The following is a 230,686-nucleotide window of genomic DNA, read 5'->3' as shown; positions in this document are numbered from 1 at the left end:
GTCTTCCGATCTGCATTGACACCCAGCGGTGCGCTATTGAATGCAGATAATCTCGCGTGCGGTGCGCTGGTACAGACAGCCTTCCGCCGCGGTCAGTGGAGCCAGCGTCCAGGTTTCGCCGGGTTTGCCCAAATCGTTCACTGCCACCAAGGCCCGTTGGTCAAAGGTCTCGGCGGTGGCATCGACCACGTACACGGTCCCTAACACGGTTGTGAAATAGATGTGGTTATTGATCACGATCGGTGTTGCCGCTGAGATATGCCCAAAGCCGTGGCTCAAGCGACGCTTGTCACCTTCGACGACGAAGCCGGATCCTGTGGCATCGCCGGAGTCGAACTGTTTCCATTGGTAAACTTTCTTACCAGCTTCATAGCGCACTTGGAGAGGAACTTGCAAGTGGTTGACTTCGCCCGATTCAAGATCGATGCGTCCCAAGGTGCCAGCCTGACCTCCCAGAAAGAAATGGTAGCGGCCAACACCGATGTTGCTGCGATGAGTCAGCATGTGTTTGCTTTTGCCTTTCTCAACCGCCTGTGGCGCCAGGTACTTGCCCGCTGATTCGTCAAAGCGAATGATCGAGCCTTGGTTGCGTACGGGAATCCGCTTGATCGTTTGACCACTGGCGAGATCAAGGACAACCAAATCATTCTTGTCAAAGCAATACGCATGCTGTTGGTCAACAAAGTGCGTGCCTTCGAAGTACAAACCAGGCCGTTCCCACACTTGATCGTGGGTTGCGTTTAGTTTGGAGAGTCCAATCCCATAGGGCTTTTCTGGAGGTGAGTGTCCGCCGCCTTTAGCATGCAGCAGCACCGTCTGGCCGTTGACTTGGCCGAGCGCACCTTTGCTGTGCACGCTGATGCCTTGCGGCAATGTGTCGACTGCTTCCCCGGTCATCGCATCAAAGGTTCGGACATGCATCCACGGCCAACCGGTCTTACTGTTTTTGTCATAGTCTTTGGCGGTTTGCTCGCGCCGCAGCGGATCGGCCGAGTCTCGCATCATGACGTAATACAGTTTGCCTGCATGCAGGAAAGGCTGGAACTGTTTTGCCGAGTGTTTGGTGCGAACGTCAAACGGCTTTGCCCAGACTTTTTGCCCTGTCACGGTATAGCACGCCATGTAACCGCCGGCGCTGACGAACCAGACATGTTTGCCATCGGTGACTGGCGTCGGCGTGGTGGAATCGGTGAAGGTTCCGTTGACTTGGTTGGGGCGTTTGCCCGGCAAGTCACAGCTCCACAGCAGTTTGCCAGTCTTTGCGTCCAGGCAGTGGCCGCGAGATTCTGCGGCCCAGGTGCCATTGTTGCGATTGTCTGTTTCGCTTAGCTCTTTGAAGCAGGTCAGGAAGAGCTTGTCATCCCAGACGGCAATGCCGCTGTGTCCCGTTTCTGGCAGAGGCATTCGCCAGCGAATGTTTTCGCCCTTGCTGACACTCCAGGTCGTTGGAAAGCTTGTCTTGCTGGATAAGTGATAGTTCTGGTTGGGGCCACGATGGCTCGGCCAGCGTTGTTGTGCCAACGCGAGGCTACTGAATGAAACCAGGGCTAACGATAGCAATAAGGAGTGGCGCAGCATGAGGCAGTCGTGGTGAGCGGAGACGAGCCGCGAGGTTGGCGGCAGGCAGAGAAGTGGGGCGAGCGAGCAACCGATCGAATCGCGAATCGGACAGCGTGTGGAAGCACACGCCGTCCCTGGATTGAACGGTTGCGATCCATCAAGGACCGGCTAACAGGGCTTCGGACCGAGTTCGATAGAGGAACGCGTCAGAGGTCAGCAAGGAGAGCAGCAACGCATTCATGCTGCCACCGCTTTCGCGATAGGCACGGTGGGCGTCTTGAAGCACAGGAGCATCGTTCAAGGTTTCGTTGCGTCCCATCCAAAAGCGAAAGGCGTGACGAACAAACACTTGTTCAGCACGTTCGCTGGCGGCAAGCTTCTCGATCAATTCGATTGCGTTGGAAACCTTCCCGTCCAGTTCAGGGTCACCGCTGTCGATGATCTCGCCACTGGTGTCCACAGGTTGGTCCAGTTCGGTGGTTCGAAAGATCCCTGCATGGTTGTACATCTCGAACGGCAAGCCCAGTGGATCCATTTTCCTGTGGCAAGTCCAGCAATAGGATTCACGGGTCACACGCATGCGTTCTCGCAGCGTGTTCTGCGGTTCGTCGGGTAGCATGGCGTCGACAGTGATCGGAACATCCGGGATGCCACCCCCAAGCAAACGCTCGCGAATCCAGCGACCTCGCAAGATCGCGTGATTGTCCATGGCGTCGGAGTGCGAGACCAGCCAGCTAGGATGGGTCAGTAAGCCAAGTCGTTGACCTTCCGGCGCGGTGGCCAAGACGCGATCGGGCTTCATCGAACCGGTACCAAAGCTGCGGCGACTGACACGGGCATGGATTTTGGGCCCGTTTAGCTTCGCCTGCGTCACATTATGATTCGCGTTGCTGTTCGCTCGATTCTTGGCGTCGTTCACTTTCTTCTTGGCATTGGCGACGGTTTTCTTCTGTCGGTCCAGGCTCTTTTTCAGCTGTTTGTTATCGGGTTCAGCTTTCACCTGGGCTTCCAGTTCAGCAAATTCCTTCTCCAGCGTCTCCAATTGCGCCCGAGCTTCTTTGGAAGCTTCTTCCGCACGCACTTTGGCTTCGGCAAGTGATCTGGCTCGTTCTTCGTTCGTGTTCTTGCGCCCAAAGTAAACGTTGTCACTCCGCGTCGCGACGACTTTGTCGGTCGTTAGCAGTTGCCGGAGGACATCTTTGTCTTCGCTCAAGATCAGTTCGATCAAGCGGTCGGTACTGGCCGTCGCGTCAAACATGGCCCGGTAGTGTGCAGTGCCGCGCGTGCTGGCGCCGGTTGCTGCCAGTGCTTTGGCATCTTTGCAGATGTATCCACCCAGGTCATAGTCAAAGTAGTCACGAAAGAAACGCGTGACGCGAGGCTTGCGGATGCTGGGGTCTTCCAGCATGCGTTTGACTTCGCGGTAAACGTCCTCTTTGGTTCGCATGCGGCCGTCTTGGATGGCCTGCTGCAGTTGTTCATCGGGCTGGATGTAGCTCAGTGCATGATTGACAGCCAGGCCTAGTTCCCAGTCTTTCAACATCACGCGACCATGTTCGTCTGGCTTGCCGCTGGTAGCCAGTTCTGATCGGAAGAGGGCATCTCGATCAAGAAAGATTGCTGACAAGCCAAGCATGACGCCTTCTTCTTTGCCCAGTTTATCGATGGTCTGTTGGGCAATCTCCAGGTAGCGTTCTGATTCCGACTTGCTCGGCGGACGATACGTCATCGCTTGGAACATGTAGTCCACTGCCGCGCGGAGTTTCTGTTCGTCCACACCCTTGTCTTTCATCAATTCGTAGACGGGCGTCAGCGGTCGAACCACTTTGGTGTTGTAAACAATCGCCGTTGGCAGTCCGCGGATGTCGCCTTCGATCTTGTAAGTCTTGGGGTCGTCAGTGATCTGTTCTGGATTGGCGATGCTAAGTGGTCCATAAGCCATGTATTCCAGAAGGTCATCAGCGACGTCCATGATCTGCGTGGCTTCGGCACTGTTGACGGTGTAGAACTCAGGGTAGTTCTCCAGTCCATGCTTGCGAGCGGAGGACAGAATCGCAGGCACGCTTTTGACGGCTGTTGCATAGGCGACGGTTCCGCCCTGCCATTGAATGATTCGGTCGGTGCCAAAGTACAGTTTTAGTTCACCACCATGATTGGTTGGAACCGCATCGCCGTGAGTGCGCAGTCCAGGCTTGGCAGGATCGTATTTGGCTTCGGTGTTGATCAGCTCGTTCAGTCGAGTGATGTGTTCTTGCGGAGTCAGTCTCCAGATTCGCGCAGGCGAAGACGTTGGCTTGAGCACAATGTTGCTCGGCAGTTGACCGAACAACAGTTCGTGATCGACAAAGTTCCCTTTGTTAGGATCCACGAGTGCCTGAAAGCCACCTTTGTCACGCATCACGTGACTGAGGCGTCCGACCACCCAGTCGGAGAACTTCAGGCGTTCAATCACGCCGGGTTGATCCATGTCCTGGGGTGGCATTTCCTTCAATGTCACCTGAGCCCAGACGGATCTCCAGACACCGGCATTGACTTCATCAACGGGACCTAAGTCGTGCAGAGAAAGTCCGCCTTCGGGATCCGTCTCGCCATGGCAGTCAACGCAATGGGTCGCCAGGAACTCACTGGCAAACCCTTTGAAGTCAACTTTGATTTTCTGGCCCGGCGTGTAGGTTTCGCCATTTTTCTGCGTGCCTTGAGCGGCCGCGAACGGCGCGGTGGCCAGCAGCAGGCCGGCCACGCAAAGAGAGTACACAAACCGAACAATGATCATGCCAAGATTTCCTTCAAGGGGCCTGTTGAGTCGTCAAACTTCTTCGCCATCTGGTCGCTCATGTTAAAGCGATCCACGTTTTGCCCCGCAACATTCAGCAACGTCGCATACAGCGAGTTGATCGGCCGCTTGCCTTCGACCTGAGTGAAGCATCCTGATTTGAAGATGCCTCCACAGTTGCCCAGCAACATGACGGGCCAATTGTTGCCGCTGGTGTGTTGCTTGTCTGCGTTATTGCTGGTGTAAACGATCAGCGTGTTGTCCATCATGCTGCCGCTGCCTTCGGGCACGCTGTCCAACGCTTCCATGATGCGCACCAACATGCGACTGTTGTACTGGCGAATCTTGATCCAAATTGGATTGTCGGGCTGCTTCATGTGACCCAGGTTGTGTCCCTGTTGATCAATGTCGAGTCCTTTCCAGGCGCCAAAGATCTCGCCACGACCGGAGCCAATCGTCAGTGTGTTGGTGATGCCAGAGGTGATCGACGAAATGCCTAAGTCTAATAAACAGTCATGCCAATCGGTTTCAAATTCAGGGTTGGTGTACCGCTCGTCGACCTTGGGAGCAAATTCGCGCAAGTGATCTGAGACAGAATCCAGGCGATCACGCAGCCCGTTCGCATCACGGAACCCTTGAACGTATTGGCCATAACGCTGGCCATCGGATTTCGGTAGCGAGTTGCCTTTTGCGGCAGCCAATTGTTCGATTTGATTCAGAACATTGGAACGAGCTTCGTGTTGGCGTCGAATGTCTCCCGAGGAGATGCCGCCATAAAGCATCTGGTACAGGTGGTTGGGATTGGAGTGCATGAAGATCGGCTGGCCAGCGCCACTTGCCGATAAGTTGGCAATGGTCGGCTTGCTGGTCATGTTCTCGATCGAGTCCATGCCGATACACAAGTGTGGCAGCATCGTCTCGGGCAGCACTTTGCTCAATTGATAGTCAATGGTCGCTGCACTGGGAGGAACGCCGTCGCCGCCTCGATAGCCACCCAGTGCACCGAAGAAGGCACTGTGAGATGGCGTGGTGTGCATGCCGTGCAAGCCATTGATGATGTGCAGCCGCTCTTTGTACTTTTCCAACGGGCTGATCGGCTCAGGCAGGGTCTTGTTGGCCAACGATCCGCTGCCAGTCATGCTCTTGGGGATACAGGTGGCTGGATCAAAGCCTTGGTTCTGCATGAAGAAGATGATCCGCTTTGGTCCACCACTGCTGGCAATCGCGCCCTGCGCCGTTTGCGAAGCAGCGGGAAGTCCAAGTGCGGCGCCGGCTCCGCCAGCGACAGCCTGAAGCATCTTTCGTCGATTCAGCATGATTTGTCTCTCTAAAGAGGGCCGCGTGAGTTGGGCCTAGATGGGTGGGTTGAAAGGCAGGTGGGGCACTAAAGCTGCTCTCGTTTCATTGCTTTAGTCGGCAAGATTATTCTACACAAATAAGGAATTGTCGCAACTTCTTGCCAGTGCATTGTTTACGTCGTCTCTGTTGGCTCGCCATTTGCCGAAAACGCCATGGTCGGCCATCGCTTTGAGCCACAGCGGGCAGCAGATCGCTTTAAATAATCGCCAGAAACAACCGGCACACACTCAAGTGGATCGGTTTCATGGTGCTACCGGCGTTTGTTCCCTTCTCTCAATGAAGTCACACCCATGCTGACTCCCTTTCATCTGGCCATTCAAGTACGCGATATCGATGAAGCTCGTGATTTCTATGGGAGCAAACTGGGGTTGCCTGAAGGACGCAGTGCGCCCACCTGGATCGACTTCAACATGTTCGGCCATCAGGTGGTGACTCATTTGAACCCTGCCATCGGTCGCGACGGCACGGTTGCCAATCATTGCAATCCTGTCGATAGCCAGTCCGTGCCCGTGCCTCATTTTGGAGTGATTCTAGAAGTCCCAGCCTGGCAGCAGTTGGCTGAACGCGCGCGTGACTTTGTCGATCAGTTTATCATTGAGCCCTGTGTGCGATTCGAAGGCCAGCCCGGCCAGCAGCACACGATGTTCTTTGCCGATCCCAGCGGTAACGCGTTGGAGTTCAAAGCATTTGCCGACATCGATGGCCAGCTGTTTGCACGCGACTGATGGATATCTGTTGTTGCAGACAGTGCTGGTGCCGGGGGTTGGGCGAACTTGTCGGAAGGAGAGACGCGATGTTGATTCGGATGGTGTTGATGATCGTTTGTGGCGGGATGGTCGCGCAGTCTGCCTGGGCCCAACGGGCTGCCCATCCGCTGGTAAATGTTCAGCGCGGCGACTTGCCGATCATTCTTTCCGCTCCACACGGTGGCAGTCAAGCGATAGCCGGCGCTGCCGAGCGCACGGGACAAGGCGTCAGGCAGTTTCGCAATCGGACGGATTTGAACACTGGAACGTTGACACAGGAAATCGCCAACGCACTGCAGCGCAAGACGGGGAAGCGTCCCTATTTGGTGGTCGCGAAGTTTCATCGCAAGTACGCCGATGCCAATCGCCGGCCACTGGACGCCTATGAGTCGTCACCCGCTCAGCAAGCCTACGACGCCTATCATCAAGCCCTGTCCGATGCGCGGCGCCAGGTGGAGTATCGTTGGCAACAAGGCATCTTGCTGGATATTCATGGGCAAGCAGCCAATCCCCAAGCAATCTACCGAGGCACACAAAACGGGGCCACGGTTTCGCATTTGTTAAAGCACCATGGCCGAGCCGCATTGATCGGGCCCGGCAGTTTGTTTGGTCAGCTCGCCAAGCAGGATTTTCCCGTGGTTCCCAATGTGGACCTCGCTGATCAAGATCATCCCAGTTACGACGGCGGCTACATCGTTGTGACCTATGGAAGTGATCGCGGTGGGACAGTGGATGCGATTCAGTTAGAGCTTGGACGCGACTTGCGATCTGCTGATCAGTTGGCAACGACTGCCGATCGCATCGCCAACGCATTGGTTGCTTTCGCAGAAAACTATCTTCCAGGCCTGGATGTCGATCGCTCCTCTTTGCCTTTAGCTGATCCACCGAAGATCGCCACATCACGTCTTTCGTCGCAGGGAGCGATCGTCAATTTTCATTTCGACGATCAGCGTTTGCAGTCCTGGCGCTTGGTGGACAGCGCCGATGCGGAGCTGTCGGTCGCGCCCACCGGTGGCAAGCTCACTCAGTCGCCCGCATTGAGGTTGCAAACAAGCGACGATCAAAAAGCAAGCACCTTGATGGCTTCCTTTCCACCGACCGGGCTGCCCAGGGTGGGTGATCGAATCACGTTGCAGTTTGATGCCATGCACGACGCGTTAGGGTTTCACGATCAAGCGTTTCAGTTTGGTCTGTTCGGACGACGAGCCAGCGGTCAGACACCTCCGAAGCATTTGCCGGTCGACCGGCCAGCCAGGCCGTTCACCGGTTGGTTTGCCGAAGTCGATTTGGGCAGTCGCACCACGCGTTCATCAGCCATCTTGCGGCGGGCAGGGGCGGCATCGCAAGCGGACCCCAGCCTGGATTCGCTTTGGCATGGGCCGTTGATTGCTCGCGATGACAACGATGCGCTGCCTGACCCATTGATGTTCACTCGACAGCGTAAGATCACGTTCTGGTTTGTGATTGAACGGGGGGCAGCGAACCGGCTTGATCTGTTTGTGCGAAATAGCGTGAGTGGAGATTCAGCAGGCTTGCTTGGCACGGTTGATGCGCCCGCTGATCTTCAAGTTCAGTCGGTCGGCCTACGCTTCGCTGCTCCCCAAGCAACATTGATCATTGATCAGGTTTGCGTTTCACAGCAAAAAAACGAAACGGAACCGAATGCGTCCTCTGTGAATGTCGGTGTTTACGTTGGAAAAGGTGTCGGTGGCAGTTTTAAGGATTTGCTGTTCGAGCTGGAGAAGTTGCCGGGATTGAACGTGCATCGATTGGCTGCTGAAGATGTGGAGGCTGATCAGCTGAAGCAGTTGGATGTTCTGATTCATCCCGGTGGCAGTGGCAGTGGACAAGCTCGTGCGTTGGGTCCAGAACGCAGGGAGGCAGTCCGCCGCTTTGTCGCTGACGGCGGTGGGTACATTGGAATCTGTGCTGGATCCTACTTGGCGTCGGCAGACTATGAATGGTCGCTTGGGATCATGGACGCAAAGGTGGTTGATCGCAAGCATTGGAATCGCGGGACAGGAACGGTGTCCATCGAAGCCACTGAGCAAGGTGCGAGCGATCTCTTGTTGCCGGACTCCGAGCTTCAAATTTACCATGGGCAAGGCCCGCTGTTAGCGCCGGGGAATCATGATCACATTGAAGACTTTCAGACGTTGGCAACGTACAAAACGGAGGTTGTCAAAAACGGTGCATCGCCTGGAGTGATGATAGGGACCGTCGCGATGGCCAAAGGCAGGTTCGGGCAAGGAGCCGTGATTTGCTATAGCCCGCATCCCGAGTTGACAGTGGGCTTGGAGTCGCTGCTCGAGCGAGCGATTAAAATGGTGGCTCGGAAGACCAGAGGGAAAGGCGATCAATGAACCGATCAAGACTGCTCGCAGCCATCCCAGACGCCAGCGTCGACACATTATTCACGGTGCATTCCTGTGAGGTCATTCATGTCCGTTGAAACCTATGATGTGATCGTCGTCGGTTTGGGCGGCGTGGGCAGTTCCGCGGCCTATCACCTGGCCAAAACGGGACAGCGCGTGCTTGGTTTGGACTTGTATCACCCGCCGCATGTCCACGGTAGTTCTCACGGACGCACGCGAGTGATTCGTCAAGCTTATTTTGAACACCCCAGCTATGTCCCGCTGTTGAAGCGTGCGTATCGTGGCTGGGATGAAGTTGAGCGGGCAAGCGGCGAAATCGTGTTTCATCGCACGGGGCTCATTGAAGTTGGTCCCGAGGATGGAGTTGTGATCCCCGGTGTTCGATCTAGTGCCAAGCAGTACGAGCTGCCGATTGAAGAGTTCACGATGGCAGATGCGATGCAGCGTTATCCCGGTATCGCTGGACCAAGCGATTGGAGAGTGATTCGTGAGGTCAATGCGGGGTGCCTTGACGTGGAACGTTGCGTCCAAACGCATCTGTCACTGGCCGAGAATTTGGGTGCAGCGCTGCGCTATGGCGAGCCAATGGTGTCATGGGAGACACAGCCAGCCAGTGTCTCTGTGGTGACAGATCGGGCTCGTTATCAGGCCGGGAGTTTAGTGCTGGCAGGTGGTCCTTGGGCGAATGAGTGGCTTGCCAGTCATGGCATTCCATTAAAGATTCTTCGCAAGCACCTGTATTGGTTCCAGGTCACCGATCAGACGTATGATGAGCCAGCTTTTCCGTGTTACTTCTTCGAAACTCCTCGCGGACATTTTTACGGCACACCCCATGATCCCGGTGTCGGATTAAAATTGGCACGGCATAGCGGTGGGCAAGTCGTTGAATCCATGCAAGGCCAGCAACATCGACCCGACGAGTACGATCAGCAGCTCTGCCAGGACTTTATCAGCGTTTGTTTGCCGGCCGCTTCGACGACACTCAGCCAGTGGGCTGGGTGCTATTATACCTGCACTCCGGATGAGAACTTTGTCGTCGATACGTTACCTGATTCTCCGCAGGTGACTCTGGTTGCTGGACTCTCCGGGCATGGATTCAAGTTCACGAGTGCACTTGGCGCCGTTGCGGCGGAACTGGTTGATCGGAAGGTGGATCGCCAGGCGATCGACTTTTTGTCGGTGAAACGATTCTTGGATCCATCCCCGTAGCATGGTTGCTGCCCTGCGTTGATCGAAGCTCCCTCTCTTTCCTGTTGAAGATGCTTTCTCAAACCCTCTCTCTGCGTCGAACCTTCATGCTGTGCGTTGTCATGAGTTTGGCAACTGGCCGTCTGTCAGCCGCAGCACCAAATGTCTTAATGATTGTTGTTGATGACATGAACGACTGGGTGGGATGTTTGGGTGGGCATCCCGATGTTAGCACGCCGAACATTGATCGATTGGCAGCGCGCGGTGTGTTGTTTTCCAATGCTCACTGCATCGCACCGGTTTGTAATGCCTCGCGCGTGGCGACACTGACTGGCAGGCGACCGGGCAGCACGGGCGTTTACGATAATGGTGCCAAGTGGCAGTTGATCAATCCCTCGCTGGCGAGCTTGCCGCAACACTTTCGCGAACATGGTTATCATGTCGTGGGTGGCGGCAAAGTCTTTCATCACATGCCGGGGTTTAATCGCCAGAGTGATTGGCACGAATACTTTGCGCAGCGTTTTGATGGGCACTATCAAGATCGCTTGCATCGAGGGCACGAGGTCAGCAACTTCGCGTTCCCCGCTGGCTTTCCACTCAATGGCATGTCAAGCGTCAAGCAACTGGCTAGGCCGCCTCGCAACGCTAAAGAATTCGATTGGGGGCCTTTGGAAAAGCAGGACCGGCAAACCGGTGACGGAAAGATGGTGCAGTGGGCCGTCGAATTTTTGAAGCAACCGCCCGATCAGCCATTCTTTTTGGCGGCTGGAATCTATCGACCGCATTTGCCATTCTATGCTCCAAGGAAGTACTTCCAGAAGTATCCCATTGATTCCATCAAGCTTGCCAAGCAACGAGCAGATGACCTGGAGGACCTTCCCGGGGCAGGCAAGGCGATGGCAAGTCAACGACGCGAGGACTACGAACTGGTCGTCCGCGAAGGCAAACTGGTGGAGCTGACGCAAGCTTATCTTGCCAGCATTAGCTTTGCTGATGCAATGGTCGGTCGATTGCTTGATGCTCTGGATGCAAGCGGCGAAGCAGACAACACCGTGGTGGTTCTATGGTCTGATCACGGCTGGCATCTGGGTGAAAAGCAGCATCTCCATAAATTCACTTTGTGGGAACGCTCGACGCGAATTCCCTTCATTGTTTCGGTGCCCAACGCAGCGAACGCAGGTGTGGTTTGCAATCGTCCTGTCGATTTAACTTGTTTGATGCCTACGCTCAGCGAAGTGTGTGGTTTGCCTGAACTGGCGGGACTGGATGGTGTCAGTGTCTCTGCCCTGCTAAACGACCCCGCGATGGTCTGGACGCGACCGGCGATCACTTCCCATGGCCCCGGCAATCATGCCGTGCGAACCGATCATTGGCGTTACATTCACTATGCCAATGGTGACGAGGAGCTGTATGACCATCGCATTGATCCCAATGAATGGAATAACTTGGCGGCAGACCCTTCGTTTCAGCAGACGTTAGAATCGCTGCGTCGCTGGGTTCCAACTCAAGATGCCAAGCCGTTTAGGCGACGCAAGAAAGCTCAGTAACAGATGGTGTTGTGGGCCTCACTTTTTCTCGACTGTTTGACTTTCCAATGAACTTGATGCGTTTGATTGCTCTCGGGCTGCTATTTGTGTTGTCCGGTCATGCACTGCCAGCGGCGGAGAAGTCGCCAATGAACATCGTTCTTTTCTTGATCGATGATTTAGGTTGGATGGACTTGGGTTGCCAGGGCAGTGACTATTACCGCACGCCTAATATTGATCAATTGGCACAGGATGGTGTTCGCTTTACGGATGCTTACGCGGCATGCGCTGTGTGTTCACCGACTCGAGCGGCGATCTTGACCGGTAAGTATCCCGCTAGGTTGTTATTAACCGATTGGTTGCCATCGGGGCGTTGGGATCCGCAAGCAAAGTTAATCGAAGGGCGTAAGCTTCGCGGGCTTCCTGTGGAAGAATTCACACTCGCAGAAGCGTTGCAGCGAGCTGGGTATCGGACCATTCATCTTGGCAAGTGGCACTTGGGCAGTGAGCCGTTTTGTCTGCCTGAGCATCATGGATTTGATATCAACGTTGCTGGCAACGCACATGGCGCACCGGGCCAGTACTTTTATCCCTACCAAGGGAACTGGAAAATCCCGACCACGACGCATCGAGCGAGATGGCATGTGCTGCCCGATGGCGATGCGGGTGAGTACTTGACCGACCGCCTGACCGACGAGGCAGTGAAGTTGATTTCAGAGACCGACGGGAAGCCGTTCTTTCTGTACTTCCCACACTATGGTGTTCACACCCCGTTGCAAGCGCCAAAAAAATTGGTTGCCAAGTACGAAGGCGTGACCAAGGCTAAGCGGCAAGGAAAAGCCGTTTATGCAGCGATGGTGGAAAGCATTGATCAAAGTGTTGGACGCGTGATGGCTGCCTTGCAACAAGAGGGTTTGGCAGACAATACCATGGTGATCTTTACCTCCGATAATGGTGGGTTCTACAACGCCACCAGCAATGCTCCGCTGCGTGCGAACAAAGGAGCCTATTACGAGGGTGGGATTCGCGTCCCGTTGATTGTGAAATGGCCGGGGCTGGCAACTCCCGGTCGCGTGGTCGACGAGCCGGTGATCAGTAGCGATTTGTACCCCACTTGCTTGGCGGCAGCGGGGTTGTCGATGTTGCCGTCTCAGCATCTTGATGGAGTCAATTTGCAGCCCCTGTTAAGTGAAACAGAGACGCTCTCGCGAGAGGCTTTGTTTTGGCATTTCCCACATTACAACCAGCATCCCTCTAGCCATCCTTCAAGCGTGATTCGCAAAGGCGACTGGAAACTGATCGAATCCTTTGATCCGGCTGCGGTGGAACTGTACAACCTGAAAAACGATCTGAGCGAGACGACCGATCTGGCTAACCAGTTTCCGCAGCGACGCAAAGCATTGTTAGCCGAGCTAGAGGCATGGCGTGATGAAGTGGATGCCGAACGGATGCGACCGAATCCCAACTTTTCAGCCGACAGCAAGTCAAGTCGTTGAATGCTGAAACGCAAGCGTGTTTGTTTTGCGTGGGGCACGGACGGGATTGATCACGACAGGCGAGGTGGATTCGATTACCATGGGGCACCGATTGGTCGCGACAAGACTTTTACTGAATTGATCTCGTTCACCCCTGTTGAGCATGGTTGTCATCCGGATTGCATCTCTACTGGCTTTCGTTTTTGTGCAGTGGTCTTGCGCCCTGGCGGTGGATTTTCAGGACAAGGTGAAGCCACTGCTGGCGAAGTACTGCGTGGAGTGTCACCAAGGCGATGATGCGCGTGGCCAAGTTGATTTGGAACAGCTCACCGCCGAGAACGCTGCAGAGCATTACCAAGTCTGGGAATCGGTCGCCGAACGATTGCGAACTCGGGAGATGCCACCGGAGGACGAGTTGCAGCCGAGTGAACAGCAGCGGTTGGATTTTCTACAATGGTATGACCAAACGCTGGTGCGATCGGTTCAGTCACGTCCCGCTACGCTACGGCCGCGTCGCTTATGTGCCGTCGAGTATCGCAACACAATGCGGACGTTGTTTGGATTCGACCTGGAAGTTGCCATCGTTGAAGCCGAGCAAACCGTCATTGAAAAGTCATTGGTGATGAAGTTGTTGCCGCCTGACCCTCCGGGTAAGAGCGGCTTTTGCAATGACACTCAGTGGGCGCCGCTAACCACCGAGTTGTGGGATCAGTACTCGTATCTAGCCGATGCGGCCATCGAGGAATTGTTTTCAAGCAAGCGTCGTGAGCTGTTGGAAAAGATCGTCGGTCCGGTGGGGGACCAAGGATTGACTGCTGTGCAGGCAGAGGTCCTGGTGAATGACTTCGCTGCACGCGCTTATCGCCGACCGGTGCGACACGTCACCAGCGATGTGTTGCTGGATTTGGACTCCCAGACGGAGGTGTTAACAGCCACCAAGTTTGCTCTCAAACGCATTCTGATGTCACCGCAGTTTCTGTATCGAAGTTTAGGGACAGAGACTCAGACCGCAGCCGATGGTCGTACGGGGCGATTGGCGGTTGATGATTATGAATTTGCGCAGCGGTTGTCTTACTTTCTTTGGGCAGATATGCCGGACGAAGAATTGTTCAAAGCCGCCCGTGAAGGGAAGTTGTCATCGCCTGAGCAGATCCGTCAGCAGATTGATCGCATGATCGATTCCCCCAAGTCGATCAGCTTGTCCACCGACTTTGCCCACCAGTGGTTGACGCTTGGCGAAGTCGAAAAGAACAACGTGCAAGTCCCCGAAGCTGAAGCCCTGCGTTCTCAGCCACGTGACTTCATGCGTTATCTGTTTCAGGAAGATCGCCCACTGATTGAATTGATTGATTCTCGCGTGGCCTTTGCCAATCCCTACACGCAAGGTTTTTACGGCGATGATCGCAAGCAGATGAAACGCTATCGAAAAGCCGCAGGTATCGAACGTGAAATCGTTCCCAATGAAAAGATCACGCTCCAGAAAACCGTCGAACGTGGTGGCATTCTGACCATGCCTGGAATCCTGGCGATGAATAAAGGTCCGATCCTGCGTGGTGTTTGGATTCTGGAGCGGATTCTCGGTGAACATCTTCCTGAGCCACCACCAGATGTTGGTCAAGTCCCACCAGCACCGAAGGGTGTGAAGATGACATTTCGACAACGCTTTGAGCAGCACCGCGCGAATTCTGCCTGCGCTGTTTGCCACAACAAGATCGATCCGCTGGGCTTCGCACTCCAACGCTACGAAGGAGCAAAGTTCCAAAAAACAGGCAGCGTTGATACCACCGGTCAACTGCCAAGCGGAGAAACGTTTAACGATTTTCAGGAGTTAAAGTCGATCTTGGTCACCAGCAAACGTCGGCAAGTGATTAAAAATATCGTTGAACGGACGCTTTCGTATGCCGTTTGCCGTAAATTGGAACTCTTTGATCGCCCCACGGTCGATGCTATCACAGACAAGCTGAACCAAACCGATGGAACGTATCGCGATTTGGTTTACGAAATCGCAATCAGCGTTCCGCTGCGCGAAGCGATGGTTCAAACATCCCTTTCTGATGACAAGGAATCACAGTGATGACTTTGCAACTAAAGCGACGATCATTTCTCCGCGGCAGTGCGGGTGTCTTGTTGCCGTTGCCGTTTTTGAATCTGATGGAAGCCAGTGCTCGCGAAGCTGGTGACGGTCAGCCGCCGATGCGTTTCATGACCCTGTTCAAGCCGAACGGAGTTCATCCACCGTCGTGGAATATCAGCGGTGGTTCGGAAGACGACTTTCGCATGTCGCCGTTGATGCAGCCCTTTACCAAGCACAAGGACGATTTGCTGATCTTGGACAATATGGGCGACTTTGGGTTCTCCTCACATGCGAACTCCACACGCCGATTTTTGTCAGGGCACCACCGCAACACGCGAACCGCTTCGATCGATCAACTGATCGCAGACCAGATCGGCAAGGACACCCCACATCGTTCGTTGGAATTGACCACCGAAGGTTTGTTCCCCAATCAGATTGGCTGCAGCTACATTTCCTACGACAAAAATGGTGCGCCGATTCCTCGTGAGAGTGATCCTCAGCTGGTCTTTGATCGTCTGTTCCGCAACCCCCTAAGTGCACCTGCGGAGCGTGCAGTAATGAAAAGCTTGCTGGACAGGGTCGGTGAGGATGCGCGTTCGTTGAACCGCCGAGCCGGTCGTGAGGATCGCCAGACGCTGGAACAGTACTTAAGTGTTGTTCGCGAGACTGAAAAACGCTTGCAAACGATCAGCAGCCAGTCTTCGGTTGATTTTTCAACGCTGCAACGCCCTGAACGACCAAGCAACTTGAACGATCAAGTAGAAGCGATGCTGGACTTGATCACGCTGGCTTTGTGGACCGATCAGACCCGCTGCGTCACGTACATGCTTGGCAATTCTAATAGTCGCATGATTTTTGATTTTCTCGGGATTCATAAGCAGCATCATTATCTGTCACACTTCTTTCGGAATTTTAGTCGCGAAAACCTCGATAGCCTTCTGAAGATCAGTTTGTGGCACATGGAGAAATTTGATTACCTGCTCGAACGGATGAAGTCCTTTAAGGATCAACACGGCACGCTGCTAGACAACACGCTCGTGCTGTACGGTTCTGGAATGGGGCACAGTGATAACCATACGGTGACGCGGATCCCGATTATCTTGGCTGGCGGCAAAGGCTTGGTCAAAACCGGGCGTTACGTCCGCTATGCAGAGAATCAGCCGCTGGCGCGATTGCACTTGTCGTTGTTAGAAAAATTCGGGATTGAGACCAAGGAATATGCTCAGTCGAGTTCGCTTCTGACGGGGCTTGATGCGTCCGATTATGCACCCTGGAAAGAAAAAGCGTTTGACAGTTGGGCCAAGATTCAAGGCAATCGCTTTGAGGTCCGCGGTCGCCTGCGGATGTCTGATGATTTGGATGAGGCCAAGCTGTTTTATCTGGACGTGCAAGGCCAAGAGTCAGTGATGCTGGAAGTTAACTTTCAAGATTTCCATCGCTACAACGTTGCCTATCACTGCGGAACCCCCGTCACCTTGGTCGGTACGGGCAGTCTTGAGCAACGCAAGGTGACCAAGATTGAGTCACTGGAATCGGTGTTTGGCCACAAGCCCGGGGCCGCAGGCGGTTAAGCCATTTATTGGGAAAGCGAGGATCTGGCAGGCGAAAGAAAACCATCGATCGTGGCATTCATTTGCCCTTTAGGGGGGATGGCGATAGACTCAAAGAGGAGCGGAATTTGGTTTTGCTCCTGAGGTGGCATTTTAAGTGGCCCCTTTTTATTCATCGCCCTACTTTCTCAATCAACATCATCATGCCTCACACGATGTTCTTTCGGTCTCTTCGTCAAATAAACCTATTTGTCGGCATGGGAGTCCGACGCTCGATCGCCGCTTTGTTGGTGATGGCGATTGCTGGCACAGCGTTGAGCTCGCGACTGCAGGCCCAGACATTTACCAACGGCAGCAAGCCTGTCGTCACTGCCGTGCTGGCGTCCGTGGATGAACAGGAGGCGGACCTTGCCTATTTAGCCCGTGTCGTCGGTGAACCTGCCGCGGCCGATTTGGTCGGCATGCTTTCTGCGCCCTACAAGCCGATCGTTAACACCGATCAGCCGGTCGGTTTTCTGCTGGCCATGCGTGGTCAGCAGCCGGAGCCGCTCCTGGTTGTGCCAACGACCAATGCCAAGGGAATTTTGAAGCAGTTTGAGGCGCAGATCGGCGAGGTGACCGAGCTCGATGATGACACGTTCAAGTTTTCCGTTCAGACGCAGGATGTATTTGTCAAACAGCTTGCCAATCAAGCGGTCATTGGTATCAGTCAGGCCGGTTTAGAACTCGTCCCCGCGAATCCTTTGCCGTTGTACGCTGATCTTGCGGAGCAATACAACCTTGCCGTGCGACTGGAGATGACCGAAGTACCGCCGGTCATTCTGGATCAGTTTCTGCAATCCGTTGAGCAGGGCTTTGCGATGATCTTCTTTAACCTCGGTGGTGGGGTCGCACCGGGCGATGATGAAGATTTGGCTGAATTGATGGCGGAGATCGAGAAGGTCTTTCGCGAAACGAAATTGCTGGTTTTGGGAATTGAAATCGATTCAGAGGAGGGGCTGTTCGCACTGGACTATTCCTACACGGCTGTCGAAGGATCTGAAACCGCCCAGGATATGAACGCCAGGCAGCCCATCCCCTCACGTTTCGCCTCTGTGATTCGCGAGGACGCCGTGCTCAGCTTGCACCATGCCGTCGCCGTTAGTCCGTTGGTCGTCGAAGCGGTTGAGGAGTTTAAGACTGAGTGGCCAGAGATGTCCGAGGATCTGCTGCTTCTGATGCCGGTTGAGGATCCCGAAGCAGCGGTCGAGTACATCGGCCGAGGGATGGAAATCATTGGCGATTCGTTGCTGGCCGGAAGATTTGATTTTGGTGCTCAGGTCTTGGCAACCCCTGGCGACGCTCAGGTAGCGATGGGAATGTTTGTTGCCGATGGTGACAAGCTGGAGACGCTGATCAAGGAGCTCGTCGAGTGGGTGCCTTACGATCCAGTCGCCCCCGAGATCGTCTTTGATTTGGAAACCTATCAAGGTGTCAAATTGCATCGGTTCCGAATTGATCTTTCGGACGTTGAAGGCCTCTCCAATGAGTTGTTTGGCGAGAAGATGGACCTCTATCTGGGCACGGCTGCAAAGGCGGTGTACGTGGTCGCCGGCAAGGATTCGTTAAAGCAAGTCAAGCAATTCATCGATTCAGGAAAAGCCGATCCCAATCCAGTCCGGCCAACGACTCAGTTCCAATTACGGATGCTGCCAATGATCGAGGCCATGCAGCCAGTGGCCGACAAAGAGGACGCCAAAGAAATGGCACGAGCGATCAAGGCCATCAAGCGAGGCGACGATTCTGCTGGCATTGGTTTTCAGGTCACTGCCATTCCCGATGGTCAGCGTTTTCGTTTTGTGATTGAAGAGGGCATGTTGAGGTTCGGCGCCGAGATGAAGTTGATCGAGGACGAGCAGAAACTGGATGCCGATGTGTTGGAATGAGAAGAGTCATTCTTACAGTCGTTGGTGGAGATTCTTTGCAGGCCGCTGATTCGCGTTGCCACTGAGTTGTCCCCTTATCAACCACGTGCAGGGCGGCCTGCCCTGCACGGTTCTGGCCTGTCATCGCGTTTGTCTCTCAGCGTTTCTCTCCGGAAAGGCATCAGCGGGCCTCTGATTTTTCTGTCCGCCAGGTGGATGGCGGCATGGCATCAAGTGAGGGACGGGGGGCCCGCTCTTGCCTTCATCAGGCCTTATTTTTTTTCTTGGGCAATTAGTCTTCGATCATTGCGGGTCGATGTCGCGTGGTCTTACGAGGCGATCAGGCTCGAAGGTAATGTCAACGCCCAGTCGAGGCGCTGACTGTGGTCTTTGCGAACGTTAACGCGTCTGGCGGATGCCAGACATTTGCTGCATGGGTGGTCGATCAGTCCGTTTGTGCCGTTGCGATAACGTTGGATTTGTCTCAGGGTAAACGGTTTTCTCTGGAACGATACTGAACAAGGCTGTATGTTATAACATGCAGTAACTATTCGAGGTTAATATGATTTTGCGATCTTTAGCGACTGGTTTCGTGGTCTGTCTCGGTTTGGTTTTGGTGGGCTGCGGCTCAGGTGAGAACCAAACAGCGTCCGAGCAAGATCTGAAGCAATTCCTGCAAGAGAATCCTGATGCAGCCCAGGCGGTTGGTCAGGAGCCCGCGGGAGCCAGCGGTAGCGGCGACATGTTGAAGTAGGCGGTTGGCGGGAGGCGTTCAGTACGAGCGTTTCAGTGTGGTGATGTGTGCAGCATGGATCAGCTGCTTCGTTTCAAACAATATTTATGAGTGCAAGAGAGTTTATGAAGACGCGATCTCGAAGCGGTTTCACGCTGGTTGAGTTGTTGGTGGTTATCGCCATCATTGGGATCATGGTGGGGCTATTGTTGCCAGCTGTTCAAGCAGCACGTGAAGCAGCTCGGCGAATGAGCTGCAGCAACAATATGAAGCAGGTCGGCCTGGCCATGCATAATTACGAATCAGCTTACAAGCAGTTACCCGCTCAGGGCGGTGGCACCAAGCGGTCGGCTGGTTCAGCCTGGGCAGATTCGCTGACTCCAACCGTGTCGGGTGGTGGTAATAACGTGCGCCACCTCAGCGCATTGGTTCCGATCTTGCCTTTCATGGAGCAGCAAGCACTGTGGCAGCAAATCAGTAATCCCTACCGCGAACAGACCAATGGCCTGTTGTACGCCGCGATGGGACCCAACACGCACATGACTCTGGCAGAGCATGATGCCAACGGTCGTTACGAGCCATGGCTCACGACACTCGCTGGCCTTCGTTGCCCAAGCGACCCAGGGCAAGGGTTGCCAGCACATGGTCGGACCAACTACGGCGTCTGCGTGGGCGATTCGGTGTATTACCAGTATCAAGGCATCCGAGATCAATTCGGAAATGCATTGAGCACGGCATCCAACGCCAAGCAGGCTCAGCGAGGCATGTTCCAAGTCGGTTACTTGAAGCCCCGCTTCCGTGATGTATTGGACGGGCTGTCCAATACCATCATGGGTGGTGAATTCAATACAGATCTTGGCGATCGTGATATCACAACGCAGCAGAAATCAGCGCCAGGCGCTGGTACCACGGCACCCTCCTTGTGTGCTCTGGGAGCAGATGTTGATCGTCCGAGTTTCTGGGGATCGGGCGCTTCGCTGATGGGGAGCAATGAGCAGCAGCGTGGTTTCAAGTGGGCTTGCCACCTCACAGTATATTCTGGCTTTACCACCATCTTGCCGCCTAATGGGCCGATCTGTTTGGACACGTCGAGCGGTGATATCTTCAGCTGGGGGATTTTTCCAACCAGTAGCCGTCACCCCGGTGGAGCGCATGCTTTGATGGGAGATGGGGGCGTTCGTTTCATCACCGATTCGATCGAAGCGGGCCAAGACATCGGTAGCGTGTACCATGCTGGAACCGGCGCCCGTGCACCGGGCCAAGAGAGCCCCTACGGCTTGTGGGGCGCAATGGGAACACGTGCTGGACGGGAAACCATCCAGGAAGTTCCTTGATCGACTGACGACCAGATCTCTTCGTGTTTATCAAAGGCGACCAGCGAAATCATTGTTGGTCGCCTTTTGATTTGGCCAGAGGCATCTTGCCTCGCACGGGTCATGGTCGCTCTGGCTTGGTTGCGGTCGTATCCGCAGCAGGTGATAATTTGCCAGCAGCGACGGGGGGGTGAGTGCAGCGCTCGATATTCTTCGTGCCGCTGATTGAATCGATCCAGAGCAATTGCTCGAGAAATCATTACACAGGATATTGAGAACGTGGACTTTGCAAGATTGACTGGGCTGATTGCCGCGACTTACACACCGCTGAATGAACGCGCACAGCTCAAGACCGATGTCGTGCCAGCGATGGTCGATCATTTGATCCAGCAAGGATTGCGCGGCTTGTATGTCTGCGGTAGCACCGGTGAAGGCATGTCGCTTTCCAGTGCCGATCGCAAGGCCGTCACCGAATCCTATGTGCAAGCTGCGGCGGGACGCGTTCCCGTGATTGTGCAGGTCGGGCACAATAGCTTGGATGAAGCCAGGGAGTTGGCGGCTCATGCGGCTCAGTGTGGTGCGGAGATGATTTCGGCAACCTGCCCGTCTTACTTTAAAGTCACCTCGGTCGACGCCTTGGTCGACAGCATGCAGGTGATCGCCTCGGGAGCTCCCGAGTTGCCGTTTTACTACTATCACATTCCAGCGCTGACCGGATCGGCGATTGATATGCCCGAGTTCTTGCAGCTCGCTGGGAAACGAATTCCAAACTTGGTTGGTATCAAATACACCGCGCCCACTCTGTTTGAATTTCAGATGTGTCAAAGTGTTGATGGCGGACGCTTCGACATCGTTTGGGGCTGTGATGAAATGCTCTTGGGAGCCTATGCCACAGGAGCCCAAGCCGGTATCGGAAGCACCTACAACGTCGCCCCGGCCTTGTATCGGAACTTAGTTGACGCGATCGAACAGCAGAAGTGGGACGAAGCCCGCCGATTGCAGTTGGTCTCCATCGAGATGATTCGGACAATCGGCAGGTACCCCTTTCATCCCGCCATGCGTTGCGTGTTAGGTTTTCAAGGCTTTGATGTCGGCGACTGTCTGCTGCCACAGCCTAAGCTCAGTGAGCAGCAGGCCGAACAGTTGCGTTCAGATCTACAGTCGATCGGTTTCTTCGATTGGGCTCTGTAAGAAACTAGGCCCTGTAAGAAACTGGGCCCTGTAAGAAACAGTGTGTTGCAAGAAGGATCGCACGCGCAAGCGTGAGCCGCGGCCAACGTGCTGTTCGGCGGTGGCGTGCTTGCGCGGCACCCCGCAGGATGTTTGGCGTGCGCTCGCCAGCCTCCCTGGCGGACTGGCGTCAGTTTTGCGGGTCAGAGCGGATGGTCCGCCACTTCATAGGCGTTTGCTCTGAACGCTGGCGGACGAATTCAGGGGTTTCCGAATTTCTCAGCTTTTCAGTCTATGTTATAAGGAACTATATCAACTTGTAACAAAGTCCAGTCGTGGCGGGCGATTGATGAGCTTTCCAGGTTCACGGTCATCAGCCGTGGCCACGTCAAGCGGCTTGACTTGAACAGCATTCATCTCATGTGAGTTATTTATGAAAACGCAATCACGCAGCGGTTTCACGCTGGTTGAGCTATTGGTGGTCATCGCGATCATTGGAATCCTCGTTGGGCTGTTGCTGCCAGCGGTGCAGGCTGCCCGCGAGGCTGCCCGCCGGATGAGTTGCGGCAACAATCTGAAGCAATTGGGGCTGGCGTTTCACAACTACGAATCGGCCTACAAACAGTTGCCACCGCAGGGAGGCGGGACGAAGCGGGCGCCCGGTATGAATTGGGCCGCGACAATGACGCCAACCGCGATGGGAGGTGGCAGTAACATTCGTCACCTCAGTGCCTTGGTGCCAGTGTTGCCGTTCCTTGAACAGCAACCTTTATGGGATCAGATTCGCAATCCCTATCGTGAAGCGAACAGCGGCTTGTTGTACGCGGCAATGGGGCCTAGCACACACATGACTCTGGCCGATCACGATGCCTTTGGGCCTTACCAGCCTTGGCTGACAACGTTGGCAGCGTACCGCTGCCCTAGTGATCCCGGTGAGGGACTGCCGGCCCAGGGACGCACCAACTATGGCGTCTGTGTCGGTGATTCGATGTACTATCAGTATCAAGGGATTCTGGATCAATATGGCAATTCACTGAATTCTGCTGCTGACGCCAAGCAGTCGCAGCGGGGAATGTTTCAGGTTGGGTTCTTGCGTCCCAGGTTTCGCGATGTGCTTGACGGTTTGTCCAACACGATCATGGGCGGTGAATTCAATACGGATCTTGGTGACCGGGACATCACGACACAGCAGAAGCGAAACACCGGGCCCGGGACCACGGCGCCTTCACTCTGTTACCAGGGACAAGATCCTCAACGGCCGCAGTTCTGGGGGCCGGGAGCCGCGTTGTCCGGGACCTCCGAACAACAGCGTGGTTTCAAGTGGGCCTGTCATCTGACTGTGTACAGTGGATTCACAACCATTCTGCCACCCAATGGACCGATTTGCTTGGACACGTCATCCAGTGATATCTTTCGCTGGGGCATTTTTACAACCAGCAGTCGCCATCCCGGCGGAGCTCATGCGTTGCTCGGCGATGGTGCCATTCGCTTTGTAACCGACTCGATTGATTCTGGACAAGACATCGGCAATGTCTACGCCGGTGGAACTGGCGCTCGCGCCCCTGGACAAGAAAGCCCCTACGGGCTGTGGGGCGCATTGGGCACGCGCAATGGCCGTGAGACCATTGAAGAGTTTCCTCAGTAATCGAGTAATCGAGTTGGCTAGTGGTCGAGTTGGCTGCTGGTGAGCATCACTTGCAGTTGGTCATGGTCTGCGCCACAGAATGCTTTGTCGGCCGATCAGCTTGCATTCATGGCCCTTTCAGGCTGTGAACGCAAGCAGGTCGAGCCTGATTTGACGTTGTCGATCTTGGGTCATTTGCTGGGCACTGCAGGCCAAATGTGGCATTCATCCAGCATCGCTTGGTAGAGCTTGGTCATTTTCGCAGGCAGCGGACTGGAGGCTGCGTCGAGCGATTTGGATTCCGTTGGATCTTGGCTGAGGTCATAGATTTCAAAGTCAACGAGTTTCGCAGCGCGAATTTTGCTCAAATTTGTCTCGTCGATGTTGTCCGGGCTGCCGATGCCTTGCAATGTTGCACGCACTTTCATGTTACCGTCACGCATCGCGACCGTTGGCGTGTAGCGTTTTCCATCGTAGCTGTGATAATAGGCCCACAGCAGCGGTTGCGGGCGATCAATGGATTGACCCGACAGCGCGGGCAAAAAGTTTGTGCCGTCCAAGGTGATGTCTTGGGGCAGTTGGCCACCGGCGAGTTTGGCAAAGGTCGGTAAGAAGTCCAGCGAGCTCACGGCGCGGTCTGATTCTTGTCCGGCTTCAATCATTGCTGGCCAACGCATGATCCCTGCGACGCGAAACCCCGCTTCGTGGGTGTGCAGCTTCATGCCTCGCCAAGGTCCAGGTGTGCCGTAACTGCGATTGGCGCTGCGATAGCGATTCAATGTTTCCGGGCCGTTGTCAGACGTGAAGATCACCAACGTGTTTTCACGCAGCTTCATTCGATCCAAGGCTGCCAGCATCTTACCGGTTGCGAGATCAAGGTTTTCCACGTTGGCAAAGTACTGTGCTTGGTCATGGTTTTTGGCGGGGCCGGATTCGTACTTGTTCACCAAGTTGGCAGGCGAGGCCACCGGTTCATGCGGCTCGTGAAAGGCCATGTAAATGAAGAACGGTTGTTCAGGGGTTTCCGCTTGTTGATCTTCTAGCCAGTCGATTGCTTCGTCGGCGACGATCTGGCAACTGTAACCGTTTAGGTCGCCAACCTTCTGGCCATTGCGAACAAAGTTGCGCGGGTTCTTATGTGACGGCGCGGCATTGTTTTGGGTGGCAAACCAGTGATCGAAACCATGGTCGCCGGGCTGAGCTTGCTTGGGCGAGTTGAACATCGCATTGCAATGCCATTTGCCACTCATGCAGGTCGCGTACCCAGCGGTTTTGAGCATCCGTGCAATGGTGAACTCTTCGCGACGCATTTCCACTTGTTGTCGTGATCGTGTCAGTGGAGCGTTGGGGTTGGCATCAGGGATCCAGTCGTAGACGCCCGCGCGGTTGGGCATTCTGCCTGTTAACAGGCCGACGCGCGAAGGCGAACAAACCGGCGCGGCGGAGTAAAAACTATTGAATTGAATCCCATCCTGGGCCAGTTGCATCAGATGGGGTGTCTTGATGTGTGGATGGCCGTAGTTTTGCAAGTCTCCCCAGCCGAGGTCATCGCATAGAATCACAATAATATTGGGGCGTTGAGCCGCATTGCAAAGCCCGGAAACATTGCAAAGCCCAGGGACATTGCTAAGCCCGGTGAAGATGAGCAGAAGGATCGCGAGCATCGAGTGACGGTTCATGGAGTTTCGCAGTGGTTCAGGGAGACGTGTGGAGGAACTGGGAACGGTAGAGTATCTTAATCAGAGCCCTTCGAAGCAACCTACGATGATTGTAAGTGCCATGAAGTTGAAGTCTCTTTTTGTTCTGCTGATTCTTTCCGGTCGCTGTTTTGCGATCGAACCAGCGACGCTAGATCGTCCGCTGCTCAAAGTGCTTCAGGACAAATGTTCCGCATGCCATGCTGACGGTGAATCCGAGGGCGATTTCTCGCTCGATTCGATCCAGGGTCAGGACCCCGCGAAACGCAACGAGCAACTGGCGCGGGTCTTTCATGTGCTGGTCACTGCACAGATGCCACCGCTGGATGAGCCGCCGCTAACAGACGTTCAAAGCAGTCAGTTGCTTGGTGTCTTGCAGGGCCAGCTTGCAGAGAGCGGTTTGATTCAGCAGTGGCAACGAAAGCAATTGTTTCCAGAGCACGGCAACTCTGTCGATCATCAGGCCTTGTTTGGTCGCCAGGCAACGCAGGTCGCGTGGTCACCGTCCCGCCTCTGGAAGAAAAGTCCACATCTGTTTGATTCGTTGGCCAACCGGGGCATGGGGTTTCGGCCCGGGCGATATGGAGAGCGCAGTTCCCAGTTAAGCAAGCTCAAGCAGCCCTTCACGATGGAAGAAAAGGCTGGCATCCGCGACTTTGCTGCCATCGCCCTGGCAGATTCAGCAACTTTGGAAACCATGCTCCGCAATGCCGAAGCCCTGGTCGACAAGCACTTGGCCGATGCAATGCATCAGCGACGCGTGAAGCTGGAAGGTCCGATTCCCGAAGACCAGTTGCCCAAGGACAAGAATGGCAAGCCGATCCAGACTCGGTTCAATCAGACGCCTGAAGCCTTCGCTGCCATTGTGCTGGCTGACGCAGCGACGACGGACCAAGTGAACGAAGCCATCGCCACGATGTTTCGACTGGTCATCGAACGGGAGCCCGATGCGCAGGAATTGGAAAAGTATCGCCAGTTAATGGGACGCTGTGCAAAGCAAGCCAATCACGCCGAAGCGCTGCGGATGATGTTGGTGGCGATCGCGGTCAGCCCGCCAGCCGTGTACCGCATGGAACTGGGGCAAGGACCGCTGGACGAACATGGCCGGCAAATGATGTCGCCGGCCGACTTGGCGTTCGCGATCGCTTATGCGTTAACGGACCAAAAGCCCGATGAGCAGTTATTGCACGCCGCAGCATCGGGGCAGCTAACGACTCGCGAGGACGTGATTGCGCAGGTCACTCGGATTTGGGATGACGTGGACATTGAGAAGCCTCGCATTCTGCGATTCTTCCACGAGTTCTTTGGTTACAACGCTGCGCCGGGCGTTTTTAAGGATGCCTCGCGATTTGGCAAAGACTATCGCAAGGTGCCCGAATCCCTGGTCCAGGATGCTGACACCTTGGTGTTGCACATCGTCAGAGAAGACAAGGATGTGCTGGCACAGTTGTTGACCACCGAGAAGTATTTTGTCGCTCACTCTGGCGACAATGCGGAAGAGCGTCACCGGCACGATGCACTGCAGAAGTTCTATGACTATTACAAAGACAAGCCCTGGCGTGACTTCCCGTACCAAGTTCCCAAGGAACACATGACTTATGTGCGTTCCATTGATCGCATGTTCACGCACGCCAATGGGAATGTGACCAAACGCTGGATGAACTACCTGGAACAGTGCGATCAGGCTGGCCTGAGTCACATGCCGATGCAGAATGGTCGCGACTACATCACGGCATACAACCTTTCTGATCAAAGCTTTAGCTTCCCTGTCGAACAGCCCTTTGTGCTCAATCCAGAGCAGCGGGTTGGAATCTTGATGCACCCTGCTTGGCTGATTGCTCATTCATTGAATTTGGACAATGATCCAATTCGACGTGGCAAATGGATTCGCGAGCGACTGTTGGCAGGCACGGTGCCAGAGTTGCCAATTACAGTTGATGCGAGTATCCCTGAGGATCATGAAAAAACATTGAGGGAGCGGCTGACCGTGACCCAAACGCAGGAATGCTGGCGCTGTCATGTCAAGATGAACCCGTTGGGGATGCCGTTCGAGTTGTACGACGATTTCGGGCGTCATCGCAAACTGGAGAATTTGATGGCCAAAGGCAAGAGCAAGCCTGTTGACAGTAGCGGCCGGCTGGCTGGCAGTGGCGAGGTGACGTTGGACGGGCCGGTGCAAGATCCGATACAATTGGTCAAGCTGTTGGCACAGTCAACGCGCGTTCGGCAATCCTTTGTCAGGCACGCCTTTCGATATTGGATGGGCCGAAATGAAATGCTAAGTGATGCCGCCACACTGCAGGCTGCGGATCGAGCCTATGTTGAATCCGAAGGCAGTTTCCGAGCGATGGTGATCACGCTGCTTTCGTCGGATTCGTTCTTGTATCGAAAACGCATGGATTGAGTGGATTGGTTATGACTGTTTCGTTCCGTTTCAAGTTTCTGGTTTGTGCACGATGAATCCAACCCGTAGACAGTTGTTCAAGTCCGCCGCCCTGGGGTCTGGATCGTTGCTGTTGCAGCCCATGTTGGGCCGATTGCAAGCAGACGCAAACGGCGTCGATCGCACACAAACACCACAGCGATTTGTCTTTGTTGTTAAATCCAGCGGCATCATCCCCCAGTCGCTGGTGCCCAGTGGATTGCAGGGCAAAGTCGATGCACAGGACGGGTTGATCAACGAGTCGCTGGCCGGTCACGCACTACCAGCGACTTTGAAGCCACTGGAGTCGCTGAAGGATCAATTGGCAATCGTGCAAGGGTTGTCTGGGAAAATGTGCCGCCCTGGGCACTCCAGTTGGTTCGGTGCCCTGGGCGTTTACAAGACCGGTGGCGAGCATCACTCCGGATCAATTCTGCGCGCGACCGCAGACGCTGAATTGGCCAAGCTATTCCCTTCGCCGTTTAATCATGTGGGCTTGGCCTTGCGTGGGAAGGTCATGGGCAAGGAAACCGAAGGGACATTGTATCCAGGCATCACAGCGCTCGGTGCTGGCCGAGAGTTACCCTTCCAAGCCAGTCCAGAGATCGCCTACCAACAGTTGTTCGGCAGTGCCGTTGCTGGCGACCAAGTCGCTCAGTCACGTTATCAGTTGAAGTCAAATCTGTTGGATTTTATGGTCGATGACATTCGGCAGTTGAATCGCGCGTTGCCCAGCACCGAACGTGAGAAAATGGGACATTACTTGAACGCCTTCGAAGAACTGCAGGTTCGTCGGCAGCGTTTGGCATCGATCGAAGCGAAAATCCGCCAGTCTGTTCCTGAGTTCAGCGATCGGTTTCTGTCCAAGCAGCCAATCATTCGCCAGCAATCTCATGTGGATCTAACCGCCGCTGCGCTGATCTCTGGCATCACGAACGTGGTCACATTGCGGCTGGATAACATCAGCACAACGTACGGTGACCTGGGGCTTTCAGAACGCACCGTTCATGGCATTGGCCACCGTGAGTCCTGTAATGGGAAAACGCCCGAGCAGGCTCGCGATATCATTCGCTTGCATCACATGAAGTTGCTAGCCGATCTGGCCTTGCAACTGAAGGCTGTGCCGGAAGGGGATGGTACATTGCTGGATAATACCAGCATTATCTACTTAAGTGATTCCGGCAATGAGCATCATGGCAACCTTTCGCAGTGGCCTTACCTGGTGCTGGGTGGAAACGGCGGCCGCTTGAACATTGCTGGTCGCTACATTCACTATCCCGAATATGGTCAGGCCGGTCATCGCACGATTGGTAACTGGTGGACCACTTGGTTAAACGCGTTTGGTCATCCGATCAAGCACTACGGGAATATGGATTTGGACCTGCAAAAGAACGGCGTTCCACAAGAAGGTCCACTCGCTGAGTTGATCGTTTAGCGACATGCCCCGGTTGGATGGGCGGGTGGCCGGTTCAGGTGCACCTTCTGGACCGCGCGACGGATGCTGTTTGCGTGCGCTCTGTGCTTGCATTTGCCAGTTCAGCACCCCGCGTGCGCGGAGACTCTGCGAGGCCGAGGAATGGTGTTGGGGCGTTGGTTGATCGTCTGTTGTCCATTGTCTGCAACGCGGGAATCGCTGTTCTCCCAGCGGGTCCTTTAGTGTGCGAGGCATCTTTTGCAGCTGATTAGCGTTTTGGGTGTCCAATTCTCACGGATTGGAAAGTGATTCGATAGAACCGCGAAAAACACTGGGATTCGGCGGCCAACTGAGAGAACGCATGACAGTAGAAGCAGTGAGCAAAGCACCGACGGATCAAGACAGGTACGAGCAGTTTGTACGGCTGGCGATTGAGCATGAACCTTCGGTTCGAGCCTCGCTTCGCAGTTTGCTGCCGACTTGGCATGATGTGGATGAAGTCGTGCAGGAAGCGACTCTCGTGGCGTGGCGGAAGTTTGATTCCTTCACCCCCGGCACTTCGTTTGGCGGTTGGCTGATGACCATTGCACGTTTTGAAGCACTTCGGTACCGCCGCAAAATGGCTAGGTCGCCGCTGGTGTTTGCCGACGATGTTTGGGAGTTGATCGAGCGCGAAGCGGATTCGGTTGACGATGCTTCGACGCATCTTTCGCATTTAGAATCCTGTTTAGGCAAACTGGATCCTAAGCATCGTGAATTGCTGTTGGCGGCGCATACGCCTGGCCGAACCATACGGCAGCTGGCGGTGGACTGCGGACGCAGTGAGCAAGCGTTGTACAAGGCTGTTCAGCGTTGGAGACAATTGTTATTGAGCTGTCTTTCGCGAGCGATCGCGTTGGAGGGGGCATGATGGACGAAGGGAATGAAAAGCTCGATGCGTTGATTGCTGCTTGGCTCGACGAGACGATCAGTCAGCAAGATTCAGAGACGTTACAGGATTTGCTTCGGCAATCAGCCTCGGCAAGAGAGACGTTCCGGCGTTATGCCACCTTGGATGCTTCCCTGCGCCAGGTGGCCGATGTTGACCCTAACGCGACCGATGGTGATCGATACCAAAGCGTGTTGTTGGCATCCCAGCAGTTGCGCCGACATTTGAAGACTGCCTGGTTGGTGGTGGCCGTCTGTGTCGCTGGCATGTTGGTGGTGCCGATCGGCATGATGCTCCGCGGGGAGTCCAAGATTGCGACGGTCACCGGTGTCAGTGGCCCCTTGCGTTGGACAGGTGATGCCGGCGTGGTCACCCATCAGCTCTTGGTCGGACAGCGGCTCACTGGAGGGACGATTGATGGGCTCTCGCCCGATTCTTGGTTTGAATTGCAGTTTCATGATGGCAGCGCCATCACACTGTCGGGGAACTCAATGTTGACCTTTGCCGATGACGGGCAGAAAGTGCTGCACTTGAAATCTGGCAAGCTTTCAGCAAACGTGAATCCTCAGCCTGCCGGGCACCCCATGCTGGTGCACACGCGTTCGGCAACCTTGACGGTCTTGGGAACCAGTTTTGATGTCGAGGCGGCTCTGCCAGCAACGGTTGTCAAAGTCACCGAGGGAACTGTGCAGGTCGCAAGGAACGGTGACGGAAAGCAGATCAAGGTGCCAGCGAACCACCGAGTTGTTGCGGCGGTTGATCGTGAGTTCAAACGCGAAATGGTCCCGAACATGGTTCATCAATGGAGCAGTTCGCTGGCGAAGGGACCAGAGGAAACCTTTGGCGAATGGCAGGCTGCTCAGCAGGCGGACCCGGCTTCGCTCAAGGCGGTCGCCTTTGTGCCCGAGAATGCGCCGTCGATCGTCTTGCAGATGTTAGGGATGACCATTCGTTCGGATTCAAATTCACCCGTGGTGCTGAAACCGTCGACCCGCTGGACTGTGCATGGACGGATGGATGTGGAAACCGATTTGTACTTGGGTTTCTCGGTCGCCAAACCCAACGGCGACTTTGCCGGAAAGTTTCTCGCGCGTTGCAAACTGCAGGAAAATCCTGCTGGCGGCTATCTCGCGACCGCTGATTTAGAGTCGTTTGACTTGGATCCTTCCGTGGAAGCGTTTCGAGACAAGCTACCGGAGTCTCCTGACAACTTGGTGGCGACCGGCGTTTGGTGTTTCACTCACTCGGAAGCATCGTCTGGGCTGCGTGTATTTGATGTGTCACTTGAACCATTCGATGAGTCGTCGCCCTAATCATTTTTCGATCCGCTGAGTGATCTAGGTCGCCTCGCGTGTCGTTTGTTCTAATTCGCTTCTCGTCTATTTTGCTTATTCAGCATTGGGGGTCCTATGCGTTGCAGCATCCTTCGCGTGTGCACATTGATCGCAGTTGCGATGATGAATGGCGGTTTGGTGATGGCCAGTGACTCAGCAGCCAGTGACTCAGCAGCCAGTGACTCAGCGGCCAGTGACTCAGCAGCCAGTGATCAGACTCAGCAGGTTGGGCATCCTCTGTTTTGCAGCCCACACTTTTCTCCGTTGGCAATGCTTCCCGCCCATGTGTTGGTGGTCAATACGCCAGCGGATACGGTTGATGTAATCAGTCGGGATCAGCGCAAGGTCTTGCATCGCATTGCTGTCGGTGTGGATCCTGTTAGCATCAGTGTCCGTCCTGATGGCAAGGAGGCCTGGGTATCGAATCACGTTTCAGACTCGGTCAGTGTGATTGATACGGACGCCCAGAGCGTCACCTTTCTGCAGGTGATTGCAACGATCCAGCAGTTTGATCCGGAACGCAAGGCAACGTTATTTGATGAGCCAATGGGGATTGCTTTTGCCAGCAACGACAAGGCCTATGTGGCGCTCTCGTCAGAGAATCAAATTGCTGTTGTCGATGTGAAGACACGCCGGGTTGTAAAACATCTGAGCATCCCAGCGCAAGACCCACGAGCGATTGTTGTCCGCGATCAAAGGCTCTACGTGGTGCCCTTTGAATCCAACAACCAGACACAACTCTCTGGAGGTTCCGGGAATGAAATCGATGGTGACTTGGTGACCTTTGATGCCTGGCAGCACTCCATTTTCAATAACAACGTGCTCTCACTTGGGCATGTCGTTGATATCGTCAAACATCCCGAGGTGCCTGATCGTGACCTGTTTGTCTTTGATACAAAGACTGACAAGTTGATCAAATCTGTCGAGACTCTGGGGACGTTGCTGTATGGGATGACGGTTGACTCCAAAGGGAATGTTTATCTGGCCCAGACCGATGCTCGAAACGATGTCAACGGACGCTCGGGGACAAAGAAGCATGGCTTGCCAGAGCTTGAGAACCGCGCGTTCTTGAATCAAATCACAAAAGTGCGTTTGAGTGATTTGGAAGCTGCCGAAACAACGTTCTTTGATTTGGAGCCGGTGCCGCCACAGCATCCTGAGCCCAGCGACGCGTTGGCGACTCCCTATGCGATCGAGGTGACCGCTGATGATCGTGTGCTCGTGGCTACCGCTGCCGGTTCTGACAAGCTGTTTACCGTCGATGCAGAATCGGGCCAAGTGCTAGGTCGCGCTGATGTCGGGGCCGTGCCCCGAGGCATTGCGATCGAAGAGAATGAAGCACAGATCAACGCTTGGGTTTACAACGCGGTTGATGATTCGGTCTCGATTGTTGATGTCACTGATCCAGCAAGCCCGCAGGTGGTCGAATCAATTGGGTTGGATGATCCGACTGATCGCGAAATCAAGCTCGGTCGGGCTTGGTTCAATCGTGCAATGGGATCGACGACGGGGACTTATTCCTGTGCCAGTTGTCACCCTGATGGACACACCGATCAATTGCTGTGGGTCTTGCAAACACCTGTCGTTTCGGGCGGTGATCAGATCATGCCGCGTTCAACCATGCCGATACGTGGATTGCGCGACACGGAACCCTTCCACTGGGACGGGATCCCCGGTGATCCCTACGGAGGCAATAACAGCGCCAACGTTTGGGGGAAAGTCGATCCGAACAGCGATCCAGAGGATCCCAAGAGTCCGGCTCGGCATTTGATCGATGGTGGACTTGCCGCGACGATGCTCAAACATGGTTCGCAGTTGGTCAATGACGAAGGAAAAGTCGGCGCTTTCACTGCCGAGCAGCGGGATCAGATGGCCAAGTTCATGTTGGCGGTCCCCTACCCTCCGGCGCAGAAACGGCCCTTTACCAACACCGTTTCGTCAACTGCCAAGTCCGGGTTTGAGTTGTTTCACATCAAGGGGCATTTGGACGAAAAAGCCAAGCCAAACGTCTGTGGTGACTGCCATCGGATGCCGTTTCTGGTCAGCACCAATACGCCAGGAACCGGCATGGATGCGCCGACATGGCGGGGAGCCAACGATCGATTTTTGATTCTGCCGCAAGGGCGTCTCAACATTATCGGATTCGACTTTTACCGCCACGTGGCTGAGCGAGGCATCCCCGAGCGGGAGGTTTGGCAGTTCTCATGGCAGGGACAACGCAGATTTGACCCCGTTTGGGACATGGTGCTCGAAGGAAGCACTGGTTTTTCTGGGGCGTTTGCCAGACAAGTGACGCTCAGTGAAGCCACTGTGAACGATTCAATCACTTCTGAATTAATCGATGCGTTTGAGAGAGGCGCCGCCGAGCAGGCCATTGTTCTGGACGTGGATGGAGTGCTGATTGAAAGCGGCACGCTGGATGATGATGCCGTCGCAAAGCCGGTCTCGCTGCAGTTTGTCAAGGATTCGTATGTTAGCAAGACCGCTGCAAACGAGCGCTTCACCACGCAGCAGTTGATGGCAATGGCTGGGCGAGGAGAGTTCATCGGTACCTTGACCGCTCGGCATGGAGCGAAGGCCAGCGCCTACGATGATCCACAACCTGCGCTCTGGACGGCAGGTGCCATTGAGGCTCAGAGTGGGCATCAGAAGTTTCCGATTGTGTACCCTGGTTTAAGCTCTTTCACGATCGGCGCACGACATGTGCATCACAACGCCCGATTGTTTGTCGATGGCCGACACGTCCAGGGGCAAGTGACCGTGACGGGGAAGGATCAAGTCGAATTGCAATTCGAATCGCTTCCCAGTGTCGGGATGCATCTGTTACAAGTCCAGAACCAGAAGGGCCGATTCAGCAATGACTTTATCTTTAATGTGGTCGAATCAAAACGCGCCGCCGATGAATTGGTGGCCCTGCGAGCCTACGCTGATCGAGACATCCGTCATGCGATTGCCCAGGCGATCGAAGACGATAACCTGGGCGAGCTAAGGCAGCATCTTGGCCGACGGCAACAGCAAGGACGAATTAATGAGCAACGGCCGCAAACCGGATCCACGCCGCTAAGTCATGCCGCACTGTATGGTCGGACCGAAATCGCCAAGACGCTGATTCGGCGCGGTGCCAAGGTAAATGGAACGAACCGCGATGGCAACACGCCGCTTCACGTGGCAGCCTTTCTTGGGCGAGAAGACGTCGTCAAGCTGCTGATCAAGGAAGGCGGGGCGATTGACGCAACGAATCGTCAAGGCGAAACCCCAGTGGATGTTGTCTCCAGCGAGTGGACCGACGAGCTGGCTAAACTTTATCAGTCGATCGCCAATGCCACTGGCATTGAAATCGACTTGGAGGCGATTCAAGTGGCGCGGCCAAAGATAGTCGCTTTGCTCAAAAGCACCCAGTAACGCCATCTCTGGCATCTGATGTGCGCTTCATTGCGAGTCATCAGAGGACTGCCAATTGGTAGTCCTCGTTACTCGCGCCAATACTCTGGTTTGTCCAATGCATCACAGCAGTGGACGGTCCCCTGGCAGGCCGCGATCGCGCCAGGGGTCAGTTCATGAACCATCCACGCCTCTGCGTTCTTTGCTTCGATGGGGTAAGGTGCGTGCAGCTCGCATCTCCCGGCCGGCTGAAATCCAAATCGCGTGTAGTAATCAGGATAGCCAAGGACGAAGACCAGATCGATCTTCTGTTGTTTTAGCCGTTCAAAGCCAGCATCAATCAAGGCGCTGCCGATTCCCTGTTTTTGTTGCTCAGGCAGGACAGCAAGTGGGGCCAGAATTACCGCCGAAGCATCGCTGGCAGGTGACAGACGTGCGTGGGTGAAAAGCACATGTCCGATCAAGTCGGTGTCGCACTGAGCGACCAGGGAGAGCAATGGTTTTGCAGATGGATCTTTCAGCATTGCGGCCAGTAATGCGCCGATCTCTGCTCCGCCTTCGCGACCAAAAGCGTCCTGATGAATCTGGATCACGGCTGCATCTTCTGACGACGTGGCCGTGCGGTAGTGTATCGCTGGTGGGCTCATGAAACGATTCGGATGGTGTGCTGACGATGGATGGTGATCCGTCATGATAGCGTCAACTCTGTCACGCTGGGCATGCTTGTTCACGGAGCCCAGGAGATCACCACTCGGATTTTTGTGGGATCATCGCCGTCTGCGGCGTTTTCAGGAACCGCCATTTGGCGATTGGATCCAACGATCCAACGGAATCGATGAGCGGTTTATTCGTTGGCAATCGGCTGGACGAACTCTACGTAACCCAGCATCATCTCGTCATGCGTTTGTTCCCCCCATCTCACAGTGCGGTTTGGATCCTTGATCGCCGGATTGCCTGCGCTGTTGTCATACCATGCGGTGTACCTGATGGTTTGGCCGGCTCTTAGCATGCGAGGTTTTGACAGCTTGTAGAGCAGTTGCCAATTGAAATCATACTGGGGAACATCAAGCAAAATCTCGGATTGGCCGTCGCTGATTAACTCGTAGCGTGCTGCTTTCCCGCGCAAGTGCATGTGTGGTAAGAAGCCAGTGACTTGCACATCATTTGGCAATGGAAGTTCTTTGACAGTTTCGTAGTTTGGGTCGTTGGGTGGAATCCTCAATCTCACATCGATGATCGGTGCGACTTTTACCTCGTACTTGGGACTGGTTTTGGAGAAGACGAGTCCAATGCGAGTGCTGTCTTCTGTGGCTGTTCCATTGGGTGTGTAGTGCATCTGGAAATTCAGGGTCGCTCCCTTGGGCAATTTCTTGGCGAGACCTTCTGGATACACCAACGTGCTATTGCCGGGAACATAAACACCCCAGAAACCATCGCGTTCGATGGACCTGCCATTCTGATCACGGACAGAGACGATGACGTGATGCACGACATCCGCTTTACCCGGTCGAATCTCGATCGCTTGCACCCACTGGTCCGCCGGCAAATCGGTTTTGACGCGGATGTTCTTGTAGGGCATGATTCCCGTTGCTTTGATTGCAACAGGCTCCGCAAACCCAAACACTGCGTCCGGTTTGCCGATCAACCAGCCATCGGGAAAGGAGACTGGCAGGGGGGCGTCCCCGGGGTCGCCTTCGGGTGCTCCTAATTGGATCCACTTGAAGAGAGTCTCTTTGTCTTGCTTTGTCAGCGACCGGTCGTTGGCCCAATGTTGTCGTTTGGGATCGGAATCGTCGCTGGCAGGAAGCGGTGCCGCAAACCAAGGTGGCATGATGCCGCGTTTGACAACATTGCCAATCATCCCGGCGTAGTCTTTGACTTCACTGTAGGATTCCAAAGCAATCGGAGCGATGCCGCCGCTGCGATGACATTCGATGCAATTCGCTTGAATGATTCGTGAGACTTGGTTGTGGTAGGTGACACCCCGTGCGTCAGTCTCTTGTCGTTCGTCGCTATAGAAAATCTCACAGCCCGGAGAGGATGTCGCTTTGACGTTCGGCCTGCGACCGGCGATGACGTCGTCAATCGCGTTTTTCAAGTAGTTGACGCGTGGCTGGTCAAGCGCGTAACCAAAGCCATATTGATCATCCACTGCGCCTCGATAGGCAAGTGTTCTGGCGGCGTCCAGAACGAACACCTCGGTTGTCGTTGCTGCATCTAAAGCCGACAGCAATTCGTTGTTCGGGTCACTAACATAAGGGCCAGCAAACTGATGTGTCTTCATCGCTTGATCAATCCGTTCACCGCGTTCCGATTCGTTGGGGTTGATGAAGACGAAAGCGACGTTCTGGGAGTCGTACTGTTTCTCGATTGCCGCCAGCGTTGGCGCGTACTTTAGGCACAGTGGGCAGCCCGTCCCAGTGAGCGCAATGACGATGGCTTGCCGGTCGGAGAAGTCACTGAGTTGATGTTTGTTTCCCTGAATGTCCGTAAAGGCTAAGTTGGGAATCAGCCGCCCAATGCCTTGCTGGCCAGGTTTCAAGAGCTGTGGTCCCTGTCGAATGGGTTCGGCGACCGGTGAGTGTTGGGGTTGGTCTGGCGTGACCGTTTCGGGCTGGTTGGTCCCGGCAAGGCGTGGGAAACGCTGACGCACCGCTTTGGCGGCCTCGGCCTGAGTGATTTCGCCATCGCCGTTCAGGTCAAGCAATGAAAAGACTCGCGCATTGTTTAGCTCCGCAGCGGTGACTTTCCCATCGTCATTGGTGTCCCTTGCCTGAAACAGCTTTTGAAGTCTATCTTGTCCGCTGGCGGTCGTGGTCAGGGAAACTGCGATCAACAGGTTCATCGCCAGAGCGAGACGAAGGGTGTTCATGGTTGGTGCCCAGGTGGTTCGGCAGGTTCGCATCGTAGGTTAAAGGACACGATTCGTTGACGTTGCACGTGTCTTGGTCGTGTTTAACGAATTTCTTGTGCTCACTAAAAGGCTGGTTTAATCTGGTTTCAAACCCGCCGAGGGACAAAAGTTTCGCTGCGAACGAGTCAGTTGAAATTCACGCAATTCCCCGTGTCCCTCACTTTGGCGGTTATGTCTAGCAGAAATGGGCGGTCTGACCGTATGCAGCAGGCGAAACGAACGTTACAGATCTATCTCTGGATCCAGACCCTGGGCGTGATCGCTTGGTGGGCCTTGTTGTTCGGCTATCCACCTGCGGTCAAGTGGTTCCAGCCGGCGTCTTTTCCAGAAGCCGCTTTGACTTCATTCTGGCTACCCGATTTTGTCTGCATCGTCACCGGCGGAGCGTTCACTCTGTGGGCGATTCATCGTCAGCCTGCGGTCGTCACGCCCTTGCTCTGGGCCGTCACGGCAGCGGTCGTCTACCCGACGCTCTACTGTTTGTTCGTCAGCCTGAGGACCGATGAAGGCCGGCTTGCCTCGGCCGTGATGAGTCTGATGAGTGGCGCGATGTTGACCTTGCTCTTAATTCAAGGTGTTGGCGACCAGCAAATGGCAGCGTTCCGACCAGCCCGTTTAACCGCGCGCCAGGCGCTGCTATGGACGTTGCTGCAAATGGCACTGTTTTGGGGGCTCTTCCTGTACGTGATTCCCCAGGCGATCGAGGAGGTTGCGATTCAACTTGGCTGGCAGCGGTTCGAGCATGTTGGGCAACCGCTGTTGGCAATCGCCTTGTTCGTTGCGGCTTCTAGCATTGGGCTTCGCAGTGCGTATCACATGTCGATGGTTGGCAAAGGCACACCGCTGCCGACCGCGACGCCGCCCCGTTTGATTGTGCGTGGTCCATACCGCTACGTGCGCAACCCGATGGCGATTGCTGGGATCGCCCAAGGCATCGCAGTGGGCTGGTACTTGGGCAGTCCCTGGGTGATTTGCTATGCCATGTTGGGCGCCATTCTTTGGCACTTATTGGTTCGGCCTGTTGAAGAGCACGATTTAGAGAAGCGGTTTGGTGATGCTTACACTCGATACCGGTGCCGGGTCCCGGTTTGGATTCCTCGCGGCTGGCGTTCTGGCAAGGAATCGTAGGATGCGTGAAAACGCGGCACGCACCAACCCTTAAATAAGCTCCGCCATGGTCCCGGTGCTGTCAGCGAACGAGTCCAGAGGGATGCCCAGTTGTTGCAGGACCGTGAGGTGCATGTTCGACAATGGAGTCGACTCGTTGTAACGGCGGTAGTGGCCGTGCTTGAAGCCGAGTTTGTCGCCGCCCGAAAGGACGAGCGGATAGTTGCGAGCATTGTGAGTCGTGCTCGTCGCGCTTCCGTAAATCGAAACGGTACGGTCGAGGAGTGTTTCATCACCATCGGTTGCATCATGCAGTCGTTTCAAAAAGTATGCATGTTGCTTGGCTAGGAACTGATCATAGCGAGCCCAACGTTCATAGCCTTGATCCTTGCCCGTGCCGTGTGACAGGCTGTGGTGCCCCGAGAGGCCCAACGCGATTGCTGGGAACTTATCCGAGACTCCTTTGCCGTCTTCTTGTGAAATCAAAAACGAGGCTGATCGCGTGATGTCCGTCTGGAAAGCCAAGAAGATCAGGTCGTACATGGTCCGAATGTAGTCTTCGGGGCCATCCTGCTTGGCTTCGAGGTTTAACGATAGTGGATCAATATGCGGGACAGGTGTTCCAAGCCATTGCTCGGTGCGATCGATGCGGCGTTCAATTTCGTCCACCGAGTTTAAGTATTCATCCAGTTTGCGACGATCATGAACACCCAAGTTGCGACGCATGCTATTGGCATCATCCAAGACTAGGTCAACCAGCAAGCGTTCCTGCTGTAGTCGTTTCTTCTGCGTCTCTTGGCTGGTACCTTTCGCTTGGCCGAACAAGCGATTGAAGATTTGCCGGGGCATGCATTCAGTCGGAATGGCTTCGCCCTGCCGATTGAATGAAATGGTCGACGTGCGAGTCTTGTAGCCCACGCCACCGTTGCTGGACAGAACCAGTGATGGAACCCGTGTCTGCTGGCTTGCCTGAGCGGCATAGACTTGGTCCAAGGACATGCTGTTTTGGTACTTTGAACCGCGAACATCACCACCGGTCAAAAAGATATCACCGGTGGCGTGGCCAACCAATCGGCGACCCAGTGGGTGCGACAGGCCGCCCAGAATAGTCACATGATCACGCAGCGGTTCAAGTGGTTGCAAGGTTTGAGTGAAGCGAAAATCCTTGCCCTCGCCCATTGGGAACCAGTGCCATTTCTCGTGATCTTCGTGCTTCTCCGGTGGCAGGCTGACGCCGTTGGCGAAGAACACGCCTAAGAAACGTGCCGGTTGCTCCTGTTTCGGCTGAGCGTCTGCCATGCAGTGCAAGGACGGCAGGGCTAATGAGACGCCGGCGGTCCCGCGCAGAAACGCCCGCCGATCAAAATGCCAGGACTTTTCTTGGCTTGGTTTTGCGTTCATGGTTTTCTGCCTGCAGTTTGGGTGGGTTGTTTTTGGCGGGAGTCTGTACCGATTCGGTAAAGCTTGGTGGGCAGGGGGCAGTCAGCGACTGCGGATTATTGAAGGAAGGCGTCGCTGGTGACAATGGCTTCGATTAGCCAGCGGATTTGAAAATCGTGATCTTGCAAGTCTGCTGAGAGCAGGTCAACCAAAGGGTCATCACTAAAGTCCAGAGAGCGACCCAAGGCATAGGTTAACAGGTTCTTCGTCAAAGCACGGGCGAAATCTTGCTTGCGATGTTGAATCAAATGCGATTTCAAGTCCTTGAGCGAAGTGATTTCGCTGCCGTCTGGCAAGGTGGTGTTGGCAGCGGTTTTGTCTTTCTCACCACGCCAGCGACCGACGGCGCTGTAGTCTTCAAACGCGATGCCAAACGGATCGATCTTTTGATGGCAATTCGCGCAGGCTTGGTTTTCCCGGTGGAGTTCCAGCTGTTTCTTAAGCGGTCGCCCAGAGAGTTTGGGGTCGGTTTGATCCAAGTCGGGAACGTTTGGCGGTGGATCGGGCGGTGGATCATCAAGCAATCGTTTCAGCAACCAAACGCCGCGCCGAATCGGGTGAGAGTCCTTGCCGTCGGAGCCGCGGTAGAGCACGCTGCCATGAGTCAGCAGTCCACCACGTTGATCGTTGGTGGACAAGGCGACGCGACGAAACTCGGGTCCATGCACTCCAGGGATCTGGTAATGCTGGGCCAGGTGATCGTTTAGCATCGTGAAGTCACAATCGATCAGGTTCAGGGCGCTCAAATCGTTGTGCATCAGTTCCGCGAACAACAGACGTGTTTCCTGCTGCATGGCGACCTTGGTCTCGTCCCAGAAATCTTTGAAGCGATCTTTGTTGATGGCAACTCGTTGCACGCCATCGAGATCAAGCCACTGATCGACGAACAACTTGACCATCGTTTTCGAACGAGGATCGGCCAGCATGCGACGGACTTGTTTGACGAGCACGTCTCGGTTTGACAGTTGCTCTTTGGCAGCGAGTTCCAGCAGTTGTGTATCGGGCATGGTGCCCCAGAGAAAGTAGCTCAGCCGGGACGCAATCGCAAAATCATGATGGGCGTGGTCGTTCGATTCAGGCCGTTGCAGATACAGGAAGTTGGGCGAGGCGAGAACCACGGGCAAGAACTGTTTGATCGTGCTTTCAAACGTCGGCTTGGGGGCGCCTGCCAAGGGCATTGACCCACCGTGGCTAAAGTATCCGGCGGCAATGGGTGATGATTGGATTCCTGGTCCATTCCATTGCAGTTTCAGACCGGAGCCGCCCGTCGTATTGTAGTAATTCAACAGGAAGTGATGCGCGCCCGCCGACAGGTCAACGCCGCCTGTTTTGGTCACCATGCCATGGTTGCCATCATTGTCGATCACCAGTTGGCCATCGATGTAAAGGCGTGATCCGTCATCCGACGCCAAGTCAAACTGCCAAGAGCCGTCATTGGGGACATTTAGAATGCCGCGGAACTGCAATCCGTAGCGATCCGCTCGTTTGCGAACGGGGACATTTAGATCAATGCTGTGAGTCACATCAGTGGCAACCGGTTGCATGCTGGCATAGGTTTCCAAAGAGGCGTCGGCAGGGGCGGTTTCGAAATACAGTGTTTCCAAACCGGGTTTACCGGGTTCGGGCGTTTCTTCCTCTTCAGTTTGGCTGATCAAATCAACGACTTCGGTTTGCCAAGTCGATTGCCAAGCGGTGTGAACGCGGTCGACTTCTTGCTTTCGAACCGGCCGGCGCCAAGCACGAGTCATGAAACGCTCGAAGATCTGGCGAGCGTATTGCGATTCCTGTCCGGGCGTCGCTTTGCCACGAAAGAAGACTTGGTCATACGACCGGGGAGGCCATTGCTGATGAAACGGTGCTTCAAAGTCGACGCGAGTGACCAGCAGTTTGGGTGTGCGTTCTTGTTTGGCTTCGACATCAACCGTATTGGTCACGCCAATCATCATGACACTTAAGTCACCTCGCTGGCCACTGGATCGTTGGCGGAAGGGCAGCGGCAAATCTTCCATTTGGCCGTGGAACTCATAGATTCCTTGTTGCTTTGCGGTATCAGTGACCAATTGAGCAGGGCCCAGATAAGCAAACTCAGTTCCGTCATCCAAGAGCGTGCCGATGAAGACGCGAACTTGGGGTTTGATGGGTTCGTCGGGATCGACAGCACCTGCTGTCACCCGAATGCGTACTGGGCCTTCGGTGGGAAATTCCTGCAAGCGAAAGACCAACGAAGGATTGGGGACTTGGCGTCCTGGGATACCTGTCCCCCTTGCTCGCAATGATGGCGAAAGGATAGCGCCCTGCTCTGATGCTTCACCGCGATCGCTACGTCGGCCAAAACTGACGCTGACACTGGGGCGTCGCGCGTTCTTGGGATCTTCTGAATCAAGTCGCGTGGCATCAACACGCAGGGTGGCTGGCTTTTTCTTGCCGTTTTTATCAACCCCTGCTGGATCCTTTTGACCGACCTCCAGTCGAAACGCCGTGCGTTTGGGGGCAGCCGTTAAGGGCACCGCTTTGTCCACTGCATGCTGACCGATCTTGAGGTAGTAATCCATATGCAGTGGCGACACCGTCAGTGTTTCACTGTCATTTAGAAAGCCAGCGGCAGACAGGCCGTCAGGTGGCAAAGGCTTTTCAAAGTTCAGCGGCATACCGAATAGATCACGCATCGTGTTGCCATATTCTGATCGATTCAGCCGCCGAATTTGTGCGACGCCTCGGTTCGCTTGCCGAGCCTTTGCCGCACGTTTCAGTTCAGCGTTCAGCCAACCTGTGACCGTTTGCAGCTCGTCAGCAGAAAGCTGAGGCTCGTCTTCGGGCGGCATCTCGCCCACGTTGATCCGATTGAGCACTTCATGCCAGCGATCGGCGTCATCACCCGCAACCAGGTCCGTGTTCAGTTTGTCGATGCGAAGGTTGCCTTCCTGCAAATCGGGGCCATGGCATTCCAGGCAATGCTTGTTAAGCAATGCAGACGCCTTGGACAGATCTTGATCGCTGGCAACGCATGGGCTGGTGGTTGCCGATGGCAAGAGAGCCAACACGAAAAGGATCGCGCAGCAACGAAGCTGTATCGAGGTGGGCATAGAGCTAGGGTGGAGGGGAGAGATCGATTTCAGTGCAGTCAGTCGCTGCCGCACCGCGATGTAACGATCTCGCATCAGCGGATCAAAACGCGTCCTGGCAAAGTTGCAAGTGATTGGCTGGCAAGCGAATTGCCTGCACCGGTCATGGTCCCTAGGCGGGACATTCATTGTAGTCCATGTTGCTCGGCTGATCCAATCTTAGCCAGAGGCCGCGTTTGGGCGGCCAGCAAATGATGGCTGGGACGTTGGTACAACCTCCGACAACCGTTGATTGAACACAGTCAATCCCGTTGCGCAGCATGATTCCAGAGGAAAACGTCGAGCTGCGGATCAAGTGTTGAAGAACTGCGGGCGGGTGGTGCAGACGCCACGCGATGGGTTGATGCGGGGCGAAATGCAACGCTTGGCTCTTTAGCTTGCGCAGTGAAAGGCAGAATTCAGGTCCCATCGGCCCGATTGGTCATTCGGCTTGTTTGGTCATTCGGCTTGTTTGGTCATTCGGCTTGTTTGGTCATTCGGCTTGTTTGGTCATTCGGCTTGTTTGGTTATTCGGCTTGTTTGGTTATTCGGCTTGTTTGGTTATTCGGCCTGTTTGGTTATTCGGCCTGCGTTTTGACCGCGAAAAAGGGCTGGGCTGTGCTCGATTCAGCGTCCCCAGTGGCGCATCACGCAGGGATTTCGATGGGCTGCGGTTCTGCGCCCGCCACGCAAACTCGACCTCTTTTTGCTCATTGCGCCAGTCGGTCATCTCAAGATTCCTGTTCAAATGGGGCTGGCTAGACGATATACTGATCAGTCCCTCCGCGGCCTGAGTGGCCGTCGAACCTTTAGTTCGTCAACGCATTGCATTCCTATTGCCTGGGATCCAGTGAATGGACGCAACTCCCACCCCGAATCAATCACATGTCGCAGCCACTGAATCGACGTCGTTTTGCATTGAGCTCACTTGCTGGTTCGTTGGCCTTGCCTGCCCTGACCAGTCTAGGCGCCGAAGTCGCTAGCACGGCTGTGAAGACGGTTCCAGTCTCGGCGACCAAGGGCGCCGGTGTTGGGGCACCGCGTTTTGTTGCCATCGCCAACTTGTTAGGCTTTCAAACCAAACAGTTCTTCCCGGAGACAACTGGCAAAGCGTTCGATGAGACCACGTTGCTCAAGCCGCTGGCGCCAAACCGCGACCAGTTGACCGTCTACCGAGGTTTGGATCACGGGATTCGAGGCGGTCACTTCGCCGTGCACACCTTTCTTTCCGGTGTCCTGCATCACGAATCGAAATTGCGACCCGATGGCAACGTGACCGTTGATCAGTTCATGGCTGATGCGATCGGAGCACAGACTCGGTTTCCATCGATTGCAGTTGGTTCAGAAGGGGGGATTCACGGCGGTTGTCAGCTTTCCTGGACTCGTTCAGGAGTGCGAGTCCCACCGATCACAGGTCCGGCCGAGCTGTTCGAGAAGCTGTTCGTTTCCGATTCCCAATCACAACGCGTGCGTCAGGCTCAAGCAAACAAACTGCAAGCTTCGATTCTTGATTCCATTCAAGAGGAAGCCGGTGCGCTGTCCAAGTCTGTGAATCGAGAAGACAAGGAGAAGCTTGACGAATACTTCTCATCGATTCGCGATGTTGAAAAACGATTGGCCGCCAGAACTCAGTGGCATGATCAGCCCAAGCCCGACGCTCCGTTCGACAGGCCAGCGAACCGCAACACCGTTGACGACTTGCCACTGTTCTATGAATTGATCGCCTTGGCATTGCAAACCGATTCGACGCGAGTAGCAACATTGGAGATCGGCGGTAGCTTTCTGCCGCAGAATCTGGGCATTAACAAGTCCTATCACAGCATGTCGCACCACGGCAACAATGAAGACACTATTGCCAACTTGATCAAGCTGGAAACGTATCAGCTAGAGCAGTACTCAAAGTTCCTCACTCGCCTAGCCGATATTCGTGATGGAGAACAGACGTTGCTCGATTCGACCGCTGTGTTATTTGGTAGCGGCATGGGTAATGCCAACTCGCATACTAACACCGACTTGCCGATCGTGGTCGCAGGGGGCGGTTATGCCACGGGCCAATTCAAGCAAACCCCGAAAAATGGCTTGGGGAAAGTGCCACTGTGTAACCTGTTATTAGGTTTGGCACAGCGAATGGGCGTCCCGGCTGATCAGTTTGGTACCAGCACAGGCGTTTACGCTTAACGAGTCATGATGCAAACGTCTTTGTGCCGGTTGGTTGTTGTCTGTTTGTCTTGGTTTCATCCACCAGTTGTTCGCTGTGGCTGGTTGTTGTTGTTGACGCTGTCGTTTGCTCCCCACGTCATACAGGCTGGGGAACCTGACGATGAGCCACGCGCGGTGATCGGTACGTTCTTGCGGACCTACTGCTTGGATTGCCATAACGACGATGACGCGGAAGCTAAACGCAACTTTCAGTCCTATCAGCTTCCGCTCAACACTCAGCAGCAGTTGATCGACACGGATGAAATCATTGCCCAGTTGACCCTTGGGCAAATGCCTCCCGAAGACGCTGAACTGCCGACCGATGATCAAAGTTTGCAGATCATTGACTTGTTGCGAGCGGAGATTGCTGCCGCGCGGGAGAGGTTCGATAGCACGGGTGGTCGCACGGTGTTGCGGAGACTTTCCAACCGTGAATATGAAAACACGATCGCCAGTCTCTTCGGCCGACGAGTCGACACGCTCGGTTTGACGGCTGATTTTCCCAGCGACAACACCAGTGAACACTTTGACAACATCGGTGATGCCTTGGTGACCTCCGGGTTTCTGCTTGATCAGTATTTTCAAGCCGCTGACCGGCTTGTCGAAACCCGGCTTGCCAAGCCAGGCATGGAGCCCAAAGACTGGCACTTTACGGAGAACTTTCAGCAGTACGAGGAACTGGCGGGAGCTCATCGGAACTTCTTTAAATTGAAGTTCTTAGCAATCTATGAACAGCCCAATACAGACACGCGTCAGGGTGGCTACGCACACATCCAGGACTTCTTAGAAGGAGTCCCCGTGTCGGGGAATTATGAGATCAAAGTGCACGCCCAGGCGATGCATCGAGACACCCACTACGATCCAAAGATCTTTCGCATTGATTTCTCCGAACCGTTTCAAATCGCGGTGGTCCCGGGAGATGCCAGCAAGGGGCATATCCATTATCCGCAAGCGATCGAGCCGATTCTCGCCTCTGCTGTGGTTCCCGACGACGAACCACAGTGGTTGAGTTTCCAGGTCTGGTTGGAAGCCGGTCAGACACCTCGATTCATTTTTCCCAACGGACCCTATGAGTCGCGGGCGTCGGTGATCGCAGTTAACAAACGATACAAAGACGAATTCGATCCCAAGACCTATCGCGCTGGTGTGTCTCGTGCTCACATCTTGCGTGAAGGTGCGTTGCCACACATCAAAATTGGCGAAGTCAAAGTGCGCGGGCCGCTTCCTGAACCAAACGGCAGCGCTGAAGAGATTGCTGTGTTTGGCCCCCAAGGCTTTCAAGCCGACCAAGCCATCAAGCAGCTCAACCGATTTGCAAGTCGAGCCTTCCGGCGACCGCTAAACGATGCCGATCAGAAACGCATTGAGACGCTCTATCAGAAGCGTTTGCAGGAAGGTGCCAGCCCAAGGCAATCGGCGTTGGATACTGTGAAGCTGATTCTTTGCTCACCGTCGTTCTTGTACTTCAGCGAAATCACGGACGAAAAACAAGAACGTTTGAACGCCTTTGATTTGGCTTCTCGGCTTTCCTATGCGTTGTGGTCTGCTCCACCAGATGAGCAACTGATGGGCAAGGCTCAGTCAGGAGAGTTGGTCAAGCCGGGCGTCTTGAAAGCCGAGATCCAGCGGATGCTGAAGGAGAGGCGATCGGAGGAGTTCGTTGTTGGCTTCCTTGAGAGTTGGTTGAACCTGCGCGAGATTGGTAACCAGCCGCCACCACGTAAATCGGCTTGGCAATACTATTCCAAGAATTTGCCCCAGTCGATGAAGCAAGAGTTGCGGTTGTTCTTTGCCGATCTGTTGAATGAAAACGGTTCCAGCATGCGACTGTTGGATGCTGATTACACCTTTGTCGATAAGTACCTCGCGGAGCTTTACGAACTGCCCGAGAAAGACAGTTTGCGTTTGGCCGATGGGTTTCAACGTGTGAGCTTAGAAAAGTCCCGGCAGCGCGGCGGCGTTCTGGGAATGGCAGGTGTGTTGACGGTGAGCGCCAATGGCGTTGAGACCTCACCGGTAACCCGAGGTGTTTGGGTGTCAGAAAACCTGTTGGGCATGACTCCACCGACACCACCAGATGATGTGCCCTCGATCGAAGCCAACGTGTCGGGTGCGAAGACGATTCGCGAAAAGTTAGCGCTTCACAGCACAGACAAAACTTGCTTTTCTTGTCATCGCAAAATCGATCCGCTCGGTTATGGATTGGAAAGCTTTGATCCGATTGGACGCTGGCGAACGACGTATCCCAAGGCCCAGGGCAATGCAAAGATTGATCCGTCGGGTAAGTTTCCATCGGGGGAGTCCTACACAGACTTTGTTGGTTTCAAGAACGTGATGAGCGAGTCTCGCCAGGAGCTCTTTGCACGTAACCTGATTGAGAAGTTGTTGACGTATTCGACGGGGCGCCACATGGAACGAGTGGATCAGTTTGCCATTGATGATTTGCTCAAGAAGGCGAAAGCCGATGACTATGCCTTGCGAACGATGCTGGTTGATGTGTTGACCAGCGAGATCTTTCTGTCGCCCTGACGTTGAGGGGGCTCCGTTTGGCCGTCGGCAGGCCGTTCTGGATTCAGCGGCCTCAGCAGCCATGGCGCGGTTCAATGGCCAAGCGTTCGTCGTTTTGATGGCTTGTCCATGTTTGAGCTTTACGGTTGTCCGCTGTTCGATGGCCGCGTCTGATTTCGTGTCGCGGTGTTAAAGTCCTTATAAACCGCACCAGACGTCCGATTTGCTGGCGACTTGGCAACACTTCATGAAGTGGTGCGTCTTTGTTTACGCGGTAATCAACAGCTGTTGCTTGTTTCAGCACAGGTCCTGGATAGACTGGTTTGAGTGCTTTTCAATCCAGTTCGACCGTGACGCTCATTCCAATCCGCCCCGTCATGCCAGATTCTCCCGAGCCAGCCTCCGCTGAACGCAACCCTGCGACGGCCGCGAAAAACTCGTCGCAGTTCGTTGGTTTTCAAATCGCGGGGCAGAAGTATGCCATTCCGATCGACCAGATTCAGGAGATCGTGATTCCAGATCAGGTGACACTGACTCCTCAGGTGGCGGCTTGCGTCGAAGGCGTTACAAATCTGCGCGGTCAGATCATACCGGTGGTGAACCTGCGTTTATTGTTGGACCTTGAGACGATTGCACGCGACGATGAAACCCGCATGATTGTGGTCAACGTTTCCGATCGACGCATCGGCTTGGTGGTTGATTCGGTGTCCCAAGTGATCCGGATCCCCTTCGAGAACATTCAGCCGTCGCTTGACACGATGACTGTCGAAGGCAACCACGACGTCGCTGGATTTGCCAAGTTAGACGACGTGCTTTTTATCTTGCTCGACATGAATGAAATGCTGCAACCGCAGCGTTTGACGCGGCCCGGTTCAGCCCCGGTTTCCAGCGTCTGATTTAGGTTCCTGCTGACGCGTTTGAGCAACACTCACATCTTGACCACTCACTAGTCCACACACATCGAGTCTTCGACATGGCCAAGGCTGCATCTTCCCGTTCACGAACCAGCGCCCCTGCACTCCGCAAGGAACTGGCAGCGTTAAAAGAACGAAATCAACAGCTGGAAATTGAGTTGGCTGGAAAATTCGCCGCCATCGATCGTTCGCAGGCAGTGATCGAATTTGAGCTTGATGGCACGATCATCACCGCGAATCAGAACTTTCTCTCCTGTGTGGGATACAGCTTGGAAGAAGTCCAGGGCAAGCACCACAGCATGTTTGTCTGTCCCGTTTATCGGTCCAGTCCCGAGTACTTGGATTTGTGGGCAACCTTACGACGCGGTGAATGCACGACCGGTCAGTTCAAACGCTACACCAAAGATCGCCGGGAAATTTGGATTCAGGGTTCCTACAACCCCGTCTTTGATGCCGAGGGCCAGTTGGTGAAAATTGTTAAGTTTGCCACCGACATCACTCAGCAGAAGCTTCGCAACGCTGACTACCAAGGTCAGATCCAAGCCATTGAAAAATCGCAAGCAGTGATTCAATTCGAGCTTGATGGCACCATCATTACCGCCAACGATTTGTTTCTCGATGCGCTCGGTTATCGCTTGGAAGAAGTGCAAGGGCGTCATCACCGGATCTTTGTTGATACCGAACAGCGGGATTCAAGAGAGTACACCGAGTTCTGGGAGTCGCTCCGTCGCGGCGAGTTTCGTCGTGGTGAGTATCGCCGGATTACCAAGGGCGGTGAATCCGTGTGGATTCAAGCTTCGTACAATCCCGTCAATGGCCTCGATGGCAAGCCTTGCAAGGTCGTCAAGTTTGCAACCGATGTGACCAGCCGGGTGAAGCTTGAGCAAGAAGCCCGTGAGCGCCAGGAACAAACCGAGAAACTGGTCTCTGAAGTCGTTGAGAGTGCACACCAGTTCACCGAGGGCGCTCGTGTGATTGCCGAAAGCAGTGCGAACCTTAGCGATGGTGCACAGAATCAAGCGGCATCGGTCGAGGAAATGAATGCTTCGGTACACGGCATGACAGCCGCCATCGATGTGATTGCCAGCCGTGCCAAGGATTCCAAAGAACAGGCCGACAAGACGGCTTGCTTGGCCGAAAACGCTAACAACATTCGTAGTGAAGCCGTGACTTCCATGCGTTTGATCGAACGATCAAGTGAGCAGATCACGGATATCATTCAAGTGATCAGTGACATTGCCAGCCAGACCAATCTGCTGGCGCTTAACGCGGCGATTGAAGCCGCTCGCGCCGGTGAACATGGACTGGGATTCGCCGTCGTGGCCGATGAAGTGAGGAAGCTTGCGGAGCGGTCCAGCGAAGCGGCCAAAGAAATCACGCAACTGATTAAGGAGTCCTCGCGACGAGTCGCCGAAGGCGCCGAACGCTCCGATCGAGTTGGCCAGTCTCTGGCATCAATCCTGGAGGCAGTGTCCAAGACCGCCGATGGAATTTCACAAATAGCCGAGCAAGTCGAATCGCAGTCCGCCAGCACCGAACAGGTTCAAGTCGCGATCTCCGTTGTCTCAGAAACTACCGAATCAAATGCCGCTAGCGCCGAAGAACTTGCTGCCAGCGCAGAGCAGCTTGGGGCTCAGGCGCAAACCCTTCAGGATCTGGTGAACCGCTTTGACTCGTGAACCAACCAGTCGCACTGAAGCTCCGATGACGGTAATATCAAAGCAGCGACTGGCTCTAGGTAAAGCAGCTCTTGATCAAAACCAATCTCCCGTGACGCTGCAACGACTCAATCAGGAACAATTCCAAAAATTTCGGTCCTTCATCTACGATCAATGTGGGATCCGGATCGAATCGAACAAGTTGACGTTGCTCAGTAATCGCATTCGTCGGCGCTTGGTCGTCGGGGACTTCGTAGACTTTGATGATTACTATCGGTTTTTGATTTCCGCTCGTGGCAGCACAGAGCTGAACGGGTTTCTAGATGCCATCACCACCAATGAGACCTTTTTCTTTCGCACGGAGAAACAGTTCGACTGGTTGAAGGATCAGTGGTTGACGGAACAGATCGCACTGCAACGCCAGGGCAAACGCGCGCCGGAACTGCGGATTTGGTCTGCCGGGTGTGCCACCGGTGCCGAGGCCTACACCATGGGGATTTGCCTTGCAGAGAACCACTATCGACTAAACGATTGGTCGCTGCAAATCCTGGCGACCGACATCAGTGAAGAGGCTTTGACAACAGCTCGCGACGGCGTCTACAAAGAGCGGACGATCGATGCCGTGAACGATCGGCAGCGCAAGCGATTCTTTACCAAAGTGCCCTCAAGCGATCAGTGGAAAGTGCGATCGACGCTGAGGGAAAGCGTGCAGTTCAAGCAGCATAACCTGCTGCATCGCCTTGACGCACGGCCTTTCGATTTGATCTTCATTCGCAACGTCTTGATCTACTTTGACGAACAGTCCAAGCAGAAAGTCATCCAGAACTTGATCCGCTCACTTGCTGATGATGGCTATTTGGTGATCGGGCCGTCGGAAGGTGTGTATGGAATGTTGCAGTCCTTACAGCGTGTCACACCATTGATCTATCGCAAGTCTGCCAAGACACCTTCGACGCCGGATGTCAAGCTGCGGAAGGATGGTGCATCATGAGTGGTCAGCCGCCCGGCGATGGGGAAATGCAAGAGTTCTTGCAGACCTTTCTGGATGAAACCGAAGAGCAGCTCGATGATCTTGTCGAAACCATGCTGGTTTTGGAGCAGAACCTCGAACAGCCCGATCAGTTAAATGAAGCCTTTCGATTGATTCACTCAATCAAAGGGTCGGCTGGCATCATGGGATTCGACCAGATCACGGTACTGACTCATCACTTAGAGAATCGGTTCGAACAGTTCCGCTCGGGATCCGAGCGGCTGAACGATCCGACCATGAACTTGGTTCTCCGGTGTATCGATTTTCTGCGGCATTCCAACGCTCGTTTGCGCGACGGAAAACAACTCGGTAGCCCGAACGAGCTGCTCGCTGAACTGCGTGAGCTGGAAGAGCAACAGTTGCAAGCAATCAGCCAGCAAGGCAGTGCTGAACCGCAAGGCAGTGCTGAACCGCAAGGCAGTGCTGAACCGCAAGGCACTACTGAACCGCAAGGCACTACTGAACCGCAAGGCACTACTGAACCGGAAGGCACTACGCCGCAATCCGAAAAGGTGGCGGAGTCACAGGAGGCCACGGCAAGTCCCCAGGACGCCCCGCAACTCAGCCAGACGACTGACGGACCGATCAGTGTCACCCAGAGTTCGGTCAGCATGACGGTTCGGTTTCGCGAAGGTCTGCAGCTGGCTGATCTCAAAGCGAAGTTGATTTACAACCGCGTGAGTAACGTTGCCGAAGTCTTGTCTGTAACGCCGAATTTGGACGCCTGGCCAGAAGACCAGTCCTTGCAGGACTTTCAGTTGGTGCTTGCCGCTGATGGTGACGAGCAGCGATTGCGAGAGGTCTCAGGTGTGGAAGGTGTCGAGGCGATCGAGTTTGTCGCTCATCCTGTCGAACCGCAACACGCGGCCGTCAGTGCCGACATCCCCGCGCCCGTGGAGTCGTCACAGCAAGCGACGGCAACGCCCGATAGTGAGCCAGCAGTTAGCGATGTGATCGAGCATGGGACCGCTCTGGATCAGTCGCAGCCTGCGCAGTCACTTGAATCGCCTCTTGACCCTGTATCGGAGTCTGTGCCGCCTCAAACGCCCCATGTCGATCAAGACGTTGCTGAGACAACGCCAGGACCGACGCCTCCTCAGGTCCCCGAGTCTGTCCCCGTTCAAGCGGCCAGTCAAGCGGCCAGTCAAGTCGCCAGTAAGGTCGTTGGCAAAGTTGCAGAAACGATGCGAGTCGATATCGATCGCCTTGATCATCTGATGAATTTGACCGGTGAACTGGTTGTCAATCGGGCTCGCTTTCAGCAGATCGCCAATCAGTTTGCGCCTGCAAAACGCGATTCGGACAGCGTTGGTCAATTGCGAGATTTTGCCGATCACCTCCGCGCCCTGCTCGACAGCCACGACCAATCAGGTGGGGCTGCAAAGGCCAGTCATCGCTTAATCGATCAGTTGCGTGATGGGCTGACGGTGATTGATCGTCACTCTGACGCGTGGGAGAGAGGACGTCGCAATCTCGATCGCTTTGGTGAAGCGGTGGATCAGTTGTCTCGGGTTTCGCAAAGCCTGCAGAAAGGCGTTTTGGACACTCGGATGACTCCGGTCTCACCTCTGTTTAACCGCTTTCGACGTGTCGTTCGCGATCTGGCCAAAGAGCGTGGCAAGCAGGTGGAGCTACAGATTCGCGGCGAGAAGACCGAGCTCGACAAGCGGATGATCGACGAGCTGGGTGACCCCCTGATGCATCTGGTGCGAAACTCCGTTGATCACGGTTTAGAGACCACCGAGAGTCGACGTGAATCGGGCAAGCCAGAAACAGGGACAATCTTGCTGGAAGCCAGTCACAGCGGCAACAACGTCTTCATCAAAATCACGGATGATGGAGCTGGGATCGATTTGGATAAAATTCGCGCCAAAGTGCTCCAGCGAGGCTTGCTGTCTGCCAGTGCCATCAATGACTTGGCGGACGATCAAATCCTTGATTATATCTGGCACCCTGGATTCAGTACGGCCAAATCAATCACTGATGTCTCTGGGCGCGGCGTCGGGATGGACGTGGTTCGAAATCGAATCCAGCAACTCAATGGCAGCGTCGATGTTGAGTCGGTGCCGCATGAAGGCACGACGTTTACGATTCGCCTGCCCTTAACGCTGGCCATCATTCATTGTCTGCTGGTGCGGCTTCGTGGTGTGGTCTTCGCGATTCCCATTGAAGATGTGCGCGAGATCGTTTCCATTAACATGGCCGACGTCGTTTCGGTTGGCAAGAAAAAGACCTTTGAGCTGCGTGAGGAGTTCATTTCGCTTGTCAACGTCGATCATGTTTTCGATTGGAATGAATTGCCCGTTGATGCGAACAGGCAATCACTGGCCACTGATGTTGATTCCAAGCAAAGCCATGGGCCACTTACTGACGTGGTGATTTTGCAAGCAGCAGGCCGCATGATGGGGTTGGCTGTTGAAGAGTTTCTCGGCGGCCAGGACATGGTCATCAAATCACTGTCGAACAATTTTGTCGAGATCCGGGGCTTATCTGGAGCGAGTATCTTAGGGGACGGGAGCGTGTGTCTCATGCTAGATGTTGGCACTGCGTTTCAGTTGGTCATTCAGCGTTCCATCGCTGGCTCTGGAAAGGAATTAACGTCGTGACCGAACAGGAAATTTCGCAGTTGCAAACGCTCTTCCAACAAGGTTCGAAGAAAGCCGCCGAGGCCATGTCGGTCTGGTGTGGTCGAGCCTTCAGGATTCATCTCGATGCGCTGCGATGTGTTCCGTTGGAAGAGGCCACGCAAGTCTTGCATGCTGGTGATGATCCGCTGTGCTTTTGTTCGGTCGCCGCTGAAGGCGTGATTAGCGGGCAGATGGTTTTGGCGTTTGACGATGTCAGTGGCTTGAAGTTAGCTGCCTTGTTGACCGATCGTGCGGCAGAGCAGATCGTTGCATGGGATGAATTGTCGACTGCAGCCATGTTGGAAACGGCTAATATTCTCTGCTGTGCCTATTTGAATGCCTTGTTTGAGGCATTGGATGCGCCAGGTTCGGCAGCTGGATTGATGCCTTCGCCACCTCGGTTCTCTCGTGAGTATGCTGAGAGCGCGGTTGAGTTCTTGGTCATGGGGCAAGCATTGGAATTCGATCAAGTGTTGATCGCCTGCACGCGATTCATGATTGAGGATTCCTTCTTAAACTGTTCCCTGTTGTTTGTTCCTGATTCGCAAACCATGGCGGCTTTGCCGGGCTTATTATCAGCGTTCACAGAGTCATGATGAGTGGCGCTGTTTCAGGTCGAACCAACGTGCGGATGGGGCAGATTGGCTTTGCATCCGGCGAACAGACGTTGTGCACCCTGTTAGGCTCTTGCGTGGGCCTGATGTTGTATTCACGGCCTCATCGGCTGGTGGGTCTGGCTCACATTGTGTTGCCTGATTCGGCGGGAAAGCAGGTGCCACTTGGAAAGTTTGCCGACACCGCGATCCCCGAACTGATTTCTCAGCTCAACAAGCGTGCTGGACAGGAAGTCCGATGGGTCGCCAAGATGGCCGGTGGGGCCAGCATGTTTCAAACCGCTCAGACGATGAACATTGGCATGCGGAATGTCGATCGCTGTCGGGAGCTATTGAGACAATTTGGGATCCCAGTGGTGGCCACGCATTGTGGTGGGCAAGCGGGGCGGCGGATGACGATTTCGGCGCGCGATGGTTCGGTGCAGATCGAAATCGTCGGGCAAGCTACAATTGAGCTAAAATAGGCCTGGGTAGTAGTGACTTGCAATGAGTGAACAACGACTCCTGATCGTCGATGACAACTTACTGATTCGAAAACGGATTCAGTCGATAGCTGAACAAGCAGGCTGGCAATCGATTGAGGCCGCTGAAGACGGTGTCGAAGCGATCCAAGCTTATCAAACACAGCGTCCCGATCTTGTGACGTTAGACATTGTGATGCCTAACATGGATGGATTGCAAACGTTGGAGCGATTGTTGGAAATGGATCCGCAGGCGCAAGTCGTGATGGTGTCTGCAATCAATCAGAAGCCACAATTGCAACGCTGTCTCGAACTGGGCGCGATTGACTTTATCATTAAGCCTTTTGATCCCCAGCGGCTTCACGACTTTTTTGCCAACGCCTTGCAACACTGAAACGCAACGAGGAAAGACTCTTGGGCTCCAGTCCAACACGACTGATGATCGTGGACGATTCGGCGTTGTATCGCCAATCGCTGCGAAACCTGCTGCGCGAGATGCCCGACGTCGAAATTGTCGGCAGTGCCAAAGATGGGGTGGATGCGTTAGACAAAATTGAAAAGCTGGACCCAGATCTGTTGACACTTGATGTGCAGATGCCAGAGATGGACGGACTCGAGTTGCTCAAGGAACTGAAACGGCGGAAGTTACGTTCTAAGTCGATCATGGTCAGTAGCCTGACTTCCCAGGGAGCAGAAGCGACAACAGAAGCCTTGATGGAAGGCGCGTTTGATTTCATCCTGAAACCATTCGGTGGCAATTCGGAAAAGAATCGGCATGACTTGCAGTGCCAACTGACTAGCAAGATCAATGCGTTCCGGCAATCGATCGGCCAAAAGCCGGTCTCAGCGACTGGTTCCGCTGAACGTCCCATTCCACAGGGTCGCGGCGTTGCCGAAGCGACACCCCAGGCCGCCGCAGCATGCCAGGCCGTGGTGCTGGGAGCATCGACCGGGGGGCCTTCGGCGCTGAAGAAGGTGCTTCCTCGATTGCCAGATCGCTTGTCAGTACCCGTCTTTGTCGCTCAGCACATGCCACCGCAGTATACGAAGTCCCTTGCAGTGCGACTGAACGACGTTTCCGTGTTACAGGTGGTTGAGGCTGAAGAGGGGATGATCGCCAAGCCAGGCATGGTGGTTCTGGGTGCCGGCGGGCAACAGATGCGCGTCGTCAAGCAGGGAAACAGCTTTCAAGTTCAACTGACCGATGATCCGCCGGAGAATGGTGTTCGCCCCGCCGTAGACTATTTGTTGCGATCGGTCACTCAGGCAACCAATGGCAATGCCTTGGCCGTGATCATGACAGGTATGGGACGCGATGGTTTGGAAAGCTGTCGGCAATTGAAGCAGCAAGGAGGTCATGTCATGGCGCAGAATCAAGCCGACTGTGTCGTTTATGGGATGCCCAAAGCAGTCGTCGAAGCGGGCTTGGCTGAACGGATCTTGCCGTTGGGAAAGATCGCTCCCGCAATTGTGCGTCACATTAAACGCAGTCAGAGAAGTTAAGAGCCCCAGCAATGAATGACTCAGAACAGTCTCAGCAGATCTATTTGCTAGTCGTCGAAGATAGTCGGATTCAGGCACAGATCCTTTGTCAAAAGTTGCGTGAAGCCAACTTCGAAGTCGACTGGGCAGAGGACGGTGAAGTCGGCCTAAAGTCGATCCGCACGCGGCGACCCGATCTGGTCATTTCTGATATCGAAATGCCGAACATGACTGGATATGAACTGTGTTATGAAGTCAAAAATGACCCGCAGCTAAAAGCTGTCCCTTTTATTCTGCTTTCGACACTCTCGGATGCTCAGGACATCATCAAAGGGCTGCACTGTGGAGCTGATAACTACGTTACCAAGCCCTACGATCCCGAGTTTCTGATCACTCGTGTGCGATCGTTGCTGGAAACGCCGGTTGATGACGAAGGGGAGCAGCAACAGCTTGATGTTACGCTCAACGGCACGCGTTACACGGTCAAGTCTGGTCGTCAACAGATCTTGAACTTGCTGGTTTCGACGTTTGAGAACGCGGTTGAAAAGAACCACGAATTGGCCCGTGCCAACGAGGAGTTGACGGTCGCCAAAGAGCAACTGCAACGCTGGAACGTGGAACTCGAACGCTTGAACGGAACGCTGGAGTCCGTCAACCAGCGGATGAGTCGCGACTTGGATGCTGCGGCCAGAGTGCAGCAGTCACTGTTGCCCAGCAGCGAACCCGATATCGAGCAAGCAAAGTTGGCGTGGAAGTACATCCCCTGTGACGAGCTTGCGGGGGACTTCCTTAACTACTTTTTGCTCGACGACGAACACTTGGCGATGTATGTCGTCGATGTGAGCGGGCATGGCGTGGCGTCGTCATTGCTATCGGTGACGATTGGCCGGTTGATGACTCCACATCGCACCTCGTCTTCTTTGTTGGTCCAGTCGACCGCTGACGGTGGTCATCGCGTTGTGCCGCCAGGCGAGGTGGCCGCGGAACTGAATCAGCGTTTTCAAATGGAAGAGCAAAACTCGTTGTTCTTCACCATGCTTTATGGTGTCTTGAATCTTCGGACGCTTGAGTTTCGCTTTACCTCCGCTGGGCATGACCCACCGGTCCTGGTACGCGATGGCGCGCCACCGGCGATGATCGAGGGCAGTAATCTGGCGATCGGCTGGATGGAAGACCTGGAGTATGAAGAGGAATCGATTGACCTGCAGCCAGGTGATCGTTTGTTCCTGTACTCCGATGGAGTGCCCGAGGCGCTCGATCAAGACCTGGAACAGTTCACGATGCAACAGATGGTGGAGATGTTCGAACTCGGCCAAGGGAGTTCGCTGCAAGAGAGTGTGGACCTGTTAGACAATGCTGTGCAACGATGGTGCGCCAAAAATGGCCCCAAAGATGACGTTTCCATCCTTGGCCTTGAAATCAATCGAACGTAGGGCAAGCATGCTTGTCCAGACCGCTCGCTTGTTTGCTGCGCCCGCCGCAGCGAGGAAGGCTCTGGTTCGCAGACCAACGGATCTCTTCTCCATCGCCCAGCGGTGGTTTTTCCGGTGGTGCCACGTGGTGGCGTTTTGTGGCGGTGTTTCGTAGCGGAAAGCATCTGCTGGCGGCTTTTCCAGGCTCAATCCTGGAGTAGACTGTGGGGCCCTTTGATTCTGTTTCTGCTGAGGTGATCATGAAACCCTTCCTGTCTTGTTTCGCGCTGGTGCTCTGTTTCAACTTCGCAGCGGTTTGGGCTGAGCCTGCCGGAACTCGTCCGAACATTGTGTTTGTGTTGTCAGATGACATGGGGTGGAGCCAGCCGGGATTCAATGGCGGCGATGCCAAGGTGACTCCGAACATGGACCGCTTGGCAAACGAAGGGATGCGTTTGACTGAGTTTTACACTCACAGCGTCTGCGCCCCGACACGCGCTGCGTTTCTAACCGGTCGCTATGCGTTCCGTACCTGGAGTGATTGGCGATCGGAGGATTTTGGGAAGCCAAGTTACTTGGCCAAGTTGGGCCTCAAGTTGGCCTATAACGATCGTGGTCAACCAACGCGTCGTCTCCATGCGCTTGATACCGAGGAACGAACCATTGCCGAGGCGCTCAAGGAAGCTGGTTACTTCACTTCGATCATCGGCAAATGGCACCTTGGTGAATGGTTACCTGAGCACTTGCCGATGGGACAGGGATTCGATCATCAGTATGGTCACTATGCCTGGGGCATTGATTATTACACCAAAACAATCGTCCATAATGCTCCAGCGCGCTTTGCCGTTTACGATTGGCATCGCAATCAGCAACCCCTTCAAGAAGAAGGCTATGCCACTGATTTGATTGCCGACGAGGCTCAGCGAGTGATCGAATCTCGCAAAGGCAAAGACGAGCCGTTCTTTCTCTATGTTGCCTTTAATGCTGTGCATGGTCCGTTGAACCCGCCGCCGGGATTTGATGGAGATCCCGACGATCCGCTTGCCATTCGTCGCGCGATGTTGGCGAGTCTGGATCAGGCCGTTGGGAAAATTAGCGATGCCATCGACGAAAACGGCTTTCGTGAAAACACTGTCTTTGTGTTCACTAACGATAATGGGCCCGTCTTGGAAGAGATGAGCAAGCCTTATCGCGGGACAAAAAACACGACGTTCGAGGGTGGTGTTCGGCAACCGGCTGTCATTCGTTGGCCTGGGCATACCGAGCCGGGTTCCACAAAGGATGGCTTGGTGTTCATTAGCGACTTCTTTCCAACCTTCGTGACGCTTGCTGGTGGTCGTCATCAGCAAGAACGTCCGCTGGATGGAATCGATATGACGTCGATGCTGTTTGGTGATCAGGAAAGCACCAGAGAAGAGATTGTCTTTGACGTTTCAGGCAGCGTTCGCTTGCCAACCATTCGCTCGGGCGATTACAAGTTGATGGGCGACATGCTGTACAACATCAAGACCGATCCCAGCGAAAGCACTGACATCGCATCCGGACATCCCGAACGGGTCACCAAGATGCGAGCCCGCGTGACCGCCCTGGGAAATCAGCGGCCTCCGCTGGGTGACAAGCCCTTGCTGATGGACCCGCCACTGCCTTATGTCTACGGCCTTCAAGAGCAAGAGAACGTGCCGGATTGGCTGATCAAAGCCGTGGATCAGGTGCGAGCCAAACAGCCCACCGAGTGGGCGCCTGGCGAAACGCCTTGGCCCAAAGCTCCCCAAGGAGCCAAGGCCAGCAAGATGGACGGGCTAAAAGATGAAGCCACCAAGTGACTTGGCCTAGTTCGCGTCCAGGTTGATGACGAAGTCATCCCAGTCAACGTTCGTGCCTTCGTCGCGGTCGTCGTAGCCGCGAGCCTTATCGTCAACGCCGTTGCGGCCAACGCTATACAGGACCACTGCGGTGTCCGTTTTCTTGTAAATGAATGCGTCGCCTGAGTTACTATCCAGGGGGATTTCCTTGATGAACTCTGGACTGAGATCGTTTAGTTTGTCGGGGAACGAGCCATGGTTCATTTGGTGGGCCTTGCAGGCAAACGCCAGCTGTAACAGATCGGTCTTGGAGAGGCTGTCACGCTCGGCTCGGCTGCAGGCATCCAGTGCTGGTAGCAGTAAACTGACCAACAGTTCGCCAACGATCTTGCCTTGAGCATCCGGCTTTTGCAGGACCAAGCTGGCCATCATCAAGAACGAAGGCTGTTGCCAACGCTTGCCCAGGTTTTCTAGATCTTCGTTGATCTTCTGCATCGCCTGTTTGCGTTCTTTGATGCCTTCAATTTTGGCTGCATCAACCAGTCGATCATACCAGCTATTCATGACCTTGGCGGTTTCGTCCCAGTTGATCAGCGAGCCGGTTGCCGGAGGCTTTTCTTTCTTTTGTTCTGGCTGATCTTGAGCCACGACGTAGGTCACGGATTGATCAGGAACCTGAGCCGACAAGGCGTTTAACAAGCTCATGGCTTTGATCAAGTTGGTGGTTTGTGAGATCCATTGCACCGCATCCAAGCCAGCATACCGTTCGCCTTGATCGATGCAGCGATACAGCGGCGGAATCGATGGCAATTGTTTTAGGTCAGCTAGGAACCGATTGGCTTGTTCTTTGGTGAGTTTCGGGGACTGTAAGACATGAGTGGCTGCTTCGATGGCAATCGAATCGACGGCGATGCCGACCAGTTGCGAAATCAAGAACGAGTCTTTGGTGGCGAGCCTGCCGACTCGAGACACCGCCATCACGTCTTCCCAAGCTTGATCCAATTCACCTTGAGCGATGCGATAGTTGGCTCGGATACTTAGGTCACGAGCAATGCTTCGCAGATCCGTGATTGAGCTCAGGAGTAATGAAATCACAGGCGGCCCGGTCTGGTCGTCCAAGCCGAGATCCGTCTCAGCAATCTTGGGCGCGTAATAGTGTGTGCGTCGACTGCCTTCAACCAGCACGTCCAGCTGTGAGTCAATGCTCTTGATCCACTTTGCCAAGCTAGGCGAGTCTTCGTCGGTCCAAGGACCTTCTAAGCCGCGATCGAAATTGTCATAGGCTTCCTCTCCACGCTTCGATTCCTCAAGCGTCTCAAAGTAATCAACCAGCAGATTGTCGCGATTGGGTTTGACGCCCAGCTGTCGGTAGTACTCTTCACGCAGGGATTCTACAATCGCTTCGGGGCCCATCACTTGCCGAACGATGACTTCGAAATTGTTTTCCGGGGTGACGCCTTTAGAAGTGATTTCGTTGAGCGCCCGGACGTAGTCCACGCGGCCATGCTCGTCCAGCGGGCCCAGGATGCGGGTGACTTCCTTGGAAACCGTTAGCCCCGGTAGAGGCGCCTTCTCGGTTTTCTTTTCTTGGCCGGGTTCGTCGGCGATGGCGGAAATGGCAAAGCAAGTTGTGGCAACTAGCAAGACAGAGCGGATCATCAGATCAGGCCTCGTTTGGGTGGTGAGCACCAAAGGTCTGTGGAAAAAGCAGCGTCGGCCTTGAGGGCAGGTTTTCTGCCAAGGCTGGGCGCAAGAACATCAATCACATTGATTCTAGCACGCAGCCGATTTGTCTAAAAATCTGCAGCAGTTGATGTTTGCTTTAGAAGCGGCATCTCTCGTCTTGCCGTTGTGAGTGCCTTTTAATTGCTTTTGATCCCAACGGGCTTGCCGTCTAGGCCCCACTGGGGGTCAATCTTGACGCCCAAGTGTGTGAGCGCCGTCACGGACAGATCAACTAGATAAGTTGGCTGCTGTTTGTCTTTGTTGATCACTGCATCGCCGCTCACGATCAACCACGTTTGGCGGATCTCAGGAATGTTTCGTCCACCACCGTGGCCGGTCCCCTGCCCTCCATGATCGGTTGACAGCAGTACCAACCAGTTTTCTTCTTCATACCTTCGTCGACTCTTCATCGCTTTGATAAGCGATCCAACATGACCGTCAACCGTTTCGATGGCTCGAATGTAATGGGGGACAGAGGGGTGAAATCCATGAGCATGACCGGTTTCATCAACAGCCCCCAGATAAACCATGACTGCATGAGGATCACTGGAGCGAATGTACTCGGTCGCTTCGTCGGTCAAACGCTGATCGTTCGCGGTATAAGCCTCTGCGCCATGCGACTCATGGCAGACACGTTTATCGGCTTCACTAACGATGTATTTGTCGATCGGTTTCCAATCGACAAAGGATCCTAACTGCGCATCGGTATACTGAGCTCGCACACGGGCAAACAAGTGCGGGTAGTTCTTAATGTTGTTGCCTTTGAAGCCATTGTCTTGGATGCCATGCTTGTCCGCCCACACGCCGGTCAGAAAACTGGTCCAGCCGGGGCCACTGACCGTGTCATTTTGAGTCTCTCGAGGTCCCAGGATTTGGGTGTTTTCCCAAAGCTGCCCGCGCTGAATCAACGCGTCCAGGTTTGGCGTCTGGGCACGCTGCAACGCATCGCGTCGAGTGCCATCAATGCCGATGATCAAGACGCGATTCCGGGGCGTTTGAGCGATGGGGTCTTGTGCCGCAGCCGTGTGCAGAAAGCTTACAGCGACGATGGCAAAGGCCGTCAAACGGTTGAAGACAGTGTTCATAAGGTTCAATCAAATTAGCGTAGAATCGGTTCGGTGACGCCCAACCCGTCTGGTATCGGGCCGGGTTCGTAGGGTGCCGTGCTTGCGCGCACCAATCAACTGGCTAGGAGCCGACATTGATGCGTCGCAGCAGATTCAGCAGTTTTTTGCTGGTGCTTGTCAGTCGGGTGCGATTGAACTGGTCGCCTGCTTTGCGAATCGCGTCGGCCAAGGTGGGATAGGGATGGATTGTGGATGCAATGGACCCCAGGCCAATCTTGTTTGTCATGGCCAAAGCAACTTCGCTGATCAGGTCACCTGCGTTGGGCGCGACAATGGTCGCTCCGACAATTTTGTCTTTACCCGCTTGAGTATGAATCTTGACGAAGCCGTCGCCCAGTCCCTCCAAGATTGCCCGATCAACTTCGCTAAGCTTAACGGTGTAGGTGTCGATCTCAATTCCACTTGCTTGTGCTTCTTGTTCATTGATGCCCACTCGGGCAAGCTCAGGTGAACAATAGGTAGCCCAAGGAATGGTGAGTTGACTGAGTTTCTTTCTGCCAAAGGGGCCTAAGGCAAAGAGCGCATTCTGAATCACAATCCGAGCCATGAAATCGGCGGCGTGCGTGAACTGAAACCGAGAGCAAACGTCGCCGGCGGCAAAGACTTTGGGATTGCTGGTTTGTAAATAGTCGTTGACGATGACACCTTTCTTGTCAAACCTCACGCCCGCATTCTCCAGTTGCAGTGATTCGAGGTTGGGAGCTCGCCCTACAGCCACTAACAACTGGTCCACTTGTCGATCCTCCTGGTGATCTTGGCAATTCAGGCGGAGCCGAAAACTGCCATCGTAGTGGACCTCTAGGTCGCGACCACCGCACAGCACATCGACTCCGTCTTTGAGAAGTTGCCTGCTCACGATGTCTGCGGCATCGCGATCTTCGCGTGGCAGAAGACCTTGTTTGGTTTCAATCAAGCAGACCTGTGAGCCAAGACGAGCAAAGGTCTGTGCCATCTCTACGCCAATCGGACCGGCACCGACGATTCCCAGGCGTTCGGGGCGCTCCGTCAGGTTGAAGAGTGTTTCATTGGTCAAATAGGGTGTGCCTGCAAGGCCGTTGATCGGGGGCGCAGACGCGCGAGCGCCGCTGGCAATGACGGCGCGTTTGAAAGCCAGTGTCGTGCCTCCGACATCAACGTTCTGACGGTCGACAAACTGAGCTTCGCCTAAATAGACATCGACGCCCAGTTCGCGAAAACGTGCCGCTGAATCATGAGGGCTGATTCCGGCTCGCAGGCGACGCATCCGATCCATCGCAGCAGAGAAATTGACTTCGCCGAATTCGATGGTGTCTGCGAAGAAAGGGATCGCTTGCCGCGCACCCCAGATCGCTCTGGCAGCGGCGATCAAGCCTTTGGACGGAACGCAGCCAACATTAAGGCAGTCGCCGCCCATCAAGCTGCGCTCAATCAATGCCACCTTGGCACCTAGTCCAGCAGCACCTGCGGCAGTGACTAAACCTGCGGTCCCGCCGCCGATGATAACAAGATGATAAGGCCCCGCGGGCTGTGGGTTCTTCCAGTCCGCAGGGTGCACATTGGCAATCAGTTGTTGGTCAAATTCATTGTTCGGCAGCAATGCATTCATTGCAATGGCCTCTGATTGCCGGAGAGAAGCGTTGATGCAACGCCCGTTGACGCTGCTGCCGCATTGTAGCAGCGCACAAAGAGGGTCAGTCTAAGCGATTTTGAAAGCCGACTCTGATCAAGGAATTGCCAGCGACAGCACAGAACCGCCGATGCCAGGATTGCATCGGCCAGTTGGGGCCAGCCAGTTGCAGGCTTGCACGCACGACCACAGGATTATCTCAAATGTAGGTCGATGTCCCAGGGCAATGCTTCATGGATGTCTGGGAGGGTTCGCTGTTGGGCTGAACAGTGGGTGGGGGCGAATGCGCTGCAGAAGGGTTCGGTCGCCGTAGTATGAAGCCGCGACGAATTGGTGGGGTAAACCGGGCTGAATTAGCCAAGGCTGGTCAACAGTCACGCAGAATTGGGGATCAAATGAAGCAGCAATGAATGTATAATGAGTCCGCCAGTGGCCTCGTGCTGAAGTTGTCTTCAGGTCACTCGAGTGAGTCGCTGGCCCTGCCACGCCTTCCCTGCCACTCAATCAGCTCCACCAGCGTGTTGATTGTCTCTTTGTTCCGTCCGGCTTTTGTCCGTTCCCTCGCTCAATCAATCGGGTGATGAATCGGTTGCAGCCAAGATTGATTTGATTATCCATGGTGTCATTGACTCAGTCATTTTTCCGTCGTTTGACGGAGCTGTTTACCCTGCTGCTTTTATTGTGTCAGTCGTCTGCATTGAAGGCGGATGAATTGCAAACGCAGTTTGACAGCAAGGTTCTTCCTGTGTTGCGGAATCATTGTTTTGATTGCCACAATGTTGATGATCGCGAGTCGGGTGTGCGTTTAGATCATCTCGATGGCAGTCTGCCTGACGGGGCGATCAAGTTGTGGGAGCATGTTGGCAAGCAGATCGAGTCCGGCGCGATGCCTCCAGAGGATCACTCTGAAATCCCGGAGCAGCAACGTCGCGAGCTTTTGTCTTGGCTGGAAGCATCACTGCATGAAGCCAGAATTCGCGAGGCACCCAACAACGGGATCACACGGCGGTTAACGGTGACTCAGTACCGTCACGCGCTCCAGGAGTTACTGGGCATTGACGATGACTTTACCGCCACCTTGCCTGATGATGGCATCTCAAAGGATGGGTTTACCAACGACATTGAAACCCTGTCTGCGTCACCCTTGCAAATCGAAGCCTGGTTCAATATTGCGACCCAGGCTCTTGAGGCAAGCACCGTCGATCCCACTGTGTCGCCGACGGTGCAGAACTTTCGGATGGACTTGGGGCGTGGGATCAATCCTCAGCCGCTGCAGGAGAACCTTATCCTTGGGGCGCTGAATCGTTTGCTGCCCAAGCAAGACTTTACAGTCACCGAGCTGACTCCGGAAAAGTCGTTTCCGATTCAGGCTTATCGTTTGCCGGCCAAGTATCGATTTAACGAGGGCTATTCCGGAAACGCAACTGTCCGCGGCTGGCGTGAATACACCAGTATTTATCATAAAGTGTTCGCTTGCCTACGCGGTGATGGAGGCTATCCCAAGGGCGAACCGTATGAATCCGTCGACAATGGCTTGCTGTTGCGTCCAGCCATTCCAAACGATTCGGTGTGGCAACGGTCCACGACCTATGGGCCCAAAGCGAATTTCAAAATTGCGTTGCGCGAGCTGCCTCGTCATGGTCGCTTTCGTGTGACGGTCCGCGCTGCAAAATTCGATGACGCGTTGTTGCTTTCCAACCTCAATGCTGAACCGGCCGAGCAAGCATCGCCGCAGGAGAGCGTCACGATGTCGGCGGAACAGAAGGATCAGCCGTTGGTGATTCCCCAGTCAGGCATCTATCAAGTCGACGTTTATCGGCGTCCAAAAACAGAAGACGAAAAAGGTAACGAGCGTTTCAGCTTGCAGATTGATGGTCGACGGTTTACCGATCAATTGAAGCGGACGCCAGCAATGTTGCTGCGTTTGGCAGAGGGGGAACGCGATTGGAGCTTTGATTTTGGCCGCGGCGATGCTGCGATCGAGAAGATTGTCTTGACTCGATTATCGATGGATGATCCTTTGGCTCAGCGTTATGAAACGTTCATGCAACAATCGCCTTGGTTGGGTGTCTACATGGGGTTGAGACGCGATTGTGGACACACCTTTAATCAGGTTGAATCCTCGCGTGTGGTCGATCAGCTGAGCACTCAAGCCTTCGTGTTTGAAGGGGCGATCAACAATTTTCCTCGACCTGACGTGCAACCCGGAAATGACAACTACTTGGCCGGATTGCGTGAGATCTTGGTGCACAGTGTTTACACCGATGGGCGAGATCGACCGCGGTTGCGCATCGAAACGATCGAGTTTGAAGGGCCACTTTACGAGTCTTGGCCACCACAGTCTCATCGCAACGTGTTCTCTGTTGGTCCTGAAGTGACAGATGAACTGGAGCGTGCGAGGGAAACGATTCGGCGCTTCGCCCAGCGCGCCTTTCGACGGCCTGTTGACTTGCAGGAGATGGCTGGGCTGATGGAACTTTGGCGTGAACACTATCAACAATCCAAAGATTTTCACGCGAGCACCCGTTACGTTCTGGCGGGCATTCTGACTTCGCCTGCGTTTTTGTTTCATGTTGAGAACAGCCAGTCGCCCAAGCCCGAACCGTTGAATCAGCATGAACTGGCAGCGAAACTGGCTTTGTTTCTGTGGGATGGGCCACCGGATCAGGAACTCACTGACGTAGCAAATCGGGGACAGCTGACTGCGGAGCTAGATAAAACAATCGATCGCATGATTGCCGATCCCAAATTCGAGCGGTTTACCGAAACGTTTGTCCGTCAATGGTTGTCGTTGGATAAGTTTGATTCCGTTGAAGTCGATCGTCGCAAGTATCCCGCACTGTCCAAATTTGCTCGCAAGCACTTGCGCCAAGAACCCGTGCGAACCTTTCAGCATTTGGTGCGCACCAATCAATCGGTTGGTAAGCTGATTCAGTCCGACGAAATGGTCATCAACGAGACGCTTGCAAAGTATTACGGGATTGACCAACCAATCGAATCAGGACCTGAATTCGTTGCGGTCTCGGTGGATCGTTCCCATTTGGGCGGCTTGCTCACTCAGGCTGCCATACAGTCGGGGCTTTCTGATGGTCGGGAAGCCAATCCGGTCAAACGCGGTGCTTGGTTTGCTCGTAAGATCATCGCAGAACCTCCCAATGATCCTCCGCCCAATGTGCCAGAACTCAAGGATGATCGCAGTTTGCCATTGAAGGAACGCTTGCGTCAGCACCGTGATGTCAAAGGCTGTGTAAAATGCCATGAGGGGATTGACCCTTGGGGCGTGGCTTTTCAGCAATACGATGCCGGTGGGCTGTTCACAGGAAACAAAGCCGATGCCAAGTCAAAGTTGCCCGATGGCGTTGAGGTTGACGGTGTTGCGGAATTGCAGCAGCACTTGCTGCAAAATCGCCTGGCTGATGTTGCCTTTAGCGTTCAGAAGCATTTAGTCACTTACGCAATCGGTCGACCGCTTCAATACAATGAATGGGTGCGACTGAAAGAGAATGGCCTAGCCGGCGTTGACGAAGACTATCGCTTACAAGACATGATTCGAGCGATCGTGCACAGTGACTACTTCCTAAAGAAGTAGACCAGGGAATTCATTTCATTGATTTTTGATTAGGTGATTCGTGATGAAATCGCAATCGATTGACCGTCGTGCTGTTCTAAAAGGGATTGCAGGCACTGCGTTGGCGCTGCCTGCTCTTGAAGCGATGGGCAGCGAAGTTGCTGGTCAGGTGCCACGCCGATTCTGTGCCCTTTACACGGCCAACGGCATGTCGCTCCCCAAAGCAGAACACAAAATTGATCAATGGAGCTGGTTCCCGCGTCAGCAGCAGGATGGCCAATTCGTGTTTGGTGAATCAACCAAACCTCTGGAGAGTTTTCGCAATCAGCTGAGTTTCGTCGGTGGCTTGTACCATGAGAATGGATTGAAGTCCGATCCGCATACCTGTTCTGATATGTGGCTCACTGGAGCGCCGTTGCACGATGAAACGCGTGACAGCTACAACAGCGTTAGCCTGGATCAGGTGGTTGCTCGCCATACCAAGGGGCATTGTCGTCAGCCATCATTGGTGTTGTCGATTGATGCTGGCGTGGGATTCTTGTCACGAACAGGGACGATTTCTTACAACCATGCGGGGCGGCCGATTCCTGCTGAAAATAATCCTCGGCAGGTCTTCAATCGCCTATTTCGAGCGGACGTCGGTGCGCTCAATGCAAGACGAGACCAGTTGCGCCGGCAGATCAAATTGGTCGACGCTGTTTTGGAAAGCGCCAAGTCCTTTGATAAGCAACTTGGGCAGACGGATCGGCAGACCATGCAACAATACTTGGCCTCGCTGGATGAAGTCGAAAGTCGCTTAGCGGCATCGGAAAAGTGGACTGACATTCCGCTCAAGCAGCAGGACTATTCGCATTTGGACTTGGATGTTTCGCCGGAGCAAGATCCCGCGAGCTACTATCGCACGATGTTCGACTTGATTGCATTGGCATTCGATGCTGATATCACGCGGAGTATCGCATTCATGCTCAATCGCGAAGATGGCATGGGCATCAGCGATACCTTTCCGCTGAAGTTAGGTCTAAGTCGGACGCACCACAATCTGTCACACGCTGGTGATAAAGCGGGACAGTTGGAGTTCGCTAAATACGATCGCTTCTTGAGCGAGGAGTTAGCAGGTTTTTTCAAGCGTCTGAACAGCTATCAGGATTCCCAGGGGACGGTGTTGGATAACACCATTGTGCTGTATGGCAGTGGAGCCAGTACCACCCACCAACCACGCAATCTGCCCACGTTGATTGCCGGTGGCACCAACATGGGCTTGCAGCATGGAGTGTATCACGCTGAAGGCAAGACCCGGATGGCGAACTTGCAACTGAGCATCCTGCAGGCGATGGGCATTGAGCAGGATACTTTTGCCGACAGCCAGGGGACCTTCACGGATTCCGTCTTCCGCTCTTGACATCGCTCGATGCATTGGATTTCAGCCAGGCAGTCTTGATTCAGATCACGTCGTTCACGATGGTCGGGTCCAACGCTCGTTTACCAAGCGCGAATCTGCGGGCCTTTGGATGGTGGTTCATCTGGTCCACGCGGAGTGGACTGGCCGTCGACGACGCCATCGGCAGCGTCGATTCGATGCATGACTTCGGAAATCTGTTCGGGCTTTACCGTGCCTGATTCTTTGAGAGTTGTCAGCAAGGTTTGGCAGACCAGCCTCAGTTCGCCGACTTGTTGTTCCAACGCTTCGATCCGGGCTTGCTGATCATCCAGCGAGCGAAGATTGCGGTTCTCAGCACGCTTTCTGGCTGCTTCGCTTTTACGTAGCGATTCGATATCTCGCCGCTGTCGGTGGTCGCTGTCAAAGAAGGTATCCCAGAAATCCATCGCATTCGCCTCGCGTGTTTGTGTTAGAGAGATGGCACCAATGGAACAGCTTTCGGGCGCGATCGAGCTCAGTTCCTTTCCGGTTCAGTGCTCAGAGACTATGATACAGGTGCATTCAAACACTGTGTTTGCTGGGTTCGTTGCAGCGTTATCCGCTTGGCTTGTCCTGTTTAGGGACGAGTGCTGCTAACGAGTTTTGGCAATTGATTCGTACATTCATTTGATAGGGTATTGCTTCCATGTCGGGTTCTCAACCACTAAGTCGTCGTCGTTTTGTTCAGTCCGCTGCCGCAGTGGGTACAGCGGGGATGTACTTTACATCAACTGGACGTGCTGCAGCCGACTTGTCTCCTAACGAACGCCCCGTGTTTGCGACCATTGGTTTGCGCAATCAAGGTTGGTCGATCACCAGCAAGTCATTCAGGTTTGCTGACTTTGCGGCGTTGGCGGATGTGGATCAGAACGTTCTGGAACAAAATCGCAGCAAAGTTGGCCGTGACGGTCGCAAAACGCCCGATGGCTACGCGGATTATCGAGAGGTCTTGGATCGCAAGGACATCGACGCGGTGATGATTGCGACCCCCGATCACTGGCACACCAAAATCGCCGTTGAGGCCATGTTGGCAGGCAAGGATGTATATTGTGAAAAGCCACTGACATTGACGATCGATGAAGGCAAGTTGATCGAACAGATGGTCAAGAAAACCGGTCGCGTGTTCCAAGTTGGAACCATGCAGCGTAGCGAAAGCGGTCAGCGTTTCTTGCAAGCCGTTGCAATGGTTCAGCTCGGTCGCATCGGTACGATCAAACGAGTCACCTGTGGGATCAACAGCATGTCGCCTTCACCCGTGATTCCAGTCACCGATGTGCCCAAAGGGCTGGACTGGGACCGGTGGCTTGGACCAGCGCCAAAGGTTGACTACCGTGCGCTGCCTGAAATGCGAAAAGGCTATGGTGGGGGTGTCCCACTTTATAGCAATTGCCACTACGCCTTCCGGAATTGGCACGAGTACTCAGGTGGAAAGCTGACTGACTGGGGAGCACACCACGTTGATATCGCTTGCTGGGCATTGGGAGCAACCGAAACCGGTCCCAGTAAAGTGACGCCGTTGGAATACACCTTGCCCGTTAACTACAAAGATGGCCAGCCAACGGTCCATGATCAGTACAACGCAGCAACCAAGTTTAAGATCAAAGTCGATATGCCGAATGACGTTGAAATGATCATCACCAGCGAAGGTGACAACGGCATCATGTTCGAAGGCACCAAGGGACGATTCTTTGTCAACCGTGGCAAGATCGTAGGCAAGCCCATCGAAGATTGGAAAACAAACCCGTTGCCCGACGGCGCCATTGAAAACGTTTATGGCGGTCCGGTTAGCGCAAATCATACCGCTAACTTTATCGAAGGCATGCGTTCGCGAAAGCAACCGATTTCCGATGTTTGGTCACACAACCGAATGCTCGAAATCTGTCACCTGTCCAATATCGCCATGCGTTTAGACCGAGCCTTGGAGTGGGATCCCGCGAAACGTGAAGTCATCGGCGATTCTCAGGCCAATGGTTTCCTTTCTCGGGAAAGCCGCAAAGGCTACGAGATCAACCTGTAGGCCACGTGTTCCTGCACGGAAGAATGATTGATAATGAAGCGCCCGATGTTTGCCAGCATCGGGCCCTTTTTTTTTGAACGAGTCGCGTTGCGAGAGACTGTCCATGAAAGTTATTCCACTGAATTGCAATCACTGTAGCGCCCCATTGGAGGTCGCTGCGAAAGCGAAATTTGTGACCTGTGGTTTCTGCAAGACGCGTTTGTCGATTCAGCAAACCGGTAGCACGTACTCGACCGAGGTCCTGGAGGATCTTAAGGAGGCCACCGAGCAAATCGCTCGCGATGTGGAGGCGATTAAACATAGCACGACCATCGAGCGACTAGACCGCCAGTGGGAACGCGATCGGATGTCTCACATGGTGACCAATAAGCATGGGCAGCATTCGCTTCCCACCAAAGGCGGTGCCATGGTCGTGGGGGGAATGGTGGTGGGATTTGGCATCCTGTGGACGGTCATTGCCACCGGGATTTCCACGGCGGCTTCGTCAATGGGGGCTCCGGGTGTCTTCAGGATTATTCCGATGGTGTTTCCCTTGTTTGGAGTCCTGTTTGTTGGCTTCGGAATTTTTAACATCGTTTCCATGGTGAAAAAGTCGGAAGCGTATGAAAGCAGGCATCGCGATTACATGCAGAAACGCAGAGAGCTTGTTTCCAAACAGCGTCAGCTGGATGACGATAGCTGAGAATCGTGCGGTGAGGGAGCTGCGACCCTGGCGGTGCTTGTCGGTTTGCCGTGGGCGAGACCTCCAGTCAGCGGCTTTGGTGCTCGCTGCCGGTCTGTCATCCATCTGAAGCGTCTTTGACGCCACCGCTAGCAGAAGTTCGGCGAGTCAGAACGCGAGTCAGAACGCGGGGCCAGCTTCTGTACTGGCTGCACTCCCCGGGAGGGAGAAACCAGTGCGGCAAGCTGTGAGCTCTTGTCGCGCAAGCAGGGAGCTCTACAGACAGATTGCGTCGAAGTGCGATGGCTGCAGATTGATTGGGTTTGAGGTAAACTATCGGGGCCTGTGTGATGGCGGTCGTTGCCATTGCATCTTGTCGAACCGAATTCTCATTGAAAGAGCCCACCTATGAAACGTCGCACCGTTCTTGCCGCCGCCGCTGCTGCGGGTTCCGTTGCCTGTCTGAAACCTGCCAAAGCGTTTGCTGAAAAGGGCGTGACGTTATCCAAGGGTGATGTGATTCTGTTTCAAGGTGATTCGATCACCGATGCTGGCCGAGAAAAACGCAAGCCAGTTGCCAATGCAGGGCTCGGTCGAGGCTATCCAAAGTTCGTTGCCGAAGGGCTGTTGAAGGATCATGCTGAGTTAGATTTGCAAATCCACAACCGAGGCATTTCCGGCAATAAAGTTCCTGACTTGGACCGTCGTTGGCGAGCCGACTGCATTGAGATTGAGCCCAAGGTGTTGAGCATTCTGATTGGAGTGAATGACATTTGGCACAAGCTAAATGGTCGCTACGAAGGCACCGCCGAAACCTATCGGGATGGTTTCGCTGCCTTGCTGGAACGGACTCGCAAGGCCCTTCCAAACACCGTGTTTGTGGTTTGCCAACCGTTTGTGCTCGACAGCGGAACCGTGCAAAAGAACAAGGACAAATGGTTTCCCGAGTTTGACGTGCGTCGCAATTATGCGCAGGAAGTTGCCAAGGGTGCAGGCGCTCTGTGGGTTCCATTCCAGGACGTCTTTGATCAAGCGGTCAGTGAAGGCACCAAGCCAAGCGAGTTAGCGGGCGATGGCGTTCATCCCAGCCAGCAAGGCCACCAATTGATGGCCAAAACGTGGCGAGAAGTCGTGGGCGTTTAAGCTGACGTTGCGTTACGCAGTTGCCAAGCCAGCAGGTTGAGTCGCCTGTTGGCAAATCAGTTGAGGCAGTGGCTTGACGATCAATCGGTAAGCCGCCGGAATAAAGATGACTGCCATCAAGGTCGCGCCACCGACTCCGCCTGCGACCGCGATTGCCAGCGGAGGCCAGAATTCCCCGCCATCAATGATCAGTGGTGCAAACCCTGCGATCGTCGTCAGTGTGGTGGCAACAACGTGCCGTGTACAACCGACAACGGTATCAATCAGGCCGTCTAAGGAAGTTCCTCTTGCTTTGGTGTTTCCTTGCAATGCGGCAAGCACGACGATCGTGTCGTTAATGGCAACGCCAATCAAGCCCATGATGCCAATGATGGCCATGAACCCAAACGGGTAGCCACCCATCCACAGGCCAATCATGCCCAGGCCGCCGCTGCACGCAGCAACAACCAAAACAAGTCCAGCAAGTCGAAACGAACCGAAGGACAAAACCAGCACGGCAACCATGGCAACCGCTAGGACGCCAACGTTGGCCATCAGGTTTCCGACTGCGTCGTCTCGCTGAGAGGCCTCGCCGCCATACTCCAGACGGTAGCCAGGCGGCATGACGAAACCGGACGCTGCGAGGTTTTCTTCAAACGCCGTCAGTGCTTCCGATGGCAGAGTTCCGGCAGTCACGTACCCAGAGATCAGATTCATGCGGATGCGATTGAAGTGCGGGATCACTGCGATTTGGCCGATCAATTCAGAATCTGCCACACTGCCAACGGGGATCGAGCCCTCGCGAGTGACAATGGGGAGCCCGTCGATCGATTGCAGCAACCGACGGCGATCATCGCTGACTCGAACCAGCACTGGGATCTGTTCGGTGTCTTCTAGAACGCTTCCCGCCGATTGGCCTTCTAGCAGGTTCAACAGTTGTCCTGAAACTTGGCTGGGGGTTAAACCCGAGAGTTTGGCATCCAATTCACTCACGCGATAACTGATCGCTGGCTGAGTTTCGTTCAGTAGCGACTTGGTGTGAATCACGTTCGGAGCACTGGCAAGGGCTAGTCGCACTTTGTCGCCCAGTTCGGTCAGTTGCTCCAAGTCTGGACCAAACAGACGTAGTTCAACCGGCGCATCGAATGGTGGCCCCTGTTCTAACTGACGAAACAGGATCCGTGCTTCAGGGAAGCGCCGATCGGCTTGCAGTTGTAGCTCACGCAGTTGTTTCGGCAGGCCTTCTTCAGTCGGCATTTGCACAATTGCATTGGCAAAGTTTGAGACGCCACGTTTGTTTCGAACAACGTTGTAGTAGAAGGTTGGTGCGCTTTCGCCAAAGAACCAACTGACTTGTTCGGCACCCGCTTGATGAACCAGGTCTGTCATTTCATTGGTGATCGCAACGGTGCTGTCGATTGGAGAATTTACAGGCAGTTCAACCTGGATGTGAAATTGATCGCGATCTGCAGGAGGGAAAAACTGTTCCGGCAGTGTGGTGGACAGCGCGAACCCTGTGACTGGCAGGATCAGCCCAAGGCCGACGCCACGCATCGGCTTTTCCAGAATCCAACGCAGCAGGCGACGATAGCGCTGGGTCAGCTTGTCACTGGAAAATCCATCTCGCAGCAGGCTTTTCTTGACCGGTTTAGCATCTTGTTCGGCGTTCGATAGGAGTCGTGCTGCGATCGCTGGGATCACGGTCAGTGAGAAAAACAGGGACGCTGAGATCGCAATGATCACGCTGATGGCAATGGAACCAACGAACTCCCCGGCGTTGCCAGGCATCATTGCGATGGGAGCAAACGCCAAGGCCGTGGTGATGGTGGAGCCCAACAGCGGAATCGCCAAGTGACGAACCATCTTGCGCACCGCCTGTGTCGGTGTTTTACCCGCTTTGATCATCACGCTGATTTCATCAACTGCAACAATCGCATTGTCAATCAGCAAGCCCATCGCAATGATCATGCCCGTGACCGACATTTGGTGGATTGGGATGCTAAGGACTCGCAGGCCGAACAGCACAGTCAAGGCCGACAAAGGAAGTGACATGCCGACGACCAGCGCGCTGCGCATCCCCATAAGAAACCACACCACAGCTGTCACAGCAAGTGCTCCGATCAGCAGGTTGGTCAGCAATGATCCCAGCCGCGCATCAACATAGCGGCTTTGGTCGAGTGGGATCGATAACGAGATTCCTTGCGGAAGGTCACGCTGGAACTGGTCTAATACCATTTGTGCTTTTGCACGCCAGATGTCCAGACGTTCACCCGGGCGAACCATGGTGCCGAGGCTGACCGCAGGGCGATTGTTGACCATCGCCAGTCGCGGCAATGGACTTGGGACCCCGCGCGTGATGGTGGCTAAGTCACCAAGCCGAATGCTTTCTCCGTCGGGGCCTGTTGCGACAAGCGTATCCGCGATGCGTGCCGTCTGTTCAAATTGGTTAGAGAGTTTGATGATCAGTTCGTTGTCTGTCGATCGCAGGATGCCCGCCGCACTCTTTGCATCGGCTCCATTCATCGCGTCTGCAACCTGCTGGATCGTAATGCCCAACTCACTGATCAGTGTCGGATCCAATTCGATGACGATTTGTTCACCGGGATCGGCAAAGCGATCAACGATCTCCGTCCCAGGAATCGCTTGAAGCCGATCTTCGAGTTGCTTGGACAGGCGTCTTAAAATCCCCCAGTTTGGGTTGTCGTCATGGTCCCAGCAGACTGCCGTGATCAAGGCATAGGCGCGGACGTCCATCTCTTCGAAGACCGGCCGTGAAGCCTCCGGCGGGAGCGTTGACATCACGTCATCGATCTTCGATCGCACGTCATTCCAGGCGTTATCGGTTTCTAACACTTCCTCGCGAAGTTCAATCTGGATCGTGCTGATGCCAGGTCGGCTTTCGCTGGCGATCTTCTTAATTTCCTCGATCTCTTGGATTCGATCCTCAATCGGTTCGGTTACCAAGACCTCAACGCGTTCCGCATCGGCACCCGGCAGGCGTGTGACCACAAGGCCCGCGCGTTCGCCAATCACCGGATCCTCCATCCGAGGCAAAACTGCCAGCGAGGTGAGGCCGCTGACAATGACTAACCCCACCATCAACAGCATGCCGCGAGGGTTGTTCAAAAACCAAGTGGACCAATCAATGCCGTTTGAGCGATCGACAGAGCCTGTGTCAGCCGAGTCGTTGGTGGCACTCATGTTTCGTCTCCTGGAAGTGAAACAGGGCTGGTCGCCTGATTGTCGGTGACGACTTCCACCTGAGAGCCGGTTGCCAACCGATGCAGGCCGTTGGCGATCACACGTTCGCCTCGCGTGACCATGCCACGTACCAAAGCCAGATTGCCATCGGTCTTCAGGACTTCAATGGCGCGTTTTTCGCAAACTCCCGATGATTGTTTCCCAGGGACCACCATCACAGTCCAGACGCCTCTGGCCGCACGCTGGATCGCCGTGACGGGAAGCCAGTATTGTTGAGGAGCGACATTGGTGTCATCCAGTCCCAAACAAAGCTCCACAACCTGACCACTGATCCAAGAATTGCCTTGGTTGTTCCTGCCGCACGTTGCTATTTCTTTTCCCTCTGGAAGCGCTGGCAGATCGCCGTGGTGGGTAAGCTGGACGTACACCAGGCGTGTTCGTGCTTCGCGCCGAATGATTGGCTCAATTCGACTGACAGTGCCTACTCGCAAATCGTTGCCGATCGCCAGTTGAACTTGACGCCCGGCAGCGAGCTTGGCGGCTGTCTTTGGTGGAGTTGCAATCTGAGCCTCCAGCACATGTGAGACGAGTTCAACAATGGGTTCGCCGATGGCAACAACCGGGCCAATGTCCAGCAGTCGTCTCGCGATCAGTCCATCAAACGGCGCGACAATGGTGCTGTATCGGCGCTGCGTTTGAATCTGTTGAAGCTGGGCTTCGATCGCCCGGCAGGTTGCTTGCTGGGCGAGTACCTTTTCTTTCCGCGTGCCCGCAAGCAGTTCGTTCAGTTCTGCATTCGCGGCATCGTACTTGTTGTTCCAGCTTTGGGCGTTTTGAATCGCGCGGTCAAACTCGGCTTCGCTGGTAGCTTGTTGACCACGCAGGCGTTGTTGTCGCTTTTCGTTCAGTTTTGCCAGTTCTAAGTTGGAGGCTAAGTCGCGGACGCGTGCCCTGGCGGCTTCGATGGTTTCTGGGCGAGGCCCTGCTTCGAGTTCGGCGAGTGTTGCCTCGGCGGCATCCAGTTGGCTCTGTATTTGCTTTTCCTGTGCGTCCAGATCGGCCTGATCAAGTTCGGCAATGATATCGCCTTGCTTGACGGCGTCGCCTTCGTTGACCCCGATCGTGACGATGCGGCCAGAACGCTGAAAACTCAGTAGGCTGGTCTGATCAGCCGCCAGCTTGCCAACATACCGATGGGTCACCTCTGGACCGGGGACAGAGCCAACCTGAATGGTTCGGACAGGAGTCAATCGACCACGGTTGGTTAACGAACGGTCGTCCTCGGTTTTCAATGAACTCTGATTGTTGTCCTGTCCCATTGACTGAGTGGTAACCCAGACTGACAAGCCGACAACGAAGACTGCGACGGCGGTCAAAAGAGAGGTTCTGCGAAGTCGCTGAGAATGGTGCATCAAATTATCTCCCACCGATGTCCTGAAGAGACTGCAGTGTCAGCGAGGAACTGACGTTTCGTTTTAAACTGGCTCGAACATTCCGAACCAGTTTCTTGTCCGCCTCCGGATCATAGAGCGGTGTCCAGTTGTAGCCATCCATCAAGGCATGGCAGTTCCGCCGGATCGCCGTAAACGTGTTTCGAATCCCAATCAGATCTAATCCGGGACTCGATTGGTCAATGATCATGCCGCCATAGGTCAGTGACCAAAGACCAAACACGATGTCTTCAACCTTGACTCCGCGGGGTAACGGCAGGTCGCCAGCCTGTGCCGCCTCACTGCCAATCTGTCCCACCAGTTGCATGCATCTTTGTTCACACGCTGCTAACATCTCGCGCCGTTGCTCGGAGGCTTTGTCCCAAACCACCGTATGTCGCACCAGGCAGTCGATCCGAAAGAGGTCGTCGAACCGCGTGCGAAATTCTTCACACGCAATGCCAATCGCTGAAATCTTGTCGCGGGATTGTTGCTGTCGTTCAGCGGCGCAGTGGAATAATTCCAGGCGTTTTTCGTTCGCCGCAATCGCCAATGCCAGCATGATTTCTTCTTTACACCCAAAGTGGTTGTAAATCGTTCCTTTGGCGTAATCCATCTGCTTCGCGATGGCGTCCATGCTTAATCCCGCCAAGCCTCGCTGGGCGATCATGGGCCGCGCCAGTTCCAGGATTTTGACTTCGCGACAACGAATCTCGACCTGTTTTCGGCTGAGTGTTTCCGGGGCAATGCTCATCGATGCCTTCAAATCAAGCGAGGGGAGTCGGAGGGCGATTCCAGTTCATGGAACAAAAATGACGCGGTGTCAGGTTTCCAAAAATTGACGGTATGTCAAAAATGACGCGGCGTCAAGAAAGAAATCGGCCAGAAAAGCTCGAATCGTGAACAGAACTTGTCAGCCGCATCGCAGCGTGCCCCGATCGACCCGGCACGCAGTAGGGATAGCACTGTCTGAGGCGGTTGAGAGCCGCCGTGTGCTGCTGGGAAAAAACTGGAATTCTCCAAGCCTCAGGCGCGTGTTGGGGCAGCAGGCATCATGAAGCGTTTTGAGAAAACGCGGTCGGGCGTTGCCTGCTGAACGCTGATTGGGCGCCTGGCCGTTGGCTGCAGTGCGGCAGAGAGCGGTTGGTCTGGACCAGCCGAATGGAATGCAGCGGCGTTAGAGAGACGCAACGTCCGCCGATCGTAGACTTTGGCGGCAAACGCGCCTGGCCTTACGATCCATCTGCTTGCTGGGTCGGTCGCAAGAACCAATCGTTGTACCCAATGACACGCCCCGGAAGTGGTGGTGGGATCGGTTCGCCCGTTAGCTGATTAATGGCCCATTGGCACCCATAGCCAACGAATCCCGTGCCGTTGCCAGCATGTTGGCGCAGTGACTCCAGTGCGGCAGAGGCCTTCGTTCTGCCCAAGCTAATGGCACACATCCGTCGCATCATTTCAGTTTCCGGCGAAGGATCGTTGATGTCGTTGAGTCGTGTGACCAACTGACGGATCAAATTGCCGGGAGGGTTTTCTTGATAAAAGAATCCCAAGGCCCAGGCCGCCGCTGCACGCGGGTCGTCGCCCAGTGCCATGCTTTCCGGAATGTACTGCATCAGCAGTGGCTCAGCGGGTTTGTAGTTCATCTGCCCAAACGCCATGAACAGTTGTGTGACCATCCCGACCCTTCCCAGAGATTTGGGAGTGTACTGTCTACTCAAAAATTGCGAGCGTGCTTTCGTCGCACGCTGCAACATCGCTGGAAGGTGTTCCTTCAGGGCTAGTTTACGAAGCCCCCAAGCGGAGGCTTCGGCGACTTCACCTCGTGGGTGTTCTAGCAAGTCGACGAGGCGATCACCGGAAGGTTTGTGATCCAAGTTAGTCAGTAGCAGTGCTGCCTGTTCGCAGCCCCGCCATTGATCATCATCGAGCACGGCGCTAGTATGATTGATCACGCTTTCGGTTAGCTTGGGATCTTGGGCGAGTTCGAACAGTTCCTTGGCAATGTGTTTTCGGAGGCTAGGGTTCACGTCATCGAGCAACGTGGCTATCGGGCCAACCGAGGCTTGGTCGTGCTTCCAGATCAGTGCTTCGGCGATAGTGCGCCGCACATTGACGTCAACGTTCGTCAGTTGAGTATCCACAAAGCTGAGTACAAGTTCGGGGTCAATGCGACGCAGGGTTTTTAATGCTTCGGATTGAACAGCCGTGTGTTGGCTGTTGGCTAGGTCTTGTAGCACCTTGATCGCATCAGCGTCGTCATGGTTGCTCAGTAGCGCACAGGCAATGAGTTCTGACAGCAGCGAGTTCATCCCGGATTGGTTCGCAGAGTTGTCCAAGAAAGCCTTTGCTTCGTCCGCTAAATCTGCGTGATGGATGGAACCCAATGCTCGCGTGCAGGCAAGTTTGACGGTCGGTGTTGCAGTGGGTTGCTGCAACAAGTTGCGCAGCGCGTCATCTGCAGCGGTTTCTCTGATCACTCCCAAGCCTTCGATGGCATACTTTAGTTGCAGAGTATGGGTTTGCGGATCGTTTAGCCGATCAAGCCAGGTGTCTTTTAACGCGTTGGACTTCCAGCGTATTAACGCCGGTTCGCCAGCGGAGCTTAATCCTGGCCCAAATGCTTGGCACTGTTTGGCAATCAAGTCCGCATGCTGCTTGGCATCAAACTGCACCAGGGTCTTGATCGCTGCTTGGCGAGTCGCAAGAGGTAGCTCTTGCAGTTTCAAGAGGTCAATGATGACCGGAATGGCTGCTTCGCAACCCTCCATGCCTCGATGGTGGGCCAAGGAAAGGGTGTCAAGTGTTGTTCGCTGTAGTCCAGGGCTGGGTTGCTTGAGCGCACGCAACCACAGGTCCAGAGGATCGCTGGAAACAACCACCTTGGTTTTCTCTTCTTGACGCCCCGGTTCGGTCAGCATGATCAGATCAATTTCTTGAAATGCTGGCGACGTCGGCAACGATTGCCCCACGCAGTGACAGCACGTCAGCAATGAGGCAACCAAAGCAACGAGGGTGCGAATCAAACGGGTCGAGTCAGGCGCCATACCTTCAATCCAAACAGCAAGAACATTGACAGTGAAACTGCTCCAGCGACGATCCAGGCCTGAGGCAGTAGGTTGTACTGGGCAAAGCCAGGTGTTTCCATGATGCTCATCGCAGCGCCAACCGGATTGATCAACAGAGAGTTCTGAACGAGGTCAAAGCCAAACGGGGCATCGCGACCGAGCCAGACCAGTAAGGGGGCCAGGAACAGCGTCATGACGGCAATGTATGACGCCGCAGTGGACAATGCAGTTGATCGAAACAGGCATCCAACTGCAGCGCTTACAGCAAGTGCATACAAGACCGTCCAAGCGAGGCAAACCATCACCAGTTGAATTTGTGGCAGTAGTTCGCTGCGAATCCAGATCATCACCAAGTAGCCAGGGAGCGTTGCCAGTAACACCATAGAGAGTGTCCACAGCACACTCAGTAGCTTTCCCCAGGCAATTCGAAACGCGGACAAAGGAGTCAGGCGAAGGAGTTCCCAGCCTCCGCCATCGCGTTCGCCACTGATCAGGCCTGCGGCAAGGCTGGGCGTTAGCATGACGATGAGAACCACTTGCAATAGGACCATCAGTCCACCAATGGTCTCCGTGCCCCAGGCCGTCACTCCGGTTGCAGCCGCCAAGGTCAATACGACAGAGCTGATGGCGCACACGGCGATCAAGCGGAACAACCATTGCGATCGACCAAACTTTCGCGAACGAAACTCTTTGACCATCACCGGATTAAGGAACCATGCGATGCCAGCTTTCCGACGCTGTGGGTCGACGATAAACAACAGGCGACGAGCGAGTCGAGTGCCGAGAGATTGATCGTCGGTAATAATGCCTTTGGAGCGGGAGCGATCGAACAGTCGGTAGTTGAGTCTGGACAAGGTGACTGTTGCATACGCGATGGTGCTGATCAGCGAAATCGCAACGAACCACAAGATTCCCGATTGCGAAATCAAGCCCGTGTTGGCAACGCTGTCTTGTCGCATCAGTTCCATGATGATCGGCAGGGGTGATGCAAAGCGAATGACATCGATCACGCCACCGAACGCGCTTAGGCTACCGGGGAACAGCAGTCCGGGTGCTTGCGTGAGGAAGAGTAACGAAAAGACGATGGCGTAGGTGATTCTCACTCCGGCATCGCTGGAATGAACGTAACTGCTGATCAGCATTCCTAACGCAATGTATTGCAGCGTCAGCAAGATTAACACGACATACAGCAAGCCCAGGTCACCAAGCAAATCGATTCCACCCATCGCATAGCAAGCCGCCGCGCCAGGTGCGCTGGCGAACAGCACCAGTAGGGCAAAAAGAAGCACCCCTAGGAACTTGCCCAGGTAGACTGCTGGACCACTGAGAGGCGAATTGAGTAACAACGCCAGTGTGCCGCTGTTTTTCTCGTTGACAATCGATGTGGCGGGAAACGCGGGCACCAGCATTACGATCCCCGCGAGCAGTCCATATCCAAAGACTCGAAAGACTTGGATGGAGTCCTGACCGGAGAGGTCGGCTGTGTTGTCGGTCGGCCAGCGCAGTAAGACGGCAAGTGAAAAGACAATCGTGATCGCGAGAAGCGTCCCGAACGCTTTGGGAGAACGAAGGATTCCAAAGAACTCTCGTCCGATGACCGGGTTCAGTGTGGCACTCATTAGGCTGACTTTGCCTCCACTGGTCTGGTGGGGTCCTTTAATGCCGTGTCTGTCTGTGGCTCAGTTTCGTTGGCAACCGTTAGGAATGCATCTTCAAGGTCTGTTGTGACTTCACGAAACTGGGCAATCCCCTGCCCTTTCGAGATAAGCTGGGTAAGTAAGGGGGACAGTTCGCGGTCGTTCAGTTTGGTCGTAAACCGGACCATCGTTTCGGTCCCTGATTCCTGGACTTCTGATTCGCTTTGTTGATCCTTCATCCATTGGGTGACGAGCGCGGCAACGTCGCTAACTTGGGCGGTTTCCAATAACTGGATTTCAAAGGTGCGGCGTTGTTGGACGGTGCGCATGATCTCGTCTAGCGTCCCGAACGCTCTTAGCCGTCCCTTTGTGATCATGGCGACGATGTCGCAGACACGTGCCAGCTCTGGCAGGATGTGGCTAGTCACGATCAGCGTTTTTCCCATGTCCGATAGACGCAGCAGCATTTCACGCATGTCAATACGCGCTTGCGGGTCCAAGCCATTTGCGGGTTCGTCAAGGATCATGACTTCTGGATCATGCATCAACGTGCGAGCAATCGCAACACGCTGTTGCATACCACGACTGAGGGCATCGACGAACAGGTCCTTCATGTAGGTGGCGCCGGCGATCTCCAACGTCTCTTCGATTCGCAGTCGGCGTTTCCTGCGTCCAATTCCGTAGGCAGCGCCAAAAAAGTCCAAGTACTCGCTGACACGCATGTTGTTGTACTTGCCAAATTCATCTGGCATGTAGCCCACCAAACGCTTGATTTTGCGTGTGTCTGAAATGCAGTCAGCGCCGGCAATGGTCGCCGATCCGCTGGTGGGTCTGAGCAGTCCAACTAGGATGCGAATGGTTGTCGTTTTTCCAGCGCCATTGGGGCCAATGAAGCCTAGGATCTGGCCCTTTTCGACGCGAATGGATAACGAATCCAGTGCTGTGAACTCATCGTAGCGTTTCGTCAGTTCCTTGGTTTCAATCATCTATGTGTTCTCGTGTAGTGCACCTGAGCCTACGCTGTGGTGTGTGGCGACTAAGATCGCAAGTGGTTCTATGCGATCGCTTTGGTGGCAAAGCGAGGCAGTTGATTCAAGATCCGGGACAGGTTTATGGCATGATGGCGGTGGCGTCAAAGTTCATGGATTCAATGGTCCATGTTGAGTTGTCGACAAACGGTTCCTCTGGCGAGTCGTTGACTAGAGAAGGCGGTGTGTCGGAGTCATCCTTGGGGTCGCTGTCTTGAAGCGATTGTTGATGCTCCAGCATCGTGTTTGATTCTGTGACCACGACTTCAAACCACAGCGTTCCGTCCGGAGTCAGTTGGAATGCTTCGGGAAGGTCCACCGTGGCTTCGGTGGAGCCTGTTAAGTTTTCGGCATGAAAGACTTCAGTGACTTCGCCATTGACTTTCATGTTGATTGCAATGCTGCGATCAGGGATCACTGCTTTAAGCCGAATGCTCAGCGACTGGAGTTGCATGCCTTTGGTTGGGCGAGGGAATTTTAATTCCATTTCAGCTCGCGCCGCACCTGTTTTGTCTTCTGTCCATTTTCCCGTTCGTGGATTGTATAGCGTGGTGCGTCCCTGTTTGCTAAGGTGTCGTTGCAGCCCGATGAACGTTGCAGGGATCTTGAACGTCGATCCACTTTCAGGTGGATGCAGGTTGATTGGAATTGCGTACAAGGCGTTGCCTTGGTGTTCGAAGTCTTGATCAAACTTGGCCGGTTTCAGGAGTTCGTTCGACCATGTCAATAGCACGGGTTCATGTTCGCGACGGCGGCCGATCAGTGATCGAGTCACCGCAAATCGCGAGCGTTGTGTGTCCGAAACAAACGAATCGTCGCTGAGTTGTCCGGTCGCTAAGCGATTGCTGGTAGGTGCCCAAACGGTGTGTTTGTTGCCGTCGGAGATGAAGTTGACCGAGGTGGCTGGTGCAGGAAAGCTGCTGATCAATGCGTCGCTGAGGCTTTCGGTGTTGAGTCCATTGATGGTGCCACGGAAGCCTTGTTGGTCAAAACTGCCATGGACATTGATGGGTTCGGGTAATGAAACCGTTGTCTCCGATTCGTACTGTTTCACGACTCCAGGAGCCAGCGGACGGGTGACCCAGGTCGCTTGATCGTTTTCCGAAACCAGTAGGCGTTCGGTCTGGCTTGATTTGGAAAGTGACGTCGGCATCAAGAGTGCATCGGACAGGAAGTCAGCGTTCACAGCGGTTGCCTGTTGGCAATAGAGTGAATGAACACTGTGGATGTCTGCTTCAGAGCTGGCCGGATGCACTTGGATGACCTGAGCGGTATTGGCCATCGTCGGCACTGATTTTGCTGACAGCCCGCCCAGGATTAGTAGGACGAACGCGGTCGTCCCAGCCGAGGCTGGGATGAGGAATGCCATTCGTTCGAGTTTCCGTTGGCGTGTCCAGAGCAAGCCAAAGGCAAGAATCACCAATCCGTTGAGAGCTAGAATGAGTGTCGGAAGTGTTCGGCTAGGAATCTTGTATCCAATTTGTTCGTTGACGAGTGCGGCTAATTCTTGTTTGGAGTTGGTGCTGTGTTGAGGGAACTCAAAGAAGTGACTCGATAAGTATCGGAGCGCTGGCGTCGTTTCTCCTTGTTGGTCAATCCAACCATTGATGGAAAGTGTGGTGACCATGATCCTCCCCTCGCCTAGTTCCTGCCAGAAGGCGGCCGGCCAGCCATCAATGGTGGCGTCAATCTGTTCTGAATCTGTGAGCACGCGTGCAAACGTTGCTGGTTGCTCGCTTTCCCAAATGGCTTTGTTAGCGCCGATCGAGCTTGATTCGATCTCCGAATAGGACATTTCGTAATCGTTTAACTCGACACGATCCACCATGGAAAAGCTCGCTTTGGCGCCAAGCAAATCATTAACGAGTTGGGGGCTGGTCAGGTCAGCCATGATCCACAACTTGCCTCCCGAGCGTACCCAGCGACGCAGCGCAGCGATCCCTTGACTGTCGTACTGCAACGCATCGCCAGCAATGATCGCTTGGTCTAGTTGGTCCAACGCGTTGTAAGTGTCCGGAAGATTTGCCGATCGAAACGAAACCGGTGGTTGCACCATCTCTGTTGACTTCGACCAGTTGCGACAGGCCTCGATAAGTTGCGAGATTGCCCTGCGGCGAGTGTGATGGTTGCTGTTCTGAAGCTTGTTGGGGTCGACAAAGTATCCTGTTGCCATTTCCGTTTCTGTCTGCATGACAGAGCGTTTGGAAATCGGCATGCCGACCGCATTGTTGGAAAAGGTTTCGCGGCCTGAAGCAGAGCGGTTCAATTGCATCATCGAGATTTCGGCTCGATTGCTTTGCGGATCCGTGTTCTCTGGCAGCCGAATCGGGACAGAGAGATCCCGTTGGCTGTTAGCGGGGAGCCAGAACTCCTTTGCGTACTGGACGTTCTGCTGGCCGTCGACAAAGAAGGCCACCGTAATCGATCGGTCTTCATCGGATGGGTTGGCAGCTCCCACAAGCAACGAAGACCAGCCTTGTGAAGAGAAACGCTGAACACCGTTAGGCCCAAAAGCAGCGATTGGCTCCGCTGACGCCTTGGGTTCATCTTGCTTTTTTTGTTCTTGGCCAGTGCAGTCAGCGCCGAATAAGCATGCCGACACGATCAACAGTCCTAGCCATGGAATCAAACGCATGGGCACTCTAATAGCCGCGGCACGGGAAGTGAGAAAAGGAGCCAACATGAGGCAGGCGCTAAACCGAGATGATGAATAGGCAGGGGCAGCTGGTTGAGAATTTGATCGCTGCAGGAAAAGGAAGCACGCATCCATCATAACCGATTCTTTCGAATTGTGTTCCAAGGCCGTGTGTGGCCAGGAGATTCTCTTCGATTGCAGCGTGATCGCCTCAAGTCTCGTCGGACTGCGGGGAAGTGATCGCAAATTCTCGGCCAGCCTTGATGCCCGTGGACCTCGCCGGTTGGTGGCTCTAGGCAGGCAAAGCAGCTTGGCTTGTTGATGGGGGCTTGGTTTAATCGGCGATGGAAATCGCTTCGTTTACCTCCCATTCTGGGGACAGGTTCAGTAGCCGGCGTAGGTTCATTAGCAAGACAAAGACCACGGGAACCAGGATCAATGTAAAGCACGTCGAAACCAGCATGCCGCCTAGGAAGACAATGCCTAGGCCACGGTAAAGCTCGCTGCCAGCGCCTGGCATGACGACCAGCGGCAGCAAGCCCAAGACGGTGGTCAACGTCGTGATGCAGATGGGGCGAATTCGTGTTCGGACACTTAGCGGCACAGCTTCAATCGGGGTCAGGCGTTCTTGACGCATCAAGACCAGGGATTGGTGCACGATCAAAATCGCATTATTCACAACGGTACCAATCAAGATGATGAAGCCCAGCATCGTCAAGACATCAAGTGACTGTTTGACAAATAAATTCATCAGTGACAGGCCAATGATGCCTCCAACAGCGCCTAAGGGAACACTGAAAATCACCACCAGCGGATACAGCCATGATTCAAAAAGGGCAGCCATCAGGAGGTAAGTGATGAGCAAAGCCAGAAGGAAGTTAAACTGCAATGCGTCCCATGCTTGCCGCAGTTTGTCCGCCGTGCCAGAGAGAGCAATGAAGTACTCGCTGCCAACGGTGCCATCTTCAACTAGCGGTGCAACAATTTGCCGATCGACCAATTCCATGGCAGCTTCCAGCGGCATGTCGTCCGGCGGAGTGACTTCCACCGTGATCGATCGCAGTCGTTCGCGGCGCTGGATCTGTTCGGGGCCACTGCCTAACTCGGCATTTGCTACGGCAGAGAGGGGGATGATTTGTCCGGTGTTGGTGGTGACCGGGGCCATCATGAGTTGTTCGCGATCAGCAGGTGATTGATGGCTTGACAGAATGGTCAGGTCAATCTTGTCGCCGCCGACGTAGTAGTCGCCAGCATAAGCGCCATCCACCAGAGCATTGATCACGTAGCCCAATGATGTGGTGTCAATGCCGAGTTCAGACGAAGCTAACAGGTCGGGTGAAATGTGAATCTCGGGGCTTGCGATCTGTAAGCTTGGCTGCGCGGACGCTTGTGCGCCTGGCATCAGTTCTTCGACATCGTCAATCACTTCGCTGGCGATCTGAATCATCCGTTCGAGTTTCGGACCGGAGATCTCGATGTCGATCGTTCGTCCTCCTGATAGCCCGCGGCCGAAGAGGCTGGACTGCGCCGCCATGATTCGAATGTCAGGGTCGCCGCCGGCGGCTTGGCGTATCATTGGGATCAATTCTTTGACACGATTCTCGTCGCGGGCGCGAAATCCCATGAACAGACTGCGCTGCCTGATGACGCAAAAGTAATAATCAATCGCCGGTTTGTCGCTGCCGTCAGTAGGTCCCTTGTTCGCATCAACGTCCCAGTACGGTCGCATGCGTGACTCGACGCGGGCGCCGACTTCAGAGAGTTCATCAATGCTGCTGCCTGATGGGACGGAGAATCGAGCAAAAACAAAATTGCGATTGCCTGTTGGAAGGTATTCAACTTTTGGCCAGAGCAGATAGCTGATTCCTACCGAGAGTCCAGTCATCAATGCGATGGTTGTGATGGAGCGTGCACTCGAACGTAAGATCCAACTGTTCAGTCTGACAATCGCATTCACAGTCCTGGAGGCACAGCCGAGGATGAGTTGCTCGATCCGAGATTGTGGGCGATTGCCGGAGGCCAGCGTTTGATTGCCATTGTCGTCGCTCGGTCGCCTGGCGCGAGCTTGCAAGAGTCGTGCCGAAGCCGTTGGGATGACCGTGAAGGAAACAAGCATTGAGAACGCGATCCCGCAACTGATTGCCAGCGCAATGTCACGGAACAGTTGGCCAGCGGTCGCTTGCACGAAGATGACCGGCAGAAAAACAGCGATCGTTGTCAGCGTTGAGGCAACGATTGCGCCGGCAACCTCCTTCACTCCGTTGGACGCCGCAGTGAGAGCTGGTTCGCCGAGTTGTCGCCGCCTGGCGATGTTTTCTAAGACGACGACAGCATTGTCGACTAGCATTCCAACGGCGAACGCCATGCCAGCGAGCGAAATCACATTGAGTGATCGTCCCAGTAACGTCATGCAGAGAAAGGCTCCGCAGATACTGATTGGAATTGCAATCGCAGCAACTAGCGAGCCACGTGCGATCAGGAAGCCAGTGCCGAGAATCAACGCCAAGGTTAGCAGGTAAAACCAAGGCGACAGATAGATCGAGGCCATTGAGGTCACGATAAGTGCTATTCCAGCCAGCAGGGTGCCGCGACTGAAGTGCAGGAAAAGCATAAGGACCATGATCGTGATCGCACTGCCAACGAGCATGTTTCGAACGACCAATTCAATTGCGGATTCGATATAGGCTGTTTCGTCATAGTACTGGAACAGTTCTAGGCCTTCTCGTTTGAGGAATCCGTTGTTCAGTTCTCGCTCGGCTTCACGAAGTCCTTTCATCACTTGCAAGACGTTGGCCCCTGTGATTCGACTCACGCCGATCCCGATGCTTTCAGTCCCATAGCGTCGCGAAATGCTGTCGCGTTTCTTGTAGCCGAGGCGAACTTCTGCGATGTCCTTGACATAGACACGAGTTGCCTCTTCAGCGAACAGGAGTTGCTGCTTGACGTCTTCCGGGGATCGGAACTGTCCCAGTGTTCGAATGATCCAGGTTCGTTTCCCTTGATTGATGTCGCCGGCGGTGCTGTCACTGTTTTGACGGTTCAGCGTTTGGCGAACTTGGTCGATGGTGATTTGTCGCGCAGCAAGTTTGGCCGGATCGACAATGACTTGCAGTTCCTGTTCGCGTCCGCCACTGGCTTCGGCGTTAGAGACGCCAGCGACTCTTTCAAGTCGAGGTTCAACAAAGTCTTCGGAAAACTTTCGTAGTCGTTCTAAGTCGGTTGGTGGTGGGCGCAGGGATTCCAGTTCAGGGTAATCATCGAGATGTTGGTTCAGGCAATTCTGCAGTCGGAAAACTCGCAGCGCGGAATTGCTTGCCTGTCGAACGGGTTCCAGCAGTGAGGCCACGCGAGGATGTCGCTGTTGAAAGGACGCGATCTCGTCGGCCGATGGTGGTCTTGGAGTGAGTGCAAATCGCGCGATGGGGCGATCTCCAATGTTCGAAGCTTCGATCACTGGTTCACGGGCATCGAGCGGGTACTCGCGGACTTGTTGCAGTCGTGTGTTGACCCGCGATAAGGCATCGTCAATATTCGTACCAAGCTCGAATTCAAGGACCACTTCTGAAGCGCCCACGCGACAGGTGGATGACATCTTGACAAGGCCTTCGGCGCCTTGAAGTTGCTCCTCTTGTTCGATGACGATTTCACGCTCGATTTCTTGCGGGCTTGCTCCGGGCCAGGAAGTGTCAATCGTTAGGACGGGATTTTCAACTTCTGGTACAAGCTGTTTGGGGATCATCCCAAGGGACAGCGTTCCGAACAGAGCAGTGAGAATCGCCCCGACATACACTTTGACGGGGTTCTGAATCAGCCAGTCAAACACACAATTCAATCGTCTTTAACGATTGCCTCCACTTGGGAGCCGTCGAGCAATGTCTGATTGCCACGTGTGACGACAAGATCTCCGGACTTGATGGCGGAATGATCGCTAGTGCGGATCATCACCCACTGTCCGATTGATACCCCGGGAGTAACTGGGACGCGACGGACGTGACCTGTTACAGATTTCGAGGCATCGGATGAAGTCTGTGGGGTTAGCACAAAGACCGAAAGAGATTGGTTGTCTAGAACTAACGCATCCAACGGGACGAAGGTGCCTTTGGCTTTTGTTCCCAGAGGCAATTCGACGTTGACGGTCATGCCTGACATCAAGGCTGGAGAGTCCTTGGAAATCTGGTTCTTTGCCTTGATGAGAACTGGAAAGGTTCTCGAACGCGGGTCTGCGGCAGGCACGATTCGTTCGATGGTTCCCAGTAAGATTCGAGGTGAGTTGCCTCTGCTTTGGATACTGACCGACTGATTGGTTTGCAGATTGGCAATGTTGTCAGCAGGAACGGGAACTTCGATCTCCACGGTGTCCAGGTCGATTAGCGAAACAGCTGCATCGCCTGACGTAACCCAGGCGCCGGCTTCAATGAATTCTTCAACGATGTAGCCATCGAACGGAGCTGTCACTTTGTGCTTGGTGAGTCGATCTTCTAGTAATCTGACCTGTTCGGTTTGCAGGTCAACGCTTGCTTTTGCTTGACCGACCTGTTCGACGCGCGGGCCCGCTTTGATTCGGTCGTAAGCGATTGAGGCGGCTTGGTGTAGTTGTTCCAGTGAGTTGGCCTCGGCATGAGCGACATCAAGTTCATCAACAGAAGCCGCACCTGATTCGGTGAGCGTTTTTAGGCGTTTAAGTTGATTCGCCGCTTTCTGAGAGAGTGCAGCGGCTGAGTCGCGTCGTGCCATCGCTTCAGCAATCTCTTCAGGTCTTGACCCGGTTTCGAGCTCCTTTAGTCGTTGCTGGACGAGACGCAATTGTGCTCTTGCAGCTGCGATTTCAATTTGGATGACTTCGGTGCGTAGTGCGGCAATGATGTTGCCTGACGAAACGCGCGTCCCGCGTTTGGCTTGTAGTGATTGGACGCGTCCCGGAAGTGAGAATCCGATCGTTGTCGAGCGACTCGGATTGACCGTGCCCAACATGGTCGTGGACCGGTTTGCTTCAAGCTCCTTCGCAACAGCGGTGGTGACCGTCTTTACGGATGCTGTTTCCGGGGGCGCCGCGGTCAATGAGCCGTGATCATGCGGGAATGCAAAGAGAGTACCGAAGACGGCGAGGAGTAGACCCACGAGGGTGCCGCTTCTGATTTGGGGGCGGTGAGGGTGACGCGAGAGGTCTGTCACGGGATGCTATCTAGGTGGGGAGGGGCTCTGGCGCGTGATGACTCCGGCCGTCAATCTGTGGTGGTCGGACGGCCTGCTTGCAAGTCTTTGGGGCAGAGTTCATGAGGGGCGATGGGGCTTACATGGTAGTCGAGAAGACAAGTTGCGTCCATTGATTTGCTCTGGTGATGGTTGGGTGGCATGATGGCCGATCAGGTCTGGCTTGTCCTTTTGTGTCGGGGCGGCGTACTGTTGCTGTTGCGTTTGGTGGTTGCTGGTGAGCGAGGGATTTGTATTCTGGCGGTCTTTTGGGGAGGTGGCGTAAGGCAATGAGCAATCGGTTTGGCAGTTTAGCGGGGATGGTTGTGGTTTGGTGTTTCAGTGAACTGACGTTCGGCGTTTTCTTTGTCAAAGGCCATTGGTTCTTCCATTGCTAGCATGCTGAGATAAGTTTCGAAGGAATTGGTGAAGGTTCTTGACAGGTAAGTCCTGTTTTGAGTTAATAGAGGCCCTCTCTTTTCAGGGTGTGAAGATCCGCCCTTTGATTAAACGCATGGTACTGGCAGGTACGCGTGGCTTGGTCCTGCTGCTTTTCCTTAGGAACCTTGCGTTTATGTGTCGTGACCCTCGTTCAGAGGTGCTCGATCCTCATCAGGTCGAAGCGGTGCACCTCTATAATCGGACCATTGATGGCCTTTATCTCCTAGGCAAAAATCCAGACACCGGCGAGGACTTTTCCTATCGCCAGGGTTGGCTGGTGGACAAAATGAACCAGCTGTTTGCACACCTGTGCATTGAACTGCTCAGCTATGGCGTGCTGTCGAATCACTATCACCTCAACGTTCGCACTCGGCCCGACATTGCTGCGTCTTTGACCGATCGCCAGGTGGCCGAGCGTTGGCTGAGTGCGTTGTCAGGTCAGCCGGACAAGGACGGGAATTTCAAGCAGCCCTCTGAGCAGGCTATCGAGATGTTGATGGCCAACAAGGAGAAGCTGGAGAAGTGCCGAACTGAGTTGAGTGATTGTTCGCACTTGATGAAGCAACTCAATCAGTACCTTGCTCAGCGGGCGAATTACGAAGACGGTCGACGTGGGAGTTTTTGGGCTGGGCGTTATGGATCGACTCGGTTGGTCGATGATGCGGCTTTGTTGGCGTGCACGGTCTACATCGACTTGAATCGGATTCGAGCGGGTCTTGATAAGCCATTTGACCAGCATAGCAGTGGGGCGTTGGGGCACCGGATCACAGAGGTCTTGCGAGCGCAGTACGAAGCGGATCAGGCTCAGGCGGAGGCGTTGGCTCGTCGGCACCGCTTTGATTTGCGAGAGAAGGGTGCGGATCGTTGCCGGGTGTTATCGAAGTTGGAGCTTGACGAGGCGCAAGATGCGGTAGGTTCGGCGCCGAGTCGATCGGGGAAGCGTTGTAGCGACAAGGGGTTCTTGCCGATCAGCTTTGAGCGTTACATGGAGTTATTGAAATGGACGCTGGGGATGCATGAGGACGGCGAGATTGAGCTTCCTGCGGCGCTCAGGTTTTCCAAGTTACCGGCGAAGGCTTGGTTATCGATGGCGAACCGATTTGGCGCGTTGTTTGGGAGTGTTGCCGGTTCGTTGGACTCGATGTCAGAGGAGCGGAAGCATGTGAGCGGAGATGCCTATTTCATCCGCAAGCAGGCTCGCGTGGTGTTGCAGATTTGAATCGCAGTTAGACGGAAGCCCCTATCGGTGGTGGCCGCCGATTACCTGTCATCTTTTTCAAGCTTTCAGAGAGCTTGCGGGCTAGGGTTGTGCGCACAAAGTGAGCAATTAGCGCGGAACTTGGTGGATTGGCTTCGAATGGAGTGGGATAGCGAAGTCCGATTCGCATAGTATCTCGCCTGCCTTGGCTAGGCTGCCTAATCTTCCGCCTGCGTCATTACTCACTGGGGACACACCCTCTCTCGCTGGGGACACACCCTACTCACTGGGGACACACCCTCTCTCGCTGGGGACACACCCTGGGAAGGCACCCCCAACGGGGACACACCCTTCCAGAGTCGATTCCCTGCAGGGACAGACCCTGTGGGGAGACCCTGTGGGGAGACCCTGTGGGGAGACCCGACAAGGGTTGGCAAGGCAGTTCCGAACGAGTTGCGTACCCACTTCGCCAGAACGAATGACACTCCTAAAACGGTTTTGTCAGGCTAAGCGAATAGGCTGGCTCAAGGTGCCCTGGTGAAAGAGCAGTTTCAGACTCTCAGGGCATTCGCTCAATGGGCCGACGCTTCGTCTTCATAGAATGGAAAGTCGGTGTAGCCAGTCGCTCCGGTAGGTGAGTACCAGTCTCTGACATCAGCTTCCGGATTGAGGGGTAAGCTGTCGCGAAAACGTCGTATCAGATCGGGATTGCTAATGAAGGGGCGGCCAAACGAAATCAGATCTGCATCGCCACTAACAATCGCTGCTTCTGCTGTCTCTTGAGTGTACCCGCAATTGCCCATCAGGGGCGCTGAAAACACTTCTCGGAATTCTTTCAAAGTCATGGCATCACCCAGTTGATGGAATCCAAAGCCTAGTCCATCCATTACATGGAGATAACAAAGCTTGTACTCGTTCAATTTCTCCGCCGCATAAAAAAACTGCTCGCGATAGTCAGGCGAACCCATGTCGTTGAACGATCCGTTCGGGCTTAGTCGAACTCCGATCCGATTAGCTGGGTAAATCGTTCCAACCGCCTCAACGATCTCTGTCAAAAGACGCGTCCGGTTCGCTTTGCTGCCACCGTACTGATCGGTGCGATGGTTGGTCTTGCTCTGCAGAAATGTATCAAGCAGGTAACCATTGGCGCTGTGTATTTCGACACCGTCAAAGCCAGCTTCTTGAGCTCTTTTAGCCGCTTTCTGATAGTCTTCAATCAGTCCTGGAATCTCATCCAGTTCAAGGGCCCGAGGGGTCTCTGGCCGTTGCTTGCCAAGCGGAGTGTGCAGGTAATCGGTTTCAGACTGAATCGCCGATGGGGCCACAGTAAGCTCGCCCTGGTGATAACTGCTGTGCGAAGCCCGGCCACAGTGCCAGAGTTGCATGAAAATCTTCCCCCCCGCCTCGTGGACTCCTCGAACCACAGATCTCCAACCGCTTGTCATCGCATCGGTGTAGATGCCTGGCGAATCAACCCAGCCGATGCCCTGCTCAGAAATCACGGTCGCCTCGCTGATGATTAAGCCGGCGCTAGCACGCTGTGCATAGTACTCTGCCATGATCGCATTGGGGACACGTTCCGGTCCAGACCTAGCTCGTGTCAGAGGCGCCAACACAGCACGATTGTCCAATTGCAGGTCATGCAGTCGATAGGTGGACAAAAGGTGTGAATGAATCGTCATCAGGAAATGTCCATGAATGAGGGCTGGAAAGTGGCTATTGTTCAATCTCTGCAGTGTGCTCTCTTATGCATCTCGCGTGTGGGAACTGCAATGCAGAACTCTCTTCGCGAACAGGAAGCCGCAGATTCTGGTCGGCAAAGCGATAAGCGTTCTCAATGCCGTGCTAACTGCAAAGTCTGCGTCAACGAACACAACAAACACCCGGAAACAAACGATAGATCTTGGGCAATTCGGCGCGAATCAGTCAGCCCCGCAAGTCCAAAGTGTTGGCCAACCGTCGCGTCTTTTCTAGATTACATGACTGCTTGTTTTTGGGCCAGAATGACCATTCCATCGACTGGCTTCTTACCCTCAGTCCTGAGGCACTCGATATCGTTGCAATGGAGCCTCAATCCCGAGTCGCGAAGACATGTTTCGATGTATTGCTTGTCGTGGCTGTATCGGCCATGAGGGTTTAAGCGAAATCCACCTGGGGCCAAATCTGCTTCAACATGCTCCAATGTAAAGGTGAGCCAGCCGGCTGGCTTCAATGCTTTCGCAGCCGCCTGAATCACATCACTCAGGTCACCGAAGTAGATCATCGTATCTGAGGAGACGATTAGATCATAAGTGTTGCCATGATCTTGCATGTGTTGCAGTAAGTCCGCAGCATGCAGTTCATCGTATTCTTTCCTTGCTCTGGCACGAGCAAGCATTTTGGGAGAGAGATCGACGCCCACAAGCTGCTTTGAGTAAGGGCGTAAGGCATAGGCGCATAACCCCGTGCCACATCCAGCATCAAGGACGCAGAGACTTTTGTCAGGATCCGGCAGGGATCTTTCTAATCGATCAGCGATTAATGCCGGCGCTTGATAGTCCAGTCGCCCGAGCACGTCGTCAAAGCTAGCAGCGAAGGAGTCGAACGAGTCAATGACGAAGTCAACGGAGCAGCGATCAGGTACCGATTCACCTTCGCAGGCTGCTAGCATGTGCGCCGCAACTGCGTTATCAGGTTCCTTTTCCAGCCACTTGCGATACACTGACGTCGCTTCTTCGATTCGCCCAATGGCATACAGGCCGCGCCCGACACTCAAGTGCCCTTCGGCATGATTGGGTGCGATCTCAATCACCTTTCGGTAACAGAGCAACGCCTGCTCGTTTTGCCCTAATTCCTTATAGGCGTTCCCAAGGTTGTAGTGATAGCTATAAACGTTGCCATCCAATTCAATGGCGAGTTTAAAGTATTCCAGCGCTTCTTGCGTTTTACGCTGCGCACGAAGTACAACTCCTAAGTTGCTATGAGCGTCAGCGTTCTTAGGTAGCGCTTGGATGACTTTCTTGTATTCTCGTTCCGCTTCTTTGATGCGGCCAGACTCTTTGAAAATGTTTCCTAGGTTCAGACGCGCGGACCAGTAACTGGGATTGATCACTAACGCTTTGCCAATCAGCGTGCTTGCTTCCAGAGAATTGCCCTGCTGGTGTCGTAGCACCCCAAGGAAGTGTAGTGCATCCGCGTTGTTGGGAGACAGCTTGAGAACATGTTGGTAAAGCGTTTCAGCTTGCTCCCGATCCCCTTGTTGATGAAGCGTGATTGCCATCGAAAGAACCTCGGCAATGGTTGTTTCTTGTGGTGCGCTCGCCATGGAGGTGGTTCTCGTGGTTTCCTGGATCGAAGTTTGGCACTCAGCATGCCAATTCCCTGCTTGGCAGCCTGTCTTTGCCCGGCCATCGAAGCATATTGAAGGCATCTGTGCAATGCTAGTGCAGGCTTTTCGGCAGTTCCGCCCACAGCTGAAATGCAGTTCCACACCCCGCTAAGGGACGCTTGTCACCGAGAGCGATCGACGATCGCTGCAATTTAGCGACTCATCTTAACCGTCCGCCCCTATCAGAAGAATGCTCACAGGCTGGAGAATGAATCGGTGCGTTGCTGTGAAAGGCCGGTTCATGCTGGACCAGACTTCGGCTGCGAGCCAAGGCGTAAGCTGTCCTGGATTGCTAACGGCCAGAGCAATCGCTCAGTGCGGCAATGGCAGCCCCAGTTCATCTTTGTTGGCTTGGAAGCCGTTGCCGTCCAGGTCAACGAAAATCGGGTTGCTGACGGCAACCGGTGGAATCTTGCCATAGCGCGGCCCCATCACTTTCTCCATGGTCAGGCCTTCCCCAATCGTCGCCACAATAAGATGTGCGTCTTCCTTTAGTGTGACGGGGCTGTTGGCGGTGAATTTGACGACATCGTCGCTACCGCCGAACATGTCTGCGTGTTTGGCACGTGTCCAATTCAGTTCAGGTGACATCCGTCCATTGATCAACACTTGAACGCGATTGATGTCTAGCCAGTTCGGGCACTGGACGGAGATATGCAGCGTGACTTCACCCTTCTTTGCATTGATGTCGTCACCAGGAAGGGCAATTTTGTCTTGTGCCTTGGAAGTTGCTTTCACTGAAAGGTACGGTCCAGTAGACATGATGATGTGCCCAGCTTCGGCGACATTGACCATCTCTGCAGTGTCAATGCTGGCTGGGTCATCGGTCGTGCTAGGGAACCAGTTGCGTAACCAGCCGCTGCCATGATGGTTGTAGTGTGCGTCAGTGTTGACGACGCCAGGGATTCGATAGCCTTGATTGAGCAGTTGCATCCACTGAAAAATCTTGGTCTGGTTGACTCGCAGTTTTTTCGGATTGGAGACAACATCTTCAAAGATGGTTTGCAAGGGATGAACTTCGATGACATCGGCCCAGTTGAGCATCTTGCGGAAGCCGGCGTCTGGTTTTCCATCAAGATCCAGGTCCCCATAGACTTGGTGGAGGTTCGGGTGGTTCATCTGCACGAGCTTGTCGGAACCTTCGTCCCACATGGCAAGGCGTTCGATCTGCACAACCGGATTGGAATGAACGTGAGGTCCGCCGCCATTTTGAGTATGTGGATGGTGATGCAATGGGAACGCGTTTTGGTGGTTCACAGGAAGCGGCTGACCGGTCACTTCCATCCCTGTGCAGGTTGCCATTAGATTTTGCCGTCCCATTGCTGTGAGATGAGGCTCATAGCTGCTGATTCGCGCATGTTCCGTGCACGGTGCGAATTCCAAGTTTTCACAAAGCAGGTTTTCAACGCGGCCGTATTGGTCCGACGTGTTGTCTCCTGACGGGCTGCTGTGGCTGTGCATTTCACTGCTAACCCAACCTTTGGAATCAATGACGCGAGGAAGTGTGATCTTAAACTCTCTCAGTTCATGGGCCGTGACCGTGAACTCTTTGATTGCCATGTTGTATTCGGGGCCGCGGCTAAAGAAGACTTGGTAATTGCCCGGTTCCAATCCTGCAATCATCTTGCCTGAAACGGCATAAACGCAGTTCTCTACAAAAGTTCGTGTGCTATTGGGGCCAAAGTCTGGGTTGTCGCCATCTTGTCGATAGACGGTTGCTTTGACGGGGATCAAGGTCCCGTCCTGGTCGGTGACATGAGCGACGAAGCCGCCAACTTTAGGCAATTCAAATTTAATGTTTTGCGCAGTGCTGCCAACGGTGATGCGTCGTTTGCTCGATCCACGCCCCAGTACTGTTGCTGTGACGTCGTACGTTCCCGGTTGCAAGCGACTGTGTGCCGTGCCGCTATCATCTGAAAGGATTTCCATCGCTGGTGAATCGTCACCAGCTGGTTTGATCGCAAACGTGGCTCGATTGACCGCTGCAAAGCCCTCGGTCTTGCGATCGATTGGGGTCGCGGAGAAGGTCTGCATGGTCGCTTTGCCTTGCGATGCAGCTTGCAAGTCCAGCAAGTTGGTCGCGGGGTGCAGTTGGACGCTCCAGTGAACGCGTTCATCGTTTGACTTGATTTGGCTGCCCGCATACTTCAGTTGGTAGGGGCGTCCTGATTTCCAGGTGGGTGCAGTTTCGGAGGCTGGTACCGCAAACCCGATGGCTTGGCGGAAGAAGGCGTCGGCACAATGTGCGGTGTTGCCGGTTGAGTTGAACTTAAACGTATTGTCGGCGCGCACGCCATCGTAGGCCGGGATCATGCCAGCGGCTTTGCCTTCAATGATCACGTGTGCGGTAACAAACGCGTCGCCATCACGAAGTTCGTATCGAACGAGCGCCGTGGTTTCGCTGGGGATCAAGGTGCGTGAGGAACGGCATTCCCAGAAAACCGCGTCACCTCGTTTTCCACTGCGGATCAGTTTTGGATCTTGAAAAAGGTAGCGACCAGCGGTTGGTAGGTAGGCACTCAGTTGGTCATTGGAGGGGTCTTGCAGCGACAGGTCCAAGATCGCGGCACCGACCTTTCGAATCGTCAGGTTGGCATCTCGGCCGGAGACGGGATTTGCGATGATCAAGGAAATCTGATCGTTTTGCAGCCAGTAGTCTCCATAGATCCAATCCAGTTCTTTGCCTTTCATGGCTGGACGATGGTTCTCGTCAATCACCTGTATGTCGGCAGCGAATGTTTGCGCCCGACCCAGGCAGAGAGCTGTTAGCAAGACCGTTCCCACGATCAGGCCGTGCATCTTGCAGCTAGCGGAGGGGGCACTAGAAGCCGGGTTTAAGAGTCGCGTTTGGCGATTGTTCATAGGTCGTGGAGGGGCAGGAGTGGAGGGACGCCGGGTGGTGTTGGGCTGGCCTTTTGTCGCATCAACGAGTTTAGCAGAAATTTTGGCATTCGTTTCCATTGCGGCCTGTGATCGCTTTTGCGGTCACTCGTCGCAGTCCAATCGCTTCCAGCCACTGCGTCGACGAATTGATCTCGCAGGGGAAGTGAAGTCGTGTTTTTTGGCGGGGATTGCACGGCAGTCGCCCAGGAATTTGACTACACTATGGGAACTACAGCCAGCGCGCAGACGGAACGCAAATTCGCGTCGTTTGTCGAGCGGTAGCCCGCCCCAATGCTCCCACCGAATCGTTTCGCCATTCTGGCTTGCTGCAGCAAGGAAATGTTGTTTCGATGAGCACCATCCACTGAACGATCGTGCGTCAGCGTTAATGGCCATGATTGTCGGTGAGCGCCTCCCCGGCCAAAATCGTGAGGAGCGATCAGATTCCCCAAGTCTATTCCGGAGTTGTTATCCATGCGCCAGATTTCACGTCGTCAGTTTAACGTTGCCTCCGCCGCAGCGGTTTCAGTCGCCTATGGAGTGCATCGCAGTGGTTCGGCCGCCGCACAACCGGGCCCCAATGAGAAGCTGGGAGTTGTGGTTGCAGGATTGAATGGACGTGGTCAATCCCACGTCGATGGATTTCATCATGATCCCCGCTGTGAGATCCGGGCCGTGGTGGACGTGGATTCGGATGTCGCGGAACGAGCCGCAACATCGGTTCAACGCAAACAAGGCAGTCGTCCCAAGGTTTACACCAATGTCACCGATGCATTAGGTGACGCAAGCTTAGACATTGTTACTGTTGCTACGCCCAATCACTGGCACGCTCTGATCGGTGTCTGGGCAATGCAGGCTGGCAAAGACGTCTACGTCGAAAAGCCGATTAGCCATAACGTGCACGAGGGTCGGGCTTTGGTTGCCGCCGCCAAAAAATATGGCCGCATGTTCCAGACCGGTACACAGTGCCGAAGCAGCAAAGGTGTGCAGCAGTTGATTGAGTTTGTGCACTCTGGCGGGATTGGTGAGGTCAAGCTGGCTCGTGGTTTGTGCTACAAACGTCGCAAATCGATTGGCGCCCTGGGTGATTACAAAGTCCCCGGCGTGGTCGATTACGATTTGTGGAGTGGGCCGGCTGCCTTTACCGAGCCCAAACTCACGCGTCCACGTTTCCACTATGATTGGCATTGGCAGCGACATTATGGTAACGGGGACAGCGGGAACCAGGGGCCGCACCAGACCGATGTCGCCCGTTGGGGATTGGGGCTCGAACGCCACCCCAATTCCATTCTGACCTACGCTGGACGACTAGGCTATCAAGCAGAGCGCAAAGATCCCAGCTATGTCGATGCGGGCGATACCGCCAACACTCAGGTTTCGGTCTATGACTATGGCGATAAGACCATTGTGTTCGAGACGCGCGGTCTAGAGATCAACAATGGAGCTGACGAAGAGATTTACAAGCTGTTTGGCAGCAGCAAGGGCAATAAGATCGGCGTGGTCTTTTACGGTACCGAAGGTTATGCCATTCAAGGGCCCAGTTACGATGGCGGGACTGTCTTCGACAAGAAGATGAATAAGATCAAAGAGTTTCGGCACAGCAACAAAACCGATGGTGTGCTGAACCATGTTCACATGAGCAATCTTGTCAATGCGGTGATTTCACGCGACCCTGCTGGCTTGCATGCCGACGCAACTTGTGGCCACTTGTCCGCTTCAATCGCACACCTTGGCAACACGTCCTATTACCTGGGGCAAGAGAATCGCGTTGCTCCGGAGCAGATTGCGAACGCATTGGGCGAGTTTTCGTCTGCCGATGATGATCAGGCCACGTTGCAGCGAACGCTGCAGCATCTGCGTGATAACGGCGTTGATCCTGCCAAGGATCAATTGTCCTTGGGGCCTGTGTTAAAGTTTGATCCCGAGGCGGAGCGATACATCGACAATCAGGCAGCCAATGCAATGTTGTCACGCGAATACCGCGACGGTTACGAAGTTCCAGTCGCCAAGGATGTCTGATGTGATCAGTGAGTGGAGTGAGCATGGCTGAGGAATGCTGTGTGTTTTTGCGTCGACCGGTCGCATGCGTGTCGTCGCAAGTCTTGGTTCTGAATTGAATTTGTTGGCTACAAAAGGTTTGATGGTGAAAGTCAAAGTGAACACGTGGCGTTCGATTGCCGGCTTGAGAAAAGCGTTGGCAGTGATGGCACTGACCGGTGCGCCAGTCCTGTTGGGAGAAATGTTGTCGGCGGCCGAGCCCGGCGAGTCCGCTGCCAAGGGATCGGTTGATTTCAATCGTGACATTCGGCCGATTCTCTCGGACAAGTGCTTTTTATGTCATGGTCCGGCGGAGTCGACTCGGGAAGCCGAGTTGCGACTGGACAAACGAGAGGACGCGGTCGACGCTGGCGCGTTCGAGCCTGGCGATGCCGAGGCAAGTGAGCTGATCGTTCGTGTTTTGACTGACGATCCAGACTCGATCATGCCGCCGCCAGGCTCCAACAAGCAGTTGACCGATCGAGAGAAGCAGTTGCTGCAGGACTGGGTCAATCAAGGGGCTGCCTATGCCGATCACTGGTCCTTCGTGCCGGCCAAGATGGCCGCAGGAAAAGTCACTGGCAATCCCGTGGATCACTTCGTTCGTAAACGCTTGGCTGCGACCGGGCTGAAGCCTTCGCCCGCGGCAGATCTACGCACGTTGATTCGCCGTGTCTCTCTTGACTTGACTGGCTTGCCGCCAACGACTGATCAAGTTGAAGCGTTTTTGGCCGCGGCAAAACAGCATGGGCGTGACGTTGCATACGAAACGCTGGTGGATGAACTGTTGTCGTCACCAGCTTATGGCGAACGGATGGCAGTGGCTTGGATGGATGCTGCTCGTTATGGTGACACGAGTGTGATGCACGCCGATGGACCTCGCGACATGTGGCCCTGGCGGGACTGGGTGATCAATGCGTACAACAAGAACATGCCCTTCGATCAATTCACCATCGAGCAAATCGCCGGTGACTTGATCCCAGAGGCGACGATGGAACAAAAGGTGGCATCAGGATTCAATCGGAATCATGCGACCAGTGACGAAGGCGGCGCTTTCGCGGAAGAATTGCGAGTGGAGTACGTGGTCGATCGCGTGCAAACAACCTCCACGGTTTGGCTGGGGCTGACCATGGAATGTGGTCAGTGCCACGACCATAAATATGACCCGATCTCGCAAAACGAATACTACCAGTTCTTCGCCTATTTCAATAACACTGCAGATCCGGGGATGCAAACGCGCAACGGCAATCAGTCCCCGGTTGTGGAAGTCTTTGATCAAGAGCGACAAGAAAAACTGGCCGGCCTGAATCAGCAAGTGGAAGATCGCCAGAAAGGGCTCGATCAGTATCCGGCAACGATTGGCGATCAGTTTGCTCAGTGGCTTGAGAAGCATGGCAAGCAGGAGGAGGCCCTGTCTAAGGAGGCCCCGTCTGAGGAGGCTCTGTCTGATGAGCCAAGCGAACCAGTCGCTGATCCTACTGCAGGGCTGGCATGCTGGCTGCCGATGCGAGATCTGAAAGGCAATCGCCGCGTTGATTACGTGACTGGGCAAGTTTTGCAAACGGTTTCTGGTAAGCCACAGGTGGCCAAGCGAGGTGAATCTGAAGATCAGGCTTTGAAGCTTGATGGACGCACTCGGTTGGAGTGGTCGCAGCAGTCACCCCAGTTGTCACATGACAAGCCTTGGACGACGTCTGCTTGGATCAAGTGGGACGGCAAGTCCTCTGGTGCGGTGTTCTCCAAAATGGACGTTGGCAATGGTTACCGCGGCTATGATTTGTGGATTCAGGGTTCCGGGATTGGGACTCACTTCATCAATCAGTGGCCGAGTAACGCCATCAAGGTGGTTTCCAAGGGTGGCTTGGTCAAAGACAAATGGCAGCACGTTGTTGTCACGTATGACGGTTCAATGAAAGCTGCTGGAGTCGCCATCTACATCGATGGTGAGTCGGCTGAAGGTGCCGTTGAGGCCGACACGTTGACCGGTACCACTCACACCGACACCGCGTTTCGCCTGGCTGCTCGATCGACTGGAGGCAACTGGTCTGGCGAAGTCGATGACATTCGGCTTTATGAACGAGCCTTGAGTGCGGACGAAGTCGGGCTCGCACAACAACCGATCAAGGACTTCTTGCTTGCGTCTGCTGCTGATCAGCGAACCGAGTTGCAAACGTCGATTCTGCGTAGCGAGTACTTGCAGCATCATGACGGCGAGTATCAAAAACTGGTCGATCAGTTTGCGGGTCTGGTCAAGCAACGTGATGGCTTGATCCAGAAAAAGACGACGTCGATGATCATGCAAGACAATCCCGCCAATCGCATGCGGATGACCTACATTCTGGAACGGGGTCAGTACGATTCACCCAAGAAAGAGAAAGCGATTGAACCGGGAGTGCCAGCCGCTTTGCCGGCCTTGCCAGAGGGTGCACCCGCTAACCGACTCGGTTTAGCACAGTGGTTGACAATGCCGGAGCATCCGTTGACCTCACGCGTCGCAGTGAATCGTCATTGGACGATGTTATTTGGTGAAGGTTTGGTGCGGACGGTGAGTGACTTCGGTGCACAGGGCACGCCACCATCACATCCCGAACTGCTGGACTATCTGGCGGTTGACTTCGTGGATTCGGGCTGGGACGTCAAGCGAATGATTCGCCAAATGGTGCTTTCGCAAACGTATCAGCAAAGCTCTCGAGTGCTGCCGGCTCACTTGGAAGACGACCCGCAAAACATCTGGCTTGCACGCAGTCCGCGGTTCCGGTTGCAGGGTGAATTCATTCGCGATCAGGCCTTGTCAATCAGTGGTTTGTTGACTGACAGCGTGGGCGGGCCAGGCGTCAAGCCGTACCAGCCACCAAACATTTGGAACGAAGTGAGTCTCAATGGTGGGCTTCGTTACCGAATGGACGATGGCGACAAGCTTTACCGTAAGTCCATGTACACGTACTGGAAACGCAGTGCGCCGATGCCCAACATGATGATCTTTGATGCACCGTCGCGTGAAAAGTGCGTGGTGCAGCGAGCGCGAACCAACACGCCCTTGCAGGCGTTGGTCACGTTGAATGATCCTCAGTTTGTGGAAGCAGCGCGGGGGCTGGCTGAACGTTTGATTGCTCACAGTGACGCTGATGAAAAACGATTCGATTATGCGTTCCAATTGGCGACCAGTCGGCCAGCAACTGAAAAAGATTTGGCAGTGTTGGCCCAGTTGCTTGAGCAACAGCGTCAGCGGTTTGCTAAGTCCAAGGACTTGGCGGAAGAATTTTTGAAGGTCGGGAGCTCTCAGCGAGACAACACGATCGATCCTGTTGAGCATGCGGCATGGACCGTGATCGCTCAGATCATTCTGAACTTGGATGAAACTTTGTGCCGAGGTTAATGACGACGATGGATATTTCACAACAACAACGACGAGATTTCCTGCTGCGTAGTGGTTTCGGCATCGGTTCGACTGCGTTGGCGACTTTGATGGATCCCAGCTTGAATGCATCTGCTGGGTCCGGTGGAACGGCGAATCCAGGTTTGCCGCAGTTTCCCAACTTTGCTCCCAAAGCCAAGCGGATCATTTATCTGTTCATGGCGGGCGGTCCCAGTCACATCGACACGTTTGATTACAAACCTGCGATGCGCAAGTTTCATGGCGAGGAATTGCCCGATTCTGTTCGGCAGGGGCAACGCTTAACAGGCATGACCAGCGGTCAGAAGGAGTTTCCTTGTGTGGCGCCGATGTTCGAGTTCCAGCGGTTTGGTGAACACGGCACCTGGGTCAATAAAGACTTGCTGCCACATACTGCGGGAGTCGTTGATGACATCACGATCATCAAGTCCATGCACACCGAAGCGGTCAATCACGATCCTGCGATTACATACATCAATACAGGTGTCCAACAGCAGGGCAAGCCCGCCCTGGGGGCTTGGCTGAGTTACGGACTCGGGAGTGTGAACGACAACATGCCGGCCTACATCGTGATGATTTCGCGTGGTCGCGGACAGTTACAAGCGCTCTATGACCGGTTGTGGGGTTCAGGGTTCCTGCCCGCCCGACACCAGGGGGTTAAACTGCGTAGCAGTGGCGAGCCGGTGTTGTATCTCAACAATCCTCCCGGCATTGATCGAGACTCTCGGCGTGGCATGTTGGATGGTTTGAATTCGCTCAATCAGATGACCTATGACAAGTTTGGTGATCCTGAAACGCAGGCTCGCATCGCGCAGTACGAAATGGCCTTCCGAATGCAGAGTGAAGTGCCTGATTTGATGGCTGTGGAAAAGGAGACTCAGCATGTCCAAGACATGTATGGCCCCGACGTCCAAAAGCCTGGCAGCTTTGCTCGCAACTGCTTGCTGGCTCGCCGGATGGTTGAAAAAGGCGTTCGCTATGTGCAGTTGTTCCACCGGGGTTGGGATCAACACGGTTCGCTGCCATCGAAGATTCGTCAACAGTGTGGTGACATCGATCAGGCATCAGCCGGTTTGATTAAAGACCTTAAGCAACGCGGCATGTTGGATGACACCCTGGTGGTTTGGGGCGGTGAATTTGGCCGAACCATTTACTCGCAGGGTAAGTTGACCAAGGACAATCACGGTCGAGATCACCATGGTCGATGCTTTACGATTTGGATGGCAGGAGCGGGCATCAAGCGAGGCTTCGAGTACGGGCTGACGGATGATCACAGCTACAACATTTTGGGTAACACTGGCGTTCACATCCGTGACATGAACGCCACCATCTTGAACCAGCTGGGGATCGATCATCAGCGTTTGACCTACAAGTTCCAGGGGCTTGATCAGCGTTTGACGGGTGTCGAGGAACCTGCGCACGTCGTCAAGGAAATCCTTAGCTGATCGAGTGCCGGGAGATCGTCGGAATTAATTGCAATGATCTCCTTGTCGGGTGATTCAATCGAGCAGACAATCTGTTATCCCGCCGACGCTGCTGACAAGTGTCGGTTGGGTGGCAATTGACCCTCATTCTTGCAATCAAATCACGAGAGACTGATTGGTGAATCCTGTAAGGAGCACGACTGCGGAGGTGATCTCGATCGGAGACGAGATGACCAGTGGAGCCCGATTGGATACCAATTCGCAGTGGATCAGTCGGCGTTTAGAAGAACTTGGTGTGACGGTCGCCTTTCACAGCACCGTCGGTGATCATCTTCAGCAACACGTTGACGTGTTGCGAATCGCAGCTCAGCGAGCTGACGTGGTTGTGATGACCGGCGGATTGGGCCCCACGCGTGATGACTTGACTCGCCAAGCCCTGTCACAGCTCAGCGGCCGTGCATTGAAGATGCGTCAGCAGTCGTTGGTGCATCTCGAGCAGATGTTTGCACGTCGCAATCGCCAAATGCCCGAGCGGAATCATATTCAAGCCATGTTTCCCGAGGGCAGTTTGGAGATCTTTAATCCACAGGGCACTGCACCGGGAGTGGATTTGACGCTGCGAGTTTCTGATCGCCACAAGTGCCGCTTTTTTGCCTTGCCCGGTGTGCCGGCAGAAATGCGACGGATGTTTGACGAAACCGTCGCGCCGCGTCTGTTGGAAATGATCGGTAGTAGCAGGCAGCATATTGAACATCACGTGATGAAGTTCTTTGGTGTGGGTGAAAGCGACATGGAGCAGCGTTTAGGGACCATGATCGCTCGTGACCGTGTTCCCCGAGTGGGGATTACGGTCAGTTCAGCAACCATCTCCTTGCGCATCACAGCCGCGGCACCGGACCCACAAGCTTGCCAGCGACAGATTGAAACGGCCCGCCAAGAAATCATGTCGCGGGTCGGTGATCTGTACTTCGGGCATGGCGAATCGTATGAGCTCTATCACGCGGTGCAGCGCGACCTGTTGATGCGTGGTCAAAGTTTGATCACCGTTGAATTTGGCCGTTCAGCGGTCCTGGCCGATTGGTTTGCGTCATTGGGGAAGACCGATGCGTATCATGGCGGCTTTTGCTTTGCTGGCCCTGAGGAATTGGCAGCGTTATTGGATGTGCCTACTGCGGACGCCTATGATGTGCTGCGAAAACGATCCGGAGCCTCTTGGTTGCTGGTCGTGCAAAGCTATCCACACTTGGATAGCGACGCTAGTCAAGCGTTAGAGGCTCAGCCGGTGGATCTGGTTGTAGTGGATCCGGAAGGGCGTCGGATCTTGGCATCGCCTCGCATCGGCGGTCATCCTTCAATCATTTATTCTCGCATCGCCAAGTCGGCGTTAGCTCATCTGCGCAAACAGATTCAGCGCGGCGATCAATTGCAAGCGGAAAGTGAAGCCGCCATTTCATGAACTCTCGGGTTGCGTCAATGCTCTTGTGTCTAACCATTCAGTTGTTGCCATGAATCACAGTGCAGTCCATGTGCTGTATGAAAACAACCATTTGTTGGTCATCAACAAGCCCTGTGGGATGCCAACGATGTCAGCAACCGATGGGAGTTTGACAGCCTATCAATGGTCCGTTGATTATCTGCGAAAGCGTTATGACAAACCGGGGAAGGTGTTTCTTGGTGTGGTCAGCCGATTGGATCGCGTCACCTCGGGCGTGTTGCTGTTTGCTCGGACCAGTAAGGCTGCGTCCCGGATGACGATTCAGTTTGGCGGCGCGGGCAAAAACAAGAATGTTCCCGGCAAAGCGAAGAAGCTCTATCTGGCCCTGGTGAAGGGGCGTGCTGCCGAGAAGTTGCCTGAGGCTGGCGAGTTCGTTGATCAGGTGTATAAAGACGAATCGAGTCAGCGAATGCGCGTGCTGGGGCAAGCAGATGGCGCTCGGCAGAGCTCGAGCGGTTCATTGCAAGAGGCCAGGTTGCAGTATCACGTGCTGGCCCGAAGAGAGGACCAATGTTTGATCGCTGTGCGACTGTTAACAGGACGCAAGCACCAGATTCGATTGCAGTTCTCCAGTCGTGGGTTCCCCCTGTTGGGTGATCAGAAGTACGGTTCTCGAGCTGAGTTTTCTAACGGCGGCAATGCGATTGCGCTGCACAGTTGGCAACTGAAGTGCTTCCATCCAACGACTCAAGAGTCCATGCATTTTTGTGCTGATGTGCCACAAAGCTGGCCTCAGTTGGCAAAGCATGTGGACGAAACTGCTAAGATCAAGGAACGGTTGAGTCAGACGCTCGATTGGTAGGCGTGGTTGCCGATCTTGCGTGATGAGTTTGTTTGCTTGATGTATTGAGTTGAGCTGTCTATGCCCGCGGGTTCTGTAAAAGACAAGCATGTGTTTCTTCCGGAAAGAATCGTTTCCGGTGGTCAGACGGGGGTCGATCGAGCTGGGCTCGATGCGGCCATGGCGCTGAACCTTCAACATGGTGGCTGGTGTCCCAAGGGGCGGCGGTCTGAAGACGGCCCGATTCCTGCTTGCTATGAGTTGCAGGAAATGGAGTCGCCGGCCTATCCGGCACGCACAGAGCAGAACATCATTGACAGCAGTGCCACGGTGATCCTGTATCTTGGCACGCTAAAAGGAGGCACACAATTGACTCGCCATCTTGCACGGCGTTGGTCGCGACCGCTCGTTTGTTTGGATTTGCAAACAGCGGCCCCGTTGGACTTGGCCGCTTGGTTGCAGGATCAGCAGCCCCAGGTGTTGAACGTTGCCGGACCGCGTGAAAGCAGTCATCCGGGGATTGGTGAGCAGGCGTTTTGTTTCCTTGTCGACGCACTTTGCGGCCTCTCAGGATAGCGTCGTCGGGTAGCTGGCAAGCACCAGGGAGACCGTTAGCCAACGCCTCGGGTCGCCCGCGACGAGGCGTTCAGAGAGAACGCTGATTTGGTCATTTCAGGGGCCATCTGCGGCGGTCAGACGCGTGGACAGAGCAGCGAATTCCCGCCCCTGGGAAGGATTGCCCATCGTTGGTGGTTGAAATCCCCATCTGGACTGGCCAGTTGGCCGAAGGGGCTTGGGTGGTAGCGGGCGGTCATGGTAGGATCTGCAGTTGCAACTACTCACTCCCAACCCTGGTAAGCCCTAATGAGCATTGATCAGTACGCACTGTGCCCCTGTGGAAATGGCAAGAAGATCAAATTCTGCAAGTGCAAGGATTCAGTTGGCTTGATGGATCAAGTGCTGAACATGGTCAATGGCGGCCAAGTGGTTCCCGCACTGGACCGACTGAAGTCAATCATCACTGAGCATCCTGATGCGGCTTGGGCGCTGGCGATTCGCGGTCGTCTGTTGATTGGTTTGGGGGAACATGAAACCTTGAAGGAGAATGCGGAACACTTCATCCGCTTGCAGCCTGCCAATCCGATTGCTCTGTCACAGATGGCAGTGGTGCGATTGACCGAAGACAACTTGCCCGCCGCCGCGGATTTGACCCTGGAAGCGTTTAGCGAGTCAAGTGATCAGATCGAAGCCTCGGTGATCGATAACGCCTTCATGGTCGCTTTGAACGCTTATTCAAAGCAACGCTACTTCTCGGCGCAAGTTTACGCCATGCTTTGCGCCGGTTCAGAAACCGTGTTCAGTCAACAAGCATTGTCTGCGCTCAGCCAGATGTACTCCAGTCCGAACGTTCATCAGTTGATGAAAGAGGTTCCGGAGTTGTTGCCCCATCCCGCCGATGCGGATTGGGCAGAGCGTTATGAAGAAGCCAAAGCTCTGTTCGATGATCGAAAGATCCTGCTGGCTGATTCTAAATTTGAATCGCTCAAACGATCCGGAGTCACTCATCCAGCGGTCCTGTCTGGATTGCTGCAGTGTGCTGTCTGGCGTTGTGATGAGCGGCGACAACAGGACTTGGCGCTGCAACTTAGCCAGGATGAGTCCTTGGATCTGATTGCTCGCCAACGACTGCGTGCGATTACTGATCTGTTGGCTGATGAGCCTGAGGCGTCTACCAGCCTGTATCGTCTGCGGGCGAGTTTCCCGGATGTCTCTGAAGCCGAAATGGCACTGACCGCCGAAGCTCAGATCGAAGCCATGACCGGGCAGGATTTCTCAGGCCTGGAACTGGAGGGCCAAGAGGTTTCGCCACGCAGTGGTTTCTCCGTCGTGCAACCGACCGATGATGGAAAGTTCAATGCAGTCGTCGGCAGTTTGTTCCTCTATGGCCGGCAGACAGATCGAGAGCCAGAGTTGATCTGTGTCAACGTTGTTGAAGCCGACTTGGAGGCCGTCAAAGCAGCAATCAGTCAGGCGCTGCCTCAAGCAGAAATCACCGAAGACAAATCCAATATTGTGCCGCTGTGGTCCTTCCCAATGGGAACGCCCAACCAAAAGGAATTGCCAGACAATCCAGTCGAGCTGAAGCCGTACCTGGAGGAGTTTGCCAACAGTACCTTTGGCCAACGCGTTTGCAGCGTTGGATTGCCATTGCTCGGCGGCAAGTCGCTGGCGGAAGCCGCCTCCGACGATTCCCTGCTCTTTGAGCGCCAAGTGGTGGTGCGTTTGCTAGAAGGACGCCAGTTGCTGCAAACGTTAAAGCAACCCATGCAGTACATTTATGATGCTGCAAAGATCGATCCATTGCCCGAACTGGAAATTCCCGAGGACCAACTTGGTTCAGTGAAAGCCATTGACTTGGGGCGCGTCAAGATGGACGGCATTGGCTTTGAGGGCTTGCTGTGGATTACCTTCACCGCACAACACTCGGGGCAAGTCGGTGTCGTGAACCGTTGGGCTGGCGCGGCGATCGAGTACGCCAAGACTCATGAGGGCGACGAAGTCAATGCCGAACAAGTGGTTCAGGCCTACACGCTTTGGGCTCCGCTGGCAGAAAGTGATACCGCCATTCTTGAGCGTCTCAGCGAAGGCATGGAGTATGCCGACAAGCATTCGATCGATCCACTTGAGTTATTGATGCAGCGTTTTGAGCATCGATTGGTTTCCGCGGACGCAGAAGGCTTCCAGGCGGACATGACGCTTCTGCAGCAACGTTACGGTAACAACCCACAAGTGATCGGCATGGTTCAGCAGATCATGATGCGTTACGGTTTGATCAACCCCGATGGACGTCCTCGATCAGCTGCGCCTCCAGCGGCAGCTGCTGGGCCGAGTGATCAATTCACCGCCGCCCCGGCTCCCTCGCAGGGATCATCCGGTGGTTTATGGACTCCCGAATCCGGGTCCTCTGCGCCAGCCTCTGATTCCGGTGAAGGTGGCGGGAAACTCTGGGTTCCCGGAATGGACTGATCTTGAAACTGGATGATGGATTCAAAAGCCAATCAGGAACCGGCCGCATGCAGTGATGAGCACTGGATGCAAATCGCTCTCTCGCTGGCCGCCCGTGGCCAGGGAGCGGTCGAACCCAATCCCATGGTCGGTTGTGTTCTGGTCAAAGATCAGCAACTCATTGGTCAAGGGTATCATCATGCATTCGGCCTCGATCATGCCGAAGTCGACGCATTGAAGTCTCTGGCTAGCGCGGCCGAGGCCGAAGGTGCAACCGCCTACGTCACACTGGAGCCGTGCTGTCATCATGGCAAGACGCCTCCCTGCAGTGAGGCCTTGATCGCGGCCAAAGTGCGCCGGGTCGTCATCGCGCTGGCAGACCCTTTTCCCAAGGTCAGCGGCGGCGGGATCGAACAGTTAAAGCAGGCGGGCATCGATGTCACCCTCGGCGTTCTCCAGCAGCAAGCCGAAGCACTCAATGCGCCCTACTTGAAGCTCGTGCGCACCGGCATGCCCTGGGTCATCGCCAAATGGGCCATGACAGCCGATGGAAAGATCGCCACCGTGATGGGGGAAAGCCAGTGGATCACGGGGCAGCAGTCTCGGCATCAAGTTCACTTGTTGCGCTCTCGAGTCGACGCAATCGTCGTCGGCATGGGAACTGTTGCCGCAGATGATCCATTGTTAACCGCCCGGATTAACAACCAGGAATCGCAATCGGTGCAGCCCGCAAGGGTCGCCCAGCGGATCGTTCTATGCCACAAACGCTTGCCTTCCTCAGACGCAAAGCTAATGCAAACCGCCACTAAGATTCCAACTTGGTTGTATTGTTCGCCCTTGGTGGATTCGGAACAGTTGCGTGTTTTGCAAGAAATGGGGGCGCAGGCTGTTTCATTGTCAACCTCCGACCAATCGCTAATGGTTCGCGAATTGTTGACGAAGCTTGGCGATGCCAAACTGTCTAACATCATGATTGAAGGTGGCGGAGAATTATTGGGTAGCTTCATTCACACACAGCATTGTCTGATCGATGAATGCCACGTTTACGTTGGCGCAACCCTGTTTGGGGGCAAGCAAGCCTCGGGGCCGATCGCTGGTTTAGGTCTACCGCACTTGGATCAAGCTCCTCGATTTGACTTGCAGTCAGTGGACAGCTTTGGGCAAGACGTAAGAATGATTTTGCGACGGATTTGATAGCAAGTCATGTGGCGAAACAGGTGCGTAAAGGGTTGCGCAGTGGTTAACATCCGCAATCCTTGAAACATTTGCCCGATTGTTCTTTCTTATCCGCCGATGATTTGTTATCGGAACGGTAACTGAAAATCGAGCTTCGATTTTTGTTACCACAATGCCCGCTATTTTGCGTACATGATGGCGCAAAAGGATCGGTTTAGCGATGAAGGTTCATTGCTTAAGAGACTGGTCCCGTGGATGCGTGTTGTCCTTGGGACTCTTGTTTTCTGTACTTTCGACTCAAGCAGACGAGCCGAATGCTGGTCAGCGTCTCGGACCAGCCAGGTCAGATCCTCTCAGACCTGACTTTTCTCCGGCTGACTCTAACGGTGACGGAGGCACCGCTAGAGGTCAATTAGCGGATAGCAATTCAGCTCCACCTGCGCCGCAATCTCCACCCGCGCAGCAAAACGTCAATCATCAGCGATTCGATGTGGCTGATGATCTGATTGAACGGTTGCCACCGACGGGCTTGTTTCATGATGCCGCGTTGGCACGGTTTCGACTCCTTGGCGGCAAAGTGCTACTGGATCCCGTGCGTTATCGCAAAGGTAGCGAAGAGTTCTCCAACGAAGCGTTTACCGAGGTGCTGCATGTTTCAGCGGCCGACGGTATCCCCGCCGTGTTGTATCGGTATGAAAGCCCACAGCAGATGATGCAGTTAATGGTTCAGCATGGTGGAGGCTTGCAGTTTGAATCGCTGTTGAAGGAAAGCGGCGAAGTCGTGCGGATGCAGCAATCAGTGGGCGGCCAGATTCAATGGCACCGCCAAATGCAGTCTGCTGGCCGCGAGGTTCAAACCGTCTATGTTCAGGGCACGACCATCTTGCACATTGTGGGACAGGACCCTGTTGGCTGGCAACAGCATGCGGATTGGTTGTACGGACGTGTGTTAGCAGGACGCAGTCTGCTGGATTTGGCCGAGCAAACCAAAGCTTATCTACGAAATCACGTCGGTCATCTTTCGGGTGTGACCAGTGAGCATATCGATGCGTTGACGGATCAATTGGGGTCAACTCGATTGTCCGAACGCCGAGCAGCGCGAAAGAAACTGGCTGATCTAGGGACAGTCGTGATTCCGATGCTTCGGCGCATTGTTGAGCGTTCTGATTTGGATGCAGAACAGGCTCGGAGTTTGCAGACCTTAATCGATCGGAGTCCAAGGCATGATGATGACACGGTGGCCTCGCTTGCGTTCTTACTTTCAGCAGATCGAATGCATTGGCAAATCATGGCCGCCGACCTCTCGACGCATGAGTGGTTTGCCGCCAACGATCACATGCAACGCTGCGGACTGGAATCGCTTCACCGCTAAATCGCGACGTCAGCAATTGCCACGCCGCAACCCGCGCCGTGACAGCAAAGCGTAACTCACGTCCAGTGGTTCGCTGGCATCGGGTCGAAGACAGCGACAAGCTGTTCGCGTCAGTACTTGCCGTCGGTGCCAAACATGTCTTTTTTAGACGGCCTCGGGCGGACGCGCACCGAGTGGTCGGGCTGGCCGGTCACGCGATCGAATTCGTCGGGTGTGCGTTTGCTAGGCAGATAATCATCTGTCTCGTCTGACCACGTGGCTAATTCTGACTGCAGCTGCTTCAAGACTCCTTGATAGGCCGGTTCATTGACAAGGTTGCGAAGTTCACCAGGGTCGCGATTGAGATCAAACAGTTCCCACTTCGGACGCGGTTTGCGAAAACAGGTCGCTTGATGAGGTGGTAATTCGCCTTTTTGATGAAGCTTCAACATGGCTTGCCATGCCAAGCCACGTCCCGCATCGGCAGAGGGCGTGCTGGGAAGATCAACGTAGTCGTTGCGGATCAGTTTGTAGTTTTGGTTCACGATGCAACGAGCGTGATCTTCATAGTCGTGCCAGTGGTCTTCGCCAAATGCGAAGTCACGGTAGGACTGGTTTGAATCGCGTAGCACGCTGACAAAGCTTTTGCTTTCACTGCTGAAGGGAGTGTTGCCACCGGCGAGTTCGACGAGTGAAGTTGCGATGTCCACCGTGCTGGCGAGCGCATCGGTGGTTTGGCCAGCAGCGACGACGGCAGGCCAACGCACGATCCAAGGTGTGCGAATGCCGCCATCATATAGCGTTGTTTTATCGCGTGGGAATGGGCGGCCATTGTCACTGATGAACAACACCAGTGTGTTCTCGTCAACACCTTGTTGCTTGAGCGTCTGCATGACCTTGCCGACGTATTTGTCCAAGCGACCAATCTCGTCGTAGTACAGCCTTAGGTCCTGACGCACCTCCAGGGTGTCCGGCATGTGTGGTGGGACGATCACGTCTTCGACGCTATGCGGTGGATCCAATGCACCTTCGGTGTATTCACGGTGTGGGTCAAGCGCTGCCAGCCACATGAAGAAGGGCTTCCCATCAGGACGCTCCTCCAGAGCACGAACCCAGTCCTCGCAACCGCTGGGTTGAGTGGCAATCATTTTGGCCGGTTCGCCATCCTTGCCCGATGGCAGAACGAATCCAGCCGTTGAGGCTTCGTAGATTTTGTCAAAGTCTTGTTTGGCCGAATCGCCAAGATGCCACTTCCCTGCTGCTGCAGTGTAGTAGCCCAGTTCATGCAAGGCCGCCGAAAAGGTTGGGCTGCCAGCCGGCAGGGGCCAGTGCAACTGTTCGGCGCCAGTGTTGTGCGGATAACGTCCGGTGATCATGCTGCTGCGTGATGGGCTGCACGAGTTCGTCGTCAGGTAAGCATGTTGAAATAGCAGGCCCTCTTTCGCCAGTCGATCGATATTGGGGGTGCGAATCGAAGGGTGACCATAGACGCCGCAATCATCCCAGTTCATGTCGTCGGCAATGATCAAGACGAGGTTGGGCTGCCTGGGAAGTGGCTGATCAGCACTCGCTGGTGGAGCGGCCAGCAAGGCCAAGGCAAGCGTCAGTGCCAACACGGCACAGAGTGGATTGAATTTCATGTTGGTCGTGCGGATAGAGGGGCACTACAGCGCGGCTTGTTTCCAAGCCTTGCACTGCAAGGGAATCAGAGTGTCAAATCATAAATGCCAGCGGACGGAGTTGGCACCCAGAGAGCCAAAAAACGCGGAAACACCGTCAATGGCTGTCCATCAAGGAAGAGAAACATCATCCGATGCGTCGCTCAGCGATGATCACCTTGAGGTGCCAGTATCGTCAGGGTTGTTGAAAATGGAGTCGGCAAAAGCAGAGTTGGCAAAGCCTACGGACGGTCGCCGTTCGTTGTAAACGCCTGCGATTGCCAGCTGGACCATTGGCTGGCTCCTCCAGAGAGTTGCAGCGAAGCTGAATGCCGAGGCAAAACAATTGCCAGTGATCGCGGACGACGAGCGAGAGGCACGTCGATGGATAGCGTTAGCGAGTGCAATGGAACGTCAGGAGGACATCATTGCGAAAGCCAATGTCTGCGGTTCCCTGGCCAACGTCCATGGCGCAGACCGCAGCGCGTTTGCCTTCATGGTCCGTGCGCACGCGCAAGACGCGGTATTCCAACCGTTCGCCGGTCAAGGTCATGGGCAATGCCTTGTTTTCAATCCATTGCGATTCGAGCCAGCGGAAGCGATCGCTGGCGTGTTTGGGGTCAAGCATCTGGTCGCTGCTGATGCTGAGCGGTGCGGTGACGCCGGCAAGGTTTTGAATTTTGATCAAGAAGTAGTTCCATTGCGCTGTTCGCAGGACGGGGGTCGCTTTTCCTGCATCCACCTTGACCCGCGATTCGGGATTGATGGACACCGTCAGCAAACAAAACGCATCCAGTGTTTCTTGTGGGTCACAGTGTTCGCAGTGATAGGACGTTGAAACCTGATCGGCGAAGGCCTTGTCCGCACTGACAAGTGTTGCGATCAATTGGTCCCGTTGTTTGGCAGTCATCAACGTCCCAGCAGGCAGTTGATGACAGCCTTGTTCATTGCAGACCATTTTGACATTTGCAGGTTGGTTCACATTGCTCAGTTCTGCCAGGACGGCAGGTTCTTGAGCCCGGGAACGTTCACCGGCTAGCAAGGTGATTGCAAGCGATCCGATCATGATGAGGTGACGCATGGCTATTCTCCTGCGGTATTGAATTCATCTAGCATGGCTTGGTAGGTTTCCCGTGCATGCTGATAGGCTTGGCGAGCGTCCTGCATTTCGTTTGCGGCGTAAGTGCGTTGTTTGACGTTCCAGCACTGTTCGGTGCACGCCTGCATCCATTGGACACTGGCCTGACTGGGGCGAATCGGCTTGTCACCGATTTCGACAAAGAATGGATTGGTGTGTGCGTTGGGGAAGGTTCTCAGTGCAACCCAACTGCTGGAATCGATTTTGGTTTCGAATTGTAAATCATGCCGCGATCCATCACCGGGGATGATTTTGGTCTCCACGGGCAAGCCATTGACGATCAGTTCGACCTCCGCCTGAGGGGAGTTCCCGTTGCGATCCGGGGCAAGACGAACAGCACACTTTGCTCGGCAGTTCATCGTCAGTCCCGCATCGCTGGCGATCTCACTGTTGTCGCCACCGACCGGCAGATAGCTTTTGCCACCGTCAAGGGAGGCTTCAAAGTCCATCAGGTGTCCGGTTCCGTCACTGATATAGCTGCGTCCTTCACGAATGCCCAGGATCCAATCTTCGAATGTCAGCTTGCCTGGGACCTTGACATACACGCGGCCCATGCCAACGCGTTGACCGCTGATGCAAGGGAAGTCGGTTTCACCGCTGGCACGCACTCGATAACCACAGTTCAGCGTGTGATACCACATGTTCAACTCGTCGACTCGACTGGTGTCCATTGTGGAGATAAAGTCGACTGCGGGGACTGGTTTGCCGTCTGGTCCTTCGACTTCGTGTGTGATGTCAACGACGTATTCACAGGCTCCGATGCCGTCCATCCGTGGCAGGTTGAAGTGCGGCAGGCCTTTGGGCCCGTCCTGGTAATCGCCCAGTCGCCCGATGTAATTGTTCAAGCCGTTGGCAGAGTGAGCTGGACCGCAGACGGCGCCTTGGCGTTTTGCCCAGCGAAGCGTATTGAGCCCCAGAGTTGGCCAGTGATGCTTTGAGTCTCCACCGGGATAGATTTGCTCGTTGAGACGCAGCAGATTCAAGTGGCCGCTTTGATGCGAGCCAAATCCAGAGACCTCGACGTCATAGCGAATCAAGTACGGGTACTGCGAGACGTCATCAACGCTGCCGGTAAAGAACTGTTTTTGATAATCAAAGCAGGGGCCCCAAGTCAGGCAGCAACCGATGTTCATGTCTTCGCCCATCGTTTGCAACAGCATCTGCTTGGGTAAGATGCCTTCGGTTGGATTGACGTAGTGCAAGCAGCCGGCGGCGTGAATGTGATGATCGCCCGACCACCAGCCCAATTCCGTCGGGTCAATCCAGCGAGTGATTGCGAAATCGGCGTCGACGGGTTGGTCCTTGACAACAATCTGTTTGACTTGCGGCAAGCTATGTGGGCCACGCCAGCATTTGACGGTGTAGGCTCCCGGTGGTAGCGAGATGGTTTGGCCATCGGTGCGGTAGACCTGCGATTGAAAGAACAGGTCGGGAGCAAGGCGTTTGGTTTGTTCAGGATAGCTTCGACCGTATGAGTCACGGATCTCAAAGGCGGCGACAACGGGCAATCCTGGCTTGTCTTGGATGCTCAATTTGACCGGAATCGCCGGCTTTGATTCGAAGTCCAATTCAACGGATTGGCTTTTATCAATCGTTGCATCCATTCGAATCAAGTCAATCCAATCAACGACCAAAGTGGCGGGCTTGATGTTGGGGTCGATTCTCAGTCCCGCCAGTTCACCAGCAACCTTGATGTTGATTTCGTAGGTGGTGTTGGCCGTGGATGTGATGGGCACGTTGACGCGGCGTCTGCCATCCGCTTGTGGCTTGTCCTTGGTCCACCAAAAAAGTTGCAGGATGCCTTCTTTGTCAGACTGGGCACGAATCCGAACTTGAAATTCACCTTCGTCTGCTTGGACAGCGGTACCGAAGAACGGGTCATCACCAAAACTCTTGACGGTCAACTGTTCACCACCCGTGGTGATTTTGCATTGGTTCATTGCGTTCCAGCCGTCAGCTCCTTCGCTGAATCGCCATTTGCGGATCGCCTGACTGTCATCGGTTTGGCTGAGGTCAGCGCTAAATGTCAAGGTTGCTGAAAGGTCACCGATCCTGGCCGAATAGCATTGAATGATGCGGTACTCGAGTTCCAATCCGCTCAAGTCGGGTTGCATCGGACGGCCATCGTACATGGACAGCCCCAGCCAGCGCGAAGCAACTTTCTCTGGGGGGGAATGTGGCAGCGGTCGCGCGTTGGGACTGGTAACGGTCAGGTGTGATCGCACGCCCATGGCGTTGCAGACTTTTACCAAGTGATTGGTCCATCCGCCGTTGGTGACCGGCACTGGCAATCCAGGCCGTGAAGTCGTCAGTTTGCCGTCGTCGATGCTGATAGCGGTGATGCAATGCGGGTCGAGTAATTGTTGGACCTTGGCCACAACGATCGCATCATCTGATTCATTGCGAAGTGCAGCCAGAGCTTGCTGGGTCTCGCCGTCGAGCGGCCGACCGATGAAGTCCAGGGCTTCGCTCAGTCGTTGGACTTGCAGCAATAACGGCTGAGCATCAACTTGGCGGACTTGAGGCCAAGCGGGGTCAGCGGCCTGCGACTTCGGGGCATGCAGGGCGATCGCAAGGAGTATGAAAGAGGTCAGCGCAGCGAGACGACACAGTGACATAGCAACATTCATGATGGCGGGACGGTGGGCTTTGGGAGCGGGGAAAGCCGATTCGTCCGTGAATCACAAAGCATTATAGAGGAATCGCAGGGCCTGATGTCGGCAAGCCGCGCCGGCCAGCTGGTTCCCGATCAGGCACCCTGCTCTACCGGAAAACGCGACACCGCCAAGGCGGCTGGCAAGTCTTCATCGAGCTTTCCCTCAAGCCTGCCATTCACTGACTTAAGATTGCTGATCGTCGCTGGATTCGTTCTCGCTCGCTTGTCGAAATTTCTTTCTCAGCTGACGGATCCGCTGTTGATGAAAGCGATGTGTGCGCAGGGCATCCAGGCCGGCCATCAGGATGATGACAAACAGAATTAAAGTGATCGAGGTCCAGGCAGCGATGAACCATCGTCGCGATGGGATCATGCCTGCACTGCCAGAGAGGAGTCCGCAGAGCGCAATCAAGCGGTTGGTACGTGTGCGTGATTGACGACGTTTGTGGTAGTAAGCACGATTCTCGTCATTCGGGGCGTCTTCGTCCGGCCAGCCATTGTTTTCATTTTGCTGCAACCAGCCCGCGAACAGCAACAACAGGATTCCCAGAAGGACTTGGCCAGCTTCCATCGCGCGAAGTGCTCTCTGTTGACGAGTGAAAAGAAAAGTGGAGTCGAGCTGTTGGTCGGTGCAACTAGCGGGTGACAGTTTGTTGCTGGCTTTGTGTGTCGAGCCAACTGCGTGCGACCCAAACCACGGTGGCGATGGATGTGCCGCTGCAATTCGCTGGAATGTCTTGTTCAGTATGCCAGTACGATGGGGCGCCGATTCCAGGTCGAGGATAATCGAAATCGATCACGTCGATGCTGGGGATTTTGGCGATCCGGTTCAGTGGCAGGTGGTCGTCTCGAACATCAGGGCGAGCTCGATCGATAAACAGCGTCACGCCCAGGGTCTTGGCTTCTTTCCAAAACGATTTCACTACCGGTCGGGCAAATCTCAGGCTGTTCTTTTCTGTGAACAGGAGCAGCTCCTTGTCACCAATCATGTCAAACAACACGCCCGCGCGATAAGGTACCGCAGGTGGCTGAAGCTCATACTGCTGAGCGAAGTGTGTTGACCCGAGGAAGTAGTCTCCTTCAGAATGATTGAGCCGGTTCTTAAAGACCAGTTCCTCGCCGTCGAAGAGCACTAAGTCGACGCCCACATTGTCAGGCAAATCGTGCAGTTGATGAGCCAGTTCCATCAGTCCAGCGGTGCCACTGGCGCCGTCGTTGGCCCCAATGAAGGTGCCCCGTGGATTGACGGAATCGCTGTCCGGGTAGGGGCGTGTGTCGTAGTGAGCACAGAACAGGAAGCGAATCGGGCGCTGCGGATGCCACGAAGCGATCAGGTTGGTCAGTTGGACAGCATTCCCGTCAAGCGGATGTCGCGCCTCGAATGACTGACGCGTGACTTCAGCACCAAGATCTTGGAAGAACGATTCCAGGTAGTCTTGCTGCTGCTTCATCGCTTCGCTGCCAGACGGCCTGGGGCCGAACTCGCAAAGCGTTTTTAAGTAGCCCATCGCCCGGTCGGCATCGTAGCGTTCCGGAACCGCGGCCGTTTTTCCGCTGGGGCCAGTGGGCCCAAACCCTCCGGCAATCAGCCAAAGTCCAAATCCAGCCAGCCCCAACCCAATCACCATTCTAAGCGGCGACAGACGCGGTGCAGCGGCCTTGTTTACCGCGCCGGTTGTTTGCGACTTGTCCGAGGCAGAATGACTGGTCTCTGGGGAGGCTTCGCGACGAGAGCGATGTGGCATGGCGTGAGTCGTATCAGAAAGCGAATTTGTCATGCAGCAAGCCAAGCGACGGCGAAAAGGAAAAGGAAAAGGAGCAGACGGGGCTTGCCGCCGATGGGATGTGGTTCGCGATCGACGGACGAACGCCGACAGGTGACATTCCATCCCAGTCATTGTACCGCCAGTTTATTGTACAGTCAGCAAGGCATGGCTGGCTAGGCAAACTGAGCTGCGTTTCGCATTCGCAGTCGGGCCGTTATCAGTTGCCTTTCAGTCAGCCGAAATGTGAAGAACGAGGCCGCGGATTGCAATGGGTTTGCAAAAATGCTCGCTGAAAAGTCGCCACCATTCCGTCGCAGTCAGGCTGCGTTTCAACGCACGCATCGCTCCCAGGCCCAGCCTTAGAACAGTCTGTTGAATCCATTCAAGGCGGCGACACGATAGGCTTCCGCCATCGTCGGGTAGTTGAACGTTGTTTCGAAAAAGTACTCCAGCGTCAAGTCTTCAGAGTCCATGACCGCCTGGCCAATGTGAATGATCTCCGACGCATTGGCGCCGAAGCAGTGCACACCCAGTACTTTGAGTGTTTCGCGATGGAACAAGAGTTTTAACATTCCAACGGTATTCCCCATGATTTGTGCGCGGGCGAGGCTCTTGAATTGGCTCTGTCCCACTTCGTAGGGAATCTTGGCTGCTGTTAGCTCACGCTCCGTTTTACCGACCGAGCTGATCTCGGGGCTTGTGTAGATCCCAGTGGGGATGTCATGCAGACGAAAGTTGTCGTCTTTTTCGCCGAGCATGTGCATGGCAGCGGCGCGGCCTTGAGTGTAGGCGGCGCTGGCTAGCGACGGGTAGCCAATCACGTCTCCAACGGCGTAGATATGTTCCCGCGCGGTTTGGAAATGCCCGTTGACTTCTAGTTGGCCGCGGCTGTTGACGTCCAGGTTAACGTTTTCAAGCCCGAGCGCGTTGGTGTTGCCTGTTCGACCGTTGCCCCAAAGCAGGACGTCAGATTTAATTTGCTTGCCGCTTTGTAAGTGCAAGATCACTCCATCATCGAGCCCTTCGATCCGCTCGTACTCTTCATCGTGGCGAATCACCACCCCTTGGTCTCGCAAGTGATAGGACAGCGCGTCGACGATTTCATCATCTAGGAAGTCAAGCAAGCTGCTGCGGGTATTGATTAGATTGACTTTCATGCCAATGTTGCGAAACATCGAGGCATACTCGGTGCCGATGACACCTGCACCGTAAATGGTGATCGATGTTGGCTTGCGATCCAGCATGAGGATGGTGTCGCTATCGAAGATCCGTGGATGATCAAAGTTGACGTCTGCTGGGCGATAGGGTCGCGTCCCCGTTGAAATCACAAAGCGGTTGCTGGTGATCTGTTCACCATCGTCGATCGTGATGGTGTGGTCGTCGATAAACTTGGCGTGGCCGGTGTGGACTGGAACGTCGTTGCGGTCATAGAATGATTGCCGCATCGAAACTTGTTTGGAAATGATGGTAGCGGTCCCGCGCCGCAATTGCTCCATCGATGGGTTAGCATGAATTCCCAGTTCGCGGAACATGGGATTCTTCAGTACATTGTTGGTATTCGTAATGGTGTAGCGAAGCGCTTTGCTGGGGATGGTGCCCCAATGAGTACAGCCACCGCCGATCTGACGGTATTTTTCAGCGACGCCGACGGACAAGCCTCCTTTGCGAGCCTGCATGGCGGCTCCCTCGCCGCCAGGTCCGGTGCCGATGACAAACAGATCGAAGTCGTACTGGTGTTCGCTCATGGTTTTACTGGTTGGAAGTTGAGAATGGGTTGGCTTGGTTGGCCGTCCGGCCTGATTGTGTCAGTGTAAGAATCAGAGGTGTATGGTCATGTTGATTGCTTGTGTCCAGTCCGATGTTAGCTTTGCTGATCCACAGGCAAATCTGCAGCGTGTCCTGAATTGGATGGATCGTGCGGAAAGCATCGCCGGCCATTCGTCAGCTGGCCAGTCGTCAGGTTTTCCGGAGTTGCTCGTCTTTCCTGAGTGTTTGTTGACTGGCTACTGCTTTGATTCTCGTCAGCAGGCGATGGAGGTTGCGTTACCGGAGACTTCACCGATTTTCGCATCAATTGCTGACGCTGCCCAGCAGAGGCAGTGCCATGTGAGTGTCGGTTTCTTAGAGCGATCTGGTCAGCAGTTGTTTAACTCTGCCGCCTTGATCGGCCCTGCTGGAATCGTTTCGGTCTATCGCAAGATCCATCTGCCTCACCTGGGCGTGGATCGCTTCGTCGATCGCGGCGATCGGCCTTACCGAGCGGTCGCGGTCGATGGTGCTGGTGGATCGGTGAAGATTGGGTTAGCGATCTGCTACGACGCTTCGTTTCCTGAACCGATGCGGGTTCTGGGTCTGGATGGAGCGGAAATCATTGCGTTGGGCACGAATTGGCCTGTAGAAGCCACGCGGACTCCTGAGCTTGTCCCGCCGGCAAGAAGCATGGAGAACCACCTGTACTTTGTGGCCGCCAACCGTGTGGGCACAGAGAATGGATTTGCCTTCAGCGGTCGCAGTTCGATCTGCGGCCCCGACGGGATGGTCTTGGCAAGCAGTGATGACGATCAAGAGACACTGCTGCTGGCAGAGGTTGATTTGCAGGCCGCACGCGATAAGTCCATCGAGCGAACCCAGGGTTCGCATCGCATCCACCGCTTTGATGATCGCTGCCCACAGTTCTATGGCCCGATCATCGAGTAGAGTCGCTCAACAGGTCTCTGTGTGAGACCTGTTTGTCGGGGATGATTGTGGTAGCCGATCACACGCACAAAGCATGTGCATCAGCTATCGGTGCACGTTTCGAGGAAACGAGCCAAGCGGTGAAAGTCGCTGTTAGGTTGAATGAAGCGAACTTTCGTGACCAGCGTTTGCGGGTCAACCAGTTTGTCGAATGGCACGTAGTGGAGATCGAACTGACCTGAAACCGACACCATCACGCCGTTGAGCTTTTCTTCCACCAAGGCACGGTAGGCGCCGACTCCCAGAGATGAGCCCAGCATGACGTCGTAGGCGTGTGGTGGTGCACAACGCGATTCGTAGCCTAGTTGCAGGCCGTTGATCTTGCGATCTTTGCCCGTGCGTTCTTTGTAGCGATCCTTCAGCAGTCCGCTGATCAGCGCTGCCAAGTTGATGGCGGAGATATTAATGTGTCCGTGATCGTCACGTGAGATGCCTGCCAGGTGCTTGGCGGGCAAGAACTCTGCCAAGCCTTCGGCAATCACGATGGTTCCGAATTCGCGGCCTTCACGCTCGCGAGCGATCATCATGTCAACCATCTTGTCGATGACTTTATCAATGACCATGACTTTGCGAGTTTTCCCGGTCTCGGGATCGACTTCTTCGTCAGCCAATTCGCCGTTAATGTCTTCCACGCTCATCACCAAACTGGCTTCGCCAGCAATGGCAGCACCGTAAGCCAACCAGCCTGCACTGCGGCCCATGGCTTCGCAAAGGAAGTACGCTTTGCCGGCAGCGGCGTCATAGTTCAAGTTGCGAATTTCTTCAGCCAGGGTTTCTGCAGCAGTGAAGAATCCGAACGTGAAGTCGATGCCGCTGTAATCGTTGTCAATGGTCTTTGGCAAGTGAACCACTGGGAAGCGGCGTGCGTCGGCTGGCAAGTTGTCCTGGAACATTTTCAGTTTGTTCGCAGTCTTCAGCGTGTCATCGCCACCGATCGAGATCAGGGCGTCGACTTCCAAAGAGCACAGGCCTTCATAGACACGTCGCAGCGGAGCGACGAGTTCAGCGTCTTTCAGGTGTTCTGGGCTGCTGACGTGTTTGCCAGGGTTGGTTCGTGCGGTGCCGATCATGATGCCGCGGCTACTGCGAGCGTTGGTCAGCAGGTCGTGCGTGAAGCGAATGTAGTCTGTTCCTTCCTGCAGCGGGCCGGCAGCGGTGTATTCAGCAAGGCGACTGTAGCCATGCTTGATGCCGAAGACTTGAGCGCCTTCTTCCAGGAACGAAAACGCTGCGGTTGAGATCACGGCATTGGCTGCTGGGGCTGGACCACCAGCAAACAGGATTGCAACGCGTTTGATATCGAGGGTGTGATGGTCTGGCATGATCGTTTCGGGCTAATGCGATGTGATGGGGAAATGTGAGTTCGATCCGTCCGCCGGTGCATCAAGCAGCCATTCCGCGGAGCGGTTCCATGAAGCGGGCCTGCCACAAGGATCACTGCCGATGCAGCGCCGCCGATGCAGTCATTGGCCAGTCGCCGGTGAGAACAAGTCTCGGGCTCCGCCATGGGGCAACCTGATTGGTAATGACTTGTTGGCGGTGACGAGCAGGCTGACCAACTGGGGCGCAGGCCCTGGAGAAGCTAATTGATGTCGCTCTATTCTAAGGACGCAGCCGGCTCCGCCAAGCGGTACCGACGTTTCCGCTGGTTTCCACACTCTAATTCCTCCTTTGTGGGGCAATTATTTCACCCAAGCCGCCGAACCTCTTGTTTCTTTGGGTGTCAGCTCAGGGCCCGTCCCCCGCTGGTATTGGAAAAATCCCCCCAGTAGCCAGTTGGCAGAGGCTTCCGTCGAGTGCCCTGTTGGTTTAATCTGATCGGTTTGGTGTGGCATTGCTCTGGTGGAAAGATCACCTGTCGCCTTGGCGACTTGGATCGTTTCCTGCTAGATCGCGCCGTGCTATTTGGCCCAAGACCGAAAGACTGGTTCCTGATGTGCTGGCCTCTGACGCTGAATGTTGAATTCTTGCGGATCGGTAGAGGCGTTGTTTTGTTTGGGGATCATGCCGCTTGCTGGAACCTATGACCGAACCTATCTCCTTGTCTTTCTCTGACGCAATCGAGTCAAGTCGAGCTGCGATCTTGAAATCTCAAGATCAGCATGCCTTGGAACAGTTCTTGGATTCTGAACGGATCGCAAAATTAAAAGAGCGTGATTTTGTCGATGCAATCAAACGACTGTTCATGTGGTCGCGTTTAGAAGTCGTGGACCTGCAGATCCTGCTGGCGCTCGATTCGCAAGCCGCTTGGGCTCTTGTCCCCGATGATCTCGCCAAGTCTTGCGGAGACACGGTGACCGACGTGATCGGTCGCTCCATTCATACTCAGTGTGATGCTGAACAGTGGTTCCAGTTGGGCGAATCCGTGATGGAAAATCTGGGGCACCATTATGCCGCGGTCGAAGCCTATGAAATGGCCTTGCGCGTCGATCAACATCACTTCTCCAGCATCCTTTCCAAAGGACAGATCTTCTGCCTCTATCCTGACACTCAAGATCGCGCCCTGGAAGCCTTGGAATTGGCCGCCCAGTTGAAACCAGGTGACGAAGAGGTTTGGGTTGCGCTGGGACAATTGCATTCGATGCATGAAGGCAAGTCGCGCGAAGCCGAGGAGTGCTTTACCAAAGCCGTCGATCTGTCGCCTACTTGGTACACCTACATGTACTTGGGCGATCACTACCTTTATCAGCAGCAGATGCCAGAGGAGGCGAAAGCCGCTTTCGAATCGGCACTGGAACATGATCCAGAGTGTTGCCCAGCACTTGAAAACCTAGCCGAAGTTCATCGGGTGTTCTACGAGGATTACGATCAGGCGGAATCCCTGCTGCTGCGCTCAACCGAACTGTTCGATGATCGCGAAGAGTCTTGGGTGCTGTTGGGACGTTTGTTGTCACAGCATTCTGAACGTTGCCAAGATGCCGAACGCTACTTTCTCAAAGCCCTGGAGGTCAATCCTGAGTCCGGCGATGCAGCGCACGGTCTGGGTTACCTGTATGCCATTCGCATGCATCGTTATCAAGACGCGATCGAGGCATTTGAGAAATCAGCCCATCTCAGGCCAGGGATTCCTTACGGTTGGTCTGCCGTCGGCAACGTTAATGCGGAGTTCTTAGGACGTTATCAGCAAGCTGAACAAGCCTATCAGAAAGCACTGCAGGTTGATCCGGCCGAAGTGGCAACCGGTTTAAACTACGTTTACCTATTACGCGATTGCATGAATCGCATCGAAGACGCCAAGGTTGAATTCGAGAAGGTGGAAAAGGCAGAGTCCTTGCCACAATGGGAGGCCGCTGTGCCACTGCATCGCGCTCTCTTCGCAGCCAATGATGGCGATTGGGATGCCGCAGAAATGAATTTGGTTCAGGCCATCGATTCACTTCACGGTGAATTCCCGCAGTCCTCTTCGGATGATTGGGTGCGTGCCGTCGTCAGTTTGATGCGTCTTGGATACCTGCCGCAAATCCAGCAGTGCTTCACTGAGCACCTGACCGATCCGGAGTTAAAGACGCTGCCTCAGGCGTTGGAGTACTTTAAAAACGCAAAGCGTGATCCGCAGGTTCAACAACAACTCGACGCGATCATGCAATCTGAACGCTACTATCAACATGGCACGTTGGAGTGGTTTGTGCAGCACATTCAAGTGCGGCTCAATGCTCTGGCAACTGCCGCGGCTGTTGGCTAATGGATTCGTCGGGGCGGTGCCAGGCTGCGGCATCAGCGCTAACTGGCAGGACTCAAGAGTCCACACGGTGACGCTCAATCCGTGAAGCGAAATCCCTCGCACGCGATGCCTCGTTTTAGGTAGGCGAGCGTGGTTTGCGGCCAGCGGTCTGCGCTGTTTGCTGGCGCTGTTTACTGGCGTTGCAGGCTAGTCAAGGGAATGGCTAAGTGAAACAGTTGGTTTTCCCGAATTGCTTGAATTGCCTAGTTTCTCGGGCCGGCTGCGAGACGGCTTAAAGAGTCTGGGTGTGAGCGGTGTTCGTTGCCGTAAGAAACTTGCATCCTGAGCCGCGATCGATCAAGATCTTTCATAGCCGGTCGAGAAGACATTCCGATTCGGTTTGACAACTCCGCAGCTTGTCCGCAAATGGATTGTCGAGCGGCTCTTATTACTTTTCTGCATCACCTTTTCTTTGCAGCAACTGGATGCCAACAGATGACTTGGGAAACGCCATATGGAGATCGGTCGTTAACGGGTGAAGAGGCAATCTTGGTTCGCCAGTCGATTGCTGTGATGGTCGAAGAGCTGGCGAATTGCCGCGAGACCGAAGAGGACCCCTGGGAGTACGGGGTTGAAATGTTCGACGTGCTCTCATGGCAGCAGCAATTGGCTTTAATCAATGATTTGGCCAGGGCTTTGTTGCAGGACACGTTGGATGTCGTTGCCAGGACCGGTGTTGCCGATGCGGGGGTCGCAGCGATCTATCACAACGTGTATCAGCAAATTGAATTGGAGATTGAGCTAGAGCCGTTCACGCCGATTCCAATGCGTCACCGTTGGCGTCAGTTTGTTCTCAACGCTTATCGTGACAATGAATACGATGAAGTCATTGAGCGTGAGACGCGCATCCCAGCCTATGATGCCGAGACCGGCGAAGTGGTCAGTGACTTTGATGTGGATGTGAACTGCACGGATCCTGACTCGTGGAACTGGCTGATTGATTCGCTTGCCGATCGCGTGCTTTGCGATCGCGATTACGAGATGGTCAACGTTCTGATTGACGCGCCGCCAGAGGATGCCAAGGTGATGCGTGAGGCGCTGGGGATTGATGCGGATTACTACATCGCCATCGCCCCCGATCCATCGGATCAGCAGATCGATGTGCTGTTCGATTCGCTGATGGAAATGACCCGTCAAAAGCCTCGTTAACGAACTGGCTGCTGGCCGCCTTTGTGGCGTTGAGGGATGAGTCGCGTGGTGCGCTCGGAATTCATGGTGCGCTCGGAATTCATGGTGCGCTCGGAATTCATGGTGCGCTCGGAATTCATGGTGCGCTCGGAATTCATGGTGCGCTCGGAATTCAGCAGCTGACCCTCGTTCTGGCAATTGATTTAGCCATTCTTCGCAACCGACGCTGCTTCAAGTAAACTAACAGGTTCTATTCTCCCTGTTTTTGTTCCCCTTGAATTGGTTGATCGATGACCTTGCGTGTCTCTCTGCTTGCTTCATTGCTGTTGGCATTAACGATTGCCTTGCCAGGTGGTCTCACTGTGAACCACTGTTGGGCCCAGTCAGCAACGGACTCACCTATCCATCATGTTGGTGATCCCCAAGATAAAACGATCGCCATTGCAGTGAATCGTGATCCGATTCGTTTGACACATGGACCCATGTTGGGCCAACCGTCGGCAACATCGATGCACGTTTGGGCCCGGACCTCTAATCCAGGCCAGTTCACCGTGCGTTACGGAGTGGCGGCGGATCAGTTGACACAGCAGAGTCAGCCAGGGATCACCAGTCTGTCTCACGACAACACCGGCGTGGTGCAGTTGCATGGTTTGACACCAGACACAAAGTACCACTATCAAGTTTGGGTCAATGAGCGACCCCATGGTTTGCCAGCCAGTTTTCGCACCTTGCCCAATGCGGAATCATCACGCAATGAACAGTACAATCCGGAAGGTTTGTTCAACTTTCGTTTTCAGATCGGATCTTGTGCGAATCAGAATCCATTACATGGGATCGGTCACCGAGCGCCAACCTACGAACATCTGAATCAGGATTGGGCGGATAAGGTTCACTTTCACATCATGAATGGTGACTGGTTGTACGAAGAGCTACGCAACTATCCGCCAGAGGCTTGGCGTCTGGTACAGGGTGCTGATCGTGTTCCCCGAGTCGTTGACATCGCGCCAACGATTGTGGGCGTGTGGGAGAACTACAAGCTGTACCTTGATCGAGGAAATGATTTGGCTAAATGGCATCGTCATGTGCCAAGCTATTTCACCTTTGATGATCATGAATTGGTCAACGACATTTGGGGATCGGCTGAAACAGGCAAACGCCATCGTCGAACCGTGTTTCGTGACATTGGAACCCAGGCTTGGTTTGATTACCTGGGCTGGGCAAATCCCACTGAATACCAGCATCCAGTGCACTTTGGAAAGGCAACGATGGTCGCTGGAAGTGACTTGCTGCACGATAGTGAAGCTGACTTTACCAAGATGCCCTTGGATGAAATGGGCACCCTGCACGTCCACTGGGGAACCACCACAGCAGGCGTCAACGACATCACGCTTGATGATGATTCCGGCCACAAGAATTCTTACGTCTATGACATTGCCGAAGTCGTTGATGAGCACACGTTGCGATTGCACATGCCCGCGAAGGTTTCGGACACTGGCATCAGCTACAGCATTGGGCGTCGCAGTTATGGCAAGAAGCGAGTTGGAAACTGCGAGTTCTACTTTGTCGACACGCGTGGCGATCGGGACATGCATGATGTAAAGGATCGCGGCAAGCCTGGAGTGTCGATGTTGGGCAAGCCTCAGCGCGAGTGGTTGCTGCGCAGTATGAAAGAAAGCGATGCAGATTTCTTCTTCGTGATCTCCACGGTCCCCTTCATGATTCCTCATAGTGGAGCTGGCGGTTTTGAAGCGGATAATGCCAACAAGGAAGAGGCTTGGACCGGCTTTTTTGACGAGCGTGAAGCTCTGATCGACGAGTGGGAAACGATTGGCAAACGCGTGTTTGTGATGACCGGTGACCTACACAATAGCTTTGCGATTAAAGTCACTGACAACGTTTATGAGTTTTGCTGTGGGCCTCATAACAGTGTCAACCACGTTCCGGTGAACGACGAAAGCGATCGGCCAGCGACCGGGAAATTCAAGTTCGGCCCCAGAGAGTGCGACATCCTGTGGTCCAGTTACATTCTTCCCGATCTGCCTCGATTGGAACGTCTGTATCCTCATTTTTGCGTCGTTCAGGTGAACAACGTGTTCAATATGCCACAGCAGTTGGGCGGTAAGCGTTTGGTGGCTTATCCGCACCCGCAGGTTGTGTTCCAGTACTTTGACGGCCGAACGGGTGAACTTGCCTACGCACACTCGATTGTGTTGCCGCGCAAAGAAGACGCGCCGTCCAAGTGATCGATGAAGGCTGCGACGCGAAGGCAGAGCTTACTCTGCTTTGGCGGCTTGGCCTGTAAAGTAATCGATCGCTTCCTGATACTCTTGTTGCGATTGCAGGTGAAGTCCCGGGCGTTGTTTTTCAGCCTCGTCCTGCAGTCGCTTGATGATGTGTTCGACCTCTTCTTTTCTTGGTCGTACGGGTTTGCCAGCAACGTCAACGTAGACAGGATTGGTGTGCGCAAATCGCACTCGTCCTTCGCGCTGTGTTACATAGCAACGCACCGCCGTCCAGAATGATCCTTCGGCAGTCACGTTTGAGGCCAGTTCGGTTGCGAAGCTGCCATTGGCTTGTTGCTGATTCTGGGGCTTGACCGTCTGTTGGACTCGACCGTTGACGACGATCTCGATTCGATCGAGTGGCCGTCGGCTCGCAATGGTGCCGGTGATTTTTATGCTTCGTCCGCTATCGCCGGCAAAGGTTGTGCCCGCAGGTTGGCCGTTGAATCGCAGGTCCATCATCGGGCCTGTGGTAACAAAGCTGTGGCCTGCATTCAGACCAGTGACCCAGTTTTTGTAGCTGAAGCCGTCCGGTTGGTGCACGTAGACTCGGCCAAAGCCTTGTTGAACCGGGTGAACGCCGGACGCCGTGCCAGCAGTGACTCGCATCCGCAGGCCACAGTTGATTAGCGCGTAATAGCTTTGAAACCCGTAATCGATCCAGCCCGCTTCGGTCAGTCCCTCTTCGTCTTGATCGAGTTGCATGTACGGCGGGACCGTCTCATGCGTCCATTTGCGGAACCCAAACTTGGTTTGCCAAATGTGATTGTTGGACAGTTCGAAGAGGTCGACATTCATGACCGGAGCGATCATCAGCGACCAAGGCCAGGAGTGTTTGTCGAATTCGATCAAAGCGCCTTGTTCGCGAGCAATCTTGGCGACCGGTTTGACCGGTGGAGTGCCCACGGATAATTCGGTCTGATGATTCAATATAAAGAAAGCACCCATCACTTGTCGCCGATCACCGACACGGGTGATTTCGTATTCGGTGTTGCGAGGGTAAATCACATGCGTTGCATCCACGCGGATAAGGTTGCTGGAGGCTGGGCCGCTGCTTTGCCAGGTCTTTGGTGCCGATCCACTTTTGGGCTGTTCGCCCGATGCGGTCACCCAGCTTGTCAGCGGAAACGTGACGTTCAGGTCTTCAGCCAGCATCACGTTCGGCAGTTCGTCTAGCGTGCGGTGGACGTGCGTGTCTCCGCTGTACCAACCGTTGGCCGCCATGTTGATCCAGCGTTTCAGTTTGAATTGACGGTAAACTGGTTGGTCACCGATGGTCAGTGTTTCTTCAAGCGGAAAGTATTCCTTTCCACGTTCGACGCGAATCTTGTAGGTCCCAGGTTTCAGGTGAGTGAAAAACGGGTCAGGGGAGAGGGTTGTGTTGACCTCGACGCTTCCGGGCAGGTGCTTGGGCTGGCGATCGTAGTGCACCGCCTTTCCCCCGTCACTGGACACCAGGTGCCAGTCTCCGTCGGGGCCCTGCAGGTGGACGCGGGCCGGCAGCGGCATGCCGGTGTCGTCGTCAAACACGCCGGCGTAGAAACGCGTTTGCTGCTCACCGTTGGTGGTCACCGTGCCGGTTTGGTCGCGCCAGGCCAAGCCTTCGATGCGCATTAATTCGGCAAAGATGTCGTTGCCTTGGTAGAACGAAACCCAGCCATGCAATGTTTGTTTTTGATTGGGCTGGCAATCTGGAATGGTTGGATCGGAATGCAAACAGGGACAGTCCTTGTTGCCCCAGCAGCGATGCAGTGGATCCCAGGAGGTGATGATCCAGCGATCTTTGCTTGCGTGCCGGCAGACGGAATAGGGGCCCCAGAAGATCTTGTTGTCGATGGTTTGTTGGTTAAAGCCTGCGGCGTGTTTCAGCATGACGCAGTTTTGGACACGCATGTTCGTCAGTGCCGCGTCAGATTGGTTCAACAGCCAGAACTGCATTCGCGCGCCGTCTTCGGTGGGCATGATTTCCGTTCCAAAGCGAATGCCGTTGGGGAGGTGCTGTTGCATCTTCCAATTGCCCGATGGGTCTTGTTGCCATTCAGTGGCTGCGAGGTTGATTGCTTGCTTGTCCCAGATTGTGGGGATGTGCGTGTGCGCCAAGTAGGTCAGGCCAAGATTGGACCAGATCGCTTCAGGGACATCCGCCACGACGTAAGAGTGTTTGTCCCAGGGGGCGAACAGGCTGACTTTGGTGTCTCGCAGCGGATCAATGGCTCCATCCAAAAAGCCGATGCGGGGATGTCTGCCGCCTGGATAAGGCAAGACCAAGACGCGATCCTGTGGGCGTGTTTGTTGATTCGCGCTGAGCGTCTGGAGTCGCTGTTTGGCACGCTGGATTTGGTCCGCATTGATCCCCAGGACCGTGGCCATCTCGGCATCACTGTAGTGATGTTGAGACATGTTTTGCAGCCAGAATTTCAGCGACGCATCATCGGTTGCCGGTCGCGTTTGTCTGTTGGTTGGCTTTGCTGGCGTGGTGTTAGATTGTGCCCAGCAAGGCTGCTGGGTTGGGAGCAAAAGAGCAAGAAACGCTCCCAACGCAACGACTAACCGCCTGAAGATCGTCATTTCAATCTGCCTCGCACCAACGCGCTGCACCGGGTTGCAGCGTCCAACCGCGATGCGCCATGCATCGCAGGGGATAGTTTAGATTGAAATGCGTTGGCAGGTTGCTTACAGCTGGAATTCGGCTTCGGACACCTTTTCCGCGTAAAGCGGCATGTGCCGGTAGTAGACTTCCAGGATCATGCAAGCAAAGGAAGTTGAACAGAGCCGACCGGCATTCGCAACGTGCCCGTTGTTGGGGAAGAACCAGCTGCCCTTGGCGCCGGGTTGTTGGGCCTGAGTTTCCACCAGCCAGTCACGCAGTTCTGTATTGAATTTGTCCCATTCCGAACCGCCGTGGTGGCGAAGCACTTGGACGGCGTAGTAGTCGTAGTACAGGTCGTTCTTCAACACACCTGTTTTGGCCAAGTGGCTAACACCTTTTTGGATGCCCGGATGTGATTTGTCCCAGCCACCATACATGCGGCACAGCAGGCCTACAGCGGTGGTTGCCGGGCGAACGGTAGCACTTGGTCCTGAATAGCCGTAAATGGATCCAGAGTCACTGGAGACCTTGTCCAGGAACAGAGCTGCGCCAGTGAACACGTTTTGCGGAATCGCAAGGTGTCCCATGTGACCACTCTTTAGTGCCATCACTTGCCAGCCCACGACGGAAGTGTCACCGCCGGAGCCTTCGGGGCCATAGCGCCAGCCGCCGTCAGCGTACTGCGCGAGGGCAATGAAGTTCAGTGCGGCTTGTGCGGGGGCGGCAAGTTCCGAGTCGCCCGTCATGGCATAGGCTTCACACAGTGTGATGGCGGCCAAGCCGTGATCGTACATGTTGCCACCGGGCCCGCGGTAGTCAACGTAGGGAATGCCGTTTCGGCGTCCGGGTTTTCCGTTGCGAACCAAGAATCGTAAGCCGGCATGAACAACTTGTCGGTATTCGCCTTTGAGGTGAGTTTGACCGGCGCCCATGAATGGCAGCAAAGCCATTGATGTCGCGGCATTCAACTGTTTGCTGCGGTTGGGTTCGCAACCGTTACCGCAGCCGCAGTTGGTTCCGCAGACGGCGTCGTGCTGAAACGTCCAGGCACCCATTTGCGGGCCATACTTGATTTGATGTCGGGTCAGCCATTTCAAGGCTTCGGTCACAGCCGCTTCGCTCGCTTCTGTGCCGCCGTATTCTCGTAACAGCTTTTTCTTCATTGCCTCTGAGCGGCTGCCCATCGGCTGTGAGTTGTTCGACATGCTCTGCAGCGTCATCGCCGTGGGGGCCATGTCGGATGCAAAGTCGGCCACTTCAAGGGGAACCGCGGTCACGTCCATGATCGGAGTTTCAAACGCGATCTCTTCGACCGTCTCGACGGGCTCGGTGATTTCGACTTCTTCCTCGGTCTCTTCGGTGTCCTCGGTCTCCATCATTTCCGGGTCTTCAAACGAGATCTCTTCGATCTCGGGACCGTCGTCGGCGCCGCTGGTCGCGGTCAGAACACTGATCAATTGCACTGGATTGGCCAGGGTGATCAGGCCCAAGATCAAAAGGATCAGAGCATGCACCAGAGCGCTGACGACCCAGGCAGGCGTTGCATGGAACAGCAGGAAGCGACGTTGTAAGTCCACGTCGTCTTGATCTTCGCCTTCTTCGGAGTCGACATCGTCGCCTTCGTACTGATCATCCGCGACACGCTGAGCAGTGGATGGATCAAGCGGCTGCTGCCCGTCGGGCTGTCCATCGGTTTGACCGAAGATATCATCAGGTTCGTTTGAAATAGTCACAAATGTGATCCCTGATCAGGGGTGATTAGTTTTGGCCACGGTGCGGCGAGAAGGATTTGAAAAGTCGACGAGTCTGCCCCAGTTGATGCATCGGTCCGCAGACGTTCCGGTTCTCCGGGGGGCGTTATGCCCGTGGGGAGTGTGCCCCTGTGTAGCTACACCTGTGCAGTGCACCCAGTCGTCCTGTCTGATTGTATCAACGTCGTTTGGCGAAACGATTCCATTGTGTCCCGCAGGGGATGGTTCAATGGGGAGGCGGGAGACGTTCCGGCTGCTTCCAGGCGGCGATGTGCCGAGCTGTGTTTCGCGTTTGGATGAGCTTAGTCCGCGAACCGCAGGCTGTCCTCTCCAGGAACCTTCAGTTTAATGTAATGGTCTCCGCATTGCATCTTGATTCGCCATGAATTTAACGGTTGGCGACCGCATTTGTACTCTGAGATTCTCTGATCGGTTGGCGGGATTCAGCTAGATGGCGGGGTGTCTCTCCCAAAACGCACAATCCCCCTAGCCGGAAATCAAATCCTCCGGCTGACCGGCGTCTGATGGTGGTTCAGCGCTGGCAAAGCCGGTGTGGTTTCAGTCAACACGCTGCTTGGGGTCTGCCGCCCATGGCTCGAATGTGAACCGCGTCCATGAAATGAGTGTCACTCTGCCGCCAGGGCGTGGAAAACGCGTTGACGGATGCGACAGTTGGATTCAAACGAAATCTGCAGCAATGCCCCCAAGTGTTGCTGCATGGATTTTGCTTCGCTGTTACTGCTTGGACTTGGCTTCGCTGTTACTGCTTGGACTTGGCTTCGCTGCGGATGGGTTCAAAGTGCGCGACCTTTTTTAGGAAACCCGGGATCGAGGTGGCGAAGCCGTCCCGCCAGCCCACGGTTTGATTTGCGTCGACGCGCCCGCAGCGACCGCGTTCCAAATCAATCAGCAGAGTGATCGGTTCAAACCGGTTGGCAGTGGGGTCGGTGAACCGCAGCAGCAGCCGAGATTCGAAGGGCGTTGTCTCGGCGATGGTCTCCGTGGACACCGATTGCCAATCGTAGGCCCGGTCGTCCAGCAGGTCGTGGCGTAGGTGTGCCAGTCCGGGCATCCCGCTCAGGCGAACGCGACGAACTTGATCGGTTTGCTCGCTGACCAGAGCGGCTAGCGATTCTTGAGCAGCATCGAGCGGCGGCAGTTTGGCGGGTTGCTTGTTCGCTGGAGTCACGATTCGCTGGTCAACATAAAGCTCGATCTCTTCGGCCAGTTGATACGCCAGGATCGCATCTGCGCCAAAGAACTTGGTCGTTTCTTCGGTGATCGCCTTTCTGCCCCAAACGCTCAGCCAAGCACCGCCAATCCCCAGCAGCACCACCCAGGCTGCGATCCAGAGTCCGCGCCGAGTGATCTGAGCTCTGGGATCGCTGCGTTTTTGCTGCTGAAGTGTTTCCAGTTTGTTCTCCGCAGGGATCGTCTCAAGCTGTTCCGTTTGGTTCACGATTCACTCCAGGGATGTCAGTGGGAAGGGTGCCGAGTTGCGAGCCCAAAAGCTGTCTGGCTGTTGACCCAGTGTCGCCGGCCGAGTCAGTGTCGCCGGCCGCGAGAAGGCAGCAACTGTCTGTCACCCTCGCTCGTCGAATTCGCCAAGGCTGGGTACACTTCATGGCCCGTGTCTAGACTGCCCAGCTCCAAGTCTAGACCGCGCAGTTCAGAGTCTAGCCAACGCAGTTCACAGTCTAGCCGACGCAGTTCAGCAACTCGCAACTTTGCAGCGACACTTCATCATAGGGTGTCATGAACCCCAATTCAGGAAACGCAACCATGGATTCTACGGCATCCACCAGCTCTCAGTCAGGCGAGATTTCGGACAAACACCCAACGGTGACCGTTGATCTGGGGCAACGGAGTTATCCGATTGAAATCACGACTGCGGCGACGGAGGCATTTCCTGCCTCGGTGTCCAAGGCGCTGCCTGACCTGACGCATGCCGTTTTGATCCACGACGAAGCGGTGGAGTCCTATGCGGCTGAACTTCAGCAAAAGCTCAGTGACATCCGTCCGTCGGTGCGTGTTGATCGGGTGGATGTGCCTTCAGGGGAACCGAGTAAGTCGTTTCAGCAGCTCCAGCGGTTGCTCGATGCCATGCTGGCCTGCGGAGCCGATCGGCGGAGTGTGGTGATCGCTGTCGGTGGCGGAGTGGTCGGCGACTTAGCAGGCTTTGCTGCCGCTTCGTTTGCTCGCGGGATTCGTTTTGTCCAAGTTCCCACCACCTTGCTGGCAATGGTCGACAGCAGCGTTGGCGGTAAGACGGGCATCAATCTTGCCGGTGGCAAAAACATGGTGGGGGCGTTTTGGCAACCGCACTTGGTCTGGATCGATACACAGGTGATGAACACCCTGCCGGAACGCAGTTTTCTAAGTGGCTTGGCGGAAGTCGTCAAATACGGCGTGATCGATGACGCGGAATTCTTCTGTGATCTAGAACGCGATGCTAGTGCTTTGGTGCAGCGTCAAGACGCTGTGCTGCGACAAGCCATTGAGCGCAGTTGCCAATCTAAAGCACGTGTCGTCAACGAAGACGAACGCGAAACGAGCGGTCGTCGTGCGATCTTGAATTACGGACATACCTTCGCCCACGCCATCGAGGCCACTGCTGGTTATGGAACGTTGTTGCACGGCGAAGCGGTTTCGATTGGCATGCAAATGGCCGCTAGCCTGGCGATTGATCTAGGACTGTGTGAAGCTGACTTGCTGACCCGGCAAACGAAGTTGCTCCTGGACTGTGGCTTGCCAGTGAGATTCCCCGACGCTGACGTCCAGGCCATGTTGCCAGTCATGATGCGTGACAAGAAAGTTGAACATGGCAAGCTGCGTTTCATCTTGCCACGAAAATTGGGACAAGTCGACTTAGTCGGTGATGTCGATCAAGCCAACGTGGTCAAAGCGATTCACGCACACCGCTAAGAATGCGTTGCGCGGTTTGCAAGGACAAGTCATCGTAGCCGCTGCCAAAGAGATTCAGATGATTCAGTTGGTGATACAGCAGGTAAATGTCGCTGCGGCGTTGCCAGCCAGGGGGCAGCGGCCAGACACTTTCATAGCCTTCGGTGAACGCTGGTCCACATTGCCCGAACCACTTGATCATGCCCCACTCTGCCTCTCGGCAACCGTAGTAGGTCGCCGGGTCGATTACCGCAGTGCGGCCGCTTTCGGTCAGTAAGTAATTGCCGCTCCACAGGTCCCCGTGGAGTAAGCACTGTACAGGGTCTCGGCCGGCAAGCAGTTGCGACATGTTTTGCATGATCACTTGGCATGCCCTGCGAAGTCGATGGTCCAATAATCCATGGTTCTGGGCCAGTTTGAGTTGAAAACCAATCCGCCGTTTGGCGACAAAGCTTGCCCATGTCTCACAGGGTTGGTTCGGCTGCAGTGACGCGCCCAAGTAATTGTCTTGATGCCAGCCCATCTGATCGCCGGCAGTCTGTTGGTGAAGGGTTGCCAGGTCGCGACCAAAGTCGAATTCACACCGTTCGCTCATGCCACCGGCTGCTGGCCGGAGGTATTGCATCAACAGATACGCTCTGTCACCGATTGCTTGGCAGCTAATGATCTCTGGAGCGGTCATGCCGGCGCTGCGAATCGCGGCCAAGCCTTCGGCTTCACATTGAAAGTTGTTCAGCATCGCTTGGTCGTTCTGCTTCAATACCAAGCTTACCGCCCCGTCGGGTTCATTCGCCGACCGCCCGTGATCGAGCGTTGGCAAAGCATGTGCCGGTAAACCCACGACGTCTATCTGCGAAACTTCGCTGATGCAGCCTCCTGAAAGCGGTCGTTGCGAACGCACCGTGACAGGCTGGCCAAGAAGTTGTTGTAGAACGGAGTGGACGGACATGGCAAAAAGATCGATGGTCTGGCGACGAGCCACGCAATGGCCCCTGTCATGGGTTTGGCATGCCACTTGCAATCGTAGCCCTGCGGTGTCATTGGCCTGTCGAGATGACAGGCAGCAATCAATGAAACCAATCACGTTGATGATGAGAGACTTCGTGTTCACGCGACCGAAGTCTATGTGTGCTGTTCACTCTTAACTGAGGAGTTTTACGATGCGTATGGTTTTTCCGACAAAACGACCTGCTCGACTGATGGATGAATTGGCCACGGATGTTGGAACCTTTGTCGAATCCTTTTTTGGTGACTTGGGCCAAGGTAGCTCCCAGCATCAGCGTTCCGGCTCCCAGCATCAGCGAATGTCGGCTCCCATGGATGTCCACGAATCCGCTGACGCGTTCCGGCTCTCGCTGGATGTTCCAGGGGTGAAGCTTGGTGACATTGAAATTGACGTTCATGATAACGTTTTACGAATCGCCGGTACCCGACATTGGCAAACAGATTCTGTTACCGAGCCACCGGATGCTGAGGGCGCAAAGTCGTCTAACGCAGAGCACGCAGAGGGTGATGTTGCCCAAGCTGGCCAACCGGCCGCCGAACCAACCATGAAGCGACTGGCTTCTGAACGCAGTTTTGGCGGTTTCGAACGCAAGCTGAAGTTTCGCACCGCTTTGGAAGCTGATCAGGTCCGTGCTGAGCTGAGCGATGGTGTGTTGACGATTCATCTGCCCAAGGCAGATCCCCAACGCGGTCGCCGGCGGGTTGAAGTTCAGAAGGTTTCGTGATCGGCGAAGCGGTGGACGAAAGATTCGGATGGACGCCACGGTTCGGGTGACAGGACTGTGGCGTTTTTCGTTGGTGATGGTGGTTGGAAGGTCAACAGCGTCGACCATCCGCCGGGCCGCGAGCTCGATCGATTAGCAGGTGGATCGGCCCGCGAGCGTCCTTGGTCCGATCGTTCAGATCATGGTGAAAATTCACGCTGCGGACCTGTCCATCGGCTGCTCTGGGGCGTTTCCGAAGCGGTGGTTCGCCCGTCACATTTCCACCAACCGGACATTATTCCGCTTGTTGGTCTGAATTCGTTGCTCGCAAGTTCCTGCACCATGCGATTCGCTGTCTACAATGAGGCGGTATGAGGTCGTCGCACTGGAGGCCTCTGTGATGCGTGAATGGCGTTGTCAGTGTTCTGGCGACGACACTTGAAACCTCCAAAGAAACGGAACGACATCAGAATTGGGCGGCCAACGAGAGAGTACTGAGCTCGAGTTAATCGATCGAGCACTCGCTGGCGATCGGTCCGCCTTCAGTGAACTGGTGCAGCGCAACCAGGAACGGCTCTTTGCGTCCATGATGCAGGTGACTGGCTCTCCCGAGGAAGCCGAAGAGGTCGTTCAAGAAGCCTTCATTCGGGCCTTCATCAAGCTGGATTCGTTTCAGAAAAATTCGCAGTTCTTTACCTGGATCTACAGGATTGCCTTCAACAGCGCGCTGACGAGGCAACGAAAAAAACGCGCCAAGATTTCGCTGGATCAGATTCGCGAAGAAAAAGGCATGGAAGTGGTTGGCGATCATGCGACAGTCGATGAGCCCATGCTGCGCGATGAGCGCGTCCAGATGGTCCGGCAAGCGATCGATACGCTGACCCATGAACACCGCCAGATTTTGATCCTGCGAGAAATGGACGAATTCGCGTACGAGGAGATTGCTGAAATCCTGCAAATCTCCATCGGTACCGTGCGCAGCCGGCTTAGTCGTGCTCGCAATCAATTAAAACTGGCCATCGAATCGATGGAGAGCGAAGGCACCAGTCCTCGCTAGCGTCCACGTGGTGAGCTCACTGCGGGTGCATGGGTTCGATGATCTCTGCCTCCTTTTCTAAAGACTTTCCCCTACGGAAGTGATGACCCTCGCGATGCGAACCTTTCTTTCACTGATCTGTGTTTTACTCGGCTCCTTTTCGGCTCATTTTGCAAACGCAGCGGAGGAGAAGCAGTCCCGGCCCAATATTTTGTTCATCTTCGCCGATGATTGGGGCTGGGGCGATCTGGGATGTCATGGACATCCCTATTTGAAGACGCCGAATCTCGATCGGCTTGCCGCACAGGGAACTGACTTTCAGCGATTCACGGTCGCCAGTGGAGTCTGCTCGCCAAGTCGCACAGCGGTGATGACGGGTCATTTTCCAGCGCGTTACAACATTGACGGGCATTTCGCTTGGGTGCCCAGTAACCAGAAGCGAGGGATGCCAGATTGGTTGGATGTGCAAGCACCCTCGTTGCCACGCATGTTGCAGCAAGCCGGTTATTCCACGGCGCACTTCGGGAAGTGGCATTTGGCCAATGACATGATCCCGGATTCACCGTTGCCAAGTCAGTATGGCTACGACCGCTATGGTGCTTTCAATTGCGCCGGTGAACAAATGCCGGTGCATGAGGATGCTGCCAATGCGATTGAGTTCATGCGCGAGAGTCACAGCGCATGCCAGCCCTTCTTTATCAATCTATGGATTCACGAGCCGCATACGCCCTTTCACACGGTACCGAAATACGAATGGCGGCATCGTGAAATGAACAGTCGCAACGATCAAATCTATGCCTCAGTGATTTCCCATGCAGACGATCGCATCGGCCAAGTGTTGGAGGAGCTGGATCGACTGAACATCAGCGATCAAACGCTCGTTGTCTTCACGTCTGACAATGGACCCGCGCGAGCTGGGGGCGAAACCGAATTGACCCTGCAATACGACACCGCCACCGGTGCAGGCTGGGGCATCGCAGCCTCCAAGGGCATCACTGCGGGCCGTAAAGGCTATAAGTCAGCCCTGTTCGAAGGCGGCATCAATGTGCCCTTCATCGCTCGCTGGCCAGGACAGATTCAAGCCGGCCATGTTGATCAGCAGTCGCTGATTTCCGCCGTCGATTTGCTGCCGACGTTCTGTGAGATCGCAGGTGTTGAGTTGCCAGCAGGCTATCAACCCGATGGTGTCAGTCAGTTCAAAACGCTTCAGGGCGACGTCGCCAAGCAGCGAGAGAAACCACTGTTTTGGAAGATGCAATCGCGGTGGCCTGCCGCCCCCTCACGGCCTTATCACTGGGTGTCCTACGCCGTGGTCGATCAGCAGTGGAAACTGCTAACCAACCGTGATCAGTCTCATGTGGAGCTGTATGACATCGTCGCCGATCCCTTGGAATCCAAGGACGTCGCAGCACAGCATCCTCAGGTCATCGCGGCGTTAAAGAAGCGGCTCATTGACTGGCAGGCAACGCTTCCCAGTCAACCCAGTGGCGACGTCTTTTCCAATCTGCGGAACTGATGTCAGTCTTCGGTGCCGCATGGCAACGTCGTGCTGGCACGCATGGCAACGTCGTGCTGGCACGCATGGCAACGTCGTGCTGGCACGCATGGCAACGTCGTGCTTCTAGCAGGCTACTTTGCTAGGTAGCTTGCGGTGTAGTAGGCCTCCGGGTGCAGCAGCGGCAACCCTTCTTGGCTGCGGATCTGCTTACTGATCAGTTCATGCACATGGCCGCGTTGCATGCCATCGATCTGCAAACGCACCTTCAGGTTGTCGTCGGAGACAGTCGCAGACTTGATCGTTGGTTTGGTGTGATCGACCTCTGGGCTGCCGTACTGCGACCGGTATTCGTAGGTGTACGTTTGCAGGTCATAGCCTGCCAGGTCTTGGGCGGTCTTGGGATCCACAGGCTTGGTGAATTCTAATTCGAAACCATCGGGCTTGATGCGCATGGCCAGGATTTCGAAGGGCAGCTTGCCCGTCCAGTCCAGTCGTTCGATGGCAAAGGGGCGGTTACCGACTGAACCCCAGCCACGGTTGGTGCCACCGACAAACAGCGATCCTTGGGGCGTCATTTCAACGCCGACATTCCCCGACGCAAAACCTTTGCGGAATGGAAAGCACGCGCCTTGAACGTGACCGTTGACTTCTTCGAGAGACACTCGCATGATGGTGCTGGCGGATTGATCGGCGACGAACAGCTGATCTTGGAAAGGCCCAAACTTGCCACCAGTGGTGTCACAGGCAATGCCGCTGGCGCTCTTGCCCATTTTGTTGTACGGGAACAAAACCGTCGGCATAGAGAGTTCAGGGATGCGGTCTGCTTCGGTGTGCAACCGAGATCCACTGACAGGCTCTTCGGGTTTTTTGCCCATAACGGATTCCGCTTGCTCGTACCAGCGAAAGCCGCCGGGGTGTCCGACGAACTTGTTTTGGATCAAGGGTTTGAGGCCACAAGTGCCATTCCAGGGGCCTTGGTTATCGGTGTAGTACAAGCGTCCTTTCGCATCGGCGCCCACGCCGCCCGGGGATCGCACGCCACTGCAGTACGGCAGTGTTTCGCCGTCCGGAGTGACCTTCACGGCCCAGCCACGGTACAGCACGTTGCTGTTGAATGAACCCGTCAGGCACAGAGTGATCACGATATTGCCATCGGCATCGAACTTTGATCCAAACGCGTATTCGTGGTAGTCCGCTGAAACGCCCCAGCCATCGCCGACGGTTTCAAAGACATCGGCAACGCCGTCGCCGTCTTCGTCCCGCATTCGTGTCAGCTCGGGGCGCTGGGTGGCGTAAAGCCAGCCGTCTTTGGCTGCCAAGCTAAGTGGTTCGTGCAGTCCGCGAGTAAAGACTGAAAACTGATCGGCGGTGACTTCGTCGGCGAAGGGTTTTTCAATGCGAAAGATGTCGCCGCGGCGACTGCAGACGGCCATCGATCCATCGTCCATCAGCTGAAAACCACTGGCTTCGATCACTTCGCCCAATGGAGGCTGAAAGGTGACGATGCGATAGTAATCAGATTCTTGTGGATTCTGTGCCGCAGTCATGCTGGCCAGCATCGTGGCTAGGCCAAGGACGGCTAAGGCAGCGGGCTGCAGAAGTGAACGCACGAATGAAGCGTTGAGAGTGGGCTGAGTCTTCATGTTGTTACTTGGGAAATGGTAGGGCGACAACGCCGTATTGATTCGAAATCAAGACAGGCAATCAGCACTGGCACGGCAGGACCAGTGCGATGGCTGTCAAGTTGATTACCACTGCAAGGTTTCGGTGACCGTGGCCTGTTTGCCAGCCGGAATGGCGACGCGAAGCTCCTCTTTGCCATCGATCGTGACAACCTTTGCCTGGCCGCCTTCGATTGCAATCTGCAGATCACCCATGACGAATTTGCCATCGGCTTGCGTGATCTTGTCAGCCTGAGCCATTCGCCAGATCAAGCCCAAGGAGGCATCATCACCAAGGCGACGGACAGTGATGGATCGCTTCAGTCCGTCATCGGACAAAGGGGTCACGGCATCATCGATTTGCACGTTGCCCGCCTGATAGCGGAACGTGGGATTGCCGTTGGAATCGAGCTGATAGCCTTTGAACCGGTAACCTAAGTCACGCCCGATCTCGCTCGACCAAGCCATTTCCAGATCGGTGCCAGCTTTGATCGGCGTCCAGCGTTCCAGATGTTGCACCGCCGCACCGGCCGGTGAAGTGCGACCTTGGCCACGCCCGGTCCAGTGTTTGGCGGCATCAATGAATTCGCTTTTCCAAATCTGCCCCAAGGACATCCGCTCGGCATCCCAAATCAGGTTGGCCTCACCGGGGAATCCAACTGCGATCCCACGGGCAGACATGTCGTTAAAGAAGTTGCGGTAGATCAGAGGGCGTTCGCCCGGCGAAAGCAAGATCGTTCCACTGCGAACGCCCGTCGGTTCTTTGACGTCTTTGGCGGTTGCCAAATAAGCCCACATCGCGTCCACCTGTTTCACAGGATCCCCGTGGTACAGTTTGTCGTAAGAGCTTTTGCCGTCGGGGAAACTGTTTGGCATGCGAGTGCCGGGACGATACTTGGTCGGGTCTTGTAGGTAACGTACAAACCAGTCGTGACGCAGTCGCTTGGGCATGGCACGCAAATCCATCGCGCCCAAGCCTCCGCCGGTGAGCCCTTCGTAGGAGTGGCATTTCACACACGACAAACCGCTCGAACCCACCAGTTTGCGACCGCTGGAGACCAAGTCGCTGTTCTCTGCAGGTTGCTCGAACGTGGTTTCCGGGCGATCGCTTTTCACTAACAATGGCGTCAGTGATTGAGCCACCTGTTCGCCAAATCCCGGCATGCGCGTTTGCATGTAGTTGCGAACGTTGGCGCCTCCCGTGATGGCGGTTTGGATGTAGTTGTCCTGTAACTTATCGCCGACGCCATCAAGCGGTGGAGGTGTGCGTCCTTCCCAGCCCATTTCAGCAATCGTGGACTGAAAGAAACTGTCGCGGGCCAGTTCGTTGCCGCCCAGATCATTGCGGCGGTGACAGGCGTAGCAATTCAATGCGGCGAAATGAAGGTGCAAGCGATCCGCATCGGCAAGTGATCGCGTGGGCGACTCACGGCGTTTCTCAATCGCTGCGACGATGGCTTGCTTTTGACGCGGAGACAGGTTGAAATCCATCGCGGGTTTGGAAACCGTTTCCGCCAAACAACCGCGATCAGCTTGCAAGGTTGCCAAGCCAGGGGCTTGTGGCACATCGCTTAACTTGTCACCGCTGTCGTGGCAGGAAGCACAGCCAGCAAGGCGGAACAACTGTTTGCCCGTTTCAACCAATGCAGGGTCCGGCTGAAACGCATCTTTGAGCAACCGCCCAGTCTCTTGATTGCCATCGGTGATGATCTCTTGCAGATCCACCAGGCCTAACGTGGGGTCGTTGACTTTGACGCTGAGTTCACCGCCTCCACCGGCGTTGAAAAATTCAATTCGAATGGGATGCACGCCGGCTTTGAGATTGAACTTGGCCTTGCGTTCCGAGCGAGGGTGCACGCCATCAACGTCCACCTTGTTTTCACCAATGATCAAACGAGAGCCATCATCGCTGGCCAAAATGAATTCATAAACGCCATCCTGAGGGGCATTGATTTTCGATTCTAGGACCACGCCGGTATTGGTTTGGTTCAGTAGCTTGCGATCGTCCAAAACCGTGGTTGTGTCTTCGCTGACGGGTTTCAAAGCGTCAAAATCAGGCAGCTTTTGCCAGTTGCCTTTGTAGACTTTGCGAGTAAAGACGGCTTCGCTCTTTCGTTCCGTCACCGCTCGCGTCAGGTAAGCCGCGATTGAATATGCATCGCCTTGAGATCCAACCAGTGATGGCATGCGACCACCGGAACGAACCTTGTGTGGTTCCAGGATAAACTTAGCCAGCGAGTCAATCGTGTACTTTCGCTCCACAGCACCCAGTGGAACGTTGGTGTTATCCGGAGTTGCAGTGCCTTCGAACGCTTTGTGGCAGGCAACGCAGCCCACGCTATGGTACAGCTGGCGACCTTGTTGAACGGCGCTTTTGCGACCTGCACGATCGAGAAGTTTCACCGAGTCGTCTCGCAGCAACAAATAGCTGGCGATCGATGCAGCGGCCGACAAACGCTGGTCGTTTGGCAGTCCCGCCCAAGGATCTGGCATCGCTGTGTTGGGTTTGAATCCGTGCGGGTCGGAGATCATGGCGACCAATGCATCGTTTCGCACGCGGCCTGCGACTTCTGCCAGCGAAGGTGCTTTCTTTTCCGGCAGCAAGCTGGTCAGGGCGTCCTGCTGAGGTGTCTTGTGGCAGGCGGTGCAGCTAAGGTTGCTGATCAGGATTTCTCCGCCCAACGCTTGCTCATCTGGCTTGCCAGAGAAAAATCGTTCAAATCCAGGGACGATGGGGCGACGAGCTTCCTTGGCAGCATCACGCGGCTGAATCCAAATGTTGCGATAGCGAACCGGATTGCCGTGATCTTGTAGGTAAATGGGGCCAGGATCGGCTGACTCTTTGACAGGAGCTGCGGTCGTCGTGCGAGGCACAACGGTGTCGTTTTGCACCATTTCACCGTTGAGCCAAACGGTCAAGCGAGCATCCGCGATCTTTTTGCCGTCTTGGAACGTTGCCGCAGTGAAATCGACGTCGTACGTTTGCCACTGCATGGGTGGCAAACAGGCGTTCACGTCTGGAGCCTTGATGCTGTAGATGCCTCCAGTTTCGTTGTTTTCTCCTTTGAGACCAAACGAATCCAGGACTTGAGTTTCGTAACGTCCTTGATGATACACCCCACTGTTGCCCCTGCCCTGCCCTCTGGCCTTGGGCATCCATGGTGTGCGGAATTCAACATGCAAGGAGTAATCACCAAAGGTGTCTTTGCTGGTTGTGCCGGAAATCAACAGGCCTTCTTCAGACAGCTTGCCACCTTTCCAGTTCTGCAACGATTCTTCACTGCCATCGAACAAAACCTTGGCACCGGCCGGGGCTTTCTTGCCAAGCGTCGGTGACGTTCGCTCTACTCGTTTCAAGTCGTTGGCTTCAACCAATGCAGCGACGGTTTCTTCGTCGCCGTTGATGGTGCGAGGAGGCGTTTCCGACTGATGTCGTAGCGACAGGGGACTGTCGTAGACGATGATGTCAAATTCACCCTCTCCCAGCGCAATCACTTGCAGGCTGCGAGCATCGCCATCGTATTCACCTTGGATCAGGTAGTCCGGGTCATCGACCGGAGGAGCAGCAAAAAGGTCAGCGTGACAGGCGAAAAATGCCGCGAGTAACGCTGCGACCGTGGACAAGTGTTTGCCGAGTGCACGCATCGCGCGAGGCAAAAAATAGCAGTTAATCATCGCAAAAGCAGTGAATCATTGGGTGGGATAAAGGTGGGGCGAGACGGCATTCTAGCAGTATCCCACCAGCGTTGCACTACGGCTTACCGACGGGGGCTCCATTGCCACTGGAGGCGAGTTGCGAGTTGCGAGTTGCGGGAGCGAGAGGTTGGATTCTTTTTCGCGATTCCGATGGGTTCCCGACCTTGTGTGTCTGCGGCTGCCCAACGGTTGATCAAGGAGAGGTTTCGCGGCCGCTGACACTGGCGTGCATGCGATGAATCAGGAGGTCCATGCTATAGGTCATCAGTTCCACGCGTCCATCAGCAAACGCGGCGTTCCAGCCAGCGTGGTGGGTGGAGCCAAAGTCATGGCACTCGAGGCAATTGTCACGCGAGTCCATCCGCGGAGAACGCGCTGCAAATCGAACATAGGAGTGTGTAGAAATGGGCGAGTTGTGATAGCCAGCGATGGGGGCGCGGTCACCAAACCCATTGGCGCTGGACAGTTTGTTCAAGTCCATTGCCTTTTCGCCAACCAAGTACGTATTTGAGAGTCCATCTTGGATCTTACTGGTCGGCGTGCGACGGCCATACGACCAGGTGCCATCATGCTTGATCTCGATGGCGGGTGCGTCATTGATATTTTGGTTAGCGCCCACTAGGACCTCCGCAGCGCCTCCATTCATGGCATAGTCTGTTCGCGCACCACGCGATCCGTATCGCTCTCGGTAGGGGCTTTGCAGAGGGTATGATTTCGCTCGGCGGCGCGTCGGGCAGATCAAGCCTTCGACGGGCGATGACACAGCCTCTTCGACATGGGGGACAGTATGTGGTGAGCGATGGGAGGCCAACGAGCCAATCTGCTGGGCGAGCGTATTGCGTTCCATGAACGGCAGTGATTGTGTGATCCAGTTGCCACCGCCTTGAGTGGTGCGCGTATGGCCGGGAAGTTGGCGAATCAAGAATCCGCCAGCTTCACCACCGTATCCTGGCAGGACATTAAACGCCGTTTCATAGTTATGGCACGCCAAGGCAACTTGTTTGAGATTGTTCTTGCACTGGACCAAACGCGCTGCTTCCCGAGCCGCTTGCACCGCAGGTAACAGCAAGCCAATCAGGATGCCGATGACGGAGATCGCAACAAGCAGTTCGATTAGAGTGAACCCAAGACAGGCCTGCGATGGGACTGTGAATCGATCTGACCGGCGGGAAAGATGGTGCGCTGGCACAGCAAACCATAAGTGTTCTGGGGGTGGTTTTGCGATCCTGTAACACGGCGAAGGCCGCCCGGCAGTCAGGCATTGTATCGGTTTCGATCGTCAGTGTGGGAACGAAAATTGGCAAATTGGGGGCAGCCTGAAGCTAGGGCAACTGTCAGGCTGGCCCGAGTCAACCGGCCAGGCGAGAGGCTTTTTTGCGCTGGTAGTGCCGCAGGCCGGGAAAGAAAAAGCAGCTCGCGCCGATGAGGCCAAAGAACAGTTGGGCGTAGTCTGGCTGGGCAGCCATCAACAGGCTGCAGATCAGCAGCGCGATCGCTTGTAGATAGAATCTTCCACTCAGCATGCCTGCTTTGACCACAAAGACCATTGAACTGATGACAGCCAGTAACGGGGACAGCGTCAGTGCGGGCAGGGCAAGCAGTTTCTCCAGTGGGAATAGCATTGCAATGGCAATCATGCTACCGCCCCAGACATGAGCGATTTGTCGTTCAATGAAGGTCACCGGGCCCATGCGTTGGCGGAATTTCCAAAACACCGCCGCCCAGGCTCCCAAGCCAATCGTCCAGACACCCATGTAAATCATTCGATTGGTGACACCAGCGAATTGCATGCACCAAGTGGTCACACCCGCCAACAGCAGGACCAGGGAGTGCCACATCCAGAGCACGCCCCAGTTGTTCAAAATGGTGGCGTGATGTGTGTCGCGGAAGATACGGGCTATGATCTGATTGAATTGGGCGCCGCGCGCCGAGACTGCTTCGTCGGCCAGAAAGGCATCCAGGTCGGCAGCCAATTTTGCTGCGCTTGCATACCGTAGGTCGATTGGTTTTTGCATGCAGCGAATCACAATCATTTCCAAGTCGCGGTCCAAACTGGGACGCAGATTGCGCGGCGGGCTGGGATCCTGTTCGATGACCTGAATCACCAAGTCCATGGGCGATTGGGCAATGAAGGGAGCGGAGCCAGTCAGCATGTTGTACAGCACGCATCCCAGTGAATAGATGTCCGTTGGCGGGCCCAGCAGTTCGCGCCGTGAGGAAGCTTGTTCGGGAGACATGAATGCGGGCGTTCCAGCCAACATGCCACTGCGCGTCAGATTGGCATCACTGTCCAGTCGCATCGCCAAACCAAAGTCGGTGATCACCGGTTTGCCGTCGTTGGTGACCATGATGTTGCTGGGCTTGATGTCGCGGTGCACCAGGCCACAATGGTGAGCGAAGTCAATGGTCTTGGCAATTTGCGACATCATCCGAGCGGCTTCACGTTCGGGTAGCGGCCCATCCCTGAGTCGTTCAGCCAGTGTCTGGCCTTCGACCAATTGCATGCTGAAGAACGGTCGTCCATCGAAGTCACCGACTTCGTAAACAGGGACAATGCAGCGATGTTCAATGCCCGCGGTGGCGGCGGCTTCCGCCAGAAAGCGAGACCAGTCATGAGGGCTGGCCAGTCTGCCACGCGAGATCATCTTGACGGCCACCTCGCGTTCAAGGCTGATCTGCCGCGCTCGAAAGACGACCCCCATGCCTCCCCGGCCGATTTCTTCTAGCAACTCGTAGTCACCCATCCGAGTTGGCAGTGTCATTTTCTGCCAACGCCCTGAGTCGTTGTTCGCCTGGGAGAAGTCTTTGTTCGCCTGAGAGATGTGCGTTTCTGCTGGACCGAGCTGTTGTGCTGGCAGCTCGTCGGCTGCGGCACCAGCGATGTCGGTCAGCAGAATGGCCGGCCATAACTCGCGCAGCTGTGTGGCGAGTTCAGGGTATTGCTGGCAGGTCTGTTCGATGTCGATAGGATTGCCGCGACAGACTTGGTCGGTCAGTTCACTGACCAGTTCCGCCAGCTGTTGCTCACTGTCGGCGGGCAGGATGCGGTCTGCAATTGGCTCGCTCACATCGGCATCTCGCTGTCATCAAAATCAGGACCACCGTCTTCTTGCAGTGCTTGGCGAAGCCGGCGAATGGCTCGCAAGTAACGCATGCTGGTTGCCGGGGCGGACAGATTCAGTGTCTGAGAGATTTCTTGATTGGACAGATGTTCGTAGTGCCGCATGATCAAGATTTCTCGATCCTGATCATTCATTTGTTCGATGGCTTGTTCGACTTGACCGGCGATCTCGCGCTGGGTGGCTGCCGCGGCGGGCGTCATCTCAGGGTCGTGAAGTTGGGCGGCGAGGTCGACCGAAGACTGGTCGGGATTGGCCGGAGCCATCGGTTGTTCTCGATCCACGCTGCGTTTGGCGCTGCCCCGATGACGACGATAGGTATCGATGATGCGATCCCAGGTGATCTGCCGCAGCCAGAGATGAAACGCGATCGTTGAATCCGCTAAATACGCATCCAGGCGGCCGCTGGCTTCGACCATGACCTCCTGCACGACGTCGCTAATATCGACACGGCGGCGCACTTTATGGTCCAATCTGACTTGAACCAAGCGGCGAACTGCAGCGCGGTGCCGTTGTAACAAGCGGTTAACAGCATCACTGTCTCCTTGTCGCGCTGCATCAAGCAGAGTGACCGTCTTTTCGTCGTTCGGCCAAATTGAATTCGTCATTCCGGCCACTCTAGCCTTCATGGTCATAGGGATTCGTTGGCCGGATTGGCGACTGGCACGCAAACCGACGACAACGACCGATCCTGGCAACGCGACCGACGTTGCGACCGTCCTGCAGCGGAGTGCCGCCGCATCGTTCGTATCAGTAATGGTAGCAGCTTGTGAAGTGATGCCAATTGAGCATTGCTTTGAAGCTCTTCGGGCCAGCCAAGTAGGGTGCCGTGATTGCACGCACCAATGCCCCAGAAACGATGCCATTGCGGGCAACGTGTGCGAACCAGCACGCCCCCACCCTCGCTTCTGCGAAGAGCTTTAAAGCCGTGTTGCAAACAGGCACCCTCTGGTCCCAATGGAGGGGCCGGTTTGGCGCCCGCAACGACCTTCATTGAAGAGGCGATATCGCCCCGCTGCACCGGGGGCTATTTGGCCGAGTGCAGGACGATGTTCTTGAACCGAACCACCATCGGGGCACCGACGTGCAACTGGAACGCGATGACGCCGCTGGTTGCCGCTTTGTCGGCCTGTTCATCAAACACTTCAGCGGTCATTTTGCCGTTGATAAAGTGTTGCAGATGATTGCCTTTGGCGACGATGCGGTAATCATTCCACTGGCCGGGATGAATGCCATTGCCGATCTCCGTGCCGTCACCGAATTTCTTGACGGACTTTTTGCCGTCTTCTTTCAGGGTCACCGATTGGCCTCGCTGAGCCAAGATGCCGCGTCCCCGTTCTTCGTACAGGATGCCTGCGAAGCGATTGGTGAAATCAATGTCAGCTTGATAACCGCCAACAACAAACTCCTTCTTATCGATCACTTTGCTGCGATACTGGATTCCCGAGTTAGTGTTTTCAATCTTGTACTGCAGTGTCAATTCAAAGTCGCTTGGCTCCTGCGCGGTGTAGATCAAGAAGCTGTTCTTCTTCAGTGGATTTTCTTTCGTCGTGCGACCCACAATCTGTCCGTCTTCGACGGACCAGAGATCGGCGCGGCCTTCCCATCCAGTGAGGTCTTTGCCATTGAACAGAGGAACTGGTTTTTCTTCAGCCAGGAGTGCAGTCGATGAACATGCCAACAAGGCAACGCTGGCAACGCAAGTCAGTAGTGATCGAATCATGATGGGGGAATGCCTGAAACAAAGCTTCGTTAACGGGTGGGATACATGCAGAGACCGGGACGCCAAGAGAGGGCGTCTTGGTAGCTCGCCTATTGTACTTCATGAATAAAGTGACGTAAGTAGCCGAGCATTTGCGATTTGCACGCGGTATGTTGCGATCGGACGGGGCAGCGTGAAGCGGAGCGTATCCCACCTGCGTGGGGCTAGCGTTCGATTCTCAAGAGTCTTCCCAAGCGACACGCCGAGTCCAGGTATTGCCCGGCAATTTCGCGTTCTTCGTCGGACACCGGAACCGTATTGGATGCGTTTGTTGAGGGGCTTCCCGATTTCCCGGTTAAGCGTGACCAAAGACCGGGCTTAGGCTGGTCGCCGGCTTGCTGGAGCGATTCGATTGCCTGACGAGCGGCCTGAAAGCGTGTCGCTAGTAAGCTGAGCGCGTGATGATGAACCGCTTTCAGAAACGCCTGTCCCTGTGGGCTGGACAGTGCAGTTGGGATCGGGTCAAGCGAGAGCTTTTCGACATTGCCCCACAGCTTGGCGAGGCCGTTGACCGTTTTTTCGTCGCTGATTTCCATCGCTGCTAACCATCGTGTTCTCAGCTCAGGTGTCGGCAGTTGATGCAAGTGCGGCAAGACGTATCGATGGTCCTCCAGCAATTCGCTCACAGGATCGACGCGGCAATCAGCTTTGGCTCGAAGTTCTTTGGCGGACTTGAATTGCTTCACCGTTGACGGATCGATTCGTTTGGCCGGATTCACACCAAGAAGCGCAAACGCGATGTCTTCAATGGCACCGGCTTCAATCTTCGGCTTCTGGGTCGCGGCAAGAAAGGGAAAGTGTTTGTGAGTTGTGCCGCCGGCGCGATGAATCGGTGGTGCTGGCTCGGTCGGCTCTGGGGTTGGCTCTGCTGAAGCCTCCGTCGGCATGGGCTTCTCGGCTAGGACGTTCGAGGCCAGTTGTTGGGCCGGTGATGCGGTCCCCGTTGATACTTGGTCGGCGCTGCCAGCGGTTGGCGTCTCAGCCAGCCAGCCTTTCTCTCGACAGGTGTCGTAGATGAACTGGGCGGCTGCCAAGTTGATGTTTTTCGATTCATCGCCACTGGTTGATGACCGAAAGCGATCCGCAACCTCGACCGCTTCACGACGACTCAGTGAAACCGGCGCGGGAGAGTGTTGCTGGTCCGATCGGTAGACAATGACAAAGCGTCCATCGGGAAAGACCCGGGACTGGGACTTGCTGACACGAATGGCTCTGCCCTCGAAAATTGAGGCTAGAAAAGGGACGGCAAAAAAGAAAGATGAGAACTTTGGGCAGCCCTAATAGTTAACACTTATTGGCTTTGGTTTCACCATTGAAACCGCTTAATGCAGCATCATTTCATACAACCCACATGAAAGTTGCCGTTTCCTGCGGGATGCACATGATCCATAGTGGTCGATTGGAAACGGGCTTAGTCACTTTTGGGGGGCTTATTTTGTTTCTCGATTGGATTCATCTAGCAGACATGTCATTCCTAAAAAGTTCTCTTGATTTGAAACGCCCGCAGACGATTTGCTCCTGGCCGCGTGCCGCGCTGCTGTTGTGTGCGCTTTGGTTGGTCGCGTCCTCTAGTCAGGCTCAGCGCCCGAACGTGTTGATCTTGCTGGCCGATGATTTGGGGTATCAAGACGTTGGCTGCTATCGGGGGCCGGTGAAGACGCCGAACATTGATTCTTTGGCCGCGGCGGGAACGCGATTTGAAACCTTCTATTCTGGTTGCGCCGTTTGCTCGCCATCGCGAGCGACGTTACTGACCGGTCGGCATCACATTCGCGCAGGCGTGTTCAGCTGGATTCATGATGCGTCTCAACGCAGTCATTTGTTGAAACGCGAGCAAACCATCGCTGAGGTATTGAAGCAAGCCGACTACGCCACGGCGCACATCGGCAAGTGGCATCTCGGATTGCCCAGCAATGCGTTTCCGGACAAGCCCACCCCTGATCAGCATGGCTTCGATCATTGGATGGCAACCTGGAACAATGCCAGTCCCAGTCACGCGAATCCCGATAACTTCATTCGTAACGGCAATCCGATCGGAAAGCAGCAGGGCTATTCCTGCCAGATTGTGGCTGATGAAGCGATTCGTTGGTTGGAACAACGTGATCAAGCAGATCAGCCATTTTTCTTGAACGTCTGGTTTCACGAACCTCATGCGCCGATTGCAGCACCCGCCCAAATCGTTGGCGAATACGGTGCCCAGAAGGATCCTGCGGCGGTCTATTCCGCGACGATTGACAACACTGATCGGGCAATCGGACGCTTGCTTGCGCATTTGCAAAAGACCGGACAGCGAGATAAGACTTTGATCATCTATGCGTCCGATAATGGCAGCTACCGTGATGACCGAACCGGTGGGTTGCGCGGTCGCAAAGGCGTTAACTGGGAAGGAGGAATTCGGGTCCCCGGGATCTTCTGTTGGCCGGGTAAAATCCCTGCCGGCGCGGTACAGCAGGTGCCTGCCGGCCTGGTTGATGTCTTGCCCACCATTTGTGGACTGTTGAACCTTCAACGTGATGCCTCGATCCATCTTGATGGCAGCGATTTATCACCCCTGTTGTTGGAAGCTCAGCAGCAGGCAGGTGCAGCATCGAAGTGGCGTCGGCAGCAGCCTTTGTTCTGGCATCTGCAGCGATCAAAGCCAATCGTTGCCATGCGAGAGGGAGACTATTCTTTGGTCGCTTTTCGAGACTATGAATTGCCCCATCAGAACATGTTTAAAGAACAGTGGATTCCCGCAGTCATGAAGGGGCGATACACAGGCTATCAATTGTTTGATTTGAAATCTGACCCCCAGCAAACCACGGACCTGGCCCAGCAACGTCCCGAGGTGTTAGAGAGATTGAAGGCAAAATTGCTGGAAATCAATGACAGCATCATGTCAGACGCGACGGATTGGAGCGAGGCTCCCTGAGCCAATTCGTGCCGGTAGGATGCGAACGGTGAACTCGCATGAGCTTGTTGAATTCCAGCCAGCAAGCATTGGTTTTTTTGGCTTCTGAATTCGAGCGAGGGGTTGCTTGTTGACTTGGCTGTGCAAAAGGGCAACAATCAGAGTTGAGAAACGTCGCGTCTATAGAGCCTGATTGGGCGGATTCGGCATTTTATTTTTCAGGTGTGATACAAACTCGGTTAGAGGATTTTGCAATGATTCGTACCTATTCACTTGCGTTTGTTTGTCTGTTCGCCGTGGGTCTCGTTTCTGCAATGGGTTGCAGCGGTAACAAAGAAGCAACGTTTGATCCTTCTGAAGCAACGGAAATGACCGAAGAAGAAAAGGCTGCAAACGAAGCTTACAATGAGGGCGGCGGAATGGACCCTGAAACTCAAAAGAAAATGCAACAGCAGTACGGCAGCGATTACGGTGGAAACTGATCGCGATGCGACTTGCGTGATTGGACCGCACGGGTCGGCACGCTTAGAAATCTGACAACAAAAACGGCTAGCCTTTGCGTTAGCCGTTTTTTTTTGGCTGGGCTTCAGTTGTCGCCTTCTCGCGGTTTGGCTGGCAAACCGTCTTGCTTTACCTGTTGCCGTCGGGCTCCTCTGCTTCTGCGCTGCGTCGCCGACCTCTGTCTTTCTGGTCACGGCAGTCGCAAGCGTTTTGTCTCTTCAGCAGTCGCAGGTGCTGGTTCAGCGTTGGGCTGGAGATCGACCGTGATTGGGCGAGTGATCGCACCTCTTGTTCGTCGGCTTGACTTGGTTTGGTCAAGCGGTCTGGCTGGGACCTGTGGCCTGTCGCACTTTCGCCTGATTGATGGCGGTTTCCTGTCGTTTTGGCGGCGGGGCGTAGGGAAGATTCGTTGCATTTGGAGGTTGTGGCTGGGAATCTTCCTTCAGTTTTCACTGACGGCTTGCCCTGGTGCTTAGCCGCAGTAGAGTGCGGGAAGCCACTTATTGTCTTTCCCGAGTTGGTTCGGCTGCCCGGGTCTAGCTTGGATTTTTCGGTCCCATCCTTTCTGATCTTGTTTGGTTTCTTCGCACCGATGATGCGGCGTGATTTTGCGTTATCGTCCTTCGAATCTGTTCCGACGATTTTTCGGATCAGCGTTTCGATTCGTGGTCTAGATTTTTGTGACCACGGTTGCCACGGGGATTCAGGTTTTGTGTCAGAGGGAATGTGGGCGTCACTTTGGAGTCTTTCAAGAATGCATAATGCAAGTACGCGGCGCAGCGGATTTACGCTGGTCGAATTGTTGGTCGTGATCGCGATCATTGGAATTATGGTGGGGCTGTTGCTTCCCGCCGTTCAAGCGGCTCGTGAGGCGGCTCGGCGGATGTCCTGCAGCAACAACATGAAGCAGATTGGGCTGGGGCTGCATAACTATGAGTCCGCCTACAAGCACCTGCCGATGAACACTGGTGGAACGAAGACCACCGACTGGAGCGATTTCAGTTCCAATCAATTGAGTCTGGCCTGGTCAGTGGGGATCTTGCCTTTCATGGAGCAGCAACCGCTTTGGGAGCAGATCAAGAACCCGTTTGGTCGCAACCGTGTCGATGCGCCGATCAATCCCCCCTTTCCAGCGATGGGGCCTACGCCTTGGCATACCGACTATCAGCCTTGGCTGACCGAGGTCCCAGCCTATCGGTGTCCCAGTGATCCATCTCGCTCTGCTGCCATTCAAGTTGGGTACAGCAACTACGTGGTGTGCACCGGGGACGCGATCTTTGAACAAGCGCTCGGTGGCTTGAATGAGGCAGGCAACGGGGATAGCAATCTCAACAGCGAATGGGGTGAATCCTCCACAGCTCGCTGGGCACGTGGCATGTTTCGCGCTCGTCACTTCACCCGTTTTCGGGATGTTCAGGATGGGCTCTCCAACACCGCAATGGCTGGCGAATGCGCAGTTGATAATACCACGCGTTATGCGAATAGCACGATCGTTCAAGTCGACGACAACGTTTGGAATCTGCCGCCTAGCCAAGGCCGAGCCTTGCTAGATCCTGAGCTTCCATCGTTTATCAGCCCTAGTTTGCCGGCTTGTGGTAGTGGTCCGTGCGTTGACGGTGCTGCCACGAATCACCGTGGGAAACGCTGGCCCGATGGTCGGATGGAGTACAGCACGTTTCAGACGATCACCCCGCCCAACAGCTATAACTTGTCGCGCCGTCATACCCGCAGTGGGTTGTATTGTGTGTCCAGTTTCCATCCCGGCGGAGCGCACATCATCATGGGTGACGGAGCGGTCACCTTCGTGACCGACTCGATCGAGGCTGGTGACCAGGATCATGTGCCGTACGGTCGATCCAATAACGGTGGAGCTTGGGATGCCGGTGCTGGTCGGCCGAGTCCCTATGGCCTGTGGGGCGCGCTGGGGACAAAGAATGGTCGCGAGACCAAGTTTTTGGACCAAAACTAAGCAGGTTTCGGTTTCTTTTCCAGAAAAACGAAAAGAAAACCAAAAAAGATCTCCACGATCTCAAAACTTATCTTGAGCGGGGCAGTCCACGGGCTGTCCCGCTTTTTTTGCAACTGCTCTCCTGGGAGACGTGAGCGAGTTGAGACTTGTTGCGGCTCCACACTCCCTGGAGTAGCTTGAATGGGTGTTTTTCTTCAGTTCTGTGGAGGGTCATCTTCTGTGGTCCACCACTTGCGGAAAAAGGGCGAAGACTCGGCGAGGGAGAATTTTCTTGACATCTTGCGAGAAATTCCCGACACTCACCCCCCGACATGTTGATGAAGTGCCGATTGGTTATTTACACGCCCTTACTTTCCTTTTCTGGCGTGGTTCTCGGTTTTGGCGTTCGCACCCACCTTCATTCTGCATTAAACGGTGTGAGTTTCGCCGGCTGGGGCAGCACAAATCAACAATCATTGTTGGCTTTCTTTTCTCGTATCTGGAGTTATTCAAGATGCAACATTCTTCGCGCCCACGCAGCGGTTTTACGCTGGTGGAGTTATTGGTGGTCATTGCGATCATCGGAATTCTTGTTGGCTTATTATTGCCAGCGGTACAAGCTGCTCGTGAAGCCGCCCGTCGGATGGCTTGCGGCAACAACATGAAGCAAATCGGGATTGCGTTTCACAACTACCACACGGCGTTCAAAAACTTGCCAATGAACGCTGGCGGGACTGACCGTTTGGCCGAAATCGATGGAAATGGTCGCCGCAACAACTCTCACTGGCTGAGTTGGTCGGTTGGCTTGCTTCCCTACATGGAGCAACAGCCCTTGTGGGAGAAGATTCGCAACCCCTTCAATCGTGACCGTAACAACAATATCACTAACCCTGTGTTCGCGGCGATGGGACCACGTCCTTGGGACACGAACTACCAGCCTTGGCTGACCGAGGTTCCAGCGTACCGTTGTCCGAGTGATCCAACGAAGTCGTCTTCGATTCAAGTTGGTTTCATCAACTACACGGTTTGTGCTGGAGATGCGATTTTCGAGCAAGCTCACGGTGGTAAACAAGACAACGGTATCCCTGCTGGCGGTACCTGGGGCGCGGAATCCACAGAGCGCTGGGCTCGTGGGATGTTCCGTGCACGTCACTTCACCCGTTTCGGTGACGTGCTCGACGGAACCGCCTACACCATCATGGGCGGTGAAAGCATCGTCAATGACAACGTTCGACGTGCTTCTGGATCGATGTTGAAGTTCGACAATGCGGTCTGGGACAACCCGCCAAGTCAAGGTCTTCAGACTTTGGATCCGGATCGTCCGTCATTCATTTCGCCAGCGATCCAGTTCTGTGACTCAGGTCGTCCTTGTATTGAGCGACCAACGACACACAGTCGTGGTCGTCGTTGGCCCGATGGTCGTCCGGAATACTCAACCTTCCAGACGATTTTGCCGCCCAACTCTTACAACATCCAACGTTGGCACGGACGAAGTGGTGCCTACTGCTTGTCTAGTTTCCACAACGGTGGAGCTCACGTTGTCATGGGTGACGGTGGTGTTGCCTTCATCACTGACTCGATCGAAGCCGGTGACCAGAACCACGTTCCTTACGGTCGTGCCAACAATGGTGGCGACTGGCAGGAAGGTGCTGGCCGTCCAAGCCCTTACGGTTTATGGGGTGCTTTGGGAACCGAGAGTGGTGGCGAAACCGCATCGGTCAACAAAGAAGGTGGCGGTCTAGGGATCGGACGTAACTAGGCGTTTGCTCGCAGGGTCAACGCTCCGTTTGGAGTGCTGATCCAGAGGTGCCGCGTCGGTCGTTTGCGACCGACAATCAGAAATTGTTCCGCCGGTTCTGGCTTCGTTGCTAGGCCGGCATTTCCGCTCGGCGTTTTCAGCGGTCGCTCTGGCAGGGCGGCCGCTGGATTCCTGCTTTTAGTCTGTCTTTGTTTGAGGCAGAATGGCTGTATGTATGGAGTGAGAGGTTCGCGACAGGCTGATTGAGGCGCCAGAACCTTCGGTCAGCCTCATGGTCTTGCAGTTTTTCTCAAAAAACTTTTCCCGTCTGAACCTTCTTCGCTAAATGAGGCTGATACTAGGCTTTTAAACGTTGTTTATGCAAAATTAAGCACCATTGAGCGTGCTTGCCGCATTGCATTGCGGCTTCCCACAGTCCTGGTTAGTTCTGGAGGACTGTGCGTTTGTTCTTAAAGGGTGGTCTGCTGAGGTCTCCTGTTTTGCCCAGGTTAGCCAGGCGATACCCGTGCATTAATATTTCCTTGACGCACTGTTCATCACTGCGGATACTACGAATCCAACACGTTGACATGTGACGAATGCAAATTCGTCGCGCACGTGAATGCTTATCTAGCGCCACTCATCTATTAGCGGTCATACCACCTTTATTCTGTTGCATAGGGTGTGGCTTTTGCTTGCTGGGTACCACTGTCAACACACCTTGTTGGGTTTCATTTCTCGTATCCGGAGTTATTCAAGATGCAACAATCTTCTCGCCCACGCAGCGGTTTCACGCTGGTGGAGTTATTGGTCGTGATCGCGATCATTGGAATTCTAGTTGGCCTGTTATTGCCCGCCGTCCAAGCTGCTCGTGAAGCCGCCCGTCGAATGGCTTGTGGTAACAACATGAAGCAAATCGGGATTGCGTTTCACAACTATCACACGGCGTTCAAGAACTTGCCAATGAACGCCGGTGGGACTGACCGGTTGAACGAAATCGATGGAAATGGCCGTCGCAACAACCAGCACTATCTGGCCTGGTCGGTTGGCTTGCTTCCCTACATGGAGCAGCAGCCGTTGTGGGAGAAAGTTCGTAACCCTTTCAATCGTGATCGTAACGACAACATTACAAGCCCAGTGTTTGCTGCAATGGGGCCACGTCCTTGGGATACGAATTACCAGCCTTGGTTGACCGAAGTTCCCGCCTATCGTTGCCCGAGTGACCCCACAAGGTCGTCTTCGATTCAGGTTGGTTTCACCAACTACACCGTCTGCGCTGGGGATGCAATCTTCGAGCAAGCTCACGGTGGCGTCGATGACAATGGTAACGCAGTGGGCGGTGACTGGGGTGCCGAATCGACCTCGCGTTGGGCTCGTGGGATGTTCCGCGCACGTCACTTCACCCGTTTTGGTGACGTTCTTGACGGAACGGCTTACACCATCATGGCCGGTGAAAACATCGTCGGTGACAGTGTCCGTCGTGCTTCTGGAGCCATGTTGAAATTCGACAATGCTGTCTGGGACAACCCGCCAAGTCAAGGCGAGCAGGCTTTGGATCCAGATCGTCCGGCCTTCATTGCGCCAACGATTGCGAATTGTGGCGGACCAATTTGTATTGAAAGTTCCAGCAATCACCAACGTGGTCGTCGTTGGCCCGATGGTCGTCCGGAATATTCAACCTTCCAGACGATTTTGCCGCCCAACACTTACAACATCCAACGTTGGCATGGACGAAGTGGTGCCTACTGCTTGTCTAGTTTCCACAACGGTGGAGCTCACGTTGTCATGGGTGACGGTGGTGTTGCCTTCATCACTGACTCGATCGAAGCTGGCGACAAGAACCACGTTCCTTACGGTCGTTCCAACGCGGGTGGCGACTGGCAGGCTGGCGCTGGCCGTCCAAGCCCCTACGGTTTGTGGGGTGCTTTGGGAACCAAGAGCGGTGGCGAGACCGCATCGGTCAACAAAGAAGGTGGCGGTCTAGGCATCGGGCGTAACTAAGCGTCTGGTCGACGTCAGTGATCCCGCTGGGGCACTGGTGACCGTTTTCCTGTTAACTTAATGAAGCGAGCATGGTCAAAAGCCCGTGCTCGCTTTTTTATTGCGCGATCCGACACGCACCGATTGTGCGTAGGTGTATCATTGAGTTTGCCTTGATGATCTGATTGGAAAAGAGGAACGCCGACAGTGACTAAGTGGATCGAATTTGATCAGCGACTTCGGCGAATTGCCGCGCTAATGCTGATGGTTGGCAGTGTGGTCTTGTCCGGTTGCAGCGGCGATCAGCAGCCAACTGGCCGGCCCGAGCAAACCGACGCTTCGCAAGGCACTGGTGCCGCTGGCGATTCGCCTTCCCTGGCTACCGATGCCATCGCAGGGGCCAAGCCTTCCAGTTCGGGGCCCTCGGAGAGCGGATCTGATCAGGCGATGATCAATCAGCCAGCGATCAATCAGCCAGCGGATCGAGGCGCCGTGCTCGCAGCGGCCGGTGAAGCGGCTGACCTTGGACAGCATCAAAAGGCGATTGGTCTGTTGCAGCCCCTCTTGCTGGCTGATCCCGAAGATGCAGAGGCCTTGTTCCGCCTGGCCAATGCCTATCAGGCAACGAATCGGCTGGAGATGGCGGTCAAGTTTTTGGAGTCCATCTCAGAAGAAGACCCCCAAGCGGGCTTACCTGCCTTGGGCCAGGCCGCCGATTGGTATCTGCAATTGGAGCAATACGACAAAGCGGAACGCAACTATTTGAAGGTGCTTCAGCGAGTGCCGACCTTTGTGCCTGCCATCCGTCAGCTAGCGCTGCTCTACAATCGTCAAGGCAGGCGTCACGAGGCAGTCGCTCAGATCCAGGCGCTCTGTCGCATCGGAGATGTTCGGCAGGATGAACTGCATGCCTTGTTGATGGTCGGCAGCGCGATTTACGACGACGCCTCGCAGCCGGGGGCTCGTCAGCGTTATCTGCCGATCGGGCCATCTGCAAAGGCACGCATCTTGTACACCGAAACCAAGTACCGAGAGGCGATGGAGGTGCTCAAGGAGCAGGCCAGTCAGCCCGAAACGCCGCTATCGATCAAAGCGTTTTACGGTTTGCTAGCCATCGAATCCCAGAATCAAGACGAGTTCGAGCGATGGTTTGCCAAAACGGATGAATCCTCACAGCAGTACGCTGAATACTGGGCAGCGATCGGAGCTCACCTAGTGAATCAGGCAAAGTTCGAACCAGCGGTTCGTGTGCTCTGTGAGGCGTTGGTTCGCGATCCCACCGATACAGGATCGCTCAGGCGACTGAATCAATCATTGCGAGCGCTTGGCCGTGAAGATGACGCGGAGCGTTGTTTGGATCAATACACAGCGCAGCGCGATGTGGTTTTGGCAGTCAACTCCATCGGCCAGCAAGCGAGTCCAAATGCGAGTGTTTTCACGACCATGGCTGATGGGTTGGAGAAGCTTGGTCGCGATCTTGAAGCTGTCACTTGGCGGTTGGTGCAAGCGCATTATGCGACCGATGGGCAGTCTGCTATCGAGCAGTTGAGCCAGCAGCGAAGTCGCTTAGCACAGTCAGCAGATGCCTTTGGCGATGAACTCACCAAGTTGTGTGGCTTGAAACGCGATGAGTTTCCGATGCCCGATTTGAGTGAACTGGTTCGCCCTCCGGTCGATGACCCACAGGCTGATTCACTCAACAGCGGACGGCAGTCAATGACGGTCGATGCCGATTCGCTTCCGCCCGTACGGTTTCGCAATGTTGCCTCCGAGGTTGGGCTGGAGCACACGTTTTGGATTGCATCGCAACCTCAGGTGGATCGATTCACGCTTTACCAGGCCATCGGTGGCGGGACTGCGGTCCTGGATTATGACCTTGATGGTTGGCCTGACCTGTACCTGAATCAAGGTGGCAGTGATGCTCCCAATTTCGTCAGCCAGCGGAGCAACCTGTTGTTTCGAAATGTTGAAGGCCAGTTCCAGGATCACACCGCCTCATCAGCGACGGAGCAATTCGGTTACAGCATCGGTCTGACGTCAGGCGATTGGAATCAGGACGGTTTCGACGATCTGGTCGTCGCAAACTTGGGCGACATCTTTCTGATGCTTAATAACGGTGACGGGACGTTTAGGCAAGTCAGGCTGAAAGCACCCAAAGCGGATGGTGAATTGATCAGTTCGCTGGCGATGGGAGACTTATCTGGCAACGGGTTACCCGATCTTTATGCGGCTTACTATGTGGAAGATCCCACCATGGTCAAACGTCCTCCGATCGACGCGCAAGGAAACATTGAAGTGATCTCACCCGCTTCGTTCACCCCAGCGATCGATAAGCTGATTGTGAATCACGGCGATGGCAGTTTCACCGCATCCGAAGTCACCGATGATCCGGCGGCCGCTAGCACGGGTCTTGGTGTGGTCATTGCCAACTGGGACAACCAAGATGGATTGGATGTGTTCGTTGGAAATGACATTCGGCCGAATCATTTGTGGGTGCGTGATCCGGAAAGCAGGCAATGGAGTGACATCGCCGCTGTGACTGGATGCGCGTACGGCCACGGAGGAAGTGCGACCGCGTCTATGGGCATCGCCGTGGCAGACTTTGATTCATCGGGAACGCCTGATATTCATATCACCAACTTCTTTGAAGAGTCAGTCAGTCTGTTCCTGAACCGGCAAGCAAGTTTCGTTGAGCAGTCCGTTGCTTTCGATCTTTATCAAGACAGCTATCAAGTGCTGGGGTTTGGCTGTCAGGCGATTGATTACAACAACGATGGCTTTCCCGATTTAGCTGTGACCAACGGCAGCATTGAACGGACGCCCGATGCACCCTTTCATCAGCCGCCGCAGTTCTTCGTCAATCTCGGCAAGCGGTTTGCATTAACGGACGTCGAGGATCCATCGGGCTACTGGCAGCAGAAAACATTGGGGCGATCGATGTCTCGATTGGACTTCAACCGGGACGGGCGATCTGATCTGTTGATTTCACATCTCGATCGACCCACGGCCATCATCCTTAATGAAACCGACAGTCAGAATCATTGGTTGCAACTCGAGCTGATTGGCACCGGCGCCGAACGCGATGCTATCGGCGCAAAGGTCACGGTGACCGCTGGTGGTCGCACTTGGTCACAGTGGATCTTTGGCGGCGACGGATACCTTTGTCGCAACGAGCCGGTGCTGAACTTTGGCATCGGTAGCCAAGCAGAAGCCGCTCAAGTTGAAGTCACCTGGCCGGATGGCAGTCAGCAGCGTCTCGGTTCGCTGCCCGCCGATCAGAGGTATCTGATCATCCAGGGTCAGGACGCCGAGCAGATGGTGATCGGCGGATCTTCGCTACCTGCGGCGGCGTTTGCGTCGCCGTAGTAGCAATGTCGAAGCACCTGCGAACCACAGCGTGACAGAGGCTGGTTCAGGAACCAGTGGTGATCCCGTGGTGCCCGGTGGGTCTTCCGGTGGGTCTACCGGCGGGTTTCCTCCGGGAGGACCAAAGCTTGGAGGACCACTCTCGGGGATGAACAGCGGTGGAATGGCTGCCAGCAAAATTCCGGGGCTGAAGAAGCCGCCCACGGATCCGCCGCCGCCTCCACCGAGCGAGGGAGTGCCAGAGCTGACGACCGCGTCGCATGGACTCGCACAGCAACTCACTGCCGGTTCCGCGCACGCGTCGGTAAACATTTCGCAGCAAGGGTTGCAGTGACACGTGCAGTCGCACTCGCCGCAGCCAGGGCACCAGTCGCAGCCGTTGGCGTGTCCGCAATGCCTTGGCCCCTTACAACCCCAGGTGTGCAGGAAACCGGCACGACAGGGGCGAGATTTTTGAAGACGTGCTACCCCGCGTAGATTGCATAACTCGATCACTCCCGCGCCTGTGGGTGAATGCTCCGCTATTGCCGGCAGCAATAGCAGGGCGATCAGAGCGAGGATAATACGGGGACGGGACATAGGTTGGCTGGACTACGGAAGTTGCATGCGAATGATGCAAGGCTGGCTGAGTTCGGGTGCCACGTGCGCCCGTGTGATTCGTAATCGATAGAATCACTACACCCAGTAGAATCGAAGCGGTGACGTTCATCGTCGCCGAAAATTGATCGCGATGATTGGCCTAAAGTGAATTCATGACCTATGGCTCCCAGGTTAGATGCAGAATAACCGAAGTCAATTCACTCTAATTTGACTTTTTTGATTTATTCTTCTCAAGTGTCTGCAATCTGTCACATGGGGCGTTCGATGTGCTTTGGATTAGCCCTGTAGAGGTTGTCTAATTTGCCTTTGCAGATGTAGTTTTCACGCCGTTCTGTGTGCGGAATGAGACCAATCGATAGAATCCAAATTTTCGTTACAAAGCAAACGCATGATTGAGTTCATCGCTGGCGTGCAGCAAACACCTTCGCGGCGTTAACACGCCATCTGGGAATGGCTTTCAGGAGTGCTTAGACAGCGCGTGACTCGCTTGCTCTGATGCAAAACGAAGTGTTGCTCGACGAGTTGTTGCCGCATCGCGGGAAGGCTTCAGTTAAACTGCACCGGGTCCAGGCAAGTGTTGCAGCCCTGAGTTTCTATTGAGTTCACCGCGTTTAACGAGTCACGAAGTTCATCATGCGAAGTCTTTTTCAGTCAGCGTTGCTTCGCGCAGCGATGTGTTTGTTGGTTGTCATCAGCGTCGGTCAATGGCTTCATGCGGCCAGTCCGAACGTTGTGTTCATTCTGGTTGATGACTTGGGGTACATGGACATTGGTGCTAATAATCCCGACACCTTTTATGAAACGCCGAACATTGATCGGCTGGCTGAAACAGGGACGCGTTTCACCGATGGCTATGCGGCAAACCCGGTCTGCTCGCCAACTCGCTACAGTATTTTGACCGGTCGTCATCCCAGTCGAGTTGATGCGACCAACTTCTTTACCGGTCGCCGTGCAGGTCGTTTTCTTCCGGCACCGTTGATCAATCATATGCCGTTGGAAGAAGTGACGATGGCGGAGGCCTTCAAGCAGCATGGCTACACGACGATGTTCGCTGGCAAATGGCACTTAGGCCCCACGCCAGAATTCTGGCCAGCCAAACAGGGATTTGATTTTAATTTTGGCGGTCATGACCGTGGGGGGCCATACGGTGGCAAGCGTTACTTTTCTCCGTACGGAAATCCGCGTTTGGTTGATGGTCCGGACGGCGAACACTTGCCGATTCGTTTGGGCACTGACACAGCGAACTTCATTCGTGATCACAAGGATCAGCCGTTCTTTGCCTATCTCGCTTTTTACAGTGTTCATACTCCGTTGATGGCGCCCAAAGAATTGGTGCAGAAGTACAACGACAAGGCCAAGCGTTTGGGCTTGGACAAGCAGGTTGCCTTTGCTGATGAAGAGCAGGTATTCCCCGGCGGCAAGCCTCGCAAAGTCAGGATCCTGCAAGCTCACACAACGTATGCTGCGATGGTTGAATCCATGGACCGTGCGGTGGGGATCGTGCTGAAATCGCTGGAAGATAACGGACTGGCCGACAATACGATTGTCTGCTTAATCGGTGACAATGGCGGTCTGTCCACCAGCGAAGGATCGCCCACCAGTAATCTGCCTCTGCGAGGCGGTAAAGGCTGGGTCTACGAAGGCGGGATTCGCGAGGCCTTTATCGTTCGCGCTCCCATGCTTGAAGGAACGGTTGGCACGTCCAGTGTCCCTGTCGTTAGCACGGACTTCTATCCGACCTTGCTTGAATTGGCGGGGCTTCCCAAGCAACCCAAGCAGCACTTGGATGGTGTGAGTTTGGTTGGCGCATTAAAGGGCCAAACCAAGGTGTCACGTGATGCGATCTACTGGCACTACCCGCACTACAGCAATCAAGGCGGATTCCCAGGCGGTGCGATCCGGTCGGGGGACTGGAAACTGGTTGAACGCTACGAAGACGGTCGTGTTCACCTGTACGATTTATCCAAGGACATTGGGGAAGCCAATGATGTTGCCGATCAGCATCCCGAACGCGTCAAGGAAATGCGTGATGATTTGCATCAGTGGTATCAGCAAGTGGATGCGAAATTCTTGTCCGCCAAACCCGATGGCCCTGAGCCTTGGCAGCCCGGCAAATAGTGGCAATCCTAGAGAGGCCTTGCCGGCGAAAAGCTTTGCGTTTGGTGACGTTCTCATGGGCCTACCAGGGCCATTTGTAGAACACCTTCGGCGTTCGGAAATTTCGGTGTGATTACAATCCGCCCAATCGGATCTCGCGGGTAACCATGGCTTGTTTGCCAGATTCTGTTCTACGAAGAAACATCAGCCTGCCCTGCGCCGTAGGTGTTCCACATTCGCTTTCAGACGTTCCGCTGAGAGAGCAAGTGTCATCTGCTGCATTGGCGTTAGCCAGAGCGGTTCGACCAACCGGCGCCGGCAGTGCGGACTAAAGCAGCAAGGTGTACTTTGACATCGCTTGGCCGGTCAGTGGGGCATCTGGGATGCTGTGCCCTGGCCGTTGATTTGGTGTTCGCACCGTGATGGCACCAAGCTATGATCAAATGCTGCAGTTTGTTCTGCTGGCATTTGTTTGTGGGCTGACCATTGGAAAATCAATGACGCGACTTTTTGCTGGGACTCAATTTGATCTCCCGCCAACCTGTGACCTGTGTGGTCAAGTGGAATCGGAATGCGGCTGTTCAGCAGCTCAGAAGCAGGCGTTGGCTGACCAACAGTCTCAGGAGCAGCAGGAGCAAGAGCGGTTGGCGATGCGCAAACCGCCCGGCAAGCAAACCGCCCGCGTGCGGTTTGAAAAACGCAAAGGCAATCGCAGGGTGACGGTGATCGCGGGATTGACGCATCAGGCTAATGATCTGCCCGCGTTGCTGGCTACGCTGCAGTCGGCTTGCGGAGCCGGAGGGACAGTCAAATCCGATCCGGACCTTGTTGAGCTACAAGGGGACCAAGTTTTTGCCGTCACAAAGAAGCTGAAAGAAATCGGCTACAAGGTAAAGTGACTCGTCGCTCACAGTCCCGGCCTGTTGGGGCTGGGCGACGGTTTGGTTTAGCGACGATTGCTAGTGCGTCTTAAACGGCAGTTTGAACAGCCGTTGCTTGGATCGAATCAAAGCTGATGCGGGCTTTTTTCCTTCTGCGGGCTGGTTGCTGGACGCTGTGTGCTCTTTCGTTGCCGCGTCTTGCAGCACGATGATCCGGTGCAGGAAGGTACTGGACTGGTCGAATAGCAGTTGGCTGTAAAGCCATTGCGGTCGTTGGCCGTTGGGGCATGGGACTTCAAAGAACCACCACACGTGGGCGCCTTCGGGCTGTCTGCCGACCCATTCGATTGGCATCCCGATTGCTTGCTTTTCACCGGCCTGCCGCTCTTTGGGAGGCTTCATCAAGAAGGCGTATTGACGTCTCAGTAGGTCCACCTGCCAGGACTTGGCGTCTGCTTTGCCGTAGCGTTTTTGCAGCCACTGTTCATCTTGGGTGTCCAGTCGCAAGGCAACTTGCAAGCTGTTTTCGGTCTGGTCCCATTGCAGTTCAGCAACGGTTTCATGCACGGGGTGCAGCATGACGCTGCCCAGCAGGAAGAGCAGTGCACCGGCGAGCATTAGGCGGCCTCCTTGGCGTTGCCTTTTGCTTTTTTCGGAGCCGGCTTTTCTTGTTTGGCTTCGGGTTGCTTGCGTTTGCGTTTTGCGGTCGCGGGTTGTTTTTCCGGGGCGGGCTTCTTCGCAGCGGGTTGCTTGTCGACTGCCGGTTTGGCGTCGGTCACTTTTTTCTTGGCAGCTTTCGGCTCGTCAGCGGGTTTGTTTTCTTCCGCCGCTTTTTTGGCTTCAGCAGCTTGTTTTGCAGCGGCAGCTTTCTTTTCGTCTTCCGCTTTCTTTTTGTCTGCTTTGGCGCGTTGCATTTCATTGCCACCGCGCGAGCTTTTGTACAGCTTGAAGCGGCTTGGGATCAAGCGTTTGGGCCAGTGATTATTGCTCGCTTCGACGTCTGCTGTTTGCCGTTGTGGATCCAGTTCCAGGCGGACAATTTCTTTGTCGGAGACGATCAGTTTGCTGGCTTTTTTGCTGTTTTGACGCCAGATTTCAGCGGGAAAGGTCATTCGCTCGCGGGTCTGGTCGTCATAGTGAACGTCGACAATGATTGGCATCACCAGACCACCTTGGTTGCTGAAATCGACCAAGTAAAAGTTCGTGGTGCGTTTGAGTAGTTCGCGCTGTTCATCGTCTAGCGAATCAAGGAATCGTTGAAAGGACTTGCGATCGTTTTCGGTGACCTTGCTGGGGTCGTATTCGGGGCTGTTGTAATAGTCTTTCAGTCCGGGTTGCCAGTCGATGCGTCGTGGAAGATCCACATTGCGAGATTCGGTGATCGTTGGCTCTTTGGCGTCCTTTTCCAGTCGTTGCCGTTCGGCACGTTCATCGGGATCGCCAGAGTCGATCAAGTAGAGTTTGACATCATCGATTGCGATGTCGACGTGTTTGGTGCTGTAGAACCAGCCGCGCCAGAACCAATCCAGGTCAACCCCGGAGGCGTCTTCCATGGTCCGGAAAAAGTCACTGGGCGTGGGGCGTTTGAACATCCAGCGGCGCGAGTACTCGCGGAAGGCAAAATCAAAGCGTTCGCGGCCCAGGATGGTTTCACGCAGGATGTTCAATGCCGTGGCTGGTTTGGCGTAGGCGTTGTTGCCGAACTGCAGGATCTCTTCGCTGCCGGTCATGATTGGCCGCTGGTTGCCGCCTCTCATGTAGGCCACGATCTTTTCAGGATCTCCGCGGCGGGATGGATAGTTCTCTTCCCATTCCTGTTCAGCAATGTATTGCAGGAATGTGTTAAGGCCTTCGTCCATCCATGTCCACTGGCGTTCGTCGCTGTTGACAATCATGGGGAAAAAGTTGTGCCCGACTTCGTGGATCACTACTGAGATCAAGGCGTACTTGGTCGATTTGCTATAGGTTCCGTCTTTCTCTGGCCGCGGGCCGTTGAAACAGATCATGGGGTATTCCATGCCATAGACGGGGCCATTGACACTGATGGCGACTTCGTAGGGATATTCGAAGCAATAGCGTCCGTAGACTTCCAAGGTGTGAGCGATGGATTCCGTTGAATACTGGCTCCACAGTGGTTCGGCTTCGTTGGGATAGTAAGACATTGCCATGACGGTTTTAGAACCGACTTGAACGCCCATTGCGTCCCAGATAAATTTTCGGCTGGCAGCGAAGGCGAAGTCACGGACGTTCTTGGCGTGGAATTCCCAGGTTTTGGTGCGTTTGGTGCGAACCGCTTCGTTTTTCTTGGCCTCCGCAGGCGTAACGATGAACAGGGGAGTCTTGCTCTTGGTCGCTTTGGCCAGTCGCTCTTTCCATTCCGGCTTCAGCACTTCGTCAGGGTTTTGGAGTGTGCCTGTTGATGAACAGACCATCTCGGCAGGCAGGGTGATGCGAACTTGATAATCACCTAGCTCCAAGGTGAATTCGCCGCGACCCAGGAAGGCTTTGTGCTGCCAAGCACCGTAGTCCGTGTACGCTGCGACGCGTGGATGCCACTGGGCGATTTCGTAAATGTAGTTCTCGTCTGATTCGAAGTACTCTTTGCCGCTGCGGGCGCGGATCGTTTTGGAATCGACGATGTTGTAGCTGTATTCCAGCACGACACGCGTGCTCTTGCCCGGCATCAGTGGGCGAGGCAAGTCGATTCGCATCATCGTGTCATATTCAAAGGAATCAAGCTTCTTGCCTTTGCCGTCGGTGACGGAACTGATTTTAAATCCGCCATCAAAGACCTTCTTGGCAAAGATCGACTGCAGAGATGAGAACGAGGCGCGGTCTGAAAAGCCACCCGCCGTTTCGCTTGCATAGGAGTTCGAATCGGGATCAAAGCGGTTTTGATCCAGTTGCACCCAGATGTAATTCAGGACGTGTGGCGAGCGATTGTGGTAGTCAAGTTTCAGCGTGCCAGAGAGTGATTGCTTTTCGTCGTCGAGTGTGATGTCGATTTCGTAGTCCGCTCGCTGTTGCCAATAGCTCGGCCCGGGGGCTCCAGAGGCGATGCGATCTTCACCAGGTGTCGGCCACCAAGGGTCAAGCTGAGCGAATGCGTCGTACGGATCGGTGTGCTTGGGATTGGCAGATTCAGGAGACTGGGCAGCAAGGTTGGTCGCCAGCAGTGACCCCAAAAGCAGTGAGCCGATCGTGAACAACAGAACCCGGGAGCGTGTGCCTGACATGAAGGCAAGGCGAGTGGAGCGAGCGATCATCAAATTCGTGAGGCAGATACGAGGTGGGGAGTAGACAGTGTCAACTGTGCCCAATTCTAGCCCGTCGACAACGCCCTGCCAGCGAGATTGTTCAGGAGCCAGAGATTCTGCGGGCTTTCTTGGTCCCTGGCACGCACGCTCGCTAGGATTGCGTCTGGTCGATCAGACCCAGGCAACGGCGGGAGGACGTCTTGGCGGCTTCATGTCATTGGCGAGTTCATGTTTTGGGGGGCGATGGCTAGTCCATACTGCGACGCGCCCATCAGGAAGCCTTGCCCAGGAGCCATTTACCAAGCCAGCGGCCCAAGCCCGTTCATTAAACGCGTGTTAACGGCTATGCTTGACCAATTGAGCTGTGTCTTGAGACTTTCGTGGCAAGCCTTTCTGCCCGCCAGTCTTGTTCGATGCCCGCCAGGCTTGATAACCTGTTCGGCGCTTTTTACACATGTTTTCCTTCAACCGGTGGCTGCTGTGGATTCCGAAACGACTGCATTGCAAGTTGGTTATTGCACGAATGTTCATGCGGGTGTGGAACTCGCGACGATCGGTGACAACTTGGTGCGTTACAGCGTGCCCGCGCGGGAAAAACTGAATCAGCAAATCGCTCAGCAGCGGCAGGTTCCCACGCAAGAACGGTTGGGCGTCGGCTTGTGGATTCCCGATCAAGCCTCTCAAGAGCTGATGCAAAGTCCTCAGCAGTTGCAGGGGTTTGCGGAACTGTTGGCAGCCAATCGGCTTTCGGCATTCACGATCAATGGATTTCCCTTTGACAATTTCCATCAGCCCAGTGTGAAGCAACGCGTGTACTTGCCGACTTGGGCCGATCGGCAGCGATACGAGTACACGCTGCGTTTGGCATCGATCCTGGCGGCCTTGTTGCCAGAGTCAGACGAAACGCAAACCGTCGGTTCCATCAGTACGCTGCCACTCGGTTGGCCAGCGAACCCCTTCGCGCCCGGTGATTCTGATTCGGCAGAGGCTCGTTTTGCCAAAAGTGGTCAGCAACTGCGTGAACTGGCCGCTCAGCTCAATGCGATTGAACAACAAACCGGCAAACGGATTGTGGTCGCGATCGAACCCGAGCCAGGTTGTGACTTGGACTCCGCAGACGACATGATTGACTTTTTTTATCAGCAGTTACCAGAACAAACTCATCGGCGGTACTTGACGATTTGTCATGACATTTGTCACAGCGCGGTGATGAATGAACCACAGCGCGACGTGATTGAGCGATATGCCCAGGCGGGCATTGCAATTGGCAAGGTGCAGGTCAGCAGCGCTATCACTGTGGATTGGGCATCGATGGCCGTTGCAGATCGTCCCGAAGTGCTTGCTCGGTTGAGTTCCTTTGCCGAAGATCGCTACCTGCATCAAACGGGACAGGTCGATCGCCAGGGAGATTTCAAGTTGGCAACCGACTTGCCAGAGTTGCTGGCTGGGATCGATCCTGCCACGCTTGACGAAGTCGAACGTTGGATGATCCACTTTCATGTGCCGATCTTTCTGGAACAGATCGGGCGGCTGGGAACCAGTCGGGATGCGGTCCGAGCCTGCCTGCAAGCGATTGGATGCTGTGGTGATCCCAACGGTTTCGTCCCCGGCGTGGACTTCACAGGCCACCTAGAAGTCGAGACCTATGCCTGGACGGTGTTGCCGGAGGCCGAGCGGCAACGAGGCTTGTCCGATGACATCGCGACGGAGATGTTTTGGTTGTTGCAGCAGCTCTATGGTTAGGCCGCTGGGGGCATCTCGGTGTTGCCGGAGGCCTGCTGCGCGTCACGCCGCTGATTGACGTGATGTGTTGTGCTTCACAAGCTAGCAAGTTAGCGCGTGTCGATCATCAGTCTCCGCCAAACATCACCGGGACGATCCCGTAAACGCCACGGGTAAAGACTTGATCAATCCAGTTATCCCATCGCACGATCGGGCGTTCGGGGACGATCACCACATCACCATCGCGTAGCCAGATCTCGTCCGCAGGGGTGGGGCGTTTGCCGAACACGGCACCTTGCAAGTCAAGCATGGTCGAGATCAGGCGCCAGTCTTCGGCGCGGCGGAAGATCACGACCTGTCTCATGTTGGCATCGGGGACGTGGCCGCCGGCCAGTGCAATCGAGCCCAGGACGGTGGTGGGGCTGTCTAATTGGTAACGTCCCGGTTGGCCAACTTGGCCTAGAACGTAGATGTTGTGTGCGGCTTGCTGCCGTAAAATCGGTTCGGTTTCCAGCCCAACGACCAACTCTTGGTAACGAAGATTGACCTCTTTCTTTAGTTCTGGCAGCGACATCCCTTGCACGCACAGGCCGCCAATGCCAGGCAAGCGAATCTTGCCGTCCGGGGCAACGACCACATCGATGAACTGTGCATTGAGGCCACTCTGGCCGCCCACAGTGTTGCGAATGTCATCGGCAAGTCGATTCGTTCGCACCGGGGTGACATCAATCGATGGTTCGTCGTAGTGTTTCTTGTAACGCTCTTCCAGCATCTCGCGAAGTTGACTGACGGTCAGGCCGGTTGCCCGCAACTGGCCCAGTAAACGAACGCTAATCGTGCCATCGGGTTGAATCTCCAGGCCACGTTCGAAGCTGCCACGGTTCAGGTCGGGGTCGGTTAGCGATTCAATCATGATCTCATCGCCTGGCGTCAGACGGTACTTGCCGCTCTGTTGGCGGCGCGTGATCAAGTAGATGACTTGCAGATTGTCGCCAGGGCGCAGTCGATAGGTTTTGAGGTGTGCATAACGACTGGGGCCTGCATAACCGCCGGGACCATAGCCGGAAAAATTCATCCGGCGCATGTCTGCCCAACGTGCCTCGGCGCCACAGTGAAGCTGGCAATCGACACCCATCAGGCAAGCATTGCAACTAGATTGGCAATGCTGGCAGGTCTGATTGGGAAGCTGGCAACCGCAGGATGATTCGCTCGTCACGCTGCCAGTTGGTGTTGGCAGCAGTTCAGATTGAGCGGGGCTGACAGGGCCAGCGGGGCTGGCGGGGCTGGCGGGGCTGGCGGGGCTGGCGGGGCTGGCGGGGCTGGCCAGTGCTGGTTGTTGGGCGATGACTCGCGAGCTGCTAGTCATGCTGGCAAGCACCATCACAATGGTGAGGGCTGGTCGAATGTTCCGAGCGAATGGATGGAAAAACATCTGGGGGCCGAGCTGAGAAAGCGTAATCGTGACATCTGGTTGGGGCAGGACAAACGACGATTGATCAAACCGTTACGGTTGATCGTTGGCATTCTTTTTAAACAATTGACTCCAGAAGCCTGTCTTGGCGGGCTGAGCCAGTTGGGCTGGCGGATTCAGCGGACGCTGAGAGGCTTGTTTAAAAGGGACGGTCTGTGCCGCGGTGTTGCCGCTCGCCGATGGGGCTTGGCGATTGGCGACCGTTTGGGCAGGCACGGATCGGGCGGTCTGGTTGGTCGTGTTGTTGACCTGAGGTGAAATGGCAGCAAACTCTGCCGGTGTCAGTTGGGTGACCTGAGGGGCGCGAGTGGCGGGGCGTTGCGGAGTCCGACGCTGAACCACTTGCCGCACCGCCTGGTTGCCACTGCGTTTCCGTTGAAGGTCGTTGAGTGCTTCGGCGATGGACTGCGATGGCGACAGGTTCATCGCGTGAGTCAAGGTTGCCTGGGCTTCGTCTAGCAATCCCATGTGAGAAAGCTGCGCGCCCAGTTGCAGCGCCAGGCTGGTGTTGCTTGGCTGGCCTTCGAGTGCTGCGCGGCGCAGGCAAAGTGCTGTTTCTTCGGGGATCGGGTTCGGCGTGGATCGTTGCAGGCGAATGGAGGCGATCAGGTCCATGGCCTGTGCCGCGCCAACATGCCGCCTAGCGATCGGCACAAGGTCGATGCGTGCGGATTCTAAATACAGGTCCAGGGCCTGCGTCGACGTGACACGAGCGGTTGCATCGCCGATGACAGCCTTGCTCTGGTGACTGCGGATAATCTCTGAGACCAGTTCGGGCGTGATGGGACGCCCTGGGCTGGCAAAGTCCTGGGACTCGTCCAGTGTAGAGCGCGCCTTTGACAGCCGTTGCACCGCCCATGCCGTCGCTTCAATTGACCGCTGAGTATCATGCAGGTCGATGGCGGAACAGAGCAATTGCAGGCAACGCCATGCGGAAGCTTCGGCCGACGCGTATGCACCAATTGCATATTCGTGTCTCGCGTCGATCAATGCCTCCGATGCACGATGGTCACAGGTTTGCGCGGTGATTGATTGCAATGGCCCGTGCGGTCTGCTGGCGTGTCGTGTCGATGCCAGTTGTTGCGGGCGGTTTGTGACGTTCGCTGATGCAAGGGAGGCTTTTGTCGTCGCACGCGCTGACGCAATCGGCCTGGCCGTTTCTGAGTTGTGACTTTCAGGGACAGTGGCAACAACGGGGGCAGTGGCAGTGATAGGACCAGCGATAGAGTCAGAGTGCTGGGCGGAGTTGTTTTGAACCGCAGGTGTTGACACGACGGGATTTTGGATAATGAAGCGTTTGTCGAACAGCGGTGGTTCGGGAGTGTGATTAGGAATGGTTGTCGTTGGCGGCAATTTGGGTTGCTGTGCAACTTGATGTTTGTTGTTCGCTGCCGTTGCCGTGCCTTGCACCACGCGCAGGAAAGGATTCGTTTGAAACGCAATCCCACTGTCCACACGCTTTGTCGTCGGCGTCTGTGTCCCGCTTGAACGCCCCGCAGGATTGGCTGCGAATGGATTGATTGAGCTGATGGATTGAGTGTCGGGCTTGCTTGCTGGTTGAATCCCCAATCGTTTTGGCTTGAGGGGTTCGCGGTTTTGATTTTCGGGCAGTGTCGCGAGGTTTGGTTTCGGCCGGGATGTCGTGTTCGCTCCGATTCGGCGGACATTGGCTGGCGTGCTGGCCGTTTGTTGGTTCTCTGTGGCCACGCGAGTGGTGGGCGATTGAGCCGTGAAGAAGGGATTGCTTTGGCTGGCTTGATCGGCGAACGCAGTGGGTAAAGCGTTGCCAGTGGACAGGGCGCTAGCGACCAGCAGGGGCGCCGTCAACGTAGCGATCAAGGTAGCGATCGAGGTGCGGCGTTGACGTCTCTGGCGATTCTTGAAGCGGGGCAAAATCATTGGAACGTGCGTTGGACAGAGGCCAGAGAAATGGGGCAAGGAATCTGGGGGGATTGAGCCGGCGATTGCCTTTCGGCCGCCGACTGCCCGCGGATGAGTCCTCTGTTCACTAAAATCGGAATGACTGCACTCAGCCACGTTGCAAATCCGTTACAGCACTCACGAAAATGGCCCGGCGGGCTAGGGATTCGGCACAACCGCTAAACTTTAGGCGGCTTCCTTCGGCGCGGATCGGCTGATCTTTAACGGTTGGGCTAGCTGTCTGGCCGCCTGCTTGGCTGGCCCCCTAGCGGGTTGGCTACTTAAGCGTTGGTTACCGGTGCGCGATGCTGCATTGGATCGCGGCTGGGAACTTTTTCACGCGGGTCGGTTGACTTTCAGGTAGCTAAGGTTAATTTCTGTCCTGTTGGTGGTGACGATCTGGCAGTGGCCAGGTCGTGAACAGGGAACTCCGGTGAAACTCCGGGACGGTCCGGCCGCTGTAAGTCATCTGCGTCCTTAACAGGTCGCTTCCTCGATCGTTTCTATTGCCATTGCTCCCATTTGTGAGCGAGAAGGCTGCGATTGGAGGAAAGAAGACAAGTCAGAAGACCTACCATCGACAAGGCGACTCTGCCAATTGGCAGCGTTGTGCCCTCCGGGATAAGGGCGGTTGCTGCGATTGAGATTCAGCGATGACCACCAGCGGTTGCTGGTCGTTTCTATGACACGCGAATCCTGATCGATCCATGTCTCTGAAGAAGATTTTCCGACGCATTCATCGGCGAACGATTGATGCGCACAGGATTTGCTCTCATGTTTTTTGATTCACAGATCTCTTTTGAAAACCAGTCTCGCTGTACTGGAGAGCCCACTGGAAGTCGGCGCGGCGCCGTTGGGCGCGTTCGACGAACAGGTTTTACACTGGTTGAATTGCTGGTTGTGATTGCGATCATCGGTATTTTGGTTGGTTTGCTTTTGCCTGCCGTTCAGGCCGCTCGAGAGGCCGCGCGGCGGATGTCGTGTGGTAACAACATGCGGCAGATTGGATTGGCGATTCACAACTATGAATCGGGATTCAAAGTTCTGCCCAAGCAATCCCAGCAGCCCGGTCCCGGACGCGCGTGGACGACCAAACGCGGGAGTTGGTTTACGGCGATCTTGCCTTATGTCGAGCAAGATGGTTTGTTCAAAACGTTTGATCCGGATTTCCACTGGCATGATCCTCAGAACGCCGAAGCGGTTTCGACGAATGTCCCGATGCTGACTTGTCCCTCGGTTCCCGAACGCCCAGGATTCGAATGGACTCTGTTTGTGGATTACCCCGGCAGCGGCACAAACTATCAGTTGTCTGCGCGTGACTTTTTTCCCGGTGCAACGACGGACTACGCCAATGTGGGTGGCATTGGTCGCCAGTTGAACGATGTGCTGCCTGCGCGGCAACGCTTGTACGATCCATACAACTGCGGCGTGTTGACAATGAAGGGGACAAAGTTTGCGGACGTGCTGGACGGTCTGTCTCAAACGGTGTTGATTGTTGAGTGTGCTTCTCGACCGTACCTGTATCAAAACGGACGCTGGATTGGTGACGGTGCGACTCCCAAGACGTGGAGTGGTGGTTCGACGATCACCAGTCCCTATCCTACTGGTGGTGTTTGGGCGAGTCACCTGAAAGGTTTCTTGGTTGATGGGGCGCAGCCGGATGGCAACACAGCGATCAATCCAGGGACCTGTGCAGTCAATTGCAGCAATGATAACGAAGTCTATTCGTTTCACCCGGGTGGAGCCTACGTCGTGATGACCGATGGGTCGACACGGTTTGTGACCGAATCCCTGCCGATCGAACAGTTGGCAGCGATGGTAAGCCGTGACGGTCGCGAGGTCATTGAACTTGAGTGATCGACCGCTTGGCAATGTTGTGATGGTGATGGGGACAAGTTCCTCGGCTGGGAAAAGCCTGATCACCACTGCGCTTTGCCGAAGCTTTGCCAGGCGCGGTCTGCGTGTGGCTCCATTCAAGTCGCAAAACATGTCCAACAACGCCTCCGTCTGTGCTGACGGAGGCGAGATCGGGAGATCGCAGGCGTTGCAGGCGATCGCCGCGGGCGTTCAGCCAACGACGGACATGAACCCCATCTTACTGAAGCCCGAGGGCGACACTCGCTCGCAGGTGGTCGTCAACGGCAAGCCGACGCCTCCCCTAGAAGCTCAGGCTTACTTCCGCGAGCGAAAGAAGCTTTGGCCGGTCGCGACGGCGGCATTGGATCGATTGCGGTCGCAATATGATCTGGTGGTCATCGAGGGTGCTGGTAGTCCCGCAGAACTGAATTTGGCGGATGTTGAAATGGTCAACATGTCCGTCGCCCGCTATTGTCAGGCACCGGTGTTGTTGGTTGGCGACATCGAGCGTGGCGGGGTTTTTGCACAGCTATTGGGGACGCTTTGGCTCTTGCCCCCGGAAGATCGACGATTGATCCGCGGTTTGCTGGTCAATAAGTTTCGTGGTGATCTGTCGCTGTTTGATCGTGGTGTGGAAATTCTGCAGGAGCGTGGTGGTGTCCCCGTTCTGGGTGTGCTGCCATGGGTTGCCGGTTTGAACCTGCCAGAAGAAGATGCAGTTGCTTTAAGCGATCCGCTTCGCTTTGCTCAGTCACCTGCCGAAAATGCGATTGATGTGGCTGTCATTCATTTGCCTCATATCGCGAACTTCGATGATTTCGATCCACTGGTTGCCGAGCCCAGTGTGGCGCTGCGGTATGTGCGATCGCTGGATCAGTTGGGGTCACCTGAGGTGGTGATCTTGCCAGGCACAAAAAATACTCTCGGCGATTTGCAGTGGTTGAAGGACCAAGGTTTGGCGGACCGTTTGAGTCAGCTTGCCGAAGAAGGTGTCGAAGTGGTTGGCATTTGTGGTGGCTATCAAATCTTGGGTCAGTCGATCGACAATCCAGAACGTCTGGAAAGTGGTGTTCCGCATGCCGCTGGTCTGGGCCTGTTGTCGGCTAGCACACGCTATCATGCCAGCAAACAAACATTGCAGACAACGTTCCAGGTGACCGGTGATGAAATCGCACCGGGAACCGCTGGCTTAACGATCTCTGGTTACGAGATTCATGTCGGCCAGACCTCCACGAGATCACCCTGGCTGAGCCGATCCGACGATGATCTGTCGTCGGTCCCCTCGGCTGTCGAGCGTTCGCCATTGGATGGTGCGCACGCTCGAAAGGGAAAGGTTTGGGGCTGTTATCTGCATGGATTGTTTCACAATGATGACTTTCGCAATCGTTGGCTGGTTAAGCTGGGTGTGGATGAAGGTGCGTTGTCTGGCCCAGGGACTGAACATCAATTGCAACAGGATCTCAATCGCCTCGCTGATCATTTTGAGGCGTCGATTGATATCGATGCTTTGCAAGGCATTATTCATCAAGCATCGTCCGAGTAAGGAGTAAATTGTGCCGGAAGACATCAACGAAAAGCATCGTCAACGGATGGAGCGAATCAATGAAATCAAAGATCGCCAGCTGGCTAGCGCAACCGAAGAAAAGGGATTGATCATCGTTCATACCGGTAGCGGCAAAGGCAAATCGACCGCTGCGTTCGGAATGGCGATGCGCTCATTGGGACAAGGCATGAAAGTGGGCATCGTGCAGTTCATCAAAGGTGCTATCGCCACCGGTGAGGCAGCGATGATTGAAAAGTTGAGCGAGCAGGGCTTTCCTATCGAAATGCATACGATGGGTGAAGGCTTTACTTGGAAGACTCAGGATCGTGAACGCGACATCGCCACCGCCATGCGCGGCTGGCAGAAAGCGACGGAGCTGATCCGTGATCCCAGTTTCGATTTGATCATCTTGGATGAATTGAATATCGCCACCAAGTACGAATACATTCCCGTTGATTTAGTCGTCGATGAATTGTTGGACAAACGCGAGATGTTGCACGTCGTTGTCACGGGCCGTAACGCCGATGAGCAACTGCTTGAGGTTGCTGATTTGGCTTCTGAAATGAAAGTCATCAAACATCCGTATTCGAAAGGCATCAAGCCGCAGCCCGGAGTGGAGTTTTGATGTCTGACGGTTCGGGTTCGATCACATTGGTGTTGGGTGGCGTGCGGAGCGGAAAGAGTCGCTTTGCACAGGACTTGGTCGCGGCTGTGGGCGGTGAACAGGTCACCTTTGTCGCCACCGCTCATGCTGGCGATCAGGAAATGTCGGACCGCATTGAGCATCATCAGCAATCACGTCCAGCGAGCTGGACAACCATTGAGTCGCCATTGAATGTTGGCCGGCGTCTGGCTGCTGTGGAACAGCTCCGTCCAGTGGTTCTCCTGGACTGTTTAACCCTGTTGGTCAGCAATGTGCTTTGCCAGCCGGATTGTCCGGAGGATCAGGAACTCTGCCAGCAGCAGGTTCTGGATGAAGTCAATGCATTGATACAGGTCGCTCAGCAGCGTTCGCTGCACCTGGTCATTGTCTCGGGGGAAGTCGGTTCAGGGATTGTGCCTGAGCATCGATTGGGCAGGCTGTTTCGCGACCTTTTGGGGTTTGCCAATCAGCATCTCGCCGCCGTCAGTGATCGAGTGTATTTATTAGTCGCAGGCCAGGCGATCGACGTCAAGCAAATCGGTGTCAGCGTCGAGGACGCCGCTAGGCAAGTGGCCCCGTTAAAGGTTCAGTCATGAAGCGATCACGCGTATGCAATTGGATAGTTGTTGTCTTGCTGGCTGTTTTTTCGGGCTGCGGAGCCGATCCGGCTGGCTCGCCCGGTTCGTCTAGTGGAAACAGCACGGCCGCTCAGCAGGATGCGGCTGTTGCGACCGAAGAGCCAAAGGTTGTTGTGATCAACGATCTGGAAGTTCGGGATCGACTCGATCGCGTGGTGCGTTTGGACCAGCCAGCGGTCCGAATTGTGAGTTTGACGCCCGCAAAAACAGAGCTGCTCTTTGCGCTAGGGTTGGGCGACAAAGTGGTGGGCGTGACGCGGAACTGTAACTATCCAGAGCAGGCGTCCAGGCGGACGAAGGTTGGCGGCGGGACGCTCGAAAGCACCAGCGTTGAAACCATTCTCAGTTTGAAACCAGACTTGGTGATTTGTAAATGGGATTCGCACCAGCCAATGATCGCATCCTTGGAACGATTGAAAATTCCAGCCTGTGCCCTAGGTGCCGAAACCTTGGATCAGCTTTTTCAGGAAGCCCGTTTGATTGGGGCGTTAACCGATCGACGTCAGCAAGCTGATGAGCTGGTTCAGACCATGCAAGCCAAGCACCAGCGGTTGACCAAGCTGGTTCAGCAGGCCAAGCCAGAAAAGCCGATTCGTGTGTTCTATGAAGTCTGGGACGATCCGTTGATGACTGCTGCACCGAATTCCTTTATCGGCGATGTGTTGTCGATGGCTGGGCTGGAAAACATCTTGACTGAGACGCAAGTGCGTTATCCCAAGATTAGCAGTGAAACGGTGATCGCAGGTGATCCGCAGCTGATCCTTGCCCCGACCAGTCACTTTGAAGCCATCGAGCTGGATTCGTTTGCCGCGCGTCCGGGCTGGTCGGTGATCACGGCGGTCAAGAACGAGCGAATTCATTTGGTCTCTGGTGATCAGATTTCGCGCTGTGGTCCGCGCATTTTGGATGCGTTGGAAGAGATCGTCCTGATCGCGTATCCAGAATTAGACGCCGCTGGCGAAGAAACGGCTGCCGCTTTGGAGGCTAACGAGTGAGCGCCCGTGGTTGCATCATCGTCTCTGCGCTGCTGATGATTGTCGTCGCGTCGCTTTCGACCATGATTGGTGCAACCTCCGTGACGTTTGCTGATCTGTTGGCGATTCTGCAAGGCGAGTTACCGGCCGACAATCCACAGCGAATCATCTTTCTGGAACTGCGACTGCCGCGCGTGATCACTGCAGCCATGGTCGGTGCTTCCTTGGCTGCCTCAGGCGTTGGCTTTCAAGGATTGTTTCGAAACCCATTGGCCGAACCGTACATCATCGGGGCCTCGAGCGGCGCTTCACTGGGCGTCGCGTTGGTGGTCGTCAGTGGATTGCAGTTGTCGTTCTTTTCGCTCGGTGCGACGGCATTGATGGCGATCGTGGGTGCGGTGGCTGTCGTGATGTTGGTCGTCGCCATCGCCTCGGCGACTTCCATTCAGTCCGCTTCATCGTTGTTGCTTGCTGGAATTGTTGTCAGCAGCATGGTCAGCGCGATCGTCTCAGGGTTGATGTTTATTTTCGATCAGCGAGCGATGGTGATTTTATCTTGGCTGATGGGATCCTTAGCCAGTGCCCAGTGGGGGAGCGCCGCGTTGGTCACGCTGTTCGGCGGCATTGGGATGACGGTCATCGGGCTATCAGCCCGCGCCCTGGATGTTTACTCGCTAGGTGATGTCAGCGCTCAGTCGTTGGGTTTGCCGCTGCGTCGGTTCCGTTGGTTGATCATTGTGGCTGCCAGTATCGCCACGGCAGGTGCCGTGGCGTCCTCTGGCATCATCGGGTTTATCGGCCTGATTGCGCCTCATCTTGCTCGCATGTTGGTTGGCGCAAAGCATGCCGTGCTGATCCCATTAAGCATTTTGCTGGGGGCCACGCTGGTGATCGTTGCTGACGTGCTGGCACGCACGGTGATTGCTCCCGCTGAGCTTCCGGTGGGAATTTTGACGGCGATCTTGGGATGCCCCTTCTTCCTATGGTTGTTGCTGTCCAATGCTCGCTCTGAAAAGGGGATGCAGTAAGATGGCGAAGTTTTCGGTCCACGATTTGTGCTTCGGGTATACAGCGCAGCGGTTGGTGCTAAAAGAATTGTCTCTGCAGTTATCGCCAGGCCAAGTGCTGGTGCTGTTGGGTGGCAATGGAGCCGGCAAAACGACGCTTCTGCGGATCATGGCTGGCCAGTTACAGGCCTCAGTGGGAAGCGTCTTCATTGATGACCGGGAGTTGCGTGACTGGTCACATCAGCAGTTGGCTAAGCAACTGACCTTGATGCCACAGTTCGAAGGCAATGAATCGGGGCTCAAGGTCGGCGAAATGGTTTTGCTCGGACGCAGCGCGCATCGTGGTTGGTGCGTGCCGTTCAGTGACGAAGACCATCAAGCGGCTGATCAGGCCATGAAGCTAGCCGGGTTATCTGAACTGGCTGATCGTCCCATCGCAACGCTTTCGGGTGGCCAGTGGCGGCGGACGTTGCTGGCGCGGTCACTGGCTCAAGAAGCGTCCATCTTGTTGCTTGATGAACCGACAAGTGGGTTGGATTTGAAACATCAGTTCGAAAGTCTGCGGCAGATACGCGCCTTGGTCAAAGAGCGTGACTTGATCGCTGTGGTCACGTTGCATGACTTGAATCATGCCGCTGCGTTCGCGGATCAGATTGCTCTGCTCTCTGGTCAGCAGCTATTGGCTTGTGGGCCTCCTGAGGAAGTGCTGACCAAGGACTTGATTGTTCAGGCCTTTGAAATTGACGTCATTGTCACCGAACATCCCATCCATGGTACACCGCTGGTGGTTCCTACTGGAGAGGTGACGCGATGATGGTTGACTTGGAAATTCGCTGTTTGATTGTGTTGTTGGCGGCAATGATTGATGTCGTTTGGGGAGAGCTGCCAACGCGATTTCATCCCGTGGTTTGGATGGGGAATTTTATCTCCATGTGGCGAGATCGTTGTCGCTTTGAGCGGCCGATTGCTCGATTCATGTACGGTGTGTTGCTGGTCGTGACGGGGTGCCTGTTGTTTGGCGGTGTCGGGTTGGGGGGGCAGTTGCTGCGTTGGCAGATCCAGTCATGGCCAGTGTCCGTGTCCAGCGTTGGTTGGTTGCTGTTTGTCGCTCTTGTAAGCTTGACGTTGGTGACCGGGTGTTTTTCGATCCGTCTCTTGTCGCAAGCTGGTGATTCCGTTTCGCGGCAATTGCTCGCCGGCGACTTGGCGGCCGCGAGGCAGCAATTGGCATATCACCTCGTCAGTCGCGACACCAGTCAACTGGATGCTTCCCAGGTTTCAGCGGCTGCGATTGAGTCGGTTGCAGAGAATACGTCCGATTCGGTTGTCGCACCGGTGTTCTATTACTTACTGTTTGGGCTGCCGGGAATCTTGGTCTATCGTTTCATCAATACTTGCGATGCGATGATTGGATATCGTTGTGAGCGTTATCTTTGGCTGGGGAAAGCTGCAGCGCGGCTTGATGATTTATTAAACTGGGTGCCGGCGCGGCTGACAGCGATCTTGATGTTGTTGTGTCGACCACGGCAATGGGTTTGCGCGACGCGGGTGTGGTGGCGAGATGCTGGTAAAACGGCCAGTCCTAACGCCGGCCATCCGATGAGTGCTGCCGCCGGATTGCTGGAGATTGAATTAGAAAAGGCTGAGCATTACGTGCTGGGGCAGGGGCAGCGTCAGCCCACTGGCACCGACATCAAGGCAATGTTGCGGCTGTTCAAGCATAGTGTGGCGATGTTGATGTTTGTCTTGATTCCTGTCGTGCTTTGTGTCCAGTGGGGAATCACATGAGTGATATGCAAACCATTCGCGAAGAGCACCACGGCGGCTTGGACCTGCGCGAGTTGGAGCCACTTGGACTGAGCCCTGATCACGTCCTCGATCTGAGTTCTAACGTGCTGTCGGTGGTTCACCCTCGCAGTGTCCGTCAAGCGGCAGCTGATGCCGCGTTTGCTGACTACCCGGATCGTGATTCAAACCAGTTAAAGCACTGTCTGGCTGTGCGACACAGTGTTCCACAGGAGTCCTTGCTGATTGGCAACGGTTGCAGTGAATTGATCCACCTGCTGGCCGAGACGGTGCTGGCCGCCAATGACAAGGTCTTGGTATTGGGGCCGACGTTCAGTGAATACCAGCGTGCCTCGCAGTTACAGGGCGCTCGTGTTCAGCAAGTCATGGCAAGCCAGCCTCAGGACTTTGCCGAGTCAGTCGAGCAACTGGAGCATCCGTTACAGAGCGAAGCGATTGCCTTGGTATGGATCTGCAATCCAAACAATCCAACCGGGCACTTGTTATCGCGTTCGACGTTACAGACGCTGGCGACAAGCCATCCGCAGACGACCTTTGCGATCGATGAGTCCTACATTGACTTTGCCGAGAATGCAGAATCAATGATCGGCTGTGGATTGCAGAATGTGATCGTTCTACGGTCGTTGACCAAGTCGCACGCATTGGCAGGTGTTCGGCTGGGCTACGCGGTGGGCGCGCCGGACCGGATGTCTCAAATGACCGATCGGCGTGTTCCCTGGACGGTCAGTGCCGTGGCTCAAGCGGTTGGCCGTGCTGTGTTGGAACAGCAGTCGCACTACGACGCGGCAATGTTGAAGCTGCAAGGCTGCAAGCAGCGCATGCTTGCTGGATTACGAGAACGTGGATTTCAGCCCCTGGATTCCTCGGTCGGTTTTGTGCTGGTGCCTGTTGATGACGGAACTGCGTTTCGTTTGAATTTGCTGCGGCAAGGCGTGGCGGTGCGCGACTGTGATTCATTTGGGCTCCCACAGTACGTGCGGATTGCGGTCCAAGACGATGCCGCGACCGGTCGCTTACTCGCTGCGCTCGATGGTGCTGGTTCGGCGGGCGTACCAGTGGCGGAATGCACGGCGACCAGGACCGACTGGGACAGCGAATTTCGCGATCAGCTGCACCAGCTGTTTCGGATGCGCCGCGATGTGAGACACTTTCAACGCACTGCCCTGCCAGTGGGCGCGATGAAGCGTTTGATTGACACCGCTTGCACCGCGCCTTCGGTTGGGTTGAGCCAGCCATGGCGGTTTGTCTCAGTCAATGATCAGAGTACTCGCAAGCAAGTTGAACAGGACTTCTACAGTCAAAACCAGCTCGCGGCTCGGCAGTACAACGGCCAGGCCCAGCAGCAGTACTTGCAGTTGAAACTGCAAGGCATTCGTGATGCACCGGAGCAGTTAGCGGTCTTCGTGCAACAGGATCCTGATCAGGGAAAAGGGTTGGGCAGACAGACGATGCCTGAAACCGTGGCCTATTCCGTGGTTGCGGCGATTCAGAATTTTTGGTTGGCCGCCCGAGCGGAGGGAATCGGTGTGGGTTGGGTTTCGATCGTTGATCCCCAACGGACCAAAGCGGTCCTAGGAGTGCCAGCGTCGTGGCAATTGATTGCTTATCTTTGCGTTGGCTATCCTAGTACTCAGGCAACGCTGACTCCGGAGCTAGAGCAAAAGAACTGGGAGCAGCGACAGGATGCTCAGGCGTTTTGGAGTGAGTCCATACAAGGTCAGCTTCGCCGAGCCCTGGCCATCACCGGAGACAAACCACGATGAGTGAGATCGAAGGCCATGCAACCGACTTGGCCGCAGACGTCCAAACGCGGCTCAACACACTTTGCAAACCCCCAGGCAGCCTCGGTGGCCTGGAGGATCTGGCAGCTCAGCTTTGTCTGACACAGCGAACATTGACGCCACAAACGAAGCCTCGACACGCCGCGATCTTTGCTGCGGACCATGGCGTCACTGCTGAAGGGGTCTCGGCTTGGCCCAGTGCGGTGACCGGCTTGGTGGTGCGGCAGATGGCCAATCGAAAAACCGCCAGCGGTGTGTTTGCCGATGAACTTGGCTGCAGTTACGAAGTCGTTGATGTGGGGCTCATCGAACCTTTGCCATGCTATGAAGGTGCCGCAGTCAATCAAGCTCAACAGCGCGGCACGGCAAGTTTAGCGGCTTCACCAGCCATGACATTGCCGCAGTTCCAGCATGCTTGGCAAGTGGGGACGCAGGCGGCCACCGGCGCCATGGAGGTGGGAGCTCGATTGTTGATCGGTGGCGAAATGGGAATTGGCAACACCACTTCAGCTGTTTGTATGATCGCTCTTTTAGCGGACGTGACCGATGGAGCACAGGTGGATCAAATGGTCGGCCCCGGCGCAGGGGCTGACGACGAACAGATGATCCGCAAACGAGCGGTGATTCGTCAAGCGATCCAGCGAGTACAAGGTTTGGGGCCCAGTCACGCGGAAACCATTGCGTGCCAGGTTGGTGGGTTGGAAATCGTTGCTCTGGCTGGTTACTACGCAGCGGCAAGCCAGTCAAACTGCACAGTCGTTGTCGATGGATTGATTGCCACCTCGGCTGCCTTGCTCGCCAACGCGATTCGCCCCGGTTGTCGGCAGCGGATGATTGCGGCGCACCGCTCGACCGAACCGGCTCAGCAGATTGCGCTTCAGCACTTACAGCTCAAGCCGATGTTGGACTTGCAAATGCGACTTGGTGAAGCGACGGGTGCACTGGCAGCATTGCCGCTGATGGATTTAGCGTCGGCGATGATCTGCCGAATGGCAACGTTGGACGAGTTGCAGGCATGAGTCGGTCCGATCAAGACACTGATTTGAAACGCCCGCCGTCGTTGTGGGAAAGTTTTGCCACGGCCGTGCATTTTTTGACTCGCATCACTGTTTCCAAGATCGCGATGGATGATTCGCTGGATCATGCTCGTGCACTCAATCGATCGGTGGTTTTCTTTCCCCTCGTGGGCGGCGTGATTGGATTGGCGACCGCAGCGCTGGTGTGTGGTCTCGCTTGGCTGGGCTTCCCTGCTCTGTTGGCCGCATTGATGGCGATTGGCATCGAAGCGTACTTGACCGGAGCGTTTCACGAAGATGCGTTTGCGGATACCTGCGATGCGTTGGGAGGTGGCTGGACGCGTGAAGACGTTCTCAAGATCATGAAAGACAGTCGCTTGGGAACCTATGGCACGATGGGGTTGCTAATTGGCGTTTCGATTCGCTGGATGGCAATCGGGACGATGGTCCAAGAGGATTGGCAGTGGACGCTGGCTGCAGTTGTTGCCGCCGCAGCGCTGGGGCGATTCGCAATTGTCACCCTGATGAGCACGACGGCTCCGATTGGCGATCGAGATTCACAAGCCAAAGATGTTTCGGGCAATCAATCAGGAGGTCGACTGCTGGTTGCCGGACTGTTGATGACACCGTTCTGTGCGCCATGGTTTGTCCTGCGTCCTTGGCATGCCGTCGGTGCGATTGTGGCCGCTGGCATCGTCTTGTTGTGGTACCGACACAAGATTCTCAAACGTTTGGGCGGTACGACTGGCGATCTGCTGGGCGCCTCTGGTTTTTTGATTCAGTTAGTGATCTTGATCGGAGCATGCCTGCGATGAGTGATTCGCTGGAGGTGTACCTGATCCGGCATGCCAGTGTTGAAGACAAGTGGCGCGGGGTCTGCTATGGTGCGATGGACGTGTCGCTTAGCCGTGAAGGCGAGGCAGCCTCGCTTGAACTGGCTGCCCAGGTTGCCGCCGTCATCCAACCCAAAACCCTGTTGCACAGTGGCTTAAAACGAACGCGATTCTTGATCCAGGCAATCGCCAACGCCATGCCCGGTGCGGTTGATGTGCGTGAAGATCATCAGATCCAAGAACGCAACTACGGTGACTGGCAGGGGCTGACTTGGGACGATGCTTATCAAAGTGACCCAGAGCACTTTCATCACTTGATCGAAGATCCCGAGGGATACTTTCCACCGGCGGGAGAGTCCACTGCACAGATGCAACAGCGCGCCGTTGCTTGGCTAGAGGGGCTGACGGTGCAGCAGAGTCCCGTGGTCGCGGCGGCCCATAGTGGCACGATCGCTGCTTTGGCTGGTGCGTTATTAGGGCTGCATGCTCGGGACTGGAGTCCCTGGATGGTCAAGCACCTGAAGATCGTCCAGTTGCGTCGAAACCGTGACGGGGTCTGGAGCGTTCAGCCATTTCAGATCACGCCGCCCACGAAGTCCCCGCCAGACCGTTCGGATGCCCGTTAGCACGGCACCCGATCACAAGGGACTTGCGAGATGAATCGTGTTCAGGCGGCTTTGGGCAAGCGGATCGTAAAGGCAGTGCCTTTGCCAAGGCTGCTGTCGACGCGAATGCGTCCTTGGTGAGCGTCGATGATCTCTTTGCAGGCAGCCAAGCCAAGCCCAGTGCCGCCCTTTCCCGATTCATCGGGACCGCTCTTGGTCGAAAAGAATGGTTCGAAGATGTGTGGAAGCGTCGCCGGTGGAATGCCGCTGCCCGAATCTCGAACGACAAGTTCAACGAATCCCGTTTCTGAACTGTTTCGCAATCGGATCACCAATTCGCCGTTTTGCCCCATGGCTTGGCGAGCGTTAATGATCAAGTTAAGCAAGACACGTTGCAAGTCGTTGCCACTGGCGATCACTGGATCAACGTCACTGGCAATCTCTTTGGTGACAATGATGCGATACTTGTTCAGTTCACGCTCCAAGAGCACCAAGGTGTCTTCGATGATTGGACCGAGTTCAGTGGGTTCCAGCGAAGCCGATCGGTTTTTGGCTTGAGCAAGGATCGTTTTGGTGATTTTGGCAGCCCGCTGTGAGGCTTCCAAAATCTTTGCCAAGGCCTTATCACGCGTGGCATCATCACGATGGCGGACGCCTAGCTGTGCATAATTGATGACCGTCATGAGCACGTTGTTGAACTCGTGCGTTGCCGTGCTGGTCAGTTCACCCAAAGCCGCGAGCGCTTGTGATTGACGCAGGCGTTGCTTGAGGTGTTCGATGTACTGTTGTTGATCGCGGTTCGCCAAATCGTTGGCGTTCGGTTCGCTGCCACTTTGTGGGCTGGGGTTTGGTTGATTGGGGCTTGGTTGATTGGGATTCTGTTCGCTGCGAGTTGGGACGCTGCGAGTCCGTTCTGTGATGTGCTCGCTGCCGCTCATTGGACGTTGTTCAGGTGGCACGCTGGTCCCGCTCGCTGTGGAGGCTTGCTTGCGACGCAGCAGCAAACTGCCTCCGGAAACGGATTGTTCTTGTGAGGCAGAAACCGTTTCGGTGGCATTCGGTGCGTTCATGTTCGCCGTGCAAAGTAGATAGGTCTGTCGAGTTGGCAATGATGTGTCGCCCCAGCCAAGCGTTCGGATGGATTGCCATGACTGACCTATCGTCGTAACGGTCGTGTCTGCTACACCGATAACGCAGGTGCAGGAACAGATTGCCGATTCTTGCAAAGACTACTGCACCCGCATTGCTTTTCTAATCGGAACAGTCATCGGAGCCATCGAATGTCATCTCAACACCGATTCGCCCCCGCGGTCTCGCCTTCAGAGACCATCGCGTTCAGCTCTGCTACGATTCAAGGCAGCGAGAATGTTGCCAATCGGCTCAAGTATGCGGTGCAAACCGCAACGGAAATGGGGTTTGAAGTCCGCATGGTCGTGCTGGAGGATCAGTCGCCGGGTTGGTGTGTGATTGGAGCACGAAAACTGCTTTTTCTGGATCTAAAAGCCACGACCCGAGAGCAGCTTGAACAACTCGACGCGATCATTGCCAGCTATTGCAACCGTGTCCCCGGGACAACCGACGATCAGTTGGCAGCCTAAACTTCTTCATCCACCGAGATTCGGACCGGATTTCGTCGCTTGCTATACTATCGGTTGAACCACAACCGATTAGGGTTTAAGTGGAACGGGTTAGCGAGGCTGCCCAGCACTCGAGCGACGACGTAATTCAGGCGACTTGGATGATCTTTCGACAAATCAGGCTGACGGCTGCCGGTGCGTTTTGCCACCGAATGGGTGTTGGTCTGCGCGCCGGTGCGGACCTTTTGCGATTGCTGGAAAGCGAAGCCAAGCATGGCTCCTCGCGCCAACGCGAAGCGTTTCAGCACGTTCTGACCGAGGTCAAAGCGGGACTGTCCATCAGTGAGGCCATGCAGCAGCGCGGCGATTTCTTTCCCAACCTGATGATCGCGATGACGCGTGTCGGTGAAGCGACAGGCCGGATGGAAGCGACCTTCCTGACGATGGCGGAGCATTACCAAAAGCAAGTTCAGATGCGCCGCTCGTTTTTGCAAATGATCATGTGGCCCATGATCCAGTTGGCGATGGCGGTCTTGATTATCTCCGGTTTTATCCTGCTGATCGGAATGCTCGGGCTGCCTGACATGCTGGGCTTGGGACTCACTGGCGAACGAGGTGTCCTCGTTTTTTGGGGCTACTTGGCTTGCTTTGCAGCGATCATTTTCGCTTTGATCTATGGCTACAAGAACAACGTCGGAGGTGTGCAAAACATCATCCCGCTGTTCTACATGATTCCGATGCTGGGAAGTTCGTTGCAAACCATCACGCTGGCTCGTTTTACACGCACGTTAGCCTTGTCGATGAGTTCCGGGCTGGATCCTGTGCGCAGTGTTCGACTGAGCTTAGACAGCACCGATAGCGCGTATTACCAAAGTGGTGCCGTAGCGTTCAAAGAGGCCGTTCAGGAACGCGGGGCGACCATGGCGGGCGGATTGATGGCCACGGATCTGTTTCCGGATGAGTTCCTGCACCTGGTGGAGGCCGCTGAATTATCGGGGACTGAAAGTGAGTCCGTCGAGCACTTGTCGACTGAATATCAAGCTCGCGCCGAAATGGCGATGAGTGTGATCGCTAAGTTCGCTGGCATGGCGATCTGGTGTTGCATCGCCATCATGATCATTTTCATGATCTTTTTGATCTTCAAGAACGCTATCATGGAACCCTATCAGGATGCCATGGACTTCTACAACGAAACCGGCAACTGATCGCAACCGGACTCCTTGGCACGCCTTGCGTGCAGCGCTCGTTTGACAGAACGTGGCGGGGCATCACCCGCGGCGAGCGCCAAAGCGGCTCGTCAGGATCCGCAGCTCGTCCATCGCTGGTGCGATTTCACTCCGGCCACTGCGAGGGAATCAGCCGAATGCCACCTTGGTTGGGCTTGCTTGCGACCTTCAATGAATCACGAACATAGTCGTGGCACTGAATGCACAGGCTGGTCATGTGCAAGTAAGCATAGTGAGCACCTTGATGGTTGCCGGTGTTGGCCAGGTGCTCTAGCTCTGTGCACTGACGGCGAAATTGCTCACTGTAGTGTTCGTACACGGCGTCACGAGCTCGTGGCCACTCGGCAGCTTCACTGATGATCTTCATTTGATGGGCGCCAGCAACGACGGCGCGCATGTCTTTCCGCAACAGGCCTTCCAGGACGGCTTGAGACTGCTTCAATTTGGATCGCATCATGAACCCTTCGGCCTGCTCGGGCCGGCTGATCGGTGGATCGGCAGTTTCCGCTTGGCGGATCATCAATCCGCTGGTCAGCAACGTGAGCACTGTGGTGATCGCGATGACGGTGCGTTTCATTTGTCAGCCTCTTGCTTGTTTGGGGATTCCAAACCCGGCCCCAAAGCGTGTGAACCACGCGCTGGTGCTTGGTTTCGTTGTTCCGGTGCTGAGCGTTCAGTTCCCAAACAACTCAACGCATCAGCCAATCGCCGCGGATCACACCGCAGGCTGAATGCTTTCCTTGCTAATGAAAAAATCGGATCGGAAGCAAGCTGTGATTCAATGCAATGGGAAAAACTGGCGTGGTTTTCACGCCGCTGTGTCACCGTGTCACAGATTGTGGTTGGAGACCTGACGGACGGGGTTTTCCGTCACCGTCGATGCGGCCGCAGCAGTACCGATGGAAGCCAGCGGAATAGGCCTAGTTGGGGGCTAGCGGTGGGGTTTGTCGTTGGCGTACAGTTACTGGTTCTGTTGGAATTTCTCGCAATTGACATTCGGATCGATGGCTTCACGCGCACACTCAGCAACCACCAGCCACTCCAGTCGTGCGATCCGCATCCGAGGCGCGCGAGTGCACAACCTACAGTCGGTTGATGTGGACATTCCTCGCGATGCCCTGACGGTGATCACCGGTGTTTCGGGGAGCGGCAAGAGCTCGCTTGCCTTTGATACGCTGTTTGCCGAAGGCCAGCGGCAATACATCGACAGTCTGTCCGCGTACGCGCGTCAGTTTCTTGATTCGCTGCCTCGGCCTGATGTTGACTTGATTGACGGCTTAGCACCCACTATGGCGATTGATCAAAAGCCGGGTTCGACGGGGGCTCGCAGTACGGTGGCCACGATCACCGAGATTTACGATTATTTGCGATTGCTGTTTGCGCGGGTGGGGATTCCCCATTGTGGAAACTGTGGCGCCGCCGTGGAACGTCAGTCGCCCGACGCGATCTGTCAATCGTTGCTGAAGTTACCTGAAGGCACGCGCGTGGTGCTGTTAGCGCCAATGGTTCGCGGCCGCAAAGGCCAGCATCGTGAAGTGTTCGAAGCGATCGCCTCGGCCGGTTTGGTGCGGGCACGTGTTGATGGCGAGATGTTGCCGCTGGAGGACGTCGGCGAACTGTCGCTCCGCAAGAACCACACCATTGAAGCCATTGTCGATCGCTTGGTCATGCGTGAGGGCATTGAAAGTCGCGTCGCTGAATCGGTTGCGCTTGCATTGAAACTGGGACAGGGGTTGCTGGTCGCCTCCAGTCAACAGGGCAACTCTGGATGGACAGATCGATTGTTCAGCACCGCGATGTCATGTGTTCAGTGCGGTAGCAGCATCGAAGAGATCGAACCACGAACCTTTTCTTTCAACAGTCCCTACGGTGCTTGTTCCACCTGTGATGGTCTCGGTCGCATGAAGGACGATGAATCCGATCAACCTTGTGCGGCTTGTGGTGGCACGCGTTTGCGTCCCGAGGCTCTAGCGGTCACGGTGGCCGACGCTTCGATCGATCAAGTCACAGGGATGTCGATGCAGCAGGCCGAAGAATGGATCAATCAATTGGGCCCCACCCTGACGGAGCTGCAACAGGCGGTGGCGCGACCGATCAAGCTAGAGGTCAGTCAACGATTGAACTTCCTTCAGCGAGTGGGGGTTCAGTATCTGACCTTAAACCGTGCTGCGGAGACACTCTCTGGTGGTGAATTGCAGCGTGTTCGCCTGGCAACCAGTATTGGAAGCGGTTTAGTCGGTGTGTGTTATGTTCTGGATGAACCTTCGATTGGTCTGCATCCGGCTGACCATGATCGACTGATTCAGGCCCTGCGAGATCTGCAACAGCAGGGCAACACCGTGGTGGTGGTTGAACATGACGAAGCCACGATGCGTGCCGCCGATCGACTGATTGACGTCGGGCCTGGCGCTGGGACGCAAGGCGGGAAGATTATCGTTTCCGGCACGCCCAAGCAGGTTCAAGCGAATAAACGGAGCTTAACGGGACAGTATCTCGCTGGCAATGATCAGCCAGTGGTTCCCCAGTCACGTCGCACTCGTTCCAGTGAATTGGTGCTTTCGGGTGTGCGGACTCATAACTTAAAGAAGGTAAAGGTCCGTTTACCACTGGGATGCTTGATCGGCATTAGTGGTGTCTCCGGCAGTGGCAAGAGTTCGTTGATCGGTGACACGCTGTTGCCCGCGGTGCGTTATCAATTGGAACACGGCAAGAAGATGCCTGCCTCGGCCAGTTCTGTGACCAAGTTTTCTCGTATCAGTGGCGTTGATCAGCTTGATAAGTTGGTGCCGATTGACCAGGCACCGATTGGACGGACGCCACGCTCTTGTCCGGCAACGTATAGCGGTGTGATGGATGAGATTCGCAAAGTGTTCGCCAAAACGCGGGAAGCCAAAACACGTGGCTTTGGAGCCAATCGATTCAGCTTCAACGCTGCTGCTGGGCGATGTGACTTGTGCAAAGGGCTGGGCGCCGAAAAGGTCGAGATGAACTTTTTGAGTGATCTGTTTGTCACCTGCACGCGCTGTGGTGGCAAGCGATTCAACCGACAGACGTTGCAAGTTCGATTCAAAGGCAGCAGCATCGCTGACGTCCTGGCGATGACTGTCAATCAAGCCTGCGAATTCTTTGAAAACGTTCCTTCCGTGTTTCGGTTGCTCAGTTCCCTGCAGGCGGTTGGACTGGGATACATGCACTTGGGCCAAAGCAGTACCACGCTCAGTGGCGGTGAAGCACAACGGATCAAGTTAGGCACCGAACTGGCTCGCAAAGCCACCGGCCAAACGCTCTATGTCTTAGATGAACCGACCACCGGATTGCACTTCAGTGATGTCAAGCGACTGGTGGGAGTCTTGCAGCAGCTCGTTGATCAGGGGAATACCGTGATTGTGATTGAGCATGACTTGGACTTGCTTGTTGGTTGTGACTGGCTGATCGATTTGGGGCCAGTCGGCGGCAAAGATGGCGGCCAGTTGATGGCTGAAGGAACTCCCGAGCAACTTGCGGCACTGAAAGGGAATGTGACCGGGAGATACTTGCAAGACAAGTTGAATCGGTAATGCTCTGTCGCTCGTTCTACCCCCTTAGGCAGGCGGGGCAAGCACCGTAGGATTGCGATGCGATGCTCGGTGACTGTGTTGGCGATCAGCTTGCCGGCGAGTCGTCATCCCAAGGTAGTGGAGGCGGATCGGGCAGGACGATGAGATCGCCTTTGGCTTCATCGGGAATGGGAAGGATTTTGTGCTGGGTTAAATCCACAAACACCCAACGCGTCTCGACTTTGGCCAGCAGTGTTTGATCGGCAGGCCGGCAGATCCAGTATTTTCGCCGCGACGCAAAACGCTGCATGTCATGCACCCAGGTTCGGATGACAATTTCGTTGTCCGCAAACGCTGCGGCGCGATACTGAATCGTGTGTTCGCGAACGACCCAGCCGACGCCCTGCTGCAGTGCTTGCTGGCGATCCCACCCCAGGGCCTCGGTGTGGCGGTGTGCTGCCCATAACGACCATTGTAAATAACGCAGATTATGAACGTGCTGTTGAGAATCGATTTCGTCCGCTTGGACCGTGTGAACGGTGTCGAAAAAGGCCGGTTTCGCTGGCATGGGACTGGAAATTCTCGGATGAACGCGATTGATTCGAGTTTGCCGCGTCGATTTTGACGACCGCTTGCATTTTGCTCGTGATTCTGCACTGTCCCAAAGCGTATAATGAAATGGAAAACCTGACCAGCACCGATCGGCAGAGGCCGCTGGAGACATTGATTCTGTGCTGGAACTCATGCGGCAGAGAGGCAGTTGAGTCTCGTACCGCCATCAACTCTCACTGCTAACCGACTTTCCCAATCGACGATCCCATGATTCGAAAACAATCTGTTCTACTTTGCACCGCTGTCGCTCTGGGCGCGATCTTGGCGGCAGTGCTCCCGCAAGCTGTTTTGACCCAAGCACAAGGAAACCCTGTTGTGACCGCAGTTCCTGCAGAAGGTGATTCATCCGACGACAAGCAAAGCTCTGGCAAAGCCGTGGCAACTTTTGCCGGCGGTTGCTTCTGGTGCACCGAAGCGGTTTTTGAACGGATCGAAGGCGTTGATAATGTGGTCAGTGGCTACATTGGCGGAAGTGTTGACAACCCAAACTACAAGCAAGTTTGCAGCGGACGCACCGGGCACGCTGAGGCCGTTGAGATCACTTACGATCCTGCGAAGGTCGAATTTGAAGAACTGATGGAAATCTTCTTTGCCACTCATGATCCAACCACCTTGAATCGCCAAGGTGCTGACAGTGGAACCCAATACCGCAGCAGCATCTTTTTTCACAATGATCAGCAACTTGAGGAAGCCAAGAAGTACATTGAGAAATTGAACAAGACCAAGTACAACTCCAAGATCGTCACCAAGTTGGAAAAGGCTACGAAGTTTTATCCCGCTGAGCTGTACCACCAGGACTTCTTTCAAAACAATCCGAACTACGGTTACTGCCAAGCAGTGGTTGTGCCCAAGGTTCGTAAAGTCAATCGAAGCTTTTCGGAGAAGCTGAAAGACAAGTAGTCTTCGGTTGTGGATCTTCCTCATCAACAATCAGCGAGCAAACGCTGACGAGGTTTCGTGATGAAAGCGTCTGTCGCCTTTGCTTGCTTGGTCGGATTGATTCTTCAATGTAGCAATGAAGCCACTGCACAAGTGATTCAGCTGCCTAGCTTCAATCACTTTTACTACAACGGCGGCTCGGTATGGGTGCCCGACGGAGGCACCGCGTCGCTGGGTGGTTTTGGCTATTCGGCGTACAACGTCCGTCGAAGGCGTGGGTTGGGGTTCTATCCTCGTTACCCTGGCTATTACGGACCCATCGTGAATAACTATCATTCGTTGAGCATCAGTGCCAACGTGATTGATCTGAATGCGATGGATCAGCAACTGATGGGGGTGCCTGCGGGGCAGGCGATTCCCCGAGCGTTGGAAGCCAGTCGCTTGAACCCCAATGCTGGCCATGCCGATGTGATCGGCATGATTGATGCCCATCAGCAAATCGCTCGCCGAAATGATGACGAGGGCAGTCAGTTGGTGCGTTTCGCTCGTGATGCACTGAAAAAGGGCAATCGTCGCCGCGCCTACGATTCCTATCGCATGGCCATCGACGTGCTGGAATCGCAGTACTTGCTGGACTACGCACGCGATGAATTCAAACGCCAATTTCCCGACGGCAAATTGACCGAGTAGCAAGCGGATTGGCAAAAGCCAACGTGTTCGGCATGCCTCGCGCTCTCTCTTGCAAGCTCGCCGTGCCGGCAAGTGGGCCAGCCATGGCATTGCACTGGTTAACGCTTCAAGTCTGCAAGCATTGGCGGATTGCCCACGCATTGTTTCTGCCTGCGAAAGTGCTGGCGGTTGTGTAAACTGTGCGTCTCGATGTTGTCCCCTCCTTCACTTCTTGATGTGCACCATGCTTGATCGTCGACGCTTCTTTATGGGTTCCTCTGCGGCGGTTGCTGCTGCGGGTTTGGCAACGCAATGTTCTCAGGCCGAAGCACTGGCCGCGGCGGAGGAAATGCCCGTGCGTTTTGCGCTCAATACCAGCACGATTCGCGGACAGAAACTTCCCATTGACCAGCAGATCGATGTGGCTGCTAAAGTCGGTTACGATGGGATTGAGCCCTGGCTTGGCGACATCAATCGGTACGTGGAGCAAGGTGGCAAGCTGGCTGATTTGAGAAAGCAGATCGAAGATTCCGGTTTGTTTGTCGCCAGCGCGATCGGGTTTGCGAATTGGATTTCCGAAGACGAAAAGCAACGTCAGGAAGGATTGGAAGTTGCTCGTAAAGACATGGAAACGATCGCTGCACTCGGTGGCAAACTGATTGCAGCTCCGCCAGTGGGCGCACATCGTCAAGGCAGTCCGCAGCCTGAGCTGCCAGCCATTGCCGATCGATACCGCAAACTGTGTGAACTAGGGCAAAGCATCGGCGTCAAGCCGCAGTTGGAACTCTGGGGATTCTCGCCAACCTTGAGCACGTTGAGCGAATTGGCCTACGTTGCCACGGCGGCACAGCATGAATCTGCCTGCGTGTTACCAGACTTTTATCATATTTACAAAGGCGGCAGTGACTTCGCTGGATTGGGCATGATCGAAGCCTCGCGGATGCACTGTTTTCACATGAACGATTATCCCGCCGAACCCGAACGCAGCAAGATTGCAGACCGCGATCGAGTGTTTCCCGGAGATGGTGTTTGTGAGTTGCCAAAGATCATCGCCATGTTGATTGGCAATGGTTTCAAGGGCACATTTTCGCTGGAGCTATTCAACCCTGAATACTGGAAGCGTGACGCGGTCGATGTCGCTCGCGAGGGCCTGCAGAAATCTCGCGAGGTCGTCAAAGCGGCGTTAGCGGTCGTGTAGCGCCACGAAGCCGTGGATTCACTGTGCTGTTAATTCACTGTGTCCGGCAGTTGATCTGCGAACGCTTGCCTTTCGCAGAGATTCGGCATGGTGCCCTAAATTTGGGGGCCTGAGAGGGTTGGAATTTATCTCAATTCCCCTCCACCACAGCCTGCACACTGTCCTTGAACGCTGCTGGACACCATAATTTGGCTTTCTATCTGAAGACGTTGGCGTCCCCCGGCGTCTGAGCTCAGTTCCCTTTCTGCCAGCACAAATACATCCATGCCCCGAGATTTTTTGAAAGGTGTTCAGGACGAGTACGACGTCGTTGTGATTGGGAGTGGCCTAGCAGGTTTGACCAGCGCCAATATCTTGGGGCGAGCTGGGCATCGTGTCTTGTTGCTTGAACAGCACTACAAGCTCGGAGGCTTAGCCACATGGTTTCTGCGTCCCGGCGGTCACACCTTCGACATCTCGTTGCATGGCTTTCCCTACGGGATGATCAAGTCCTGTCGGCGTTATTGGAGTCGTGAGATCTCCGATCGGATTGTGCAACTGAAGAATATTCGTTTTGACAATCCACAGTTCTCGCTGACGACGACGTTTGATCGCCAGGACTTTACTCGTCTGTTGGTGGAAAAGTTCGGCCAACAAGAAGCGACGGTGAAGGCGTTTTTCGACACCGCCCGCGGCATGAATTTCTATGACGATCAAAGCACCACCACGGGGGAACTGTTTCAGCGGTTCTTTCCCAATCGCAATGATATCGTTCGCTTGTTGATGGAGCCCATCTCATACGCCAATGGATCAACACTGGAAGACCCAGCGATCACCTATGGCATCGTGTTTAGCAACTTCATGAACAAAGGTGTTTACATCTATGAAGGCGGCACGGATGATTTGATCAAGCGGATGAAGAAAGAGTTGGAGTCCAACAACGTTGACATTCGGATCAATTGTCCGGTTGATAAAATTGACATCAAGGACGGCAAAGTCAGTGCTGTTCAAGTCCAGGGGCGAAGGATCCGATGCCGCGCCGTGGTTAGCAACGCCAATCTTCGCACCACCGTGCTGAACATGATTGGCGAAGATCGACTGGATAAGGACTTTGTCCAGCAAACGCAAGACGTGCGTTTGAACAACAGCAGCACACAGGTCTACATGGCACTCAAGGAAGGTGAATCCATTGACGAAAGCAGTGGTGATCTGTTCTTCACCAGCACGTCCCCGCACTTTGACACTCAATCACTGCTCAGTCGCGACATCACCAGTCGTACGTTTAGTTTCTATTACCCGCGCACGCGGCCTTGGAAGAAGAAAGAACGTTACGCCATCGTAAGCAGCACCAACGCCAATTGGTCTGACTGGGCGGATCTGTCCGAGCACGAGTACGAAGAAAGCAAGGCGGACCTTGTTGAAACCACCTTGGATGCCTTGGAACGATACATTCCAGGTGTTCGTGACAAGATTGATCACGCTGAAGCGGCCACGCCAAGAACGTTTCAGCATTACACCAAGCATCAATTGGGAGCCAGTTTTGGCACCAAGTTTGAAGGCTTGGCGGTCAGTCGTGATCTGCCCAATCAGGTCGGCGGCATGTTTCACGCCGGCAGCGTTGGTATCATCATGAGTGGCTGGTTGGGAGCCATCAACTACGGTGTGATTGTCAGCAACGAAGTCGATCAAATGTTGACCAGCCAGTCGTCAGCAGCGGTTTAGCAAACCGCAGGCTACTTGCGAGCAATCCAAACGCTGCGCTTGGCATGTCGAAGCACGTACTTGCTGGTGCTGCCCAGCAGAATCTCATCCAGCGTGCTGTGGTTTGAATCGCCGACCACAATCACGTCGGCATTGGCTTGCTCGGCAGCGTCAATGATGGCTGGTCCGATGCGACTGTCGTGGACTAATTTCGATGTCACCGTGGGCCATTTCGTTTTGACTTGCTGAACGGTTTCTTCAGCTCGCTGTTTCATGGCTTCGTAGATTCGTTCTTCGTTGATCAACGCGTCGGGTGACAGGCCAGTGCCCAGCAAGTAGTCATAGATAGGCGCGACGCAGACTAAGGTGACCTGCGGAGAGGCCTGCCATGACAGTGACATGACTTCCTCGACCGCGTGATCAGCTGCCGATGATCCATCGTAACCAATGACCAAATTGGGAGCGTCTTTGCTTTCCGTCGCAGAAGGTTGTTCGGGTGGCCGGATGATCAGCACGGAACATTTTGCCTGCGTGGCCACGCTGTCCGAAACACTGCCGATCAGCAACCTGCCAATGGCCGAGTGACCTTGGGCTCCAATGACAATCAGGTCAATGCCAAGATCCTCGGCCGTCGCTAGGATGACTTTAACTGGATGTCCCGATCTGGCGAGCGTGTCGATGCTTTGGCAGCGATCGTTTAGAAGCGACTTGAGCTGGTTCTGGTGCTGCTCTGTTCGCGTCCGCTCGTGGAGCAGCATTTCCGGAAACCAATGGTCCATGTTGTCCGGATTCAAGATGGCAGGGTCGCCAAGTGCCGTCACGATGGTTAGATCCACGCGATGATCTGTTTTCCACTGTCTGATCCAGTCAGCTGCGGCTAGAGCATTGTCAGAGCAGTCGGTCGCTAGCAGGACTTTCATGGTCCGTCGTCCGTTGAAAGGGGACAGAAAAAGGTGTTGTGCAAGCAGGGACAGCAAGGCCAGTGTCTTGCTGTCGTTATCGCATCAGTCGGCAGCGCTAGCTGGACTCCGTGGAATTCGAACGCTCACCCAGTGGCCCGCCCTGGCCTAGGAGTTCTTCGCGGACGTGATTGCGAGCAACCCAGACCGAGCAGTGAGCGTGACGCAAGACGAATCGAGACGTGCTGCCCAGCAGCAGGCGGCTCAGCGATGACCGCTGAGCCTCGCCGATGACAAGCAAATCAATGCCTTCTTTTTCAGCAAACTCAATGATGCCTTCGCCAACATGATCTGCTTTGACCAAATGAGTTTGCAGCTTGGGTGCAACTTTCATCAGGTGATGCTGAGCAGTGAGTAGCCCTTCCTCGTACAGCTTGGTCATTTCGTATTCTTCGCCAGCCACGCGTTGGCCAACGAAGTCCGAAAGGTAGGTCTCCACTGTCAGGACATGGAAATCTGCACCGGTTCGCCAGGGAATGGTTTGGACTTCCTGCAGAGCCTCAATGCCTGATGCGGTTTGTTCATAAGCCAACAACACGCGGATCGGGCGTTCCGATTTCATCAAATCGGTTGGGCGAACAACCATCGTGCTGCAGGGAGCGTGAGTGGCCACGTAGTCGCTGACACTACCCAACAGCATGCGGCTGATCTGTGAATGACCACGAGCACCAATCACCAAGAAGTTCGCTTGGCAATTGTGAGCTTCCTGAACGATCGACTCGCCAACGGGACCATCAGAGACAACGTGACGGAGTTTTACGTCGGCTCCTTCGAACATCTCGGAAACTTGTTGGTAAACCGTTTCCGCGTGATTCTTGTCACGTTCGAACGCTTTTTTCAGGACTTCGCCGGTCGAATAGTTGCTGTGAATAAACGGCCGTTGAACCACGGTCAGGACCGTCAAGTTCGCCACGCCGCCGGAATGAGGCAGGTGGGCAAGCAGCTCAGCGGCGTGCATCGATGGATCAGAACCGTCAACCGCCAGGAGTACATTTAGCATTTCTGTGCCCTCCGCTGAGCATCAAAACCTTCAGTGACTGGTGCAGATCGCCTGCCACTTCCAATGGAGTTTGGCATGTCTGCAACGCCTATGATAACGTATCAAAAGGCATTGCAAATATGGTGCCGATGCGAAGACTGACGGTTCGCGATTCTAGCGGATGCATTGAATTGCCACGCATTGGCTGACAGGCCCAAGGAATTCATCGCATCGCCGCGCATGAAGTGAGATGGCGAATCTCCCGCTTGGGTCATCTGCAGCGTCTGGGCGATCGGCTAGAGAGAGGTTAGTGCGCGATTAGGCGCGCCGTGTGCGATTTGTCTCAGCTCGCGTGCGTGCGATCGTCTGAAGCCATTCCTTAGGTGACAGGCGGTGCCTTTTCTATTTGGGCAACACACGAAAGGTCAACGACTGTAAACGCCATTGGCCCGCCGGTTCCGTTTGATAATGAGGGCTGCTGCTCAGGATCAAAGACTCTCCTGCCTTCAAGACACCGACGTCGCTGATCACGCCTGACTGGTCATTGGCATCCAATGCTGCGTCAATGCAGTAGATTGCCAGAGGGGCATGATCACCGACACGGTAGAATCCTCCGCACTGGCCGTTGCCAGCAATCAGCCCGGCCGAGTCGATGATCACATCTCGATCAAATTTCAGCGAGATGGCTTCGGAGGATTCAACTTGGTCAAACTTGCCGGGTCCATCAATCCCGAGCCCGCGCACGTTGGTAACGAAGCGGGCCGAAGGAATCGGTTTGCCATGCTGGCTGGCGTTGAATTCAACCGTCACGGCGGTGTCTGAATCAGGGGAAATGGTGAGCCCGGCAGCTGGCTTGCCGTCAAACCGATTTGCAAAATCAGTGTCTGTCCAATCGAGAACAATGCGTTGGGACGGAGCAAACTCTGTCATGCGATGTCCACCGCTATTGCGGTGCAGTGTTGCGATTTGGGTGAGGTGATCAATTAGCGGCTGCAGGCGACTATCATCAAGTCGATTGTTTTGCTCCAGTTGATCCGTTGCCAAATCGTAGAGTTCGATGGGATTCGCGACGCCTCGCCTTAGGAGCTGGGCATCAAAGAAAAGTTTCCACTGGCCGGGAAAGCTCTTGCCGTCGACGACCGGATCATCGAGGCGAAAGGCGCTGACTGCGTGGTCGGTTTTGGACTCTTTGTGATCGTGAAAGAAGAGTGGCGGTCGCTTCTGAACGGTATTGCCTTGCCATGCTGTCACGACGCTGAAGCTGTCCTCGGCTCCTTTTTCCCCTTCCGCGAGGTTGGGCAGCGGGGCGTTGATGATCTGCGCGAAGGTCGCAAATAGGTCACAGTGTCCAACAAGTGTGACGTTGTCCTGCCCTGCAGTGGTGGCGTCTCCATCGCCGACCTTGCCCGCTTTCCAGCTGACTAAAAAAGGCACGCGATGGCCGCCTTCGTAGGTAGAGCCTTTGTGGGATCGGAAAGGACCCGAAGCGACATTTTGATTGATCTCGGCCCCGTTGTCGCTCGTAAAGATCACGATGGTGTTTTCGATTAGCTTCTGCCCGGGATTCCTGGGGTCGTTGTTCTCTGAGAGATAGTCCAGGAGCCGTCCCAGTGCGACATCGTTTTCATAGACGTAGTCGTACCGCGCATTCATGCTGTTTCCAGACTTGGTTCTTGACGCACTCTGGACAGGGACGCCGTCGATGCTGACGTCCGGAGTATGGGGACCATGATTGGAGTTGGACGGGTAGTAGAGAAAGAACGGTTTGGCAGATTGAACCTGTTCAGAAATCCATTCGATGGCATGGTCTGAATGGCGACTGCCTAGGTTGGAGTGGACGTACGCATCCGGTCCTTCGCTGACAAGCTGCTTGCCATTGCCAGTTGCGCCAACGGCGATCCGGCCATGGATGTGCCCGGGGCCTACATTCTGAAGAGGACCATTGATCTTGCCGGAGTTCTTCTTTGTTTTCGAGGCTTTCTTTGTTGCAGAAACGCCCACGTTTGGACCGGAGGTGCCATGGGAACGTGAGGTGAATCGGCAATAGTCAAAGCCATGATCTAACGGCGTGGTATGCAGTGGTTGTGTGATGTCAGCATCAGACCAGCCAGAGGCAGGTAAGCCATCACTGCGTCGATAACGCAAGCCGACATGCCATTTGCCGACCATGCCGGTCGCATAACCTTGGTCGCGAAAGAGCGTTGCCAGGGTGGGGCGCCCCGGTTCAATCATTGGATCGCCTTGGGAGCCAAACAGCACCCAGTGCTTCAATCGATTGCGCCATGGATATCGCCCTGTCAGCAGCCCGTAGCGTGTCGGAGAGCAACGGGAAGACGGTGTATGAGCATCGGTGAAGCGAACTCCCATCCGAGCCAAGCGTTCCATGTTGGGCGTGTCAAGTTGGACATCGTCGTGATTGCCAGTGAAATCTTGGTAGGCGCTCGTGTCCCCTAAACCCATGTCGTCAGCCATCATCAAAATCACGTTTGGTGGTGGCTCAGAAGGTTGCACTTGAGCGCAAACATCAGCCTGTGACACCCATAGAATTAGCGATGCGACGAACGATGTGATGAGTGATTTCACTCGATCATGATGCAAAGATTGCATTGACACTTTTCCCTTTTCCATCTTGAGTGACATAGAACGGACGACCTTCGATGTCGAATTGAGTTTTGGGGCTGACGCCCATTGCCGTCATGATGGTTGCGTGCAGATCTGTGATCGTGACTGGATTTTCGACGGCAACCAGCGGTCGTTCTTCAGCGGTTCGGCCGTACAGATGGCCTTGTTTAACGCCACCGCCAAACATCATCACGCTTGTGCCGCCGGTGAAGTGCCGGTGTAGCCCGTAGTGCTTCGGTTCGGTGATCCTGTCAACCTTGTGCGTTGCTTGATCTGCTGCGATCGATCCAGGGACGCCTTCGACGATGGCGTCACGGCTAAACTCAGATGCAATGATGACAAGCGTGCGGTCGAGTAGTTTGCGCTGCTCCAGATCAAGCACCAGTTGAGCGATCGGTTTGTCGATTTCGGAGTGCAGACGCTTGACTGTTTCATGCCCGTTGGCATGCGTGTCCCAGTGCAGGAAGGGGACGTACTCGGTGGTGACTTCAACGAATCGGGCGCCGTTTTCCACCAAGCGCCGTGCCAGCAAACAACCACGGCCAAAGCGACTGGTGTTGTAAATGGCTTGCACTTCGGGTGGTTCTTGACCGATGTCAAACGCTTCGCGTTCTTTGGAACTTAGCAAGCGATAGGCGTTGTCCATCGAACGCAGTAAGGACTCCTGCTGATAATCGCTGGCGTATTCTTTGAGCGAGCTTTCCTGGACCAGCGATCGAAACAGTTTGTCGCGATTGGAGAATCGTTGGTTGCTCATTCCCGCGGGAGGTCGCACAACGCTGGCGGCCTGTTCTGGAAATGGCAGGTTCATGGGACCATACTCGCTGCCGAAGAAGCCAGCGGTGGTGAATGCCTTTAGCTCTTCCTTTTCACCCACGCCTTCCAGACGTTGGCCAATGTTGATGAAGGCCGGCATGACTTCGTTGTTACGGCCCAGGACTCGCGCCAACCAGGATCCCAAGTGCGGGCAAGCCACTGTTTGCGGAGGGACGTAGCCGGTGTGCCAGTGATATTGGTGACGGGAGTGCAGGATGCTGCCGAGGTCAGGTTGAACGACGGACCGAATCAGGGTGCCACGATCCATGACTTTGGCGATGTTCTCCAGTCCCTCGCAGATCTCGATTCCTTCAACGGCTGTTGGGATCGCAGGAAACGTGCTCAGCACATCGTTGACGGCCATGCCATTTTTAAACGGAGCATAGCGTTTGGGGTCAAACGTGTCCGGGGCAGCCATGCCGCCACCCATCCACAGCAAGATGCACGCATCTGCTTTGGCCTCGGGGTGCTTGAGCCCGTCACCGTAAACCATCTGAGGAGCGCCAGATGCCAACGCTGCAGCTCCAGCGGCGGTCAACCGTTTGACAAAGTCACGGCGAACGATTGCTTCTGGTGCTTGAGGATCGATTTCAAAATCCATGGAATTGTTCCTGCAATGGTCGTTGCTTAGCGAACCATTTGAAATTCGGGTGACATGAAGAGCGCCCACATGACATCGCTGATCGAACTGACGTCCGCTTGATCGGCAATGTGACTGGCGACCAATTGCTTTTCCTGACCCGTTGGATAACGCGTCAAGACAGTCAGGTAAATGTGATCGATCAATCGGTTCGGGGGCAGTTCAAGGTCCAGCATCAGCTGAGCACCTTGTTGCAGTTCTGCCATCAGTTTTTCGTTGGTCGACAAGCTGAGTGCTTCGAGAGTTGTTAATTCGCTGGGCCTTGAGGTGACGATCTGGTCGCGGTTGGGCCGGCCCAGCGTTCGCATGAAGTCATCGGCTTTCAGCAACGCAGCACGAATCGGAAACGCTTGCCCCGTGGCAACTTTGACCAGGGCCGGACCGATCTGCGGGTCGATGTTGTTTTTCCAGACCGAGCTATCAAGCACGCGCGCTGGCTCGGCCTCTAGCTGAGCGAGCTTGGGTTGCCATTTGTTTTTGCCGCTTCCCGGTGGAATCTTCAAACTTGACGACCAGCTATCGTCGGTGGCGATGCGTTCCACGGAGCCGTCCTGGTGTTTCAACCACAGTGCGCAGAAGGCGGCCGCCAGGTTCGGAGATGAACCCTGGTTCTCGGCGACAATGACGATCTGGTTCTCGCCACTGGCTTTGACCTGCTTCGTCAGATCGGTGACTTGAAGTTGCTGCCAATTGTCACCGCTGAGTGCTTTCTTGCCATTGAAGTAAAGCGTGTAGGCGTTGTCGACCGAAGCCACCAAGACTGCTTTCTCGATGGGTTTCTTGAGCTGGAACGAACGCCAGAGCAGGACCTTTTCGCCGGCCGCAGGTGCACCGTTGTCAACGGTACTGCCCCAGATCCATGAACTGGCAAAGCTGAGTTCCTTGGCCAATTCCGGAGCCACAATGCCACGCTCAATGGGAGCGTCAAGTGAACTCGGCGCGCTCTGGGTGATCTGCCAAACAATGTCGCGGAACTGTTCAGCGGTCAGGCGTTTTGCATTGGGACCTTGGAATTCAAACACAGTCGCGTCGGGTTGCTGAACCGACTCACTGCGGCTTTGGTAGGCCTGTGAAGTCGCAATCAGGCGAATCGTTCGTTTGAGATCGTAACCATTGTCTTGGAAGTCGGCAGCCAGGTAATCCAGCAATTCAGGATACCAAGGTTCTGTTTGCATGGCGTCCAGTGGATGGACGATTCCACGGCCCATCAGTTGGCCCCAAAGGCGATTGACGATGGTGCGCGGGACGCGACCGTTTTCCGGGTGCACCATCAAGTTGGCGAGTTGCTGCAAGCGTTCTTGCTTGTTGGCTTGTGGATCAATCTGGCCGATCTCGGGGAACAGCCAACTGGCTTGGGCCGTTTGGCCTGTGGGTTTGTCACAGCGATGAAGTTCCAGCGGTTGATCACTGTAGATTGCTGCCAGTCCGTATGCGTCCTTCAGCGTCCAACGCGCAATGAAGCTATCGTGGCAGGACGCGCATTTCATGTTGATTCCCAGAAACGACTGAGAAACACTTTGGGAAAACTGAATCGGCAGCGTTTGACCAGCGCTCACTGTTCCACGCCACTTGATGCCGTTGATGAATCCAGCGCTTTCTTTGTTCGGCGGTGCGATCAGTTCACGCACCATTTGGTCGAATGGCTTGTTGGCCAGCAAAGCGTTGTACAGCCAGCGACTGATCTGCGTGCGCCCACCGGTGATGAAGCCCGTGCCGTCGTAATCATTGCGCAGCAAGTCGTTCCAAAATGTCAGCCAGTGCTCGGTGTAGCCAAGGTTGTCGGCAAGCAGTTGGTCGACCAGCTTGGTCCGTTTGTCGGGTGACGTGTCCGCAAGGAAGGCTTGGGCTTGTTCGGCCGTTGGCATCAAGCCCACCAAGTCCAAGTGCACCCGTCGTAGAAACACGGAGTCACTGGCTGGTTCCAGGGCGGGCCGTTGATGTTCGGCCAGGTAGTGATTGATCCAGCGATCCACAGGGTGCTGCGGATTGCCAGTTGTGTGGGGCAGTTCAGGTCGTCGAGGCCGAAAGGGTGGCTGGTAGCGGGGTTTGCCAAATGAAAAACCAGGCTCCCATCGCATGCCTTCATTCACCCATTGGCTAAGCAACGCGAATTGTTCGTCGCTCACTCGCGGTTGATCCGCTGGGGGCATCATCGCGTCTGGATCATCGGACTGAATCAGTTGCAGGAAATGCGATTCTGCAGCTTTGCGAGGCAAGGCCGCATCACTTTCCAGAAACAGCTCGCGTGTATTGAGCGAGAAACCACCTTCGGCTTCTTCGCCACCGTGACATTCAACACAGTGGGTTTTTAGAATCGGGACAATTTGGTGGGCAAAGTCAACGGCGCTGGCCTGCCCAGCGAACGGCCAAGCCAACAAGCCCAAGAAAGCGATGAAACGAAGCATACAGTCAAGCGGAAAGGAGGGACGCAAAGGCGGAGTCGCACTTGCGAAGAAGGAGGGGGCAGGTTTGCCATTCAAGTATAATTGACAGCGAATGATTTCAAGCGAGACATCCGGTAGCCAATGCCTTCATTTACTTGAAAACGGTCCCGCAGCGTTCGTTATTTGAGCGGTTTTCCGGCCTGTACACCCCCACCCAGTCTCCCGGCAGCCTTTCAGTGGGGTGCGTTTGTGTCACGAGTGTGCGGTGTTGGTGCTGTCTTGTTAGCGCCATGCCCGTGATCGAACACCGGTCAGACGGCGGGTTCGATTCCGTAGCGTTGCCAGAGTTTATAGCCACCGCTGAGGTTGGCGACGTTGTATCCGTTTTGCATCAGCACGCGCGTTGCCAGGTAACCGCGAATGCCGACCTGGCAATAGGCGACAATCTGCTGATCTTGGGGAACCTCGCTCAGTCGTTCTCTTAATTCTTCAATCGGGATGTTCACCGCGCCGGGCAGATGGCCACGCTGGAATTCGGGGACAGATCGAACGTCTAGCAAGAATGTGCCATCTGGAGTGCCGTCAAGCAACCTGTCGACGTGCGTCACGGGCTGGTCGCCACGCATGACATCACTGGCAACAAAGCCAAGCATATTGACGGGGTCTTTGGCTGATCCAAACTGAGGTGCGTAGCACAGTTCGGATTCTTCTAAGTCTTCCACGGTTAGATTCGCTTGAATCGCCATCGAGATCACATCGATGCGTTTGTCGACTCCGTTGCCGCCGACGCCTTGAGCGCCAAAGATTCGTCCATTGCTGGTCGAGAACAACAGTTTCAATGTCATGCCTTCGGCTCCCGGATAGTAGCCAGCATGATTGGCGGGGTGGATGTAGATCTTTTCATAATCCACGTTGTTGCGCTGCAAGAGTTTTTCGCTCCATCCGGTCATTGCCGCGGAGACTCCAAAGGCCCCAACCACACTGGTGCCTTGAACACCACGGAATTGAGAGGGTCGGCCCAAGGCGTGATCGGCTGCAATGCGGCCTTGTCGGTTTGCGGGACCGGCAAGCGGAATCTGTGTGGGGCAGTCGCCGATGATGTCGTGGACTTCGACCACGTCACCGACGGCATAAATATTGGGGTCAGTGGTTTGCATGTGAGCATTTACAATCACGCCACCGCGTTGTCCACAGTCCAGGCCAGCTTCCTTGGCCAGTTTGTTCTCCGGTGTGACACCGATGCACAGCACGACAAAATCAGCTTCTCGCGAAGGCTGATTTTCGATCTGCACGCTGACACCTGATTCGCAGGGTTGAAACCCCGTGACGGAGGTTTTGTACAGCAGTTCAATGCCTTTCTCTTTGAAAGCCTGTTCGATGGGAACGACCATCTCTGGATCCCAAGGGCCAAGCAATTGAGTGCCGCGTTCAATCAGGGTGGTTTGGATGCCACGATGCACGAGGTTCTCAGCCACTTCGACTCCGATGAACCCACCACCGATGATGATCGCTCGTTTAGCGTCCGCGGTTGCGATGCGATGCATGGCATCAGCGTCGTCCAGGTTGCGTAGACGCAGCACACGCTGGTTGTCGATGCCGGGCAGTGGCGGCGTGATCGGGCTTGCTCCTGTCGCGATGATGAGCTTGTCGTAGCTCTCGAAATAGCTCTCGCCGGATTCCAGTTGTCGCACTTGGATGGTTTGTGCTTCACGGTCAATGCTGGTGACCTCACTGCGTGTTCTTACATCCAGGCGATGTCGCTCGCGCAGCATTTGTACCGGGGCGACGAGCAGTTTGTCTCGCGACTGAATCACTCCACCGACGTAGTAAGGCATTCCACAGTTCGCAAACGATGGGAATCCACCGCGTTCAATCAAGACGATTTCGGCAGTGTCATCAAGTCGCCTGGTGCGCGCGGCTGCCGAAGCACCGCCAGCAACCCCACCGATAATCACGATCTTCATTGCATCTTCCTTTTGAGTTGTCCATCCAATTGAGGTGTTTGTTTTTACCAAATCTGCCGCTAGTGCGTTAGTCGCGCTTTTCACAGGCTCAGCCGGTTTGGTGTTTCTGAGCGTTCGGTATGCTTGTGTTCCCCAAGGGGCTGAAAGCGGTTGGCGTCCTGGTAGCGGTTGGCAATTCACGGACCGTTTAGAATATTGCTTGGGTGAGGCAAGTTGTCATGAGCTGGGTGTTGTTAAGTCTGTTGTCCGCCTTGCTGTTGGGGTTTTATGATGCCGCAAAAAAGGTCTCAGTCAAGCAGAACGTGGTGCCGTTAGTGTTGCTTGTCAGTGTTTCTTTTGGAGCACTGCTGTACACGCCACTGGTGATCTGGTCTTGGTTGTCCATCGAGTCGATTCCCTGGTCAAGCTTTCGCGTGCAACCAATGTCTTCCCGCTGGCACGGTTTGGTGATTGCGAAAAGTATGCTTGTCGGTGCATCATGGACGTTTGCATTTTTTGCCTTGAAGCGACTGCCATTGTCGATCGCTGCTCCCATCCGCGCCAGCAGTCCTTTTTGGACCATCGCGATCGCGACACTGTTGATGGGAGAACGTCCCAGCGGATTGCAGTGGACCGGGATGGCAATCGTCATGTTTGGCTTTTGGCGGTTCACGTTGGTAGGCCGAGAGGAAGGCATTCACTTTCATCGCGATTTTGGTGTCGGCTTGATGATCGTGGCCACGTTGCTCGGAGCATTGAGTTCAATTTACGACAAGTGGTTGCTGCAGATCGAACAGATTCCACCGGTCGCGCTGCAGAGCTGGTTTTCGATTTACTTGGTTCCCGTGATGGTGCCGGCGGCGTTGTGGTGGTATCGCAGTTGGCGAGTGGCAGGTCGTGCGATCGAACAGGTGGCCGGCAAAACGCCGACGGATAAAGCGCTAGGTCCCGAACCCTCTGCCAGTGACGGGGCGTCGAGTGTTCCCTCCGATTCGCCAAGCAAGTTTTCGCCGTCTGGTTTTCAATGGCGTTGGTCGATTCTGTTGATCAGTCCGCTGTTGATCACCGCGGATTGGTTCTATTTCGTTGCCTTGGCGAATCCCACGGCAATGGTTTCAGTCGTTTCCGTTTTGCGTCGCTGCAGCGTCGTGATTGCCTTGGCTTTCGGGGCTCGTGCGCTGAGCGAGGCCAATTATTGGGCCAAAGCTCGTTGTGTCGGTATTTTTTTATTGGGGGTGGCGGTGATCGCTTTGCCCGATGTGCTGGGGGAATCAAGCCAGTAGGCGACGCTGGAAACAACAGATTACAGCGAGTTTTCCGCTGGTGACGGTTGGCGGATCTGGCTCGGATAGGCCCCTTTTTCCGTTGAAACTGGCGTTGCGGAGCACTGCCTGTCAGTCTGAGTGAGCAGGCGTGGCGAGTTGTGGCCAGCGTTGGTTAGCCTCCTGCAAACGGTGCAAGCGTCAGGATTAGTGCGCTGGCGGGTGTGCGACCCACCTTGGCGGTGGCTTCGTGACTGGTTTTCACAGCAGGACGGCGAGTTTATGCTACAGATGATGTATTGGAACAACTTTTGCCGCAACTCATCTAACCGGGTTTCAGGAAGGCAAGCGGTAGGTGCCGCTGCAAATTTATGAGCGAGTTCCTGCTTTACTACCGGCGGCCAGACCCAACCACTTGGGTGTACTTATCGTCGCTGCTGACGATCGGCTTGTACTTCGTTTTCCACCGATTCTGGAGTGTCCGGAATCTGGACATCGTGTTGCTGATCCTGCTAGCTCCCGGACTGTTGATGGTCGTTGAGGGGCGGAGGCGACACCTGCGCCTCATGGAGGCTGAATCAGCCTTTGTCGAAGGAGTTGATCCAGATGATGATGTTGGCCCGCTGGGTGATCCCGGCGTGTTGCAGCCCGATCCCGACGGTGAGAATCAAAATCCAGACTCGGCGGCAGAGGACTTGCAGAGTCTTCTCTTTCAATCCAACGATGCTACCGAAGACAAGCCCTCAGCGGCAGGCTCTGGCACGACCGATCGAGGTTCACGCTATGTGTTCTCGCTCAGTCAACAAGATGGCGTTAAAGCTGGCGGCGCTGGGACCCGAAACGCTGGGTCGGGCGGCAAAAATCAGGGGGCTGGTGAACCGTCGGTCGACGTTGGTGATCCGGTCAAGCCACCGACGATTCAAGAGGAAACGAAAATTCCGTTGGCCGCCGAGCCCGACGACTTGGATGAGCGTCTTGAAGAAACGACGCTTGATCCCAACAGCGATGAATCACCCCAGGAGCGTCAAGCCAAGGCGCTTCAGCACACCGGGTTTGTGTTCGTGTTTCTGGTCGAAGTCTTGATCTTGGTCCGTTTGCTGATCGATCCAATCATGACTCGCCGTCCTCTGCTCGATCCCAACTTGACGGTCGGAGGCTTGTACTTCATCGGCAGTTCGTTGTTCATTTTCATGATGGCCAATGTTGCCACCAGTACGCCGCGAATGACGGTGTGGCAGGGGCCGGAGCTTGGTCCAGGCTATGCGTTGATGCGACAGCTGCCGGCGATTTCCACGCGTCCGGTCAGCCCCGCAGTTGGCGGCAGCGATGAAGCGACCGAAGTAGAGATGGATTTGACCCATCGGACGCGAACGATCTTGGCAAAAGTGCTTTCCATTTCCGCCCACCTGGCGATTCTGGTGGCGTTGGTGTTGATCGGTAATCGTCACTTTGGCAACCTTCGTGCTGGCGTCGGTTGTGTGCTGTTGTATTTGATGCTGCCTTACACTGCGCAGTACACAGGGCGAGTGGATCATGCGCTGCCTGCTGCGCTGTTGACTTGGGCAGTGCTTTGTTATCGACGCCCCGTGGTTGCCGGAGTCTTTTTAGGGCTTGCTGCAGGCCTTGTTTACTACCCGCTGTTCCTGTTGCCGCTTTGGTTTAGCTTTTACTGGCAGCGTGGGGCAAAGCGGTTTGGCGTTGCGGTCCTGGTGACGTTGACCTTGTTGGTGTTATTGCTCAGCGTCAGTGGTGTGCAGTCCTTGGGGACGCAGCTGCGCTGGATGTTTGGCTTGTTCTGGCCGACGGCTGACCCGCGAGGCATCTGGGTTTTGGGCTGGGATACTCGATGGCGATTGCCGGTGATTGTCGGGTTCATTATTTTAAGTTTCTTATTCGCGATTTGGCCAGCGACGAAGAACTTGGGCAATCTGATTAGCTGTTCGGCGGCGTTGATGGTGGCTGTTCAGTTCTGGCATGGATACGGTGGCGGGTTGTTTATCGCTTGGTTCCTGCCTCTGTTGTTGTTGACCATTTTCCGGCCCAACTTACAAGATCGCACTGCGATGAAGGTGGTGCATGCCGGGGCTGGATTTCGTGGCCGCTTGGCCAGGCGTACATAGTCTTTATTCATAAAGTGATCATGTCACAGGATCAATCTGGTGCCGCCGATGCGGCCCCAACGCAACGTGTTTCGGCCTTGCAGTCGTATCAACAGCGCTTGGAAACGGCTTCAGCTGAGCTGGCCGAATTGAAGGCGCGTGATGGAGTGTTCGCCAAAGTTCGATTGGCGTTGTTCCTGTTTTCCTTGGTCATGTTCGGCACAGCAGCCTTCAGTAGTGCTGGCGCATTGGCTTGGAGTTTGGCCGCTGGCCTGTTTGTCGCTTTCTTTGTGACCGCTGTGCTGAACGAGCCCCTTCGCCAACGCATGGAGCAATGTGATCGTCGTGTTGCCGTCTGCGATCGCTTGGTCGCCCGATGTCAGCGTGACTGGGAGGCGTTGGATTGGAAGTCGACACGGAAGTTGCTGACCGGTTTAGAGCTAACCGAGCATCAGAAAGATGTCGCAGACGACTTGGATCTGATCGGCCGCAGTTCGTTGTTCCAGCTGGTTTCCATGGCTGGCACGTCGGTGGGGGCAAGGGAGTTGGCCATCTGGTTGTCCGGTCCCGCCACCTCAACTCTCGCCAAGCAGCGCAGTCAAGCCATTCGCTGTTTGGGAAAGCTACGCGAGAAACGCTTGGAGTTCTATTCGCAAGCCCAGGCCGTTGGTGGTGGCAGTGGCGGACCAGAGGAATTGGTCCGGTGGAGTCACGAAGAGGATTGGTTGCCCAAACGGAGTTGGTTGATGCACTGGGCCAATGCTTCGGCGATGCTTGCAGTGGCTTGCGTCGTGGTTGCAGTCGGTTGGCAAGCGTTCGGGTTGTCTGCTGCGGCCGCTCAAGGTGCCTTGGTGGTCTTGATGGGCTTGCTTGGAGTGAACTTCTTGATCACCACCATGATGCTTTCACCGGCACACCAGATCTTTGCCGTCGTGATGGCCAGTCGCGACTCGGTATTTCAATACGAAGAGCTGTTCCAGGCAGCGGCTTGGCTGGACGATGATCCTGACACCAAAAAGAACCCTTTGCTCAAGGAACTGACCGAGCAACTGGTGCATGACCCCAAGCATTCAGCGGTTGCCGGGATGCGCTCCTTGGGACGCGTCGCCTGGCTGGGGTCGCTGCGAAACAGCGCCGCGACATTCCTTTTGTATTTGCCTTTGCAAGCCTTTGGCTTATGGGATGTTCGCGTCCTGAAACGCCTGGAAGCCTGGAAAGCCACGCAGCGGGAATTCATCGCTCAATGGTTCACTGCTTTTGGCAAGCTCGAAGCATTGATGTCCTTGGCCGCCTTGCGAGACGAAAACCCCGATTGGTGTTTTCCAACTTGGACAGATGGCAAGCAGGACGCTGAAGTCAAGTTCACCAGTCAGCGTTTGGGGCATCCCTTGCTGACCGATGAGAGCCGAGTCTGTAATGATGTTCAAGTCGGTCCCACGGGAACGATCTTGTTGGTCACCGGAAGCAACATGTCTGGCAAGAGCACGATGCTGCGTAGCGTTGGCTTGAATGTCGCACTCGCTGGAACGGGAGCACCCGTCTGTGCGAATGAGTTGTGCCTGCCTTCGACGGAGCTATCAACCAGTATTCGAGTCCGAGATAACCTAGCTGAAGGCGTTTCGTTCTATATGGCGGAATTGCATCGACTGAAAGGCGTTGTCGATCAGGCGCGCGCCTTGGACAATCGGAATGATCTGACCTCGCTCTTCTTGCTGGACGAAATCCTGCAAGGCACGAACTCTCGTGAACGCATGATTGCCGTCGCGCAAGTGCTGCGTCACCTGGTGGGCTGTCAAGCCATTGGGGCCATCAGTACCCATGACCTTGAACTTGCCGATGATCCAGAATTGGCCTCGATGTCCCACATCGTGCATTTTCGTGAAACCATCGTTCCCGGTAGCGAGGGTGCTGCCGACGAGATGACCTTCGACTACCAAATGCGTCAGGGCGTTAGCCCGACAACCAACGCGCTAAAGCTGTTAGAAATCGTCGGCCTTGGCGAGTAACGACTGCCAGGGCATCACGCGATGATGACGTCTTGACGTTCTAAAGCAATTCTCCGCAGCCAGCGCAAACGCGGCTGGCACAACGCCGTTTAGTACTGAAGGGTTTCTTCAATGGGTGGCTGGTAGCCAAAGTACGACTTCTTTTTGATCACAGCGGCAACGTTATCTGGCACTTTGCTTTCCCAGCTGGGGTCGCCATTGCGAATGCGAGTCAACACATCGCGTGAAAAGATGCTCAGGCATTCTGAGTTAAAGTTGTCCAGGCTAACGATGTCTCCTCGATCGCGCAGGTACTCGTACAGCTTGGTCAGATCATTGGACACGTGCAAGTTCTCGCTGGTGATCAGTTCGTCGCTGTTGCGGTCTTCCATTGGATAACAGAAGATCCTCATGTCGTTCTTGAACAGCCGACCAAACGATTCCAAAATGCCACCTTGCAATCCGGTATAGTACTTTTCTTCAAACAGCTCGATCAGACTGCCGGCGCCCATCGTGATCGCGATGGGCTCTTTGGTGAGGCCACTGAGATAGGCTGCCAGTCGATAGTATTCAAAGTAATCGGAAATCAGGACTGGCAGACCGCAAGCGGCAATGACATCGGCGCGGGCTAGAAAGTCACGCAGGTCAATTGCACCGGTGGCCTTCAAGTTGTTCATCGTGATCTCAAGAACTTGGCAAATGTCTTTGCCCTGGACGTTCTCTTGTTCACTGAACTTTTCATGCGCACTTCGCAGCATGTCCAAGTTGACGTTGCAAACGGGACGGAAGCTGCCGCGTTCAACAAGGATCGGGTGGCGATAGAAAAATTCGGACGGTTGCAGGACAGCACCATCGGCGGCAAACATTGCCGCTCCACTGAGGCCAAGTTCCACTAGCTTGAGGCTCATCAAGCGATTGTCGACGTGTCGAAACGCAATCCCTGAAAACTCAATCATGTCGATTTCAATTCGCGACGTGTTCAGGCCGTCAAGCAGCGAATCAACCAGCAGCTCTGGTTCGTGACTGAGCATGGTTGCGCCATAGACCAAGTTGACACCAACAATGCCCAACGCCTCTTGCTGCAACGCTGCTTCGTTATCAAGCATCCGCACGTGCAAAATGATTTGGCTGTCGTCGTCGCGGGGGTGAGCTTGAAACTTGATCCCCATCCAGCCATGGCACTGGTTGGTGCCTTTGAAGTTTCTGGCAGAAACAGTGTCTGCAAAGGTAAAGAAGGCAGTGGTGTCGCCGCGCGTTTCTCGCAAACGGTCCAAGGCCAATTCTTGCTCATAGTCCAGCATCGCTTGCAGACGCTCGCGACAGACATAGCGTTTGGCACGCCCATAGATCGCGTCGCTGACCTTCATGTCGTAGGCCGAAATGCTCTTGGCAATCGTTCCCGCCGCACCACCGACGCGAAAGAACCAACGAACCACCTCCTGTCCAGCACCGATCTCCGCGAAAGTGCCGTAGCGACGATTGTCTAAATTAACATCCAGTGCCTTTTGGTGCGTCGTTGGCTTTTCGTCTTGCTGGCTGGTGGGATAGGCTCGAATCATTTCTCTGAAAACAAAAGTGGAGGCTGATGATCATGACCGATGACTGTGTCCTGGCATCAACTGGTGAATCGCTGGTGGTCGATGCATCGTCTGCCCATGCCGTTCATGGGGAGTCATTGGGTTGCTTTCAGTCTATACCATTGAATCTGGCTCGGAGCATTGCAGATCAGCTTGAATGCGTGAAGACGTTCAGCGGCAGTGATCAGGCCGTTAGCCCTCGCGGTGTGGCCGACTGGCCAACGTGAGTGGTGGCCCGATTTTTAAAGCCCCCACATTGATGGATTCAAATGCAGTAAATTAGGTCAACCGTGCGGGCACACTGTGCTTGATGAGCCACCAGTGGTTGCTGGAGAGTTTTAGGCCAATTGCCCTCACGGCGGATGACTCTTGCCCTTGCTGATTGGTATTGGCATTTGGATCGATCCGCCACTGAATCACTCGTCGTCTTCAGGTCGCTTTCCCTCAGGGCCGTTTATGTCTTCTTTCTCTGTCATCATGTCGCGTTTCGGCAGTCTTGATCCGGAGCACCTGGTAACGGCGATGTGCAATACGTTGCCGACAACACGGTTCGATGTTTTGCGATCGATGGGGCCCCGCCAAGGGGTCTTGGCGCAGGGGCTAGAGGAGAAGCAAGCCCGTAGGGTTTGTGCCGTGCTGTGTGGCCTTGGGGATCCAGTCACTTGTGTCCCGGATTCGAGGATTCCTGTTTTAGAAGGGCCACGGTCGATCCGTTGGTGCGCACTGAGCCAGGAGTCGTTCAGCTACCCGCACGGTTTGCACGGCGAGACAACGCAGATTCTGTGGGAGCGTGTCCTGGTCATCGACGTTGGCAGAGGCATGAAGCTTTCTCGGCAAATGAAGGAAGTCTCATCGTCTCCCTTGGCTGGATTGCCGCATACCACGGTACAGGGTGCCTCGGCTCGCATGGCGGTTGATTATCTCTCGCCCCAGTACAAACGCACTGGCGAAGTCTTTGATGTGCTGGATTTAATCGGTGTGGATGTCAACGGCGCCATTCAGCATCTGCGATTGCCTTCGAAAGACTTCTCGTATGAGAAGGTGTTGGGCGCTGGCACCGAGCTCTCGCGATTCGAGCGTTTTACAGTGATTGTGGACTACATGGTCCAGCATGCGCATAACGCAGTTGTCAGTCCGGCGGTGCACGACTTTCTAGAGGCCCATGAGGCAATCGAGTCAGTTGTTGAGAACGTTGTGGCTGAGGAGTCACTGCAGCAGCATCAGCTGGGGTACCAGCGCTGGTTGCTAGCTGGTGCGATCACAGGGTTCTTGAAGCAAGTGTAGGAAGGCTGTGAGCAAAGCTTCGTTTGGGAGCGCGCCTAAAAAAACCACGCTGCAATTTGATCACAACGTGGTTCGATGTTTTTAGACCGGTGCCTTGGCAGAATTCTGTCGTCACCTGAAAGCTTCCCGTCATTGCTGATAACTTTCTGTCATGTACTGACAGGATTCCGTCATCGCCATGGGCGGGGCACTGATCGTCTGCTGGGCCGTGCGTCAACATTCTGCACTGCGAAAACGCCCGTCTTCGCAGTGGTTGAATGAATGTTTGCTGAGGCCACAAGTGGTTTGAATGTCGAATCGACTGAATTACTTCAGTTCGACAGAACCACCAGCTTCTTCGATCTCGGCTTTGATCTTTTCTGCTTCTTCGGTTGGGACGGCTTCCTTCAGGGTGGCAGGAGCGCCATCGACCATCTTTTTGGCTTCCATCAGCGAAGCACCGGTCAAGTTCTTGACGGCCTTCACGACGTTCAGCTTCTTGTCGCCGAATCCGGTCAGGACGACGTCGAATTCGGTCTTCACTGCTTCAGCTTCGCCGCCGCCGCCATCGCCTGCGGCAGCCATGACAACACCACCGCCAGCGGCGGGTTCGATGCCATGCTCGTCCTTCAGGTAATCGCTAAGCTCTTTGGCTTGCTTGAGGGTCAGTTCGGCGATCTTATCGCCCATTTCTTTGGTTTCGGCGCTGTACTCGGCGACCGCTGTGGCTTCTTCAGACATGACGGGTTTTCCTTAGAAAAAACGGTTGGTCGGTTGTTTTAAAAACGAACGTATTGGTGTGAAAATTGATAGCTGTGGCGGTCGACTACTCGTCGCCTTCGCTGATCTTTTTAATCTGGCTGTTGAGCATCTTTCCGGGACCAAGCATGGCACCAGAGAGTGCGGAGCCTGGGCCGAGGATTTGGCCGACAAGCAACGAGATTTGTTCATCACGGTTAGGCCATTTGCTAACCGCTTTGACACCGTCAGCATCAAGACGTTCACCGTCCATCACGCCGCCGTTGGCAACAAATTTATCGTACTTTTCTTCGTCCTTGTCCAGGCGGACAACTTCCTTGACCAGCGACACAAAGTCATCGCCGCCGTAGCACACCGCCACGGGGCCACTGGCACCCTCGAAGGCCGTGGCCAACGAGGTTCCCTCTGTGGCGCGTCGAGCCAAAGAGTTCTTCACGACAAACATCGCGATGTTCTTTTCGGCCAATTCGCCACGTAGTTCGTTAGTCGTGTTCGCGTCCATCCCAACGGTGCTGACCAGGACAGCGTCTTCGACGCCTTCTAGTTGCCGCTGAATGTCGCGGGTCACGAGTTGTTTGACGTACTTACTCATCAGTTTCGTTCACTTGATAAGGGGTGACGGAGGGTCGCTACTAGCAGACGACTCGGACACTAGGTGTCATCGTCGCACAAATCGCCACGCCTTTGACGTAGGTTCCTTTAACGGTCTGAGGCTTCAGGCCATCGATGTGCTTGATGAATGCGTTGAGATTGTCAACCAGCTTCTCTGCGTCAAAGCTGATCTTGCCAACCATTGCATGGACATTGCCGCCTTTGTCGTTGCGGAACTCGACCTTACCAGCCTTGTATTCGCCGACGACTTTGCCAACATCTGGCGTGACGGTTCCAGCACGAGGGCTGGGCATCAAACCGCGAGGACCAAGGACACGACCCAATGGGCCAACAAGCCCCATCATGTCCGGTGAAGCGATACAGACATCAAAGTCGGTCCAGCCTTCTTTGATCTTCTTGGCCAAGTCTTCCTGGCCAACTTCGTCTGCTCCAGCTTCCTCAGCAGCCTTCGCTGCGTCGCCTTTGGCAAACACAATGACTCGTTGTTGCTTGCCAATGCCGTGCGGAAGCACGAGCGAACCACGAATGATTTGGTCCGCTTGATTGGGGTCCACACCGAGACGCATGTGAATTTCGACCGTTTGGTCGAACTTCGTGGCGTCAAACTTCTTCAGAGCTTCAACCGCTTCAGCAAGCGGCAAAGGTGCGGACGGTTGTTTTTCGATTGCGGCGAGATACCGCTTAGATTTCTTACCCATATGGTCACGACTCGTGCGTCGGGTGGTCTTAGCAAAATCACCAGGCCCGGAGCAGAACGGCTCCGGCGGCAAATTCTCCCACTTCCTTCCAGCTCAGGAGGATTCTGGGAACCGACTTGGCTGGCGAGGGATCGAGAATCTTAAGAAAGTCCCTCGCTTCGTCAACTGCAATTGTGACGAACCCGCGATTTTTTCGCTGTCTTGCTCTTGTAAGCGGTTCGTTTGCCACTCAATGGCCCAGTTGCTGACGATCTGCCCCGCCCTCGCTCGTGCGGCTGGCAGCTTTTATCGCGAGAGTGCCTGCAGCAGGTGCGCAAGAACGGTCGTTGCCGCTTCTCTCTGCCTGGCCACTCGCTTGGTCTTTTTTAACTGCTCCTGGTAGATCTTTGGCTGTCCTCCACGCCGGCAGATGGCAACGAAAATCAGCCCGTCGAATCCCTCCGGTGCGTCAGGGCCCAAATGCCCGGTCACCGCGGCCGCGAGGTCTGCATGAGGTGTCGCATGCAAGGCTCCGGTGACCATCTGGTGCGCGACCGGGGCACTGACCGCAGTGTGCTGGGCAAGCGTCTCTTCGTCCACGCCTAGCCACTTCATTTTGGATGCTTCCTGGTAAACCACCATCGATCCGGCAAGATAGGCTGAAATCCCCGGCACGGCTGCCAAGGATGATGCGATCAGTCCTGCGGTGCAGCTTTCGGCAAGCACTAATCGTTGATCGCGATCGCGAAGTTGTTCAGCGACCGACTGTGATGCGGTGTCGAGATCCATCGTCGAAGCCATGCGGGGAGTGATGGTGCGTGGCAATCGTTGCTGGCACGCAAGGAGTTGCGATGCCATCGTTGCCCCAAAAAGCCGACCGTGGAAAACGCTCGGCGACTTGTCGCATAGCGTAACCCGCCCCGCTCAATCCGCAATCTCAGCCAGCGGCGGCAAGCAGATGGTCTGCGGTGCATGATCGTCGTGGAAGGTCAGTTCGATCCCCGCTTCAACGGACTTGATCGATAATTCAATTCCTGAGGCAGCGTTGTCAGGGATCGGGTGCTGCTGCGGAGCGTAAGCTTCGGCACTGATTGCGTAGCCGGTGGTTGGCTCGCTGACATGATCCGTCGCTTCGTGGACGTCTTCCTGGAATTCGTCTTTCAGTTGGCTGTAACGCAGTTCTTTGGACTTGGGACCGTCGTGATGCTTTGATTTGCGCCGCGACTTTCCGCGTCGATTTGGGCTCTGGTAAGAGTCGTTGTCGCGCGCCGATTTAGGGCTGATTGGTCGTGATTTTCCCGCCCGCTTCTTCTCGCTTGCACCGTTCTTATAAAACTGCCCGTCGTCGGTGCGCGGTCTGTCGAAATCGAAGTGCGGCAGATTGCTGAGCCCTTCAAAGTCACAGTCTTCCAGTGCGTTGACTGCGCGATCGATCGCCCGGTAGGCTGCGTTGCGATTACCGGTTTCCAGTTGCCGTTTGGCTTGCCGGAGGATCTTCAGGACACACGCCACTTCCTCTTGGTCTTCTCGACCTTTTTGACGCCGCGTGAGTTCGATTAGCGATTTGGGGAGCTGATTTTCCAGCTCTCTCGGGTGAGGTACCGTGCCTTTGACCAGTTCACGGCGATAGATCCGAACAGCCTTGGGGGCTTTGACCGCGAGTTGCACGCGTTGTTTAGCAATCAGATGAACGTCGATGGAAATGCCCAGTTCGGGCATCACGATTTCTTCGTTTTGACGGCGCGAAATTACCAGCATTGCTAGCTCCTTGATAGGGAAGCGTCGACCACGAAGAGAGGATCTTCCGTCACCGTGGGACAAGTTGTTGGTAAAGCGCCCTTGCTTTTGTTTCGCTCAATTTAATGGTGCCGGGATGGCGTTGCAACCCCAGTAAGAAGGGTTCTCGCGGAGGTTTGAAAAAAATAGTTGCAAGCAGCGATGGGTCAGTGTCGCCCCGGTCACAGCGGCCAGCCTGTGACTCCGTCCCATCGTCAGCGCTGCTCAGCGTGGTCGCAGCACGTCAAGGCAAGTAAATCGTTGGCGTGCCTGGCAGCGTTGGGTTCAGCGGAACGCGGACTCCCGTTTCCTTTAAGCACCGGCCTACCCAGGAGTTGCAAGTGTTCAACGCATGGTAGTTGCCTTCAGCGTCGTAGAAACGATCCCATTGATGGTAGGATGCGTCTGTGATGGGTTCTGGTTGCCGTTCTGGGCTGGCTGTGAACGATGCTTTGATCGATTGCACCAGCGTTTGGTATTGCTGTTCGCTAATCGTCACCGTTTGGCTTTCTAACGGTGGTTTGTCGAACTGCATCAGCTGGACATGGAGGCAGCAGGGAGAGTTCCAAAGCAGCGCGCTGGCGGCTGTTGAGACCGTCAAGTCATCCCACGTTGGGGTGTCAAGGAAGAAGCCTTTGTCACCCCATCCAAATGCGATGTGGCCGGATTCTGTTGCACCGTCTGGGAAATCAGACAGGTCGATGAACGTCCGCCAATCCATCACTGGGTTGGTCATCGGAACCACGATATCCGAGTGGACTGGATTGGAAATGATGACGATTTCGATGCCGTCCGGGGTCGGGACAAAGTCGTTGTTCACAGGGATCATCCCTCCAGCCAGCGAAGCAAGGAACAACGCCAGCAACGCTGCAAACGCGATCAGCAGTCGCCGCAGGAAGCGACGCCACCGTGGTTGCGGTTTTGTGGCCGACTTGGTCTCGTTTTTAAGCTTGGACGTTGGCATCTGGGAGTCCCATCCTGTGGGCCCAATAAATGAGTGGACGGTGTTTCTTCCATGAAACGAGACGATTAGCCGTTGCCGTTGGTTTTAAAATTCTGGCGGGCTGTGGCCGATTCTTTGCACCTTGTTCTGGTAATCCATGTTCTGGCAATCCATGTTCTGGCAATCCATGCTGTTCACGGGGCTTTGTTTCATCGGGCCAGTGAGTTGAGGTCCGTCGATGGATTCCGGTGGCTCACTGGCCTTGGAATGATTCGTCGACCAGCGTGCGCATTCGCTTCATCAAGGCGGGGTGCTTGGCGGCAAGATTCGTTTGCTCGGTGGGGTCGGTTTCCAGATCAAACAGCATGGCTTTTTGTTGCGGTGGGCGCACCCATTTCCAATTTTCAATTCGGGCAGCCGCCCAGGCCTTTCGCTCTAGGCTTTCGTGAGCACCCGTCGCCCAGACAATCGGCCGATGCGTGGTGACTGGTTTCCCCGTCAGGATTGGCATCAGCGATTGGCCGTCAAGTGTTTTGGGGACAGAGATCCTGGTCAGTTCTGCAAGGGTGGGGTACCAGTCTAGGGCGCTGGCCACGGCATTGCTGTGGCTGCCAGGTTGAATCACGCCAGGGAAGCGCACGAGGCAAGGCACTCGAATGCCGCCTTCGAACAGTGTGGCCTTGCCTCCGCGTAGTGGTTTGTTGGAGCCGCCGTACTTTGCGTCTCCACCGTGATCTGTCATGAAGATCACGAACGTGTTCTGGTCCATTCCTGTGCTGTTTAGTTTCTTTAGCACAAGCCCGATGGATTTGTCCATGCCGACAACCTTGGCGGCGAAGGCGCGACGCAGCGGGTCGTTGATCGATTGGACTTGTTTTAAGTCCGCTGGCTTTGGCTGCATGATGTTGACGGCACTCTGTGTGGCTTCGTCCCAGCCTTTGCCAAAGTGCGGGGCATTGTAAGCCAGATGCATTAACCAGGGTCGGTCGCTGACGGACAGTTGATCAAGCCTGTTCAGTGCTTCGTCGGTGATCACGTCGGTCGCGTAGCCCGTGGTCTTGACAAGGTCGCGTCCCCGATACCAGTCTGGTTTGTTGGCGTATTGGCAGGTGAAGAAGTCCACGCAGCCGCCGGTGTGGCCAAAGAAGCTATCGAAGCCATGTTCGGTTGGCCAAAACTTTTTGTCACCGTGGCCGAGGTGCCATTTGCCGACTAAGTGTGTTTGGTAGCCCGCTTGTTGTAGATCTTTGACGAACATTCGCTCGTGCTGGCGAATGCCTCGTTGGAGGTCACGTTGTTCCAGGAACATCAGTGCGCCGGTCAGGCGATCCTGAGATCGTTGTGCGTAGCGGCCGGTCAGCAGGCCAAAGCGCGATGGCGTACAAATGCTACTGGCGGCATAGAATTGGTTCAGCTGGATGCCTTGTTTGGCCAAAGAATCAATGTTTGGCGTTGGAATCTCGCTGCCGTAGCACCCGACATCGTTGACTCCCTGGTCATCGGTGAAAATAATCAGGATGTTGGGGCGGTGCTTGAGGGGCTGCTGAGCCGCGGTCGCAGCAGGAAGTGCCAGCGTTCGAGTCAGGAGGCAGATCAGGGCGAAGCCGCACATGAGCGACGCTTTTGAAAAGAGAGTGGTGGGCATGGGGGCTGGTGCGGGCATTGGAGCGATTTAGGGGAGCGATAGAGGCAGCAAGCGGTGGCTCCTATCGTAGTTGTTCGTAACCAGTTCGTGTGAGGCGGGAGTTTAGTTTTGGTTTCCCTTCGGCACGCCATCTCCGATTGTCAACGGCTCGCTGGCAGGGGACAATAGCGGCTTTCCGTTCGGTCCGAGTGGTTGGCAAGTGTGAGAGACTGATGCGTTCTGGATTTCCTGTCATTGAAACTCATACTGGTGGCGAGATCACGCGTGTGGTGTTTGCCGATGGCATTGGCTTGCCTGATCTTCCAGCGGCTCAGCAGGTCGATCATTTAAAACAGAATTTAGACTGGGTTCGGCGTTCGCTGACCTGTGAGCCGCGCGGCATGCAGTTTGCTGTCGGAGCGGTTGTCACCAAGTTGCCCGACGCCAACCGCTATCGCGTGTTGTTTTTTAATAACGTTGGTTATTTGGCGATGTGTGGCCACGGGTTGATCGGCGTGGTTGAGGCGCTGCGTTATCAGCATCTTGTCGATGCTGGAACCGGGCTCTGCGAGTCTGCTCGGCCAGCACCTCTTTCCGGCCAAGTGGTTTTTGAGACGGCGGCCGGTGAAGTGATTGCGGAAGTTCTGCCTGGTGGTGCGGTTTCGTTTCAGGGTGTCCCCAGTTTTCGTTATCGCACGAACGTTGAATTGCAACTTGAAGACGGAACGCCGTGCGTTGGTGACATTGCTTATGGTGGCAATTGGTTCTTTCTGTCATCCGTTGAACGGATTGAAATGAGTCTTTGCGAGAACCTGATGCAGCGGACGACGATGATTCGATCGGCCTTAGAGCGTGATCGAATCACGGGTGCAGATGGGGCGGAGATCGATCATATCGAACTCTATGGTCACCAGTCGTTTGACGTGTCTGTGTTAGCGGACTTGGACGAGTCTTTGGCAGGTGAGTCTCTGGCTGCTCAGGGGGCAGGTGTTGATGGGCTGAATCCTAGTGGGCTTCATATTGAGGGGGCGGCTAATTTTGTTCTTTGTCCTGGGCATCACTATGATCGGTCGCCATGCGGGACGGGGACGAGTGCCAAGCTTGCTTGTTTAGCGGCCTCAGGTAAGCTTCAGCCAGGGGGCATTTGGGTCCAGCAATCGGTCACTGGCAGTCGCTTTCTGGCCAGTTATGAGCGTCTGCGGGATGATCGGGGACAGGGCGAGGGTTTAGTGCGAGTGACGGTGGTGGGTCGAGCATCTGTGACGGCGGTGAGTTGGCAGATTTATGATGCAGCGGATCCGTTGCGATTTGGAATTGGTAATTGAACTGAGCTGGGGCAACAGATGAGCAACAAGATGAACGATGTGATTGTTGTAGGCGGTGGCGTGGTTGGTTGCTGGACGGCCTTGCATTTGGCACAGGCGGGATGCAAGGTGACGTTATTGGAGCGTGATTCGATTGGCCGTGGCGCATCCTATGGGAACTGTGGTTATGTTTCGCCCAGTCATGTGCACCCGCTTTCAGGTCCTGGAGCGATCAAGCATGCGTTGGAAATGATGGTGCGTAGTGGAGGGGCTTTGTCAGTGCCACCTCGCTGGGATCCATCGCTTTGGCGCTGGTTGATGAGGTTCCGAAAGCACTGCAGTGGAAAGGCCTTTGAGCAGGGTTCGCGAGCGCGACATGCGTTGCTTCGCTCGGCACGTGCGTTGTACACGGACTTTGCCGAGCAACATGCTGATTCCTTGCAATGGCGGACCGCGGGTTTGATGATGGTCTATCGCTCGCCTGACCGTTTTGAAGCATATGCGAGTGCTGCTGAGCAATTACAACGCGACTTTGGTTTGCAGATCAATCGTTATGATGGAGACAACGTTTCCGAAGTCGAACCGGCGCTGCAAAGTGGTTTGGCCGGTGGCTGGCATTTTCCCGATGATGCTCATTTGCATCCCGGGCAACTGATGCAGCAATTGCGCAAGCAGTTGGATGCATGTGGCGTGGAGGTTCGAGAGAGCTGCGGCGTTGATCGATTTGTGATGGGCGCTGGCGGGCTGAGTCAGATTCACAGTGATTCGGGCGAGTCGTTTTCGGCCGATGGGTTTGTCATTGCTGCGGGCGCGGAAACCAGTCGTTTTGCGAAATCCTTGGGCTGCAAGATCCCCGTGGTGCCAGGTAAAGGGTTCTCGGTAACGATCCATGGGGCGGCCAGTCGTCCTACAATTCCGATGATTTTTGAAGACGATCATGTTGCTGTTACGCCGCTCGATGGTGCACTGCGGATCGGTTCGACCATGCAATTTGTTGGGTATGATCGGTCAGTGCCTGAGCATCGGATCGAGTTGTTAAAACGGTCGGCGAAGTTGCACTTAAGGGACCCGATCCATGCTGCTGGAGAGGCTGGTCAAGAACAAGAGGAGCGATGGTCGGGTTGGCGGCCGATGTCGCCCGACGGGATTCCAATCATCAGTCGGTTGCCGAAGGCTCGCAATGTGTGTTTGGCGACTGGCAACGGGATGATCGGGATTGCCTGCGGGCCTGCGACCGCCAAGCTAGCAGCGGAACTGATGTTAGATCAGACGCCACATGTTGATCCGGAACCCTACCGAGTTGCGCGATTCAATTAGTTGTTGTACGTTGATGCGGCCGCCGGATGCTTTTGAGCTGTTTAAAAGTGTTTGACCAGCGGCGTGTGACTTCAGGCGATTCGTGGCCGGTCACCTGTTCTACGATTTTCAATTCTTTCGCCTTTTACTTTTGTCGAGCACGACGAGGCATCCATGACTGGACCAAACACAATTGATGACAGCGTTTTTCGCGGCTGCATGCCAGCGATCATGACTCCCATGAATGCTCAGGGAAAACCTGATTTTGACGTCATGGTCAAGCACGCCGGTGATCTGGTCAGTGCAGGGATGACAGGCGTCGTTTATTGCGGATCGATGGGAGATTGGCCGCTGATTGGAGATCAGTTGCGGCGTGAAGGAGTGGAGCGATTAGTTGGCGCGGGGATCAAAGTGGTCGTGGGGACGGGGTCACAAAGTCCGTTGGTTGCTGCAGAGCATGCAAAGCATGCTGCTGATGTGGGTGCGGCGGGCTTGATGATTATTCCTCGCTTGCTTTCGCGGCCGACCTCGGAATTGGCTCAAGCGAATCACTTTGCTCGTGTGTTGTCAGCGGCACCTTCTTTGCCGTCGGTGATTTATAACAGTCCCTACTATGGTTATCAAACGAAAGCGGGCTTGTATCAACGGTTGCGAAGTGAGTCACCCAACTTGGTTGGATTCAAGGAGTTTGGTGGTGCGGCTTCGTTGAGCTATGCAGCGGAGCATATTACGTCGGCCGACGATGGCGGGTTATTGTTGGTCGGAGTTGATACTCAGGTTTACTTTGGCTTCCTGCAGTGTGGTGCACAGGGTGCGATCACCGGGATTGGGAATTGTCTTCCCGGCCCTGTGTTGCGATTGGTGCAGTTGTGTCGAGACGCTGTTGCCGGTGACTTTGAGGCTCGCCGATTAGCCAAGGAGCTTGATGAGGCCTTGAAGGTGCTTTCGACGTTTGACGAAGGTCCTGATTTGACGCTTTACTATCGATTGCTCGCTTCAAAAACCATTGACCCCGTTTATGCTCGGCCTGCTTTGGGGAGTGATCAGTTAAGTGCTTCGCAGGCTCAATATGCCTTGGATCAGTTGGAGCTCTTTCAGTCGTGGTGGGAGAGTTGGCCAGGAAAGTAGGGTTCGCGCAGGGAGAGTTTCTGAGGTTGTGTCCTTGAGTACTCACTGTTCTTGGTGTGTTTTCAGGCCATGTCGAGCGACTTGGATGCGAGTCTGTTTTTTCATGCCAAGGATTGTGATGCAGATGGGCTCGCCATTGGTGTCGCGGAGTGAAGCGGTGATGTGGGTTTGGCTGGGACTGAGCCAGTAGGTCAGGAGGACTTTTGGGGGGAGGTTCTGAGGCGGCAGAACGCTTTCGACGGTGAGTTCGGGTTCTGTTTGAAGGCGTTTCTCGAAGGCTTTGATTTTGCCTGGTAGGTCTGGTGTATTCCATTTGTCGCTGTACCACTGGACGATGTCTTTGAAGCTAGCGACTGAATGGTGGATCATACGACTATTCGTCTGAAGGGTGCGCACGCCAGCGTGCTCGATGTAGGTTTCAGTAATTCGTCCAGCATGCAGAGCGAGTTTGTTGCTGGGTTGATTGAGATTAGGCGGATAGAGCCAGGGTTCAGGTTTGTCAGTTGTTTGACTGGGTGTTGTGTTCGCGCATTGATTTGGCGTGTTGGAGCGATCGGAGTCAGCAGCGGAGTGGGTGCTGGGAAGCAGGCACAGGAGAGCAAGCAGTCGGAGAGCCTTCATTTCAGGACCTTGGCATCGGCGTGATGGCGGTTTTAGCGAGTTTTGTGCCAAACTGCGTGCTCACGAGTCAAGCTTAAAGTCAAAGGGCAGTTTAACGTCAAACGATCTACCATAGGGGGATCTACCATAGGGTGTGTCCCCGTCGAGTGAGGGTGTGTCCCAACGATCTACCATAGGGTGTGTCCCTATTGGGAAAGAACGCCACTAGTAGCCTAGGCGACTTAGGCGGGGAGGGTTGTCGGCCGATGGGGGGCATGGGCCAAAATCGGTAGGTCCGGGCGAATCCGAACCGTTTTGGCGACGCTCGGCGCAGACCTCTAGCCCGCAAGCTCTCAGAAAGCTTGAAAAAGATGAA

At 54.9% G+C, this 230,686-nt stretch carries 153 protein-coding genes and 1 riboswitch; of the genes, 89 read left to right on the top strand and 64 right to left on the bottom strand.

Annotated elements, in window-relative coordinates; translation table 11 throughout:
* Positions 1-33: 33 nt before the first annotated feature.
* The 3 genes from SV7mr_RS22325 to SV7mr_RS22315 form a co-directional block, all read right to left on the bottom strand.
* A complete protein-coding gene (locus tag SV7mr_RS22325) occupies positions 34-1,578 on the bottom strand; it encodes an outer membrane protein assembly factor BamB family protein (protein ID WP_145276870.1) in 1,545 nt (514 codons plus the stop codon).
* A 139-nt stretch (positions 1,579-1,717) separates the two neighbouring features.
* Complete coding sequence (locus tag SV7mr_RS22320) at positions 1,718-4,333, bottom strand: DUF1588 domain-containing protein (RefSeq protein ID WP_145276868.1); 2,616 nt, start codon at positions 4,331-4,333, stop codon at positions 1,718-1,720.
* Positions 4,330-5,649 carry a DUF1552 domain-containing protein gene (locus SV7mr_RS22315; protein WP_145276865.1) on the bottom strand — a complete coding sequence of 440 codons (1,320 nt, stop codon included), beginning with the start codon at positions 5,647-5,649 and terminating at the stop codon, positions 4,330-4,332. The genes SV7mr_RS22320 and SV7mr_RS22315 overlap by 4 nt, the downstream gene beginning before the upstream one ends.
* 333 nt (positions 5,650-5,982) lie before the next feature.
* Here SV7mr_RS22315 and SV7mr_RS22310 point away from each other — a divergent pair, with 333 nt between their 5' ends.
* From SV7mr_RS22310 to SV7mr_RS22255, 12 genes are all read left to right on the top strand, one after another.
* The gene (locus SV7mr_RS22310) at positions 5,983-6,417 is read left to right on the top strand and encodes a VOC family protein (protein WP_145276863.1); all 435 of its coding nucleotides are present in this window, start codon (positions 5,983-5,985) and stop codon (positions 6,415-6,417) included.
* A 68-nt stretch (positions 6,418-6,485) separates the two neighbouring features.
* Entirely contained in the window at positions 6,486-8,801 is a 2,316-nt protein-coding gene (locus SV7mr_RS22305; RefSeq protein ID WP_419187771.1) for a BPL-N domain-containing protein, read from the top strand.
* A gap of 78 nt (positions 8,802-8,879) precedes the next feature.
* Positions 8,880-10,022 carry an N-methyl-L-tryptophan oxidase gene (solA, locus tag SV7mr_RS22300; RefSeq protein WP_145276859.1) on the top strand — a complete coding sequence of 381 codons (1,143 nt, stop codon included), beginning with the start codon at positions 8,880-8,882 and terminating at the stop codon, positions 10,020-10,022.
* Positions 10,023-10,072: 50 nt separating this feature from the next.
* Entirely contained in the window at positions 10,073-11,548 is a 1,476-nt protein-coding gene (locus SV7mr_RS22295) for a sulfatase (protein ID WP_145276857.1), read from the top strand.
* A 56-nt stretch (positions 11,549-11,604) separates the two neighbouring features.
* Positions 11,605-13,023, top strand: a complete 1,419-nt coding sequence (locus SV7mr_RS22290; protein ID WP_419187770.1) for a sulfatase — start codon at positions 11,605-11,607, stop codon at positions 13,021-13,023.
* A 184-nt stretch (positions 13,024-13,207) separates the two neighbouring features.
* Positions 13,208-15,076, top strand: a complete 1,869-nt coding sequence (locus SV7mr_RS22285) for a DUF1592 domain-containing protein (protein ID WP_419187769.1) — start codon at positions 13,208-13,210, stop codon at positions 15,074-15,076.
* Positions 15,076-16,647, top strand: coding sequence for a DUF1552 domain-containing protein (locus SV7mr_RS22280; RefSeq protein ID WP_145276850.1), 1,572 nt, complete (start codon positions 15,076-15,078; stop codon positions 16,645-16,647). The genes SV7mr_RS22285 and SV7mr_RS22280 overlap by 1 nt, the downstream gene beginning before the upstream one ends.
* 182 nt (positions 16,648-16,829) lie before the next feature.
* Positions 16,830-18,551 carry a hypothetical protein gene (locus tag SV7mr_RS22275; RefSeq protein WP_145276848.1) on the top strand — a complete coding sequence of 574 codons (1,722 nt, stop codon included), beginning with the start codon at positions 16,830-16,832 and terminating at the stop codon, positions 18,549-18,551.
* 541 nt (positions 18,552-19,092) lie between these two features.
* Positions 19,093-19,284, top strand: coding sequence for a hypothetical protein (locus SV7mr_RS22270; RefSeq protein WP_145276846.1), 192 nt, complete (start codon positions 19,093-19,095; stop codon positions 19,282-19,284).
* A 104-nt stretch (positions 19,285-19,388) separates the two neighbouring features.
* A complete protein-coding gene (locus tag SV7mr_RS22265) occupies positions 19,389-20,597 on the top strand; it encodes a DUF1559 domain-containing protein (protein WP_145276844.1) in 1,209 nt (402 codons plus the stop codon).
* 258 nt (positions 20,598-20,855) lie between these two features.
* On the top strand, positions 20,856-21,767 hold the full coding sequence (locus tag SV7mr_RS22260) for a dihydrodipicolinate synthase family protein (protein ID WP_145276842.1): 912 nt from the start codon (positions 20,856-20,858) through the stop codon (positions 21,765-21,767).
* Between the two features lie 412 nt (positions 21,768-22,179).
* Positions 22,180-23,391: a DUF1559 domain-containing protein gene (locus tag SV7mr_RS22255; RefSeq protein ID WP_145276840.1), complete on the top strand. Its 1,212-nt coding sequence runs from the start codon at positions 22,180-22,182 to the stop codon at positions 23,389-23,391.
* A gap of 170 nt (positions 23,392-23,561) precedes the next feature.
* Here the strand turns inward: SV7mr_RS22255 and SV7mr_RS22250 are convergent, their stop codons facing one another.
* The gene (locus SV7mr_RS22250) at positions 23,562-25,049 is read right to left on the bottom strand and encodes a sulfatase-like hydrolase/transferase (protein ID WP_419187768.1); all 1,488 of its coding nucleotides are present in this window, start codon (positions 25,047-25,049) and stop codon (positions 23,562-23,564) included.
* Positions 25,050-25,149: 100 nt separating this feature from the next.
* Between SV7mr_RS22250 and SV7mr_RS22245 the strand changes: the two genes are divergently transcribed.
* The 5 genes from SV7mr_RS22245 (at position 25,150) to SV7mr_RS22225 (ending at position 34,567) form a co-directional block, all read left to right on the top strand.
* Complete coding sequence (locus SV7mr_RS22245; protein ID WP_419187767.1) at positions 25,150-27,471, top strand: DUF1588 domain-containing protein; 2,322 nt, start codon at positions 25,150-25,152, stop codon at positions 27,469-27,471.
* Between the two features lie 52 nt (positions 27,472-27,523).
* Entirely contained in the window at positions 27,524-28,924 is a 1,401-nt protein-coding gene (locus tag SV7mr_RS22240) for a DUF1552 domain-containing protein (RefSeq protein ID WP_145276835.1), read from the top strand.
* Between the two features lie 340 nt (positions 28,925-29,264).
* Positions 29,265-29,813: a sigma-70 family RNA polymerase sigma factor gene (locus SV7mr_RS22235; protein WP_145276833.1), complete on the top strand. Its 549-nt coding sequence runs from the start codon at positions 29,265-29,267 to the stop codon at positions 29,811-29,813.
* A complete protein-coding gene (locus tag SV7mr_RS22230) occupies positions 29,810-31,144 on the top strand; it encodes a FecR domain-containing protein (protein WP_145276831.1) in 1,335 nt (444 codons plus the stop codon). The genes SV7mr_RS22235 and SV7mr_RS22230 overlap by 4 nt, the downstream gene beginning before the upstream one ends.
* Positions 31,145-31,285: 141 nt before the next feature.
* The gene (locus tag SV7mr_RS22225) at positions 31,286-34,567 is read left to right on the top strand and encodes an ankyrin repeat domain-containing protein (RefSeq protein ID WP_419187766.1); all 3,282 of its coding nucleotides are present in this window, start codon (positions 31,286-31,288) and stop codon (positions 34,565-34,567) included.
* A gap of 68 nt (positions 34,568-34,635) precedes the next feature.
* Here the strand turns inward: SV7mr_RS22225 and SV7mr_RS22220 are convergent, their stop codons facing one another.
* Positions 34,636-35,238 carry a GNAT family N-acetyltransferase gene (locus SV7mr_RS22220; protein ID WP_419187765.1) on the bottom strand — a complete coding sequence of 201 codons (603 nt, stop codon included), beginning with the start codon at positions 35,236-35,238 and terminating at the stop codon, positions 34,636-34,638.
* Between the two features lie 152 nt (positions 35,239-35,390).
* On the bottom strand, positions 35,391-37,418 hold the full coding sequence (locus SV7mr_RS22215) for a redoxin family protein (RefSeq protein ID WP_145276825.1): 2,028 nt from the start codon (positions 37,416-37,418) through the stop codon (positions 35,391-35,393).
* Between the two features lie 213 nt (positions 37,419-37,631).
* Between SV7mr_RS22215 and SV7mr_RS22210 the strand changes: the two genes are divergently transcribed.
* Positions 37,632-38,588 (top strand): methyltransferase family protein, encoded by a 957-nt coding sequence (locus SV7mr_RS22210; protein WP_145276823.1) that lies wholly within the window; start codon positions 37,632-37,634, stop codon positions 38,586-38,588.
* 30 nt (positions 38,589-38,618) lie between these two features.
* Here the strand turns inward: SV7mr_RS22210 and SV7mr_RS22205 are convergent, their stop codons facing one another.
* Together SV7mr_RS22205 and SV7mr_RS22200 are read right to left on the bottom strand one after the other, a co-directional pair.
* Positions 38,619-39,968 carry a DUF1552 domain-containing protein gene (locus SV7mr_RS22205; RefSeq protein WP_145276821.1) on the bottom strand — a complete coding sequence of 450 codons (1,350 nt, stop codon included), beginning with the start codon at positions 39,966-39,968 and terminating at the stop codon, positions 38,619-38,621.
* Positions 39,969-40,063: 95 nt separating this feature from the next.
* Positions 40,064-43,090: a DUF1592 domain-containing protein gene (locus SV7mr_RS22200; protein WP_419187764.1), complete on the bottom strand. Its 3,027-nt coding sequence runs from the start codon at positions 43,088-43,090 to the stop codon at positions 40,064-40,066.
* Positions 43,091-43,993: 903 nt separating this feature from the next.
* Here SV7mr_RS22200 and SV7mr_RS22195 point away from each other — a divergent pair.
* The 12 genes from SV7mr_RS22195 (at position 43,994) to SV7mr_RS22140 (ending at position 59,836) form a co-directional block, all read left to right on the top strand.
* Positions 43,994-45,286 (top strand): DUF1552 domain-containing protein, encoded by a 1,293-nt coding sequence (locus SV7mr_RS22195; RefSeq protein ID WP_145276817.1) that lies wholly within the window; start codon positions 43,994-43,996, stop codon positions 45,284-45,286.
* 6 nt (positions 45,287-45,292) lie between these two features.
* The gene (locus SV7mr_RS22190) at positions 45,293-47,836 is read left to right on the top strand and encodes a DUF1592 domain-containing protein (RefSeq protein WP_473163660.1); all 2,544 of its coding nucleotides are present in this window, start codon (positions 45,293-45,295) and stop codon (positions 47,834-47,836) included.
* Between the two features lie 356 nt (positions 47,837-48,192).
* The gene (locus SV7mr_RS22185) at positions 48,193-48,711 is read left to right on the top strand and encodes a chemotaxis protein CheW (protein ID WP_145276815.1); all 519 of its coding nucleotides are present in this window, start codon (positions 48,193-48,195) and stop codon (positions 48,709-48,711) included.
* 77 nt (positions 48,712-48,788) lie between these two features.
* Complete coding sequence (locus tag SV7mr_RS22180; protein ID WP_145276813.1) at positions 48,789-50,408, top strand: methyl-accepting chemotaxis protein; 1,620 nt, start codon at positions 48,789-48,791, stop codon at positions 50,406-50,408.
* Between the two features lie 25 nt (positions 50,409-50,433).
* Positions 50,434-51,378 (top strand): CheR family methyltransferase, encoded by a 945-nt coding sequence (locus SV7mr_RS22175; RefSeq protein WP_145276811.1) that lies wholly within the window; start codon positions 50,434-50,436, stop codon positions 51,376-51,378.
* The gene (locus SV7mr_RS22170) at positions 51,375-54,023 is read left to right on the top strand and encodes a chemotaxis protein CheW (RefSeq protein ID WP_145276809.1); all 2,649 of its coding nucleotides are present in this window, start codon (positions 51,375-51,377) and stop codon (positions 54,021-54,023) included. The genes SV7mr_RS22175 and SV7mr_RS22170 overlap by 4 nt, the downstream gene beginning before the upstream one ends.
* Entirely contained in the window at positions 54,020-54,640 is a 621-nt protein-coding gene (locus SV7mr_RS22165; protein ID WP_145276806.1) for a hypothetical protein, read from the top strand. The genes SV7mr_RS22170 and SV7mr_RS22165 overlap by 4 nt, the downstream gene beginning before the upstream one ends.
* A complete protein-coding gene (locus SV7mr_RS22160; RefSeq protein WP_419187762.1) occupies positions 54,637-55,122 on the top strand; it encodes a chemotaxis protein CheD in 486 nt (161 codons plus the stop codon). Before SV7mr_RS22165 ends, SV7mr_RS22160 begins: the two co-directional genes overlap by 4 nt.
* A gap of 22 nt (positions 55,123-55,144) precedes the next feature.
* Positions 55,145-55,513 carry a response regulator gene (locus SV7mr_RS22155; protein ID WP_419187760.1) on the top strand — a complete coding sequence of 123 codons (369 nt, stop codon included), beginning with the start codon at positions 55,145-55,147 and terminating at the stop codon, positions 55,511-55,513.
* 20 nt (positions 55,514-55,533) lie between these two features.
* Positions 55,534-56,622 carry a protein-glutamate methylesterase/protein-glutamine glutaminase gene (locus tag SV7mr_RS22150; protein WP_419187759.1) on the top strand — a complete coding sequence of 363 codons (1,089 nt, stop codon included), beginning with the start codon at positions 55,534-55,536 and terminating at the stop codon, positions 56,620-56,622.
* 11 nt (positions 56,623-56,633) lie between these two features.
* Positions 56,634-58,034 (top strand): fused response regulator/phosphatase, encoded by a 1,401-nt coding sequence (locus tag SV7mr_RS22145; protein ID WP_145276802.1) that lies wholly within the window; start codon positions 56,634-56,636, stop codon positions 58,032-58,034.
* 239 nt (positions 58,035-58,273) lie between these two features.
* The gene (locus SV7mr_RS22140) at positions 58,274-59,836 is read left to right on the top strand and encodes an arylsulfatase B (protein WP_145276800.1); all 1,563 of its coding nucleotides are present in this window, start codon (positions 58,274-58,276) and stop codon (positions 59,834-59,836) included.
* A gap of 6 nt (positions 59,837-59,842) precedes the next feature.
* Here SV7mr_RS22140 and SV7mr_RS22135 read toward each other — a convergent pair whose 3' ends face one another.
* From SV7mr_RS22135 to SV7mr_RS22125, 3 genes are all read right to left on the bottom strand, one after another.
* Positions 59,843-61,474 carry a hypothetical protein gene (locus tag SV7mr_RS22135; RefSeq protein WP_145276797.1) on the bottom strand — a complete coding sequence of 544 codons (1,632 nt, stop codon included), beginning with the start codon at positions 61,472-61,474 and terminating at the stop codon, positions 59,843-59,845.
* A gap of 203 nt (positions 61,475-61,677) precedes the next feature.
* Positions 61,678-62,625 carry an alkaline phosphatase family protein gene (locus SV7mr_RS22130; RefSeq protein WP_145276795.1) on the bottom strand — a complete coding sequence of 316 codons (948 nt, stop codon included), beginning with the start codon at positions 62,623-62,625 and terminating at the stop codon, positions 61,678-61,680.
* 103 nt (positions 62,626-62,728) lie between these two features.
* Complete coding sequence (locus tag SV7mr_RS22125) at positions 62,729-64,252, bottom strand: mercuric reductase (RefSeq protein WP_145276792.1); 1,524 nt, start codon at positions 64,250-64,252, stop codon at positions 62,729-62,731.
* A 637-nt stretch (positions 64,253-64,889) separates the two neighbouring features.
* On the opposite strand from SV7mr_RS22125, the gene SV7mr_RS22120 reads away from it, so the two are divergent.
* Positions 64,890-67,862, top strand: coding sequence for a DUF1592 domain-containing protein (locus tag SV7mr_RS22120; RefSeq protein ID WP_145276789.1), 2,973 nt, complete (start codon positions 64,890-64,892; stop codon positions 67,860-67,862).
* Positions 67,863-67,905: 43 nt separating this feature from the next.
* Complete coding sequence (locus SV7mr_RS22115) at positions 67,906-69,240, top strand: DUF1552 domain-containing protein (protein ID WP_145276787.1); 1,335 nt, start codon at positions 67,906-67,908, stop codon at positions 69,238-69,240.
* 80 nt (positions 69,241-69,320) lie between these two features.
* On the opposite strand, the gene SV7mr_RS22110 is transcribed toward SV7mr_RS22115, so the two are convergent.
* Positions 69,321-69,665: a hypothetical protein gene (locus tag SV7mr_RS22110; RefSeq protein ID WP_145276785.1), complete on the bottom strand. Its 345-nt coding sequence runs from the start codon at positions 69,663-69,665 to the stop codon at positions 69,321-69,323.
* Between the two features lie 239 nt (positions 69,666-69,904).
* Between SV7mr_RS22110 and SV7mr_RS22105 the strand changes: the two genes are divergently transcribed.
* The 3 genes from SV7mr_RS22105 to SV7mr_RS22095 all read left to right on the top strand — a co-directional run bounded on the left by SV7mr_RS22105 (position 69,905) and on the right by SV7mr_RS22095 (position 73,079).
* Entirely contained in the window at positions 69,905-71,275 is a 1,371-nt protein-coding gene (locus SV7mr_RS22105) for a Gfo/Idh/MocA family protein (protein ID WP_145276783.1), read from the top strand.
* Between the two features lie 103 nt (positions 71,276-71,378).
* Positions 71,379-71,957 carry a hypothetical protein gene (locus SV7mr_RS22100; RefSeq protein ID WP_145276781.1) on the top strand — a complete coding sequence of 193 codons (579 nt, stop codon included), beginning with the start codon at positions 71,379-71,381 and terminating at the stop codon, positions 71,955-71,957.
* A 387-nt stretch (positions 71,958-72,344) separates the two neighbouring features.
* Positions 72,345-73,079, top strand: a complete 735-nt coding sequence (locus SV7mr_RS22095; protein WP_145276779.1) for an SGNH/GDSL hydrolase family protein — start codon at positions 72,345-72,347, stop codon at positions 73,077-73,079.
* A 12-nt stretch (positions 73,080-73,091) separates the two neighbouring features.
* Here SV7mr_RS22095 and SV7mr_RS22090 read toward each other — a convergent pair whose 3' ends face one another.
* The 9 genes from SV7mr_RS22090 to SV7mr_RS22050 form a co-directional block, all read right to left on the bottom strand.
* A complete protein-coding gene (locus SV7mr_RS22090) occupies positions 73,092-76,259 on the bottom strand; it encodes an efflux RND transporter permease subunit (protein ID WP_145276777.1) in 3,168 nt (1,055 codons plus the stop codon).
* Positions 76,256-77,671: an efflux RND transporter periplasmic adaptor subunit gene (locus tag SV7mr_RS22085; protein ID WP_145276774.1), complete on the bottom strand. Its 1,416-nt coding sequence runs from the start codon at positions 77,669-77,671 to the stop codon at positions 76,256-76,258. Before SV7mr_RS22085 ends, SV7mr_RS22090 begins: the two co-directional genes overlap by 4 nt.
* Positions 77,672-77,675: 4 nt before the next feature.
* Positions 77,676-78,443, bottom strand: coding sequence for a TetR/AcrR family transcriptional regulator (locus SV7mr_RS22080; protein ID WP_145276772.1), 768 nt, complete (start codon positions 78,441-78,443; stop codon positions 77,676-77,678).
* 478 nt (positions 78,444-78,921) lie between these two features.
* Complete coding sequence (locus SV7mr_RS22075) at positions 78,922-80,736, bottom strand: HEAT repeat domain-containing protein (RefSeq protein ID WP_145276771.1); 1,815 nt, start codon at positions 80,734-80,736, stop codon at positions 78,922-78,924.
* Complete coding sequence (locus SV7mr_RS22070; RefSeq protein WP_145276769.1) at positions 80,712-82,376, bottom strand: ABC transporter permease; 1,665 nt, start codon at positions 82,374-82,376, stop codon at positions 80,712-80,714. Before SV7mr_RS22070 ends, SV7mr_RS22075 begins: the two co-directional genes overlap by 25 nt.
* Positions 82,376-83,380: an ABC transporter ATP-binding protein gene (locus SV7mr_RS22065; RefSeq protein WP_145276766.1), complete on the bottom strand. Its 1,005-nt coding sequence runs from the start codon at positions 83,378-83,380 to the stop codon at positions 82,376-82,378. Before SV7mr_RS22065 ends, SV7mr_RS22070 begins: the two co-directional genes overlap by 1 nt.
* Before the next feature lie 124 nt (positions 83,381-83,504).
* Entirely contained in the window at positions 83,505-86,057 is a 2,553-nt protein-coding gene (locus tag SV7mr_RS22060; protein WP_145276764.1) for a hypothetical protein, read from the bottom strand.
* Positions 86,058-86,391: 334 nt separating this feature from the next.
* The gene (locus SV7mr_RS22055; protein ID WP_419187758.1) at positions 86,392-89,880 is read right to left on the bottom strand and encodes an efflux RND transporter permease subunit; all 3,489 of its coding nucleotides are present in this window, start codon (positions 89,878-89,880) and stop codon (positions 86,392-86,394) included.
* 5 nt (positions 89,881-89,885) lie between these two features.
* Complete coding sequence (locus SV7mr_RS22050; RefSeq protein WP_419187757.1) at positions 89,886-91,028, bottom strand: efflux RND transporter periplasmic adaptor subunit; 1,143 nt, start codon at positions 91,026-91,028, stop codon at positions 89,886-89,888.
* A gap of 793 nt (positions 91,029-91,821) precedes the next feature.
* On the opposite strand from SV7mr_RS22050, the gene SV7mr_RS22045 reads away from it, so the two are divergent.
* A complete protein-coding gene (locus SV7mr_RS22045) occupies positions 91,822-92,907 on the top strand; it encodes a transposase (RefSeq protein ID WP_419187756.1) in 1,086 nt (361 codons plus the stop codon).
* A gap of 551 nt (positions 92,908-93,458) precedes the next feature.
* On the opposite strand, the gene SV7mr_RS22040 is transcribed toward SV7mr_RS22045, so the two are convergent.
* From SV7mr_RS22040 to SV7mr_RS22030, 3 genes are all read right to left on the bottom strand, one after another.
* Positions 93,459-94,568, bottom strand: a complete 1,110-nt coding sequence (locus SV7mr_RS22040) for an alkene reductase (RefSeq protein ID WP_145276755.1) — start codon at positions 94,566-94,568, stop codon at positions 93,459-93,461.
* Between the two features lie 293 nt (positions 94,569-94,861).
* A complete protein-coding gene (locus SV7mr_RS22035) occupies positions 94,862-96,190 on the bottom strand; it encodes a tetratricopeptide repeat protein (protein WP_419187755.1) in 1,329 nt (442 codons plus the stop codon).
* A 375-nt stretch (positions 96,191-96,565) separates the two neighbouring features.
* The gene (locus SV7mr_RS22030) at positions 96,566-99,052 is read right to left on the bottom strand and encodes a CehA/McbA family metallohydrolase (protein WP_419187754.1); all 2,487 of its coding nucleotides are present in this window, start codon (positions 99,050-99,052) and stop codon (positions 96,566-96,568) included.
* A gap of 558 nt (positions 99,053-99,610) precedes the next feature.
* Between SV7mr_RS22030 and SV7mr_RS22025 the strand changes: the two genes are divergently transcribed.
* The 9 genes from SV7mr_RS22025 to SV7mr_RS21985 all read left to right on the top strand — a co-directional run bounded on the left by SV7mr_RS22025 (position 99,611) and on the right by SV7mr_RS21985 (position 113,821).
* Complete coding sequence (locus SV7mr_RS22025) at positions 99,611-101,155, top strand: Gfo/Idh/MocA family protein (RefSeq protein ID WP_145276747.1); 1,545 nt, start codon at positions 99,611-99,613, stop codon at positions 101,153-101,155.
* Positions 101,156-101,276: 121 nt separating this feature from the next.
* Entirely contained in the window at positions 101,277-104,549 is a 3,273-nt protein-coding gene (locus SV7mr_RS22020) for a DUF1553 domain-containing protein (protein ID WP_419187753.1), read from the top strand.
* Positions 104,550-104,557: 8 nt separating this feature from the next.
* On the top strand, positions 104,558-106,012 hold the full coding sequence (locus tag SV7mr_RS22015; RefSeq protein ID WP_145276743.1) for a DUF1501 domain-containing protein: 1,455 nt from the start codon (positions 104,558-104,560) through the stop codon (positions 106,010-106,012).
* 157 nt (positions 106,013-106,169) lie between these two features.
* On the top strand, positions 106,170-107,447 hold the full coding sequence (locus SV7mr_RS22010) for a competence/damage-inducible protein A (protein WP_419187751.1): 1,278 nt from the start codon (positions 106,170-106,172) through the stop codon (positions 107,445-107,447).
* 49 nt (positions 107,448-107,496) lie between these two features.
* Entirely contained in the window at positions 107,497-108,288 is a 792-nt protein-coding gene (locus tag SV7mr_RS22005; protein WP_145276741.1) for an RluA family pseudouridine synthase, read from the top strand.
* Positions 108,289-108,348: 60 nt separating this feature from the next.
* Positions 108,349-108,843 (top strand): putative molybdenum carrier protein, encoded by a 495-nt coding sequence (locus tag SV7mr_RS22000; protein WP_145276739.1) that lies wholly within the window; start codon positions 108,349-108,351, stop codon positions 108,841-108,843.
* Between the two features lie 288 nt (positions 108,844-109,131).
* Positions 109,132-111,294 carry a tetratricopeptide repeat protein gene (locus tag SV7mr_RS21995; RefSeq protein ID WP_145276737.1) on the top strand — a complete coding sequence of 721 codons (2,163 nt, stop codon included), beginning with the start codon at positions 109,132-109,134 and terminating at the stop codon, positions 111,292-111,294.
* A 12-nt stretch (positions 111,295-111,306) separates the two neighbouring features.
* Entirely contained in the window at positions 111,307-112,467 is a 1,161-nt protein-coding gene (ribD, locus tag SV7mr_RS21990; RefSeq protein ID WP_419187750.1) for a bifunctional diaminohydroxyphosphoribosylaminopyrimidine deaminase/5-amino-6-(5-phosphoribosylamino)uracil reductase RibD, read from the top strand.
* Positions 112,468-112,939: 472 nt separating this feature from the next.
* Complete coding sequence (locus SV7mr_RS21985; protein WP_145276735.1) at positions 112,940-113,821, top strand: hypothetical protein; 882 nt, start codon at positions 112,940-112,942, stop codon at positions 113,819-113,821.
* A gap of 110 nt (positions 113,822-113,931) precedes the next feature.
* On the opposite strand, the gene SV7mr_RS21980 is transcribed toward SV7mr_RS21985, so the two are convergent.
* From SV7mr_RS21980 to sthA, 6 genes are all read right to left on the bottom strand, one after another.
* A complete protein-coding gene (locus SV7mr_RS21980; protein ID WP_145276733.1) occupies positions 113,932-115,440 on the bottom strand; it encodes a sulfatase family protein in 1,509 nt (502 codons plus the stop codon).
* 412 nt (positions 115,441-115,852) lie between these two features.
* Positions 115,853-116,539: a hypothetical protein gene (locus tag SV7mr_RS21975; protein WP_145276731.1), complete on the bottom strand. Its 687-nt coding sequence runs from the start codon at positions 116,537-116,539 to the stop codon at positions 115,853-115,855.
* A gap of 2 nt (positions 116,540-116,541) precedes the next feature.
* Positions 116,542-119,214: a CehA/McbA family metallohydrolase gene (locus SV7mr_RS21970; protein WP_145276729.1), complete on the bottom strand. Its 2,673-nt coding sequence runs from the start codon at positions 119,212-119,214 to the stop codon at positions 116,542-116,544.
* Between the two features lie 222 nt (positions 119,215-119,436).
* On the bottom strand, positions 119,437-119,823 hold the full coding sequence (locus tag SV7mr_RS21965; protein ID WP_145276727.1) for a hypothetical protein: 387 nt from the start codon (positions 119,821-119,823) through the stop codon (positions 119,437-119,439).
* A gap of 64 nt (positions 119,824-119,887) precedes the next feature.
* A complete protein-coding gene (locus SV7mr_RS21960; protein WP_419187749.1) occupies positions 119,888-120,997 on the bottom strand; it encodes a M28 family peptidase in 1,110 nt (369 codons plus the stop codon).
* A 380-nt stretch (positions 120,998-121,377) separates the two neighbouring features.
* Positions 121,378-122,763 (bottom strand): Si-specific NAD(P)(+) transhydrogenase, encoded by a 1,386-nt coding sequence (sthA, locus tag SV7mr_RS21955; protein ID WP_145276725.1) that lies wholly within the window; start codon positions 122,761-122,763, stop codon positions 121,378-121,380.
* Between the two features lie 88 nt (positions 122,764-122,851).
* On the opposite strand from sthA, the gene SV7mr_RS21950 reads away from it, so the two are divergent.
* Entirely contained in the window at positions 122,852-123,715 is an 864-nt protein-coding gene (locus tag SV7mr_RS21950; protein ID WP_145276723.1) for a carbon-nitrogen hydrolase family protein, read from the top strand.
* An 80-nt stretch (positions 123,716-123,795) separates the two neighbouring features.
* Here the strand turns inward: SV7mr_RS21950 and SV7mr_RS21945 are convergent, their stop codons facing one another.
* A complete protein-coding gene (locus SV7mr_RS21945; RefSeq protein ID WP_145276722.1) occupies positions 123,796-125,076 on the bottom strand; it encodes a 6-phosphofructokinase in 1,281 nt (426 codons plus the stop codon).
* 761 nt (positions 125,077-125,837) lie between these two features.
* On the opposite strand from SV7mr_RS21945, the gene SV7mr_RS21940 reads away from it, so the two are divergent.
* From SV7mr_RS21940 to SV7mr_RS21930, 3 genes are all read left to right on the top strand, one after another.
* The gene (locus tag SV7mr_RS21940; RefSeq protein WP_419187748.1) at positions 125,838-127,436 is read left to right on the top strand and encodes a tetratricopeptide repeat protein; all 1,599 of its coding nucleotides are present in this window, start codon (positions 125,838-125,840) and stop codon (positions 127,434-127,436) included.
* A 474-nt stretch (positions 127,437-127,910) separates the two neighbouring features.
* A complete protein-coding gene (locus SV7mr_RS21935; protein WP_145276719.1) occupies positions 127,911-128,624 on the top strand; it encodes a hypothetical protein in 714 nt (237 codons plus the stop codon).
* Positions 128,625-128,893: 269 nt separating this feature from the next.
* On the top strand, positions 128,894-130,846 hold the full coding sequence (locus SV7mr_RS21930; RefSeq protein ID WP_145276717.1) for an alkaline phosphatase D family protein: 1,953 nt from the start codon (positions 128,894-128,896) through the stop codon (positions 130,844-130,846).
* A 30-nt stretch (positions 130,847-130,876) separates the two neighbouring features.
* Here the strand turns inward: SV7mr_RS21930 and SV7mr_RS21925 are convergent, their stop codons facing one another.
* From SV7mr_RS21925 to SV7mr_RS21915, 3 genes are all read right to left on the bottom strand, one after another.
* Positions 130,877-133,285 (bottom strand): CehA/McbA family metallohydrolase, encoded by a 2,409-nt coding sequence (locus tag SV7mr_RS21925; RefSeq protein ID WP_145276715.1) that lies wholly within the window; start codon positions 133,283-133,285, stop codon positions 130,877-130,879.
* 273 nt (positions 133,286-133,558) lie between these two features.
* Entirely contained in the window at positions 133,559-135,208 is a 1,650-nt protein-coding gene (locus SV7mr_RS21920) for a prenyltransferase/squalene oxidase repeat-containing protein (protein ID WP_419187747.1), read from the bottom strand.
* A 778-nt stretch (positions 135,209-135,986) separates the two neighbouring features.
* On the bottom strand, positions 135,987-136,685 hold the full coding sequence (locus SV7mr_RS21915) for a hypothetical protein (RefSeq protein WP_145276713.1): 699 nt from the start codon (positions 136,683-136,685) through the stop codon (positions 135,987-135,989).
* 323 nt (positions 136,686-137,008) lie between these two features.
* Between SV7mr_RS21915 and aroB the strand changes: the two genes are divergently transcribed.
* Positions 137,009-138,151 carry a 3-dehydroquinate synthase gene (gene aroB, locus SV7mr_RS21910; protein ID WP_419187746.1) on the top strand — a complete coding sequence of 381 codons (1,143 nt, stop codon included), beginning with the start codon at positions 137,009-137,011 and terminating at the stop codon, positions 138,149-138,151.
* On the opposite strand, the gene SV7mr_RS21905 is transcribed toward aroB, so the two are convergent.
* Positions 138,126-139,079: a fructosamine kinase family protein gene (locus tag SV7mr_RS21905; protein ID WP_145276709.1), complete on the bottom strand. Its 954-nt coding sequence runs from the start codon at positions 139,077-139,079 to the stop codon at positions 138,126-138,128. The genes aroB and SV7mr_RS21905 overlap by 26 nt on opposite strands.
* 211 nt (positions 139,080-139,290) lie before the next feature.
* Between SV7mr_RS21905 and SV7mr_RS21900 the strand changes: the two genes are divergently transcribed.
* From SV7mr_RS21900 to SV7mr_RS21890, 3 genes are all read left to right on the top strand, one after another.
* Positions 139,291-139,860 (top strand): Hsp20/alpha crystallin family protein, encoded by a 570-nt coding sequence (locus tag SV7mr_RS21900; RefSeq protein ID WP_145276707.1) that lies wholly within the window; start codon positions 139,291-139,293, stop codon positions 139,858-139,860.
* Positions 139,861-140,311: 451 nt separating this feature from the next.
* The gene (locus SV7mr_RS21895; protein ID WP_145276705.1) at positions 140,312-140,896 is read left to right on the top strand and encodes an RNA polymerase sigma factor; all 585 of its coding nucleotides are present in this window, start codon (positions 140,312-140,314) and stop codon (positions 140,894-140,896) included.
* Between the two features lie 94 nt (positions 140,897-140,990).
* Positions 140,991-142,391: a sulfatase family protein gene (locus SV7mr_RS21890; protein ID WP_145276703.1), complete on the top strand. Its 1,401-nt coding sequence runs from the start codon at positions 140,991-140,993 to the stop codon at positions 142,389-142,391.
* 113 nt (positions 142,392-142,504) lie between these two features.
* On the opposite strand, the gene SV7mr_RS21885 is transcribed toward SV7mr_RS21890, so the two are convergent.
* The 7 genes from SV7mr_RS21885 to SV7mr_RS21855 form a co-directional block, all read right to left on the bottom strand.
* On the bottom strand, positions 142,505-144,016 hold the full coding sequence (locus SV7mr_RS21885; protein ID WP_419187745.1) for a DUF7133 domain-containing protein: 1,512 nt from the start codon (positions 144,014-144,016) through the stop codon (positions 142,505-142,507).
* A gap of 105 nt (positions 144,017-144,121) precedes the next feature.
* Positions 144,122-147,709 (bottom strand): 3-keto-alpha-glucoside-1,2-lyase-like domain-containing protein, encoded by a 3,588-nt coding sequence (locus SV7mr_RS21880; RefSeq protein ID WP_145276701.1) that lies wholly within the window; start codon positions 147,707-147,709, stop codon positions 144,122-144,124.
* Positions 147,710-147,923: 214 nt separating this feature from the next.
* On the bottom strand, positions 147,924-148,919 hold the full coding sequence (locus SV7mr_RS21875) for a DUF1559 domain-containing protein (RefSeq protein WP_145276699.1): 996 nt from the start codon (positions 148,917-148,919) through the stop codon (positions 147,924-147,926).
* Positions 148,920-149,079: 160 nt separating this feature from the next.
* The gene (locus SV7mr_RS21870; protein ID WP_419187744.1) at positions 149,080-150,798 is read right to left on the bottom strand and encodes a serine/threonine-protein kinase; all 1,719 of its coding nucleotides are present in this window, start codon (positions 150,796-150,798) and stop codon (positions 149,080-149,082) included.
* Positions 150,795-151,457 (bottom strand): sigma-70 family RNA polymerase sigma factor, encoded by a 663-nt coding sequence (locus SV7mr_RS21865; protein ID WP_145276697.1) that lies wholly within the window; start codon positions 151,455-151,457, stop codon positions 150,795-150,797. The genes SV7mr_RS21870 and SV7mr_RS21865 overlap by 4 nt, the downstream gene beginning before the upstream one ends.
* Before the next feature lie 419 nt (positions 151,458-151,876).
* Positions 151,877-152,572, bottom strand: coding sequence for a 3-keto-disaccharide hydrolase (locus SV7mr_RS21860; RefSeq protein WP_145276695.1), 696 nt, complete (start codon positions 152,570-152,572; stop codon positions 151,877-151,879).
* A gap of 203 nt (positions 152,573-152,775) precedes the next feature.
* Entirely contained in the window at positions 152,776-153,645 is an 870-nt protein-coding gene (locus SV7mr_RS21855; RefSeq protein WP_145276692.1) for a hypothetical protein, read from the bottom strand.
* A 317-nt stretch (positions 153,646-153,962) separates the two neighbouring features.
* On the opposite strand from SV7mr_RS21855, the gene SV7mr_RS21850 reads away from it, so the two are divergent.
* The 9 genes from SV7mr_RS21850 to SV7mr_RS21810 all read left to right on the top strand — a co-directional run bounded on the left by SV7mr_RS21850 (position 153,963) and on the right by SV7mr_RS21810 (position 168,630).
* Positions 153,963-155,522, top strand: coding sequence for a sulfatase family protein (locus tag SV7mr_RS21850; protein WP_419187743.1), 1,560 nt, complete (start codon positions 153,963-153,965; stop codon positions 155,520-155,522).
* A gap of 233 nt (positions 155,523-155,755) precedes the next feature.
* Complete coding sequence (locus SV7mr_RS21845; protein WP_419187742.1) at positions 155,756-155,983, top strand: hypothetical protein; 228 nt, start codon at positions 155,756-155,758, stop codon at positions 155,981-155,983.
* 773 nt (positions 155,984-156,756) lie between these two features.
* Entirely contained in the window at positions 156,757-157,971 is a 1,215-nt protein-coding gene (locus SV7mr_RS21840; RefSeq protein ID WP_145276688.1) for a DUF1559 domain-containing protein, read from the top strand.
* Between the two features lie 493 nt (positions 157,972-158,464).
* Positions 158,465-159,709, top strand: coding sequence for a DUF1559 domain-containing protein (locus tag SV7mr_RS21835; protein WP_145276686.1), 1,245 nt, complete (start codon positions 158,465-158,467; stop codon positions 159,707-159,709).
* Positions 159,710-160,447: 738 nt separating this feature from the next.
* Positions 160,448-161,689 carry a DUF1559 domain-containing protein gene (locus tag SV7mr_RS21830; RefSeq protein ID WP_145276684.1) on the top strand — a complete coding sequence of 414 codons (1,242 nt, stop codon included), beginning with the start codon at positions 160,448-160,450 and terminating at the stop codon, positions 161,687-161,689.
* A 186-nt stretch (positions 161,690-161,875) separates the two neighbouring features.
* The gene (locus tag SV7mr_RS21825) at positions 161,876-165,034 is read left to right on the top strand and encodes a CRTAC1 family protein (RefSeq protein WP_145276682.1); all 3,159 of its coding nucleotides are present in this window, start codon (positions 161,876-161,878) and stop codon (positions 165,032-165,034) included.
* 163 nt (positions 165,035-165,197) lie between these two features.
* Entirely contained in the window at positions 165,198-165,368 is a 171-nt protein-coding gene (locus SV7mr_RS25685) for a hypothetical protein (protein ID WP_419187741.1), read from the top strand.
* Between the two features lie 899 nt (positions 165,369-166,267).
* Complete coding sequence (locus SV7mr_RS21815) at positions 166,268-167,752, top strand: sulfatase (RefSeq protein WP_145276677.1); 1,485 nt, start codon at positions 166,268-166,270, stop codon at positions 167,750-167,752.
* Between the two features lie 476 nt (positions 167,753-168,228).
* Complete coding sequence (locus SV7mr_RS21810; protein ID WP_145276674.1) at positions 168,229-168,630, top strand: translation initiation factor; 402 nt, start codon at positions 168,229-168,231, stop codon at positions 168,628-168,630.
* Positions 168,631-168,690: 60 nt separating this feature from the next.
* On the opposite strand, the gene SV7mr_RS21805 is transcribed toward SV7mr_RS21810, so the two are convergent.
* Both SV7mr_RS21805 and SV7mr_RS21800 read right to left on the bottom strand, forming a co-directional pair.
* Entirely contained in the window at positions 168,691-169,230 is a 540-nt protein-coding gene (locus SV7mr_RS21805) for a DUF6702 family protein (protein ID WP_145276672.1), read from the bottom strand.
* Positions 169,230-171,878, bottom strand: a complete 2,649-nt coding sequence (locus SV7mr_RS21800) for a M1 family aminopeptidase (RefSeq protein ID WP_419187740.1) — start codon at positions 171,876-171,878, stop codon at positions 169,230-169,232. Before SV7mr_RS21800 ends, SV7mr_RS21805 begins: the two co-directional genes overlap by 1 nt.
* 471 nt (positions 171,879-172,349) lie before the next feature.
* On the opposite strand from SV7mr_RS21800, the gene eboE reads away from it, so the two are divergent.
* Entirely contained in the window at positions 172,350-173,612 is a 1,263-nt protein-coding gene (gene eboE / locus SV7mr_RS21795) for a metabolite traffic protein EboE (RefSeq protein ID WP_419187739.1), read from the top strand.
* Between the two features lie 106 nt (positions 173,613-173,718).
* Here the strand turns inward: eboE and SV7mr_RS21790 are convergent, their stop codons facing one another.
* A complete protein-coding gene (locus tag SV7mr_RS21790; RefSeq protein WP_145276670.1) occupies positions 173,719-174,957 on the bottom strand; it encodes a polysaccharide biosynthesis/export family protein in 1,239 nt (412 codons plus the stop codon).
* A gap of 138 nt (positions 174,958-175,095) precedes the next feature.
* A complete protein-coding gene (locus tag SV7mr_RS21785; protein ID WP_145276668.1) occupies positions 175,096-176,961 on the bottom strand; it encodes a hypothetical protein in 1,866 nt (621 codons plus the stop codon).
* Positions 176,962-177,354: 393 nt separating this feature from the next.
* A riboswitch (cobalamin riboswitch) is annotated at positions 177,355-177,575 on the top strand.
* A gap of 181 nt (positions 177,576-177,756) precedes the next feature.
* On the opposite strand from SV7mr_RS21785, the gene SV7mr_RS21780 reads away from it, so the two are divergent.
* The 12 genes from SV7mr_RS21780 to SV7mr_RS21725 are packed head-to-tail and all read left to right on the top strand — an operon-like array spanning position 177,757 to position 189,706.
* Positions 177,757-178,839, top strand: coding sequence for a DUF1559 domain-containing protein (locus SV7mr_RS21780; RefSeq protein ID WP_419187738.1), 1,083 nt, complete (start codon positions 177,757-177,759; stop codon positions 178,837-178,839).
* A 22-nt stretch (positions 178,840-178,861) separates the two neighbouring features.
* Positions 178,862-180,382, top strand: coding sequence for a cobyric acid synthase (locus SV7mr_RS21775; protein ID WP_145278837.1), 1,521 nt, complete (start codon positions 178,862-178,864; stop codon positions 180,380-180,382).
* Positions 180,383-180,392: 10 nt separating this feature from the next.
* On the top strand, positions 180,393-181,007 hold the full coding sequence (gene cobO / locus SV7mr_RS21770; protein WP_473163659.1) for a cob(I)yrinic acid a,c-diamide adenosyltransferase: 615 nt from the start codon (positions 180,393-180,395) through the stop codon (positions 181,005-181,007).
* The gene (gene cobU / locus SV7mr_RS21765) at positions 181,007-181,621 is read left to right on the top strand and encodes a bifunctional adenosylcobinamide kinase/adenosylcobinamide-phosphate guanylyltransferase (RefSeq protein WP_145276662.1); all 615 of its coding nucleotides are present in this window, start codon (positions 181,007-181,009) and stop codon (positions 181,619-181,621) included. Before cobO ends, cobU begins: the two co-directional genes overlap by 1 nt.
* Positions 181,618-182,658: an ABC transporter substrate-binding protein gene (locus SV7mr_RS21760; protein ID WP_145276660.1), complete on the top strand. Its 1,041-nt coding sequence runs from the start codon at positions 181,618-181,620 to the stop codon at positions 182,656-182,658. The genes cobU and SV7mr_RS21760 overlap by 4 nt, the downstream gene beginning before the upstream one ends.
* Complete coding sequence (locus SV7mr_RS21755) at positions 182,655-183,665, top strand: FecCD family ABC transporter permease (RefSeq protein WP_145276658.1); 1,011 nt, start codon at positions 182,655-182,657, stop codon at positions 183,663-183,665. The genes SV7mr_RS21760 and SV7mr_RS21755 overlap by 4 nt, the downstream gene beginning before the upstream one ends.
* Before the next feature lies 1 nt (position 183,666).
* Entirely contained in the window at positions 183,667-184,458 is a 792-nt protein-coding gene (locus SV7mr_RS21750; protein WP_419187737.1) for an ABC transporter ATP-binding protein, read from the top strand.
* Entirely contained in the window at positions 184,455-185,432 is a 978-nt protein-coding gene (gene cbiB / locus SV7mr_RS21745; RefSeq protein ID WP_145276654.1) for an adenosylcobinamide-phosphate synthase CbiB, read from the top strand. The genes SV7mr_RS21750 and cbiB overlap by 4 nt, the downstream gene beginning before the upstream one ends.
* Positions 185,429-187,213 (top strand): 5,6-dimethylbenzimidazole synthase, encoded by a 1,785-nt coding sequence (gene bluB / locus SV7mr_RS25915; protein ID WP_145276651.1) that lies wholly within the window; start codon positions 185,429-185,431, stop codon positions 187,211-187,213. Before cbiB ends, bluB begins: the two co-directional genes overlap by 4 nt.
* A complete protein-coding gene (gene cobT, locus SV7mr_RS21735) occupies positions 187,210-188,250 on the top strand; it encodes a nicotinate-nucleotide--dimethylbenzimidazole phosphoribosyltransferase (RefSeq protein ID WP_145276649.1) in 1,041 nt (346 codons plus the stop codon). The genes bluB and cobT overlap by 4 nt, the downstream gene beginning before the upstream one ends.
* Positions 188,247-189,062, top strand: a complete 816-nt coding sequence (locus SV7mr_RS21730) for an adenosylcobinamide-GDP ribazoletransferase (RefSeq protein ID WP_145276647.1) — start codon at positions 188,247-188,249, stop codon at positions 189,060-189,062. The genes cobT and SV7mr_RS21730 overlap by 4 nt, the downstream gene beginning before the upstream one ends.
* Positions 189,059-189,706: a histidine phosphatase family protein gene (locus SV7mr_RS21725; protein ID WP_419187736.1), complete on the top strand. Its 648-nt coding sequence runs from the start codon at positions 189,059-189,061 to the stop codon at positions 189,704-189,706. The genes SV7mr_RS21730 and SV7mr_RS21725 overlap by 4 nt, the downstream gene beginning before the upstream one ends.
* Positions 189,707-189,747: 41 nt before the next feature.
* On the opposite strand, the gene SV7mr_RS21720 is transcribed toward SV7mr_RS21725, so the two are convergent.
* Positions 189,748-190,755 (bottom strand): sensor histidine kinase, encoded by a 1,008-nt coding sequence (locus tag SV7mr_RS21720; protein ID WP_419187735.1) that lies wholly within the window; start codon positions 190,753-190,755, stop codon positions 189,748-189,750.
* 210 nt (positions 190,756-190,965) lie between these two features.
* Here SV7mr_RS21720 and SV7mr_RS21715 point away from each other — a divergent pair, with 210 nt between their 5' ends.
* Both SV7mr_RS21715 and SV7mr_RS21710 read left to right on the top strand, forming a co-directional pair.
* Positions 190,966-191,283, top strand: coding sequence for a hypothetical protein (locus SV7mr_RS21715; protein WP_145276642.1), 318 nt, complete (start codon positions 190,966-190,968; stop codon positions 191,281-191,283).
* Between the two features lie 140 nt (positions 191,284-191,423).
* Positions 191,424-192,467 carry a type II secretion system F family protein gene (locus SV7mr_RS21710; protein WP_419187734.1) on the top strand — a complete coding sequence of 348 codons (1,044 nt, stop codon included), beginning with the start codon at positions 191,424-191,426 and terminating at the stop codon, positions 192,465-192,467.
* A gap of 127 nt (positions 192,468-192,594) precedes the next feature.
* Here the strand turns inward: SV7mr_RS21710 and SV7mr_RS21705 are convergent, their stop codons facing one another.
* Positions 192,595-193,065, bottom strand: coding sequence for a hypothetical protein (locus tag SV7mr_RS21705; RefSeq protein ID WP_145276640.1), 471 nt, complete (start codon positions 193,063-193,065; stop codon positions 192,595-192,597).
* A gap of 427 nt (positions 193,066-193,492) precedes the next feature.
* Between SV7mr_RS21705 and uvrA the strand changes: the two genes are divergently transcribed.
* Positions 193,493-196,045 (top strand): excinuclease ABC subunit UvrA, encoded by a 2,553-nt coding sequence (gene uvrA, locus SV7mr_RS21700; RefSeq protein ID WP_145276638.1) that lies wholly within the window; start codon positions 193,493-193,495, stop codon positions 196,043-196,045.
* 85 nt (positions 196,046-196,130) lie between these two features.
* Here uvrA and SV7mr_RS21695 read toward each other — a convergent pair whose 3' ends face one another.
* Positions 196,131-196,592 carry an acyl-CoA thioesterase gene (locus SV7mr_RS21695; protein WP_145276636.1) on the bottom strand — a complete coding sequence of 154 codons (462 nt, stop codon included), beginning with the start codon at positions 196,590-196,592 and terminating at the stop codon, positions 196,131-196,133.
* Positions 196,593-196,843: 251 nt separating this feature from the next.
* Here SV7mr_RS21695 and msrA point away from each other — a divergent pair, with 251 nt between their 5' ends.
* The 4 genes from msrA (at position 196,844) to SV7mr_RS21675 (ending at position 201,083) form a co-directional block, all read left to right on the top strand.
* Positions 196,844-197,536: a peptide-methionine (S)-S-oxide reductase MsrA gene (msrA, locus tag SV7mr_RS21690; protein ID WP_145276634.1), complete on the top strand. Its 693-nt coding sequence runs from the start codon at positions 196,844-196,846 to the stop codon at positions 197,534-197,536.
* Between the two features lie 60 nt (positions 197,537-197,596).
* Entirely contained in the window at positions 197,597-198,205 is a 609-nt protein-coding gene (locus SV7mr_RS21685; protein ID WP_145276632.1) for a hypothetical protein, read from the top strand.
* A gap of 223 nt (positions 198,206-198,428) precedes the next feature.
* Positions 198,429-199,382: a sugar phosphate isomerase/epimerase family protein gene (locus SV7mr_RS21680; protein WP_473163658.1), complete on the top strand. Its 954-nt coding sequence runs from the start codon at positions 198,429-198,431 to the stop codon at positions 199,380-199,382.
* A gap of 264 nt (positions 199,383-199,646) precedes the next feature.
* Entirely contained in the window at positions 199,647-201,083 is a 1,437-nt protein-coding gene (locus SV7mr_RS21675) for a phytoene desaturase family protein (protein WP_145276628.1), read from the top strand.
* An 11-nt stretch (positions 201,084-201,094) separates the two neighbouring features.
* Here SV7mr_RS21675 and SV7mr_RS21670 read toward each other — a convergent pair whose 3' ends face one another.
* The 6 genes from SV7mr_RS21670 to SV7mr_RS21645 form a co-directional block, all read right to left on the bottom strand.
* Complete coding sequence (locus SV7mr_RS21670) at positions 201,095-201,982, bottom strand: universal stress protein (RefSeq protein WP_145276626.1); 888 nt, start codon at positions 201,980-201,982, stop codon at positions 201,095-201,097.
* Positions 201,983-202,079: 97 nt separating this feature from the next.
* A complete protein-coding gene (locus SV7mr_RS21665) occupies positions 202,080-203,021 on the bottom strand; it encodes a universal stress protein (RefSeq protein WP_145276623.1) in 942 nt (313 codons plus the stop codon).
* Between the two features lie 381 nt (positions 203,022-203,402).
* Positions 203,403-205,607 carry a sulfatase family protein gene (locus tag SV7mr_RS21660; RefSeq protein WP_419187733.1) on the bottom strand — a complete coding sequence of 735 codons (2,205 nt, stop codon included), beginning with the start codon at positions 205,605-205,607 and terminating at the stop codon, positions 203,403-203,405.
* Positions 205,588-207,039, bottom strand: a complete 1,452-nt coding sequence (locus SV7mr_RS21655; protein ID WP_145276619.1) for a DUF1501 domain-containing protein — start codon at positions 207,037-207,039, stop codon at positions 205,588-205,590. The genes SV7mr_RS21660 and SV7mr_RS21655 overlap by 20 nt, the downstream gene beginning before the upstream one ends.
* A 26-nt stretch (positions 207,040-207,065) precedes the next feature.
* Entirely contained in the window at positions 207,066-209,483 is a 2,418-nt protein-coding gene (locus SV7mr_RS21650; RefSeq protein WP_145276617.1) for a DUF1549 domain-containing protein, read from the bottom strand.
* Between the two features lie 290 nt (positions 209,484-209,773).
* A complete protein-coding gene (locus tag SV7mr_RS21645) occupies positions 209,774-211,426 on the bottom strand; it encodes an FAD-dependent oxidoreductase (protein ID WP_145276615.1) in 1,653 nt (550 codons plus the stop codon).
* A 218-nt stretch (positions 211,427-211,644) separates the two neighbouring features.
* On the opposite strand from SV7mr_RS21645, the gene SV7mr_RS21640 reads away from it, so the two are divergent.
* The 3 genes from SV7mr_RS21640 to SV7mr_RS21630 all read left to right on the top strand — a co-directional run bounded on the left by SV7mr_RS21640 (position 211,645) and on the right by SV7mr_RS21630 (position 216,772).
* A complete protein-coding gene (locus SV7mr_RS21640) occupies positions 211,645-212,688 on the top strand; it encodes a DMT family transporter (RefSeq protein WP_145276613.1) in 1,044 nt (347 codons plus the stop codon).
* Positions 212,689-213,038: 350 nt separating this feature from the next.
* Positions 213,039-214,787, top strand: coding sequence for a glycosyltransferase family 87 protein (locus SV7mr_RS21635; protein ID WP_145276611.1), 1,749 nt, complete (start codon positions 213,039-213,041; stop codon positions 214,785-214,787).
* Positions 214,788-214,807: 20 nt separating this feature from the next.
* Entirely contained in the window at positions 214,808-216,772 is a 1,965-nt protein-coding gene (locus SV7mr_RS21630) for a MutS family DNA mismatch repair protein (RefSeq protein ID WP_145276609.1), read from the top strand.
* Between the two features lie 89 nt (positions 216,773-216,861).
* Here the strand turns inward: SV7mr_RS21630 and SV7mr_RS21625 are convergent, their stop codons facing one another.
* Positions 216,862-218,310 (bottom strand): TonB-dependent receptor, encoded by a 1,449-nt coding sequence (locus tag SV7mr_RS21625; protein WP_145276607.1) that lies wholly within the window; start codon positions 218,308-218,310, stop codon positions 216,862-216,864.
* Positions 218,311-218,784: 474 nt separating this feature from the next.
* Between SV7mr_RS21625 and SV7mr_RS21620 the strand changes: the two genes are divergently transcribed.
* The gene (locus tag SV7mr_RS21620) at positions 218,785-219,612 is read left to right on the top strand and encodes a hypothetical protein (RefSeq protein ID WP_145276605.1); all 828 of its coding nucleotides are present in this window, start codon (positions 218,785-218,787) and stop codon (positions 219,610-219,612) included.
* A 306-nt stretch (positions 219,613-219,918) separates the two neighbouring features.
* Here SV7mr_RS21620 and rplL read toward each other — a convergent pair whose 3' ends face one another.
* The 7 genes from rplL to SV7mr_RS21585 form a co-directional block, all read right to left on the bottom strand.
* Positions 219,919-220,332 (bottom strand): 50S ribosomal protein L7/L12, encoded by a 414-nt coding sequence (gene rplL / locus SV7mr_RS21615; protein WP_145276603.1) that lies wholly within the window; start codon positions 220,330-220,332, stop codon positions 219,919-219,921.
* A gap of 85 nt (positions 220,333-220,417) precedes the next feature.
* On the bottom strand, positions 220,418-220,942 hold the full coding sequence (rplJ, locus tag SV7mr_RS21610) for a 50S ribosomal protein L10 (protein ID WP_145276601.1): 525 nt from the start codon (positions 220,940-220,942) through the stop codon (positions 220,418-220,420).
* 40 nt (positions 220,943-220,982) lie between these two features.
* The gene (gene rplA, locus SV7mr_RS21605; protein ID WP_145276599.1) at positions 220,983-221,660 is read right to left on the bottom strand and encodes a 50S ribosomal protein L1; all 678 of its coding nucleotides are present in this window, start codon (positions 221,658-221,660) and stop codon (positions 220,983-220,985) included.
* A gap of 285 nt (positions 221,661-221,945) precedes the next feature.
* Positions 221,946-222,497, bottom strand: coding sequence for a CinA family protein (locus SV7mr_RS21600; protein ID WP_145276596.1), 552 nt, complete (start codon positions 222,495-222,497; stop codon positions 221,946-221,948).
* 66 nt (positions 222,498-222,563) lie between these two features.
* Entirely contained in the window at positions 222,564-223,397 is an 834-nt protein-coding gene (locus tag SV7mr_RS21595) for a carbon storage regulator (RefSeq protein ID WP_145276594.1), read from the bottom strand.
* A 262-nt stretch (positions 223,398-223,659) separates the two neighbouring features.
* Positions 223,660-224,379, bottom strand: a complete 720-nt coding sequence (locus SV7mr_RS21590; RefSeq protein WP_145276592.1) for a TIGR02117 family protein — start codon at positions 224,377-224,379, stop codon at positions 223,660-223,662.
* A 232-nt stretch (positions 224,380-224,611) separates the two neighbouring features.
* Complete coding sequence (locus SV7mr_RS21585; protein ID WP_145276590.1) at positions 224,612-226,021, bottom strand: sulfatase family protein; 1,410 nt, start codon at positions 226,019-226,021, stop codon at positions 224,612-224,614.
* A 194-nt stretch (positions 226,022-226,215) separates the two neighbouring features.
* Here SV7mr_RS21585 and SV7mr_RS21580 point away from each other — a divergent pair, with 194 nt between their 5' ends.
* From SV7mr_RS21580 to SV7mr_RS21570, 3 genes are all read left to right on the top strand, one after another.
* On the top strand, positions 226,216-227,307 hold the full coding sequence (locus SV7mr_RS21580) for a proline racemase family protein (protein ID WP_145276588.1): 1,092 nt from the start codon (positions 226,216-226,218) through the stop codon (positions 227,305-227,307).
* Between the two features lie 18 nt (positions 227,308-227,325).
* Positions 227,326-228,603, top strand: coding sequence for an NAD(P)/FAD-dependent oxidoreductase (locus tag SV7mr_RS21575; protein ID WP_145276586.1), 1,278 nt, complete (start codon positions 227,326-227,328; stop codon positions 228,601-228,603).
* A gap of 153 nt (positions 228,604-228,756) precedes the next feature.
* Positions 228,757-229,710: a dihydrodipicolinate synthase family protein gene (locus SV7mr_RS21570; protein ID WP_145276584.1), complete on the top strand. Its 954-nt coding sequence runs from the start codon at positions 228,757-228,759 to the stop codon at positions 229,708-229,710.
* 42 nt (positions 229,711-229,752) lie between these two features.
* On the opposite strand, the gene SV7mr_RS25670 is transcribed toward SV7mr_RS21570, so the two are convergent.
* On the bottom strand, positions 229,753-230,331 hold the full coding sequence (locus SV7mr_RS25670; RefSeq protein WP_419187732.1) for a hypothetical protein: 579 nt from the start codon (positions 230,329-230,331) through the stop codon (positions 229,753-229,755).
* Positions 230,332-230,686 lie beyond the last annotated feature (355 nt).

Origin of the sequence: Stieleria bergensis (assembly GCA_007745635.1) — a bacterium.
Lineage (GTDB): Bacteria > Planctomycetota > Planctomycetia > Pirellulales > Pirellulaceae > Stieleria > Stieleria bergensis.
The sequence above is the reverse complement of the archived record's forward strand: the minus strand, read 5'-3'. Positions and strand labels throughout refer to the sequence as shown.

Bases quoted from the DNA above. Each gene is read 5' to 3' on its own strand.
- SV7mr_RS21800 (WP_419187740.1), bottom strand. From the start codon at position 171,878: ATGATCGCTCGCTCCACTCGCCTTGCCTTCATGTCAGGCACACGCTCC.
- SV7mr_RS21930 (WP_145276717.1), top strand. From the start codon at position 128,894: ATGACCTTGCGTGTCTCTCTGCTTGCTTCATTGCTGTTGGCATTAACG.
- SV7mr_RS21705 (WP_145276640.1), bottom strand. From the start codon at position 193,065: ATGAAACGCACCGTCATCGCGATCACCACAGTGCTCACGTTGCTGACC.
- SV7mr_RS22060 (WP_145276764.1), bottom strand. From the start codon at position 86,057: ATGCGTTTGATTCCATGGCTAGGACTGTTGATCGTGTCGGCATGCTTA.
- SV7mr_RS22050 (WP_419187757.1), bottom strand. From the start codon at position 91,028: ATGTTGGGCACGGTCAATCCGAGTCGCTCGACAACGATCGGATTCTCA.
- SV7mr_RS21905 (WP_145276709.1), bottom strand. From the start codon at position 139,079: ATGTCCGTCCACTCCGTTCTACAACAACTTCTTGGCCAGCCTGTCACG.
- SV7mr_RS22175 (WP_145276811.1), top strand. From the start codon at position 50,434: ATGACGGTAATATCAAAGCAGCGACTGGCTCTAGGTAAAGCAGCTCTT.
- SV7mr_RS22075 (WP_145276771.1), bottom strand. From the start codon at position 80,736: ATGGCGCCTGACTCGACCCGTTTGATTCGCACCCTCGTTGCTTTGGTT.
- SV7mr_RS22255 (WP_145276840.1), top strand. From the start codon at position 22,180: ATGAAAACGCAATCACGCAGCGGTTTCACGCTGGTTGAGCTATTGGTG.
- SV7mr_RS21945 (WP_145276722.1), bottom strand. From the start codon at position 125,076: ATGCCAGACCATCACACCCTCGATATCAAACGCGTTGCAATCCTGTTT.
- msrA (WP_145276634.1), top strand. From the start codon at position 196,844: ATGATTCGAAAACAATCTGTTCTACTTTGCACCGCTGTCGCTCTGGGC.
- SV7mr_RS21685 (WP_145276632.1), top strand. From the start codon at position 197,597: ATGAAAGCGTCTGTCGCCTTTGCTTGCTTGGTCGGATTGATTCTTCAA.
- SV7mr_RS22035 (WP_419187755.1), bottom strand. From the start codon at position 96,190: ATGGCGAGCGCACCACAAGAAACAACCATTGCCGAGGTTCTTTCGATG.
- SV7mr_RS22085 (WP_145276774.1), bottom strand. From the start codon at position 77,671: ATGCACCATTCTCAGCGACTTCGCAGAACCTCTCTTTTGACCGCCGTC.
- SV7mr_RS21865 (WP_145276697.1), bottom strand. From the start codon at position 151,457: ATGACGAATTCAATTTGGCCGAACGACGAAAAGACGGTCACTCTGCTT.
- SV7mr_RS21845 (WP_419187742.1), top strand. From the start codon at position 155,756: ATGATTCGTACCTATTCACTTGCGTTTGTTTGTCTGTTCGCCGTGGGT.
- SV7mr_RS22250 (WP_419187768.1), bottom strand. From the start codon at position 25,049: ATGAACCGTCACTCGATGCTCGCGATCCTTCTGCTCATCTTCACCGGG.
- rplJ (WP_145276601.1), bottom strand. From the start codon at position 220,942: ATGAGTAAGTACGTCAAACAACTCGTGACCCGCGACATTCAGCGGCAA.
- SV7mr_RS22315 (WP_145276865.1), bottom strand. From the start codon at position 5,649: ATGCTGAATCGACGAAAGATGCTTCAGGCTGTCGCTGGCGGAGCCGGC.
- SV7mr_RS21595 (WP_145276594.1), bottom strand. From the start codon at position 223,397: ATGCTGGTAATTTCGCGCCGTCAAAACGAAGAAATCGTGATGCCCGAA.
- SV7mr_RS22265 (WP_145276844.1), top strand. From the start codon at position 19,389: ATGAAGACGCGATCTCGAAGCGGTTTCACGCTGGTTGAGTTGTTGGTG.
- SV7mr_RS21750 (WP_419187737.1), top strand. From the start codon at position 183,667: ATGGCGAAGTTTTCGGTCCACGATTTGTGCTTCGGGTATACAGCGCAG.
- SV7mr_RS21835 (WP_145276686.1), top strand. From the start codon at position 158,465: ATGCAACATTCTTCGCGCCCACGCAGCGGTTTTACGCTGGTGGAGTTA.
- SV7mr_RS22080 (WP_145276772.1), bottom strand. From the start codon at position 78,443: ATGAGCATTGCCCCGGAAACACTCAGCCGAAAACAGGTCGAGATTCGT.
- SV7mr_RS22290 (WP_419187770.1), top strand. From the start codon at position 11,605: ATGCGTTTGATTGCTCTCGGGCTGCTATTTGTGTTGTCCGGTCATGCA.
- SV7mr_RS22105 (WP_145276783.1), top strand. From the start codon at position 69,905: ATGTCGGGTTCTCAACCACTAAGTCGTCGTCGTTTTGTTCAGTCCGCT.
- SV7mr_RS22200 (WP_419187764.1), bottom strand. From the start codon at position 43,090: ATGCCCACCTCGATACAGCTTCGTTGCTGCGCGATCCTTTTCGTGTTG.
- SV7mr_RS21975 (WP_145276731.1), bottom strand. From the start codon at position 116,539: ATGCGTCACCTCATCATGATCGGATCGCTTGCAATCACCTTGCTAGCC.
- SV7mr_RS21995 (WP_145276737.1), top strand. From the start codon at position 109,132: ATGAGCATTGATCAGTACGCACTGTGCCCCTGTGGAAATGGCAAGAAG.
- SV7mr_RS21785 (WP_145276668.1), bottom strand. From the start codon at position 176,961: ATGATTTTGCCCCGCTTCAAGAATCGCCAGAGACGTCAACGCCGCACC.
- SV7mr_RS22160 (WP_419187762.1), top strand. From the start codon at position 54,637: ATGATGAGTGGCGCTGTTTCAGGTCGAACCAACGTGCGGATGGGGCAG.
- SV7mr_RS22000 (WP_145276739.1), top strand. From the start codon at position 108,349: ATGCCCGCGGGTTCTGTAAAAGACAAGCATGTGTTTCTTCCGGAAAGA.
- SV7mr_RS21665 (WP_145276623.1), bottom strand. From the start codon at position 203,021: ATGCTAAATGTACTCCTGGCGGTTGACGGTTCTGATCCATCGATGCAC.
- SV7mr_RS21775 (WP_145278837.1), top strand. From the start codon at position 178,862: ATGGTGATGGGGACAAGTTCCTCGGCTGGGAAAAGCCTGATCACCACT.
- SV7mr_RS22140 (WP_145276800.1), top strand. From the start codon at position 58,274: ATGAAACCCTTCCTGTCTTGTTTCGCGCTGGTGCTCTGTTTCAACTTC.
- SV7mr_RS21580 (WP_145276588.1), top strand. From the start codon at position 226,216: ATGCGTTCTGGATTTCCTGTCATTGAAACTCATACTGGTGGCGAGATC.
- cbiB (WP_145276654.1), top strand. From the start codon at position 184,455: ATGATGGTTGACTTGGAAATTCGCTGTTTGATTGTGTTGTTGGCGGCA.
- SV7mr_RS22270 (WP_145276846.1), top strand. From the start codon at position 19,093: ATGATTTTGCGATCTTTAGCGACTGGTTTCGTGGTCTGTCTCGGTTTG.
- SV7mr_RS21810 (WP_145276674.1), top strand. From the start codon at position 168,229: ATGACGCGACTTTTTGCTGGGACTCAATTTGATCTCCCGCCAACCTGT.
- SV7mr_RS21680 (WP_473163658.1), top strand. From the start codon at position 198,429: ATGCTTGATCGTCGACGCTTCTTTATGGGTTCCTCTGCGGCGGTTGCT.
- SV7mr_RS22090 (WP_145276777.1), bottom strand. From the start codon at position 76,259: ATGAGTGCCACCAACGACTCGGCTGACACAGGCTCTGTCGATCGCTCA.
- uvrA (WP_145276638.1), top strand. From the start codon at position 193,493: ATGGCTTCACGCGCACACTCAGCAACCACCAGCCACTCCAGTCGTGCG.
- SV7mr_RS25685 (WP_419187741.1), top strand. From the start codon at position 165,198: ATGGCTGCCAGCAAAATTCCGGGGCTGAAGAAGCCGCCCACGGATCCG.
- SV7mr_RS21600 (WP_145276596.1), bottom strand. From the start codon at position 222,497: ATGGCATCGCAACTCCTTGCGTGCCAGCAACGATTGCCACGCACCATC.
- SV7mr_RS22215 (WP_145276825.1), bottom strand. From the start codon at position 37,418: ATGAACACCCTTCGTCTCGCTCTGGCGATGAACCTGTTGATCGCAGTT.
- bluB (WP_145276651.1), top strand. From the start codon at position 185,429: ATGAGTGATATGCAAACCATTCGCGAAGAGCACCACGGCGGCTTGGAC.
- SV7mr_RS21880 (WP_145276701.1), bottom strand. From the start codon at position 147,709: ATGATTAACTGCTATTTTTTGCCTCGCGCGATGCGTGCACTCGGCAAA.
- SV7mr_RS22185 (WP_145276815.1), top strand. From the start codon at position 48,193: ATGCCAGATTCTCCCGAGCCAGCCTCCGCTGAACGCAACCCTGCGACG.
- SV7mr_RS21960 (WP_419187749.1), bottom strand. From the start codon at position 120,997: ATGCCACATCGCTCTCGTCGCGAAGCCTCCCCAGAGACCAGTCATTCT.
- SV7mr_RS22220 (WP_419187765.1), bottom strand. From the start codon at position 35,238: ATGACGGATCACCATCCATCGTCAGCACACCATCCGAATCGTTTCATG.
- SV7mr_RS22040 (WP_145276755.1), bottom strand. From the start codon at position 94,568: ATGACGATTCATTCACACCTTTTGTCCACCTATCGACTGCATGACCTG.
- SV7mr_RS21645 (WP_145276615.1), bottom strand. From the start codon at position 211,426: ATGAAGATCGTGATTATCGGTGGGGTTGCTGGCGGTGCTTCGGCAGCC.
- SV7mr_RS21730 (WP_145276647.1), top strand. From the start codon at position 188,247: ATGAGTCGGTCCGATCAAGACACTGATTTGAAACGCCCGCCGTCGTTG.
- SV7mr_RS22310 (WP_145276863.1), top strand. From the start codon at position 5,983: ATGCTGACTCCCTTTCATCTGGCCATTCAAGTACGCGATATCGATGAA.
- SV7mr_RS21655 (WP_145276619.1), bottom strand. From the start codon at position 207,039: ATGGATTTTGAAATCGATCCTCAAGCACCAGAAGCAATCGTTCGCCGT.
- SV7mr_RS22115 (WP_145276787.1), top strand. From the start codon at position 67,906: ATGAAATCGCAATCGATTGACCGTCGTGCTGTTCTAAAAGGGATTGCA.
- SV7mr_RS22125 (WP_145276792.1), bottom strand. From the start codon at position 64,252: ATGAATGCATTGCTGCCGAACAATGAATTTGACCAACAACTGATTGCC.
- SV7mr_RS21885 (WP_419187745.1), bottom strand. From the start codon at position 144,016: ATGAAGACTCAGCCCACTCTCAACGCTTCATTCGTGCGTTCACTTCTG.
- SV7mr_RS22195 (WP_145276817.1), top strand. From the start codon at position 43,994: ATGTCGCAGCCACTGAATCGACGTCGTTTTGCATTGAGCTCACTTGCT.
- SV7mr_RS21935 (WP_145276719.1), top strand. From the start codon at position 127,911: ATGACTTGGGAAACGCCATATGGAGATCGGTCGTTAACGGGTGAAGAG.
- SV7mr_RS21640 (WP_145276613.1), top strand. From the start codon at position 211,645: ATGAGCTGGGTGTTGTTAAGTCTGTTGTCCGCCTTGCTGTTGGGGTTT.
- SV7mr_RS22190 (WP_473163660.1), top strand. From the start codon at position 45,293: ATGATGCAAACGTCTTTGTGCCGGTTGGTTGTTGTCTGTTTGTCTTGG.
- SV7mr_RS21850 (WP_419187743.1), top strand. From the start codon at position 153,963: ATGAAAGTTGCCGTTTCCTGCGGGATGCACATGATCCATAGTGGTCGA.
- SV7mr_RS22120 (WP_145276789.1), top strand. From the start codon at position 64,890: ATGGTGTCATTGACTCAGTCATTTTTCCGTCGTTTGACGGAGCTGTTT.
- SV7mr_RS21720 (WP_419187735.1), bottom strand. From the start codon at position 190,755: ATGAACGCACCGAATGCCACCGAAACGGTTTCTGCCTCACAAGAACAA.
- SV7mr_RS22240 (WP_145276835.1), top strand. From the start codon at position 27,524: ATGAATCCAACCCGTAGACAGTTGTTCAAGTCCGCCGCCCTGGGGTCT.
- SV7mr_RS22275 (WP_145276848.1), top strand. From the start codon at position 16,830: ATGCCTCACACGATGTTCTTTCGGTCTCTTCGTCAAATAAACCTATTT.
- SV7mr_RS21805 (WP_145276672.1), bottom strand. From the start codon at position 169,230: ATGCTCGCCGGTGCACTGCTCTTCCTGCTGGGCAGCGTCATGCTGCAC.
- SV7mr_RS22095 (WP_145276779.1), top strand. From the start codon at position 72,345: ATGAAACGTCGCACCGTTCTTGCCGCCGCCGCTGCTGCGGGTTCCGTT.
- SV7mr_RS21840 (WP_145276688.1), top strand. From the start codon at position 156,757: ATGCATAATGCAAGTACGCGGCGCAGCGGATTTACGCTGGTCGAATTG.
- SV7mr_RS21570 (WP_145276584.1), top strand. From the start codon at position 228,757: ATGACTGGACCAAACACAATTGATGACAGCGTTTTTCGCGGCTGCATG.
- SV7mr_RS21970 (WP_145276729.1), bottom strand. From the start codon at position 119,214: ATGTCACTGTGTCGTCTCGCTGCGCTGACCTCTTTCATACTCCTTGCG.
- SV7mr_RS21585 (WP_145276590.1), bottom strand. From the start codon at position 226,021: ATGCCCGCACCAGCCCCCATGCCCACCACTCTCTTTTCAAAAGCGTCG.
- cobT (WP_145276649.1), top strand. From the start codon at position 187,210: ATGAGTGAGATCGAAGGCCATGCAACCGACTTGGCCGCAGACGTCCAA.
- SV7mr_RS25670 (WP_419187732.1), bottom strand. From the start codon at position 230,331: ATGAAGGCTCTCCGACTGCTTGCTCTCCTGTGCCTGCTTCCCAGCACC.
- SV7mr_RS22030 (WP_419187754.1), bottom strand. From the start codon at position 99,052: ATGCACGGCCTGATCGTGGGAACGGTCTTGCTAACAGCTCTCTGCCTG.
- SV7mr_RS21575 (WP_145276586.1), top strand. From the start codon at position 227,326: ATGAGCAACAAGATGAACGATGTGATTGTTGTAGGCGGTGGCGTGGTT.
- SV7mr_RS22280 (WP_145276850.1), top strand. From the start codon at position 15,076: ATGACTTTGCAACTAAAGCGACGATCATTTCTCCGCGGCAGTGCGGGT.
- SV7mr_RS22100 (WP_145276781.1), top strand. From the start codon at position 71,379: ATGAAAGTTATTCCACTGAATTGCAATCACTGTAGCGCCCCATTGGAG.
- SV7mr_RS22180 (WP_145276813.1), top strand. From the start codon at position 48,789: ATGGCCAAGGCTGCATCTTCCCGTTCACGAACCAGCGCCCCTGCACTC.
- SV7mr_RS21790 (WP_145276670.1), bottom strand. From the start codon at position 174,957: ATGACTAGCAGCTCGCGAGTCATCGCCCAACAACCAGCACTGGCCAGC.
- SV7mr_RS22005 (WP_145276741.1), top strand. From the start codon at position 107,497: ATGAATCACAGTGCAGTCCATGTGCTGTATGAAAACAACCATTTGTTG.
- SV7mr_RS21675 (WP_145276628.1), top strand. From the start codon at position 199,647: ATGCCCCGAGATTTTTTGAAAGGTGTTCAGGACGAGTACGACGTCGTT.
- SV7mr_RS21590 (WP_145276592.1), bottom strand. From the start codon at position 224,379: ATGCCAACGTCCAAGCTTAAAAACGAGACCAAGTCGGCCACAAAACCG.
- SV7mr_RS21830 (WP_145276684.1), top strand. From the start codon at position 160,448: ATGCAACAATCTTCTCGCCCACGCAGCGGTTTCACGCTGGTGGAGTTA.
- SV7mr_RS22235 (WP_145276833.1), top strand. From the start codon at position 29,265: ATGACAGTAGAAGCAGTGAGCAAAGCACCGACGGATCAAGACAGGTAC.
- ribD (WP_419187750.1), top strand. From the start codon at position 111,307: ATGATGGATTCAAAAGCCAATCAGGAACCGGCCGCATGCAGTGATGAG.
- SV7mr_RS22170 (WP_145276809.1), top strand. From the start codon at position 51,375: ATGAGTGGTCAGCCGCCCGGCGATGGGGAAATGCAAGAGTTCTTGCAG.
- SV7mr_RS22020 (WP_419187753.1), top strand. From the start codon at position 101,277: ATGGTGAAAGTCAAAGTGAACACGTGGCGTTCGATTGCCGGCTTGAGA.
- SV7mr_RS22110 (WP_145276785.1), bottom strand. From the start codon at position 69,665: ATGGATTTCTGGGATACCTTCTTTGACAGCGACCACCGACAGCGGCGA.
- SV7mr_RS21760 (WP_145276660.1), top strand. From the start codon at position 181,618: ATGAAGCGATCACGCGTATGCAATTGGATAGTTGTTGTCTTGCTGGCT.
- SV7mr_RS21710 (WP_419187734.1), top strand. From the start codon at position 191,424: ATGATCTTTCGACAAATCAGGCTGACGGCTGCCGGTGCGTTTTGCCAC.
- SV7mr_RS21625 (WP_145276607.1), bottom strand. From the start codon at position 218,310: ATGATTCGAGCCTATCCCACCAGCCAGCAAGACGAAAAGCCAACGACG.
- SV7mr_RS22295 (WP_145276857.1), top strand. From the start codon at position 10,073: ATGCTTTCTCAAACCCTCTCTCTGCGTCGAACCTTCATGCTGTGCGTT.
- SV7mr_RS22210 (WP_145276823.1), top strand. From the start codon at position 37,632: ATGTCTAGCAGAAATGGGCGGTCTGACCGTATGCAGCAGGCGAAACGA.
- SV7mr_RS22045 (WP_419187756.1), top strand. From the start codon at position 91,822: ATGTGTCGTGACCCTCGTTCAGAGGTGCTCGATCCTCATCAGGTCGAA.
- SV7mr_RS21660 (WP_419187733.1), bottom strand. From the start codon at position 205,607: ATGCAATCTTTGCATCATGATCGAGTGAAATCACTCATCACATCGTTC.
- solA (WP_145276859.1), top strand. From the start codon at position 8,880: ATGTCCGTTGAAACCTATGATGTGATCGTCGTCGGTTTGGGCGGCGTG.
- SV7mr_RS21900 (WP_145276707.1), top strand. From the start codon at position 139,291: ATGCGTATGGTTTTTCCGACAAAACGACCTGCTCGACTGATGGATGAA.
- SV7mr_RS21650 (WP_145276617.1), bottom strand. From the start codon at position 209,483: ATGCTTCGTTTCATCGCTTTCTTGGGCTTGTTGGCTTGGCCGTTCGCT.
- SV7mr_RS21950 (WP_145276723.1), top strand. From the start codon at position 122,852: ATGTTGATTGCTTGTGTCCAGTCCGATGTTAGCTTTGCTGATCCACAG.
- SV7mr_RS22155 (WP_419187760.1), top strand. From the start codon at position 55,145: ATGAGTGAACAACGACTCCTGATCGTCGATGACAACTTACTGATTCGA.
- SV7mr_RS21890 (WP_145276703.1), top strand. From the start codon at position 140,991: ATGCGAACCTTTCTTTCACTGATCTGTGTTTTACTCGGCTCCTTTTCG.
- cobU (WP_145276662.1), top strand. From the start codon at position 181,007: ATGTCTGACGGTTCGGGTTCGATCACATTGGTGTTGGGTGGCGTGCGG.
- SV7mr_RS22130 (WP_145276795.1), bottom strand. From the start codon at position 62,625: ATGAACACTGTCTTCAACCGTTTGACGGCCTTTGCCATCGTCGCTGTA.
- SV7mr_RS21860 (WP_145276695.1), bottom strand. From the start codon at position 152,572: ATGATTCGATCACTACTGACTTGCGTTGCCAGCGTTGCCTTGTTGGCA.
- SV7mr_RS21630 (WP_145276609.1), top strand. From the start codon at position 214,808: ATGTCACAGGATCAATCTGGTGCCGCCGATGCGGCCCCAACGCAACGT.
- SV7mr_RS21635 (WP_145276611.1), top strand. From the start codon at position 213,039: ATGAGCGAGTTCCTGCTTTACTACCGGCGGCCAGACCCAACCACTTGG.
- SV7mr_RS21980 (WP_145276733.1), bottom strand. From the start codon at position 115,440: ATGAAATTCAATCCACTCTGTGCCGTGTTGGCACTGACGCTTGCCTTG.
- SV7mr_RS22305 (WP_419187771.1), top strand. From the start codon at position 6,486: ATGTTGATTCGGATGGTGTTGATGATCGTTTGTGGCGGGATGGTCGCG.
- SV7mr_RS22070 (WP_145276769.1), bottom strand. From the start codon at position 82,376: ATGAGTGCCACACTGAACCCGGTCATCGGACGAGAGTTCTTTGGAATC.
- SV7mr_RS22025 (WP_145276747.1), top strand. From the start codon at position 99,611: ATGCGCCAGATTTCACGTCGTCAGTTTAACGTTGCCTCCGCCGCAGCG.
- SV7mr_RS22135 (WP_145276797.1), bottom strand. From the start codon at position 61,474: ATGATCCGCTCTGTCTTGCTAGTTGCCACAACTTGCTTTGCCATTTCC.
- SV7mr_RS22325 (WP_145276870.1), bottom strand. From the start codon at position 1,578: ATGCTGCGCCACTCCTTATTGCTATCGTTAGCCCTGGTTTCATTCAGT.
- SV7mr_RS22320 (WP_145276868.1), bottom strand. From the start codon at position 4,333: ATGATCATTGTTCGGTTTGTGTACTCTCTTTGCGTGGCCGGCCTGCTG.
- SV7mr_RS22145 (WP_145276802.1), top strand. From the start codon at position 56,634: ATGAATGACTCAGAACAGTCTCAGCAGATCTATTTGCTAGTCGTCGAA.
- rplL (WP_145276603.1), bottom strand. From the start codon at position 220,332: ATGTCTGAAGAAGCCACAGCGGTCGCCGAGTACAGCGCCGAAACCAAA.
- sthA (WP_145276725.1), bottom strand. From the start codon at position 122,763: ATGAGCGAACACCAGTACGACTTCGATCTGTTTGTCATCGGCACCGGA.
- SV7mr_RS21965 (WP_145276727.1), bottom strand. From the start codon at position 119,823: ATGGAAGCTGGCCAAGTCCTTCTGGGAATCCTGTTGTTGCTGTTCGCG.
- SV7mr_RS22245 (WP_419187767.1), top strand. From the start codon at position 25,150: ATGAAGTTGAAGTCTCTTTTTGTTCTGCTGATTCTTTCCGGTCGCTGT.
- SV7mr_RS21670 (WP_145276626.1), bottom strand. From the start codon at position 201,982: ATGAAAGTCCTGCTAGCGACCGACTGCTCTGACAATGCTCTAGCCGCA.
- SV7mr_RS21715 (WP_145276642.1), top strand. From the start codon at position 190,966: ATGTCATCTCAACACCGATTCGCCCCCGCGGTCTCGCCTTCAGAGACC.
- SV7mr_RS22205 (WP_145276821.1), bottom strand. From the start codon at position 39,968: ATGAACGCAAAACCAAGCCAAGAAAAGTCCTGGCATTTTGATCGGCGG.
- SV7mr_RS22230 (WP_145276831.1), top strand. From the start codon at position 29,810: ATGATGGACGAAGGGAATGAAAAGCTCGATGCGTTGATTGCTGCTTGG.
- SV7mr_RS21815 (WP_145276677.1), top strand. From the start codon at position 166,268: ATGCGAAGTCTTTTTCAGTCAGCGTTGCTTCGCGCAGCGATGTGTTTG.
- SV7mr_RS21620 (WP_145276605.1), top strand. From the start codon at position 218,785: ATGTCTTCTTTCTCTGTCATCATGTCGCGTTTCGGCAGTCTTGATCCG.
- SV7mr_RS21695 (WP_145276636.1), bottom strand. From the start codon at position 196,592: ATGCCAGCGAAACCGGCCTTTTTCGACACCGTTCACACGGTCCAAGCG.
- SV7mr_RS21925 (WP_145276715.1), bottom strand. From the start codon at position 133,285: ATGTCTCAACATCACTACAGTGATGCCGAGATGGCCACGGTCCTGGGG.
- rplA (WP_145276599.1), bottom strand. From the start codon at position 221,660: ATGGGTAAGAAATCTAAGCGGTATCTCGCCGCAATCGAAAAACAACCG.
- SV7mr_RS22225 (WP_419187766.1), top strand. From the start codon at position 31,286: ATGATGAATGGCGGTTTGGTGATGGCCAGTGACTCAGCAGCCAGTGAC.
- SV7mr_RS22065 (WP_145276766.1), bottom strand. From the start codon at position 83,380: ATGATTGAAACCAAGGAACTGACGAAACGCTACGATGAGTTCACAGCA.
- aroB (WP_419187746.1), top strand. From the start codon at position 137,009: ATGGATTCTACGGCATCCACCAGCTCTCAGTCAGGCGAGATTTCGGAC.
- SV7mr_RS21725 (WP_419187736.1), top strand. From the start codon at position 189,059: ATGAGTGATTCGCTGGAGGTGTACCTGATCCGGCATGCCAGTGTTGAA.
- SV7mr_RS22015 (WP_145276743.1), top strand. From the start codon at position 104,558: ATGGATATTTCACAACAACAACGACGAGATTTCCTGCTGCGTAGTGGT.
- SV7mr_RS21780 (WP_419187738.1), top strand. From the start codon at position 177,757: ATGTTTTTTGATTCACAGATCTCTTTTGAAAACCAGTCTCGCTGTACT.